The following is a 224,820-nucleotide window of genomic DNA, read 5'->3' as shown; positions in this document are numbered from 1 at the left end:
GAGTCCGCGCTCGCGCATCCGGTTCGAGCGGCTCATCGCGACGCGGGCCGCGCACGTGGTGGCGACCTGCTCCGACGAGGTCGCGGAGCTGGCCCGGATGGGCGTGCCGCGGTTCCGGACCACGATCGTGCCGCACGGCGTCGACCTCACCGCGTTCACCCCGGAGGGCGCGGCCGCCGATCGGCACGCCACACACCGATTGCTCGCGTCCGGAGAGTTGGTGCGGCGCAGCGGATTCGACCCGGTCATCCGAGCGCTGGCGGACCTCCCGGACACCGAACTGGTGATCGTGGGAGCCCCGGACGCCGACGACGAAGACGACGCCGAAGGTCGCCGGCTGCGCCGCCTCGCCTCGGATCACGGTGTGCGCGAGCGTCTCCGGTTGGCCGGAGCGGTGACGCGGTCGACGTTGCCGCGGCTGTACCGCTCCGCGGACGTGGTGCTCTGCACGCCCTGGTACGAGCCGTTCGGCCGGGTGGCCCTGGAAGCGATGGCCTGCGGCAAGCCGGTGATCGCCACGCCCGTCGGCGGTCTGCTCGACACGGTGGTCGACGGCGTCACCGGGCGCTTCGTCGCCCCGCCCGAACCCGACGCGATCGTCCGGGCCGTGCGCCCCCTGCTCACGGACTCGACACTCCGCGAAACCTGGGGCGCCGCGGGGTATCAGCGGGCCGCGAGCCGGAATTCCTGGGATCGGGTCGCGACCGAGACGCTCAGCGCCTATCACCGAGGTGCCCCCGCCCACGCGGGAGAAGTCGTCTCGTGGGCCCGCTGATTCGCGAGTGTTCGTGTCAGGAGTGGTCGGCGCGGACATCCTCGGAGCCGCTGCGCCAGCGCCATGGCGCGACGAGCCATGTCACCACGAACAACGCGACGGAGACGACGCCGGTCGCCACTGCCGCTGCGGTCCCCGTCACGTAGTCGACCACGAGGATCACCGCGCCGATCAACGCGAGACCCAACAGCGCGACGCCCGCCATCGCGCAGCGGTGCGCCGCCGCGACGACATTGCCCAGGCGGTGGCGGCGGAACAGGATGCGGTGCCAGGACACCGGGGCGATCAAGAACACCGTGGCCCCCAGAACGGCGGCCAAGGTGGCCATATAGAGCGCTCGCATACCCGGTGACAGCGTGCCGAACGACGCCTGGAACGGCAGGACCAGCAACGCCCCGAAGAGGAACTGCACACCGGTCTGCACGACACGCAACTCCTGGATCAGGCTGCCCCAGTTCCGGTCCAGTCGTTCGAGTTCGGTCTCGCCACGGGCGCGGCGCGCCCAGGCGTCGTCCTCATCCTCGGGCACGCGCGGACTCCCGGCGATTGCGCTTCTTGATCGCCTCGACGAGTTCGTCCTTGGTCATCCGCGAGCGACCGGAGATGTCCAGTCGCCGGGCGATGCCGAGCAGGTGTTCCTTGGACGCGTTGGCATCGACGCCTTCGGCGGTCTCGCCCCGCGCGTCCGGGCCGCCCTGTTCGGCGCGCTCGTCGGAGGGACCGCGGCGAGCCTTGCGCTCCCAGTGATCGCCGACTTTCTCGTAGCTGTGCTTCAACGCGGCGTAGGCGACGCGGTAGGCGCGCTGCTCGTCGCCGTCGTACTGTTCGAGCGCGGCGTCGTGCGCCTCGGCGAAGGTGCGCTGAGCCTTCTCCTCCGACCGCCGCAGCGTGCTCGGCAACTCCGACTGCTCGACGTCGCCGCGTGCTGTCGTCTTGGGCATATATCGCTCCTCTCCCGTCCCGAGGCCGTGGTCCGGAGTAGTGCGAAAGCCCGGTGCGCCGCCGCGCGGGCCCTCCGGATATCCGGACGCATACCCGGTGAAACGCCGATTAACCCGGTGTCTGCCGGGTACCACCGCTGCATGGCCGTTACCACCGATCAGCTGCTGCATGCGCTCACCCGGACGGTGAACGCGTTGGCGGCGACAGATATCCGATTCGCGGTGGCGGGCGGCTGCGCGGTCTATGCCCGTGGCGGCCCCACCTCGCAGCACGACGTCGACATCTTCGTCAAGCCAGAGGACAGCGGGCGAGCGATCCACACGCTGGCCCGCGCGGGCCTGCGGGTGTGCGACCCGCCGGAGAACTGGTTGCGCAAGGTCTACGCGGACGACATTCTCGTCGATGTCATCCACCGTCCGAACGATCGCGACGTGACCGACGAACTGCTCGACCGGGCCACCGAGATGCGCATCGGGCCTGCGAAGGCCCCGGTGATCAGCGGCACCGACCTGATGGTGGACAAGATGCTCGTCTTCGACGCGCACCGCCTCGATCTCAGCCCGATTCTGCACATCGCGCGGGACCTGCGGGAACAGGTGGACTGGGAGGCGGTGCGCGAACAGACCAAGGCCTCGCCCTACGCGCGGGCCTTCATGGGCCTGCTCGACGATCTCGGCATCACCCGCACCGGAAAGGTGGAATAGATGGAGCAGCCGCAATACCTGGTCGCACGGTTGCGCCGGGCGCTGGCCGAGGATCCCCGCACCGCCGAACTCGGCGTGCAGGTGACCATTCGTGGCGACGTCGTGGTGCTCTGCGGTGAGGTGAGCAGCGAGAACTGCAAGCAGCAGATGGAAACCGTCGTGCACGAGCAGCTTCCGCACGCGCGGATCCACAACGACGTCCATGTCAACCGTCCCACGGCACCCGTCGAGACCGAGACGCTGGAGCAGGACGGACCCGAAAGGAGTTGAGCCGCATGCGGATAGCCGCCGTCGGTGATGTACATCTCGGCGTGGATTCGCGCGGGCAATGGCGACCCGCCCTGGACGGCCTCTCCGAACGAGCCGATGTGCTCCTGCTGGCGGGCGACCTGACACGCCACGGCACCGCCGACGAAGGCCGGGTGGTCGCGGCGGAGTTCGCCGACTTGGGCCTGCCGGTCGTGGCCGTCCTGGGCAATCACGACTATAACGGCGACGCCGAAGGCGAGATCGCGTCCGTGCTGGCCGACCACGGCATCACCGTTCTGGAAGGAACCTCGGTAACGTTGGACGTGGACGGGAGCACGCTGGGGGTCGCGGGCACGAAAGGTTTCGGCGGCGGGTTCGCGGGCAAGTGCGCGAGCGTCTTCGGCGAACCTTTGATGCGCGAATTCGCCGCGCACACCGTGGACGTGGCCGCCGCGCTCGGCGAAGCACTCGCCGCGCTGCGCACCGACGTCACCGTCGCGCTCACGCACTACTCCCCGATCAGCGACACGCTGCACGGCGAACCGAGGGAGATCTATCCGTTCCTCGGTTCCTACCTGCTCGGTGAGGCGATCGACGAACACGGCGCCGACCTGGCATTGCACGGTCACGCGCACGCCGGGACCGAGCGCGGCACCACTCCGGGCGGCATCCGGGTGCGCAATGTCGCCCAGCCGGTGATCCGAGCGGCGTACGCGATCTACGACATGCACCCGGCCACGGTCTGAGGAAACGCCGAACTCAGTAGTCGGTCGAGATCGCCTCCACCGTGCTGCCCGATTGGGTGTTGTCGACGGCGGTGGCGACGTCGGCCTGCGCGATGATGCCGACCAGCCGGCCCTGCTCCATCACCGGTACGCGGCGTACCTGATGCTGCGACATGACCGACATGACCTTGCGCACGTCGTCGTCGGCTTCGACGGTGATCAACTCCCCACCTGCGAGTTCGCCCGCGTCGACGCCGAGCGGGTCCTTGCGCTGAGCGATCACTTTGACGACGATGTCACGGTCGGTGAGCATTCCCTTCAGCTTGTCGTCCTCGCCGCAGATGGGCAAGGCGCCGACATTCAACTCCGCCATGCGCTGCGCGGCGGCGACCACCGTGTCGCTGGACCGGACGCATTCCACATTCGCGGTCATGATGTCCCGTGCTGTTGTCATCGGGATCCCTCCTGGGACTTTTACCGGTAAGAGCGGCCCGAACCGGGCGGCTCGCTGAGGTCGTACCCCCGTTTCGGATCCGCTAACGCGGGCATCCGACCGGTACGGCCGCTCCGGACGGGCCCGGCTCGAACGTTCGAGCCGCGGTCCGCCCATGCACCGAAGACGTTGCCGCTCAGCAGAAAGGACATCCGATGCTGCCAGCACCGAACGAGCCGACCGCGGGATCCGGCGCCGGAGAGCAGCACGCACCCCGGACCCACACGTTCCCGGACGACACCCGCACCAACCGCACGCACGCCGGAGAATCCATCGAGGACGCCCGTAACTGGCCGGGGATCATCCTGGTCGCGGTAGGCATCGTGGCCATGGCGCTCACGCTCACCGCCGCCGGATACGGATTCGAGGGCTGGGCGGTGATCGCGGGTGTCGTCTGCGGCGTCTGCATCATCGCGGGCGTCCTCGTGATCATCGCCGAGCATCGCAGGATCAAGGCGCGTGAAGGCAAGCGGCTGCGGGACGCCGCCGGGCACTGATCGCGAGTCCGCCCGCTCGGCTGAGGCCGTGCGGCCGCCCTGTGACGCCCCCCGGAGAACGCGGCTTCGACAACCAGGAGAAAGAATGACAAACCAGCCCAACCGGCCCTTGGGCCGCTTCGCGCTGCTCATGGCCGCGCTGGCGGCGGGCTCGGTGCTCACGGCGTGTTCGGCCGACGACGGCGATCCGGCCGCGGACACGCCCGCACCCGCGACCGTCTCGATCACCATGCCGGGGCCGTCCAGCTCGCAGGTGCCGAATACCGACGAGATCACTCCCGCGGCGGCCGAGCAGCTGTGCGACATGATGCGCGCCGACATCGACACCTGGCGTGGCCAGGGCGCGACGGTCGCCAAAGTGACGTTCAACGGCACCGTGCACAACTGGGCCGCCCGCAACGGCGGTCTCAACGACGTGGTCGTCACCGACCGGGGCACGATCGACACCATCACCACGCAGAATTGCCCCGATGTCCGCGAGCAGGCGGTGCAGGCGCTGAACGTGCCGGACCTGGCCTCGGCTCTGGCAGGGTTCGGCCGATGAGCGCCGCGGGCCGCATGGGCATCGCCGCGCTCGCCGCGCTGGCCTTGTGCGCAGGTGGATGCGGCGACGAGCCGAAGAAGATCGTGAACAAGGGCGGTGACACGCCATGCAACGAATTCGTCGCCCAGGATGACGACAAGCAGCGCATCACCACCGAGAAGTTCCTCGAGCAGGAACGCGAGGGCGATGGCACGCCCGACGCCAGGACCGTCGATGCCTCGATCGCGGCGATCAAGCTGATGTGCGCGGCACAGGCCAATCCGGATACTCCGATCCGCAAGGCCGATCTCACCGGCATCTTCGTGCCGAAATAACGAAGGGTTTCGAATCAGGCGGAACGGGCATCTTCGGATGTGGCAAGGACTGCTCGTCCGATTTCCCGAATGCCGCTCCCGCCGTGGGTGTCCAGGCGCCGAACCCCCTCGGGAGCACCGCCGTCATCCGTGCGTTTCCCTCGACAACGGCGTCGAGGACCGCACCACGGCGGCGGGCTTCGAGCCCCCGTTTCGCGGCATTCTCGCGAACGACTCGAAGCTATGTGGCACACCCGCCCCGGGCCGCCGACGATGTCGGCCCGGGCGGCGGGGCCGTGCCCTCAGCGCCGAAGTGGAGGCTTTTTCCGTGACTGTATTGCTCGCGCTGCGCGCGCACGGGCTGCGGGAGCTGCTGACCGCGGTTCCCGCGCTGCGCGCGTTGCACGACGTCCGTCCGCGCCACCGGCTCGTACTCGCCGCGCCGGGATGGCTGCGTCCCGTCGTAGAACTGGCCGATTGCGTCGACGAACTCCATGCGAGCCCGATGGCGGGCGGACTGCGCTGGAACGCTCCGCCGCCGGCCTTCGCGGTCAATCTGCACGACGCCGGGGCCGACAGCATACGCGCGCTGCTGGCGACCGATCCCGAACAGACGATCACCTTCCGCCACAAAGACTTTCCGCAGTTGCCGGGTGCGCTGTGTGAGTCGGGCCTGCACGAGACCGTGCGGTGGTGTCGTCTGCTGGAATGGGCGGGTATCGCGGCCGATCCGGCGCGGCTGGACCTCACACCGCCGCCGGAGAGCACGGGTGAGCGCCGCTGGATCGTCGTCTATCCGGGCGGGGCGCCTGCTCGGCGCTGGCCCGCCGAGCGGTTCGCGACGGTGGCGGCGGGCCTGCGCGAATGGGGGTATCCGGTGCGGATCGTCGGCAGCGCGGCCGACCGTCCGCTCGCGCGTGGCGTAGCCGAAGCGGCCGGATTGCCCGAAAACAGCGTTCTGGCAGGCGATCTCACGCTGCGGCAGTTGGCCGTCACGGTGGCCGACGCCGCCCTCGTGCTCAGCGGCGACACAGGTGTGGGGCATCTGGCCACGGCGTTCGGCACCCCGTCGGTGCTCGTCTTCGGTCCCGATTCGCCGGCGGTGTGGGGACCGCCGCCGGAACGGATGGCCCATGTCGCCTTGTGGGCCGGACACGTCGGCGATCCCCGGTCGGACGCGCCGGCGCCCGGGTTGGCGATGATCAGCGCCGCCGAGGTCCTCGCCGCGGCGGATCGGCAGCTCAGCAGTCAGGTCCGGGTGTGACGAGGAAGCGACGCGGGCGTTTCAGGCCGCCGAGACCGGCTATCTCGGGCTTATGACGTCCCTATGGTTGCACGGCGCGCAGGTTCCGGCGCGGTTGCGGTTGACGCCGGGATCGCACTTCGACACGGTGGTGATCGGCGGCGGGCTCACCGGACTGGTGACCGCACTGCTGCTGGTCGAGAACGGCGTCGAGGTGGCCGTCGTCGAAGGCAAGCGCGTCGGTGCGGGAACGACCGGCGCGACCACCGGGAAAGTCAGCCTGCTGCAGGGGACCCGTGCCCAGCAGATCGCCAAGCACCACTCCGATGACGTCCTGCGCGACTACGTGGCGGCCAACCGCGAAGGCCAGGAATGGCTGCTGCGTTTCTGCGCCGCCCACGACGTCACCGTCGAGCGGGCCGCGGCGTTGACCTACGCGCAGACCGAGGACGAGATGTCCGCCGTGCGAGCGGAATACGCCGCGACGCAGAAGGCCGGTCTGCCCACCGAACTACTCTTCGAGCTGGATACCCCCTTCCCCGCGCACGGCGCGGTCCGCCTGGCCGATCAGGCACAACTCGACCCGATGGCGCTGCTGGCGGCGCTCGCGGCCGACGTGGAGTCGCACGGCGCGCCGATCTACGAATCCACCTCGGTTCGCGGCGTGCACCACGGCGCCCGCGGTGAACTCGTCGTCTCCACCGAGCACGGTGACCTCGGCGCACGCCGGGTGGTGCTGGCCACCGGGACGCCGATCCTCGATCGCGGCGGGTTCTTCGCCCGTCTGACTCCGCAGCGCTCCTACCTGACGGCCCTCCGCCTGGACCGGCCCGCTCCGCGCGACATGTACATCAGCGCCGGCAGCCCGACCAGGTCCCTGCGTCGCGCGCAGGGACCGGACGGTGAGCTCCTGCTGGTCGGCGGCAACGGCCATGTCGTCGGCCGCGGCGGATCGACCCGCGAGAAAGTGGAGGATCTGGTGAGCTGGGCGCGAACCTGGTTCCCCGGCGCCGAACCGACGCACCGATGGTCCGCTCAGGACTACTCCCCCATCGGTGAACTTCCCTACGTGGGTCCGGTGCTGCCCGGTCAGAACGACATACAGCTGGCCACCGGCTACGCCAAATGGGGTCTGACCAATGGTGTGGCCGCGGCCATCGCGCTGGCCGGACGGCTCACCGGCACGCCGCCCCGGTGGGCGGGCGCCCTGGCGAGCTGGCGCCCGGACGAACTCAAGGCGATACCGGCGGCCACGAAGATCAACAGTGCTGTGGCACAGAAACTCTCCGCGGGCTGGCTGCGGGTCGCGACCCACCACGACGGCGCCGCTCCGGACGAAGGCTGCGGCACGGTACTGCGCGAGGGCCTGCACCCGACCGCCGTGTGCACGGTGGACGGCGTCACCAACCGGGTCTCGGCGGTGTGCCCGCACCTGTACGGCATAGTCAACTGGAACGACGCCGAACGCACCTGGGACTGCCCGCTGCACGGGTCGCGTTTCGCCGCCGACGGCACGCTGATCGAAGGACCGGCCACGAGTTCGCTCACTCCCCTGCACGTGCCGCGGGACACCCCCTGAGCGGACGGTCCGCCGGATCCGGATCGAACGCCCCGCGTCAGTCCGTCAGCGGCCTGGCCTCGGTCAGGATTCGGTCGACCGTCTGCTCGACCGTCGACTCCGAGGTGTCCAGCCAGAGTCCGATTCGGGGCGTGCTCTCGCGCAGCAGCGTGTCCAGTTCCGCCACGGTGAATTCGTCGTAGGCGACCTTGCCCCGCCCGGCCTCCCGCGCGGCGACCACCTCCGGGCGCGGCGCGAGCACCACGACATAGAGCGGGCGCGTGACGATGAGATCCGCCCACCAGGGCAGGAAGTCGCCGAGCACGACGTCTTGCAGGACGGTCGTGAACCCGGATTCGGCGTAGGCGTCGGCGGTCGCGGCGGCGAGGCGGTAGCGCAATCGCAGCTGGGCCAGCGCCTCGGGCGATGGATCGGCGCTCATCTCCAGCCGCCCGTGCACGACGAAACGGCGGAACACGTCCCCTCGCACGTGCGCCGAGCGCGGCAGCCGTTCGGCCAATGCCTGGGCCACGGTGGATTTGCCCGCCGCCTGGATCCCGGTGATCAGATAGACAGCCGATGTCATGACGACGATCATGGCGAATCCCGGCTCGACCGTCGGCGGGCGCCCTGCCGTTGTTCAGTTGGCGGCCGCGGCTGCCTTCTGTTCGACATAGCGGTTCATCGCCCAGTTCAGCCCGCGCATCGCGACGTTGTATCCGGGCGGGAAGTAGCGCTGCGCCCAGAAGCCCACCCGGATGTCGGGTGAGGTGAAGACCAGGTAGCGGTTGCGCTCGACGCCACGCACGATCGACCGCGCCGCCGCTTCCGGCGTCACCGCGTGCCGCATGAACAGCGCCATTCCCCGCTGCACCGCTTCGGCCGTGCGATCGACGCCCGCGATATCGACGCTGTCCACCATGGGTGTCGCCATCGCACCCGGACACACCAGGCTCACGCCGATGCGGTGGCGCGCCAAGTCGAAGCGCAGCACCTCCGACACCCCGCGCAGGCCGAACTTGCTCGCGCTGTACGGCGCATGCCAGGGCAGGCCGAACAACCCCGCCGCCGACGACACGTTCACCAGGTGGCCGCCGCGCCCGGCCGCGATCATCGGCGGGACGAACGCTTCGATCACGTGGATCGGGCCCATCAGGTCGATGTCGATGGTGCGCCGCCATTGGCTGTGCGTCAGCCGGTCGACAGTGCCCCAGGTGGCGATGCCCGCCACGTTCATGACGATGTCGACGCTGCCCACCGCGTCGTGCACCCGCGCCGCCAGTGCGACGACCTGGTCGTAGTCACTGACATCGGCCGCCTCGGCCAGGTGCACGATCGCGCCTGCGGCACGCGCGTCCGCGGCGGTCCGCGCCAGACCCTCCGCGGCGATATCGGTCAGCACGAGCGCGGCGCCCTTGGCCGCCGCCGCGAGCGCCGTGCTGCGACCGAGACCGCTGGCCGCCCCGGTGATCAGGCAGATTTTGCCGGCGAACTTCGTCATAGTGGACGACCATACGCAACCATGAACACCGCTGTCTATGGAACGGACGGACGGCTTCCCCACGGAACAGGCGCCAGCGCGACCGTGATGTTGTCCCCGCCGCCGCAGCGCAACGCGAACTCCGCGAGCGCGCGGGCCGCCGCCGCGGGCGACGCGCCCGCCATCTGCTCGGCCAGCGCGGACGGGGAGGGAGCGTAGTTCCACAGTCCGTCGGAGCACAGCAGCAGCAGGCCGGGCCCCGAGACACTGACCGTCCGTACGCAGTTGTCCGCCCACGGCTGCGGCGGGCTGTCCGCGCCCAGCCAGCGGATCAGCGTGTGCGCCCGGGGGTCGGCCATCGCCGCACGCTCGTCCATCGCGCCCGCGTCGACCAGAGCCTGGGCCCACGAGTCGTCGACGGTCAACCGTTGGGCCTGCTCGCCCGCCGGTCGGCCGTCTGGGCCGGTCGGCAACCAATAAGCGCGACTGTCACCGACGTTGGCCACGGTGATCTCGGTTTCCTCACCGTGGTGGGCGACGACGGCGGACACGTAGGTGCACGAGGGCGCGGGGCCGTCGGGAACGTCGACGTCGCGGACCGCCTGCACCGCGGCCGTCAGTCCGGCCATGATCGCCTCTGCCGCGGGCGCTCCGGTGGCGAGCGCGGCGGCGGTGGCGCCGACGCCGGCGCGGACCGCCGCACCCGAAGCCACCTGCGGGCGCGACGAGGTCGACACCCCATCGCTGACCGCGATCACGACGGATGCGGCCGCTCCGGGCGCGGCACCTTCGAGCACCCCGGCAGCGACGGCGTCCTCGTTGCGCGCATGGACGATGCCCCGATCGGTGAGCACCGCGACCGCGCCGAGGTCGGCGTCGAAACGATCCGGCGCCGTCCGGGCCCGGCCGCATTGCGTGCAGCGCCCCTCCGCGTCGAAGCGGTCTCCCCCACACTCGACGCACGGCGTCGGATCGTCACCGGGCAGCACGACGTACCGGTAACCGGGTTCCAGACCGCAGGACGGGCACCGCCGACTGTCCAATCCGACAGCCGAGCACCCCGCGCAGCGTAGGTCGGCACCTTCATCGCTCATCGGTTCGCTCCCCCGGCCGACGATGCCGCGGATCCGGCATGCTCCGGAAGTCGTTGGCCCAACCGTAACCACAGTGGCTCGTTGCTGGTGCGAACTTCCACACCGTCCTCCTTCATCTCCCCGGCAGGCCGACTCCGATCGCGATAGTACGGGAGCGTCGCGGGCTTCCGTCCCAGTGCTGGAGCGAACGGCCGCTGCCCGGCGGCACGATAGCCGACGGTCTGCCCGCGTCCGCGCGCTGAGACATGCTCCACCGGATGGCCGGCTCGGCGGGGAGCCGCTGACGCTCAGACCAACTCGAGCGCGCGATGCGGGCGGCCCCGCGAGCGAAACGTCTGCGGAGGACAGCCCTGCCAGCGGCGGAAGGCACGGATGAAGGAGGCCGCCTCCGCGTAGCCGAGCCGTGCGGCGACCTGTTCGGTGGTCATATCGGTGTGTGCGAGCAATACCTCCGACATGGTTCGGCGCACCTCGTCCAGCAGTGCCCGGAACGACGTGCCTTCCTCGTGCAGCCGCCGAGACAGCGTGCGCGAGCTCATATACAGCCCGAGGGCGACCGTCGACTGATCGGGGATCTCACCCGGAGTGCGGACCAGGCGGTCGCGTACCGAAGCCGCGACGCCGGTGCGCGTCCGGTGCCGGTCGAGCAGATCACGGCACAGTTGCCCGCAGTTGTCCCGCGCGGCGTCGTTCGCCGGAGGCAACGGCCGGTCCAGCACACCGCGGTCGAAGACCACCGCGCTCACCGGCGCACCGAATATCGGCGCGACCCCGAAGATGTCGCGATATCGCCTGATGTCGCGCGGAACAGCATGCCGGAAACTGACCTGCCGTACCGGCACACCCGCGGAGAACAGCTCACGATCGAAGGCGGGCAACCCGGCCAGGCTCGCTTCGGCGAAGAATGCCCGCGTCCCGGGCGGAATGTTCGAATCCTCGAATACCAGCCGCGCTTCGCCGCCGGCTTCCTCGACGGTCAATCGGCCGAACGGCACCGTACGACCGACGCAGCACAATCCGACTTCGATCAGCTCGCGCAGTGTCCGGCTGCCCAGCAGCGCGAGCCCCCACGGCCCGCGCGAGCGCAGCTGGTGCCGGACCGCCGCCGCTAGGCCGAGCCCGGGCTCGTCACCGAAGCGACCGAGCACCGCGTGCACTACCCGCAGTTCGTCGTGCGCGGTGATCTCGGCGGCCGGATCGTCCAGCTCGGCGGGCCCCAGCGCCGTACCGGCAAGGCACTCGGCAGGCGCCATGCCCCGCTCACCGGCGATATGTACGAGAGCGCGCACGCCCGCGGCACTGCGGAGAGAATCCGGATCGACCATGGCTCGCATCCTCGATGAAGCGGTACTACGCGGTATCGGCGCAATGTATCAATCGGGTGTCGCGCGCATCGGTGGTTCGCCGAAATACCGGTGCGCCACCGACTGGCGCACAGTATTTTTCGTCGCCCGAACAGCGGAATCCGGTGCTCGCACGCGCTCAATCCCGCACGGTGATGCCGATGGAACGCGCGAAAGCGGGCGCCAGGTCGATCAGCTGCAGACCGGTGACCGTCGCCCCGCGCAGGCTGTCGAGCCCCTCGGTGAAGTCGAGCGCTGTCGCGCCGCGCAGATCCACTTTCGCCAGCCGCGTCTTGCGCAACGACAGCCGGACGAGCGCCGAGCCGGGCACCGTGACGTCGGTCAGCGCGGCCTCGGCGAAGTCGCAGTCACGCAGCACACAGTCGACGAAGGACACCTCGCGCAAGTGGGCGCCGCGGAAGTTGACCGAGTCGAATTTGCAGCCTTCGAACCGCACCCGCCGCAGGTTCGCTCCCGCGAAATCGACGCCGGACATCGCGCCCGACACCACCTCCCCGTCCAGCCATGCCGTGTCGGCCAGTTCGGTGCCCACCCAGCGGACGTGACGCAGCCACACATCGGTGAACCGGCTGTAGCGCAGACTTCCCCGGGTGAAGGTCATCGAGGTGAACGCCGACTCGTTGAACCGCGCGTGCCGCACATCGAGATCGTCGAGTTCACCGCCGTCCATCCGGACGCAGTCGTAGTCGCCTTCCGCCTCGGGGTCACCGTCCGGGGCCGTGAGGTACCGCGCGTAGGGCAGGTCGTCGAGTTCGCGCGCCATGCGCTCCTCCAGTTCGTCACGATGATCGGTCGGCGCCGAGTATTCCGGTCACCCACGACAGGTTCGCCGCCGATCCGACCGGTCGGGCGCTGCCGACCGGAGCGCTCATCGGGCGACCGAACGTGCCGCTAGCCGATGTGGCCGATGTCCGACCAGAGATCGCACTGGTGTTGACGGGCGAAGGAGTCCGCGACGGTGATGTCGTCGCTGCCGAGTTCGAGGGTTCGGGTCGTGTCCGAGGCCGACGGCCACGGGGCCAAGGCCGGCGTTTCGGGGTTCCCGATGTGCGCGAACTGTGCCCAGCTCTGCTGGATCCGCTGGGAGAGACGGTCCGCCGCGGGTGGCAGCGGGATGGGCACGCCCAGCAATCCGGAGAAGACGTAGGGCACTTCGGCGCCGTGAAAGGCTCCGGGCAGGATCGGGTTGTGCCCAAAGGGTGCATCGTTGAACTGGTATTGCCACACCCGAGCACCGCCGCGACGGGCGGCTCGGGTCGTGAACAACGCCGGACAGGCGAAGAAACCGTCGGTGATCACGTGCTGCTTGGCCTCGGCCGGGGTCGGGAAGGCCGCGACGGGGTATCGCTGCAGCACCCGATCGGCGTTGCCGGTGAAGATCTCCCGAGCCCAATCCACATAGTCCGCCGAGCCCGGCACGGTGGCGCGAGCGAAATCGAGCAGCGCGAGGAACGTCGCCCCTTCGTCGGCGTTGCTGCCGACGACGAGCGGAATATCGCGTGCGACCCCGTCGGCCAAAGCGTTCTCCGGCGAGGTGGTGACGACGACGTCGTCGCGCACCGGGGTCCAGGTGACGGCCATCGTGTGCAGAGTCGTCGTGGGCGAATCGAGCATCCGGTCGGCCGGTAGCGCGCGCAGGCACGCCAGGCGAGTCGCGGCCTCGGCGCAGCCGAGACCGGCGGCGTAATCGGCTGATTGCTGAAAGGCCTGTTCTTTCGAGGCGGGTGCGAGGGGACTGCGTGCGCAGGAACCGCTTTCGATGATGGCTTTGGCGTAGAGACCGCGGGCGGTGGGTGAAGCCAGTTGCGTGCAGACGCTCATGCCGCCAGCGGATTCGCCGAACAAGGTGAGATTGTCCGGGTTTCCACCGAAGGCCGCGGCGTTGTCGCGGATCCATCGCAGTGCTGCTTGCTGGTCGAGGGTGCCGTAGGTTCCGGTCATCCCGCCTTCGGCCGCAGCGAGTTCCGGCAGCGCCAGGAAACCGAACGGGCCGAGTCGGTAGTTGGGTATCGCGACGATGACCTGGCCATCCCGCACGAGCCGGGCGGGTGAGTCGTACTGGGCGTTGGAACCGAGGACGAACGCACCACCGTAGAACCACACCATGATCGGAAGTTCGGTTCCGGCAGGATGTTCCGGCACGTAGACGTCGATGGCGAGGCAGTCCTCGCTCGCGGGCTGCACCGCCGGGGTCCACGGCAGCGGAGAGGATTGCGGGCATTGCGGGCTGTGCGCGGTGGCCGCGCGAACGCCCGTCCATGACTGCGCGGGCCGAGGCGGCGCGAAACGGTTCACGCCCCCGGTGGAGGCCGCGAACGGGACGCCCAGATACTTGATCACCCCGTCGAGGCGCGCACCCCGGATCATCCCACCGGAAACACTCGTGACCGGACCCTCGTCGGCGCCTGCCGGTCCGACGACGGGGAAGCCGACCGCCCCGAAGACCAGGACCGCGACAACGACCAACCACCGTCGCGGGCGCACACGCTGGGATATACCGACGTCGACCGGCATGAGAACTCTCCTGCACACCTGAGGTCAGCGCCTGACGCATTGCCACACCGACCTGGAATCTACTTTTGTGACAAAGGCAACTTACCGGGATGGCGCCATGGGCGGGAGAAATTGGACGAATCGGATCGCGGGCGGCTACTCGGCGTCGGGACCATTCGCCAGGATGGCCAGCAAGCGCTGCAACGCGGGCAGCGCGGAGTCGATCGCCGTACGGTCGGAGGCGGGAAGGGCGTCGAGTGCTTCGCGCAACATCGCGGCGCTGGCCTGGTCATACCGATCGAGCAGATGCCGCGCCCGCGAGGAGGCCACCAGCATCGCGCCGCGCCGGTCGGAAGACAGCGGCTTGCGATCGACCAGCCCCGTTTCGGCCATCGTCTTGACGAGGTTGCTGATCGTCGAGGGCGCCATTCGGAGTTCACTCGCGGCACGGGTGGGCGTCAGGCCACCGGTGGCCACCAGCAACCGGAGCAATTCGATCTGAGGTTCCGGCAGATCCGGCAACCCCTCGGCGGCGCGCGTGCGGTTGAGCACCGCACGCCGCAGCGGCCCCAGCAGAGCACTGAGCCGAGCCTCGACATCGGGCTCCGATATCGCTCCAGGCCGGACGGTAATGGCATCCACGAACCCATTGTGCACTTGCGGTGCACGGCATCCACCATTGCTTTTGCAACAAAGATATTAGCTGCACGGGCGCGTACCGCCCCGGCCACCCCGCACAGGAGCCTTTCCGATGAACGTCCAACGTCGCACCGAGGACAGCGAGCCGCCGATAGCCGAGTTGACCGGCCGTCGGTCAACTGATGCCGAACGCGAGCGACCCTCATTCACGTCGATTCCGGCCTTCCGCGCGGGGAAATGCATGCTCGCTCGGGGGCATACGGTGTGCCGCTCCGGCCGCACCATCGCCGAGCGCCTGGCTCCGTCGGTCCTCCGCCGGAAGAAACAAGAGGTCGTGCGGATCATGATCTCAACCGGATCGGCGGAAACGGCACCAGCGGGCATCGGTGCGGTCGGCGTGGGCGATGCCGACGCCGGCTTCGAGATCAGGGCGGTCCCGGCCGATGGCGTGGTCGCTCGAAACCCCGAGCACGGCGCTATCGGTCAAGCCCGCCCCACATCAACGCAGTGTGCGGAGCCAGCGGCGGGTGTCGGCGGGGTCGATGACGTCGTCGACCTCGAGCACGGTGGCGGCGGTGAGTGCCTTGCCGTTGGCGTAGGCGAGCTGGACCAGATTGTCGAAAGCCTCCTGACGCTGGACCGGATCATCGATCGCGGCCAGTTCCTTGGCGAACCCGAGGCGGACCGCGCCCTCGAGGCCCATGCCGCCGATCTCACCGGTCGGCCACGCGACGACGAACCGGGGCGCACGGAACGAGCCGGCAGCCATGGCCTGAGCGCCCAGACCGTAACCCTTGCGGACGATGACGGTGCCCAGCGGCACCGAGAGCGCGGCGGAGTCGATGAACAGGCGGCTGAACTTCGTCACCGTGGCGTCCTTCTCCGCGTCCGGGCCCACCATGAAACCCGGTGTGTCGCACAAGGAGACGATCGGTAGGCGGTGGGCGTCGCACAAGCGCAGGAACATGCCGAGCTTGTCCGCGGCGGGAGCGTCGATCGCCCCGCCGTGATGGTGACAGTTGTTGGCGATCAACCCGAAGGGCCGTCCCTCGACCCGGATCAACGCGGTGACGATCCCGACCGCCCAGTCGCGCCGCAATTCCAGCACCGACCCGACGTCCGCGACGGCTTCGATGGCGGCGCGGATGTCGAACGCGCGCAGGCGATTCTCCGGGACCACGTGCCGCGCCACGCGCGGGTCCGGCGCGGTCCAGTCCTCGGTGTCGCCTTGGAAGTATGCGAGATAGCGACGCGCGCTGGCGACCGCCTCGGCCTCGTCGGCGGCGACGATGTGCACGACGCCGTTGCGGCGCTGCACCTCGACCGGCCCGATGTCCTCCGGTGCGTACACGCCCAGTCCGCCGCCCTCGATCATGGCCGGACCGCCCATGCCGATGTTCGCGTCGGGGGTGGCGATCACGACGTCGCACATCCCGAGCAGGGCCGCGTTGCCCGCGAAGCAGCGTCCGGACACGATCCCGATCAGCGGCACGCGACCGGAAAGCGCACCCATCGCGCGGAAGGTCGTGACGTCCAGGCCGGAGATGCCGGGGTAGTCGGTATCGCCCGGTCTGCCGCCACCGCCCTCGGTGAAGAAGACCACCGGAAGCCGTTGCTCACGAGCGAGTTCCAGCATGCGGTCGGTCTTGACGTGGTTGCGCATCCCCTGGGTGCCCGCCAGCACCGTGTAGTCGTAGGACAGCACCACCACGCGGGACCGATCAGGGCCGAATCGCTCGGCGCCGACAGTGGCGACGCCCGCGACCAGACCGTCGGCGGGTGTGTTCGCGATCAGGTCCTCCTGGCTGCGACGCAAGCGCTGCGCGGCGACCGCGAGCGCGCCGTATTCCACGAAGCTGTCCGCGTCGACCAGGTCGGCGATGTTCTCCCGGGCGGTGCGCCGCCCGAGTCGATGGCGTTTCGCGACGGCCTCCGGGCGTGCTTCGTCGAGGCCGACGCGGTGGCGAGCGTGGACCTCGGCGAGATCGGCGCGCACCGAATCCAGGTCTACCGCACCGTCCTGGACGACCGCGCCGTCGTAGTCGGCGGCGACGAAGGTCAGCAGCGGCGCATGCGGATCGACGACGGCACCGAGCGCCACGACGTGGCGGCACACGCGCAAGTCCTGTTCGGCGCGCACCACGTGCTGCATCTTCATCGCTTCCAGTACCGCGACCTCGCCGCCCGCCGCCACGACGACCCCGGGCTCCGTTAGCGCGACCACCGTGCCGCCCATCGGCGAACGCACCGCTTGCTCGTCACCGGCCAGTGTCACCTCGGCCGCCGCGACCGGCTCTCCGACCGGCGCGGCGGGCAAGGCGAGAGCGAAATCCTCAGCACGCCGGACCAATTCACCGACGTGCTGCTCGAACCACGTGGTCGAGACGACGCGGCCCCGCGACAACTCCGCCAGGACCGCGCGCAGCACGGCGAGATTCGTGTCCACGCCGGTCACGACGGTCTCGGCCAGGGCGTCCGCGCACCGGCGCAGTGCGGCCGGATAGGACGGACCACTCGCGACGATCTTCGCCAGCAGAGAGTCGAAACGCGCGTCCTGCCGCATCCCGGTGAACGCGGCGGTGTCGACCCGCACCGCGCCACCGGTCGGGGGCGCGAACCGGGTCAGCGTGCCCGCGCCGGGCAGCACGTCGCCGCCCGAGGTGACGGTCTCGGCGTTCAGGCGCGCCTGCACCGCGAAGCCGCGTGCGCCGTCAGGGGCGGGCAGCGCCAGTTCGGCCAGCGTGGCGCCGCGGGCCAGAGCGCATTGCACCGCGACCAGGTCGATCCCCATGACCGCTTCGGTGACGGTGTGCTCGACCTGCAATCGCGGGTTGACCTCGAGAAACCACGCCTCGTCGCCGCGCGCGAGGAACTCGACGGTGAGAACCCCGCGGCAACCGACCGATTCGGCGATCCGGACGGCCCAGCCGTGCAACCGCTCGCGCAACGTGGCGGAGAGTTCGGGCGCCGGCGCCACCTCGAGGAGTTTCTGCTGCCTGCGCTGCACGCTGCAATCGCGATCGCCGACGGCCGCCGCGCCGCGGCCGTCGGCGACGATCTGGACTTCGATGTGGCGGGCGCCGGTGACCAGCGCCTCCGCGTAGATCCCCGAGTCGCCGAATCCGGCCAGCGCCTCCGCGCGGCAGCGTTCGATCACGTGCGGAAGGTGAGCCGCATCCCGCACGGCGCGCATACCACGGCCTCCACCGCCCGCGGCGGCCTTCACCATCACGCCGTCGGGATGTGCGGCGAGCAGGGACTCGACAGCGGCGATCTCGGCGCCGCGATCGGTCGCCGGGATCACCGGGACGCCCGCGCGATCGGCCGCCGCGCGCGCGGCGGTCTTGTCGCCGAAGACCTCGAGTGCTTCGGGCGACGGACCGACGAATACGAGATCCGCCGCAGCGCACGCGCGGGCGAATTCGGCGCTCTCGCTGAGAAATCCGTAACCCGGGTGCACCAGCGCTCCCGGCCCCGCCTTCCTGGCCGCGGCGATCACCGCCGTCACGTCGAGGTAGGCGGCGGCCCCGGCGCCCGGCAACGGCACGGCGTCGTCGGCCAACCGGACATGCAGCGCGTCTTGTTCCTCGGCGGTGTGTACCGCCACGGTCCGCCAGCCCTGTTCCCTGGCGGTGCGCAGCACGCGAACCGCTACTTCTCCCCTGTTGACCACAACGACCTGCATGCCGCCCAGTCTCGTTGACATTGACGTCAACGTCAATATGCGGCACGATAACCGGTGTGACCCAGTCCACCTGGTCGGTGCGCGCAGCGCGGGAGCGTTCGCACACCCCTCGGCACCACGCCCTGCTCGACGCCGCCGCCCGGGTGTTCGCCGAGCGCGGCTACGACAACACCACGGTCGCCGCGATCACCGGGGCGGCGGGCGTCTCCCGCGCGACGATGTACGTCTACTTCGCCTCGAAAGAGGAGATCTTCCTCGCGCTGGCCGAACGGGTTCGCGACGACTTCCTCGCCGCCCAGGAGCCGAGCATCGAGAACGACGATCCGCGAATATTGTTGCGCGCCACCATAGAATCCTTCGCCACGGCGGTCGCCGCGGCCGGGCCCTTACTGCGCCTGATCGACGAGCGCGGGGCGGTGGACCCGAAAGTGGCCACACTGGCCGAGGAGATCACCGAGCGCCCGATCCGCCGCTTCACCCGGTATCTCCAGCGTCAGCTCGAGGCGGGCCGCATCGCGCCGGTGGCGGACCCGCGGGTGATCGCGGAGACCATCGGCTACACCCTCACCGCGGGCGTCCTCGCCCGCCGGACCGCCGACGACGCCGTCCGCGCCGAGTACTGCGCCGCCATGGGCACAGTCGCCGAAACCCTGCTGGGTCTGTAGGCGGCGCTCAGGCGCTGCGCGTGCCTTCCAGCGGGCGCGCGGCGGTCGGCGTCTGCTCGGCCCGGCCGAAGGTCAGCACTCCGTCCTCGAGCGCGCCCTTGCGCAGCAGCTTGCGGTCGCGGAAATAGTTGTTGATCACCTGCCACGGACCGTTGGTGCCCTGGCGCGGCATCACCGCGTCGCCGCGCTGGATGTAGCCGGAGGTCAGCGCGCCGCCCATCACCGAATCGACACCCCGATCGCCATCGGTGGCAACGGCCTCGACCCGGGTGAAACCGTTGGTCTTCATGTGGTTGAGCACGCGGCAGAAGTACTCGGCGGCCAAGTCCGCTTTCAGCGTCCAGGACGCGTTGGTGTAGCCGAGCACCATCACCGCGTTCGGCACGCCGTCGAGCATGGCGCCCTTGTAGACCACCCGGTCACGGGTGACCACCGGCTCGCCGTCTACCTCCAGGCTCATACCGCCCAGCATCTGCACGCTCAGGCCGGTGGCGCTGATCACCAGGTCGGCGGGTAGTTCCTCGCCGGAGACCAGGCGGATGCCGGTCTCGGTGAAGGTCTCGATGCGGTCGGTGACGATGGACGCCTTGCCGCTGCGCAGCACCTTGAACAGGTCGCCGTTGGGCACCACGCACAGCCGCTGGTCCCACGGGTTGTAGCTCGGGGTGAAATGCCGCATGTCGATACCGGAGCCGACCTGCATCCGCACGGCGGCCAGCAGCAGCTTCTTGGCCGCCTCCGGGTTGGTGCGGGAGAGTTGGAAGCTCGCGCGTTGCAAGGCGATGTTGCGCGCCCGCCCGATCCGGTAGGCGAGCTTCTCGGGCACCTTGGCGGCTTTCATCCCCACCGCGACCGGGTCGTCGGCGGGCAGCGCGGTGATGTAGGTCGGTGAGCGCTGCAACATGGTGACGTGCGCGGCCGCGTCGCTCATGGCCGGGATCAGGGTGATCGCCGTGGCGCCGGAGCCGATCACCACAACCCGCTTGCCGGTGTAGTCGAGATCTTCGGGCCAGAGCTGCGGGTGCACGATCTGGCCGCCGAAGTTCTCCTCGCCGGGGAACGTCGGGCGGTAACCGTTGTCGTAGTCGTAGTAGCCGGTGCAGCCGACCAGGAAGTTACTGGTGAAGACCTCGGTCTCGCCGGTCTGCTCATCGAGCGCCTCGACCGTCCAGGTGGACGTCTCACCGGACCAGCGCGCCGTGGTCACCTTCCGCCCGAACCGGATGTGCTCGGTGACGCCGTACTCGGCGGCGGTCTCCTCGATGTACTGCCGGATGTGCGGACCGTCGGCGAGCACCTTGGTGCCGTTCCACGGACGGAAGCCGTAGCCGAAGGTGTACATGTCGGAATCGGAGCGAATGCCCGGATAACGGAACAGGTCCCACGTGCCGCCGATGGCCGTCCGGCGCTCCAGGATCGCGTAACTGCGTCCGGTCCGCTCTCTGGTGAGATGGCAGGCCATGCCGATTCCGGACAGCCCAGCGCCGATGATCAATACGTCGACATGCCGCGTCATTGAGGTACTCGTTTCGTCCGCTCCGCCTCGCACACCCGAGGGTGCGTGCTGAGGCCAGATTACGTGTTATCCGTGGTTACGTCTAGTCACGAATCGTGACACGCGCGGACCCCGGGATTAAAACCGGGCTGGTTCCAAACCGTGACCCGAGCCGGGCGAGCGCACAGCATGGATCACTGCGGCGCCTCCGGGCGCACCACCTCGATCTGCCCGTTACCGGCTCGGCCGCGGTCTCCGGAAGGAAGTTGGCTCACATGAGTCTGTCGTTCCACTGGTTCCTCCCCACCTACGGCGATTCCCGTGGACTGGTCGCGGGCGGGCACGGCACTTTCATGTCCGGTGACCGCCCTGCCGACCTGCGGTATCTGAACCAGATCGGCGCCGCCGCCGAGGACAACGGCTTCGAGGCCGTGCTCACCCCCACCGGCGCGTGGTGCGAGGACGCCTGGCTGACCACCGCGATGATGGTCGACACCACCGAGACATTGAAATTCCTGGTGGCCTTCCGTCCCGGCCTGGTCAGCCCGACGCTCGCGGCGCAGATGGCGGCCACCTTCCAGCGGCACTCCCGGGGCAGGCTGCTGCTCAACGTGGTGACCGGCGGCGAGCCACACGAGCAGCGGGCCTACGGCGACTTCCTGGACAAGGCCCAGCGCTACGCCCGCACCGGCGAATTCCTGCACGTGGTGCGGGAACTGTGGACCTCCACCGAGCCCGTGACGTTCGACGGTGAATACATCCGGGTCCACCAGGCGTTGCTGAGCAACCGCCCCGATCCGGTGCCGCCGGTGTTCTTCGGCGGTTCCTCCGAACCGGCGGGCCCGATCGCGGCCCGTTACAGCGACGCCTATCTGACCTGGGGCGAGCCGCTGCCCGCGGTGAGCAGGAAGCTGGAGTGGATCCGCGGTCTGGCGGTGGACCACGGACGCGTCCTTGACTACGGCCTGCGCGTCCACGTGATCAGCCGCGACACCTCCGAGCAGGCGTGGGCCGAGGCCGACCGCCTGCTGGCAGGCATCGACCCCGCCGACATCGACCGGGTGCAGGCCAATCTGGCGCGCAGCGAATCCGAGGGCCAACGGCGCATGTCGGAACTGCACGGCGGCAGCACCGAGCGGCTGGAGATCGCGCCCAACCTCTGGGCGGGAGTCGGCCTGGTCCGCGGCGGTGCGGGCACCGCCCTGGTCGGTTCACACGCCGAAGTGGCCGATCGGCTGGCCGAATACGCGCGGCTCGGCATCAACCACTTCATCCTCTCCGGCTACCCCCACCTGGAGGAGGCGTACTGGTTCGGCGAAGGCGTGCTCCCGATCCTGGAACGCGAGGGCTTGTGGCGGCATCCGCACCGCACCGCCCGCGTCGCCGCCGCCACGCCCTTCGCCGCGTCCTCCGGCAGCTGAGCGCAACACCCCAGTTATTCCCGGGCGGGGCCGCGCGGCGAGAATGGGCTATCGGTTCGGCACACCGGCCGTGACCGACGGACTGTTCTCGTAAGGGAGTCATGACCACCGCATCCGCCCGGCGATGGCGCCGCCGACTGCCCGACACCACGACCCAGGCGGGCGCTCCCACGCTCGCGCGCAGGCTCGGCCGACTCGATCTCACCGCCATGGGCGTCGGCACCATCGTCGGCGCGGGCATCTTCGTCATCACCGGCGTCGCCGCCGCGGAGAAGGCCGGCCCCGCTATCGTGCTGTCGTTCGTCTTGGCCGGAGCGGTGTGCGCGCTGGTGGCGTTGTGCTACAGCGAACTCGCGGCGATGGTGCCGGTCTCCGGCAGCGCGTACACCTACACCTACGCGACCCTCGGCGAAGCACCGGCGTTCCTGGTCGGCTGGAACCTGCTGCTGGAGTTCGTCATCGCGGGCGCCGCGGTGGCGATCGGCTGGTCCGGGACCACGGTCTCCGCGCTGGACTCCCTGTTCGGCATCACCATCCCGCACGCACTCGTCGCCGGGCCCGCCGAAGGCGGCGTGGTGAACCTGCCCGCCGTCCTGATCGTCGCCGCCGTCGTCGCGGTGCTGGTCGGCGAGGTGACATTCACCGCGCGCATCACCAAGGCGCTGGTCGGGGTAACCATCGGCGTGCTCGTGCTGGTGGTCGCCGTCGGCGCCCCGCACGCGAGCGTGGACAACTGGACCCCGTTCGCGCCGTTCGGCGTCGGGGGCATCATCGGCGGCGCGGCGATCGCGTTCTTCGCCTTCCTCGGCTTCGACGTGGTCGCCGCGTCGGCGGAGGAGGCCCGCGACCCACGCCGCGACGTACCGTTCGCCATCATCGGCACGGTACTCATCGCCACTGTGCTCTACGCGCTGGTCAGCGCCGTGCTCACCGGCATGGTGCCGTTCGCCACGCTGAACAACGGCGCGCCGATCGCCACCGCGTTCGGCGCGGTGCGGATCGGATGGATCGGCGACGTCATCGTGATCGCCTCGATCATCGCGCTCACCAAGGGCCTGCTGCTGATCGTCTACGCGCAGGTGCGATTGATGTTCGCGATGTGCCGCGACCGGCTGCTGCCCTACCGCCTCGCGGCCACTGGGAAACGGGCCACGCCGGTGCGGCTGACGCTGCTGCTGGGCGTGCTGGGCGCGGTCATCGCGGGACTGCTGCCGATCGACATCGTGGTCGAACTGGTGAACATCGGCGCGCTGTCGTCGTTCGCGGTGGTGTGCGTGGGCGTGCTGGTGTTGCGCCGGGCGGAGCCCGAGCGCGAGCGCCCGTTCCGCACCCCGCTGGTGCCGGTGGTTCCGTTGCTCGCGCTGTTCGGCTGCGTCCTGCTCGCGACCACCCTGGAGGCGCTGACCTGGGTGCGGTTCGGCGTGTGGGTCCTGGTCGGCATCGCGGTCTACCTCGGATACGGACGCAAGCGCTCCACGCTCGCCGAGCCACGACCCGCCGCAGGCCCGCCGGCTGGGGCCTGACTCAGCCCGCCACGAAGAACAGGCCCGCGCCGTAGGCATCCCGTGCGGAGACGAAGAAACCCTCGTCCCTCTCCCGAACCGGTACACCCGCGTTCCCGACGATGTCGCGTGCGACGGCCGGATCGTGCACCGCGATGGTCATGGCGGCCAGGTACGACGGCGCGGGCGCCGGTTCGCCCGGCAGCACGGCGGGGGCCTCGGACGCGCGTACCAACTCCAGCCGCCCCGCGCCCATCTCCAACACGGTCAGCGGTCCCTCGCGGACGGCCTGCACAGCCAAGATGCGGCTGTAGCGTACGACGATCGCGTCGAACTCGGCGTCGGCCGCGACGATGAGCACGGCGGCGATGGCGCGGGCGCCGTTCGGGTGCGACAGGTAGCGCGGCTGGTGCACATATTCACGGGTCAGATGCTGGGCGACGCCCAGCATCGCCTCCGGCGTCGCACGCGGGTCCACGTGCACGGCCCGCGCGCGCACCACACGAACGCCGTCCTCGGTCGCGACGTCGCGCTCCAGGTCGAGCACGCCGGTGGCGGGCACGCCCGCCGCAGCGAGCTGTCGCCGCGCCGCTTCGGCGTCACCGGTCTCGAGGTTGAGCAGGCGGAAGCCCTCGTACGCGTCGGCCATCGCCTTGGTGTGCCATGGATCCGGCGCGGATTCGTCCACGATACCGAGCAATTCGAGGTAGGCCCCGCCGAACAACGCGCACCGGTTGGCCGTGCAACCGGGCGTGGGGGGTTCGCCCGGGCGCGCGCTCAGCAGGTGCCGCGAACGGGGACTCAGCGTGAACCCGAGATCGAGATAGCGGCGTTCCAGGCCGTCCAGATCGCGGGTCAGGATTCCGGTGTGGTGGATGGCGTCGATCGGTTTCTGCACACGGGCGATGCTGGTCCTACCGGCGCCGCGCCGCCCGTCACCGAGGAGGATTCGGCGGAATCCGGCATTGTCCTACCCTGACGTGGTGGATTCGGTCACCTTGGACGACGTCGACCGAAGACTGCTGCACGCCTTGCAGCTCGACGGCCGGGCGCCGTTCAGCAGGCTCGCGCCCGTGCTGGAGGTCTCCGAGCGCACGCTGGCCCGCCGCTACCGGCGGCTACTCGACACGGGCGGCCTGCGGGTGACCGGGGTCGCCGATAGCGGGCACGTGGGCCACGCCGAGTGGCTGGTCCGCCTGCGGGTCCGGCCGGATGCCACCGCCGCGCTGGCCCGCGCGCTGGCGCGCCGCGCCGATACCGCCTGGGTGACGGTCATCGCCGGTGGAGCGGAACTGACCTGCCTTTTCCGTGTCCCCGGCGACGCTCCCCTGCCCGAGCTGGCCCGCCATCCGGCCGTCCAGGCGGTGGACGCCCAGCGCGTCTTGCGGCACGTCATGCGACACCGCTGGCGGGAACGGATGTCGGCGCTGTCGGCCGAGCAGAGCGCGGTCATCCGTGCGCCGCGCGCGGACCGAGCCGCGCCCGTGGCGCCGAGCGAACTGGATCAGCGTCTGCTGCCCGCGCTGGCCGCCGACGGGCGGGCAGCCTATCCACGGCTCGCGCGCGCCGTCGGGTGGTCGGAATCCGCGGTGCGGCGGCGGGTGGAGGAATTGCGTCACGCCCGGGTGCTCGGATTCGATGTCGAGATCGATCCCGCACTGTTCGGGTTCACGGTGCAAAGCCTGCTCTGGCTCACCGTCACGCCCGCGAACCTGGTCACCGTCGCGACCACGCTCGGCGCCGATCCGGAGGCGGCGTTCGTCGGCGCCACCACCGGGCCGCACAATCTGCTGGTGTGCACTGTCTGCCGCGACACCGATGCCCTGTTCCGCTACACAACCGAGCGGATCGGGGCTCTGAGCGGGATAGATCGCATGGAGATCAGCCCGATCAGTGGCTACGCCAAGCGCACCGCGCCACCGATCCGCACCTGACGCAGGTTCGCGTCCGATGCCGAAATATGCGGTCGCACATCCGGTTACGTGACATCGAGTGCATCGGTGGTTCCACGTGAAGCACGGCAGCACCGCCACACCGTTCGGACAGCCCCACGGCCCACACACCCGCGCGCGGCGGAGTTGTGAATCACAACAGCCCGACCGGCACGCCGCCACGCGGGCGATTAGGGTCGATCAAGTGACCTGGACCGTGGGCTTCGACCTCGACATGACGCTGATCGACTCGCGGCCCGGCGTCGCGCGGGCCATCGACCTGCTCGGCGCGGAGTTCGGCCTGCCGCTGTGCGGGTCGACGTTCGCCGATCGGCTCGGCCCACCGCTGGCCACCCTGCTCGTCGAAGCGGGCGCGCCGGAGGAACTCGTCCCAGCGCTGGTGACCCGCTACCGGGCGCTGTATCCGACGCTCGTGTCGACCATCCCCCCGATGCCCGGCGCGCAGTCCGCGCTGGCGGCCGTCGAGGCCCGCAACGGACGGGTACTCGTGGTCACCGGCAAGCATGCCCCGCTGGCACAGCTGCATATCACCGAACTCGGTTGGCGCATCGACCACCTCGCGGGCGACCTCTGGTCGGCGGGCAAGGCGGCGACACTGCGCGAGCAGGGCGCGGACCTCTTCGTCGGCGACCACGTCGGCGACATGAACGGCGCGCGGGCCGCGGATGTCTTCGCGGTCGGCGTCAGCACCGGACCGTGCTCGGCCGACGAACTGCGGGCGGCGGGCGCGGATGTGGTCCTCACCGACCTCACCGAGTTCCCCGCCTGGCTCGCGACGGAGTTCGGCGCGGTCACCGCCTAGCGGGGCGTCAACCCCCTCCGGCGGCGCCCGCAGCCGTGGCGAACGGGCGACGACGCGCGTGCGGCCGACCTCCCTCGTTGTTCTCGCTGGGCACCGAGCGCGGAAATCCGGTGGCGCCCCACTACGGCGGGGGCACCGCAGGCAACCGCGGCACCGGTCCATCAGGGCTGCCACCTCCCGGGAGCAGCGGTCCTACCCCGGCGACCACCGGCTGCGGCATGATCGACATGTGGATCGAACCGAACTGGCCGCGTTGCTCAGGCAGGCGCGCGACCAAGTGCGTCCGGGCGATGTCGGATTGCCCGCGGGCGCGCGTAGGCAGGTGCGGGGGTTGCGCCGCGAGGAGGTCGCCCAACTCGCCGGCGTCAGCGTGGACTATGTGGTGCGCCTGGAACAAGGGCGCGGCCCCCGTCCGTCCACCGCGGTGCTGGCCGCGCTCGCCCGCGCACTGCGGCTCAACGACGAGGACCGCACGCTGCTGTTCCAGCTCGCCGGCGCGGCGCCGCCGCAGGAGGGCCGCATCGACATGGTGGTGCGGCCGAGCGTCTTGCGCCTGCTGGACCGGATGGCGGATCTGCCCGCACTGGTGCTGTCGGCCAAAGCCGATGTGCTGGCCTGGAATCCGATGGCGACCGCGCTGCTCGGCGATTTCTCCGCATGGCCGCCCGCCCAGCGCAACATCATCTGGCAGCGCTTTCTCGGCACCGAGCCGGGACGGGTCGCGATGACGCCCGCCGAGGCCGAGAACGCGGCGTCGTTCTCCGTCGCCAGCCTGCGCAGCGCCCGCGCCCGCTATCCCGACGATCCCGGCCTCCTGCGCTTGGTCTCCGAACTGCGTTCCCGCAGTCCACGCTTCGAGCAGCTGTGGACCGCACGGCGATCCGGGCAGTGGCGCAGCGCGACCAAGACGATCGAACACCCGGATCTCGGCGCGCTGCGGCTGGACTGCGACACCTTGCTGGTCCCGGACACCGACCAGGCGGTCGTGGTCTACTCGGCGGCGGCAGGCAGCCGGGAGGCGTCGGCGCTGGAACTGCTGCGGGTGACCGGGACTCAGCAGTTCACGGTGCCGAAGCCCGCCGGCTAGCTACCCGCCTTGTAGCGGCGCAGGTATTCGCCGGTGAGCGAGGACGGATGCGCGAGCAACTCGGCGGGCGTCCCGGTGAAGACGATCTCGCCGCCGCCCTTGCCGCCGTCTGGACCGAGATCGATCACCCAGTCGGAGTGGGCGACCACGTCGAGATTGTGCTCGATCACCACGACGGTATTGCCGCGGTCGACCAGACCGTCCATCAGTGCGAGCAGCGTGTCCACATCGGACATGTGCAGCCCGGTGGTGGGTTCGTCGAGCACGTAGACGCTGCCGGTGTTCTGCAACTGGGTCGCCAATTTGATGCGCTGCCGCTCTCCGCCGGAGAGCGTGCTCATCGCCTGCCCCAGGCTGAGATAGTCAAGGCCCACCTCGTTCATGGTGCGCAGCTTGGTGTGCAGCGCCTTCTCGGCGAAGAATCCGAGCGCCTCCTCGGCCGACATCTCCAGCACGTCGGCGATGGATTTGCCGCGCAGCGTCAGGGCGAGCACCTCATCGGAGAAGCGCCGTCCGTCGCAGGCGTCGCAGTGGGTGGTCACCGGGTCCATGTAGGCGATCTCGGTGATGATCACGCCGCGGCCCTCGCACTGCTCGCACGCGCCCGCCGAATTGAAGCTGAACAGGCCCGCGGACTCCCCCGTCGCCTTGGCGAACAGCTTGCGAATGGGGTCCATCAACCCGAGGTAGGTCGCGGGCGTGGACCGGGACGACGCCGCGATGGGCGACTGGTCCACGAAGATCGCCTCGGGGTACTCCTTCACGAACACGTCCCGGATGAGGCTGCTCTTGCCCGAGCCCGCGACGCCGGTGACACAGGTCAAGACGCCGGTGGGGATCCCGACCGTCACGTTCTTGAGATTGTGCACCGCCGCACGCTCGATGAGCAGCTCACCGGTGCCCGTACGAAAGGAGTCCTTCACCCGGAAGGGCCTGCGCAGACCGGCGCCGGTAGGGGTGTCGGCGGTCCGCAGGTCGGCGAAACTGCCCTGGAACACCACTTGCCCGCCGTGCACGCCCGCGCGCGGCCCGACATCGACGACATGGTCGGCGATCTGGATGACATCTGGATCGTGTTCCACCACGATCACCGTGTTCCCCTTGTCCCGCAGCGCTTTCAGCAGGTCGTTCAACCGGCCCACATCCCGTGGGTGCAGCCCGACGCTGGGTTCGTCGAAGATGTAGGTCAGTCCGATCAGCGTGCTGGACAGATGCTTGATCATCTTCAGCCGCTGCCCTTCGCCGCCGGAGAGGGTCGAGGTCGGCCGGTCCAGGCTCAGATAGCCCAGCCCGATGTCGGCCACCCGCCGCAGCCCGGTGCGGATGGCGCGGGCCAGGCCGACGGCGGCCGGATCGGTGATCTCGTCGAGCACCTCGATCAGATCGGTGACCTGCAAGCGCGCCCAGTCCGCGATGGTGCGCCCGTGGATCTTCGTAGCCAGGGCCGCCTGGTTCAGCCGGGCGCCCGCGCAGGTCGGACAGACCCCCTCGGTGAGGAATTGCCGCATCTGCTCGCGGGTCTTCTCACTCAGCGTGGAGGTGTCGCGCTGCAACCGGGTCCGCGTGAATTTCGTGGCCAGACCCTCGTAATTCGCCTTCCAGGTGCCTTTGCTGAAGGTCAGCTCGACCTTGCCGCCGGTGCCGTAGAGCAGGTCGTGGAGTTCTTCGCCGGTGTAGTCGGTCAGCGTCTTGTCCGGGTCGAAGCGGCCGGACTTGCCATAGAGTTGCCAATCTCCGCTGCCCACGCCGTATCCCGGCAGCAGTATCGCGCCTTCGTTCAGCGACTTCGTCCGGTCGAGCAGCCGATCGGGGTCGGCGCGCACGGTGACCCCGAGACCGTCGCAGTCCGGGCACATGCCCTGCGGCACATTGAACGAGTAGTTGTAGACGAATCCCGCCGAGGGCGAACCGAATCGGGCGAACATGGCCCGCACCATCGAGAAGATGTCGGTCATGGTGCCGACCGTGGATCGCGGGCCACCGCCCACCGGCTGCTGATCGATGATCACCGGCGCGGTGAGATTCTCGATGGCCTCGGCGTGCGGGCGTTCGTAGCGGGGCAGGAAATTGAGGATGAACGCCGGGAACGTGGCGTAGAGCTGGCGCTGCGATTCGACGGCGATGGTGTCGAAGACGATCGAGGATTTGCCCGAGCCGGAGACGCCGGTGAAGACGGTGATCTTGTTCTTCGGGATCTCGAGCGACACGTCGCGCAGATTGTGCTCACTGGCTCCCAGGACCCGGATGGCGTCGAGCGTTGAGGTGGATTCGGCGAAAGGCATACCGCACACCTTGCCACTCCGTACCGACAAAATGCCGCGGCAAATGTGACCTAAATCACAATAACTGCCGGTGGAGTCGCCGTGGCCGTCCTCTGAAAGGTGGCGCTGCGCGATGACTTCCACGACCCACCGGCGCCACCCCGCGCCCTGGCGACGAATTTCTGCATCGGGACCGACGGGGCCCAGCGTGCGCATTCGTGAAACCACCGGTGGACATGCCGAGATCTACTCGGCCGCAGCGGATCTCCTGCTCGGGTCACGAATGCGGCGACGGCTCGTGCGGCGCCACACCCGCCCGGACGCAAGCCCGCTCGAGCGCCCTCCCCAGAGGCGCAACGCCCCGCTAGAGTCGGGGCATGCCGTCGCTTCGGGAGCACAGACCGCGAAAGGCCACCGTCACGCTGCCCGACGACATCGTCGCGCGGCCGCAACCGGGCAGCCTGGTTCCGCGAGACGTTCACGGCGGCAGGCTTTTCGCGCCGAGAGCCGTCGCCGCACCAGGACCACCGCCGTTATCCGGCCGGGAGGTGGACGCACCTCACGCCGACGCGGCGTGAAGTTGCGAGCCTTCGGCGGCGTCGTCTTCGACGCCGCGGCGGTCGTCGCGTTCACCAACCGCGCCGACTATGCCCAGGCGATCGTCTGGGCGACGGTCGACGCGGGGAACACCATCGTCGTTCCGAGCACCGTGCTCGCGGCGGCGCGCACGCACATCCCGGCCGACCGGCTCGACATCCTCGCCGTGCTGGTCGGCTTGCCGCACACCGTGGTCCCGGCGTTCGACCGAACCGTGAACCCGGCCGGCGAGCCCGGCGGTGCCTGCTCTGCCGCCGACGCCATGGTCGCTGCCGGTCATGTCACCCGCGAGGCGGTCGCACGCACCTGGCCCTGCCTGACCAGCAGGCCGAGAAGACTGCGGCAGATCGATCCGCGCGTCATCGTCGACCGGCTGCCGTGAACCGCGGGCGGCGGATCAGCGCAGCAACGGGATGACGGCGGCGAACTTCTCCATGCTGTCCTCGAGGACGGTGACGTAGCTGATGCCGTAACGGTCGCGCCGATCGCGCAGGTGGTCGGCCATCTCCTCGGGGGTGCCCATGAGCAGGATCGGGTGCTCCTCCGGGGAGTCGGCGACGTCCGGCGGCAGCGCCGGACCGAAGACCTCCAGGACGCTCGCGCGTTCCTCCGGCGGGACCACCCGCTGCACCAGGATGTTGAACTCGACCTTGTCCAGCCGCGCACCGAGCAGTTCCCGCACGTAGGCGACGCGCTCCTCGATCTCGGCGAGCCCGGCCATCTGCAGCGGTCCGCCGTTGCGCGCGGCCGCGGCCCCGGTGAAGGCGATGATGTCGGCGTGCCGCGCGGCGACGGCGAGCAACCGATCACCCCATCCGCCGATGAGCACGGGCGGACCCGACGGTTGGGCGGGCTGCGGCTGATACTCCGGGTCGGAGAACAGGCGGCGCAACGTGATCACCGTCTGCTCCAGGTGCTCGACGCGCTTGCTCCCGCTTTCGAACGGGATGCCCGCGGCCTCGAATTCCGCCTGCACGTAGCCGGCGCCGAGCCCGAGTTCGACGCGCCCGTCGGTGAACTGATCGGCGCCTGCCACGTCGCGGGCCAGCAGGACCGGATTGTAGAACGCGGTGTTGAGCACGAAGGTGTTCACCCGCACCCGTTCGGTCGCCTCGGCGGCCAGGATCATCGCGGGGAACGGCGCGGGCAGGCCGAGATGATCGGCGACGCCGACCACGTCGAAGCCGAGTTCTTCTGCCCGGCGGCACTTTTCGATCCAATTCGACCGAGCCTCGGGGACCACCATGTTGACACCGAACCGGAAGGGGCGCTGCGCAGTCACGTGTTCTGTCTAGCGAATCACGCCGGAAGGCCGCACGCCGGGGCCGGTTCAGCACTGGGCCTGCATGCCCGCCACCACCACCGCGACGCCGAGCAGTGCGAGGAGGGTGGCGGCCACCGGCAACGGGCGGCGCCACGTCCGCCGGACCGAGCCCGGAATCCCGTGCCGAGCGGAGTTCCCGCGCGCGGACCGGCGGGCGAACCAACGCCGCGTCATCGCGACCGTGGTGATGATCAATGTCGCGATCAGCATGCCCACCCCCTCAGACGCGCGCGGCGGCCGGCGCGGCGGCCGGCGCGGCGGACCTGCGCCGCGGCGCCGCGACGATCCCGCGCTGCAGCAGGCTTTCCGCGGTGTCCACCACGGATTCCCGCACCGGACGCATGGTCCAGCCGAGTTCGCGCCCGGCTTTGTCGGCGCTGAGCGACTCGGTGCGCCCCAGGCTCGGCAGTGTCAGCCGGACGCCCTTGTCGAACAGCGCGACACAACGCACTACCCAGTTCGGCAGCCGTCTGGTCGGCACCCGGAATCCACGCGGCCCGTATTCCTCGGCGAGAATGCGCGCCATATCCTCCATCCACAGGTGCTCGCCCGCGCAGATGTAGCGGTTGCCGGCGGCAGCCGGGGTCTCCAGCGCGAGCCGGTGCGCCGCGGCGAGATCACGCACGTCCACCGGCGCCCAGCCGACCCGCGGCGTGCCGGGTACGTCTCCGGCCAGCAACCGCCGCACGGGCTCGTGCGAGGTGCTCGTCGCCGCCGACAGCAACGGTCCGAGCACCATGCCCGGATTGACGACGACCAGTTCGAATCGCTCGGCGGCCGGGAGTTGCGCGACGAAATCCCAGGCCGCCCGCTCGGCGAGCGTCTTGCTCTTCTGATAGGCGGGGCTGCGCTCGACCACCGTCCAGTCGGCCTCGGTGCGCAGGGCGTCCTCGGTGTGACCGTAGGCGATCGCGGCGATCGAGGAGGTGAGCACCACGCGGCGGACGGTGCCCGCGGCGGCGCAGGCGCGCAGCACCCGCAGAGTCCCTTCGACCGCGGTGTCGACGAGTTCGCGCTCGTCGTCGGGCGGCGTGGCGGGGAACGGAGAGGCGACGTGCAATACGCCGACGCTGCCCGCCACGGCGGCCGCCCAGCCTTCGTCGCCGTTCAGATCGGCTTGCGCGAACTCCAGTTCGCCGCCGGTGCGGCGGGCCAGTTCCACCAGGTGCGCTCGTTTGCCGGCGCCGGCGAGGTCGCGGATCGTCGCGCGCACGGCGTAACCGTGTTCCAGCAAATCGGCGATGACGTGGCCTGCGACGAATCCTGTTGCGCCGGTGACCGTTACCCGTGTGCTCATGTGCTCATCCCTCTCCTCGAGTGATACCGCGGCCGCCATCTGAGCGCCGCTCAGATAATCTAAGCACCGCATAGTTAGGTTGTCCAGGACGCGTCGCATACGCTCGGATGGTGACGCGGACCAGTTACCATCACGGCGCCTTGCGCGACGCGCTGCTGGCCGCCTGCCTGCGATTGATCGAGACGGAAGGACTCGCGGCGGTCAGCCTGCGCCGCGTGGCGCGCGAGGCAGGGGTGAGCACGGCGGCGCCGTACCACCACTTCCCCGACCGGGCCGCCCTGCTCGCGACGCTGTCCACCCAGGGCTTCCAGTTACTCGGAACGCGACTGGCGGCGGCCCGCGCCGAGGCCGAAACGCCGATGGCCGCCCTGACCGCGCTGGCGAACGCCTACGTGCGGTTCTCCCGCGAGCACCCGGCGTACTTCCGCTTGATGTTCCGGCCCGAACTCTCCCAGCCCGACAAGCATCCCGACACCATGGCGGCGGGCGACGCGGCGTTCGGCGTCCTGGCCGACGCGATCGCGGAGTGTGTCCGCGCGGGAGCGCTGCCCGCCGACAAGGCCGACACGTTGGCGGTCATGTTCTGGGGGCTCGGCCACGGGCTGGCCTCGCTGTGGCTGGACGGCCAACTGGAGAAACGCGCGGGCCAGTTCGGCACGAACGCCGCGGCGTTGGTGGACGATGTCATGCGAACCTTCGCAGCTCTGATCGAGCCGAGCACGACGCCGCTGACCTAGAGTAGACGCCAGGCATTTGCTGTCCGATGCTTCCCACCGATCCGAGAGGACGACACGGATGACCGCGCAGCTGGATCCGACGGTGCAGGAGTTCGTCGACGCGCTCAACGCCAACGATCAGGACCGGTTCTACGCGGTGCTCACCGACGATGCCACCATGTCCGACGACGGTGTGGAGCGCGACCTCGCGCAGTGGACCGGAGCGGAGATCTTCGACAGCAACGCCCGCATGCGGGTCGAGTCCATCGGCGACAACGGCACCGAACTGGTTGCCGACTACACCAATTCGCGGTGGGGCTCGATGCGGACCACCTGGCGATTCGTCCTGCGCGACGGCAAGGTGAGCCGTTTCGAGACCGGACAGGCGTGAATACCCTTGCCAGGCACCCACCGACATTGACATTCTGACCTTCGTGTTCGTCGCGCCGCGTTACGGTACCGGTTCCCTGGCCGATGTGTTCCCCTCCGTCCTCGCCGGTCTGGGCGTGCCGGACGAGGAAGACCGCCTAGGGCTGGGTCTGAATGCCGACCGGGTCTGCGTCCTGCTGGTGGACGGGCTCGGCTACCGGGATCTCGTCGCCAATCCCACTGCGGCGCCGTTCCTGTCCGGCCTCGCGCCGGTCCGGCTCACGGCCGGTTTCCCCACGACGACGGCCACCAGCCTCGCCTCGCTCGGGGTGGGCGTTCCGCCGGGCGAGCACGGGATCGTGGGCTATCTGTTCCACCTCCCCGGCTACGACCGGCTGTTCACCCCGCTGTCCTGGCGGCTGCACGGCGTGCCGAAGTCCGATCTGCGCAAGGAATTGATCCCGGCGGAGTTCCAGCCCCGCACAACCGTTTTCCAGCGCGCCGTCGCCGACGGCATCGCCGTCGCACAGGTGTCGCCGCGCGATCAGGCCGGATCGGGACTGACCGAGGCGGTGCTGCGCGGTTGCCGGTTCCTCCCCCAGCTGTCGTTCGGCGATCTCGTCGCCGGTGTGAGCGAGGCATTACGGGCCGGGCCGCGCTCACTGGTCTACACCTACCACGGCGATCTCGACCTGACCGGACACGTGCGCGGCCCGTCGTCGCGGGCGTGGGAATTGGAACTGGCCAACACCGACCGGCTCGCCGCCGCGCTCGCCGCTGAGCTGCCCCCGGGTGCGGCGCTGCTGGTCACCGCCGACCACGGCATGGTGCAGATGGACGACAGCATCGATTTCGACACCACACCCGTCCTGCAAGAAGGCGTCCGGGCGCTCGGCGGGGAAGCGCGGGCCCGGCACGTCTACACCGTGCCGGGCGCCGAATCCGACGTCGCGGCGGCCTGGCAGGCCGCACTCGGCCCTGACTTCGAGGTGCTCGACAAGGAGGAGACCGTGGCCCGAGGCTGGTTCGGCCCCACCGTCGACCCCGCGATCGCCCAGCGCATCGGCGATCTGGTCGTGCTCGCGCGAGGGCGGCGTGGTGTCATCCGCAGCGGCGTCGAACCATTGCAGTCGTCGCTGGTCGGGCAGCACGGTTCGCTCACTCCGGCGGAAGTGGAGGTGCCGCTGTGCGTCTTCCGTGCCTAGCGCCCGTCTTCGGTGAACAGCGCTCTAGTCTGGAGTCCGATCGCGGCGGGTGTCGCCGCCGACCCTTCAGGAGGAGCCCATGAACGCCACGCTGTCACGGACCGGTCGGACCGGCCTCGGGTTCGCGATGGTCGCCATGGCCCTCACCGGCTGCACCGACATCGAACGCGCCCTCAACCGCGGTGGCGACACCCCGTGCAGCGAGTACGTCAAGCAGGATCAGGACACCAAGCGCACGACGATCACCAAGTTCGTCAAGCAGCAGAGCCAGGACGACCGCGAGCCCGCGGGGACCGTGGTGGACGCGACGATGGTGTCGGTCGACCTGCTGTGCGGCGCCCAGGCCAACACCGACACCCCCATCAAGAACGCCGACGTGGCCGGGATCTTCATCCGGAAGTGACCGCTCAGCGCGGCGGATGGGCGGCCAGCCAGTCCGCCGCGCGCTTGCGTGAGGCCCGCGACAGCCAGGCGTCCTGGATGACCTCGGTGAGTTCTCGACGGCTCAGTTCGCCGAGGCGGGCGGCACGCACCAGCACCGAGGGATGGCCGTCGAAATGCCCCGTGGTGAAGAACGGCGAGCCGGGGTCCTGCACCAGCGCCTGTTTGTCGGACTCCGACGGCACCCAGATCACGATCACATCGGCGTAGCGCTCGCCGGTCACCGGGTCCACGGCGTCCGGACGGGGAGTGCGGAAGAACACGAACGACTTGCCCCCGACCTGATAGACCGGGTTACCGCGCGGTCCGTCGGCGCGTGTGACATGGGGCATGCCCGAGGCCACCTCGTGCACATCGGCGAGCCGTGCCCGCTCGAAACCGGTCGCCATGCCAGCAGCCTAGGGCGTCGCGGCCCACTTCGCTCGAAAGCGCGGGCGACCGGCCGGTAGGGCTGCGGGCGCTCGCCACGCCGGTCGGCGTACGCCAGAATGAGAGGGAGAATTCGAGCTCACACGACGACGGGTCTTCCACGTGGCACAGTTCCGCGCCCTCACACAGCAGCGGGTCGAACTGGAAAGAGAATGGGAGCGTTGGGCGACGGCTCCGCGGGCGGTACCCCGCCCCCGGAACACCGTCCTGCGCAACGACGTAGCACAATCCTGGCGGCGCTCGCTGCACACCGTCGATCCCGGTCGCACGATCGCGCCGGGTGTGGACGACATCGGTGATCGCTGGGCCGCGTCGCCACTGCGCGAACCGGTGACGGCACTGGCGGGTGAACTGCGCGCCATCACCGAGGATTCCGGGTATCTGGCGGTGGTCACCGACAGCGCGGGCACCGTGTTGTGGTCCTGCGGTGACCGCACGCTGCGCAGGCAGGCCGAGCAGGTCAACCTCGCGCCGGGCGGATGCTGGGACGAAAGCCATATGGGCACCACCGGCTTGGCGCTCGCGCTGCACACCGACCGCCCCGCCTCGGTGTTCTCCGCCGAGCACCTGATCGCCGCACTGCACGGCTGGGTTTGCTATTCCGCGCCGATCCACGGACCCGACGGCAGGCAGGTCGGCGCGCTGGATCTGTCGAGTTCCTGGGACCGCTCGCATCCCGCGGTGCTCACCTCGGTGCGAGCGCTGGTGACGGCCGTGGAGACGATGCTGCGCACCGCCGAGCCCGCGCCCGAGCCGGGGATCCGGCTGGAGTGCCTGGGCGCCGCACGGCTGGTACGCGACGGGCTGCCGCTGCCGCTGCCGCCTCGCCAGCTGGAGATCCTCGCCCTGCTGGCGATGCAGCCGGACGGCTTCACCCCGGAGCAATTGCACGCCGCCCTGTACGGCGATCGGTCGGTGTCCAGCAGCACGCTCAAAGCCGATGTCTCGCATCTGCGCCGCGCGATCGGCGGTGCGATCAGCAACCGCCGTTACGCGCTGACCGGTCCGGTGTCCTGCGACGCCGTCGACCTGTTCGCCGCCATCACCGCTGGTGACACCACCTCGGCGGTGTGGCTGTACCGGGGGCCGCTGCTGCCCGGGTCGGAGGCGCCCGGCGTGCTGCAGTGGCGCGACTACCTCGATGTCGGCGTGCGGACCGCCGTGCTCGCCGGTGACCGAGCCGAGCACGCGGTGGCCTTCGGCGAACGCGCGCCCCGTGATGTCGCGGTACACGAGCACGCGCTGCGATTGCTCCCGCCCGGCGACGTGCGCCGCGCGGTGGTCGCGGCTCGGCTGCATACGGCGTTGCGCGACTGACGCTTTCACACCAACCTCGCACCAACCTCCGCGGACCATAGTGAATCGGTCCGAGATATCTGCGAGGAATCATGAGCTACACCAGACCGGGGGCGGGACTGCGGCATCGCCGACTACCCGACGCAGCCCGGCCGCGTCCGCCACGCCGGTCGAACGGCATGGGGACGCATCGAACGCACCGGGTGGACATCACCGACCGCGCCAGGGCGGTCTTGCGCAGCGTGATCGATCAGCACGGAGCCGTGCTGCTGCACCAGTCCGCCGGACACCGCGACAGCGACTCGCCACGGTGCCTGCCCATCCGGGAGTCCAGGATCGACCGCGCCGACGTCCTGCTGGGAAATCTGCCCTGGCACACCGAAGTGTGGATCAGCGGCGAGCAGTACGAGCACTGGAAGCACACCCACCTCACCGTGGATGTGGCCGAAGCACCCGGCGGCCGTGCTTCCGACGCGCTCGAGGACACACGTTTCGTCATCAGATCACGGCTGCTCACCGACGAGGAAGCAGCGGCGCTGGCGGCCGGAGGGCCGCCGCGCACCGGAGCCGACCGGTTGGCGTGACCCTGCACGAACCGGCGGGTCGTCCGCCCGGGTGGGCACGACCACCCGGGCGGACTTCGTGTGTCAACGCCCGGGCAGGAAACGCAGGCTGCGCGCAACGGTCATCAGGAACGGCTGCCACTTGTCCTTCGGGAACAGCTTCGGCGCATCGAGATTCATGAAGCGGGTAACCACGATCGACTGCGGTTCGGTGAACTCGAGCAGGCCGTCGGGCCCGTGGCGACGCCCCACACCGGAGATGCCCATTCCGCCCATCGGGGCGCCGGTGGTGCCCCACGCCGGCGCGTAGCCCTCGTCCACACAGACCGTGCCCGCGTGCAGCCGCGCCGCGATCCGCTCGCCTTCGGACTTGCTCGCCGCCCACACCGAAGCGTTGAGGCCGTAGTCGGTGTCGTTGGCCAGGCGCACCGCCTCCTCGACACTGTCGACCGGATAGATCGACACCAGCGGGCCGAAGGTCTCGTTGCGACCGCATTCCATCTCGTCGGTCACGTCGCCGAGCACGGTCGGCTCGAAGAACAGCGGACCCAGGTCCGGGCGGGCCTTGCCGCCGGTGAGCACCTTCGCCCCCTTCGAGGTGGCGTCCGCGACGTGCTTGGACACCGTTTCCAGTTGCGCTTCGGAGATAAGGCTGCCGATGTCGGCCGAATAGTCGTAGGCGGCGCCGAGTTTCGCGGCGTGTACGGCGGCGACGAATTTCTCGGTGAACGCGGCGGCGACCTGCCGCTGGACATAGAGCCGCTCGATGGAGATGCACAGCTGCCCGGCATTGGAGAAACAGGCGCGCACGGCCGCCTTGGCGGCCTTGTCCAGGTCGGCGCCCGCGGCGACGATCATCGGGTTCTTGCCGCCGAGTTCGGCGGAGAAGCCGATCAGCCTGCGGCCGCACTGTTCGGCCAGGGTGCGGCCGGTCGCCGAGGAACCGGTGAACATCAGGTAGTCGCAGTCCTCGACGATCGCGGTGCCGACCACGCCGCCCGGCCCGGGGACGACCGCGAGCAGCTCGCGCGGCAGGCCTGCTCGGTAGAGCAGCTCGGCGCCGGCCAGCGTGGAGAACGGGGTCTGGCTGTCGGGCTTGACCACCACGGCGTTGCCTGCGATGAGCGCCGGAATGGAATCGCCGATCGACAGCAGCAGCGGGTAGTTCCACGGGGCGATGACGCCGACCACACCTTTGGGCTGATACCGGACCGAGGCGCGGTTGAGCACGGGGAAGGCGCCCGCCACCCGGTGGGTGTCCAGCACGCTCGGGGCGATCTTGGCGAAATAGCGGGCCGCGAACATCAGGCCCATGATCTCCTCCTGGGCCGCCCAGCGGGCTTTGCCGGTCTCGGCCTGCACCACGTCCATCAGGAATTCGCGGTGCTCCACCACCAGAGCGCGGTAACGGTCCAGCACGGCGGCGCGTTCGGCGACCGGACGGGCCGCCCAGCGCTGCTGCGCGGCCCTGGCTTTGTCGAAGGCGGCGGTGACGTCGGCCGGCGTGCCGACCGGCACGCTGCCCAGGGGCTTTCCGGTGAACGTCTCGGCGATCGTCCTGCGCGGACGGTCCGCGGGCGCCTCGATCGCGGCCAGCGCGCTGAGGCGGTCGAATACATCGGCTTCCGGCGCGGGCATCGTTGCCTCCTACTTGTGGGTAACTTTGAGATACACACAATCTACGCCCGATATCGCCCGTCATGAACCCACTGTGGACGGATTGCGCAGCACGCCGTCCGTGGCCGCCTCGGCGTCGAATACCTCTTGGTTCGGGCGTGGCCGGGTGACGATCCCCGGTAGCTCACAGTTTTCCCGGTCGAGTCAAATCGAGTCCCACTCACCGGGACCGGCTGTCCGTATCGCCGGGTCGTGGTTTACGTTATGCCGATGTTCAGAGCGAGGCTCGGGGTCCGCACCCGGATTCTGGCTATCGCGCTCATTCCGAGTCTGACTCTGCTGTTGGCAGGCATGGGCGCCGCCGGCTACCTGGTAGCCGAAGGAACCAAGGCGAAGGACTGGGCCGCGGCGAGCCAGAAGGCCATCGCGGTGACCAGCGAGGTCATGGACGCGATCGAGCAGGAACGCTACCTCACCCTCGCCCAGCTGTCCGGCGACGACACTCTCACGTCCGCGCTCGGCCCCGCGCGCATGCGCGTGGACGCGTCGGTGCGAAACCTGCTCGCGACCTCCGCGAACCTGCGCGACGTCGACGACACGAAGATCACCGAGAAGGACGCCGACCTCGTCATGCTGACGCAGAGCCTGACGACGGTGCGCTCCGCCGCCGACGCGGGCGCACTGCCGATTCCGGACGCGTACATGTTCTACAACCGGTTGCTCGATCCGATCTCCGCAGGCGCCCAGTCCACCGTGCGGACCGCGCCGGAGAGCGAGATCGCCGTGGGCACCGTGGCAGGCATCCGCTTGTTCTACGTGAGCGAGGCGATGTCACGCAGCAACGCCCTCGGCGCGGTCTACCTCCACGGCACCACTCCCCCGCCCATCCCGCTCGATGAGTACATCCGCCAGACCGGCTTCTACCACACCGAAATCGCCATGCTCATCACCGAATTGGACGGCCCGATCAAGGCCCGCCTGCAGGCGCTGTCCACCGGTACGGCGTGGCAACAACTGACCGCGATGGAGAATGCCATCATCCAGCGCGTCAGCGCCGCGGCGGCTTCCGCCACCACATCGCCCCCTGCGGCGAGCGCGAGCACCGGCACACGGCAATCGAACTTGCCTCCGCTTCCGCTGAGCACCGACGAATGGCACCGCGCGGCAGCCGAGGTCGGCCACGGGCTGCTCGACGCATGGTCGGAGTACAACCGGGATGTCCAGGAGGCCGCCGAAGACAAGGCCGCCGCCGCGGCGACCAGATCCGCCGTGACGGGTGGCGGCATGCTCGTGATCGGCGTTCTGGTGCTCGTCATCGCGGTTGCCTTGGCCAACCGCGTCATTCGCAGGCTGAAGCGGCTGCGGGGAGAAACGCTCGCGCTGGCCGACGAGCGGCTGCCCGACATGATGCGCAGGTTGCGCGACGGCGAAGCTGTCGATCCCGCCGCGGAGTCCCCGAACCTGGACTACGGCAGCGACGAGATCGGCCAAGTGGCCAAGGCGTTCCAGCACGCCCATTCCGCTGCCGTCTCCGCGGCGGTGGCCGAGGCTCGTACCCGCGAGGGCGTGAAGGCGGTATTCCTGAACATCGCGCACCGCAGCCAGATCGTGGTACACCGGCAGCTGGAGATACTCGACGAAGCCGAGCAGCGACAGGAAGACCCCGTCCTGCTCGACACCCTGTTCCGTCTCGACCACCTCGCGACCCGGGAGCGGCGCAACGCCGAGAACCTCACCATCCTCGGCGGCGGCAAGCCGGGCAGGCAGTGGCGCAACCCGGTCCCGCTGGTCGACCTGGTGCGCAGCGCCGTCGGTGAGACCCTCGACTACGCCCGGGTGCGGGTGACCCGGCTGCCCGAAGTCCACGTGCTCGGCGCCGTGGTCGCCGACCTCATCCACCTGCTCGCCGAACTGGTGGACAACGCCACCTCCTTCTCGCCGCCGCAGTCGCGTGTCGAGGTGACCGGCAATGTGGTGGGCAAAGGTGTCGTGGTCGAAATCGGCGACCAGGGCATGGGCATGTCCGAAGCCGACCTGGCCAAGATGAACGAGACGCTGCGCAATCCACCGGATTTCGGCGTGGCGACCCTGTCGGCCGACTCCCGGTTGGGATTGTTCGTGGTCGCGCAGCTGGCGGCGCGCCACGGTATCGCGGTGCGGCTGTCGGACTCCGATTACGGCGGCATCAAGGCCATCGTGCTCGTTCCCTCCGCCCTCATCGCGGCCGATTCGGGCGTGCCGCAGACACCGGCGGAGCTCACCGATCCCGGCAGTCGCCGCAAGCTCATCACCACGCCCGCGATCGCGACGGAGACGGCGAATTCCGCGCAGACCCCGTCGTCGTCGGTCGCGACGCTGCCGGTCGAATCCGCCGCGCCCCCGCGCTACGCCCCTCGCCCGTACACCGAGGCTCCGACGCAACCGGGTTCCGACGGTCGCCCGCCGTTGCCGCGGCGCCATCGACAGACCAATATCGCACCGCAATTGGCGCAGTCGGCCCAGGAGCAGCAAGGCGCCTCCGCGCAAGCTCCCCGCTCCGCCGAGCAGGCCCGTGATCTGATGTCCGCCATCGAGAACGGAACCAGGCAGGGCCGCCGCGCCACCATCCCCGACGAACAGGAAGGCTAGGGGTGTCCGCTTCTCCCGCAGGTGATCTCAATTGGCTGCTCGACGATCTCGTCGACCGGCTGGCCGGCGTGCGCCACGCGGTGGTGCTGTCCACCGACGGGCTACTACTCGGCCGCTCCAGCAGTATGAACCGCGAGGACGCCGAACACTTCGGCGCGATGTCCTCGGCGCTCTACGGGCTGGCGCGCAGCGCGGGCAACCGGTTCGACGGCGGCGGCGTCCGCCAGGCGGTCATCGAACTCGACCGCGCGGTGCTGTTCGTGACCTCGGCGGGCGACAACGCCTGCCTGGCACTGCAAGCCGCCGAGTCGGCCAATCTCGGCATGGTGGCCTACGAGATGAATCTGACGGTCCAGCGCGTCGGCAGCTATCTGTCCACGACCGCACGCCAAGACCTCGTCGGACATGTCGAGTAAGACCTGCCATGACCCATCCGCGTGAGCCCTGGTTCGACGAGGCGGCCGGCCCTCTGGTGCGTCCCTACGCGGTCACGCGCGGGCGCACCAGCGGCGCGGGGCCCGAACTGGATATGCTCACCACCGTGATCGCGGACTCCTCCGCGGCCACACTGCGACGCAGCGAACCCGAGTACGCCGATATCCTTCGCCTGTGCCGGGTTTCGCAGACCGTCGCAGAAGTCTCCGCACAGTTGCGTTTGCCGCTGGCGGTGACGAAGATCCTCGTCGGTGATCTGATCGGCGACGGGCAACTGATCTTCCGCGCTCCCGTTCCGACGGAGGCCGGACCCGATGACCTCAACATATTGCGAGCGGTACTGGATGGAATCCGAAAACTTTGACCCGAGCGGCACACCGCAACTGGCCGCGTCGGTCAAGATCCTCGTCGCCGGCGGGTTCGGCGTCGGCAAGACCACCATGGTCTCGGCGATCAGCGAAGTCGCGCCACTGCGCACCGAGGAACTGATCACCGAGGTGAGCACCGGAATCGACGATCTGTCCGGCGTCGAGCAGAAGTCCACGACCACGGTCGCGCTGGACTTCGGCAGGCTCACCATCGACCGCGACCTGGTGCTCTACCTGTTCGGTACACCGGGCCAGGACCGGTTCTGGTTCCTGTGGGACGAACTGGCGCGCGGCGCGCTCGGCGCCGTCGTCCTGGCCGATACCCGCAGGCTCGGCAACTCTTTCGCGTCCGTGGACTTCTTCGAGCGCCGCGGTCTGCCGTTCATGGTGGGCGTCAACTGCTTCGACGGCGCACCGCGCTACACCAACGACGAAGTACGCGACGCCCTCGACCTCGACTCGGCCACCCCCGTCATGCTCTGCGACGCGCGCGACCGAGGGTCGTGCAAGGATGTCCTGCTCACCCTCGTCGAACACCTCATCCAGCGGGCACAACGCGCACACGCCACCACCTGAGGGCGCGGCGGCTGCGCGGCGGTCGGGACCTGTGAACCCTCACACCTGCCGCAGCCAGGCCACGAAAAGCAGCGCGCCACCCGCGGCCAGCACTACCGCGGCCGGAGCAGGCCACCACGGCCCGTTCCGGCCGAGCAGGCCGCGGATGAGCCGCAATTGGAACGCGCCCAGCCCGGCGAGGACCAGCAGCCAGATCGGCAGCAGCCCGACGCCGAGCGCCGCGTGCACCGCCCATGCACCCGCCGAAGTGGGACCGCCCCAGGATCCTTCGAGATTGTCGCTCGCGACGACCGGAAACAAGATCCCGCGGAAGGCGGCGACGATCGCCAGGAAGGCCAGAAACCAAGCCGTCAGGCCGACCGTGCCACTGAGCACCGAGTGCGAGACCGACCGGGTGACGGAGAATTTGTGCGGCAGAACGGATTCACCGAGCAGTCGCCGCGGCACGCGCAGCCGGGTCGGAATTCGCCGCACCGCCAGCGGGAGCGCCCAGAGCGCGTAGGCGGCGTAACGCAGGAGTGCCCGAAACCACGACATACCGCCGACGGTAGCGCTGTTCGGCCCGCGATTCACCGTAGCAGGCCCGCGTGCACCAGATCGTCGAACAGCATCTGGTCGACCGGAGGGACGAGGGGGCGGTCGGCATAGGAGAACCACGCGACCTCTTCGATCTCGCTGCTCGCGGCGAGCGTTCCGCGGTAATCCGCGGTGTAGCAACTCATCCGCACCACCGCTCCGTCCGCCGGACCGTGCGGCGCCTCATAGATGCCGACGTGCGCGGCGGTCTCCGGCAGCAGCGCGACGGTGAGTTCTTCCTCGATCTCGCGCAGCAGCGTCTGCAGATCGGTCTCGGCGCCTTCGCGCTTGCCGCCCGGGATGTAGAAGACGTCCTTGCCGCGCGGTCTGGCGCACAGGATCCGTCCGTCCTCGATGCGCACCCATGCCACCGTGTCGATCAACTGCCGCACTCGCCCGTCCGCCACCGCCGCAGCCTATCGCCGCGCGACGACGAACGCGGAATGGGCAGCGCCCGCCTCACCCGGCCGGAATGAGGGATGGGTCCTTGGCGCCTGGGCCGAGAACGGGACGCAGGCCGCGCGGCGCGATGCGCTCACCGCACTCCGAGCACACCGGCTCGACGGTCGCGAGGTTCCCGCACGCGGCGTGCACGGTCTGCACCGGCGGGCCGTCCGGCGCGGCCCATTCGTCACCCCACTGCCGCATCGCGGTGACGACCAGCCACAACGAGCGGCCTTTCGTGGTGAGCCGGTAGTCGTAGCGAACCGGATTGTCCTGATAGGGCTCTCTGGTCAGCACGCCGTGCTCCATCAGATGCTCGAGACGCTGGGTGAGGACATTGCGGGCGATGCCGAGCCGGGCGTGGAAGTCGTCGAAGCGCGTCACGCCGAACAGGGCGTCGCGCACGATCAGCAGCGTCCACCATTCCCCCACCACCTCGAGGCACTGGGCCAGCGAGCAGTTCATGTCCTCGAAGCTCGTCCTGCGCATATCCGTCAGCATAGTCAGTTGCTTGACAGAACTCACTTATCTAGTGTGCGTTGCATGAAGCAACTCACTACGCGGACGCTCGCCGAGGAGTTCGCGCTCACCGACGCCGGCGCGGGCCGGTGGCAGGCGCGGGTCGACCGGTCCTGGCGCGGATGGACCGGACCGCACGGCGGCGTGATCGCGGCGCTGCTCATCGAGGTGGCTCGCGCGGCGGCTGCCGAACCGTTGCCGGTGCGGGCCGTAGACCTGCGGTTCCTGGGCCGCCCCACCGAGGATGTCCTGACCTTTCGCGCGACCGAGCACACGGTCGGTCGCAGCACAGTAGTGCTGGACGTGCACGCCGAGCAGGACGGCAGCCCGGTTGCGGCGGCGTCCGTCACGCTCGGTCGCACCGTGGACTCGAGCGTCCCGAACTACGCGGGCGCACCGGCACCGCGGGTGCCCGATGTCGATTCCTGCGCGCGGTTCGCCCTCCCGCCCGAACTCGTGCCCGCGGGCGCCCACTTCGACATCCGCCCCGCGGCGGGGCCGCTGCCGCTCACCGGGGCGGACGAACCGATGATGTGCGCCTGGATCGCACTCCGCCCCGAGCTGCCCGCGGACGCGGCGACCCTCGCCATCCTCGCCGACGCTCTGCCGCCCGCGATATTTCCCACGCTGCGCGCGCCCGTCGCGATCCCCACGGTGACGCTGTCGATGCACGTGCACGGCGCGCCCACCGGTGGCCTGCCGGTGCTGGTTCGCACAGTGAACGCCTCTACCGGCGGCGGCTGGTCGGTCGACGACACCTCGATCTGGGACCGGAGCGGCCTGCTGCTCGCCTCGGCCCGCCAGACCCGCCGCGTGCTCGGCTGAAACGGAGAAGATCATGCCATCCCCTGCCGCGGCGCCCAACCGGGCCGCCGCCGACTTCCGGGCCGTGCTCGCCGTCGTCTCGATCGGCGTGCTGCTGTCGAGCCTGGATCTGTTCATCGTCAACGTCGCCCTTCCGGACATGTCCGCCGATCTCGGCGGAGCGCGGATCTCCGGGCTGTCCTGGGTGCTCAACGCCTATGCGATCGTGTTCGCCGCACTGCTGGTCCCGGCAGGACGACTCGGCGACCGCCGCAGCATTCGAACCACCTTCCTGCTGGGGTTGGTGATATTCGTCGCCGGGTCGGCACTGTGCGCGACCGCCTGGGACGTCGGGTCGCTGGTGCTGTTCCGCGTCCTGCAGGCCGTCGGCGGCGCGCTGCTGACGCCCGCCTCACTCGGCTTGGTGCTCGCGGCCGCCCCGCCGCAGCGCCGCGCCGCAGCGGTGCGGCTGTGGGTCGCCTTCGGCGGCCTCGGGGCGGCACTCGGCCCGGTGCTGGGCGGGCTGCTCGTCGAATTCGGCTGGCGCTGGGTGTTTCTGGTCAACGTGCCGTTCGGCTTGATCGCGGTGGTCGTCGGCGTGCGGATGCTGCCCGATCCCGAAGGCGACGGCGGGCGGATGCCCGACCTGTTCGGCGCGGCGCTGTTGGTCGGCGCGATCGCCGGGCTGGTGCTCGGACTGGTGAAGGGTACGGACTGGGGTTGGTCGTCGGCGGGCGTGCTCACCGCGTTCGCCGTGGCGGCGCTGTTGACGGTGGCGTTCGTGGTCTCCTCGGCCAAGCACCACAGCCCGGTGGTGGATCCGGCCCTGCTGCGCGCACCCAACTTCGCCTGGATGACCGGCAACGCCGTCTTCTTCAACGTCGCCTTCGGCGCGATGCTGCTGTCGGTGGTGCTGTGGGCGCAGAACGTCTGGGGCTGGTCGGCGATACGCACCGGTCTGGCCGTCGCGCCCGGCCCGCTGATGGTGCCGGTGATCGCGATCCTGGCGGGGCGGCTGATCGGGCGGATCGGCGCCGGGCCGGTCATCGCGGCGGGCGGGATCGTCTTCGGTGCGGGCATGCTGTGGTGGGCGCGAGCGATCACCTTGACGCCGGACTACGTCGGCGGCTTGCTCGGCGGGATGGTGGTCAGCGGCATCGGTGTCGGCCTCACCCTGCCGACCGCCTTCGCGGCCGGCACCAGCGGACTGCCGCCACAGCGGTTCGCCACCGGGTCGGCCGTGCTGAGCATGGCGCGCCAGATCGGTCTCGCGGTCGGGGTCGCGGTGCTGGTCGCGGTGCTCGGCTCACCCGCCGATCCGGAAGCGACACTGGAGGCGTTCCGGCGCGGGTGGTACGTGACGGCCGCGGTCGCGGTCCTCGCCGGTGTGGTCGGCGTAGCCGCCCGCATGCCGAAACCCGCTACCGCGCAACCGGAATCGGCCACCGAGTCGGCCGTCGCCTGATCCGCCGGGTCTGCCTGAGGCGACGGCTCAGCGGCTGAGGCGCCGGAATCGCCGGTCCGCGAGCGGCAGGAAAACCGCGGTGCTGAGCAGCGGCCGCACCACGGCCATCGGCGACGAGTGCTGCTCCAGCCAGGAATCCCCGCCGCGGATCGGCGGACCGGACAGCTCGCGGGTTCGCGGCCACGGTCCACGCCGCGATGAAGCCCAGCCGGTCCGGTGGCCCCGCTGCATCGCTACCCGGCCCGCACCGTAAGGCTTTCGCGCCCTGCGGTCAGCGCCACGTGCGCGACAGCGGCGTCCAGCCCCCGCTTCGGCACCGGCGCATCGTCGAACATGGTGATCTCGACGGCGTCCTCGGTGAGTTCCCAAGTGCCCGCGATACGTCCGCCCACCACGACGATCGGTGAGATCCAGCCCGCGGTCCGGCTCACCTTCGCACGGTGGGCGGCGGGCAGCGCGACGGTGTCACCGGTGCCCGGTCCCAGCACGTACTGGTCGAAGGCGCCGAGCAGGTGCACCGTCGCGCTCGGCGCGGCGGCGGCCAGCGCGTCGACCTGATCGGTCGGCAGAAAGCCGCGGCGGCCCTCTACGTCGACTTCGGTGAGCAGGTCACCCAACTCGGCGAACCAGCGCCGCACCGTGGATTTGCGCAGACTGTTGCGGCTGAGCCAGGCGTCGAAGGTCTCCGGCGTCGCCGGGCCGTAGGCGCCGAGATAGCCGAGGATCGCCGCGGGCGCCGCGGCATCCGGCTCGGGCAGGCCGGGCCAGTCGCGCACCAGCTGGGCGGGACGGGCGAACGTCACCTTGGCGCCCCGCGACGGGCCGTGGCAGAGCACCCCTTGCCAGGCCAAAGGTTTGAGCAGCGCGCCCCAGCCGGAGCGCAATTCCTCACCGAGCCGGTGGAAACCCGGCTCGGACACCAGCGCCTCGACCAGTTCCTCGCGGGTGAGCACCGCGCCGTCGAGCACCTCGGCGACCGCCTCGGCCAGCGCGGCCACCTCCGCGGGCGAGGCGCCGAAGTTCTTCTGCCAGGCGGGCTTCTCCCAGGTGCGGGCCGAGCCGATGAGCGCAAGGCAGGCGGCGGCCAGATCCGGAGTGAGCGCGTGCAGGGTGCCGCGCATCGCCCAGGTCTTCATCAGCGTGCCGTCCCCGAGCGCGCGAACCAGCCCACCCGGTTCCGGTTTCGTACTGCGCAGCCCGACCGCCAGTTCCGCCGCGGAGGCGACCTGGGCCTGCACGCCGCACAAACGCCCGGCGATGGCTACCGCACCCTCGTCCGCACGGGACCGGACATACTGACGATCCAGCCGCCAGGCGAAGACCTGATCCCAGGTGGCCCGCACGCGCGCTCCTTCTCCCACACTCAGCTCAGCAGCGCGCCGACACCGGCTACCGTCGCGGCCGCCAGCGCCGACCCGGTCACAGTCATCGCGATCACCCCGAGCAGGGCGGTGCGGGTGGTCGCTCGCCGGATCGCGCCGACCGGGTCGGCCAGCCGCTCGGCGCGGGCCAGTACCGCCGTGCCCGCCGCGGCCAGCGCACCCGGGGGCGCGGGCTCGACGATGCCGACGATCGCCAGCAACCCGCCCAATAACGGCAGCGAACCGTGCTCGTCGGCGGCCTTGTCGTCGGCGCACATCTCCAGCAGCCGGGCGATCTCCGCGGCACCGACGGTGAACAAGCGCAGTCCCGGCAGCGTGGTGGCCACCGCGCGCAGCACCGCCGACAACGCCGCGTGCCTGCCGGACAGGTGCGCGCGCTCGTGCGCGAGCACCGCGGCCAGCTGGTCGTCGTCCAGCACGTCCAGCGCGGCGGTGGTGACCACGATGGTGTCGGGCCGTCCCGGCACGCAATACACCTGCCGCTCCGGCGAATCGAGCACGACCGCACCGATGCCCGGCACCGGCCTGCCGACCAGGCGGACGGCCCGGGCGTGGACGCTGGTGCGCCTGCGCATGTCCACCACGACACCCACCGCGCGCGCGATGAGCGCCACCGTGCCGGTGGCCACCAGCGCCGCCACGGCGAATGTGGCCGCCCGGGTGGCCGCCGCGCCGTGCACATGCATGGGCGTCCACAGGAACGACACGCAGGAGCGCAGCGCGTCCTTCGGATGTCCCCAGTAGGTGGCGAACTCGATGGTCACCACCGTCGCGGCGATCCCCCAAGCGCAGAGAGCGCCGACGATCGCGACGACCCAGGCGATCACGCCCAGCCGCGGCGCGATGCCGCGGTGGGTCAGACTGCGCAGCACGGGCGGACCGAAAGTCGCCACGACGCTGCCGTACAGCGTCAGAGCGAGGGCCAGGTTCACGGGACTTCTGGTGACTTGCGCGCCGCGAGTCTGCGCAGCGCGGCGCGCAACCCGGCCGACTCCTCGGCGCTGATCCGATCGACGAAATGACTGAGCACCAGATCGGAGCGTCCGCCGGAACCCAGCGCTTCGAGCATGAGCCGGGCGCTGTGCTCCTCCCTGGTGAGCGTCGGCCAATATCGATAGGCCTTACCGGCGCGTTCGCGGGCCAGCCAGCCCTTGCGATGCAGGTTGTCCATGGTCGACATCACCGTCGTATAGGCGATGTCGCGCCGAGCCGACAGGTCGTCGAAGATCTCGCGCACCGTTGTGTCCTCTGCGTCCTGATCCCAGATGCGGTCCATGATCACCGCCTCCAGATCCCCGAATCCACGCACCGTACCGACTCCCTCATCCGAGCTGTGCCCCGTCGTGGGAACAGGGTACCGGTTACGGCCGGTTACTACGGAGGCAACCAGTAGATCCGTCCGCGCCGATCAGGGCTACCGGATGCCTCGCACGACTGGGGCCGCGCCCTCACGCCGGGTCGCGCGGCGTCCGATCGAGCATGGCGAGGTAGGTGTCGAGCTGGGCCGCGCCGGCGAGAAGATTGCGACTGCGCATCGTCAACCGGTCCTGCCAGGAGTCGAGGAAAGCACTCGACGCGTCCGCCCCGCCCGCCGCGCGCAGCGACTCGACGAACCGCGCGACCTGGGACAGCCGGTAGCCGCCCCGGCGCAGCTGTCGTGCGATCTCGGCGTCGCGTACGCAGTCCGGTCCGTAGTGGCGGTAACCCGTCGCCCGGTCACGGTCGGGGCGCAGGATGCCATGGGACTCCCACATGCGCAGTGTCGCCGCGTGCACGCCGAGCCGGCGCGCCAGTTCGCCGACGGTCAGCGGTCGGCCGTGGACAGGGGTAGGCCTCGTGCGGGCCAGGCCGCCCAGGGCCGTCGCGACCTCGGTGCGGGTGTCGCGTTCGGTGAGCAGCGCGACGTGCGCGGTGTCGATGAGCCGGAAGGCGGACTCGGAGTCGCCGCTGTTGGTCGCGCGCAGGATGTCCGTCGCCTGCCGGTGCCCGTGGCCTGCGCGCAATGCGAGGAAGGCGCGCAGCGCCTGCGCGTGCAGGGCCGTATAGCGCCGGTACCCGGCCTCGGTGCGCTCGGTGGGCGGAAGGATGCCCGCGTCGTCGTAGTTGCGGATCGCCTGTGCGGACAAACCGTGTTCCCGGGCGAGGTCGATCGGCCGCAGCTCACACCTCCGATTGAGGCTTTGATCTCCGAATACCAGGGATCAGTCACAAAAGTTTCACTCGAATGTTCAACGATACTGTCGAGGGCAGTTCCTTCTGGAAAGGGGTGCTCATGTCCACTGCCGCAGCACTGCGTGCCGCCGGCCGCCAACTCGACGACCCGGCAAGCCTGGGCCGTGCCCTCGACGAACTGCTCGGCGCGCGGACCGAGCCGACGGCCCTGCTGGCCCTCGGCGAGCCGACGCACGGGGTCGAGGCGTTCCCGTTGTTACGCAACGAGATCCTCTGTCACCTCGTCGAACGGGGGTACCGGTCGATCGTGCTGGAGACCGATGTCTTCGCCGCGTCCGTTGTCGACGACTACGTGGCGGGGGCCACCGCGGACCTCGACACGGTGCTCGCGACGGGGTTCAGCCACGGGTTCGGCGCGGTGCCGGGCAACCGCGAACTCGTCGAATGGCTCCGCACGCACAACGCCACCCGGTCGCCGTCGGACCGGGTTCGCTTCCACGGCTTCGACGCTCCGGTGGAGCACTCCGGCGCCCCGAGTCCGCGACGCGCACTGTCCTCGGTCACCGACTATCTGCCCGCGGCGCTGCGGCCCGGATCGGTCCGCGACCTCGACGCACTGCTCGGCGAGGACGCGGACTGGACGAACCAGGCGGCCATGTTCGACCCGGCTGCGTCCATCGGCGACTCGGACCGCGCTCGTGCCCTGCGCGTCGTCGCGGACGATCTCGCCTGCGCCCTGCATCGCGCGGCACCCGGCCTGCGTCGCGCCGACCCGACCGGCTACGACCACGCCGTCGCGCACGCGCGCACCGCCCAGGGCCTGCTGCGCTACCACGCGGCCATGGCCGGTTCCGCACCCGATCGCATCGCGACCCTGCTCAGCGTGCGCGCCGAGATGATGGCCGAGAACCTGCTCGCGATCGTCGCGCAGGAGCGGCGACGCGGACCGAGCCTGGTGTTCGCGCACAACGCGCACTTGCAGCGCGCGCAGTCCCACACGCCGATCGGCCGGGACGAGGCGAACTGGGGCAGCGCCGGCGCGCTCATCGAACTCACCCTCGGCGAGCGCTACGTATTCGTGGCAACCGACGCCAGTCCTGACAGTGAGCCGGGCACCCTCCAGCGCGTGTTGGCCGAGGCGACCTCCCGCCGTGCCCTGTTCCCGGCCCAGGCCCTGCGCGGCGCGCTCGCTCCGTCGATCGGCACGAGCGCACCTTTCGTGCCCGGCCACATCCCGCTCACCCCGGCGGACCTGGACGGCGCCGATGCGGTCATCTTCGTCGCCGACACCGACGGAAAGCGGCATCAGTACTGGTAGCTTCGGCCCCGCCGCTGATCCCCGCGCACGGGCGCCTCGGCGGGCACTCCGAGCAACCCAGGGAGTTCGACACACCCGACGGAGGCTTATGCGAACATATGTTCGTGTCCGATGCGTCCGTCCCCCGCAGGCCCCGGATACTCGCGCGGCCGGAGGCATCGATCCTGCATGCCGACCTCGACTCGTTCTATGCCTCGGTCGAGCAGCGTGACGACCCGCGGCTGCGCGGCAAGCCGGTGATCGTCGGCGGCGGCGTCGTCCTGGCGGCGAGCTACGAGGCGAAGGCGTTCGGGGTGCGCACCCCGATGAACGGCGGGCAGGCGCGCCGGTTGTGCCCGCACGCGATCGTGGTGCCGCCGCGGATGTCGGCCTACGCCGAGGCGAGCAAGGCCGTCTTCGAGATCTTCCGCGACACCACGCCCGTAGTGGAGGGCATCTCCATCGACGAGGCCTTTCTCGACGTCGGCGGGCTGCGCCGGATCGCGGGCGACCCGGTCGCCATCGCGACGCGGCTGCGCGCGCGAGTCCGCGACCGGGTCGGCTTGCCCATCTCGGTGGGCATCGCCCGCACCAAGTTCCTCGCCAAGGTGGCCAGCGCCGTCGCCAAGCCCGACGGGTTGCGGCTGGTCCCGCCGGACGGTGAACTGGAGTTCCTGCATCCGCTGCCGGTGGAGAGACTCTGGGGTGTCGGCGACGTCACCGCGCGCACGTTGCACGCGCATGGCATCACCCGCGTCGGGCAGCTGGCCGAACTCGGCGAGCGTCCGCTGCGGGCGATACTCGGTCCCGCCGCCGCCCGCCACCTCTATGCCCTGTCCTGGGCGCGGGATCCGCGTCGCGTCGAGACCGGCAGGCGGCGGCGTTCGATCGGCGCCCAGCGCGCCCTCGGGCGCAAGCGCCGTCCTCCCGACGAGATCGAGGCCTACCTGCACGGGCTCACCGATCGGCTGGGCAGGCGGCTGCGCGCCGCCGACCGGGTGTGCCGAACGGTCGTGCTGCGGCTGCGTTTCGACGATTTCACCCGGGCCACCCGCTCGCACACCCTCGCCCAGGCCACCGACCACACCGAGACGATCCTGTTCGCGGCCCGCGCTCTGCTCACCGGCGCGATGCCGCTCATCCAGGAACGGGGCCTCACCCTGATCGGCCTGGCGCTGACCAATCTCGACGACGCCGACACCGTCCAGCTCTCGCTGCCCTTCGAGGCGCGCGCCACCGGCGCCCTCGACGCGACCCTCGACGACTTACGCAAGCGTTTCGGCTCCGCCGCCGTCACCCGCGCGACCCTCCTGCACCGGGGCGAGGGCCTCTCGGTCCCGCTCCTCCCCGACTGACGCCGACGGCGCTCGCGGTACCGGGCAGCGGCCGCGCCATCCCTCAGTACGACCGTTTCGGCCGCTTGTCCATCAACCGCAGGATCAGCGGCGTGAAGATCAGCTGCATGGCCAGCTCCATCTTGCCGCCGGGTACAACGATGCAGTTCGACCGCGACATGAACGAGTCGTGCAGCATCGACAGCAGATAGGGGAAGTCGATCACCTTCGGGTCGGCGAACCGGATCACCACGAAACTCTCGTCCGCCGTCGGAATGGTGCGCGCGATGAACGGATTGGACGTGTCCACCGTCGGCACGCGCTGGAAGTTGACGTAGGTGCGGGAGAATTGCGGGCAGATGTAGGTGACGTAGTCCGGCATCCGCCGCAGGATCGTGTCGATCACGGCCTCGCTGGAGTAGCCGCGCTCGGTCTTGTCCCGGATCACCTTCTGAATCCACTCCAGATTGATGATCGGCACGACGCCGACCAGCAGATCGGTGTACCGGGCCACATCGACCGTGGAGGTGACCGCCGCACCGTGCAGGCCCTCGTAGAACAGCAGATCGCTGCCCGGCGGCAATTCCTCCCACGGCGTGAAGGTTCCCGGTGACTGTCCGTAGGGCTTGGCCTCGGTCTCGTCGTGCAGGTATCGGCGCACGGTCCCGACGCCGGTCTCGCCGTAGTCGCGGAACAGCGTCTCCAGTTCTTTCAGCAGGTTGGCTTCCTCACCGAAATGCGAGAAACGCAGATTGCGGGTCTGCTCGGCCTCGGCCATGGCCAGTTTCATCTCGTTGCGGTCGTAGCGGTGGAACGCGTCGCCCTCGACAACGGCCGCGGTGACTCCCTCGCGGCGGAAGATCTCCTGGAAGGTCCGGGTCACGCTGGAGGTGCCCGCCCCGGAGGATCCGGTGATCGCGACGACCGGGTGCTTGACCGACATGGTTCTCCTCTTCAGCGCTGGGCCGGACGAAACAGCGACCGCCTGCCGAACAGCGAACTGTCGAAGCTGGGCCCCTCGTCGGGTTCACGGTGATACCGCTCGATGCGCTCCACTTCGTTGCGGGAGCCGAAGATCAGCGGCACCCGCTGGTGGACATCCCCGGGCAGCACTTCCAGCACCCGCTCGCTGCCGGTGGTCGCCGCGCCGCCGGCCTGCTCGACGATGAACGCGATCGGGTTGGCGCCGTAGAGCAACGCCACCCGCCCCGGACGCGCGGGCGGGCGGGTGTCGCGCGGATACAGGTACACCCCGCCCCGCGTGAGGATGTGGAAGGTGTCGGCGACCAGCGATGCCACCCAGCGCATGTTGAAATCCCGCTCGCGTGGCCCGTCCACGCCGTCCAGGCACTCGTGCACGTAGCGGCGCACGGGTCGCTCCCAGAAGCGCTCGTTGGCCGCGTTGATCGCGAAACCGGAGGTGTCCTCGGGAATGCGCATCCGCGGGTGGGTCAGCACGAACGCGCCGATCTCCCGGTCCAGGGTGAACCCGTCCACGCCGCTGCCGGTGGTCAGCACCAGCATGGTCGCGGGCCCGTACAGCGTGAACCCCGCGCACACCTGCTCGACACCGGACTGCAGGAAGTCATCCGCGGCCGGACCCTCCTGCGACCCGGTGTCCCGCACGGGCGCGCGCAGCACGCTGAAGATCGTGCCCACCGGAAGGTTCACGTCGATGTTCGACGAACCGTCCAGGGGATCGAACGCGAGCAGGTATTTCCCGCGCCGATGTGTGGCGGGCACCGGATGGATCTCGCTGATCTGTTCGGAGAGCAACGCCGAAAGATGGCCGGTCCACTGGGTTTCGGCGACCATGATGTCGTTGGCGATCACGTCCGGTTCGCGGTGCACCGTCGGCGGGGGGTTGTCCGGCCCCGAGGGGCCGAGCGATCCGACGATCGCGCCGCGGGTGACCTGATTGGCGACGATCTTCGTCGCGGTCGCGATCACGTTCACCAGGGCGGAGAACTCACCGGACGAGCCGGGATGCCGATGCTCCTGCTCGATGGTGTAGCGGGTGAGGGTCTTCAGTCCTTCTGGCATAGCGCCTCGATCTCGTCACCGGGGGGCTCGTGCGGCGGGCCCGGGGTCGGTGAACACGCTGCTGCCGTACACATCCTGATCGGTGAGCGTGATCAAATCGGTCTTGGTCAGTGGTCTGCGCAGCTCGACGAGCCGCTTGGCCTGCCGCAACCGGCAGCGGTCCAGCGCATTGCGAACGCTGCGCGCGTTGGAGAAGCGCGGACGGGCCATCCGGTGTTCCAGGTACTCCCCGAAAGCGCTGCGCGCCGCGTCGTCGAAATGGAAGTTCTCCGCGGCCACCATGAGTCCGGCGATGTCCAGCAGCTCGGCGTGGGTGTAGTCGGCGAACTCCAAGTGGTGGGCCACCCGCGAGGACAGGCCGGGGTTGGCCGAGAAGAAGCGATCCATCCGGTCCGGGTATCCCGCGAAGATCACCACCAGGCTGGCGCGCTCGTTCTCCATCTCCTGCAACAGGATCTCGATCACCTCCTGCCCGTAATCGCGTTCGTTCTCCGGCCGGAACAGGTAGTAGGCCTCGTCGATGAACAGCACGCCGCCCGCCGCCTTGGCCAGCGCCTCCTTCGTCTTGGGAGCGGTGTGCCCGATGAACTGGCCCACCAGGTCGTCACGAGTGACGGAGTGTACCTTGGGTTTGCGGATGTAGCCGAGCGCGTGCAGCATCTGCGCCATCCGCAATGCCACCGTGGTCTTGCCCGTGCCCGGCCCGCCGGTGAAGCTCATGTGCATGGTCGGCCGCGATGAAGTCAGCCCGAATCGTTGCCGCGCGCGGTCGATCAGCAGCAGCGCCGCGATCTCGCGCACCCGCCGCTTCACCGGGGCCAGGCCGATCAGTTCCGCGTCCAGTCTGCGCAGCGTCTCCTCGACGTCGTGGCCTGCGATGTCGGCCGACAGATCCAGCACCGCGTCCTCGCCCAGGATCTCCGGCGCCTCCGTTTCGGCGGGCGCCGTCCGCACCGCGCCGGGAACATCGGTCCCCGGCCGGTGCAGACGGAATCCCGAGCCGTTGGGCTCAGCCGCCATACCGGTCTCCCGGGCGGACGGTCGTGGCATACGAGTGCAGGCCGTAGGTCTGCCTGCGGTCCGGTCCCTCGGTGCGGGTCAGCACGAAGCCGGGCTCGTCGGGCGGCCGCTGCACCAGGAAACTCAGTGCTGTCGTCTGCCTGGTATAACGGGCGTCGTAGGCCAGCACCCGCACGTAGTGCCGCGGGAAAGTGGCTCGGCAGGCGTTGATCTCGGCCAGGACACCGTCGGGCTCGTCCAGGTCGAACAGCGGCAGTCCCCACATCTCCCAGTAGGCGTTGCGTGGATGCGGATCGTCGGTGTATTCGATGGATACCGGCCAGCTGTTGAGCAGCGCGTAGCGCACCTGGGCGGCGATCTGCTCATCGGTCAGCGGCGGCAGGTAGCAGAACGTTCCGTGCCGTAGATACATCGGTTGGTCCTTCCGGGATGGTCAGCGGCTGGCCGTCGGCACGGCGTCCGGCGCGTCGGTGGAGGTGTAATCGAAGGTGACATCGCCCCAGGTAGCGAGGGCGACGTCGAGCGGGCGGCAGATCTCGGCCGCCTTGCGCAACACCTCGGGGCCCTCCTTCAGCAGGTCACGGCCCTCGTTGCGGGCCTGCACGACCGCCTCCAGCGCGACCCGGTTCGCCTCCGCGCCCGCGGCGATGCCGAGCGGATGCCCGATCGTGCCACCGCCGAACTGCAACACCACGTCGTCGCCGAACAGGTCGAGCAACTGATGCATCTGCCCGGCATGGATACCGCCGGAGGCCACCGGCATCACGCCGGGCAGGCTCGCCCAGTACTGGTCGAAGAAGATCCCGTTGGCCGGCTCGGTCCGGATGTGGTTGTCCCGCAGAGTGTCGTAGAACCCTTTGGTCGTCGCGGGATCGCCCTCCAGCTTGCCTACCACGGTGCCCGCGTGCAGATGATCGACGCCGATCAGCCTGCACCACTTGGCCAGCACCCGGAAACTGACACCGTGCGTCTTCTGCCGGGTGTAGGTGGAATGCCCGGCGCGATGCAGATGCAGCAGCACCCCGTTGCGGCGCGCCCAGTGCGACATCGACTGCATCGCGGTGAATCCGACGGTGAGGTCCATCATGATGACGACGCTGCCGAGTTCCTTGGCGAACTCCGCGCGCTCGTACATCTGCTCCATCGACGCCGCGGTCACATTGAGGTAGTGGCCTTTGATCTCGCCGGTCTCGGCCATCGCGCGGTTGACGCCCTCCATCGCGAACAGGTATCGGTCGCGCCAGCGCATGAACGGCTGGGAGTTGATGTTCTCGTCGTCCTTGGTGAAATCCAGGCCGCCTTTGCACGCCTCGTAGATCACCCGGCCGTAATTGCGCGCCGATAGCCCGAGTTTCGGTTTCACCGTCGCACCGAGCAGGGGCCTACCGTATTTGTTGAGATATTCGCGTTCCATCACCGTGCCGTGCGGCGGCCCCTGGAACGTCTTCACGTATGCCACCGGAATGCGCATGTCTTCCAGCCGCAGCGCCAGCAGCGGCTTGAAACCGAACACGTTGCCGATGATCGACGAGGTCAGGTTGGTGATCGATCCCTCCTCGAACAGGTCGAGATCGTAGGCGATGTAGGCGAAGTACTCGCCCGGCCGACCCGGGACCTCGTCGATGCGGTAGCACTTCGCCTGATAGCGCGAGTGCGCGGTGAGCCGGTCGGTCCACACCACAGTCCAAGTGGCCGTGGAGGATTCACCCGCCACCGCGGCGGCCGCCTCGATCGGATCGACGCCGTGCTGCGGGGTCACCCGGAACACGGCTAGCACGTCGGTCTCCGTCGGCTGGTAGTCGGGCGCGTAATACCCCATCGAGGCGTAGGTTTGGACACCCGGATCCCAGCGGTCGCGTTCGATTTCTTCGGCCATCGTTCCTCCTGCTGTGCCACTGCGGGACACCCGCACCCGGGCGAACGGGCGTGCCTTGGGATTTCCAGGATGACTTGCCGGATACCGACAAACAATTTGATTGTTTCTCGCGATACTCAACGTTTTCGTCGAGTTTGTTACCGTCGTTCGATGGGTATGGTGAGCGCGGCACGGATGGAAACCTTCCTGGCCGTCGCCCGCCACGGCGGCATTCGCCGCGCCGCGGCGCAACTGCACATCACCGAAGCCGCCGTCTCCGCGGCCGTCGCGCATATCGAGAAACAGCTGGGGGCGAAGCTGATCGCGAAGTCCGGCCGCGGCATCACGCTCACCGAGGCAGGCCGCGTCTACGCCGAATACTGCCGCGGCATCCTCGGCCTGATGAAGGAGGCGCAGGCCGCGGTGCGCCGCGCCGAGACCGGGCGCCTGCGGATCGGCGTGGTCGCCACCGCGGGTGAATACGTTCTGCTGCGGCCGCTCGCGTCGTTCCGCCGCCGGTTCCCCGACATCGAACTGAGCCTGTCGGTGCATCCGCGCGACGCGCTGTTCCTCGAATTGCAGCATCACGAAACGGATCTCGTCATCGCGGGCCGCCCACCGCGCGACACCGGGCTGGTGGTGCGCGCCCGGCGGCCGAGCAGCCTGGTCGTGGTCGGCCTGCCGGAATTCGATCCGCTGCACGCCACCTGGCTGCTGCGCGGGCGTGGCTCCGGCACCCGCGAGGCCACCCTCGGCCTGCTCGACCAGCTGCGGATCGAACCGGCCACGCTGACCCTCGGTTCGCACGGCGCCGTCCTGGCCGCCGCGCGAGAAGGCCTCGGCGTCACGCTGATCCACAGCGATGCCATCTCCCATGATCTGGAGAACGGTGTGCTGCGCGTGCTGCCGGTCGAGGGCACTCCGCTGGACCGTCCGTGGCATGCCATCACCACTGGCACTCCGACGCCGACCACCCGGCTGTTCCTCACCCATCTGCTCGACCCGGCCGAGGTCGGGTCCGACGCCTTCCACCCCGGTTGATCGCGCTCCCGGGCACGGCGGCCGGGCGCGGAGAATCGCCGGATCGATGTGACAGACTGGCTGCCATGACCCGAGGGGACATACCGTCCGACGTGTCCGACACCGCGCGCTGGGTCGCGGCCTACCGTGCGCGCGAGACGACGCGCCGGGACGCGCTGTTCCGCGATCCGCTCGCCGACCGGCTGGCCGGAGAACGCGGCCATGCCATCGCCGACAGCGCACCCTCCATGATGCGGGACGGGTGGCCGATCGTCACCAGGACCAAGCTGATCGACGACCTCGTCGCCAAAGCGATCACCGAGGGTTGCGATCGTGTGCTCAACCTCGCCGCCGGCCTGGACACCCGACCCTATCGGCTCGAGCTCCCGGCCGAGCTGCTCTGGATCGAGGCGGACCTGCCGGGGATCGTCGCCGAGAAGGACGACGCGCTCGCCGGTGAGACGCCGCACTGCGTCCTCCTGCGCCGAGCGGTCGATCTGGCCGACCCCGAGGCCCGCGGGAAGTTCCTCGACGAGGCGCTCGGCGCGATCGGCCCGGTCACCGCCCCTGCGTCGAAGGCACTGGTGCTCACCGAGGGGCTGCTGATGTACCTCGATCCGCCTACGGTCACCGACCTGGCGGACGCCCTGACCCGTCCCGAAATCGCCTGGTGGCTGCTCGACCTGAGCCTGGGCATGAAGAAGATGCGTTCCGGGGACACCTTCGCCAACGCGCCGATGAAGTTCGAGCCACCCGACGGCGTCCGCTTCTTCGAAGACCTCGGCTGGCAGCCGGTCGAGCTGGAGAACCTGCTGGTGCACGCCCGCAAGTTCCGCCGTGCACCTTGGTACCTGCGCCCATTCACCTATCTCCCCCAGCCCGACCCCCGCAAGCCTATGCGCAACCCCTGGTCGGGCATCATCCGCTTCCGCCACGCCTGACCACGGCCGCCGCCGCGGACCGTGGCGATCGGCGCTGCGGCCCGCGGTTACAGCTGGCCGTGCTGAGAGTCGAAGGTCAGGACCCGGCCGCCCAGTTGGATCTGGGCGCCCGGGGCGAGGGTTATCGGTAGGCCAGGGGCCGCCCGGACCCAGTCCTGGCGTCCGGGATGACGAATGTGGGTGCCGTTGGTGGAACCGCCGTCCACGACCGTGACGTCCCAGTCCACGAGGCGGATCTCCGCGTGTGCTCGCGACATCCCGCCGGAGCTGTCCTCCAGCCGTATCGGGCGCGCGCCACGCGCGACCGCCTCTGAATACTCCGGCTCGCGACCGAGAACGCAGTCGTTGTCCAGCACGAACGACGTGCCGTCGTCTAGTAGCAGCACACCCAGCGGTGGGCGAACCCCTTCGCTGAGCACGCAGGTGAGCTGATCCATCCGGATGCCGCACACCGCGCAGAACGACACTCGCGGATCGTTGTGATGATGCCGGGCGCACTGGAAGCCGTGCACGATCACCCGGTGCCCCAGCGGGTTCGAACCGGTCGAGCCGAGCGCGTCCGCGACGACCTCGGAGGAGGGCACCATCGTCTCGGCGAGATTCGCGTCGTTGGCGATCGCGTATTCCCGATCGGTGCGATGGGCGGGCCGCGCCGGACCCTGCTCGGAACCCGGCGTTACCGGCTGCGCGACCGGGGGTGTCATGCCTTCGCGTGGCGCGGCCCGCCGCGGCGCCGCCTGGAGATCGACTTCCGTTGCGGTGTCGTTGGATTCCTCACCTTTGCGCAGACTCGGCGCCCGCCGTGGCGGCGCTCCGGACACCTGCTCGGAACCCGGCTGTGTCGCGAGACGATGCGGTTGCTGCGCGAGCTGCGGCCCCGTGGCAGGGTGCGGTTGCGACGCCGCGACCGAGGGCGGCTCCGGGACGACAGGCGGTTCGGCCGCTGCTCGTCCTTCGAGGCGCCGCGGCGCCGCCGTTCGCCGGGGTGCGAGGCCGGGCTCCCGTGCCGATGTGGCCGGGGGCGGCTCGTGCGCCGATCGGGATGGCCGCATGGACTCGGTGACGCCCCGGTTCTCCGGTTCGCCGTCGATCGCGCCGGGCAGCGCACCCGGCCACCGCACCGCACCCGACCCCGGAGCGGTCCCCTCGCCGAGCGCGAAGATCCCGCGTCCCGGCAGGGCCTCCGCCGCCCAGCCCGCCTCGTCCACGAACAATCCCGCGCCGCCGACGGGTGCGGGAGTCACCATGCGGTCGACGGTGAATCCGGCGTCCCGGCCGCGCAGCACCTCCGGGTGGCCGGGACCGGCGAGCACCGCGGTGACCCCACCGTGCAGGAACACCGCGAGGCCGTCGTCCACCGGCGTGATCACCCCGAATTCGACCTCGTCCTCCTCACCGTTGGACAGGCTCATCAGCCACGTCGTGGCCAGTCGCGCCACCGCACGCCCGCTGCGACGCCGGTCGCGCGCGACGGCTTCACGCACGATGTCCAGCAGCGCCGTCATCGTCCGGGCCGCCATCGTCTCCGCCGTCACGGCGCTGTCGCCCCGATGCGCGACGACCACGACCACGCCGCTCGCACTCGCCACCAGATGGGCGCCGGGCAGCACCTCGATCTGCGCGCTCACAGGAATCGGCCGCCCTGGAACCGCCACCGGTGGAACACCACCCGCATCGGCCCGTTCACGATGAGCCAGAAGACGATCCACGTGAGAACGAATTGAATGCCGAACGCCGCAGGCGAGGGACGCAGATGTTCGGGCAACACCACCGTGGTGTGGCGCACGAGGACCCACATCAGCGCCCCCTCGTTGACGATGGTGACCAGACCGAACAGAGTCGGCCAGTCCTTCTCCCAGCGGAACTGCTGCAGGAAATGGTAGAGCAATTCCCAGAGCACACCGACCAGAACGGTAGCCAGCAGGACCGACAACGTCACCCGGTACGCCTGACCGATGCTCCACGAGCCGGTCGGCAGAAACGGGGTGATGATCAGCGCGACGACGAAGCCGATCACGCTCAGCGCGAGAAGACGGGTCTGGATTCGCCCGTTCAAGGTAGGAAGCATGTGCTCAGATCTTCTCGTTCGTAAACCACAGCCACCATTGCCGCGTCGAGCGCAGCGGACCCATCCTGCGGCAGAACCCGACCGCGGCCAGATCGTCGGCGATCTCCTGCGCGGCGATCTGCAGCCCCAGGAAAGTGTCCACACCGGCGAACGGCCCGCCCAGTGTGGCGCTGCCGGAGGCGTACATCCGCCCGGCGCCGCTGCGGGTGCCGATCAGCTCGAACGAGGTGTCCACGTCGAGCCTGCCCAGCGGATTGCGCCCGGCGCCGGCGTGGTCGAGCAGGTCGGCCAGCAGACGGTGCTCGCGGATGTCGGCTTCCAACCCGGTGCAGTCGACGATGTAGTCGACGGTCGTGTCGAACGGTTGCGTCGGCGGCGGAAACGGCAGCGGCGCAGTGGCGTCCGGAAGAATCGTCGCGACCACGCCTTGGCGTCCCCCTGCGGGGCGCGGAGCCCGCATCGTGCCCGCCATCACCTGATACCACCCCTCCCTGCGGCCCCGGCGCAACTGTTCCTGCCAGTTGTCCCGGATCGGGGTATTGGTGCCGGAGATCTCCTTGTACGCCCGCGCCCGTTCCTCACCTTGCAGGTTGCGCACTTTCTGCTTCAACTGACCGCCCCACACCGACTTCGGGTAGTTGAACCCCTGATAGGCCCACCCGTCGCCGCCCTTGCGCCTGCTGAAGATGTTCTTGCCGTGCGGGCCTGCGACATACGTGCGGAACAGGTGCAGGATCCGGGTGTCGAGCCGGTACTTGTCGCGGTCGTCGATGAGCCGTTGCAGGACGCGGCTGGCCACGATTCCGCTGCCGCGGATCAGCACGGTACCGGGGCGCCGCTGCAGCGCCTGGTAGACGTGCTCGTGCGGCTCGTAGGCGTTGACCACCCGCGTCGGGTCACGGTGGGTCTCGCGATACTCCTGCAGGTCCGGCAGTAGCTTCAGACCCGGATACCCCACCGCCACATGGACATACGTGCTGCGGAAGGCGACCCGCTTGGTCGGCGCCGCACCCGCCGGCGGGGTGAGGATGGTGAAATATCCGCCGCCCTGGCGCTTGCGCACCATGCGTACCTGGCCGCGATGCAGGGACCGGGCGTAGCCGATGCGGTGGAACTCCCGCTCCATGGCGGCGAACGCCTGGCCCGCGCGCGGGGTGTAGTAGTTGGCGAAGATGGGCTCGACGAAGACGTTCCACAGCGGTTTGATCGACTTGTCCGCGACGGCCTCCCGCACCGCGTACGAGGGAAAACCCCACATGTTGTCCGGCATCGAGGCCGAGTCGCTGCGCAGGCGCTCGCCGCGCGGAATCTGCGAGACCCGGGTCAGGTACTCGTAGGAGGCCCAGGGGTGCTCCTGCGGGCCGAGCACCGCCATCGCCTCGGCGGGCACGCCGAAGATCCGCAGCGTGTCGTAGGTGACGAACGATCCGATTCCGCTGCCGATGGTCACGAACGGCACGTCGATCACCGGAATCCCGGCGCTGCCCAGCATTTCATCGGTCCATACGTCGGTGCCGACGAGGGCCTGGGTGATATCTCCCCGCATTGGGCGGACTCTACCGGCAGATTCTTATCAACTGCTTGCCATCGGCTTTCGGCCGATGATGCCGCTGCTGACGCGCGGTGCACGACGCGCGCGACACCATCTGCGCCGAACCTGCCACGCGGTCCGCCCTCGCGGACGTACCATGCCGTTCGTGGCCGATTCCCCTCGTTCCACCCCTCTGCGGGTTCTCGTGTACAGCAACGACGCCGACACCAGGCGCCAGGTGATCCAGGCCTTGGGCAAGCGTCCCAGCCCGGAGTTACCGGAGTTCGAGTACCTCGAGGTCGCCACCGGTCCGGTGGTGATCGCGCAGATGGATGCCGGTGGCATAGACCTGGCCGTTCTGGACGGTGAGGCGAGCCCGACCGGCGGACTCGGCATCGCCAAGCAATTGAAGGACGAAGTGGACGCCTGCCCGCCGATTCTGGTGCTGACCGGGCGTCCGGACGACGCCTGGCTGGCGAACTGGTCCCGCGCGGAGGCCGCGGTGGCGCATCCCATCGATCCGCTCCGGCTCACCGAGGCCGTTGTCGCGCTGCTGCGCAGCCGTTCCGCGGTCTGAAGACCGAGGCCCCACCTCGTACCATTCATAGCGATCATGAATTAGTCGCGGACAGCTCCCGAGCGCGCTTCGGCGCGGAGAAAGCCCGTTTCAAGCCTTCCCTCGACAGCCCTCCCGGGCACCGCGCATCCCTTGCCGTTGCGGACTCTGATCCCGCTCGGGACCACATTCGACATCGCGATATCCGCCGTCGGCCACCAGCCAACTGACCGTTCACCCAACGACGCGAGCGCCTGCGCGGATTACCACCGTTTCGGTCATAAATGCTTGTACTGAATTCGATCAAACGGCGGCCCCAAACCCGCTGCGGAGCGACCGTTCGGTTGTAGGCTGTGCCCTACCTCACACGGAACCGGATCCAGGAATGACCGGTTCCGAGTGGAGCCGAGGGGCGAGTCCGTTCGAGGCGGACACCGACGTCAGCCCGCCTCGGACGCTGTTATCAGCTGCAGCTCGCAAGAGGGGAAGTGCAGTCGTGAATATCGAGGTGCCGACGCTCGTACTCGGCGCGATCGCGGCGGCGTTCGCGCTGTTCTCCATCGCCCTATCGGCCCTGGTCGGGCCGAAGCGGCGCAATCGGGCGAAGCTGGAACCGTACGAATGCGGGATCGAACCCACCCCGCATGCCGTGGCGGGGGGTCCAGGAAACGTTACGGGACAACGCTTTCCGGTGAAGTACTACCTCACCGCGATGTTGTTCATCATCTTCGACATCGAGATCGTGTTCCTCTACCCGTGGGCAGTCCACTTCGATGCGCTCGGTCTCTTCGGTCTCGCCGCGATGGCGTTGTTCATCGTCAACGTCTCGGTGGCCTACGCCTACGAGTGGAAGCGCGGCGGTCTCAGTTGGGACTGAATGCCGCGCAACCGAATTCGTAGCAGACGAGTGGAAGCGAGTCAGTAGAACATGGGTCTCGAGGAAAAACTGCCCAGCGGCTTCTTGCTGAGCACGGTCGAGGATTTCGCCGGATACCTGCGCAAGGGCTCCCTATGGCCGGCCACCTTCGGGCTGGCCTGCTGCGCCATCGAAATGATGGCCACCGGCGGGGGCCGCTTCGATATCGCCCGCTTCGGCATGGAAGCATTCCGCGCCTCGCCGCGGCAGGCGGATCTGATGATCGTCGCGGGCCGGGTGAGCCAGAAGATGGCCCCGGTCCTGCGCCAGGTCTACGACCAGATGACCGAACCGAAATGGGTGCTGGCGATGGGCGTCTGCGCCTCGTCGGGCGGGATGTTCAACAACTACGCCATCGTGCAGGGCGTCGATCATGTGGTGCCGGTCGACATCTACCTGCCCGGCTGCCCGCCCCGGCCGGAGATGCTGCTGAACGCGATTCTGGCACTGCACGACAAGATTCAGCAGATGCCGCTCGGCGTCAACCGCGAAGAGGCCATCCGCGCCGCCGAACAGGCCGCGCTCGCCTCGACGCCGACCATCCGGATGGAGGGTCTGCTGCGATGACCTTCGACACCCCCGACGACACCGACATCCCGCCCGCGCACGACGCGATCGACGCCGCGGCCACAGCGGGCCCCGAAGGCACTTTGCCGGAGGAGGATTCCGCGCAGAGCGGAGCCGACGTGATCGGGGTGCGCCGCGGCATGTTCGGCGTCACCGGCACCGGCGACACCTCCGGTTACGGCGGCCTGGTCCGCCCGGTCACTCTGCCCGGCAGCACGCCCGCCCCCTACGGCGGGTATTTCGACCATGTGGTCGACGCGCTGCGCGCCGCCCTCACCGCCGCCGGCACCCACTCGGAAGCGGCGCTGGAGAAGGTGATCGTCTTCCGCGGCGAGCTCACCCTGCACGTGCACCGGGAGCAACTGCTGCCGGTGGCGCGCGCGCTGCGCGACGATCCCGCACTGCGTTTCGAACTCTGCCTCGGCGTCGACGGGGTGCACTACCCGGAGGATTCCGGCCGTGAACTGCACGCCGTTTATCACCTCATGTCGATCACGCACAACCGCCGCGTGCGGGTGGAGGTCTCCGCACCGGACGCGGACCCGCATATTCCCTCGCTCTACGAGGTGTACCCGACCACCGACTGGCACGAGCGCGAGACCTACGACTTCTTCGGCATCTTGTTCGACGGGCACCCCTCGCTGACCCGGATCACCATGCCGGACGACTGGCGCGGCCACCCCCAGCGCAAGGACTACCCGCTCGGCGGGATCCCGGTCGAATACAAGGGCGCGCGCATCCCGCCGCCCGACGAGCGGAGGGCTTACAGCTGATGAACGACATCGACACCGCGCCCGGCGTCGCCGAGGGCGTCGCACCCGAGCCCGTCACGGTCACCGTGGCGGGGCAGGACTGGGACCAGGTGGCCGAGACGCTGGCCGGCGCGGGCGAGGAACGCATCGTCGTCAACATGGGCCCGCAGCACCCGTCCACGCACGGTGTGCTGCGCCTGATCCTGGAGATCGAAGGCGAAACGGTCACCGAGGCGCGCTGCGGAATCGGTTACCTGCACACCGGGATCGAGAAGAATCTCGAATTCCGCAACTGGACCCAGGGCGTCACCTTCGTCACCCGCATGGACTACCTGTCGCCGTTCTACAACGAGACGGCCTACTGCCTGGGCGTGGAGAAACTGCTCGACATCACCGAGCAGATCCCGGAGCGCGCCACGATCGTCCGCGTGCTGCTGATGGAACTCAACCGCATCTCCTCGCATCTGGTCGCCCTGGCCACCGGCGGCATGGAACTCGGCGCGCTGACGCCGATGCTGTTCGGCTTCCGCGAACGCGAGCTGATCCTCGACGTGTTCGAGACGATCACCGGACTGCGCATGAACCACGCGTACATCCGCCCCGGCGGCCTGGCCCAGGATCTGCCCGACAACGGGGTCACCAAGGTACGCGAACTGCTCGCACTGCTGCCCAAACGGCTGCGCGACATGGAACACCTGCTCACCGCCAACCCGATCTGGAAGGCGCGCACCCAGAACATCGGCTATCTCGACCTGCAGGGGTGCATGGCCCTCGGCATCACCGGCCCGGTGCTGCGCGCCACCGGCCTGCCGCACGACATCCGCAAAGCCCAGCCCTACTGCGGCTACGAGAACTACGAATTCGACGTCCCCACCACCAGCGGGTGCGACTGCTACGGCCGCTACGTCATCCGGGTGGAGGAGATGAAGGAGTCGCTGAAGATCGTCGAGCAGTGCCTGGACCGGCTGCGGCCGGGCCCGGTCATGATCGATGACAAGAAGATCGCCTGGCCTGCCGACCTCCAGGTCGGCGCGGACGGCCTCGGCAACTCGCCCCGGCACATCGGCAAGATCATGGGCACCTCCATGGAGGGGCTGATCCACCACTTCAAGCTGGTCACCGAAGGCATCCGCGTCCCAGCGGGCCAGGTGTACACGGCGGTGGAGTCACCGCGCGGCGAGCTGGGCGTGCACATGGTCAGCGACGGCGGCACCCGGCCCTACCGGGTGCACTATCGCGACCCCTCGTTCACCAATCTGCAAGCGGTCGCGGCGATGTGCGAGGGCGGCATGGTCGCCGACGTCATCGCCTCGGTCGCCAGTATCGACCCGGTCATGGGCGGAGTGGACCGATGAACCCGACATCGCACAGCGAATCCACCGACGGCGGTGACCGCGGGCTGGGCGGGACGCGAGTCCTGCTGAAGCTCGGCACCCGGCCCGAGCCCTACCAGCCCTTCGTGCGCGAGCGACTCGAGACCGACGCCAAGGAGATCATCGCGCGCTATCCGCATCCGCGCTCGGCGCTGCTGCCCCTGCTGCACCTGGTGCAGTCCGAGGAGGGCTACGTCACCGGAACCGGGATCGAATTCTGTGCCGAGCAGTTGGGCCTGACCGGCGCCGAAGTCACCGCGGTGGCCACCTTCTACTCGATGTTCCGGCGCACACCCACCGGCGACTACCACGTCGGAGTGTGCACCAACACGCTCTGCGCGGTGCTGGGCGGCGATGCCATCCTCGCCACGCTCGAGCACCATCTCGGCATCGGGCACGGCGAGACCACGGCGGACGGATCGATCACGCTCGAGCACGTCGAGTGCAACGCGGCCTGCGATTTCGCGCCGGTGGTGATGGTCAACTGGGAGTTCTTCGACAACCAGACCCCCGAATCCGCCCGCGCCCTGGTGGACGCGCTGCGCGCCGGACAGCAGGTCACTCCCACCAGGGGCGCGCCGCTGTGCACGTTCAAGCAGACCGCGCGCATCCTGGCCGGGTTCCCGGACGAGCGCCCCGGCGTGCTCGACGGCGCCGCGGGCTCGGCCACGCTCGCCGGTCTGCGGATCGCCCGCGAACAGGGCATGCAAGCCCCTGCGCCGCAAGAGGATCCGGAGGGCCCGCGATGACGCTCACCCCGGTATTGACCACCCACTGGGACGATCCGCGGTCCTGGACGATGGACGCCTACCTACGCCACGACGGCTACCAGGCGCTGCGCACCGCCCTGCGGATGGAACCGGACCAGATCATCCAGACCGTCAAGGACGCGGGCCTGCGTGGCCGCGGCGGCGCGGGCTTCCCCACCGGCATGAAGTGGAGCTTCATCCCGCAGGGCCCAGGGCCCGACGGCGTCACCAAACCGCACTACTTGGTGGTGAACGCCGACGAGTCGGAACCCGGCACCTGCAAAGACATTCCGCTCATGCTCGCCTCGCCGCACGCGCTGATCGAAGGTGTCGTCATCGCCGCCTACGCCATTCGCGCGGCGCACGCGTTCATCTACGTCCGCGGCGAGGTGGTGCCGGTCCTGCGACGGTTGCAGGCCGCGGTAGCCCAGGCCTACGAGGCGGGCTTCCTCGGGCACGACATCCTCGGCTCCGGCTACGACCTAGAGCTGATCGTGCACGCCGGCGCGGGCGCCTACATCTGCGGCGAGGAGACCGCGCTGCTGGACTCGCTGGAAGGCCGCCGCGGCCAGCCTCGCCTGCGCCCGCCGTTTCCCGCCGTCGCCGGTCTCTACGCCTGCCCGACCGTGGTCAACAACGTCGAATCCATCGCCAGCGTGCCGCCCATCATCCGCAACGGCATCGCGTGGTTCCGCTCGATGGGCAGCGAGAGGTCACCCGGATTCACCCTCTACTCACTGTCCGGGCACGTGGCCCGGCCGGGCCAGTACGAAGCGCCGCTGGGTGTCACGTTGCGCGAACTGCTCGGCTACGCGGGCGGCGTGCGCGCCGGGCACCAGGTGAAGTTCTGGACCCCGGGCGGTTCGTCTACGCCGCTGTTCACCGAGGAACACCTCGACGTGCCGCTGGACTACGAAGGCGTCGCGGGCGCGGGATCCATGCTCGGCACCAAGGCCCTGCAGATCTTCGACGACACCACCTGCGTGGTGCGCGCCGTGCTGCGCTGGACGGAGTTCTACGCCCATGAATCCTGCGGCAAGTGCACCCCGTGCCGGGAGGGCACCTACTGGCTGGTGCAGCTGCTGCAACGGATCGAAGCGGGCACCGGCGTCCCCGCCGACCTGGACAAGCTGCTCGACATCAGCGACACCATCAACGGCAAGTCGTTCTGCGCCCTCGGCGACGGCGCGGCCAGCCCGATCATCTCCTCGCTGAAGTACTTCCGCGAGGAGTACGCCGAACACCTGCGGCTCGGCGGATGCCCATTCGACCCGGCGCGCTCCACCGCGTGGGCCGAGTCAGGAGAAGAGGTCCGATGAAACCGGTATCGCGCAGCGATTCGATCAGGGGTGGCGGTCGGGCGACGAGTGGGCCTGCCACGGTGGGTGACCGCACCGGCGGGCCCGCGCCCGCCGATCTGGTGACCGTGACCATCGACGACACCGCCGTCAGCGTGCCGCCCGGCACGCTGCTGATCCGGGCCGCCGAACTGATCGGCATCCAGATCCCCCGCTTCTGCGACCATCCGCTGCTCGACCCGGTCGGCGCCTGCCGTCAATGCCTGGTCGAGGTCGAGGGACAGCGCAAACCGGTCGCCTCCTGCACCATGGCCGTCACCGACGGCATGGTGGTGCGCACCCAGCTCACCTCTCCCGCGGCCGACAAGGCGCAGGAGGGCGTGATGGAGCTGCTGCTGATCAACCATCCGCTCGATTGCCCGGTATGCGACAAGGGCGGCGAGTGCCCGCTGCAGAACCAGGCGATGTCCACCGGCCGCGCCGAATCGCGGTTCGACGGACGCAAACGCACCTATCCGAAACCGATTCCGCTGTCGACAGCCGTGCTGCTGGACCGGGAACGCTGCGTGCTGTGCGCCCGCTGCACCCGTTTCTCCCAGCAGATCGCGGGTGATCCGTTCATCGAGCTGATGGACCGCGGTGCGCTGCAACAAGTCGGGACCGCGCAGGCCGAACCCCTGGACTCCTACTTCTCCGGCAACACCGTGCAGATCTGCCCGGTGGGCGCGCTCACCGGCACCGCCTACCGATTCCGCGCGCGTCCGTTCGACCTGGTGTCCAGCCCGAATGTGTGCGAGCACTGCGCCTCCGGTTGCGCGCAGCGCACCGACCACCGGCGCGGCAAGGTGCTGCGCCGGCTGGCCGGGGACGACCCGCAGGTCAACGAGGAGTGGAACTGCGACAAAGGCCGCTGGGCGTTCGCCTACGCCACCGAACCCGATCGCCTCACCACCCCGCTGGTGCGCGGCTGGGACGGCGAACTCGCACCGGCCTCCTGGTCGGAGGCGCTGGCCGCGGCCGCCGAGGGACTGGCCGCGTCGTTCGGCAACGCCGGCGTGCTCGTCGGCGGCCGGGTCACCGAAGAGGACGCCTACGCCTACGGCAAGTTCGCGCGAGTCGCCCTCGGCACCAACGACATCGACTTCCGTTCCCGCACGCATTCGGCGGAGGAGGCCGACTTCCTCGCCGCCCGCGTCGCGGGCCGGTCCGCCACGGTGACCTACGACAGCATGGAGGCCGCACCGGTCGTCCTGCTCGTCGGATTCGAACCCGAAGAAGAGTCGCCGATCGTCTACCTCCGATTGCGCAAGGCCGCGCGCAAGCGCCGCCTGCCGATCTACTCGCTGGCGCCGTACTCCTCGCGCGGGCTCGAGCGCATGTCCGGACGGCTGATGCGCGCCGTGCCCGGCGCCGAACCGCATCTGCTCGACGCCATCCGAGCCGGCGAGATCACCACGCCCGGCGCGGATCCCGCCCAGCTCGCCGATCTGGCCCGGCTGCTGCGCGAACCCGGCGCGGTGATCATGGTCGGTGAGCGGATGGCGGGGGTCGTGGGCGCACTGTCGGCCGCCGTGCGCCTCGCCGACGAAACCGGAGCCGCCCTCGCCTGGGTGCCGCGCCGGGCAGGCGAACGCGGTGCGGTCGAAGCGGGCACCCTGCCCGGCCTGCTTCCCGGCGGCAGGCCGGTCGCCGACCCCCGTGCCCGCCAACAGGTTCGAGCCGTCTGGAACGTGCCGGAACTGCCCGTCGGCGCGGGCCGCGACACGACGGCCATCCTGGAGGCCGCCTCCGGCCTCGGCGCACTGGTCATCGGCGGGGTCGACGTCGCCGACCTGCCCGACCCGGCCGCCGCGCTGGCCGCGATCGATGCGGCCAGGTTCGTGGTGAGCCTGGAACTGCGCCGCAGCCCGGTCACCGAACGCGCCGACGTGGTGTTCCCGGTGGCCGCGGCCATGGAGAAATCCGGCACCTTCCGCACCTGGGAGGGCAGGCGGCGCCCGTTCGCCGCCGCGCTCGGCGAGGACATGGTGCGCCGCCGGTCCGCGCCGCTGTCGGATCAACGGGTGCTGCACGCCATCGCCGAGGAGATGTCGGTGCGCCTGGGCCTGCCCGACGTCGAGTCCGCTCGCGCCGAACTCGACGAACTCGGCGCGTGGGACGGCGCGCCCGTCACCGCGCCCACGCACGAGCCGCATCCGCTGCCGCGGCCCGAACCCGGCACCGCGGTGCTCGCCAGTTGGCGCATGCTGCTGGACGCGGGACGCATGCAGGACGGCGAACCGAACCTGGCCGGAATCGCCCGGCCGCCGATGGTGCGCCTGTCGGCCGCCACCGCCGCCGAACTCGGCGTGCAGCCCGACGATCCGGTCACCGTCGCCACCAGCCGCGGCGCGGTCACGCTCCCCCTGATGATCAGCGACCTGCCCGACCGCGTCGTGTGGCTGCCCCAGCACTCGCCCGGCTGCTCCATCGCCGAGCACCTCGCCGTTCAGCCCGGCGCGATCGTGCATCTGCGGCACGCCGACGAGAGGATGAAGGAGCACCGTCATGAGTGAGCTCGCCACGCTCGTCACCGCGTCGACGGTCACGCACGCCGCTGCCTCCGATCCGTACACCCCCGCGGGCTTCGGACACGACCCGCTGTGGCTGGTGATCGCCAAGGCCGTGGCCATCTTCGTCTATCTGATGCTGATCCCGCTGATCGCGGTGCTCGCGGAACGCAAGATCGTGGCACGCATGCAGATGCGGATCGGCCCGAACCGGACCGGCCCCCTCGGGTCGCTGCAGAGCATCGCCGACGGCGTGAAGATGGCCCTCAAAGAGGACATCGTCCCGGCGATCGTGGACAAGCCGATCTACATCCTGGCGCCGGTCATCGCGGTGGTGCCCGCGTTCATGGCGTTCGCGGTGATCCCGCTCGGACCCGAGGTGTCGGTCTTCGGCGTCACCACCCCGCTGCAGCTCACCGATCTGCCGGTGGCCGTGCTGTACATCCTCGCGATCACCTCCATCGGTGTCTACGGCATCGTGCTGGCCGGCTGGTCGTCGGGCTCCACCTATCCGCTGCTGGGCGGATTGCGCTCGACCGCGCAGGTGATCTCCTACGAGATCGCGATGGCGCTGTGCTTCGCGACCGTGTTCCTGCTCGGCGGCACCATGGCCACCTCCGGCATCGTGTCCGCGCAGGAGGGCACCTGGTATGTGTTCCTGCTGCTGCCGTCGTTCCTGATCTACTGCGTCTCGATGGTCGGCGAGACCAACCGGGCCCCGTTCGACCTGCCCGAGGCCGAGGGCGAGCTGGTCGGCGGCTTCCACACCGAGTACTCCTCGCTCAAGTTCGCCATGTTCATGCTGGCCGAATACGTCAATATGGGAACGGTTTCCGCGCTGGCCACCACCCTGTTCCTGGGCGGGTGGCACGCACCGTGGCCGCTGAACATGTGGGACGGCGCGAACTCCGGCTGGTGGCCGGTGCTGTGGTTCACCGCCAAGGTCTGGACATTCCTGTTCGTATTCATCTGGCTGCGCGGCACATTGCCCCGGCTGCGCTACGACCAGTTCATGAATCTCGGCTGGAAACTGCTGATCCCGACCTCGCTGGCCTGGGTCATGGTGGTGGCCACCGCGCGGGTGCTGCAGACCGAGGGGTACCCGGTGCAGACTCCGATCCTGGTGATCGGCGGCTTGGTGGTCACCGGCTTGCTGGTGCTGCAGTTCCTGCGGGCGGGCCGGGCCATGGGAACACCGCCGCCGGTCGAGGAACCCGTGGCCGCGGAACCCACCGATTCGACGGTCTTCCTCGGGTTCCCGGTGCCGCCACTGCCCGCCGACGCGCACGAGCGCGACGCCACCCGCACCAAGGCCGGTCTGTTCGAGCCGCTGGCCGGGTTCGCGGTCACCGCCGCGACCATGTTCAAGAAGCCGAACACCGAGTTCTATCCGGAGCAGAAGACGCCGACCGCGCCGCGCTACCACGGCAGGCATCAGCTCAACCGGCACCCCGACGGCTTGGAGAAGTGCATCGGCTGCGAGCTGTGCGCGTGGGCCTGCCCCGCCGACGCGATCTACGTCGAAGGCGCCGACAACACCGAGACCGAACGGTTTTCGCCCGGTGAACGGTACGGCCGGGTCTATCAGATCAACTATCTGCGCTGCATCGGCTGCGGATTGTGCATCGAGGCCTGCCCCACCCGGGCGCTCACGATGACCAACGACTATGAGATGACCGACGACAACCGGGCCGACCTGATCTACGAGAAGGACCGGTTGCTGGCGCCGCTGCAGCCCGGGATGACCGCGCCGCCGCACGCCATGCACCCCGGCGCCGACGAAGCGGACTACTACCTCGGCCGGGTACCCGGCGACGCGCCGGCCACCAACGGTGCCACGGCGGTCCCCCACCCGGGCGAGGCGCCGCGGCAACCCGCCGCCGCGGCCGCGGAAGGAGCGACACGGTGACCGACTTGATCCTGGCGGCGGAGCCGTTGACCCGCGCCTCCACCGGCGAGACCGTCCACTTCTGGATCGTCGCGCCGGTGGCGGTGCTCGGCGCGCTCGGTATGGTGTTCGCCCGCAGAGCGGTGCACTCCGCGCTGTGCCTGGCCGCCACGATGATCGCGCTGGCCGCGTTCTACATCGCCCAGGACGCGCTGTTCCTCGGCGTCGTGCAGATCGTGGTCTACACCGGCGCGGTCATGATGCTGTTCCTGTTCGTGCTGATGCTCGTCGGCGTCGACTCCGCCGAATCGCTGCGAGAAACCATCCGCGGACAGCGGCTCGCCGCCGCCGCGGTCGGCGTCGGCTTCGGGCTGCTGCTCAGCGGCGGCATCGCCCACGGCGTGCGCGAATCCGGGATCACCTTTCCCGCCACCGGATTTCCCGGCCGCAACGTGATCGCCGAACTGGCCGAGCTGATCTTCCTGCGCTATGTGTGGGCCTTCGAGCTCACCGGAGCCCTGCTGATCACCGCCACCATCGGCGCCATGGTGCTGGCCCACCGCGAGCAGTTCGGGCCCCGTACCGATCAGCGTGAGTTGTCGCGCCGCCGGTTCCGCGAGAAAGGGCACCGCGCGACGCCGCTGCCCACTCCCGGCGTCTACGCCAGGCACAACGCGGTGGACGTCCCCGCGCGGCTGCCCGACGGGTCGTTCGAGGAACTGTCGGTCAGCACCATCCTGCGGCACCGCCGCACCAGGGCGCTCACCGAAGCGGCCGTCATCTCGGTCGGCACCACGCCCGCATCGGACGGGACCGACAACCCCAGCGACGAGGAAGGCAACCGGTGAATCCCGAGAACTACCTGTTCCTGTCCGCCCTGCTGTTCACGATCGGCGCGGCCGGAGTGCTGCTGCGGCGCAACGCCATCGTCGTGTTCATGTGCATCGAACTCATGCTCAACGCGGTGAACCTCGCGTTCGTCACCTTCGCCCGGATGCACGCCGACCTGGACGGTCAGGTGTTCGCGTTCTTCACGATGGTGGTCGCCGCGGCCGAGGTCGTCGTCGGCCTGGCCATCATCATGACCATCTTCCGCGCCCGCCGCTCGACCTCGGTCGACGACGCCAACCTGCTGAAGTTCTGACGTGGACACCGCAACGCTGTGGCTGCTGCCCGCCCTCCCGCTGGCGGGCGCGATCGTCCTGCTGCTCACCGGACGCTACGCCGACAAGTGGGGTCATCTGCTCGGCACCGTCATGGCGCTGGCCTCGTTCGGGGTCGCGGTGTTCGCGTTCGCCGACATGCTCGGGCGCGACACCGCCGACCGCGCGGTGCGCGAGGACCTGTTCAGCTGGGTCCCGGTGACCGGCCTCCAGGTCGATTTCGCGCTGCAACTGGACCAGCTGTCGATGTGCTTCGCGCTGCTGATCACCGGCGTCGGTTCGCTGATCCACGTGTACTCGATCGGTTACATGAGCCACGATCCGGCACGGCGGCGGTTCTTCGCCTACTTGAACCTGTTCCTCGCGGCCATGCTGCTGCTGGTCCTGGCGAACAACTACCTCGTGCTCTACCTCGGTTGGGAGGGCGTCGGCCTGGCCTCGTACCTGCTCATCGGGTTCTGGCACGAAAAGCCTTCGGCGGCAACGGCCGCCAAGAAGGCGTTCGTCGTCAACCGGGTCGGTGACATGGGCTTGGCGATCGCGATGATGGTGATGTTCGCGACGTTCGGGTCGGTCGACTTCGGCGTCGTGTTCGGCGCCGCGCCCGGTGCGAGCGAGGGCACGCTCACCGCGATCGGCCTGTTGCTGCTGCTGGCCGCGTGCGGCAAGTCCGCCCAGGTGCCGCTGCAGTCCTGGCTCGGCGACGCGATGGAGGGCCCCACCCCGGTGTCGGCGCTCATCCACGCGGCCACCATGGTCACCGCGGGCGTATACCTGATCACACGCTCCAACGCGATCTTCGATCTCGCACCGAACGCGCGCCTCGGCGTGGTGCTGGTGGGCGCGGTCACCCTGCTGTTCGGCGCGATCATCGGCTGCGCCAAGGACGACATCAAGAAGGCGCTCGCCGCCTCGACGATGAGCCAGATCGGCTACATGGTGCTGGCGGCCGGACTCGGGCCCGCCGGATACGCCTTCGCCATCATGCATCTGCTCACCCACGGGTTCTTCAAAGCCGGGCTGTTCCTCGGCGCCGGTTCGGTGATGCACGCGATGAACGACGAAACCGACATGCGCCGCTACGGCGGACTGCGCACTCTGCTGCCGATCACCTATGTCACCTTCGGCCTCGGCTACCTCGCCATCATCGGGGTGCCGCCGTTCGCCGGGTTCTTCTCCAAGGACCGGATCATCGAGGCGGCGTTCAACCAAGGCGGTCCGGGCGGGATCGCGCTGGGACTGGCGGCGCTGCTCGGCGCGGGGCTGACCGCGTTCTACATGACGCGGGTCATGCTGATGACGTTCTTCGGCGAGCGCCGCTGGAAACCGGACACCCACCCGCACGAGTCCCCCGCGGTGATGACCGGTCCGATGATCCTGCTCGCCCTCGGCTCGGTCGGCGCCGGTGCGGTGTTCGTCTCCGGCTCCTCGCTGCAGAATTGGCTCGAACCGGTCGTCGGCGCCCACCACGGCACCGAAACCGTTCCGGCTGCGCTGGTCACGATTCTCGCGCTCGGCGTGGTCGCCGTCGGTGTCGCGGTCGCCTACTCGCAGTACGCGCAGCGCGAGGTTCCCGAGACCGCGCCCGAATCCGTCTCCGCACTGACCGTTGCCGCGCGGCGCGATCTGTACGGCGACACGGTCAACGAAGCCGGGTTCATGCGGCCCGGACAGCACCTGACCCGGGCGCTGGTCTTCCTCGACAACCGCGGCATCGACGGCGTCGTCAACGGCACGGCGGCGCTGATCGGCGGGTTGTCCGCCCGGGCCCGGCGAGTGCAGTCCGGATTCGTGCGCTCCTATGCCCTGTCCATGTTCACCGGCGCGGCCCTGGTGGCCGCCGCCCTGCTGGCGGTGAGGTTGTGGTGAACGAGTTTCCCTGGTTGACGACGCTGTGGCTGGTCCCGGTCGTCGGTGCGGCGATCGTGCTCGCGCTGCCCGCCGCGCAGCGCACCCTCGCTCGTGCGGTGGCGCTGGGCTTCTCGGTGCTGGTGCTGGGAATCGGCATCGCGCTCGCCGTGCGCTTCGACACCGCGGGCGCGCAGTTCCAGTTCGTCGAATCCCATCGGTGGATCCCGGCGTTCGGCGCGGGGTACACCCTCGGTCTGGACGGCATCGCGCTGGTATTGGTGCTGCTGACCGCGGCGCTGGTGCCATTGCTGATCCTGGCGGGCTGGCACGACGATCGCGAAGTCGGCAGCGGTAGACGGGTGGCCCACACCTACGTCGCGCTCACCCTGCTCGTCGAGGCGATGGTGCTGATCTCCTTCGTCGCCCTGGACATCCTGCTGTTCTACGTGTTCTTCGAGGCGATGCTCATCCCGATGTACTTCCTCATCGGCGGGTTCGGGCCGCGCACCGGGGACGCGCTGCTGCGCAGGCAGCGCTCCCGCGCGGCGGTGAAATTCTTGCTCTACAACCTGTTCGGCGGGCTGATCATGCTGGCCGCGGTCATCGGGCTGTACGTGCTCACCGCCCGGGAAGGCCTGGGGGAGGGTTCGTCGGGCACGTTCGACTTCCGCACGGTGGTCGCCGCCGCCAACGCCGGGCAACTCGGCGCCGGACCCGCGGTGCTCAACGCCCTGTTCCTCGGCTTCATGTTCGCCTTCGCGGTCAAGGCACCGCTGTGGCCGCTGCACACCTGGCTGCCCGACGCCGCCGTCGCGGCCACGCCGTCCAGCGCGGTGCTGATGATGGCGGTGGTGGACAAGGTCGGCACCTTCGGTATGTTGCGCTACTGCCTGCTGCTGTTCCCCGGCGCGTCGGACACCTATGCGCCGCTGGTGATCACGCTCGCGGTGATCGGCATCGTGTACGGCGCCCTGCTCGCCATCGGGCAGACCGACGTGATGCGGCTGATCGCCTACACCTCGATTTCCCACTTCGGCTTCATCATCCTGGGTGTCTTCGCCATGACCAGCCAAGGCCAGACCGGCGCCACGCTGTACATGGTCAACCACGGCATCTCCACCGCCGCGCTGTTCCTGGTGGCCGGATTCCTGGTCTCGCGGCGGGGGACCCGGCTCATCGCCGAGTACGGCGGGGTGCAGAAGGTGGCCCCGGTGCTGGCAGGGACGTTCTTCATCGCCGGTCTGGCGACGCTGTCGCTTCCCGGGCTCGCCCCGTTCGTCAGCGAATTCCTGGTGCTGATCGGGACATTCACCCGCTACGGGTTCGCCGCCGTGATCGCCGCCAGCGCGCTGGTACTCGCGGCCCTCTATGTGCTGTGGCTCTACCAGCGGATGATCACCGGACCGGTGAAGGAGGGCAACGAGCGGATCTATGATCTGGCACCGCGCGAAGTCCTCGTGGTGGTCCCGCTGATCGCCGCGCTGCTGTTCCTCGGCATCTATCCGAAAGTCCTCACCGACTTCATCAATCCCGCGGTGAGCCAGACCCTCACCACCATCGGCCGCAACGATCCCGCGCCCTCGACGCCCCCACTGCCCGAGGCGGGCTCGGCCCACCATCCCGGAGGTGCCCACAAGTGAACGACCTCGCCTCCGCTACGACACTCGCCGCGAGCGTCCCCGCGCCGAGCATCGAATACGGCGCCTTGTCTCCCATGCTCATCGTGTTCGGCGCCGCCGTGCTCGGCGTACTGGCCGAAGCATTCGTCGCCCGCAACTACCGCTATACCGTTCACCTGGTGCTGAGCGTGGCGAGCCTGGCCGCAGCGCTGATCGCCGTAGTGGCGCTGGCGGGCACCGAATCCACCGCCGTGGCCGGTGCGGTCGCGATCGACGGCGTGACGCTGTTCCTTCAGGGCACGATCCTGGTCGTGTCGATCCTCGCCATCCTGTTCATCGCCGAGCGCGGAGCCGAGCCTCGTCAGCAGGCGCGGTCCGGACCGGGAACCTGGAGCCGGGCCGCCGCCACCCGCGAGCGCGGTGTGGACGCGTTCACACCACAGGCTTCGGCGGTGCCCGGCAGCGCGGCCGAAACGGCGGCGCTGCGCGCGGGTGTGGCGACCACCGAGGTGTTCCCCTTGACGCTGCTCGCCGTCGGCGGGCTGATGCTGTTCCCGGCATCCAACGATCTGCTGACCATGTTCGTCGCGCTCGAAGTGCTCTCGCTGCCGTTGTATCTGCTGTGCGGACTGGCCCGGCGCAAGCGGTTGCTGTCGCAGGAGGCGGCGCTGAAGTACTTCCTGCTCGGCGCGTTCTCCTCGGCGTTCTTCCTCTACGGTGTCGCGCTGTTGTACGGCCAGGCGGGCACAGTGCGGCTCGGCGGCATCGCGGACGCCATCGCCCAGCATCCGGACAACGCGACGCTGGCGGTGCTCGGGGTCGCGATGCTCGCCGTCGGTCTGCTGTTCAAGATCGGCGCGGTGCCGTTCCAGTCCTGGGTGCCGGACGTGTACCAGGGCGCTCCCACCGCGATCACCGGTTTCATGGCGGCGGCCACCAAGATCGCGGCGGTCGGCGCGCTGGTACGGGTGCTGCAGGTCGCGGTGCCCGGCCTGCGCGACGACTGGCGGCCGATCCTCGCGGCCGTCGCGATAGCCACCATGGCCGTCGGCGCGGTGATGGCGATCACGCAGACCGACGTCAAACGAATGCTCGCGTATTCCTCGGTGGCACATGCCGGTTTCCTGCTCACCGGCCCGGTGGCGGCGAACGACCGCGGTGTCGCGGCGGTGCTGTTCTACCTGGCGGCCTACGGCATCGGCACGCTCGGCGCGTTCGCCGTCGTCAGCCTGGTCCGCGAACCGGACGGCGACGAAGCCACCGGCCTGCCCCGGTGGGCGGGGCTCGGCCGCCGCTCCCCGTGGCTGGCCACCGTTTTCGCGCTGTTCCTGCTTTCCTTCGCCGGTTTGCCGCTCACCAGCGGTTTCGTCAGCAAGTTCGCCGTGTTCGAGGCCGCCGCGTCGGGCGGCGCGGCAGCGCTGGTCGTCATCGGCGTGATCTGCAGTGCCATCGCGGCGTTCTTCTATCTGCGAGTCATCGTGCTGATGTTCTTCACCGACCCGCCCGCCGACGCTCCGCTGCTGGTCACCCCGCCGATGACGACGACGATCGTGGCGATCACCGCGGCGGTCACGTTCGCGCTCGGTGTGTTCCCGCAGCCACTGCTCGACCTCGCCGATCAGGCGGCGACATTCGTCCGCTGACGGGCCTGGGCCGCTGCGATGCCGTCGCTGGGCGACAGCGGCGGCATTGCCGTGTTTCCGCGATTCCGTGCGATCAGGAGCCGCGCCGGCGTTCCAAGGCCTTCGCGATCAAGGCCCGGGCGCGATCGCCGTACTCGGCTTGGTCGGCGAGGATCGCGAAGGTTCTCTCGTGCAGGGCGATCTCCGACGGCCGGGTGATAGTCAGTTCGGCCGAGACCGTCTCGGTGAGCACCTGCGCCCGGTCGTAGATGACGAAGTTCGTCGCGGGGGCGCGGTAGTCGGCGCAGATCGGGATGATGCCCAGCCGGACCCTCGGATTGGCCATCACCGCGAGCAGGTGGGTGAGTTGCTCCGCCATGGTGGCGGCGTCGCCGACCGTGCGCCACAGCGCGGCCTGGTTGACCACGAAGTGGAACCGGTGTTTGGCCCGGAAGAGCACTTGCTTGCGGGCCATACGCGCGGCCACCGCGTCCTCCAGGTCGTCGCGTCCGCCGGTGACGGCGATGCAGGCGGTCAGGATCGCCCGCGCGTAGCCCTCGGTTTGCAGCAGTCCCGGCAACGTGTCCGGCGCGTACCAGCGGATCTGCGTGGTCTGCGCCTCCAGGTCGATCGACTGCCGTTGCCTGCGCGCGTGTCCGGAGGCGACGGTGCGCTGCCACTCCAGGTACATCGACTGCAGATTGCGCGCGTTGGCCACCAGATCGTCCAGCACCGCTGTATTGCCGCACGCTTCGCACCACGCGGCGAGGTCCGCCTCCGAAGGCGTCTGCTTGCCGCCCTCGATCCGGGAGACCTTGCTCGAATGCCAGCCGCACCTCGCGGCCAGTTCCAAGCCGGTGAGGTGGGCGGCGCGACGTAGTTCACGCAGGCGCGCGCCCAGCACCTCGCGTGCGTCCGACACACCGTTCACTCGCCTACGTGCTCACTCTCGCAATATCGTTGATGGTCGATCCCCTTGGGCCACAGCCGCTCCCGCACCCGTGAATAGCGGGCGACCAGCGCCGGGTCGGTGGTGATCGACAACCCCGTGAACGCCCCGTCCTCGGCGAAGGTGTTGAAGGCGACCGTGTTCGTGTCGAACAGCCAGTAATCGTCGTAGGGCAGATCGGCGGGATCGACCAGATGTCGCGGCAGCCAGCGCACCGCCTCGCCGGTGGCGATGTTGTCGTCGGTCGCCGACAACAGCCACCGGGTGTAGTCCGTGTGCGGCACCGTCACGACGCGTAGTCGTTCGAGCGTGACCCCGCGACCGGCTGACTCGACCATCAGAGCATCCCAGGCTTTCCACGACTCGGGCTGTTCCTCTCGCTCGTACGCTACTCCGGCATCGAAGCGGCGCAACGCCTCCTGCTCGTCGTCCATCAGGTACTGATCCCGAACCTCCAGATGGAACGCGCGAAACCGAGCCGCCCGGAACAGCGGCTCGTAGCAGCGGTCGCCGACGACGTGCAGCATCAGCGCACCACCACGGCGGTTTCGTGACATTCGAGAGTCAGCTGGGCGAGCAACTCGGGATCGGTGACCGGCTCCCCGGCCACCAGCACCGATCCGCAGGTTCCGCTCGCCTCCACCCGTAGCCACATCCCCGGCTCCAGCCAGTCCAGCAGCTGGTGCGGCACCAGGACCGTCCCGGTGCGGTCGGTGGCATCGCCCTGCACCACGAGCACGCCGGTGTCGCTCGCGTACACGGCGGGACAAGCTCCATGATCGGATCCGGATCCGAGAAGTCGCAGGTTCATAGCTGATCCTTTGCGAGAGCTGGCGGACGATGTCGTGCAATCGTCCCTACCGGAGGCTCTGCGGGTCAACGCACTTCGCAAAGTCGCGCAAAGTCGTGGCGGCGGTACCGGTGTGGCTTCTACCGTCGATTCGGCAACTCGGGGCCACGGCGCCGGCGTCGATCCCGGGCTGCCTTTCTCCCCCGAGGGAAAGGGCTCCGACATGATGAGACGACCCAGGACTGCCGCCGATTTCGCGGTGCTGGGTGTGCTGGCGCCAGGCGGATTGCTCACCGTCGAGCAACTGGCTCAGCAGGCGCGACTGACCGCATGGTCGGTACGCAGCGCATTGCTGCGACTGCAGTCGCGCGGTTTGATCATGGACTGCCGCCACCGCGGTCGCTGGACCATCACGCAGCGCGGCCGCGGCGAATGGGCCGCGAAGGGACGCCGATTCACCTTGTGAGCCGAGGCGGGACGGCTTCGCTCGGATCGCCGATAAGGTGCGGATGGCCGGATCGACGTCGCGTATGACCAGTAGACGTTCAGCATTCCGGTATGGCCGTCGGAGGTGCCTGAGGGCCGCACTGTGTTCGGTCGTGCTGAGCGCCGGTGGATGCATCGGGGCGGTCGATGGTCGACACACCCTTTACTGCGTCACCGACCGTGGCGCGGTCACCGACGAGGGATTCTTCCTGCCGTTCCTCGTCCTGATAGCGGTACACGTCGCGATCATCACCGCCGTGGCCTTCCTTGCCGGTTGCTGGAGCCGTCGCAGCACCGCGCCCCCGGCCGATCCGCAGACCACAGCATTCGAACCACCTGTCTACGGATCGCACGAGCCGGACCCTGTCTGACAAGCCTGGCCGACCGACCCTGGTGGCTCGGAAGCGGGGCCGTGGCCTCGGTCTGGCGATCGTCGCGGCCGTCGTCAAGGCGCACGGCGGTGACATCTCGGTGGCCGGCGAATCCGGCCACATCGAATTCACCGTGCGCCTGCCCGGTGCCGGGACCGGCGCCGCGAACTACTCGGCCCGTCAACCGCATCGATGCGTGTTGGGAACAGCGGAACGTCGTGGTCGTGCCTACGCTGCCGGTGCGTTCGTCACGGGTACACGATGCTCTTCGCGCCCACCATGCGCACCAGGCTGAAGATGGGCAGCCCGATCACCAAATGCTCGATCCCCGTCGAGATGCCCACCCACAGGTCACTGGACAGGGCCAGTGGAATGATCACCGCCGCGGCGGTGAGGATTCCCACGATCCAGCTGAAGAACAGTTCCGGTGACGGAGTGCCCAGGCGAAGCAGATACCAGAGCACACCGCCCAGCAGCGCGCAGATGAAGGCCACCACCGCGAACCAGTACGCGTCCTGGGCCATCGGGTTCCACACCCCGAAATTGCCGCTCTCGCTCACCCTGGTCGCGATGATTTCGATGATCCAAGCGCACAGCCAGGCCGCCAGCGCGGTCACCACCGCCGCCGCGATCACGCCGCCGGTGAACATGCCGATGTTGACCTCCGGCCCCTGCGGCGGCCGGGACCGCTGCTGGTCCGGATGATCGGACTGCTGATACGCGCTGTAGTCGGACTCCCGGCCGTAGCCGGCCCCCTGGCCGTACCCGGGATCCCGGCCCTGCCCAGGGCTTTGGCTGTACCCGTGATCTTGGCCGTACCCGGGATCACGGTAATTTCCCGGCTGATAACCGGCTTCGTAACGTGCGGTGTGCTGGTCGCGCGGATCCATGGGATTCAACCGCCGATCACCTCCGTCGAAAGCGTGTGTGTGCGTCGAGTGTAGGGCCGGACCGGACACGCCGCTGCCCCCTACCCAACTCCGCTCGGCCCGTGAGTCGGCCGCGGAAGCCAGCCGCGCTCGGACGAAACCCACCGTCTCCCAACGGGCTTACACCTGCTCGAGAACTGCGCGCCCGGGCCGGCCGTTGCCGCTGATCGCTGGATGGCGGTTGACCAGCGAAAACCGCTACGAACCGGGAGACCTGCACGACCATCGGGGTGCCCGCCGCAGCCGTCACGGGACCGAAGTCCCGGCCGATCCCGCTCGCCTCTGCCGCCGGATGGATCGGCGGCCTCGCGGACTCGCTCGCGTCGTTACCTCCGGCAGATGATCGCGAGCGGGCGGTGGTCACCGATCCGTAGCGCAGTGACCCACCCAACAGTGCATTCTGGAATGATTCCAATAAAGCGGCGGTTGGTTCTGTTGAATGATTCCGAAAGGAGTACAACCCATGACTGCCGCACCTCGGACCGAGCAGCGGACCAATCGCCGCCTCGCCGACGATGTCCGGAATTTCACCGCTTCCCCCCGGCTGGCCGCAGGCCTACAGCGCGTGCTCGTCGATCTCATCGAACTGCACCTGCAAGGCAAGCAGGCGCACTGGAACGTCGTCGGGACCAACTTCCGCGACCTGCACCTCCAGCTCGACGAACTCGTCGACGCGGCCCGCGAGAGCAGCGACACCATCGCCGAGCGGATGCGAGCCCTCGACGCCGTCCCCGACGGGCGTTCCGACACCGTCGCCGCGACGACGAGCCTGCCGCCCTTTCCCGCCCAAGAGGTGAACACCACCGACGTCGTCGATTTGATCACGACGCGGACCTACGCGGCGATCGACACCATCCGCGACGTGCACGACGCCGTGGACGCCGAGGACCCCAGCACCAGCGATCTGCTGCATCAGGTCATCGCCTCGCTGGAGAAGCTGGCGTGGATGATCAAGTCGGAGAACCGCGGCGTCTGACCGCCCGCCCCGCCGCGCGCACTGCTCGCTCGCGGCGGGTCCGCCTCAGAAGTGCGCGGCGCCGCCGTCGATGGACAGCGGCACCGCGGTGATGTACTTCGATTCGTCGCCGACCAGGAAGAGCCCCGTGTCGGCGATCTCCTCCGCGGTCGCGGCCCAGCGCGGCAGGAACGGGGTGCCCATCCCGTTGAGCAGCGGGTTGGTCTCCCCCGCCGCGGCGAGCGCGGACTGCATGTCACCGGAACCCATCGGCGTGTTCACCCCGCCGGGATGGATGCTGTTGACCCGGATCTCGTACTTGCCGAGTTCGGCGGCGAAGGCCCGCGCCATCCCGGTCACCGCGTGCTTGCTGGCGGTGTAGTGCACCATGAACGGCTGCATCTTCACCCCGTCCCGATCGCCGAAGTGGTAGGCGACCGCGGAGTGGTTGGCATTGCCCGCGTGCTCGGCGATCCGCCGGCTGGAGACCTGGTCGATGCCGTAGCGGCCGTACAGTTCCTCGGCGGCGTCCATCAGAGCCCGCCGGGCCGCGTCGCTGTGCCGTGCCATCCGTCTCCACTCTTCGTCACCGCGAGATCAAGTCAGGTGGCGTAATTTGTCGATGGCCAGCGACACGACCGGCGCCCGGAGACCGCACCGACTCGACAGGTAACCGAACTTTCGGGAACGACCCGGCGCTATGTGACTGCACATTCACGCAATTCAGGAGGCGTCGCCACGTCGGCGATGCGATGGCGCTGTAGATTCTCCCACTCCTGGCGCATGACAGCCCCGACATGCGGTTGACTCAACATAATCCCTGCTTATATTCAGTTTTCTACTCGTCGCGGTGAGCCGCGCCCTACGCCTCCAGGGCCGGTAGCTTTGCGATTTCGCATACGGGACGGCACGAAAGCACGCTAGTATGTGAACAACGATTCACGAACAGAGGAGCGCGATGATGCGTACCCCCCTTCGGCTCGCCGCCGCCTCGGCCGCAGCGGCGACTCTCGTCGTCACCGCGGCCGGTGCGACGGCCGAACCGATCAGCTCCGCGCCGGTGACCACCGTCGCGGCCGGAACCGGCTCGTCGGCGGCGGACTCCGGATCGGCGGCAGCGCGCACGGGCTTGTACTACCTCGAGCGCGGCGACATCATCGGAATTCTCGTGCTGATGGTCGCCGCCCCTTTGCAGATATTGACCAGTGGAATCTGCGACCTGGCCACGATGTCCGCGCTTCCGAGTCCGTGCGTCGCAGGGCCCCAGTGAACCGCACCCGGCTCCCGTTCAGAAGCGCGGCCGAGCGCATGAATAGGGTCCGCGGGCAAAGTTTCTGACGCGCGAGGTCTCCGGTGGCGGGTGATCGACCGACTCCGACTCCGGAGGCCCTCGGGCCAGTCCGGCGGCGCAAGCGATATCGATCGGCCGCCGGCACTCCGAGATCGCCGCTGGATGACTTCCCTCGGTTTGTCCTGCGTATCAAGGGGTAGGCGATGGTCGCGACAGCGACGATCCAACCCCTCAGGAGAACCACCCATGAATCAACCCCGCGACACCGCCGACGAGGCAGACTCGCACGAAACCTCGGATGCCCGAGAAAAGAGCATTCTCGAGGGCCGATCCGACGCGTCCGGCAACCTGGCGGGCCCGGGTCCCAACAGCGACCGAGATGAAGACCCCGACACGTAATCCGCGACCGGAACACGATGCGGTCACCGAGAATTCGCGCCGCAGGGCGAGGTGACCACGAGCTGGAGCTGTGGTCAGCCCGGTTGTCGATTCGCGGGTCACACTGTCGTTCTCAGGTCGATGCGACAGACCCGCCCGCGGTCACCCCCGGCTGGAGCCGATAGAGAACACCGTGTCGATGAGCCGGCCGAACCGGCGGGTGAGCCCCTCGGCCGACTCCTCCGGATGCTCCCGAGCCCAAGCCATGATCGCGTCCACCGCGGCTGTCCAGATCCGGGCGAGCGCGTCGATGTCCTTCTCGTCGGTGTCGCCGAGTTCGTGCAGGAATCGGCGCACTCCCGAGGCCGCGTGGTTCGCGATCCGTTCCCGGTAGGCGTGGGCCGATTCTCCCGCGTCACCGGCATCGGGAGCGGTGGGGTCGTGAATGATGCGCCAGGCGGTGCGGTCCGGGCCGAGAGTGTCGAAGATGCCGCGCAGGGCGTTCGCCGGTACGGCGAAGAACTCCGCCTCGCCGCCCATTTCGAGATCCAGGCGTTCGAGCAGCGGCTCCCCCACGATGGTCAGGCATTCGGCGTACAGCTGCTCCTTCGAGACGAAGTGCTGATACACCAGCGCTTTGGAGATACCCGCGCGCGCCGCGATGGAGACCATCGACACTCCCGCGAATCCATGCTCGGCGAACTCCCGCATGGCGGCCGCCAGAATCTCTCGGCGTCGATCGTCGGAGGGCATGCCCTTGGTTCCCAGACCCGAGGCCGTTGACATGGCCTCGAACTTACCTTACGGTCACTTCAACGGAAGTGACCGTAAGGTCATATCAAGGGTGTCGGAGGAACCAGGCCATGTCCCTGTGGCAACAGATCAATCAACCGGTGACCTACGCCATCCCCTTCTTCGTCCTGGCCATGGCGCTCGAGATCGCCGCCCTGCGCGGGCACGACGACCTGGCCGGCTATGCGAAGGTCGATGCCCGCACCAGCCTGATCATGGGGGCGGTATCCGTATTCATCAGTGGCGCGGCGAAATTCGCCGCACTGATCGCCTACGCGGCGCTGTATGTGCGCGCACCGTGGCAGCTCGATCCGCGCAATCCGCTCGCGTGGGTCGTGGTCATGGTCGGCGTGGACCTGCTCTGGTATCTCTACCACCGGGTCTCACACCGCGTACGGCTGGTCTGGGCCGCGCATCAGGTGCACCACAACAGCCGGTACTTCAACTACGCGACAGCGCTGCGGCAGAAGTGGAATCCGTGGTTCGAACTGCTCTTCTGGACGCCGCTGCCCCTGCTGGGCGTACCGCCGTGGATGGTGTTCACGGCCTGGTCGTTCAACCTCGTCTACCAGTTCTGGGTGCACACCGAGACCATCGGGAAACTGCCGCGGTGGTTCGAGTTCGTGTTCAACACTCCCTCCCACCACCGCGTGCACCACGCCAGCGATCCGGAATACCTCGACAAGAACTACGGCGGCATCCTCATCCTCTGGGACCGCGTGTTCGGCAGCTTCCGCGCCGAAACGTTCCGTCCGACCTACGGACTCACCAAGAACATCGAAAGCACCGATATCCTCACACTCCAGTACTACCAATTCGGTGCGCTGTGGCGTGACCTCCGCTCCACGCGGCGCGTACGCGACTGGCTCGGCTACACCTTCGGACCTCCTGGCTGGGAGCCCGGCGCGGGGGCGACACAGATCGCCACCCGGGTCGGCCTGGATTGAATTTCGCGACCGACCACAGGGGCACCGTCGGTCGATACCGGGCGTGATCACCTCCATGTGGCGGTGTTCTCGCGGGCGTAGGACTTCAGATCCCGTGCAGGGTGGCCGGTGATCCGTTCGACCGTATCGGTCACCACGGCATTGCCGCCGTCGCGGATCAACCGGAACAGGGCCAGCTGCCAGATGATCGAGCGTTCGTCCAGACCGGCTTCGCTCAGGCCGTCGGCGAACCGGTCGGCGGTGATGGCCCGGTAGCGCAGTTTCCGGCCCGCGGCTTCACCCAACGTCTCGGTGACCTGCCGGAGGGTCAGGACCTCTGGGCCGGTGAGGATGTGAACTTCTCCCGAATGTCCCTCCTCGGTGAGCGCGGCGGCGGCCACTTCCGCGATGTCACGGGTGTCGACGAAGCCGACGACGGCATCGGCGGCCGGAAGCGCGAGTTCGCCGTTCTCGCGCAGGGACGCCGCGAAGCCCTCGCCGAAGTTCTGCTGGAACCAGTTCGGCCGCAGAATGATCCACTCCTTGCCCGAAGCGCGCACGTCCGCCTCCCAAGCGGCCATCGGAATGGCGTCGGGCAACTCGTCGACGCCCAGCACCGACAGCAGCACTACTTTTCGCACATGCGCGGCGGCGGCCAGCAGCTCGCCGACGAGGCCGGGTTCGCCGGGCACGGCGTACGGGCCGACGACGTACACGACGTCGATGCCGTGCAGCGCGGGAGCCCAGGTGGAACGGTCGGCCCAATCGAAACGTACCGGTTCGACCCCGGTGGTGGCCGCGGCGGGAGTGCGGCTTGCCGCGCGCACGTGGACGCCGCGGGCTACCAGCGCGTCCACCACGGGCCTACCGGTCTTGCCGGTCGCGCCGAGCACCAGAACAGTCATCGTATTTCTCCTCGGATCGGTTGTACCGGAGAAAATCTACGGATGATCGCCCGGATGATGAATGCCTGAAAATCCGGAATACATGTCCTATAGTCCTGAACCTGTGGACGTTCTCTCCGACGCGCTTGCCGCGATGCGAACGGGCCGAACCCGCGCGGCCCGCACCGACGTACGAGCGCCGTGGGGCCTGCGCTTTTCGGCCGTCACCGGCACGACCTTCCACGTCGTGCTCAGCGGCACGTGCTGGCTGGTGGCCGACGGAACTCAGCCCCTCGCGCTGAGCCAGGGCGATGTGGTTTTCCTCCGCACAGGCAGCTCGCACGCTCTCGCGGACAGCCCGCACACGCCGCTGATCGACTTCGCTCCCGAGCGCTCGGAACCGGATTCGCCGATCGGTCATGTCCGCGTGGACGGCACGGGAGCGCGGTCGATTCTGCTCTGTGGCGCATACCAGCTCGATCGAACGCGGCCGCATCCGCTGATGCGGGAATTGCCCGTGTTCCTGCACCTACCCGCCGGGAACGCGGAGCTCGGTCATCTCGTCGGCCTGCTGGCGACCGAATTCGACCAGGATCGGCCCGGCCGGGATGGCATCGTTCCCCCGCTGGTCGACGCGATGCTGCTCTACATCCTGCGCACCTGGGCCGACCAGCGCACCGATGCGCCGGGATGGGCGCGGGCGCTCGCCGACCGGGCGGTCGGCCAGGCGTTGCGCGATATGCACACCAACCCGGCCGCCCCCTGGACAGTGGAACAACTGGCGGCGCGAAACGGACTGTCCCGTTCGGTGTTCGCCCAGCGGTTCACCGCACTGGTGGGCGAACCTCCGGTGTCGTATCTGACCTGGTGGCGGATGACCAGCGCAGGCCGCATGCTCCGCGAATCCGACGCCCCGCTCAGGAATGTGGCCGCGCAGGTCGGCTACAGCTCCGAATTCGCCTTCGCCAAGGCGTTCAAGCGCGCTTACGGCGTGGCGCCGGGGACATACCGCCGCTCGGCGATGATCGATATATCGAGCGTTCCGACCCGGACTCCGGCCTGATGTCGGATTCCTCGGCGCGGTAGAGGGTGTCGAACCAGACCTCGCCGGTGAGGATCCGCGCGGGCACCTTGGTGGTCGGCGGTGGTTGTAGGAGTTCCACAGCGTGGATGTCACAGCGTCAGCCAGAGCCTGGCGGTCGGGGTGACGGCTCATCGCGATGATCCGCTCGGCCCCGAGTCGCGCGGCGGCCAGCACGCTGAGCAACCCGACCGCGCCGTCACCCACCACGGCGACGGTCTTGCACCATCGGTTCCGGACTACCTCCCGGTGATGCCCAGGCAACCCCCGTGCACGCGCTTGCCGGAGTCTCTCGCGAGAGGTGTACCCCGGGCAGCCACACCGACGTGCCGTCCGTGGGTCTGCGCCACGATGCCGTGGCGGCGGGCAACAGCGAGCGGTCGGCAATCGGCTACGCCTCAGGTCCGGTCGTGGCCCGCTTCTCGAGCACTCCGGCGAGGGCCGAGGCGATCATGGCGACCGCCCGATCATCGTCCTGGGCCGTTCGCCGCAGGATGCCCAGCGCGATGGTCCCCGGCATCTCGGCGAGCGCCTGAGTCAGGCGTATCCGCACAGCGGAGTCCGCGGTGGGTGCGGCGAGTTCATCGGCAAGCGCGCTCATGATCCGGTCCGCGCACTCCGGATCCAGTGCCAGTGCGCCGAGCACCTCGGCCGCCTCGACGTCGTTCGCACCCGCGACCACCATGCCGACCAGGGCGGGCACGGCCGCGGTCACGCCACGTGTGCCCGATGCCAGCGCCGCGTGCCCGCGCACTGTCGCGTCGGTGTCCCCGAGGGCATCCGCGAGCAGCGAGGTCGCCTCGTCGCCGGGCATCTCGGCGATCGCCTGCACCGCGCGCCGCCGGATGTCGACGTTCTCGGAGTACACGCCGGATGCCACGCTCGCCACACCGTCACCGCCCGCCCGCGCCAGTGCCCACCGCAGGGCACCGGCGACGTTCGGATCGGATTCGGCGAGCACCGCCTCAGCCAGCAACTCGAGGGGAACCGGCACGTCCTCGGGCGGGGCCAAGACGGTTTGCTGGCGGCGCGCGGCGCTGGGCGAGTGCAGGCCGTGCAGGAGCTCGATGATGCGCAGGACGCCCTGCCAGCCGGTGGGCGCCGAGGCGTCGACGGCACGCAGTCGCTCGAGCAGCTCCTGTTCGCGCCGCAATCGCTCCTCGGTCCGTCGGATGAGGTCACCGACCAGCGCGGACGGTGTGAAGGCGGGATCCTCCAGGGCGGATCCGATCTGCCGCAGCGACAATCCCAGGGACCGCAGACTTTCCACGTGGAAGATCCGGCGGATGTCCTCGGCGGAGTACTCGCGGTAGCCCCCCACGGTGCGGCCGGTCGGCCGCACCAGCCCGAGGGAGTCGTAGTGCCTGAGCATCCGGGTACTCACTCCGGAACGGCGCGCCACCTCGCCGATCAGCACGCTGTTCCCTCGACCCGTTCCGGGCCGAGCGCGACGATCCGTTTCGCCTCGTCGACGGCCGGGTCGAAACCGGCATCCGGGTCGTGCAGGAGCTGCTGGGTGGCGCGGGCATGCGCACGCACCGCCGGGTCCGCACTCGCCCGTGCGGTCCGCAGGGCGGGCTCGATCACGTCTCCGAGCGCGACGAGTGCCCGGCTGAGGCTCCGTTGCACATTGCGGTCACCGCGACCGAGTTGTGCGGCCAGTTCCGCGGCCAGACCTTCCTCTTCCCCCGGGGGCACGAGGACGACGGCCGCACGCCACGCGCTTCGCGCGACCTCGTCGTCGGCGTCGTGCAGCAACGACCGGGTGATCGCGGGCCACGAATCCCGGTCCCCGATCTTCGACAGCGTATGCAACGCCTGGCTTCGGGCCTGGGAGCGTTCGGACCGCAGCTCCGCGCGGAGTCTGGGCACCGTGATCTCCGAGGGGAAGCGCGTCAACGCCCAGGTGAGCATGTCGCGCACGAAGAAGTCGGGCTCGATCGCGCACCGTGCCACGAGCGCGTCGACGAAGCCGTTGTCGGGGTGCGTGCCGACCGCCAGCGCGGCCTGGAGCCGCGTCGACGAGTCTCCGGCGGACAATGCCTCGAGCAGCCGCGTGTCGTGTGAATTCCTGTGTGCCGAGTTGATGGGGACCACCTCCTGCACCCAGTGAAGACCATGTCACAGTGTCAAGGTCAAGCGCGGGACGCGCGGGGCGATCAGCAGCTCAGCGGGAACCGGTCGAGCCGGCGCGAACCCCGGCCGCGGGAGGGGCACTGCGCCTCCGCCAGGGGTCGAGGCCGCGCCGCTCGGCAGCGCGCTTGCGGCTCACGTCCAGAGACGACCTCGCCGCTGGAGGATGTCGCCAACGGCGATCGGGCCCGGCACCGAGGCCGGAGTTTCACGCCGCCGACCGCGCACGGCCGCGCGACCGGCGGCCTGACATGGTTGCGTGGAGGCGTCTCGTCTCGGTGCGGCTTCGGCCGGCTCGAACCGGTGAGCCGTCAACGGCTTTCGCCGATCCCCTCAGCGCTGGCGCCAGCTCAGCGGACCCGGCAGGTCGACACTGTTCTTCTTGCTGCGGGAGTTCCACGACCACGGGCCGATCTTGATACTCCACGAGGACAGACCCGATTGGGTGAAATTGAGTTTCAGCGGCCCGAAGGATCTACGCTGACGGTACTTGATGGGCATTAGCGACCTCCCTGACTCGACCCCCGGCTACGGAACCGGTTATCTCCCATTACTTTCCCTGGCCGGCAGAGACCAAACAACGACGACCGAGCAGCAACGGCAGCGGTGTGATCGCACGACCGCCCACGGCCCCGTGGAACTGCCCGACCCGCGCTCGACCGGTGCCTGCTGTAGGCAAACCGAGCCGGTAGGGTAGCCGCACGGCCTGGATGATGTTGACGGCCACTGGTTCTCCGTGGTGGAGGTGGGATGGCGCGGGTCTTCCTGAGTCATTCGAGTCGGGACAACGTGCGAGCCGTCGCCCTCGTGCGTTGGCTGGGCGAGCAGCAGCCAGGGCTGGCGGGAAATATCTTCCTGGACTCGGACGAGAAGGCGGGGATCCCCCAGGGCGTGCGCTGGCGGGATGCGCTGCGTCGCGCCATCACTCGCTGTGAAGCGGTGATCTGCTTGACTTCCCGGGATTGGCATGCGTCCACCGAGTGTGTAGCGGAATATCTGACGGCGGAGAACCTGGGCAAGCGCATCTACTGCGCGGCATTGGAACCGGTGACCGATCTCGATGCCACCCGCGCGTGGCAACGCTGTGATCTGTTCGGCGACGGTCCCGTCACGGAGATTCCGGTCGACGGCTCGCCCGAACCGGTGCGGTTCCGTACCGAGGGCTTGCGCCGGTTGCTGGCCGGGTTGGGCGATGCCGGGATCGGCGCCGAGAATTTCCCCTGGCCGCCCGTGAATGAGCCGGACAGGTCGCCGTATCGCGGCTGGCAACCGTTCGACGCGGTGGATGCCGCGGTGTATTTCGGTCGCGACGCGCAGATCGGGCAGGGCTTGGATCGCCTGCGTGGGATTCGGGCGGCCGGGTCGGAGTCGGTGTTCGCCGTGGTGGGCCCGTCGGGTACCGGGAAGTCGTCGTTCCTGCGCGCTGGGTTGTTGCCGCGGTTGATGCGTGAGGACCGGCAGTTCCTCGTGCTGGGGCTGGTGCGGCCGGAAAGGCACGCGCTCACCGGTGCGCACGGCTTGGCCGCTGCGATCCACGCCACCCGGGTTCGGCTGGGTCTGACCGCGCCTGCGCTCGGGGACATCAAGGCCGCCTTGCCCGGAGACACCGATCGGATCCGTGATTGGCTGCTCGAAATGCAGCATGCCGCGCGAGACAGGCAGCTCGACGACGGGGCCGCACCCCCTCCCACGCTGCTGCTGCCGATCGATCAAGCAGAGGAGTTGTTCGTCGCGGATGCCGGTGTCCAGGGTGAGCAATTCCTTGCCCTGCTCGGCCGGTTGCTCGTCGCGCCGCAAGACGAGGCCGTGCGAGAGCCGCCGATCATCGCGGTGCTCACCATTCGCACCGATCGCTACGAACAGTTGCAGAACGCGCCCCAGCTCGACGGCGTGCGGACCTACGTGTTCAACGAGTTGAAACCGTTGCCGCGCACCCAGTTCAAAGAGGTCATCACCGCACCGGCCGCGCGTGCCGACCAGCACGCGCCGTTGACCATCGAACCTCAGCTGGTGGATCGGCTCTTGGCGGACGGTGACCACGGCGCGGACACCCTGCCCCTGCTGGCGTTGACCTTGTCTCGGCTCTACGACGACTACGCCTCCGGCGGAGTTCTCACCCTCGAGCAGTACAGCTCTATCGGGGGCATCGACCGCGTGGTGCAAACGGAGATCGACGCTCTGCTGCCCACCGATCCCGACACCAAGCGAGCACAACTGCGGCTGCTCCGGTCGGCGTTCGTGCCCGCGCTGGCGACGATCAACCCCGACAACGATCAGCCGATGCGCCGTATCGCGAGCTGGGCGGAACTCCCGGCCGAAAGCTACCCGCTCATCGATGCTTTCGTGAACAAGAGATTGCTCGTCAAAGATCACCGTGACGGCCGGATCGTCGTCGAGGTCGCGCTGGAAAGCCTATTGCGGCAATGGGAGGAATTGGCCGGTTGGCTGCTCGAGCAAGCAGACGACCTGAAAGCCGCCGACCGTCTCGAGCAAGCAGCGCGAGCCTGGGACCGCAACGGGCGCGACGAGGCTTGGCTGTGGGGAGGCACCCGGCTCACCGAGGCCGAAACCCTCTCGGCGAAGCCCGGCTTCCAGCGGCGGCTCGAGCCCACCCGCGAGTTCCTGCTCGCAGGCAGGCACCGCGAACACGACCGAATCGCCGCTCTTCGCCGACAGGCACGCACCCTCGCGGCACTGCTGGTAGTGGCCGCCGCGGTGGCGGCACTCGCGGGAATCGGTTTCTGGCGCGCGGATATCGCGAGCGACCGAGCCGACGCCCGCACCCGCGAAGCCGTGGTCCGGCGTCTGCTCACCGACAGCGACAGCGTCCTGTCCGGAAACCGATCCAGCCCCGACACCCGGGCGCTGCACGAGATCCTCACGGCACGCGCGATCGACCCCGGTCAGACCGACAAGGCGGTGGTCGACGCGCTATACGCGCGGAAGCATCTGCGCACCGTCTTCCAGACCGGCGATCCCATCTCGAGCCTGGCCCTCAGCCCCGACGGGACCAGAATCGTCACCGGTGGCGCGGGCCGGATCGGTAGCTTCGGCCCCGATGCCCGGCCGGGTCGGCCACCGGTCCGGTTGTGGGACAGCGCGTCCGGCGTGCAGATCGAAATCCCGCCTCGTTTCATCTGGGGGCTGGGGGCGGCTGAGGCGGTGGCGTTCAGCCCCGACGGGCAGCGGATCGCGGTCGGCCGCAACACCGGCATCGAACTATGGGATGCGGTGACCGCGCAGCCGAGCGGCAGCTCGATGACCGGCCAGGCCGTCGACGTGAAGAAGATGGCGTTCAGCCCCGACGGACAACGGATCGTCTCCGGCGGAACCCTCGGCACCCTCCAGTTGTGGGATGCCGGAACCGGGCAGCAGATCAGTTCCGTGCTCAGCGGGGCCGGTGAAGCCGTGGTGCGAGTCGCGTTCCGCCCGGACGGGCAACCGATCGCCGCTGTCCGTAGTGACGGCGTCATACGGCTGCGCGACGCCGGAACCGCCCGGCAGATCGGCCCCGCGCTGACCGGAGATGTCAATGGCGTGCGCGACATCGCGTTCAGCCCGGACGGCAGCCGGATGATCTTCGGCGACGCCGACGGCACGCTACGGCTGCGGGACACGACCACCGGAGAGCAGATCGGTGTGCCCTGGAACGGCGACGGTGACAGCGCGGTGGTCGCGGTGTCCTTCAGTCCCGACGGCAGACGTGTCGTCAGCGCGGACTCCAATCACGCGGTGCGGCTGTGGGATACCGCCACCGGCCGACCGATCGGTACGGCGCTGACCGGCCATACCGATCTGGTTGCCGACGTGGTGTTCAGCGCGGACGGCACCGAGGTCGTCTCCGGCGGCCGCGATGGTTCGGTGCGGATCTGGGATGTGGCGAGTATCGCGTTCGCGTACCAGAGTTCGGCGTTCGACGCGCTGGCGGTGAGCCCGGATGGTAGCCGGATAGTGTCCGGTAGCGAAGACGGCGTCGTCCAGTTGTGGGATGTTCGTTCCGCACAGCCGTTCGGCAGGCCGATGACCGGGCACACCGGCGCGGTGACTCAGGTGGCGTTCAGCCCCGACGGAAGGCGGATCGCCTCCGCGAGTGTCGACGGCACCGCACGGTTGTGGAACGCCGATACGGGAGAGCTTTTCGGCGGCCCACTCGTCGGCCCCCGTGGAGTGCTGTCGGGTGTTGCCTTCAGCCCCGACGGCGCGCGCCTTGTGACCAGCGGCGAACGTAGGTGGCGCTGGTGGGATGTCGAGAGCGGACAGCGCCTCGACACTCCCCCGGCGATCGGGGATCCGCTGATGGGTACCGCCGTCACTGTCAGCCCCGACGGCCGTCTCTTGGCCGCAGGCAGCGATCAAGTCCCTTCGGTGCTGCTGTTCGATGTCGCGACCGGTCAACGGTCGAGCCCACTGGAGATGGGTACCACCGGAAGCATGCAGAGCGCGGCGTTCGGTCCGGACGGAAAGACGATCGCCTCCGCCGCCGACAGTCGAATCATCATGTGGGACGCAGCCTCCGCGAAACAATCAGCCATATTTCAAGGGCACACCGAGGCGGTGTCGAAGGTAGCCTTCAGCCCCGACGGGCGCGTCCTCGCCTCGGTCGGTCTCGACCGGACCATTCGTCTCTGGGACATCCCGAGCGGGCAGCCCCTCGCGGCTCCGGTCGCCGGCCACACCGCCGCGATCACCGACGTCGTCTTCCTGCCCGACGGCAAGACCATCGCCACGAGCGGTGTCGACGGCACGATCAAGCTGACGCCGGTGTACTCCGCCGATCCGGCGAGGATATGCGCCAAGCTCACGGTGAATCCGAGTCCCGAGGAATGGGACGACTTCGTGTCGAAGGCGATCCCGTATACCGAACTCTGCCCGGGTCTGCCGCGCGCTGCCACGCCCTGAGTACGACGCTCCACACGATCGGCGTTGGGCCGTCCCCCGACTCATCCAGCACGAGCGGTTTCGGCCACCGAACCCGCCGACCACGACATCGTCACTGCTACTGCGGCACCTACTGCGTCATAGCACCCCGGCGCCATCCGCATAGCCGAACCCGGGACGACCGTAGCGGACCGGCCCTCCGCACCACCCACCGAATCGTGCCGACGGCGAACCGCGCCCGCAGGTCCGGTGAGTGAACACGGCGCGACGACCGAGAATGCCGCACACTGCTCCCATGACGACGCCCGAGACGCGAACAGGACCGATGTTCCGGTGGACCGAGGTCGGCACCGGCGGTGTGATCGCCCCCGGCGAGCGATTGACCTGGCCGCGCACGATCGGGATCGGGTTGCAGCATGTGGTGGCGATGTTCGGCGCCACCTTCCTCGTGCCGGTCCTCACCGGGTTCCCGCCGTCGGCGACGCTGCTCTTCTCCGGGGTCGGCACCCTGCTGTTCCTGGTGATCACCCGCAACCGGCTGCCGAGCTATCTCGGTTCGAGTTTCGCGATCATCGCGCCGGTCCTCGCGGCCACCGCCTCCGACGGCATGGGTGCGGCCCTCGGCGGGATCGTCGTGGTGGGCGCCCTGCTGATCGTCATCGGCGTGGTGGTTCACTTCGCAGGCACCCACTGGATCGAGGCGCTGATGCCGCCGGTGGTCACCGGCACCATCGTCGCCCTCATCGGGCTGAACCTGGCGCCGACCGCCGAAACGAACTTCGAGAAGGACCCGATCACGGCCACGGTCGTGCTCATCCTGCTGATCTCGTGTCTCGTACTCTTCCGCGGATTGCTCGGCAGGCTGGCCATCGTCGCCAGTGTCGTGCTCGGTTATCTGCTCGCGCTCGCGCGCGGTGAGGTCGACACGGCGGCAATCGGGAGCGCCGCATGGGTCGGGCTGCCCGACTTCCACGCGCCGAGCTTCCACCTCTCGGTGATTCCGATGTTCCTGCCGGTGGTGCTGGTACTCGTGGTCGAGAACATCGGGCACGTCAAGTCGATCACCACGATGACCGGTATCGACTACGACCGGCGCATGGGCCGCGCGCTGGCGGCCGACGGCCTGGCGACAGTCCTCGCCGGCAGTGGCGGCGGCTCGGCGACCACCACATACGCGGAGAACATCGGCGTGATGGCGGCGACGAAGGTGTACTCGACCGCCGCGTACTGGGTGGCAGGCGCCGCCGCCATCGCGCTCAGCCTCTCACCGAAGGTAGGAGCGGTGATCGCAGCCATCCCCGCCGGGGTGCTCGGTGGTGTCACGACCGCGCTCTACGGCCTGGTCGGGATCCTCGGCGTGCACATCTGGGTGAGCAACCGGGTGGACTTCGCCACACCGATCAACCAGTTCACCGCGGCCATACCGCTGGTCATCGGCATCGCCGACTTCACATGGAAAGTAGGCGATCTCGACTTCGGCGGCATCGCCCTCGGGGCCCTCGCCGCGCTGGTGATCTACCACGCGATGCGGCTGATCGGGCGATGGCGCGGAACGGTCGAACCCCACCACGCGCACGACGAGACGAAGCCGGCGGAACCGACGGACCGCCGACCCGGCGGCGGTTCATCCGGTGATTGAATTTCCACGACCCGGGTAGACAGGAGTCGAACACATGTTCTGTCGAGCGTGAGGAGCGACGATGGTACAGTCGAAACCGGAGAAGGATCCGGACCAGTGGACCACCGGCGACGAACCGATGACCGGCCCGCAAGACTCCTACCTGCGCACCCTGGCCCAGGAAGCGGGTGAGGAGGTGCCCGAGGGGCTGACCAAGGCCGAGGCGTCGCAGCTCATCGACGAGTTGCAGCAGCGCACCGGCCGTGGCGCCTGATCTTGCCGAGTCCTCCGATTGTGGACAGGACTCCGGGCGGCGGGCTTGCCCTGGGTACCGACGAAGCGCGTCGAGAGTCCCAGGTGAGGTGGATGCGCCTGCGGTCCGGAACGCTACTGCTGTAGGACGGATAGGACGTTGCCCGCCGGGTCGGTGAACCAGGCGATCAACGGACCGCCTCCGCGGTGAATGCCTTTCTCGTCCTGCTCGGCGAATTCGTACCGTTCGAAGCGCACCTTCCGGCGCGTGAGTTCATCGACGGCCGCTTCGATATCGGGGACGGGGAAGTTCAATACGGTGAAGGTCGCGGGCGCGTGGTCCGGCTTCGGGTACACCAGGACCGTGCCCCCGCCGCCGAGGTGTAGCTGGAGCATCCCGTTCTCATCGGAGACTCGTATCCCGAGCGTCTCGGCGTAGAACCTCCTCGCCGCCTCGATGTCGTCCACCGAGAATCCACTGAACGCGCTGCTGTCGGTAAGCATCACTCGCCCCTCTCGGTCATCGCAGCCCGGTGCTGCTCATCGAATCGAACGTAGTCGCCATGGGAGTCGATCGGGGTCGCGAACACACCGCCGTCGCAATCGGCGAGTTCGGTCGGCCAGCGAGGTCATCGATGCGGCCCGCCGTCGCCAGGAGGGCGGACGCAGGATGATCACCTCGCTCGGCTGGGAGTTCGCCCCTCGGCGTCATCCGGCTGCCGATCATCACGTACACACCGCTGGTAGTCAGACATCGTAGCCCGGGCCGCCGGGTCTACGGCCGACCTTCGACGCGAAGATCCCCCACGCCTGGGTGGCTCCGCGCAGCTCATATAGTTAGATGCGAATATCTACGTATAGACATGGATTGAACCTCCGGCGCACCGCGATCGGCCCCCACAGGCTTCTCAGCCTGGGCAATGCCAAACCGTCACCGGCACCCGACGACGACCCGCGCCGGCCGCGCCCCCGCCCCACGGGAGAACTCGATGGGCACAACCGTAGTGGTGTCGTGTCGGTTGTCAGGTGTTCAGCGGAGCGGTGGGCGGGAAGGTGACCGGCAATTCGGTCAGTGCCCGATGGAAAGGACCCGGCCTCCAGTTCGGTGTCCGGTCCGGCAGATTCAGTTCGATCTCCGGCAGCGCGTCGAGGAGTTGGTCGATCGCCTCTTGCGCGATCAGATAGGCCAAGGATCGCGCCGGGCAGGCGTGCGGGCCGAGGCCCCAGGCCAGGTGCGAGCGATTGCCGGTCAGGTCACCGGTACGGATCGCGGGATCGTTGTTGCACGCGGCCATGCTGATGACGACGGGCTGGTGCGCGGGCAGCCAGACGCCGTCGATGAGGATCGGGTGGCGGGGATAGGTGATCAGCAGGTTCGCCAGGGGCGGGTCGTTGAACAAGACCTCATCGAGGGCATCGCGAGACGACAGGTTGCCGCCGAGGAAGCTGTCGCCGAAGCGCTCGTCGGTGAGGATCAGCAGCAGGGTGTTGGTGATCAGATTCAGCTCGAATTCGATCCCGGTTCCGTATACCTGGGACACATGGTGAGACGCCTCCACGTCGTCCAGCCGGGCGGAATGCTGGAGCAGGACCGAGGTGATGTCGCGTTGCGGTTCGGCGCGTTTGAGTGCCACCAGTTTCATCAGCGCCTCCCCGAGCATCTGATTGCCCTTCTCGGCGTCGACACCCTCGAGGAGGGCAGCGGTACCGGCGGCGACCTGCCCGCCGATATCAGGCGGGCAGCCCAGCAGATAGTTCACGACCTCGAATACGAGGGGGAACACATATTGGCGGATCAGGTCCGCATTGCCGTCTTGGCAGAAGGAGTTGATCAGCGGAACGGCCAGTCCCTCGACGACGGCGTGGAGGGCGTACAGATCCACCTCATCGATGCTCGCGGTGATCGCTCCCCGGTAGCGGGTGAAGTCGGCCCCGGTGCTGCGACTGGCCATGGGCCGCCACTCCAGGAGCGGGAGAATGGGGCAGTCGGCTGGGATGTTCTTCTGCCAAGCGCGTGGGTCGGCGGGGAAGTGCTCGGGATCGTTGAGGATTCGCACCGCGGTGCCGTAGCCGATCACCAAGGTCGCGGGTACGCCGGGCGCCAACTCCACCGGCGCCAAAGACCCGTACTGTCGGCGCATTTCGCGGTAGGCACGGTGTGGCTCGGCCGCGAACTCGGGCGAATACAGGGGCACACGTGTGTCGTCCGAATCGATCGGCGAGCCGTGCACAACCGGGCACGACGGCGCTGGAACCTCGGACTGCGGTGTACTCAAGAAGCAAACTCCCAAACTGTCGGTATGCACTGCACGATCGCTGATATACCGGCTCACCGCTCGAGCGAGAAGCGGATCGCCGGGGCTACGCCGGAACCGGTCGATGGTATAGCGCGCACGCATCAGCCTGGTCAGCGCACGAGAACGTGCTGATCAGAATGTTTTTCGGTCCCGCGCGGCCGGACTTCCGTCCGGCCGCTACACAGCGATGGGCAGCGGAACAGAGTTCTATCAGACTCCGAGCGCATCCAGCGAATCGTGATCGTCGATGGCCGTGGTGATTCGCTTCAGCAGCGTCAGGCACGTCTCCACCGGTTGCATCTCGGGCTGGTACACCGCCCTGCCGATCGTGAACGCCCACGCCGCGTAGGCGAACATGGATTGTTGCCGGTAGGCCAGCCACGCCTCGTCGAAGGCCGGGGCCCGGCCGTCGAGGGGGCCGAGTTCGTCGAGGTAGGCCGCCAGCAGTTCACGGTCCCAGGCCCGGCGATCCTCGGGCTCGCATCCCGAGTTGACGGTGTAGGCGAAGTCGTGCGCCCAGCCGCCCCGCATCACCACCTGCCAGTCGACGAATCCCATTCGCCCGGAAGCGGTTCGGTAGGTCTGGCCGATGTGCGGGTCACCGTGCAGCAGGGTCGGGGGCAGCTCGTTCGTCGCCTTGTCGATCGCTCGCTCGACACCGGCCCACAGCCGATCCGCTTGCCCGTGCAGCGCCTCGGGCACCACTTCCTCCGCCCGCCGCAGTCCGACCTCGCAACGCTTCTTCATGTCGATGGCGGCGAGATATGCCTGGAGGGCTTCGGTCGTGGTTTTGAGGTCCGTGATCGAAGGGTGGATCCAGAAGGCGCGGTGCAGCCGAGCGAGATTGCGCACCAGGTCTTCGATCTGGTCACGGGCGATCGGGGCGTTCGGCTCGATGAACCGCGCACCGCGAGTCGAGGCGATGTCTTCCATCAGAGCGATCGAACGCCACGACCCGGCGTCGGCGGCGCCCCAGTAGCCGAACGGGGCCTCGATATCGACCTGCGGCCGAAAGTCCCTGAAGAAACGGGTTTCACCGTCGATCATCTTCCCGCCGCCGAGCAGAATCCGCTGCGAGAAGGCTGTTGTCGTCTTCGCGAAGAGATCGGTCGGTAAATTCGCCTGCTTGCCCGCGTCGTTGTACTCCACGCGTAGCGCTACGCGAGTGGACGTTCCGCGGCTGCCGTTGGAGGTTTCGAACGAGAGCACCTCGGCCCCCGGTACATCGCGGCACAGGACTGCCGTCAGCCACTGCGGTGTCACCGTTTCGCCGGACACCGGGACGTCGTCGACGTCCCGGGCCTTCGGCCGGAAAATCCTCTCGCCCATGATGTGAGCACCGACCGTGACAGACCGTCCGAGCAGCCAGAGCTTGTGGTTCATTCGCTTGCCTCGATTCCGGAATACGACTCGACCGCCCGGGCGACTGGATGCCTGGCGCACGGGCCCGCAGGACAGTAACCCATCCTCTCGAAAAGCCCCTTCCGACGATGCGATTGCCGAACCCCCTCGGCGAGAACGGCTCCGAGCTGACGTGCGCACGAGCCCCACCGGACTTCTCACCCGTGGGATGAGGGGCCGTCGGGCCGCCGAACCCGCCGCGGGCGACCTCGAGAAGCCGCCGCCGAACTCGGGCGGGAGCATCTAGCCTCGGGAGTTCCGCCCGGAGGCAGTGGTCACACTGCCCGCCGAGTCGCCGCGCCTCGGCGGGTTCTGTCCGGGCCGGCCTCTCGGCCAGTTCGCGCAGCGCCGCGGTGACCTCGTCAGGGCATTCCAGCGGCGCGCAGTGCCCGCGAGTTCACCAGCAACGCCCCGTACCCGCCCCGGCCATTCGCGGAGGTGGCGCCGATCATCCTGTCCAGGTCCCGCCCGATCGCCGGGTCGGCGGCTGCCCCGATCGCGACCGCAGAGAGGTGGGCCGGTCCGTCCGCGTCGCCTGAGACGACCGCGTCTTACCCGCGCCGAGCGGACTTCGCGGCCTGCGCCGCGTCCTTTTCCGCCTCGTCGAGTTTGCGGGTGTCACGCGGTTCGGCGAAGGGCTGCATGTCCTCCGGCAATCCCTGGGCGATGGCTTTGCCGTGGTCGAGTTCGGCGTTGATCTCGGCTCCCAGCAACAGCGCGATATTGGTCAGCCACAACCACACGAGGAAGATCACGACACCCGCCATCGACCCGTATGTCTTGTCGTAGGAGGAGAAGTTGGCGATGTAGACCGCGAACAACACCGAGACGATCAGCCAGATGAGGACTGCGATGACACCGCCGGGGCTGATCCATTTCACCCCGCCTTGCCTGGCGTTCGGGCTGGCCCAGAACAGGATGGCGAGCAGCACCGACAGGAGCACCAGCAGCACCGGCCATTTGGCGATGTTCCAGAGCGTCACCGCGGTGTTCCCGAGACCGAGGAAATCGCCGATCTGATGGGCGACCGGCCCGCTCGCCACCACGATGGCGGTGCTGATCACCAGGAGGATCACCGCGATGAGGGTGACGCCGAGCCGGATCGGCGCGGTCTTCCAGATCGGGCGCCCCTCCCCGATGCCGTAGACGACGTTCGAGGCACGCATGAACGCCGCGACGTAGCCCGACGCCGACCACAGCGCGATGGCGAGACCGAAAATCGCCCCGAGGCCCGCGCCCTGCTTGTTGGACTGGGCTTGAGTGATGAGCGTGTGCACGAATTCGGCGCTCGATCCCGGCGCGATCTGCTGCGCCTGGTTCATGAGTTCCTCGGCGGCATTCGGCCCCAGCAGCCCGAGCAGCGAAACCAGGACGATGAGGCCCGGCACGATCGACAACACCGCGTAGTAGGTGAGTGCGGCTGCCAGGTCGGTCAAGTTGTCGCGCTGGAACTCCTTGCCCGCACGTTTGACCACCGCGAGCAACGATGGTTTCGACAGTTCGGCCGGGCTGCCGGGCTCGTCCGGGTCGAGATCCGGCCGGGCTCCGGTATCGGTCGCGCGGCCTCGCGTCTCGACGCGGTTCCGCGTACTCGACGAGTCGACAGCCTCGTCCTCGTGCCGGTTCGGTCTGCCGTGATCTGTAGCCATGTCGGTTCGCCTCGCTCGAACGCATCTCTCGGTCATGCGCGTGAAGGTGCCAGCACTTCCGCGCTGAACGAGTGGTGCCCGAAGCAGCGGTTCTGAAACACCGGGCCCGCCGCCTCCGGCGACCTGGTCACCGAGATCCGAGGTCGTTCGGTCGGGGCGCAGCACCGTGGCGCAACGCCGACCACGCGGTGGGGAAACCTGTCCCTCGCGCACCATCGCGATTCCACACCAGCCGAGCGCCGAGCTCACCCGCGGCGTGCGCTAGGGTTCGAACCCGTGTCCAAGCTGCGGCGGCGCGTGGCCGAGGCTGCGGAAGCGGCTCTGGCCCAGCGCAAATACGTGTCGGCGGTCGATGTATTCGCCGTTCTGGGGTGGGTGCGATCCAGTCATGTCGATCGCTGGCGGCAGGGGCAGGTGCGGTCGTTGGAGCAAGTGACGGCGGTGGACGCGCGGCGGATGCACGATGCGGCGCAACTGTTGAGCGAATGGGCCCGCGAGCACGACCTCACCGCGAGTACAGCTTCGTATCTGTCGGGCGGGCGCGATCGCGAGGCGCTGCGGTTCGTCGACAGCGGCGAAGACGAGATGTTCCGGGTGCACTGGCTGTCGGGAAAGCTAACCCCGGCGCAGCGCGAACAGGTCGTCCAACGCCAGAACCGTGCCCCGGATCTGACGGTAGTCGAGGCCGCTGAGCCGTGGACCTGCACCGAGTGCGCCGAAACCGGCTCGTATCTGATCACCTCCGCCGCCGGACCGCTGTGCCTGACGTGCTCGGACCTCGACCTTCTGGAGTTCCTGCCCGCCGGGAACGCGGCGCTGAGCCGACGCGCCAAGAAGGAGAGCCCCCTCGCGGCCGTCGTGGTGCGCTTGAACCAGCGGCGTAAGCGCTACGAACGGCTCGGCATCCTCGTCGAGGAGGCCGCCCTGACCCGCGCCGAACAGCAATGCCTGGCCGACGACGATGCCCGCGCCCGCCGCCGCGAGCGCGACCGCGTCCGCCGCGCCGCCCAGGACGTCGAATACCGCGCCCGCATGTCCGACGAAATCCAACGGCTGTTCCCCGGCTGCCCCACCGATCGTGCCGCCGAGATCGCCGAACACGCCGCCGCCCGCGGCAGCGGCCGGGTAGGCCGCACCGCCGCAGCCAAACTCCTCTCCCCCGAAGCGCTCACCCTCGCCGTCATAGCCTCCATCCGCCACCGCGACACCGACTACGACCACCTCCTCATGACCGGCGTCCCGCGCAGTGAGGCCAGGGCCCGCATCCGCCCCACCGTCGACCACGTGCTCGAAACCTGGCGCGGCTGAGGCGCGGCGCGTCACCCGACGAGCGGGACCGCCGCCCGCCCTACCGTTCGGTATGCCGACCGAGGAGCCGCGTACAGCGTGTCAACCGGCCGATCGCCGACTCCGCCACGCTTGCAGGGACTCTGCCGTCAACACGTCGCCGTGGCCCACACAGACGATGTCGACATCCAACTCGGTCAGCCGGTGCGCGGCTGCCTCGACGGCGGCGCTGTCCAGGTTGAACACACCCGGCATAGTGACACCACGGACATTGGCCAGTGTGTCGCCGGTGAACAGCACGCGATGACGCGGCAGATGCAACGCCACACTGCCCTCCGTGTGGCCGGGGACGGCCAATACCTTCGCTCCGCCGCCGAAGTCGAGTACCTCACCATCGCGCAATTCGCGATGCACGGGGGCCGGGCGCGGAGACGGGCCCAGTTCCAGGGCGTCGGCGATCGGACGTTCCCAGTCGCGCAGCACAGGCGCCGGTTGCGGACGTTCGCCCCGCACGATATCGGCGTCGGCGTGATGGACCCAGATCTCCGCTCCCCACTCCGCGAGATCGGCCGCCGACCCGATGTGATCGTCGTGGGCATGGGTGAGAATCACGCGCCGCACTCGGTCAGCGGTGAAGCCCAGCGCACCGAGACCTTGTCCGATCTCTTCGGCCGCGCCGGGCAGCGCGCAGTCGATCAGCGTCACCTCCGCGCCGTCGTTCCACACATAGACGTTGAGGTCGTTCACCTCGGCGAACCGCAGCGCCGAAAGCCGGGGCGACACAGGCACGATTTCCACACGGCGAAGCTACCCGCGACAAGCCGCGATACCCGCTCGATCCGCTTCAGGCAGAAAGACAACACCGCGGCATCGACAATCTGTTACGCGGCGGCTTTCGGTCCGGGCGGTGGAAATCTCATCCGACACCGGACACGGATTTCGTCGTCAGGTATCCGGCCAGACCCTCGCGGCCGAACTCGCGGCCGATGCCGCTGGCCTTGACGCCGCCGAAGGGTGCGACGGGATCCATGCTGTAGGCCTGGTTGATGCCGAAGCTTCCGCTGCGGATACGGCGCGCGACCGCGAGCGCCCGGTCCGGATCACTCGACCAGACCGAGCCCGACAATCCGTAGTCGGTGTCGTCGGCGATCGCGATCGCCTCGTCGTCACCGGTGTAGGGGATGACGGTCAGGACGGGGCCGAAGATCTCCTCGCGGGCGATCCGCATCTGTGGGTCGACCTCGGTGAAGAGAGTAGGGCGGACGTACCACCCCCGGTCACAGCCGACCGGCATGTCCGTGCCGCCGACGGCCGGTCGCGCGCCCTCGCGGATTCCGGTGTCGATGTAGTCGCGCACCCGGGCCTGCTGGCGTTCGGACACCATCGGGCCGATGTCGGTCGCCTCGTCGAACGGGTCGCCCACGCGCAGTGCCCACACCATCTCGCTGAGCGCGTCCACGTACTCCCGATACCGATTGCGGGGCAGCAGGATCCGCGCTTGCACAACGCAGGCCTGACCGCCGTTCATGAGCGCGGCCACTCTCATACCGTCGGCGACCCGCCCTGGATCGGCGTCGTCCAGCACCACCGCCGCCGATTTGCCGCCCAGCTCGAGGCTCACCCGGCGCAGCGCAGGCGCGCAGGCGGCGGCGACTTGCCGTCCCGCGGCGGTGGAGCCGGTGAAGGACACCTTGTCCACGCCGGGGTGGGCGACGAGATGGGCGCCGATGTCACGGTCCCCCGGCAGGATGCTGACCACTCCGGGCGGAATACCGCTGTGCCGCAGAAGATCGGCCATGAGGTAGGCGTCCAGCGGTGTCTCCGGGGAGGGTTTCAGCACCACGGTGCATCCCGCCAGCAGCGCAGGGATCAGCTTGGCGACGGTGAGGAACATCGGCATGTTCCACGGCACGATCGCCGCGACGACGCCGACGGGTTCGTGACAGACCAGGACGCCTGCGCCGAAGTAGCCGGGCCGGGTCTCCTCCCACGGGAAGTTCGCGGCGATGTCGGTGAGCGAGCGCATCATCACCCCGGGGAGCCGAGCGTGCGCGGAGCGCGAGAATCGCAGGGGTGCGCCCATTTCCGCGGTGATCAGGTGGGCGAGTTCGTCCTCGCGCTCGGCGTAGCGGTCGGCGAGGTCGCGGACGATGCCGATGCGTTCATCGGCGCCGAAGCCCCGCCACGGGCCGTGGTCGAAGGCTTCCCTGGCCGCGGCCACGGCAAGGTCGACGTCGCGGGCGTCCGGCGCCGCGAGCCGCGCGATCACCGTTTCGGTGTGCGGTGCGACCACCTCGAGGGTGCGGTCGGTGCTGGGGGCACGCCATTCGCCGCCGATGAACAGGCCGGTGTGTTCACGCATCGGACCGTCCGGTCAGGGCCGGTAGGCGGCGATGTCGCGGAGCAGCCGCACGACCGGCGGCGGATCGAGTTGCAAGCCCACCGGCGCCGACATCTCCCCGGAGCGGGACTTCTGTCCGAGCGCCGCGCGCACGGCCTCGAGGTCACTCGCCTCGATCTCGTAGAGCGCGATGTAACTGGGGTCGCCGTCGACGGTGGCGAGGCGGCGGGCGGAGACGACGCCGTCGAGCTCGCACATCTCCGCGAGGTGGGTGTTCTCGTACCAGTCGTGGTAGGCGGCGGCCTCCTCGGCCGAGTTCGGGCGCGATTCGACGAAGAGAATTCCGGTGGGCATGTGCCTTCTCCTGGCGTGACGGGGTTATCGGACGGGCGCCGCGGCGGCGCGGTAGGCGGTCGTATTCTTGTGCACGACACCGCCTTTCATTACGAACCGCACCTGTTCGGTGACGGTGATGTCGCGGGTGGGATCGCCGGGAACGGCGATGATGTCGGCGAGCAGGCCGGGGGCGAGCCTGCCGCGATCCTCGGCGCCGACGAGCTCGGCGCTGGTGGCGGTGGCGGCGCGCAGCGCTTGGGCGGGGGTCATTCCCCGGTCGACCATCGCCCACAGCTCCTTGGCGTTGTCGCCGTGCGGAACGGCGGGAGCGTCGGTGCCGCAGGCGATCTTGACGCCGGCCTCGATGGCCTTGCCGAGCATGCGCCGCGCCTGCGGGAACACGGTCGCGGCCTTCTCCTGTAGGGCGGGCGGCGCCTTGGACACGTCGAGACCCTCGGACAGGTAGCTGGTCGGAACCAGGAACGTGCCGTGCTCCACCATCATGGCGATGGTGTCGTCACTGGCCAGTGACCCGTGTTCGATGCAATCGACACCGGCCCGGATGCACGCGCGAATTCCGGCGTCACCGTGCGCGTGCGCGGCCACCTTCAGCCCGGCGCGATGGGCTTCGTCGACGATGGCGCGCAGTTCCTCATCGGAGTACTGCTGGGTGCCCGGAGCGGTGCTGTGCGACATGACCCCGCCCGATGCCGAGATCTTGATGACTCCCGCGCCGTACTTGATCTGATACCGCACCGCGTGCCGCACCTGGTCGATGCCGTTGGCCAAGCCCTCTTCCACCGACAGCGGCATGATGTGCGGAGCAAGACGCTGGAACATGGTCGGATCCAGGTGGCCTCCGGTCGGTGTGATGGCGTGGCCCGCCGACACGATCCGCGGACCAGGGAACCAGCCCTGTTCGATGGCGCGGTGCAGGTCGACGTCGAGCAGGTATCCGCCGGTCTTCACCATCAGCCCGAGGTTGCGGACGGTGGTGAAACCGGCCAGCAGCGTCGTGCGGGCATTGATCGTGGCGCGCAGCGTGCGATAGACCGGGTCGTCCTGCACTCCGTGCATCGGGCTGGGCAACCCGGATGGATTCTCCGGGCCGCCGATGAGCAGGTTGATCTCCATGTCCATCAGCCCGGGCAGCAAGGTGGTGTCGCCCAGATCGAGCACCGTGGCGTCGGCGGGTGCCAGGGTGGGGTCGACCGCCTCGATGTGTTCGCCGCGCACCACGATCACGGCGGGGCTGTGCACCTCGCCGGTCACCACGTCGACCCGGCGGGCGGCCCGCAGCACGACGGTCTCGGCGCTCATGGCCGCGGCTCGATCAGGCAGTCGAGCATCGCCGCACCGGAGTCGGGGACGCGGGGCTGGCTCCACACCTCCACCGGGAAGGAGACCATGACCATCGAGTACAGCAGCCACAGCAGGCGCCGGGCGTCGTCGGGCAGCTCGTCGAGCGCGAACTCGTCCAGGTACTTCATCGCCGCTTCGGCGCGCGGGGTGATCGCGTCGTAGAAGCGCTGCATGTCGTCCATCGAGCCGGCCAGGCGCCGGGCGTAGCGCTCTGGTTCGGTTTCCAGGCACCAGGTTTCGGCGAAGGGTTCGAGGTCGGCGAACTCCGGCGGCAGCAGGGCGCTCATCGGGTGCCCGCCTCGGGGCGCTCGTTCCGGTAGGACCGCACCCACTCGCCTGCCACCTTGTGCAGGTGGCGCAGCAGGATCTCCTGGTCGTTGAGCGGGAATGTGGTGACGGCACGCGATTCGAGCATCGTCTGCGTGGCTTCGAGGGTGTTGCCGTCCTGCAGGGCGTACTCCTTGAAGGTGACCGCCGCCATCTCGTGGGCGACCCGTTCGCGCGGGGTGCGCGCGGGAACGAAATACAGATTGCCCTCGAAGATGTGGCGATTGTGGCTGGTCGGCCAGTAGTGATAGGTCAGGTACCAGCCGCCGGACCAGATGAGGATCACGAAATTGGGCCACAGCTGGAAGGAATCCAGCCCCCACGGATCACATTTCGCCGGGTTCAGCCCAGGCGGCATCGGGCCCAGTTCCGGCTTCTCCCACGGCCCGAACAATCCGCTGCGGGTGATGTCCTCCATCGGCTTGCGCATGGTGGGGTCGAGCTCCCAGGCGACCACGCCGGAGGTGCTGACCAACCGGTGCGGGCCGTCCAACTGGTAGTGCGGCGCTTCGAATCCGGCCTGCTGCGCGGCGGTCGAGTAATTGTCCGGCGTCTGCTTCGCGTGCAGCACGGGCGCGTGATAGAACTCCTGGAAGGCGTCCATGTACAACTTCCAGTTGGCGCCGACCTCGGCCCGGTAGTAGTAGCGGTCGGTCATGCGGTCGAAGGGGTAGCCCTCCAAAGCCGTCACCATCGGACCCAGGAACTCCCGCAACGTCTGCGACGGTTCAGCAGCGAGATTCACGAAAATAAACCCCGCCCACACCTCGCAATGCACCACAGCGAGCCCGTACCGATCCTTGTCCAGATCGAAGAACTCCCCCTCCTGCTGCACAAAGGTCAACCCACCATCCAGCCCATAACGCCAACCGTGATACTTACACGTGAACTGCCGACACGTCCCCGACGTCTCCTCCTTCGGAAAATCGTTCCACACCAACTTGTTCCCACGATGACGACAAATATTGTGGAACGCACGCACCCGCCCCTCACGATCACGCACCACGATCACCGACGTACGCGCGGCATCGATCTCCTTCGTGAAATAACTCCCCACCCTCGGAACCTGCTCCACCCGACCCACATTCAACCAAGCACGCTTGAAAATCGCCTCCCGCTCCAACTCGAAGAACTCCGGGGAGATGGAGTCTTCGTAGGACACCGGGCCGGTGCCCAGGTCGGGGTAGTGCTGGGTCCAGCTTCCTTCGGGGGGTTTGGGCCAACGAGGCATGGTCGTACTCCTGTGCTGTGTTCGGGCCGGGTCACTGGATGGGTTCGTCGCCGAGCACGGTGGTGCGCAGCATCTCCCGTGGCGAATCCGGCTCGTAGGGCGCGGCGCGGTGGATCACGCCGCGGTTGTCCCAGATCACGGTGTCGCCGACGGACCACTCGTGCCGGTACACCCGCTCGGGTGCGGTGCTGCGGGCGAGCAGGCCCTCCAACAGAGCCCTGCTCCGGTCGGCATCCAGGCCCAGCACCTCGCCGGCGGACGCGCCGAGCACCAGCGAACGTCGCCCGGACCGGTGTGTCCACACGATCGGATGCTCGCGGACCGGTCGCTGCCGCCACGCCGCGAGCTGCTCGGGCGTCGGGTCCGGCGTGATCCTCCGCTGCGATGCCTCCAGCGAGTGCACCACCCGCAATCCGGCCAGATAGTCCCGCTCGGTCTCGCTCAGATCGTCGTAAGCCTTGTAGGTGCTGGCGAACTCGGTCTCCCCGCCGCTGTCCGCCACTGCCTTCGCCGACAGCATCGTCGCCATCTGCGGGTAGGCGCCGTCCTCCGGAGTGCACCCGTCGATGTGCCAGTCGAAGGTGGCGCGCAGGTACCCCGCCGAGGAGTTCTTCGAGGTGTCGAGACTGACTCGGTAGATCCCCTGCACCGGGTGGTGTCCCGGGGAGGTGTCGATCGGTCCGAGGGTGCGGCAGAACGCGACCTGGGTTTCGGGGTCGAGGTTCAGGCCGCGGAAGACGAGCACGCCGTTGTCCTCGAGCGCCTGCTTGATCGCCCCGGGCACGGCGGGGTCGCCGACGAGCCGGTCGGGTGTGAGGCCGACGATCTCGGCGCCGACGTCGTGGCCCAGCTTCTCCACGGTGAGTGTTGTCATGATCTGATCCTTCGGATTCGGCCGGTCAGGGCGTGGGCTCGCCGACCCGCGCCAGCCGGGCGTCGGCGCTGTCGACCGGGGCGGGCTGCTGGAAGATCTCCACCGCCATCGCCACCATGACCAGCGAGTAGACGAGGTGGAGCAGGTTGAGGGCGTCGTCGGGCAGCTCGTCGAGAGGGAACTTGTCGCAGTAGACGATGGCGTCGTCCAGGCGGGGGAAGAACGCGTCGTAGAAGGCGTTGAGCTCCTCCATCGTGCTCGCCTGCCGCTGGGCCCATCGGGCGGACTCGGATTCCAGGCACCAGGTCGGCGCGAATTTCTCGAACTCGGCGAAGGCCGGAGGCAGCATGGGCTCGCTCATGACCGGGCTCCCACGCGCTCGCCGCGGTAGTCGTCCACCCAGTCGGCCACGACCTTGTGGAAGTGCCGCACCAGGATCTCCTGGTCGTTGACCGGGTAATCGGTGACGTTCGCGGTGCGGTAGGCCTGCTCCAGTGCGGTCTGGGTGCCGGTCAACATGCCCGCGTCCTGCAACGCGAACTCCTTGAACACGACCGAAGCCACCTCGTGCTCGACGCGTTTGCGCACGGTGTCGGCAGGCTGGAAGCACAGCGTGCCCTCGAACACGTGGGTGTTGTACGAGGTGGGCCAGTAGCGGTAGAGCAGATACCAGCCGCGATAGAACAGGATCTCGATGTTGGGGAAGATCTGGAAGTTGTCGATTCCCCAGGGCTCCACCCGGCCGGGATTGATACCCGGTGGCAGTTCACCGATGTCCGGTGATTCCCATGGACCCACCAGACCGCTGTGGGTGACCCGCTCGATCGGGTACATGTACTCCGCGGGCAGTGTCCAGCGCCGAGCACCCCCGGTGCTGACCATTCGGTGCGGACCGTCGAGTTGGAAATGCGCGCAGGTGAATCCGGCGTCCGCATTGCGCACCGCCCCGGGAACCTGCTGCGAGTGCAGACCCGGCACGTGGTAGTACTCCTGGAAGGCATCGGCGAACAGTTTCCAGTTGCTCCGGTTCTCGGCCCGGAACTCGTACCACTCCGTCATGCGGTCGAAGGGGTAGCCCTCCAAAGCCGTCACCATCGGACCCAGGAACTCCCGCAACGTCTGCGACGGTTCAGCAGCGAGATTCACGAAAATAAACCCCGCCCACACCTCGCAATGCACCACAGCGAGCCCGTACCGATCCTTGTCCAGATCGAAGAACTCCCCCTCCTGCTGCACAAAGGTCAACCCACCATCCAGCCCATAACGCCAACCGTGATACTTACACGTGAACTGCCGACACGTCCCCGACGTCTCCTCCTTCGGAAAATCGTTCCACACCAACTTGTTCCCACGATGACGACAAATATTGTGGAACGCACGCACCCGCCCCTCACGATCACGCACCACGATCACCGACGTACGCGCGGCATCGATCTCCTTCGTGAAATAACTCCCCACCCTCGGAACCTGCTCCACCCGACCCACATTCAACCAAGCACGCTTGAAAATCGCCTCCCGCTCCAACTCGAAGAACTCCGGGGACACCGAATCCTCGAACGAGATCGGGCCGGTGCCAAGGTCCGGATAGTGCCGGGTCCAGCTTCCCGAGGTGGGCTTGGGCCAGTCGGTCATCGTGGTACTCCACTTCTGCGGTGAGGGACGGGTCAGATGACGGTGCCGCCGTTGACGCCGACCACCTGCCCGGTGATGTATCGGGCGTCCTCGGAGCACAGGAACGCGCACGCGGCGGCGATGTCGTCACCGGTGCCGAGGAAACCGACCGGGATCGCGTTCGCCATGGTCGCGCTGTCCGGCAGATGCCCGGCCGCCTGCGAACCGCGCGACATCGGAGTGTCGATACCCGACGGCGGGATCGTGTTCACCGTGATGCCGCACGAGGCGTATTCGCGGGCGAGCCCCTTGGTCATCGCGATCACGGCGCCTTTGGCGGCGGTGTAATGCACCATCCCCGGCGAGCCACGCTGGGCGCTCGACGAGGAGATGGTCACGATCCGCCCCCACTTCCGGGCCAGCATGTCCGGGACGACGGCCTGCACGCAGTGGAACGTGCCGGTGAGATTGACCTCGACGACGCGATTCCACGATTCCAGGGAGATGTCGGTGAACGGCTCGAAAGCCACCAATCCGGCGCTGGTGACGAGGATGTCCACCTGGCCGAAGGCCGTGCGGGTGGCGGTCAGGGCGGCTTCGACGGCGGCGCGATCGGTGACGTCGACCGCGAACCCTGTTGCCGTGCCGCCGGTCTCACGGATCTCCCCGGCCGCGCGCTCGGCGCCGTCGAGGTCGAGGATCGCCACCCGGTCGCCAGCGGCGGCGAGGCGGCGGCAGATCGCCAGGCCCATGCCGGAGGCTCCGCCGGTGACGACGGCGGTCCGCCCGGCCGGTTTCCCGGAGGTGTGCGGGAGTGACATCGGTGGCGCTCCTAGTCGTATTCGACCCGCAGCAGCGGGCCGGTCGGGACGGCCTGGCAGGTGAGCACCCAGCCGTCGGCGATTTCCTCCGCGGTGAGCACCTCGTTGTTGCGCATCACCGCACTGCCTTCGACCACTCGTGCGATGCAGGTCGCGCAGCTGCCCGTCTCACAGGACGAGGGCGGGCGCAGGCCCAGTGCCCGCGCCGCCTGCAGGACGGTGGTACCGCCGCGGTGCTCGCCGCTAGCGGTCCGGCGTCCGCAGCGGATGGTGACCCGCGCGGACTCGCCGCCGGCCGAATCCTCGGGAGCGGCTGCTTCACCGGGGGTGAAGCGTTCGAGGTGCACCCGCTCGTCCGGAACACCGCCCTGCGACAGGCCGGAGCGAACGACATCCATGAAGGGCGCCGGACCACACAGGAAGTACTCGTGATCGCTTTCGCCGGAGAGTATTTCGCTGATCCGCTCGGCCGTCAGCAGACCGGATTCGGCGTCGATGTGGTGGACGACGGTCAGCCGACCGGGGTAGCGCGCGACAAGATCGGCCAGGCCGGTCCCGAAGATGATCGAATCGCGGTCGCGGTTGGCGTAGAACAGGCGCACCCGGCGCGTGGTGGCGGCCAGTGCCGTCTTCACGATCGAGAACACCGGAGTGACACCGCTTCCCGCCGCGAAGGCGACGATGTCGCGCTCGGAGTCGGGCAGGACGAACCCGCCCATCGGGACCGTGACGTCCATCGTGTCGCCGGGCCGCACCCGTTCGGTGAGCCAGGTCGACACCAGTCCCCGCGGTACCCGCTTGACGGTGATCTGCGGGTGCGGGTCGGTCACCGGCGAGGAGGACATCGAGTAGGACCGGTGATGGACCTGCGCACCGATCCGCACCCGCAGAGTGAGGAACTGCCCGGCCCGATACGCGTACCTGTCCGCGAGCCGCGGCGGGATGTCGAGGACGAACGAGCGGGCGTCGGCAGTCTCGGTGCGCACGTCGGCCACGCGCACCGGGTGCGTCCGGATGCCAGGCCGGAGCGTGGCTTCCTCCGCTGGAATCGGCACCGCGTTCTCCATTCGGTTCGCCAGGAACTCCCGGCCCGAGAAGTTTGATCGAACGGTTAATTTGATCGACTGGTTAAATTTATAAGGTTGGCCGAGGCACGATGTCAAGGCTCGACAGACCGAGAGAGGCAGCTTCGAACGCGGGCGCGCGATCGCGAACCTCGCCGGCCATATGATCGAGCGACGGTGCGCGACCGCGGACCGCCGCCCGTTCTCGGTGCCGGGCAGCGACAGCGAAGGGAGGCGGCAGGCGATGAAGGTGGAACGGGCGAGCAGGGCCCACAGCGCGGCCACCCGCGTCGCACTGCTCGACGCGGCCGAGCAGATCATGCTCGAGGAGGGCTATGCCGCCGTCAGCTCACGGCGCCTCGCCGCCAGGGCGGGAGTCAACCCGGGGCTGGTCTACTACCACTACGACACCATGGACAACCTGTTCGTCGAGTTGTTCCGCCGCGGGGCCGACCGCAGCTACCAGCGCCAGCGCGAGGCCCTCGAGGCCACCCAGCCGCTGTGGGCGCTGTGGGAGGCCATCCATGATCAGTCGCACACCGCGCTCACCATGGAATTCGTCTCGATGGCCAATCACCGCAAGACGATCAGGGCCGAGATCGCCCAGTCCTCACGGCGATTCCGGCTCCTGCAACTCGAGGCGGTCGGCGACATCCTGCGCGGCTACCCCGACGTCGCGCCCATGTGGACACCGACCACTCTCGTCATGCTGATGTCCAGCATCTCGCGATTCCTGCGCATGGAGGAGTCCTTCGACATCGACACCGGACACACCGAGACGATCGCCTTGATCGAGGACTTCCTGCGCAGCGTGGAAGGCGAACGCAGCCCCGGAAAGACGCGCGCCGCAGGAAGCAGCCGATCCTGACCTTGCTCGCGGCCCGCGAGCACGCATACGCTGTGCGGGTGCACAGCATCACGACCGTTCGCCTCCGCCGGGAACGACCGGCGACATGACGCCATCCGAGCCCCGGCTGCCGTCGCGCCGATCCACCAGTGGGACGAGCAGGCCCGCGAGATGCTGCGCGGACGGCTGACCCTGGCCGACCGCTACCTGGCCGGCGCCCCCGACGCCCCTCCCCTGCCCAACGTGCTCGGAGTACTCGGACACCATCCCGAGCCGGCCGCCGCGTGGCTCACCTACAACAGCCTGCTGCTCGAGCGCTGCACCTCGACCCGCGCTGCCGTGAACTGGTGGTCATCCTCCGTGTGGCCTGGCGCAGCCGTTCGCGCTACGAATGCTGGAGTTCGACCCTCACGACGACGAGAACCGTTCTCCCTCGGCCTGATACACGGCATGGCCATACACCGCATACTCGCTATCGCGACGGCCGAAGAGCCCGCCGACTCGCGAATACGCCGCGCGCCCTGTCAACTCGGCCACGATGACCGCGCACCGACGCTTCCGCGAGCCGTAGCCGGTCGGTAGCGGAGGCTCGTCAGCAGGCGGGTGATGGAGAGTTGCCGAGTAGAGCCAAGTCGACCGTCTCGGCCATCGCGCGGTAGCCGGCGAGGCTGGGATGCAGGCGATCCGGGCTGGAGTAGTCATTTCGCAGGACGGACGGGGTCGCGGGGTCGCGCAGGGCGGCGTCGAAGTCGACGATGCCGTCGGCGAGGTTCTGGGTGCGTATCCAGGCGTTGATCTGCTGCCGGTCGGTCTCGCTGCGGGGTGCCAGAAGTACACCGTCGACGAGGGCGTCGGCGGCGGGAAGCAGTGTGCCCAGCCAGATCTTCTTGCCGTGCCCGTGTGCGGTGGTGATGAGTTTCTCGTAGCCTGCGATCATCTGGGCGGCCCCGGCGGGCGGCGGCAGGCCGAGATCGTTGATGCCTTCTTGGACGAGAACCCCGCCGACACCGGACTGAGCGAGCGCGTCGCGCTCGAAGCGCGCCAACCCGCTGGGGCCGAGCAGAAGCGGCTCACCGCTGGTGAGCACACGATTGCTGCCGATTCCGGCGTTGACCACCGAGATCGGAATGCCCGCGGCGTCCAGACGGCGTTGCAGCACGTCGGGATAGCGCCCGTTGGTGTCGGCGACCGCTCGATCGACCGGCACACTCAAAGCGGTCGCTCCCACGAAACCGTCGGTGATGGAGTCACCGAACGCCACCACCGCACGGGTCTCGGAGGGTGCGAGCACGTCCAGAGCGGCGACATACAGCCAGGAAGCGGTGGTGGAGCCGAATCCGTCGGCGCTCGGCTGCCCGGTGAGATCACCGCTACCGGCGGGAGAGTAGAACGAGGTGGCGTTGGCGTTCCAGTGCTTGGTCGGCGGCCCCGCCGAATCGGGAACATGGATACTGACCGCCAACGGGGCGAACGCCGAGACACCGAATGGCACCGGGTCGCTGACGACATCGGCTCCGGCAGGCAAGGTGATCGCTGCCTGCCCGCCGAACAGCACCGGCACCGCGTTCGCCACCGCCGCGCCGGATACCTGGTCGGCGATGCTCACCCGTTCGAAGGTGACCGGCGTCAGCCCGAACCGGTTGGTCAGATGCACACGCAGTCGCGATCCGCCCAGGTGCGGAGTGATGACCATCCGAAAACTCTGATCGTCGACCGCGACCGGAATCGACCCTCCGGCCGCGTCGAGGGGAGTCACCGAATCGGTGGGGCTGGCCGTCCACGACGCCACGAAATGCTCCCCGCGACACTCGGAAGGTTGCGCCCGAGCTGTCGTGGTATCCCCCACGACCGCGGCGGCTCCGGCGGCGAGCACGACGGCAGCTACCAGCGCCGCCCCGCGAATACGGGTACGCCGCCGGATTCGCTTGCCGGGGAGCGTCTCGATCGAAGTCGCAGGAACCATTGCAGAAGATTTCACGATGATGACCACTCCGTCCACGGAAGCTCGCGAGTCAGATCCGGGTGCCGATGTCGCGGGCGACGATATTGTCCATTGCGCGTTCGGCGACCGCGGCGATGGTCATCGACGGGTTGCACGCCGCGGTGTTGCCCGGCATCAACGCTCCGTCGAGGACGTAGAGCCCCGGTTGGTCGTGCACGCGGCCGTCGAGGTCGCAGACCACGCCCATACCGGCCCCGCCCAAGGGATGCCAGGTCGACGGGAACAGGGCGTTGGTATCGAGCAGCATGCCGTCAGGACCGGCGATCCGTTGTACGGCGGGGCCGATGTGATTGTCCTGGATGTAGCTGTCAGCGTCGGTGGGCCAGTGCAGGACCGCGTCGTCGCGTGCGGAATCGTAGGTGAACGTGCCACGTCCGTCGCTGACGCCGTATCCGACCATCATGGTGCTGCGAGGGTCCAGCGACAAAGGCGGGATGGATGCCTGGATGACCGTGTGGGCGGCGTGCGGATCGTCCCAGTTCTTGCTGCCGTAGACCACCGGCCCGCCCTGGGGAGCGCCGAATTCGGCGGAGGGATCGGTCCAGACGTAGATGCGGTCGGCGTTGGTGCCCCAGCCCTGGCCCAACCCGTCCGGCAGATCGCGGATGAGCCCCTTGGCGCCCGCGCGCACCAGCAGGCGGGTGGTGTTGAGACTGCCCGCCGCCAAGATCAACGCGCCGGTGCTGAGGATCTTGTTCTCGACCACCGTGCCGGTGGTATCCAGGCGCTGCACATGCACGATCCACCGGCCGTCGGATGCGCGTTCGACGTCGGTGACCTCGTGCAGGGTTTCCACCCGAACCAGACCGGTGGCCTCGGCGGCGGCGATATAGGTGACATCGACCGAATGCTTGCCGCCGTTGTTGACGCCCATCGCGCCGTCACCGTTGGTGTAGGACGGTTTCATCTCCCCGCGCAACTCGGCCAGCGCGAAATCCCAATCGATGGGCATCGGGATCTTCGACAACGGCATCCCTGCCCGCTGGACACGATCGGCGAAGACTCGCGCGGCCCGGTAATTGTCGCTGGCGATCAGCTCGTCGGGCGCCTCGGCCAAGCCCAGCATCCGGGCCACTCGCGGATAGTGAACCTTGTTCATCAGTGCCCAGTCCAGTTCCGCGGGGAAGTGGGTGTCGAAAACCTCCCGCGTGGGCTGTAGCGACATTCCCTGGTAGACAAGGGAACCGCCACCGACGCCCGACGCGCACAGGGCGGTCATGTTCACTCCCGGCACCGCTTCGACCAAGCCGGTGTAGGGCTCGAACACCATCGGCCGCCCGAACAGATTCGGACTGGAGCGATACCACAGCAATCGCTTGTCCGGTGACGAGGCCCGGGGGAACGTTTCGGCATTCGGTCCGGTGGTCCAGCGCATCCCGCGCTCGAGCACGGTCACGGGGACACCCGCTTGCGCCAGGCGCAGGGCACTGACTCCGCCACCGAAACCGGAGCCGACCACCACCACGCGGTGCTCCTCGTGGGTCAGCGCGACGTTGTTCACCTGTGCGGCGGCAGGCACGGGTGTGCGGGTGGCCAAGGCAGCGGCACCGGTCGCGGCGATACCGGTCAACAGTGACCGGCGCGAAATTGCTGGCATTACAGATCCTTCGGTGGCAAATACATGTCGAACCACGTCCTGAGCGTCGTGCGAGCCGGGCTTCCGGCTGCCGGATCAGGTGGTGTGCGCGTGGCAAGGCGATCTCCGCCGCGAGCCGGGTGCGGCCGGCTCGGGCGATCGGAGACCTCGGTCAGCGCCGATTCGAGCCCGGCGCGAGGGGCGGTCAGTCGAAAGTGCAGCCGGTGACGGGTTTGTCCGCGAGGCGATCGAGCAGGTAGGTGATCGCGTTGTCCGGCCCGAAGCCATCGATCATCTCCGGCCCGAAATGATTCGGGATAGTGGTCCCTGGAAGGATCGGCGGCAGATCATTGGTGCGGAAGGTCACCGTGGCGCCCTTCGCACACCAATCCTCGGCCAACTGACGCGCTTGACCGTAAGGGACGGTGTCGTCGTTCAAACCGCTGGTGATCAACACCGGCGACGCCGGGGTGAGATTACCGATACGCAACTCGGCGAGCACGGGCCCGGCCTCGGGAATCGCCGCCAGATGCTCGCTCAGCGAACGGCCGTCGTTGGTCAGCGAACTGGTCTTCAGAAAGGGGTGACGGATGATGATGTCGCCGATGCATTCATCGCTGAGCGTCTCCAACATCGCCCGCCCCGCGGGCGTGGTCACCCGATCGACAGCCTTGTTCAAATCCGGGTACCGCGCGAGCAGACCATTGATCGCGAACCCGATGGCACCACCGATCAACGCGCCGTCGATACGTTCCAGGATCGCCGCCAGGTCCGCCACCGGCCCGCCTGCCCAAGTACCCTTGAGGTTGAGTTCCGGCGCGTAGTCCGGTTGCATCTCCGCCGCCGCGGCGGTCGCTCCGCCGCCTTGCGAGTAACCCCACAGCACCACCGGGGTCTCCGGTCCCACACCCGCCAGATTATGAGCCGCGCGCACCCCGTCGAGCACCGCGTGCCCCGCCTCGATCCGGTTGGCGTAGGTATGAATTCCCGGCGTGCCCAGCCCGATGTAATCGGTCACCAGCACCCGCGCACCCAGCCCGCTCCACACCACCGAAGCCGGAAGTTCCTGATTCGCCGACAACCCCGGCGAAGGATCGGCGAACACCGTCAACCCGGTGGAGAACGCCACCGACATCGCACAGCGATCGCCCTGCCCCGACGTACCCGGACCGATCACCACCGTCGGACGCGGACCCGGCCCCTGCCACGGTCCGGTCGCATCGATGAACGTCCCGGACACCGCCACCGGAGACCCGTCCTGCAACCGCGAGGTGTACATGACGTGCTGCGCCTTGCCCGGCCACCCCTTGTCCGTGGGCGGCGTCGCGAACAGCGCCATCGGCGCGGTCTTGATGATCGCGCCTCGTTCCGACGGGATCTGCGCGGGCGGAAGGTAGAAATCTCCGACCGGCGCGGCCGCCGCCTCCCGCGTGTCGACTCCCACCACGGTCACCACGGTGACGCACACCGCGGCCACCACCACCGCCACCGGAGCGGCCCAGCGCCAACCCCACCGGGAACGCCCATGCTGTCGTTGCATCGATCAACTCTCCGTGAACTCCACCCGGCACCGTCGCCGGGTGTCCTGCGTCGCAATAGCCGATTGACATGAACTACGTCACAGCATGCGACCTACGGAACAGTAACACGGTTACTCAGAAGTTGGAATCGCCTCATCGCCACCCCCCGAAGGTCGGCGAGAAATCGGTCCGAGCAGGTCGGCGCGGTCGGCCGACCGGGCTGAGGTCGGCCCCGACCGGAGCCGCGGCCGACAACCCACTACGGAACAGCTCGATCGCGCCGACCGCGGCCCCGGTGATCGTCGCGGCATGCAACGCCTGCGCTTTGAACGCTTGCGCGGCGATACTCAATCGGTGCAGGACCGGATCGACCCGACGTCCGGATAGGGACGGCCACCCCTCACCCCACACGACCACTTCCACACCGCCGTCGTCCAACGCCTCGAGCAGGCCCCGGCGCGCGCGGCGATCGTTCGCGCAGATGTTCGCACCGGCGGCCAGCGCGTCCGGCCGACGCCCTTCCCCCGACGGGGCGAGCGCGGACTCGAGTGGCACCACCTTCGCGCCCAGGATGCGCAGCGGGCGGGTATCCGACATGTCCGCGACGAGCACTGTCACGTTCCAGCCCGCCGCCGCACGATCGAACAGCCAGCCACCGGCGTGCTCGACGGCATCGGCGACGCTGCCGGCCACGACGTCGAGGCGATACCTCTCCATCACCACCCCCTCGGCCCCGGTGGCGTGCACAGCGAGCCGACCGCGCCCGTTGTCACCTCGCGACCATCGTTTTCCACCCGGAAACCGCCACGGCCACCGCCGCGATCCGACCGGCCCGTGCCCGCGCTCGCGCTTCCGACGAGACGTTGTCGATCCATCAAATGACTCCCCAGAACTCCACCACCGCGACTTGCCGACCCGAGTGAGTCAGATCACGAAGATGACGTCCATCACAGTGCAAACCACCGCACAGTAACACAGTTACTCATGGCCGGGCGTAGGGCGGCCGTGTGGTGATGAGCCTCCGCTCCCCGCATCAAGAGCGCTCGTTCGCGGAGGGACGCCGCTGCCGAACCCGTACGCCGGGATCGGACGCCGATTTCAGGATGCGCCCGTGACCGGAGCGGCGAGCCTCCGCTCCTCGACCATCCGCTGCAATTCTTCGAGTGTTTCGTCCAGCCCTGGACCTGAACGCGGTCCGGGCGTGAAAGTCGCGGGGAGTTTGCGCATTCCTTGGATGAGGCCGATCGTTTCGTAGTGCACCGCGCCGTCGGGATCGCAGGAGAAGTCCGGTATCCGGTCGAGTACGGCGACCAGCATTCGTTTGAAGACCAGCCGGGCGATGTTGGAACCGATGCAGCGGTGGATCCCGAGCCCGAAACTCAGATGCCGGTTGCCTTTACGGTCGAGGATCATGGTGTCGGGGTCCGGGAACACGGAGGGGTCCCGGTTGGCCATGGCCCAGGACAGCCATAGCCGCTCACCTTCCTCGAACTGTTGGCCGGCCACCTCGCAATCCGCCGAGATCGTGCGACCGTCGCCCGGTGCCGGCGTGAAATAACGCAGGAATTCCTCGGTCGCCGGGTTCAGTAGCTCGTCGCGTTCTCTGCTCAGGGTTTCTCGCTCATGGGGGTGTTGGGAGAGCCACTCCAGTGCGTGCGCTGTCAGTGCCGTTGTCGTGTCGAATCCCCCACCGATGAGTAACCCGAGAATGCCGAGTAGGTCGATTTCCTCGGGTTTCTCGCCGTCTATCTCCATCCGCGCGAGCGCATCGATCAGTCCGGGGCGAGGGTTGTCTCGGATCTCATGCAGGTTGGCCAGTAGATCCATGCCCATCGCCATGTTCAGGCTCTGTACGCGCTCGATATCGGGGGAATCCGGTGGTGTGTACACCGAGGCGTGCGCGGGCTCGCTGTACACGGCCCACTTCCGCAATGGGATACCCAGCAGGGCCAGGGTGAGGACCGCGGGGACGATGTTCGCGAGATCGTCGACGAAGTCGATGTGTCCGGTCTCGATCTTTTCATCCAGGCAGGCATAGACCAGTTCGTCGATGAAGGGTCGCCATCGGTTGACGGCGCTGGGTGAGAGATACGGGTTCAGCACGGATCTGAACAGTCGGTGCTCCGGGTCGTCCATCTCCAGGATGCCGTTGCGCATCGGCAGGTACGTGGTGCCCGAAGGGATTGTGATGCCCTGATATCCACGGCGCTCGTTCTTGTAGTCCCGATCGCTGGAGACGTACGGGCATCGGGCGAGTTCGAAGACCTCGCGGTGGCCCGCGGCGACCCAATGACCGCCGTGGGTGTCGGTCCATGCCAACGGGCACTGTGCGTGCATCTGCCGGGTGACCGCGCCGAATTCGTTCCGGTATTCCGGTGCGTGACGGTCGAAGTGATAATTGCGTTTGCGACGGGACTCGGCCGCCATATGTTCTGGGTTCACTTTTGCGTCCTTTCGAGCGACCGGGAGCGCCGTCGATTGCCTCGAGGAGTTCGGCGGACTCGGCTCGCCGTGCTGGGTTCATCGCGGGACCGCGACAGGGGCGGAGAGGCCGCCGTAGGGAGTGGGGATGGACAACGGCCCGATCGGCGGGGGCTCAGCGGTCTCCAGCGGATCACGCCACGGGGCGGGAGGCACGGGGTCGTCGGGCGGGCGTGGAGCGTTGCGCGCGCCGCGGGGAATGAGCGTGGTGTCGGGGTCTGTGCAGTCCGCGTGGAGATACGGTTCGGCGTAGTCGGGCACCGAACCGGGGCGTCGTGGCACGTGGTAGTCGCAGGCGTAACGGGGGTAGATGCTGGCCAGCGCCCAGACTCCCCCGTCGTGGAATGCCGAGGTGACGGCGTCGAGCGCTGATCCGTCCCGCTGCTGGGGAAAGAAGAATTCGTCGAGGGCGGGGATCCGGGAATAGGCGACCTGGGAGACGGTGACGAGGTTGCCCAGGAGTCCGACCATGGTGGGTGAGTTCTCCGCGAGGATGGCGTCGAGGGCCGACAGCATCGGCGGTGTCTGTGTGACGAGTTGTTCGAAGCCGCCGGTCATCGAGGAGACGCCGCTGAGTGTGGCCGACAGGTTCGCCGAGGTGGACCGCAGGGCGGTGCGCCCGTCGTGCAGGGTCGCCAGCACGACTCTGCTGTTGTGCAGCAGGTTCACCGTCTGTGGCAGGACCGCGTCCAGCGTCGAGACGAGAAAGGCGCCGCCGTCGATGATCGCGGCCAGTTTGTCGGGGCCGGCCCGGCCGACGCCGAGTTCGCGGGAGATCGCGGCGAGTTGGGCGGGATCGATCTGGGCGAGTGTGCCGCTGAGGCTTTCGAGCATGTCCGACAGCGGCACGGGCGTGGAGGTACGGTCGGCGGTGATGACAGCGCCGTCCGCGAGGTACGGGCCGTCGTTGGTGGCGGGAAGGAAGTCCAGGTACTGCTCGCCGGCCGCCGACAGGGCCGCAGCCCGGACGGCACCGGATGCGGAGATCCGCACACGCTCATCGATGGCGGCGACCGCGATCACCTTGTCCCCGGCCACATCGACGGTCTCGATGCGCCCGACGCGGACTCCACGCAGGGTGACGTCCTGCCCGGGGAGCAACCCGCCGGATCGCTGCAGTTCGACGCGCACTCGATACGGTTGGTCGAGCGGGTCGATATCGAGGGTGCCGATGAGGAGATATCCGCCTGCGCCGACGAGGATCGCCAGCAGACCGGCCGATGACATCGCGAGCCGGTGTCGATGCGCGCGCCGGATGATGCCCACGAGCAGCCGGGCGGACCGTTCCCCTTTGCCGGGGCGGAAACTCGTGGTCATCGTGGCGCGCCTTCCAGCCGGGTGCCCAGTCGATCGAGCATGTGCTGCAGCGAGCCCACGAAGGCCGCCCAGTCCGTGGCGTCGGGAAGCCTGGCACCGGGTGTGCCGGGAAAACCCGGGTCGGGGACCGCGCCGACGGCGAGCTGGGCGACGTCGACATCGACGTGGCCGTTCGGGCCGCTGATCATCTTGATGACGATCCCCAGCATGGTGTTCAGCTCGTCGAGGTCGGCTTCCGGGTTGACCGCCGCGGCGTTGAGGCCGGCGGCCAACTGATCGAGGTTGGCTGCCATGCTGGTGTCGTTGGTGCCTTGGAGGCTGGGGAACCGCGCGAGTTGCGCGGTGATCGTATGAATGCGGTCCACGAGGGTGACGAACGAGTCGGTGTTGTCGGCGAGGACCCGCATGGCGGGTCCTGCCGCGGCGACGGTGTCGGCGAGGGTGGCCTGCTGGGTGGCGAGGGTCGCGCCGAGATCGGCCGCGGAGCGCAGGACGTCGTCGATTTGCGCGGATCGGGCCGAGAGGGTGGCCAGCGAAGTCCGGGTCTGCTCCAGCAGCGCGGCGAGCCGCTCGCCGCGACCCCCGACATGTTCACCGAGTGCGGAGACCACTCGGGTGAGGTAGTCGATGGTGCCGCCGCTGACCAGGAGCGATGCGCGAGTGAGCATTTCCTCGATCGTGCTGGCGGCCGAGGTCGACTCGATCGGAATCGTATGGCCGTCGCCGAGCATTGCGGTTCCCGGTTCCGGGGCCGGAGGTGGTTTCAGTGCGACGAATACATCGCCCATGGGTGTGGCCGATCTCAGTTCTGCCGACGTGCCCACGGGCAGGTGCACGGTGGCGGTGATACGCAGCGTCACCACGGCGGTGTAGTCGCGCGCCGACATGGACTCGACCTGGCCGATGTCGGCGCCGTTGAGCTTCACCTTCGCCTTGGTCGGCAGATTGAGCGCATTACCGAAAGTCGCCGTCAGGGTGTAGGTGTCGCCGCTCAACCCCGGGGCGGGCAACGGTAGCCGGTCCAGTCCGGTGGCGCATCCGGTGGCCGACAGGGCGAGCGCGGCGACGGTGGCGACGAGGAGGCGCGTGTGCTTCGGTCGTGTCATCGGCCGTGCCTTTCCGCCAGTCCCGCCAGGATGGCGGTGATCCCGAAATCCGGTCCCATGTCCCGCATGGTGCCGGTGGCACAGCCGAGATTGTTCAGCTGCAACAGATTGCAGACCTGCTTGACCATCTGGCCGTCGAGCAGAAGCCTGTTGATGTCGACCGCTGCGCGTAGCGCGCCGACGTTGTGGTCGATGGCGTTGTAGGCGTTGTCGGTGACCAAGGGGAACACATCGAGGAATTCGGCGAGGTTGTAGTCGTAGGCGGCCAGTGACGTCGACAGGGTGTTCGCGTCGGTCGTGAGCCCGGCGATGGTGCCCCGGTGGCGGATCAGCAGGTCGGTGACTTGCGCGATGATCCGGTTCAGCGCTGCGCCGGCCGTGCCGGCGCCCAACTGTTGCTCGGCCAGGAAATCGCTGAGTCGCGCTACAGCGGAGCCGAATTCGCGCAATGTCCGGTCGTTGCGCGCGGCTGCCGCGGTCAGGGCGTCGAGGTTGGTGACGACCTTGGTGATCGCGTCGCGGGTGGCCGCGCCGTGGTCCTCGCCCGGTTGCAGCGCGCGTGCGAGTTCACCGAGCGCGGCACGCATGTCGTCGCCGTTGCCGCTGGTCGCGGCGGCGCCGAGGTTCATCAGGTCCGCGACCGGGCCCGAGCCGTCGCCGTCACCGCCCAGGGAGGCCGCCAGTTTCTGCGCCATCGACAGCAGGGCGTCGAACTCGACCGGAGTCTTTGTGCGGGTCGTGTCCAGCACCGCGCCGTCGCGCAGGGTGGGCCCACCCCGGTAGACCGGCGTCAGCTCGACGTGGCGGTCGGTGAGTATCGAGTCGGAGATCGTGACCGCTTGCACATCGGCCGGAAGCCGGGTTCCGCTGTCGATGGTCATCTCGACTTCGACGTCGGTCCCGCGCGCGTCGATGCGGACTATCCGGCCGACGCGCATCCCGAGTACCGATACCGAGTTGCCCTCGTAGAGGCCGTTGGCGTTGGCGAAGTGGGCCGTGAGGGTGGTGGTGTCCGCGCCGGGTCCGGCCGAGCATCCGGCCAGGCAAGCGGCGGTCAGTGTGACCACGGCCAGTTTGACGGTGGCGAGAGTGACACTCATCGGCAGTCCTGTAGGTAGGGGGCTTCGCCGACCGTGACAGCGGTGGCGCTCAACGCGCACATCCAGGAGTCGATGAAGGCTCCGTCGGGGGCGTTGGCGTTCAGCTCCGCTCCCGTCCCGGTGGCGTTGGCGAACAGCCGCCACGGAACCGGAAGGATCTGCAGGATGTTGCGCAGCAGGTCGTCGTGGCCGGCGATCATCGCGGTCATGTCGTGCAGGTCGGTCAGCAGTTGCTCGATCTCGGCATGCTCACCGACAGCGACGGGTTCGAGTCGGTGTACCAGGGTGGTCGTCGCTTCGAGTAGCCGACGCAGCGCGGCTTGCCTTGCGTTGATCTGTTGAAGCACGGTGCGGCCCTGCCCGATCACCGCGGCCAGACCGGCCTGCTGTTCGGTGATGACGGTGCTGACCTGGCCGGTGCCGGCGAGCAGTGCGCCGATCTGGTCGCGGCGCTGCGCGATGACGGCCGACAGGGATCGGACATCGCGCAGGATGCCGGGGAGCACGGATGGCACCCCGTCGAGTTCGCGCGACAGAGATGTCATCGACCGGGCGATCTGGTCGGTGTCGAGTTGATGGAAGGTGGTGGTGGCGTCTTGCAGGGCGGTCTCGAGGTCGTAGGGGACGGTGGTGCGGGACAGGGGAATCCGGTTGTCGCGAAGTTCGCCGGCGCCGGTGGAGCGAAGCTCGACATAGCGGGAGCCGAGCAGCGTGGTCAGTTTGATCGCGGCTTCGGTGTCGGCGCCCAACGTGACGTCACCGTTGTCGATCGTCATGGTCACCTCGACATGGTCACCGGCCAGTCGGGTGCCGGTCACCGTGCCCACGGGGATTCCGGCCCAGGTGACTGCGTCGCCTGCGCCGATACCCGCGGCTTGGGCGAAATCGGCGCGGTAGGTCCGTGAGCCGAGGTGTAGCGAGTTCAGCACGACCACGGCGACCAGCACCAGCACCAGCGAGACGACGGCGGTGAGCCCGATGCGCAACGAGGTGTCCACTTCGGCCACAACGCCTGTGGTGCCGGGAAGCCGTGGACGGCGGGTGATTGCGCGCAGTTGTTCGATCATGGTTCTACCTGCAGATGGCGGAGTTCTGGGAGTGGCCGGTGGGCGATGCGGCGCCCAGGATCCGCGAGATCACCGGGTCGACTCCGGGGACGAGACCGAATCCGATGTCGCAGACATAGGCGTTGACGAAAGCGCCACTGTCGGTGGCTCGGACCATGGACTGCAACAGCAGCGGAAGGTTGAATCCGAGGTAGGCGAACCGTTCCCGGCCATCGACGAAATGTCGTGCGAAGCCTGGTTCGCGACGGATGAACTCGTTCAGCGACGGGGCGGCGCCGTCGACGACGCTCGCGGCATCGGACACGACGGTGGCGATGCGGTCGGTCTGCTCGATCAGGGTGTCGCGGCGGGCGTCCAGCGCATCGAAGAGCTTGCGGGTCTGTGCGAGTGCCGTCCGCATTCCGGTGCCCTGCGCTGCCAGCGTGGTCATCACGATCGAGAGGTTGTCGAGGAGTGTGCCGAGGATCTGGTCGGGTCCGGCGAAGGATTGCGCCAGAGTCGCGGTTTCGGCGATCAGGGCGGCGACCGCGCCGTTGTCGCCTTGGAGCGCTCTGATCAACGCGGCGGTCAGGTTGTCGACGTCCTGGGGGTCGAGGGTGCTGAACAATGGCTGGAATCCGTTGAGTAGAGCGGAGATATCGAAGGACGGTTCCGTATGCTCGAGCGGGATCTGCGCGCCGGGCGCCAGCGGCGTCGCGTCCCCGAAGTCGGACAGGCTCAGTCCGAGGTAGCGCTGCCCGATCAGATTCTGGTAGGTGACCGAGGCCAGGGTGTTGCCGTAGACGGTCTGATCCCGGCGCAGCCGGAAGGTGACCTCGGCGTGTGGTCCGTGGATGTCGATGGCATCGACTCGGCCCACCTGCACCCCGGCGATCCGGACGTCATCACCGACTCGCAGCCCGGAGACATCGGCGAACACAGCGGAATAGGAGTGGGTGTCGCCGGTGATGTCGCGTCGCAGGGTCGCCTGCACCATCCACGTCAGCAGGGCGGCGACGAGCAGGAACGCGGTGAGTCCGGCGAGGTCGCGTTTATGTTTCACCGTGGTTCTCCTGCCGGTGTTGCGGGGGTGGCCGGTGCGGTATCGGGAGGCGCGGTTCCGCGGTCGGCGAGCGACTGCGGGGTCAGGCCGAACAGCTCGGCGAGGCCGACGGATTCGGGCGGCAGGCCCAGGCGCTCGGCGAGACGTCGTCGTTGCTCAGGTCCGCTCACCGGCAGGTCGAGGGTGCCGATGACGGGCGGGCCCGCGGCGGGGCCGTTTTCGCAACTCGCGCCGGCCAGTTCGCCGTAACGGGGGCAGTCGGTGCGGGTGTACTGCTTGTGCGGGGTGAGTTCGACGATCACTTTGGCGGTGCCGCTCTGGTCCTCGGCGTTCCAGAAATCGTGAGTGAACACTCGTGCGACTCGGGTCTGGGAGGTCGTCATCTGGACGAAGTTGCCGCTGCCCGCGGCCAGGATTTGCAGGACCGGCCCCATTCTGCTGTTGAGGTCGATGATGGTGTCGGTCCGATTGGTCATCGCTGTGCCGACCCGTTCGCTGGTCGCGATGCCGCCGGTCAGCAATTCCGCCAATCGGAGTCGCTGCTCGGCCACGCTGCGCATGGGCCCGACCGCCTCATGCAGCGCGGTGAGGAGATCGGGTGCGGACTGCTGCAACCCGTGCACCGCCTCCGTTAGTCCGGTGAGCAGAGGCAATTCACTGGTAGAAGTCGCCTCTGCGTTGTAAGCGCGCACGATTCGTTCGAGCTGGGCCGCGGCTGCCAGCGCGTCCTCACCCCGGCCCCGGGTCGCTCGCTCGACGGTTTCGAGGATTCCGACGGTGGGGTCGGCGCGGGGTCGCCCCACGGCGGCGACGATATGGCTCAGCGCGGTGAGTGAGGTCTGTAGCTGCACGCCGGCGCGGCTGTGGTCCTCCGGGATCCGGGCCCCCTCCGCCAGGGCGGCACCGGGGCCGTTGTCGATGAGCTGTATCGAGGACACAGCGAAGACGTTGCTCGGGACGACACGCGCCGTCACGGTCGCCGGAATCCCGCCGGCGTGCTCGGCCAGCAGATCGATACGCACCGAGTTGGCTCGGCCGTCGGCTGCCGGTACCACTTCCCGCACACTGCCGACCAGCACGCCGCGATATTTGACATCGGACTTCCTGGGCAGTCCGTCACCGACATCGACCAGTAGCGCGGTGACTCCGACAGTCCCCGCGAACGCGCCTTCGGATCGGGCGATCATCGCCGCGACGGTGGCCGTGATGACAACCAGGACGGCCAGGCCGCGCACGAACAGCACCGCGTTGGACAGGTGCCTGTCGTCGGATTCGAATACGATCGCCATCGCGCTACCCGCTGATTCTCGAACCGGCGTCGAAACCCCACAGCGCCAACGTCATCAGCAGATTCACCGAGACCATCACGGTGATGCTCGCGCGCATCGCCCGCCCGGCCGCGACGCCGACCCCCTGCGGGCCGCCGCGCGCGTAGTAGCCGTAATAGCACTGGATCGTGGTGGTGACGGTGACGAACACGATCGCTTTCAGCAGCGAGTAGGCCACGTCGCTGCCGCTGAGCACGAGGTCGAAATAATGTTCGTAGGTGCCGAACGATTGGCCGCCGAGGAGCCCGACGAACAGCTCCACAGCGAGGTAGTCGGCGGCCGATCCGGCCAGGAACAGTGGGATCATCGCCACAACGGAAGCGACCAGCCGCGTCGAGACGAGGAACGGAACCGGGCGGATCGCGATGGAATCCAGGGCGTCGATCTCCTCGGAGATCCGCATAGCGCCCAGCTGTGCGGTGAACCGGCAGCCCGCCTGCGCGGCGAACGCGATGGAGGCCATGATCGGAGCCAGCTCACGGGTCGCGGCGGTCGCCGCGATCATCCCGGTGGCGGCCTGCATACCCAGCAGTTTCAGCGCGTTGAATCCCTCTATACCGACGATGCCGCCGGCGGCGACGCCCAGGATGATCATCACCCCGGCGGTCCCGCCGCCGACGATGAGCGAGCCGTTTCCCCAGGTGACGTCGGACAGGATTCGCATCGATTCCCGGCTGTAGTGCCGCAGGGCCAGCGGGATCGAGACCACGGCGCGCACGAAGAAGGTGAACATGTGCCCGAGCCGGATGATCCCGTACCACGGTGGTCGCGCCACCGCGATCACCGTCCGAACCCCGGGTGGGAGATAGGTGGTGGCCATCAGAGTGTCGCCCTCGGGAACAGCATGGTGTAGATCTGGGTGAAGCCGAGATTGATCACCATGAGCACGACGATGGAGGCCACGACAGCGGCGTTGACCGAGTTCGCGACACCTCCCGGTCCGCCCCGGGTGTTCAAGCCCTTCTCGCATGCGATGACCACGACGATCATCCCGAACACCGCGGCCTTGACCATGGCCAGGTACAGATCACCCGCGGTCGCGAAGGAGGAGAACGTCGCCAGGTAGCTGCCCGGTGTCCCGTCCTGGATATAGACGTTGAACAGGTAGCCTGCGAGGAATCCGACGAAACAGCTGACACCGGTGAGGGCCATGGCGACGACGATCCCCGCGGCCAGTCGCGGCACGACGAGCCGGCGCAGCACCGAGATGCCCATGACCTCCATCGCATCGATCTCGTCGCGGATCTTGCGTGAACCGAGATCCGCGCACAGCGCCGAACCCACCGCTGCCGCAAGCAGAATGGCGGTGACCAGCGGAGCCGACTGACGGATCACGGCCAAACCGCTCGCCGCCCCGGCCAGCGCGGTGGCGCCGACCTGCCCGGCCAGCAGGCCGAACTGGATGGAGAGTGTCGCGCTGATGGGCAGGGCGACCGCTACCGTCGGAAGCAGTGAGGTCTTGACCATGAATGCCGCTTGCGCGACGAATTCGCCGAAGGGGAAGCGACGTCCGGCGATGTCGGTGAGGAGATGGCGAAAGGCGTGCCGACCGAGTGCGACCTGCCGTCCGACAGTCTGCAGTGACGCGATCGGGTGCCGCCGTGCGTACTCCTTCGACCAGTTCTTGATCTCGGCGACCGCGGTGGGCGCGGCTGGATGGTTGTCCGGGGCCTCATCGAGTGTCACTATGAGCCTCCCTTTTGGTGTCGACGTGTTCGGAGTCGCTAGGGGCTCGCAACGGATTGCCCCTGTCGATGCGCGCCCGACGGCGATCGGCCTTCGGGTCGGACGCGCGTTGTCGTTATCGCGGTTTGGGTGCGGCGAGTTCTCGAAGGGACGACATGAACAATTCATCCATTCGCGGACTGAGTTCGCTCAGCGTGGTCGCGCCGGCGTGACCGGCGGAGCCGAAGACACGTTCGAGGGCGTCGGTGGTGGTGGCGGCGCCGATGGACAGGCACAGGCAGGCGACGCCGTCGGCGCGCAGTTCTTCCAAGGCCTTGCGGGCGTCGGCTTCCGCGTAACGGCCTTCGTAGCCATCGTCGTAGGGAAAGCCGTCCGAAAGGACGACCAGCAGCCGGTTCTGCGTACCTGCCTCGTTTCTGAGAATTTCGCCTGCCCCGCGGATGCCGGCGCCCAGACGTGTGTAGTTCGAGGGTTGGAGTTGGTTGAGCCGGGCTCGTTCGACCGCGCCGAAACGCTGATCGAATGTCTTGATCGCAGGTAGGTGGACAGCGTGTCGGCCCTGCGAGCGAAAAGCGTAGACAGCGACGCGGTCGCCGAGCTCTTCGAGCGTGCGGGCCAGGGTGGCGGCCGCCCGTCGCTGATGGTCGTGGACGGTCAGGCCCGCCGGATCGGTGTCGGTGGCCGATCCGGAGGCATCGAGCAGGATGAGGACGCCGAGATCGCGCTCGAGTTTGCGGCGTTCCAGGTAGATGTTTTCCGCGGGCGAGTATCCCGAACGCAGATCGACGACGAGATCGATGAGCGCCTCGATATCGAGCTCGTCACCGTCGGGGCGGCTGCGCAGTACCTTGGAGCCGAGGCCGATGCGAGACAGGCGTCGTCGGAGCACGTCGTCGTGCGGGACACCGGCGGCGGAGATGTCGGCGGCGACTGTCAACGGGAAGTCGATGACCCGGCACCACTCGGGTCGATACCGCTGGGAGTGTACGTCCCACTCCGGATGAAGGGCGCCGCCTATACCGAGCGCGGCGCCGGGCTTGTCGTCATCGGTGAAACTGATACGCGTGGGCAGAGGCCGGGCATTTGCTCCCACCTTCTGCACCCGTCGGACGGCGCGAACTTGCATCTCTGCGCCTGCCGCTCCGTCTCCGGGGGAACGGGAGTTGCCGAACAGCTTGCGCAACCGATCCGACAGAGCCCGCGAGTTGAACAGGGGATTCTCGAACAGTCCGAGAATTTTACTTCCCGCGGCCTGCTCGCTGTCACCGTCATCGTCGTCGGCCTCGGGCAAGTCGATGGGATCGAAATCCAAACGCAGCTCCTTGTCGGTGGCCCGTGCACCCGCTCCGGTTGTCGGCGCCAGCAACCGGGAAGGTTTGATGACACCGAACCACTCGGGTGGATCGGCAACCGGCACACGGCCTGCGGCCACTTCGAGCGACTCCTCGGCGGTCGCGGTGCCGGGTGGCGCATGGGGACCGAGCGTTGTTGCGAGAGGGACCTTTTCGCCGAGTTCGGCGAGCACTCGGCACCCTTCCAGCGCCAGGTAGCGGCGCGCTACCGTGGGGCGTGCCCGCATTGTCCTGACCAGATGTCGATCCAGGCTCCCCGCACCGAGCAGGGCGGTCTGGACCAGCATCTCGCGGCGCTGTTCTGCGGTGGACCGACCCGCCGAGACGAAGACGGTTCGACCGTTGGTGTGAGCGGCTCGGCCCGCGGGTGCTTCCGCCACATCGACAGACCGACCGGCGACGAATGTCGCGAGGAGCCGGAAGCGGTCGAGGTTCGCCGGATTCGAGGCGTTCATGTCCGTGGCAGGACGGCGTCGGCGAGTTCACCGAGGGCACGCACGACGTCGGGATCGTCGGAGAGAGCCTGGACGACGGCCGACTGGACGGCGCTGCGCAGGCTCAGCCCCTCGGCGACGAGACCGCCTGCCAGGATCAACAGCCGGGTGGAAGCGACTTCGCGCAGCGGCGCCCCGTCCAGGTGGCGAATCGCGTGACCGAGTGAGACCAGGGCACGCGCGATGTCGGATCCGATTCCCGCTTCGTAGGCGACCACTTCGGTCTCGATATCGACGGGTGGGAAGTCGAGCTCGATGGCGACGAAACGCTGGCGGGTCGACTCCTTGAGGCTCTTCAATACGCTCTGATAGCCGGGATTGTAGGAGATCACCAGCTGAAAGCCCGGGGCTGCTCGCAATGTCTTGCCGAGGCGATCGATCGGTAGTTCACGCCGGTGGTCGGCGAGGGGGTGGATGACCACGGTGGTGTCCTGGCGGGCCTCCACCACTTCGTCCAGGTAGCAGATGGCGCCCTCGCGCACGGCCCGGGTCAGCGGCCCGTCCACCCACACCGTTTCACCGCCCTGGAGCAGGAACCGGCCCACCAGGTCCGCCGAGGTCATGTCCTCGTGCCCGGCGGCGGTGATCAGCTCGCGACCGAGTTCGTATGCCATGGCCTCCACGAAGCGTGTCTTCCCGCATCCCGTGGGGCCTTTCAGCAACACCGGCGAACCGCGGCGGGCTGCGGCGTGGAAGACCTCCACCTCGTCGCCGACCGCCCGGTAGAACGGCGCCTCCAAATCCTGGAGTACGGCGGTGGATCGACTGATCGACATATCAATTTCCTCGCTCGAAGGGAACGACTTCCGGAAGTTCTTCCCCGTCCGGGAGAACGAGCCGGCCTTCGGGATCGATGTAGCCGGTGTTCTTGCCGGGGATCGGCAGAACAGGATCAGGGCACAGCCGCCCGGTTCCTTCACCGCAGATGCCCATGTCGAAGTACGAGCGCTTCTGGATGTCCTCGGGCCAGGGGTCGGCGTTCATGCCGAACCACTGAGCGGGAAGGTTGTAGCACACGAAGAAGAACACGCTGCACGCCGCGAAGATCGCCAGGAAACGGGTGAGTTGCTGCTGCACGAACCCACCTTGGACACGTTCCAGTCCCCGCTCGACGAATGTCCGGCCACGGTCGTCGGTGAAGTAACGCAGTGCGCACAGACCAGCCTGGACACCTCCCCACATGAGCCCTTCATAGATCGGCCATTGGTAGTAGGTACCGGCGTTGATCGACAGCGATTGGATCGCACCGGGATAGGTGAAAAGCCCCATCGGCATCAGGAACATGCCCTCGATGACGAAGTCGAAGAAGAACGTCCACACGATCAGAACGCCGATCAAGCCGAGGTTGCCGATATTCGGCCATTTCGCCTTGGCCCGGCGCATGATCCAGCATCCGAGTATCGTGCACAGCAGAACTCCGTACGAGTAACCCGCCGCGTTCATCAGCAGCGGTTCCGCCATCATCTCGCCCGGTTCGCCATACGACCGCCAACCCGGAACGTGCTGCACCCACGAGCCCCGGTTGAACATCCAGGTGTTGTATGTGCTCCAGGTGTTGAAGTAATTCAGGAGCGGATCCTGGAAGAACAGCAGGCCGCAGGCCACCAGTAGCATGCCGTCGGTCGTGATCCGCCGCTCCCGCCGCCATGGCCTGACGATGAAGTAGTAGACGCCGATCGGCCAGCCGGCCAAGACCACCGCTGTCCACGTGATCAGGACTGTCTTCATCCACACCGGCGGATCGCTCGGCCCGGTGGGCACCCGCACGAAATAGGGCCCGGTCGCCCAGCGGATCCACACATACAGCTGGAACAACAGGATCGCACCGCCGAGAACGGCCCAGATCCGGACCGGCTTGACCGTGGACTGAACCTGGGTACCGAGCGTGTCCACTCCGCCGAGCGACTCGGTGACACGGGGGGCGTTCTTCCTATTCGACAGTCCGGTCATGACACTGTCTCCTTCGGATAGTTGCGGTACAGCGCTCACGCATCCGTGCGACCAGGGGGATACGGATCGGCGATGAGCTCGATGTCGCAGGGACCGTGGTCGACATCGTTCGACTACGGAGAAGTCGTCAATTGCCCTCCGTCGAGGGCCTCCTCAGCCAAGATACCACCTAGTATCTCACCATCCAAGTAGTTTCTGAGATCCTCCGCTACACTGAATCGCATGGTCGAGCGATGGACGTTGGAGCGCCGCCTCGAGCGCACCCGTTCGCTCCTTTTGGATGCCGCCGAGGCGGTGTTCGCCGAGAAAGGCTTCACGGCAGCGACTCTCGACGACATCGCGCATACCGCGGGCTACACGAAAGGCGCCATCTACAAGCACTTCGCCACGAAGGAAGACTTGTTCTTGGCACTGAGCGACCGGTACTTGCGTCGCTATTTCGACACTTTCGCCGAAGTGCTCTCCTCGGTGTCCGAAGTGGGAGCGCGCGAACTCGACGCAATCGCCCAGCGGTGGCGTCAACTCGGCCACGACCGCGGGACCGATCACGCCGCGCTGGGCTACGAGTTCACGTTGTATCTGCTTCGCAACCCCGAGGCACGGGAACGCGTAGCGGCCAAAAGGGCCGAGGCCGTCGAGTCACTGGGCAGGTTCATCGCCGAGGGCCTCGACCGGGTCGGCGGAACTCTGCTGATCCCCCCGCTGACGTTCGCGCACATGATCATCACCACCAGCGACTCGGTCGTCCTCGGGAGCCAACTCGACGATATCGACCTCTACCGGCCGATCATCGAAATGTACGTGTCGGTAATCAAGTTGCCCTGATCGCGCCGGCACCCCCTGTCGCCGACACCGCACCCCTAGGGCACGTGACACCCACCCACCCGCACGATGCATGAGAATCCCATTCTCGAAGGTGGTTCGATGATCGGTTTCTTACCCGTCTTCGGCACCGCGACCCTCTACGACCGCACCGGAACGTTCGGCACCTGCGTGGTCACCGCCCCTCCGACGGCGACCACCCGTCGATATGACGGCCCCCTCCCGCTCACCGCACCGACCGGCCCCGCACACCAGGCGACGCTCGGCGTAGTCGGCAGCAAGTCAGGCTTGGAGCGCGGGGGGTGGAGTTTCCGGCAGCGCCGCCGGAGGACCTGCTCGATCAGCGAGTCACCCCGAGCAACGACTCTTCGACCACACGGGCGACCGCCTCGGCCACCTCGCCGGATTCGATCACCGCGCCAGTACGGCACAGAGGCAGTGACCGGCGGCCGGTCGCTCGTCCGGATCTCGCCCACCGGCGATCCTCGACGATCGGACAACACCGGGAGTCGGCCCCGAGGGAAGCCGACCGGCGGGCGGTGTTCGCCAGGCCCACCTGCGCGGCAGCGGAGGAGCAGTGGCCGCGGTTTGCGCACGCCGCATCCGGGAGGGCACGCAGAGCAACCGACAGCCCGGTTGCGCCGCGCCGGGACCAGGACTCCCCGGCTACGAGATCGGCTCCGCCGCACGGCGATACGCGACACCGTGGGAGAAATCGACTGATTCGATCATGAATTTGTATCCGAAGTGAAGATCAAATGGTGTTACCTCGGCACAATATATCGTTAGCCAACTATTAACGGTGATTATCCCCACAATAGGAGAAGTGGATTTATAGATCTCTTTTTCCTAACGTTGCTGGTGCACGTCATATGGCGTCGTTATCCAACCGTGAAAGGAAGCTTCGTACATGTTCTCTCGCAAGGCCCTGATCGCCGCCAGCAGCATCTCCGCCGCCACCCTGTTCTTCGGCCCTGTCGCGGTGGCCTCCGCCGCCGGTTCCGGCGCCGCCGGCTCCGCTGCCACCGGCTCCGCTGCCACCGGTTCCGCCTCGGGTTCGGCCGACGGCGGCTCGTCCACCGGTTCCGCTGGTTCGTCCTCCGGTTCCGCCATGCTCGACTCCGGCAGCTCGGCACTCGACGGCGGCACCTCCGCGATCGTCAACATCATCGATGCGATCACCGGCGTCCGGGACCTGAACCAGCCCCAGCCCGCCGCCTGATCCGGTCCCGGTAGATCACCACTTCCTCCGAGCCACCGCTCGGGACCGGCATTTCTTCTCACCGCCACGCTGCGCATCAGCGATGCACGTACCATTGCAGTGTATTTGCCAGATTTTGAATATTCATTCGACGTGCCAGCGTAGCCACGGCGGATGAACCCCCTCGATTACATTTGCCCGCCAAGGAGATAGCGCCTTCACGCTATGAGCGCGGGGCTTCCTTGAACACCAGCTGCGGGACCTGTGGCGAACTCGAATCCGCTCGCTACCGGGAATCGCGGACACGATGGACCGGCGCCACGGCCGACCGGACGATCGCCGTGATGGCCCACCGGCGCCACGCTTCCTTCCGCTGGCTCCACGACCAGCCCGAACACGGTGTCAGAGCCGTGACATTTCGTCAGGCCGGTGTCAGCTGGGCTGACGAATCCGATGGTCTGGCCCCGCCGGGCTGACGGGCGATACGGCCGACAGTGGAGTCATCTCAGCCACCGGACGGCCCGGAGTCGTCGCGGTGGTGCACGAAGGGCCGGGGAATAGCCGACCACGGCATGACGCGAAACTCGTACTCTCCAGAAGATGCGCTGCTCGCGTGTCCGGATCACCGCTTGGATCAGCCTGGCGAATGGCGGATGGCAGAGGTGCTGCGCCGACCCGCGCGCACGCGCCGAACGAGTCCGCGACTATCGGGAACCAGAGCAGGGTGAGGACCGTCAGCGTGAGTGCGTGCCAGGCTACCCGCCACCACCATTGGACCACCGGCGGGAACGATGTTGCGGTGGTGGCGAGCGGTACGGCGAAAGCCCAGGCCAGGAAGACGTCACCGATGGGGAGGGCACCGAAGGCGTAGCGTTTCGAGTTGCCGAAAGTGACCGGTACCCCGACGCTTTCACCGAGGCCGGTGAGTGGACCGGAGAGGGAGCGATCGCCGTGCACTCGGGCCGCACCGATGGTGACCACGCTGGCCGACGCGCTGATACCGAGAATGAGTGGCCCGGAATCCACATCGCCCGCGCCGCTGTGGCCGTGCGGGTACTCCCGCACTCCTGGCAGGCCGAGTGGGGTATCGATGAAGAGTCGGCGGAATGTGCTGTACTGCTGTCCGGCCCACGCGGGGTCTATCTCCGGCAGGAACCGCTGGATCATCGATTGTGACGAGCCGCGCGCACCCTCCCCCACGGGAGTCGCCTGGTGCGGCAGTAGACCGGTCGCCGGGTCCAGGCGTGAGCGAGCCGAGATGAGCCAATCGGCGATCACCGGCTCGAAACGCGGTCCGAGGATGCGGTCGTGCAACTTCAACGCGGACACGGCCACCACACTGTCGACCGGCCAAGCCTGACCCGGATACGCCGCAAGGAACGGCCCGTCCATACCGAAAGCGACCGCGAGTCCCTCGCAATCCGCGATGAATTGCGCCGTCTCCGGTGCGCCGGCACCGGCGAGTTCGATCACGTCCCCACGCAACCGGCTGGACCATCCGACATAGAAAACCCCATATGCCGGGCGCAGCCGCGCATCGAAAACCGCCCGTGCCGAAGGCGATCCCAATCGCTCCAGCGCCCAGCGTGCCTCCCGAAGCGCCTCGTCCCGATATGTCGTGTCGCCACGGGCGATATCAGCCCACGCCAACCCGTACAAGACGTGGGAAAAGAAATAACCCTCGGGGAACATGCCCTGCATCTTCTCCCCGAGCCCCGACGCCAATTCCGCACGAAGAAACCGCAATTGAGCGATGACATCGGCACGCGGCTGCTCATCCCGATACAGCCGTACCTGCGGGACGAATAACACCAAGGTGAGCAGAGCCGCGACGGCGACATACATCGCGCCCAAAACGGTCCTCTGTGCTTCTGGGTTCCGGCCGGCCGCAGAGACCCGTGCGCAGCCACGCTTGTACCCCATGCGGCCGGAATCTATCAGAACCCATCCCCAGCGGAGAGACCCGCGAGTTCGCGGGATTATCGCGATCCATCTCGACGGAGAATACCGACCGGACCGGGATCGGACCTCGGTCGATCGCAAACGCCCCGTTCGCATTGCTCCCGAGTGCCGGTACTCACACAGCTCGGTCAGCGAGGCTGCGCCGATGCTCGGCACGGCTGGGCCTTGCGCCGCTCGAATATGCAGGTCAGATGCCTACGCCGGGGGTCGAGCCCGCGCGTCGGCATCAGATGTGACGCAGTCCGGCCAGGGAATGTGATGCAGGCCATTGCCCGGGAAAGGCACGGTTGGGCATTGTCAGCAATTCGTCTCGGAAAGAACCTCGTTGGAGATCCCGAATGACCGACCACAATTTTGCTTACGACCTCACGCTGGACGAGGCACGACGGCGCAGCGCCGTTCTCGCGGCACTCGGGGACGACTGGGATCCGGTCTCGGTGCTCGCCGAGGAAGATCTGGCATACGCCATGCTGTACTCGAATCTCGATGATGAGCAGCAGCGAATCTACGAGGAACTCGTCCGATCCGGGATCCTGCCCGATCGGACGACGCGCGATACCGCCTACTGATCCCACCGCCGAGCACCAACCACGGTTCGTTGTGTCACCTCCGGTTGCTGATCCGGATCGCGGTTGCCGGGCATATTTCTTCGGCGGCGCGGGCCGCGGCATGGTGGCGCGGGGCCGGTTCGGGCTCGAGCAGTACGGATCTTCCGCTGCTGTCTTGGTCGAAGATCCGAGGTGCGGTCAGGGCGCACATGCCCGCACCGATGCAGAGTTCACGATCCACGCTGATTCTCATCGGCATGTTCTCACCACGTGACGGGCAGGGCGCGCACGCCGTAGATGTCCAGGCCGTGCCGCAGGGGTATCTCGTCGGCCGGCACAGCCAATCGCAGCGTGGGGAAGCGTTGCACCAGGGCGGGTAGCGCGACGCGCATTTCGACGCGAGCCAACTGCTGGCCGAGGCATTGGTGGACGCCGTGGCCGAAGCCCAGATGTCCGACCGCGTTGCGGCCGATGTCGAGGGTGTCCGGGTCGTCGAACTCGGCGGGATCGCGGTTGGCGGCTTGAATCGAGATCGCGACGGTCTCCCCCTCCTTGATCAGTTGTCCGTCGAGCTCGACATCTGTCAGAGCGGTTCTGGCACCGGTATGGGCGATGCTCAGATACCGCATCAACTCCTCGACGGCACGGTCGGTGCTGTCCGGATCGCTGCGCAACGTCTCCAACCGGCCGGGATGTGCCAGCAACGCGAAGGTGCCCAGCGCCAGCATGTTCGCGGTGGTGTCCAGGCCGGCGCCGAGCAGCAGGGCTCCGATGCCCGACAGCTCGTCATCGGTCAGGTCGGTACCGGTGAGGTCGCTGAGCAGGTCGTCGGCCGGTTCGTCGCGTTTGGTTCCCACCAGTTCGCGGATGTGATCCTGGATGGTGGTGAACGCGGCGACCCGTTCGTCCATCGAGTCGTCCACGCCGCCGAGGGCGGCGACGTTCTGCTGGAAGAGATCGCGGTCACGGTAAGGAACGCCGAGTAGTTCACAGATCACCAATGCGGGGACCGGGAAGGCGAAGGCCTTCACCAAATCCACAGGGCCACCCGCCCGTTCCATTTCGTCGAGATGGGCATCGGTGATGCTCGAGACATGTTCGGCGAGCTGCTGCATCCGGCGCACGGTGACTTGCCGGCCAGGTGTTTGCGATAGCGGGTGTGTTCGGGTGGATCCACTCCGAGCATGTCGCCCGGTACTGCCGGTGGGATCTCTCCGGCGTCGGCCAGCGGGTAATGCGTGATTTCGTAGCGCACACTGAAGCGTGGATCGGACAGCACGGCTCGCACCTCCCTGTATCCGGTGGCCAACCAACCTTGATGACCGTCGGGAAAGATCATCCGGGTCAGCGGACGCCGCGCCCGGATCGTGGCCAATCCGGGGGGCGGGTCGAACGGGCAACCCGGGATCCGGGTCGTGGGGAGCTCTACTGCGTCGGACACGGACTCTGTCACGATGTCGCCTTTCCATCTGTGTTTCACCAAAACTGAACGCTACGTTTCATTCGGGAGTGAATCCAGCCTGAGAATCCGCACATCTTCCGAAATAGCAGGTAGATTGCGAATACTTCTTGCAATGACTCTGTAGCTCAATGCAATAACCCGGTCCCTGAATTGCAATGAGATGCGATTGAACGCATGCTGTACTTCGACAGCTGTCGACGAGCCGGAGGAGGATCAGGCGATGCCAGGTGGCAGGCTCACCCACGAGGACCGTCGGCAGATAGCGAGCGGGCTGGCGCACGGACTCGGATACGCCGAGATCGCCCGCCGGCTGGACCGGCCGACATCGACCGTGAGCAGGGAAGTGCTGCGCAACGGCGGACCCAACCGCTATCAGCCGCAGCGCGCGCAGCGCGCCACCGAGCAGCGCGCGCGCCGACGCAAAAGACCCGCCGCACCGGCGGCCACCGGCAACGGTGACACCGCGACACGCGAATACCTCGACCAACTCGGCGCATTGATCACCCGAACCGGTATCCCGCGCACCGCCGCGAATGTGATGACCGCTCTCTACGCCGTCGACACGGCCGGCCTCACCGCGGCCGAGCTGGCGCAACGGCTGCACGTCAGCCCTGCCACCATCTCCTCCGCTGTCCGCCTACTGGAAACTCAAGGGTTGATCCGACGAGAGCGCGACGGCGCGCGACGGCGCGAGCGGTACGTCATCGGCGATGACGCGTGGGTCCGAGCGACCTTGGCCAGTGCCCAGCAGATCCACGCCCTCGCCGAGGCAGCCCGCCAGGGCATCGCCGTGTTCGGAGCCACCACCGCGGCCGGTTCACGACTTCACACCATGAGCGAGTTCCTCGAATTCGTCGGCCGCGACATGGTCGCCTCAGCCGAGCGCTGGCGAAAGATATGCGGCCGAACCGGCCACACAAAGGCCGGTGGCCAGTAGGCGAGCTTCAGCCTGTCGTGCATGCATGCGGCACCGACGGCAACGACAACGTCCGCGCCACCGCCTTCAACACCTGAACATGGGCGGGGTTCAGGTAGACGCTGGTGGGTTCGGATGTCGAACACTGCTGATACGCAGGAGAGCGACCCCGTCTTCGAGTCCGACAGCGAGTTCGGCGTCCCCTGTCGAACACATGCAGGTGATGTCGGCGCCGAGGTCGAAGCCGGCCACATGTTCACCGGATAGTAGGTGCATTATCCGCAGCATCCTGCCGAATGCCACTGCTACGACGACGCGGCCGTCTTCGAGCCTTATGGCCGCCATGTGGCAGGTCGCCGACGCGTTCATGAGGCGACCGGGGTCGCAGTCGATCGCTGGACCTACTGCGATCCCGGTCTTCGGATTCCGCAGTCGCAGCGTCCAGTCGTCTGTATTCGTAGTGGCCAGAAGTTCTCTCCCATCCGGCAGGGTCACGGTGGCAAGTGCTGACGCTCGGCCGGCACGCAAGCTTCGTAGGCCGCGCGGTAGGTCGCGTATCGTCGGGTGGCATAGGCGCAAGGTGTCGCTGACATCTTTGGTGGCGAGCACCACCTGACCGTCGTCCAGCCTGGTCGCCGCAGTCGAGGCCGTGGCGGCCGTCCACTCGATAGGCCCACTCGGTCGGGTCCGGACTCGCACGCCTGTAATCGGATCCCATAGCCATACGGTGACGCCGCTAGTGGCTGCGACGAGTGTTCGATCGGGCGCGTATGGCACGGCGGCGATCGCAATGATCCGATCGTTGTGGCCTGTCGGAGGGTTTCCTGTCTGCTCCCCGGTGGTCGGGTCCCAGATCAATATCGAGTTCCGGTCGTCTGCTGTGATCAGCAGCGTCCGCCCGTCATTGTGGGGTACGGCCGCTATCGCGGTGATCCGGGCAGTGTGTCCGGCCAGTGGTCGCCCTACCCGCTGCCCTGTCGTCGGATCCCAGATCCGCAGCGTATTCCGGTCATCTGCTGTGACGAGTAGAGTTCGCGCGTCTTTACGTGGAATAGCCGCCATCGCGGTCACCGCGTTGGTTTGCGCGGCCAGTGGCTGTCCCATCGGATCCCATACCCGGATCGTCTTATCGTCGCTCCCGGTAGCGAGGAGCGTCCGTCTATCACGGAGCGGCACAGCCGCGACCGCGGATACGGCTCGGTGGTGGCCGATCAAGGGGGTGCCCACGAGCATTCCGGCGTCGAGATCCCACAGGCGAGTGGTCTTGTCGACACCGCTGGTCGCCAGAAGAGTTGGTCCGTCGGGCACGGGGACAATTGCGGCGTTCTTGACGGAATAGGTATGACCGGTGAGGGTTTGCCCGATCGGCTTTCGCGTACCCGGATCCCACATCCGGGTGGTCGTGCCGCCGGTGACAGCGAGTGCGATGCGGCCATCGGGCAACTTCACGGCTGTCAGTGCGGACACCCAGCCGACGTGTCCGGACAGGGGTTCACCGATCGGTTCGGAACTGCTCAGGTCCCACAGTCGCACCGTGGCGCGTTGTCCGGCGCCGGGTAAACGCATCGAACGACGATCCTCCGCTCGCGGAGCGATAGTGACGACCGCCTCCACCGCACCCGACGGGCCGACGACCCGTCGGCCGATACCCTCACCTGTTTCCAGATCGAACCATCGCAATGTATCGCCCGCGCCCACGCCGGTGGCGAGTACGGTCTGTCCATTTTGCAGTCGTATGGCCACAATTGCGGTGATCGCACCGACATGTCCGCTCAACGGTGTACCGACCATGCTGCCGGTTTCAGGATCCCACCTGCGAACTGTCGCGTCCGTACTGCCGGTGGCCAGCAGGGGCCGTCCATCGGTGCCAGGAATCACCGCGACAGCGGTAACAGCACCGTCATGCCCGACCAATGGCGAACCGACCATGTCGCCCGTCATCGGATCCCACAGCCGCACAGTCGCGTCCGTACTCCCGGTGGCCAGCAGGGGCCGTCCATCGGTGCCAGGAATCACCGCGACAGCGGTAACAGCACCGTCATGCCCAACCAATGGCGAACCGACCATGTCGCCCGTCATCGGATCCCACAGCCGCACAGTGCGGTCCCTGCCGGCACTGGCCAACAGGGTCCGCCCGTCCTCGACCTGCAGCGCTGCGATCGACAAGACTCCGTCGGTGTGTCCGGTCAGGATCCTGTGGGGCTGCCGCGGACGCAGGACAGCCCAGCCGAGTGCGACTGTCCAGAGATGCGTGCCGATGCCGGAGTCGCGATAGTGGCCGGTGTGTCGTGCGGTTGCGAGTTGAATCGCCAGCAGTCTGTCAGCGATATCGAGTCGTCGCAGGGTGGCAGCGACGGTGAGGATGCCGCCGATCGCTGGTGGAAGGATGAAAAGACCGAACGCGGCGCGAAGGACGTCACGAGCGATCGCTTCTGGGTCGAGCAGCGTCAGAAGGTGACTGTGCGAGTCCAGCAGGTGCCACGCAGGCTCTCCTCCGACGGCAGCGTGGCCGGAGAGCATGTAGGTCACGTACGGGTTGAGCGCTGTCTTTCCAGACGAAAGCGAATCCTCGCACGAGCCGACGATCGCTCGCAGCATCGCCCGATGTATTTCGCGGTCCCGATCGGTAGGGGTTGTCTCGTCGGTGAAGAATTCGGTGAATGCGCGGTGGGCGAGCCGGTAAACAGTTTGACCGTGTTCGCGGTCCGCCACGATGTAGGGAGCCGCATCGGTCAGCAGCGCCGTAATGTCGTCCAGGCTGATCAGCGCCTCAGGCGCCAGCACCCTGGCGCAGGTCGCCCAGATGCCCCCGGCCGCGGGCATACCGCGGCCACGCCCGTAGGCGAGAGCTCGCAGCAAAGGGGAATAGGACGGTGCCCGCCGCGACAGACGGGTGACTGCGATTCCGAACAGGTCCTGGTGGCTGCGGCCCAACAGCCCGGACCATGTGGCAGGGTCGCGCCAGACGCGATCAGCGACCACTTCATGCACGGCCAGGCGCGCGAACAGGAAGCCGCGAGCACGGTCTCCGAGTCGCGCGGCGAAAGCCTCGATGTCGAAAGAGCGGGGCAATGTTCCGGCAGCGGCGGCCCGCTGGAGTCGCAATGTCGCGTATTCGCGAACTGCGGCACCGTCAGGACCGATCACCAACCGTGCCGCCGGACCGAGCGCATCGATCAGATCGTTGTCACTCGCGCCGTGGTCGAGGTCATCGCGAGTGCCGGCACGAGTTCCCACCAGTACCCGCACACCTGGCGTAGCGGCAACCGCGGCCAGGAGCCTCGCGACAGTGAGAGCATCGACGGCTTCATCGAGGGCATCGACCAGAATTGTCAAATGCGCGTGCTCGGAGAGTTTGCCGGTGAGCCAGGCGACGGCCTGACTGATCTGCTCCGGTGGCCGTTCATCGACGCCGGTGGCCCGGGCCAGGCGAGTGATCACCTCGGCGGCGGTGGCGCCGGTCAGATGGAGGACGGCATCGAACGCCGCAGGGGGCACGATCGGGGTGTCCGCGCCGTCGGGCAGGAGCTCGTTGCGACGTAACGCGGCACACAGGCGCGGGTTCGCCGACACCACCATGTGACCGAGAAGAGCGGATTTCCCTACCCCGGCCGGGCCGGTGATCACCAGCATGCTGTCGCTATCGTCAGTGGTCAGCCAACCGACGATGTCACCGACCTCGCGATCACGGCCGACGAAGAACCAGGACTGCTCGACCAGCACCGCCTGCTCGACTCCGAGGTCCCCGCCATGCGCTTTGGGAAGAAAGTGGCGTCGCTCGTCCTCGGTCAGCGCCGCCAGCGCCGCCTCGAATTCCGCACTCACATCCAAGGGCACATTGACCGCAGGCGTCTGCCGCCGACGCAGTATTCGGCCGGTCAAATGTTGACGCGCGACCGTGCCACCGGAACTTTCGAATTCGTCGGCAAGGGCGGTGAGCGGAACATCGACCCCACGGTGGGTTCCGTCCAGAACATTGCTCATCACCTCCCGGATGCGCCCCAGATCTGTCGCGCCCTCGCCCGACATTCCCCCCACCAGAAGCAACGCCACCTTTGCGACACCGCGCGTGGAGAGTTCGAAACTCAAGTTGCTGATGAACCTGGACGATCGGCAAGCCTCTATCAACACCAGCACCCATGAGCCCGGTGCACTGTGGTCACGGTCCTCGATCGCATCAGCGACCCGCGCAGGTGAGATCCCATCCGACCTCACCTGCGCGTCACTATGGGCGTGCGCCAAACTCGCCGATATGCCGTCCGACCAGCCGTGGCCCACCCAGTACAACACCGACCCCACCGCCTGGCCGGCCGACCACTCCCGCAGCCGAGCACTCGCCTCGTCTCCCCCACGCGCAGCCATGTCGACATCCCAGTCGACACAATGAGCATCGAAGGCATGCAAAAGCTCTGCGACCTTTTTGATTTCATCGTCGACCTCGACAGGGTCGTGGTTGTCATAGATGCCGAACCCGACAGGGAACAGCTCGACTTCCTCAATCATCGATCGCGGTAGTGGGGTCGATGGCGAGGAAGAGTTGGGTGACAGGGCTGGTGCCCGAGCCGTCGACCGAGACCCGATACGCCCCTTCTCGATACACCGTCGCCGGGAGGACGATCTCACCGTCGCGGCGGGCTGCGGTGAAGGTATCGACCCGACGGCCGGTGTCGGCATCGAACAGCGTGGCGCGCACACTGCTCGGGCGCTCCACACCGGATACCTTCACGAGGAACTCGGTACCGATGTCGACGACGTCCGGTGCGACGATGCCGATCTCACCAGGTCCGGCCAGGCGGGGGCCACGGTCGCGGTCGGCGTGGCGGAGGACATCGATGACGAAGGTGATCGTCTCGTCCGACACCGCGATCGGCCCGTGCTGCTGCGGCAGCGAGAAAACCGCCGAATCCGTCAACGGCACAGCGGCATTCCTGGGTACCGTACCGTCGCCGAATCCAGGACTGCGGATCGGGACGCCGGTGTCGAGGTCACGGGCCACGTCTCCGTCGTTTCCTGGAGTGAAGGTGTGAAACAGCGGCTGCGGGCGTCCATGATCGAGGCCGACGCTGCATATCGTTGGTTGGGCGACGCCGATCACCGGCCGGTGGCCCGGCAACGCCACCGACGCAACCTGTGCGCGGTCGGCCAACGCAGCGGCGGCAAGGTCGACGTCGGCGCCGATCCCGGCCACATCTTCCTGCGTCAGTCTGCGTACAGTCGTGCCCTCATCGATGCAACGGTAACCCGGTAGCAGGTCGTAGACCCCAGCCATGGTCACAGCGATCGCCTGCAACCGGCTCGCCGGCACCGGGGCACCCTCTCCCGTACCGAGCATCACCACTGTTTTGGCGGCACCTTCGAAGGGCGTACCAAGGGTGATCACCGAGCTGACATTATCGAGGGCACCCGGGATCGCGGCAGCATGCTGCGCGACCAGCCCACCCATCGAATGCGCAACCACCACAACCTTGCCTGCGGGACGGTCGGAGAACTCCCGCCACCACCGCACATGCGCATCAAGCGCCTCCGCGAGCAAGAGTGCGTTCGATTTCACCGGGAGCCGCCAGTCGTAGGCGAACTCCAGCACCGCTCGCGGATGCCGCACCACGTTCCGCAGCGCCCTGACGAGCTTCGTGTAGGGCTCGATACCCGCGAACACCGGACACACCGCACAGACTCGCAACAATCCCCGCGGCCGCACGAACCCCGGTCCCTCCGGCGCCAGTGCCAGCGGCGTCAGGGCTTTCGTGGGAGCTGTCCACATCCGTGACAGCAGGCCGGGCTTCATTCCCCACAACAACTCGCCGGTGGCGGTGTCGACCAGTTCCGAACCCATAATGCCCGGCACCACGACCACCGCGTCTTCCACTGCCTGTCCGACTGGACGGCCTGCATCCTGAAACGACCGCCCGCCCCCATGCGCGGGTGGGGAAACAACTGTCTCAGCGACCGGGAATTGGAACACCACCGACACCCCTGGTTCCATCTCCTGGAGCGCTCGTCCACGCTCCGTTGTCGGCATGGTAGACAGCCGCACGTGCTCCGGCAGCACATTCGGCCGATACCGAGCCCCGGCTGTGAATTCCCGACGCCGGTGAAGCGTCCACAAGACGCACTGCGGAATGCGAAACCGAATGCGTGCCCGCAGGTGTCGACGGACAATACCTTCGACATCCACTGATCAGGCCCGTTCGCGCGGCGCCTGCTGCTTGGAGGGCAGTCGGAATGTTCGTTGAACCGCTGTCGGGCCATCGCTATTTTCGCACCGTTGACCCCGAGGTAGCCCGGGCGGGGATGAGTGGCATTCTGCGTGAGCACCGGCTCGACCCGGGCGCCTCCACCATGGAAGCCCGCTGCAATGTCGTCCGGTATGGCGATGTCGGCCTGGTCTACAAGCATTACGGGGTTCAGGTTCGGATCCGAACCGAACCCATCGAAACCTTCCGCCTGGTTCAAATACCGCTGGCCGGGTGGGCCCGGGTACTCAACGGGACCGCGGATATCGCCTCCGACCCGGCGGTGGCCTCGGTTCCGGACCCGGACGCGCCCCTGGACATGAATTGGCACGAGAGCAGCAGGCAACTCCTCGTCCGATACGACCGTGCCGCGTTGGACGACCATTTGCGGCGGATGCTGGGCCGGCCGCCGGATCGTCCGCTGCGGATGGCCATCGCCATGCAATTGCGGTCACCGGCCGCCCGGACCTGGTTCGAATCGCTGCGTATGCTGCAGACCGACGCCGAAGGCCCCGGCCTGTTCCTGGATCCGCGGCTGCGGCCGCAGATCGAGCAGCTGATGATGTCCCAATTCCTGCTGGCCCAGCCGAACAGCTACTCGGAGCTCCTGCTCGACGGCGCCCCCGGAAAGTCGACGCCGCGTCCCATCCGCCTGGCCGAACAACTCATTACCGACCATGCGCACGAAATGCTCACCGTCACCGACATCGCAGAGGCAGTAGGACTTTCGGTGCGGAGCCTGCAGGAGGGTTTCCGCCGATACCTCGACACCACACCGACGGCGCGATTGCGTGAAGCCCGGCTGGTGGGCGTGCACTTGGCGCTGGCCGCCGCGGACCCCACCATGACCACGGTCGCCGCAGTGGCCGCGGACTGGGGGTTCTGGCATCTGGGCCGTTTTTCGGCCCTGTACCGGCGGCGATGGGGTGTGCCGCCGTCGGTGACGCTGCGCGCCTGACCCGCCGCGCAGCGCCGAACCTGCTGCGCAGCCCGGACAGAACTCGCGCGAGGTGGATAGTCGCGGGCGGCCCGGTCCACCCATCATGAGTGCGGCGGATTTCCGCCGCATCGATACTCGATCCCCATCGGCTTCGAAGGGTCAATCATGTTCTCACTCACACTGTTTCGCCGTCTCAGCGTTGCGGCGGCGGCCACCCTCGCGGTCGCCGGGTACGGCGCAGCCCTCGCGCCGACGCCGGCGTCGGCGGCCTACGACTGCCCGGGCGGACTGTTCTGCGGCTACGACCACCGCAACGGCACCGGCATGTTCGTGCAGGTCGACAACAACTGTCTGCTGCACGACATCGGCAACGAAGGAAATGGAGATCGTCTGAGCTCGTACTGGAACCGCACCGGAAAGACGGTCGGCGTCTACAACTGGACCGGTCAGGAGTGGCAACTGCTCGTCTCGGTCCCCGACAACAGCAAGGGCAATGTGCCCGCCGACGGTGACAACAAGGCCGATGCGCTGCGGGTCTGCAACTGAGGGTTGCAATTTGCAATACTCGATAAACCCTCCCGGCACGCAGTCGGGAGGGTTTACTGTCTGTCAGCGGATTCGACACTGCGGCAATTCGACGCCCGGATTCGGACCGTACGCAGTGCGAGTGCACGGCCTGTCGCCGTAGCAGTGACCCCATCCCGCACTCATGGTCACGGCCGCGTCATCGAGCTTGCGGTACACAGACCGGGTGATCACGGCCCCGCAGACATCGGTGCCATAGACGACCGAGACCGTGGCGGATGGGTGAACTGGACCCGAAGGTCGCACGGGCTGTGCTATCTATCCCGCCCGTGACCATTCAGGATCGTCCGCACTCGTCCGGACGGCAACCCGAACGACCGCGACGCGGCGAACTCCCCGCTCCGGCCGCTCCGCCCGCAGAACCCCCGACGGCATGGCAGAGACAGCGCGGTTGTGGCACGCTGTTGGTCTGACTCGATTGTCTTCGCGCAGGGGGAATTTCGGTGAACGAGCCGTCACAGACGCAGGCCGTCTTACTGGACCCGTGGGAGGTGCCGTCGGCACGCGCGTTGGCAGCGGCCCACGGCGTCGAGGCGCAGGAACTCCCCCGCCGCGGAATCGAGCCGGTCACGACCGTGACCCTGCTGCTGATCGGTGCGACGGCCGCCGTCGGTGCGGTATTGCACATCTTGGAGCAGCGCAAAGGTGGTCAGGTGATCGACCTGCGGCCGGGCGCACCGAAGGCGTTCTACCGCACCCCGGATGTCGTGTACGGCACCGTCGTGATCGTCACCGTCGACGGCAAGGTGACCGTGGAGGTCAGGGAGCCGGAGGGCATGTTCGGCAAGGTGGTGTCCACCCTGCCGCAGTTGCTTTCCAGCGGCGGCAGCGCGGAGGAGGTCACTCGAACGGTGACCGAGAGGTTCGGCGCGGACATCGCGATAGAGACGGCGGACATCGCGGTCGAGACGATTGACGGCGATCCGGCTCCCGAGGGCGGCGCGTAGGTGCACGGTGACGCCCAGCAAGCAGCACAACGGTATTACGAGCAGCTGCGGGCGGCACTGGAGGAGCCCGAGCCCCGCGATCTCGCCGGCCCCGCCCTGGCCGAATTCGAGGCCAGGGCTACGGAACTCCTCGAACGGATCCTGCGGGACTACGCAGCACCCGGGGTCACCCCGGAGATACGGGCGCAGGCGGAGCGGGTGGTCGCCCAGTTCATGCGCGGTCGCGCGGGCCGCGACGAGATCAAAATCGAGCAGCTGAGCAGAATCCAGGACAGGATCGAAGCGGCCATTCCGACCATGTTCCCGGACGGCTTGCCCCGGGTCGGCGGGCGCCCGTTGGTGCGTCCGCTGCGAACCGGACAGCTCAATGCCGTGTGCACGCTGACACCGGGACGCTCGGATGCCTACCTGGTGCTCGTCGAGGACCAGATGGAGGAGTTCTGGCACAAGCTGAGCGCGGCAGTCGCCTGGGCTATCCCGCGCGGCCCGGTGCACGACGGACATCTGCACGACTATCAGCTCGGCGTGTCCGGCGTGACCGAGCGGATCGAGTCCGATCCGGATGTCCTCGCTCGTTTCGTCGACGCCGTCACCGGTTACGCCGTGACCGGCCGGTTCGATCGGACCGAGTCCTATCCCATGCTGCCTCCGGGCTACCTCAACTTCGCGAACATGTTGGGACAGTCCCTGGAAAACTTCGTGATCGGCCACGAATACGGGCACATCCTGTTCGGCCATCTGCACAAGACGGCGTCGAGCCGAGGTGTCCTGCCGATCGACGACGTCAGCACGCTGACCTACTCGTGGAAGCAGGAGCTCGAAGCCGACTTCATCGGCATGGGCCTGGCGATCAACTGCACCGACGCATATCCGGTCGAGTTGAGTTTTCTGGGCATCAGCCTGTTCTTCGACGCCCTTGACGTCATGGATCGAGCGGTGTCCCTGCTGGAAACCGGCGACGAGAACGTCCGCCAACTGGGCTCGCACCCACCGTCATATCTGCGCAGGCGACGAATGCGGGAGTCGCTCGAGCAGCTGGCTCGCGTCGACGGCACGGATGAGCGCGAGAAGGCCGAACGGTTCCGGGCGGCGCTGAAGAACGCCGAGATTCAGTCGGACGTCGTGCGTCTGCTGTGGGAACGCACGCGACCGCGCCTGCTGGACCTGCGCGAGCGTGGCGTGCGACCGGCGCGTAGCTGGCGAACCATCCCGAAAGAAGCGCCTACGCCCGACCCCCCGCTCGATCCGGGGTCGCTACACCCCGACGAAGCCGCGTCGCACTACTACCGGAATCTGCTGGCGCGGACCGATGCCTTGCTCGGCGCCCGCGCTCGGGTCGACCCAGCCGCTCTGGGAACCGAACTCGATCGCTTCCTCCGCGTCGAGCGAGCCGACGATCCGCGAGCGGCGACAGTGCATCTGGGTCGCGATCCGCGGGACGTGGGCGACCTGTTCGCCGAGGTGCTGGGCTGGACCGAGAGTGCGTTGCAGGCCGAGGTGGCCGAATTCCCCCGCCCACTCGTCGGCCACCTCCGGACGGGTCGGCTCGACGCGGTGCTCGCACCCGTGCCGGGCCATTGGGACGCTCGGGGCACCTGCTTGATGCTCATCGAAGACGAGCTGTCGCTGTTCGCGTTCAAGTTCGGTGAAGCAGTCCTGTCGGTCCTGCCGCAGCGGCGCACCGATGCGAGCGGTAGAACCAGCTTCTCCTTCGACGAGTCCGCCGCGGCCGAGCGAATGGATGCCGAGCCGATGCTCGCCGCGCGCCTCGCCGAAATCGTCAGCGTTTACGCCATGACCGGCAGCGTCGTCGGCCGTGCGCTCGGCGGGCTGCCGGGTGGTCAGCTCGACTTCGCCGCGGACCTGCGTGATTTCCTCCTCCGTTTCGTCCTGGGGCGGGCGTACGCACACCTCCTGGTGCACGCCCATGAAGCGACGCCGCGCGCGGAAATGCTGCCGGTCCCCGATGTCGAATCACTCACCTACTCCTGGCAACAAGAGTTCCTGGCCGACGAGATCAGCTTGGGCATTCTCGCGACGGCCGGTTTCGGCGACGCCGACAACATCGACTTGGTAGGCGCCTTCCTGGGCGTCGGCTTGTACTTCGATGTGGTGGACGTGATGGATCGCGCGTTGTCGCTGCTGGAGACCGGCGAGGAGCAGGCTCGTCAACTCGGTTCCCATCCGCCCTCGGAGGCGCGAAAGCAACGGCTGAGTGAGCTTCTGGTGACGAGCGCCGAATCGACCCGCCCGGTGACCGGAGCAGCCGAGGCGCAAGGCAGGATCATCCGCCTGTTCTGGGACCGTGCCCGGCCGCGCCTGCTGGAACTGCACCGGCAGGGCGCACGTCCAGCGCCCATGTGGCGGACGATCCCGAAGGAGACGAATGCGGCCGACACCGCACGCGACGGGTAGAGACATGAGTAGCGGCGGCATGAGCGGATGTCTGCGGCTCAGTCGCCCTGTGGGTCGGCGTGTAGGAGTTGCTCGGCAAACCACTGAACTCGGGCCATAGTGATCCCCGCTCGCTGTTCAACGGCGAGCGAATGATCGGTGGGCTCCAACTCCACTAGTGGGCGATCGCCGAGAGGCTAAATGTGCAGTTTGGTCTCGAGGTTCACCGTGGTCGGCTCATACAGGGGAAGCGCTGTGGACAACCACCCGAAATATGGCGGCTCCTCGACCCTCTCGGGGTTGTCCCACACCGCTGACATGCGGTGGAAGCTGGCCTCGCTCAGCGATACCCAGACACCCCAGTCGAACTCACCATCGGTATCTGTGATCGGAAGCACCAGACGCGCCCGCACGAAGAAGTGCTCCCCGGCGATCACGCATTGTTCTTCCCCCAGCACGCTGCCCTGCTGATCCGCGAAGTCGGCGTTCCAGTAGACGGGCGCGAGGGTGCCGTAGTTGAGGGGAGGCCCGTCGTGCAATTCGGCACAGGAGGAGAGGAGAACTTCGAGCCGACCATCACCGCGCCAGCCTACTGCCGCAGATCGTCTGCACGCCCATCGGCATGAGAACCGGTTGCCATGTACATACGGTCGACCGTATTCTTTGAGCGCATCGGTATTGATCGGCGCATGGTGCCGAGCGCGGTGCTGACGAGAAGGGATACCTGATGGACGGCGTAGCAGCCGAGCGGACCGTGACCACGGACGAGACGACCACCTTACGGTCGGGCCGGGACCATTCGACGGCGATCGTGTGGGTGCTGTGCGCAGCGGCGTTCATGGCCATGCTCGATGTCTTCGTGGTGAACGTCGCGTTCACGAAGATCGGTGAGTCCTATCGAGGTTCCTCGCTGGCGGATGTGAGCTGGGTGCTCAATGGATACGCGATCGTCTATGCGGCACTGCTGATTCCGGCGGGGCGCTTCGCGGACCGGTTCGGGCGCAAGGCCGGATTCCTGGTCGGCCTCGGCCTTTTCACGGTGGCGAGCCTGGCCTGTGCGGTGGCTCCGTCGCTGTGGGCGCTGGTGGCGTTCCGGGTCCTGCAGGCGGTCGGCGCCGCCGCGCTGACCCCGGCCGGCCTGGGGTTGATTCTCACCGTGCTGCCGCCGGCGCGGGTGCCGGGCACGGTGAAGATCTGGGCCACAACGAGTTCGGCCGCTGCGGCGTTCGGCCCGGTGGTGGGCGGGGCGTTGGCCGAGGCTTCGTGGCGCTGGGTGTTTCTGATCAATCTCCCGGTGGGAGTGGTCGCCGGGTTGGCGGCCATGCACCTGGTACCGAATCTGCACCAGCGGATCCCGGCGCGGGTGCCGGACCTGCTCGGGGTGGCGCTGCTGATCGTGGCGATCGGGGCGCTGTCGCTGTGCCTGGTGAAGAGCGGCGACTGGCCCTGGACCAGTGCCGCGATGGGCGGCGCACTGGCCGTCGCGGCGGTCGGCGTGGTCGCGTTCGTGGTGCGGATGATGCGGCATCCGAATCCAGTGGTGTCGCCGACCTTGTTCCGGGTGCGGACGTTCGTGTGGGCCAACGTCACCGTGCTGGCGTTCTGCACTGCGTTCGGGGCGTGGTTCCTCAGCATCGCTCTGTGGCTGGAGAATAGGGCACATTTCAGCACCATCGAAACCGGACTCGCCATCGTCCCGGGCCCGCTCATGGTGCCGATCTTCGCCGCTGTCAGCCAGCGCTTGATCCGGCGGATTCCGGTGGGTGCCGTTGTAGCCCTGGGGAATCTGCTGTTTGCCGGTGGCGTGGTGCTCGTGCTGGTCACTGCCTCCACGCCCGTGGGGTACGCCACCGACGTCTTACCGGGGTGGGTGATCTCCGGCATCGGCATCGGTCTCGCGCTGCCCAGCATGATCGCCACCGCTGCCGTCGATCTGCCGCCGGCGGAGTCCGCCACCGGCAGTGCTGTGGTGAACACCGCTCGCCAGCTCGGCTATGTGCTGGGTGTCGCCATGCTGGTCGCCGTCCTCGGATCGCTCGACGCCGACGACGACGCGATGCTGACCGCGTTCCGGCACGGCTGGTTGTTCGTCGCCCTCGTCGCCGCCGCCGGTGCGGCAACAGCATTCGGCATCACGCCCCGCACACGTCAGTCGCAATCGGAACCGAAGTAGACGACCATGCCGATACCTGAGATGACCGAAGAATCCGATCCGCTCCGCCTCTCCGAAACAACCGCCGCGGCATTGCTTTTCGATGCTCCGCGGCGGCGATTCGACGTCATCGGCAACAGCTTGTCCGCCGGCGTCGGCGACCCCACACCCGGGTACAAAACAAGGGTTGGGCCGATCGGGTCGCGGCCGTGCTGCGACAGGTGAGACCGAATGCGCGGTACCTCAACACCGCCGAGTCCGGGGCCACCACGGCCCGAACCGTAGCCCGTCAACTCGACCGCATGGTCGAGTGCGGCCCGGACCTGCTGCATCTACCGTGCAGTCCGAACGATCTTCTGCGCTGCGATCCAGATTTCGACGAGATGGAGAAGACGATGCGGCGCATATACGACCGCGCGGCCGGCACCCGCGCGCTCCTGACAGCCGAACCGATCCTGTCCGCGCTGGGGCACGACAGCGCCGAATCGGCTGCCGACGCACCACGCCTGTGGTGGTGTCCCACCGGTCCACTAAGCGTTCTTCCTCTACACGCCGCAGGTGTGGAATTCGATGGTAGTGGCGGCAACAGCGTCATGGACCGTGTGGTGTCCTCGTACATCCCCACCATCACCGCGTTGACGCGTGCCGAGAGCGCCCCCTTCCTGTCAGACCGACAACGAAAACCCCTTCCGACCTGGTTCGGAGGGGTTTTCTCGTTCCGCGGCCGGGCCCGGAGTCGAGCGGTTCTCACAGAAATTCACGTTTTCGGGCCAGTGGCGCCCCGGGCCCACCGCTCGAGCACGTCTCGATTGTCCGGAACGGTCTCAGGTGCGTGGTTCGTTGGTCTTCCAGCGTGCGTTCAAGCCCTTGTAGAACCGCTGCCGTTCGTCGCTGGTAACGCGCCCGAATCGGTATGCCCGTTCGTAGCGTGCCTGCATCGACACTCCCCACACCGCTTTGAGGTCGATCAGTCGAGCGGGCTCGAGCGCCGTCGCGGTCAGCTCACGCTTGATGACGTGCTCGGCATCAGATGTTCCGCCGCGAACTCATCGGCCTGTTGTTCCATGCCTGCCCCGGAAACGATCATGTCGTGTTTCCGATCTTTCCCGCCGGGTACCGCCGGGGGGTCAACTAGCGAAAGGGAGTGATGCACTATGCGCAAGAACATCGCGATCCCCTTGACAGCCCTGATCCTCACATTCGGCGGAGTCGGAATAGTCGAAGCGACCCCTGCTGCTGCGACCACACAGACAGCCCAAGAAACCCGCGTCGACGACGACCACAGTGACAAGACCGGCCTGTGGGGCCTACTCGGTCTCCTCGGCCTCGCCGGCCTCGCCGGCCTCGCTCGCCGCAAAGACAACCGCACAAGCCCCACCACCGGAACCCGCCCCCGCCAGCCCTGAGGCAGTAATCAGCCAAGGACCCCTATCACGCGATAGGGGTCCTTGGCCGGATTACCTGCCAGCGCGCTCGGCGCCTTCCCCACCCAGTCGCTGCTGATCCACATCAAGAGCAACGACCCCGCCGAGGGCGAGGCCCTGGCCGATCGGCTCGCCGCCGAGAAACCGGACCGGCTCACCGTCTACGTCGGCGACGAGCCGATCGCTGCCGCCACACCCAACTGCATATTCCCGAAGGCTACGCGCCATGGCTGTGGGGCTGGCCGCAACGATTCGCCGAACGCATGGCCGACGCGGACGCCCGGATCGTGCTGGTCGCCGCTCCGGCGGGTTCTCTGAGGGCTTCGACACCACATCGATATGTCCTCGGAGGGCGCCGACTCGTACAGCTTCCAACACCACCGCGACGGGGGAGGCGCGCCGCGCCGCCTCGATCGCTTGCGCAACGTCATCGCCGCCGATCGTTCAATTCTCCATTTCTGCCCGGACTGCGGCCAGCGCATGCCAGGCGATCTCGGGGTGTTCGGTCTCGGCCGGGTCGCCGGCGAACGGGTCGAGCACGATGGTGTGCGCGCCGAGTAGGCGTAGCTCGGCGAGGTCGGCGAGGATCTGGTCGATCGTTCCTTCGCCGGCGCGGCGGGTCTCGTCCGGCAGCGGCTCACAGGTGTGCCGGAGCATGATGCGCGGCACGAAGCCCGGGACCGGTCGGCCTTGCTCGTCGGCGGTCCGCCGGAGACGCTCGACGGCGTCGCGCATCCACGGCATCGACTGACGCAGGGGGTGCCAGGCTGCGCCGTACCGGATCGCGCGGCGCTGGGCGGTGTCGGTGAGGCCGCCGACCCATATCGGGATGTCGCAGGCCCCGTAATCGTCGGTGTTCCGCCAGGCGGCGGTGAGGACGTCCAGCAGCTCGTCGGTCTGTTTGCCGCGGCGGCGGAAGTCCAGCCCAAGGGCATCGAACTCCTGCTGCGCCCAGCCGACCCCGACGCCCAGCACGAACCGGCCCCTGCTGAGCTGGTGCAGGTTCGCCGCCATCCGGGCGACCAACAGCGGATGCCGGTACGGTGCGATCAGCACGGTGGTGCCGAGCTTGATCGTGCCGGTCTGGCCGGCCAGCCAGCTGAGCATGGTGAACGGTTCGTAGAACGGCGCCGGATACTGCGCAGCCACGTCGGGGGTGATTGTGACATGATCCGACGTCAACAGCAGGTCGTAGCCGAGACCTTCGACCGTACGAGCCCAAGCGAGCAGCCGATCGGGGGTCGCGCCTGGACCGAAGTTGGGCACATTCACACCGAGTTGCACGCCTGTCAGGTTATCCAGGCCGATGGCCGATTCCGAACAGGACTCTCGCGGACAACGCTGCCGCGCCGGGGAATCCCAGTACTCGACCGGGAAACCGAGAGGTATTCGATGAGGTCGGCGGCCCTCATGGTGCCACCTTCGGCTCCGGCGGCGGCGCGCAGCTGCGCTGAGCGGCGCGCCACTTCCGGATCGGTGACCAGGTCGTTCAGAGCCTCCCGTAGGTTCTGGGTGGTGGCTTCCTGGGTGTCGACGCGGCGGGCCACACCCAGTTCGGCGAGCCGGTCCGCGTTCATGAACTAACTCGGCGGCTGGCGGCACGGCGATCATCGGGACACCGGTCAGCAGCCCTTCCCCGCACCCGCCCATACCGGCGTGGGTGACGAAGGCGTCCGCCTGCTCCAGGATCGCACGCTGGTGGGGGCCGCGCCGCAGTCAGCAAGCCACTGCGCGAACTTCGCCCGGTAGGCGTCGGCGCCCGGCAGTTGCCGGAGTTGTGCTGCCACCTCCTGTTCGTAGCCATTCCATGCCCCTCTTGCCGGCGTCCTGGACGACCCTCGTCATGCCCGCAGGCGGGGTGAGCGCATGGCTGGGCACAAGCCACGCCAGTACAATTCGAGCTGCGTCTCACCGGTAGGGCTGCGGGGGCCGTCCGGCCAGGATCCGGTTCAGCATGCCTTTGGCTTGCTCGATCACCGTGCGGCCGGCGTCGAACGCGAACCGATCGGCTTCGTCTGGTGTCGAGGCTCGTTGGATGTCCACATCCCCACCTCTACCGGATTCCGGCGTGAAGAACACCGCACCCACCATGGAGAAAAACTGCACTCCATGATGTAGACATCCTGTGAAGGACGGTATACAGTCACTGTCGTTGGAGATGAAGAGTCTGGTTGGCCGGGGCAGGTGAACTGCCCGGAAAGCAAGAACTACCGTCCCCTCCGGCGGAGAAGAGAATCCGGTGCAGTCGGCCGGGCCGCCGGAGGGGACGACGAAATTACCGCAGGCAGATTCGTCGATCCGGGAGGTGGTCGCTGAAGCAGTTGCCTACGACGTCGGCTCTGCGGGTCGGCGATTGGAATTGATATCAAACCCCTCGATCCCGGGCCCTGGCGCACTGTGCGCCGGGGCCCGTCGGCGTTGACCCAGAGGTGTTGTGCAGCAACCGAACAAGACCCCACCGACCCCATAGATCCCAACGACGCTTCCAGTGCTGCCGCGGACCGGCTCGATGACGAGGACTATCCCGCCTACAGCAGGGGCAGGGCCGCGGGAAATCCTCGGCGTCACCCCCGCCTTCCTGCGCGGTCTCGACGCCGCTGAACTGCTGACACCGCAGCGCTCACCGGGCGGGCACCGCCGCTACTCCCGCTACCAGCTGCCTATCGCCGCCCGCGCCGCGCACTCATCGACTCCGGCGGCACACCGCTGGAGGCGGCGTGCCGGATCATCGTCCTGGAAGACCAGCTCACCGAAGCCCTCGAACTCAACGCCCAACTCTCCCGCCAAGATCTACCCGCACCGGACCCCAGCAGCTGAACCCCTACCCGCCGCCGCGGCGGGCGCCGAGTTCGGCCCACACCGTTTTGCCGCCCCCGTGGTAGTTCACACCCCAGCAGGTGGCCAGCTCATCGACCAGGATCAACCCGCGACCGCCGGTGTGATCAGGGCGGCGGATGCGTGCCGGCGCGCGTGAGCCGTCGTCGACCTCCACCCGAAACCAGCCGCGACCGGCCACGATCAACCGGCACCCGCGAGGGGCGCGGGCATGCACGACAGCGTTGCTGGCCAACTCGTCACACACCTGCACCGCGTCCTCGACGCCGATACCAGTGGCATGCTCGAGCAGGCGCCGCACCGCGGCCCGTACCTGCCCCAACGAGACGGCCTCGAGATCCAACTCCACAACAACGCCGTCCACACGTTCATCGGTACGCGCCGGAACCAGTGTCGAAACGCCCACCCTGCACCCCTCCTTCCACTCGCCCAGTACCGGCCTCCACACGGACAGCACTACTCGGCGAGGACATACCCCCACCACACCCCCGCGGAAACCACCGCCCCCACCACACTCACCAGCAGCATCATGAGGTGTGGAAAATCGTTCGGTTCTCTGACACCCCGGCCGCTCGACGCAGTGTGGTCCGGAAGCGCAGGTCGCCCGAATCCGCCATGTGTCGATAAAACGTGTCGAAAAGTAGTGGTGTCCAACAATTCTTGTCGGCCCTTTCTCCTACAGTTCGCGGCATGGCCACGCCGACGCGAGATCTCGACATCCCCGCACCGCTGGCCCTCGACGGCGACGCGCTCGATCCGATCGGCGGGGGCGGTGCGCTCATCGGCTACCGCCGCGTCTTCACCAAGGACCAGAACCTGGACCGTCGGATTCATGCGCTGACCGCGGCGGGATGCCAGCGGATCTTCACCGACAAGAAGTCGGGCAAGGACGCCGAGCGCGAAGAGTTGTGGGCGTGCCTCCCGCGCCATCCTCACCCGCCCGGAAGAAACGGTGTCCTCGGTCGCGCGGCTGCTGGGAGTCTCCCGCTCCACGATCTACAAGTACCTGCCCGAGCTCAGCACCGGCGCCGCGTCCGGCCAGCCCGTGGTAACCGTAGGACAGGACGGGTCGGCTGTAGTGTGATCAGGCAGTTCGTTGTGCGAGTCCGGCCGTTGAGTCTTGTCGACATCCCAGGGAGAGGCTATGGAGACCGGCACGGTGAAGTGGTTCGACGACCAGAAGGGCTACGGATACATCACACCCGACGCTGGTGGTGATGACCTGTACGCCCATTTCAGCGAGATCCAGGCCGGTGGCTTCAAAACGCTGCAAGAGAACGAGAAGGTCTCGTTCGAAACCGCAGTTGGCCCCAGGGGCAGGCAAGCCGCCAACATCAGGCCGATGTAGGACCCCCAGCAGTCTCGAGCCGCACTGGACTCCGGAACCGATCAGCTCCTACAGCAGGGACCACGTCAGCGGGGTCGTATCGGTCGTAGTCAATGTGACAAGCGGTTTCACTCAGCGCGAGGTGGCCTCCCAAAGCAGTTCGCTACTGTTGGAAGTGCGGTATTCGGGCAGTATCACCGCGGATGGGGGGCGCTACCGATCGACATGGAGGAGTTCGTGTTCTCCCGGTATGAACACATCTCGCAGCGCCGGCCAATCGGACCGGCCGCGTATCCCCTTGAAGGCTGAAATCCCGACACCCCCGCCCTGAGACGCGGGATGTCGCTCCATGGGGGCCATCATCGGATGCTGATCCGCCGGTGTAGCGAGGTCGTGTCGGACATTCGGCAAGACCGCCGTCGTCGTCATCACCGCGAAGTCCGCCGGGCGTATGGTCTTCGGCCTCGCCACCGCAGGCGTCCGTCTCGCTTGACCTCTTGCGCGTCAGTCCGGCAGCCAGTGCAGCTCGTGCGCCAGGGTTTTGGCGACGGCACGGATGCGGCGGTGTAGCGGCGACTGCTCGCGTGGCAGCACCAGGTAGATCGTCAGGCTGGACGCGCCCCGCAGCGGTCGCCAGGTGAGACCGGTCGTTTGTGTCGTGACCGCGGCTTCACCGGCCGGGGCGAGGGTGAGCCCGTCGTGTAGGTCGCGCTGAGACATGTCGAAAGAGACTGCGGGCGTGTGGAATCGGGGGTTCAGCCGGGTGTCGCGGAACAGTGCGGACAGCTGATCGTGGATCACGGGGTTTGCCGTACGGTCGGGGAGTCGCAGCGGATACGCGGCCGCGTCGGCGATCTCGATCTCCGAGTGTTCGGCCAGCGGATGATGCTGCGCCAGCTGGACTCCGACGCGCTGACGCCGCAGCAGGAACCGGCGCACGCCACGCCCCGGCTGTTCACCGCGGGTGATCCCCGCATCGATGCGGCCGTCGGCGACCGCGGGGGAGATCTCCGGTGTCGCCATCGGGACCGCGCCGACCTCGAGTCCCGAGCTGCTGCGAATGAGCCTGTCCACCAGCGCCGGTGCCGTCTCGGCCCCGGCGCTGAGGCTGTATCCGATACGCAGCGTGCCCAGTTCACCGGCACCCGCGCTCCGGGCATTGTCCCATGCCCGGTCCAGCGCCGCCAGCGCGGGCGGCGCGGACTCCGCCAAAGCCGCACCGGCCGTGGTCAATACGACGCTACGCGTGTTGCGAACCAGCAGGGCCGTACCGAGTTCCGCCTCCAATCGGCGCATCCGGGCGCTGAGTGCGGGCTGTGCGATACCGATCCGTGCGGCGGCGCGGGTGAAGTTCAACTCCTGCGCCAGCACCAGGAAGTACCGCAGGCTCACCGTATCCGGCGCCACGTGCCCTCCCTGTCGATTGATAACGATCCGTTCTGAGTCTATCGCGTACCGGTCTTTCCCTCGACCGCACATCGAGCCCTAACCTGCGCATATGACGATTCAACTGACCGCGTCCCGATATCCCGCACCTAGCGATGCAGGAGGCAGTCATGCATAAGTTATTGGTCCTGTATCCCAAGCCCGCCGACCCTGACCACTTCCGCGACTACTACGTGACCAACCACCTTCCACTGGTCGAGAAGATTCCCGGCCTGCTCGCGTGGCGCTACAGCTTCGACGTGGCGGCGACCAACGGAGAAGCGCCGTATTTCGCGGTCTTCGAAGCCGACTACGCTGACGCCGACGCCATGGCCGCCGCGCAGGCGTCGCCGCAAGGCCAGCGGGCGGCCGCCGATGTCGCCAACTACGCCACCGGCGGTGCCGTCATCATCCACTATCCGGTGCAGGACGGCACCGACTGAGGCAGGACGGTACGCTCCGGAAGGCGTTCGGGCGGCCAGGAACTGATAGCTCGATCCCCCATCGGGCAACGGTTTCGCCGATACCTACCGGCCCACAGCCCCGGCATCTGGTTGCGGGTCCGTCGGTAGAGATCTTCGCCTGCGCGTACCTCGTCAGCTGCGGTCATGTATCGCTGCGACCGAACTCGCCCGTGGAATCACCACTCCACCAGGTCGAACGGCCGAGCAATGACCTGTCGAGGTCACCGAACTCCCGGCCGTGATTCGATCTACTCCCAATCGTGGCTGGCGTTGCAGGATCGGCATTCCAGCCGCAGGTTGACCAGGTTGTTGTATGCCGCCTTGGCTTCGGCGGGGGTGGTCACGGCCGCGGTCTTGAGGTGATCCCGCCATTTCTGGATGTGGCCCAGTTCGATGCCGCTCTCGGTGCACCCGTTGCCGCAGGTCTCGCACTGGAAGATCCGCAACTGCCGGTGTGTATTCCACGGATCGGCCATCGCCCGGAATTCGCGATTGTTGAGCATACAGATCCGGGTGTCCCGGGTGACGCGCAGCTGACCGGGATCGGTGTACCAGGTCGGCTTCGCCAGTCCGTTGACGTAGGCGTCCACGGTGGCCTGCACGACCGCGGCGTCCGGAACCCAGGTGACATCGAACGAGATGTCGTCGGGCAGCGCGATCTGATTTTGGTAGCTAGCCTTCATCGGCCCGCCCCTTCTGAAGAGTATGTGGAGGGGGGTGGGTGCGCGCGTTCCCGCCAACTGCTGATGATACTTGCGCCACAACATCATTCGGCGTGCTTTCGGCGGGATCGGCGCCTGGCGCCAGACCCGGAGGGGACTCGAAAAGATCAAAGCGCCGAACTGTTTCGCCCGCTCCGGTGACCGTCCAAAGCCGCTTCGATCATGCGGAAGGTCTTGTCCACCAGAGCGTCCGGATCATCGGCACGCCGGGTCAGCGAGTTGGCATCGATCACGAACCTCGCAATCACCCGGGAGGACATGGCGCCGGGCGGCAGTTCGTGGGCGGTGATGACCGCCACCGTCAGGGTCTCCGCGTAGGACAACAGCATCGACTCCTCGTAGCCCCGCAGGACGGGCGTCCGATCGATCATGTGCCAGATCGGGGCCGCCTCCTCGGATGCGCAGTGCCGCACGATGGCGTGGATCTCGCGACGCGGCGCGGGAACGAGAGGCTTGCCCGCGCCCGGTCGCCGCCCGCCTCGGTGTGACGTCGCTCGAAGTTCTCGTCCTGTTCGAAGACCAGGGTTTACTTGGAGGAGAAGTAGGAAAAGCGTGCCGACAGCCGTGATGTGGACATCGCGGTATCGCGACCACGGCGGCTGTTCGAAAACGGCCGGCGATTGCCTCTATCGGGGCGGGCGGGGCAGTTGGTAAGTCCGGCGCTTCGATCCCGCCACCGTCGCGCGCCGGATACCGAATCGGGACCGCGAAGCGCACCGAACTCGAATTCGAGCGCGGTCACCGACCACTCCGGGTCATAATCGGTGATCCGCGCCTCCTGCGCGGCGAGCCGCAGCCGATGCGGTTCCGGCACCCAACCGAACCGGTCACCGAGCAGGCCGACGAACAACGGGCGCGTCCGCTCGATCTCGCTCAGGCACACCTGCAGCACTCTGTTCTGTCGCGTCTCCACGTCGGCGTCCTCGACTGTCACCCCCCACCGCAGGTCGGCGATCTCTACCCGACAACCGAACTCGACGGCTCGGTCGTTGAGCATCGGCAGCACCGTGGCGACCAGTTCGTCGCGCTCACGATGAAAGTCCTGGAAGGTCGATGAGATGAAGATCGGGATCAGCGCCAAGGGTCAACCACCTCAGGATATCGTTCGCCCCAACCACCACAGCTGATCGTAATTGCCGGATCACGCCCACGTCCCCCGAACGACCGATAACTCAGATTGTGCCGAATTCGCCAGCGATGTAATGGAAAACGCGTTGGCCAGCACCGTTCGGAGAAGATGTTGTCGTCGATCAAGCGACGTTCGTCGGAGTCCGGGATCTCGTGGGTATTCCGTTGGCCGCTTAAGCCTCGATCCACCGACGGGCGCGCGCCCGTCGGTGTGCCGTGAATGAGAAAGTGCCCTTCGAGCTGGGATGATCACTGTTGTCGAGGCAATGATCGGTCCAGTTCAGAAGGGCACTTCGGGTGCAAGTTTCGGGATCAGGCCCAATTTTCGTGATGCTGGCGGTCGGGTTTGCCGAGTCGATCAACAGGATTCGCTTCCGGAGTAGATCCGGTTTTGCTCGGCCGAACATCTGGCGTTTGATCATCTTGATCCGTTGACGTGTCCCTCGACCGGTCCGCTGCTCCAGGGCAGCGTCAAACCCGCAGTGACAGCGTCGAAGTCGCGGCGCAGGCCGCGGCCATCAGCCGCTACCGAGACCAACTCCTGCCCACCTCCCGCGCACCCGATGTCGTCTGAGTCCGCGAATCCCTCCGTGCTCGCTTGCGCGCCGCCGTCCTCAAATCTCGAGACCCGGCCATCCTCGGCTGGTGGATAGCCTCCGTAGACGGCCGCGACGTGGGCGGCCTATCCGGCTTCGCTGGAACGATATTCGTCGCTGTACGCACAGGTGCGAGCCCAACTCGCCGTACTGGACCGGGATCTGACCGGTCGATGAGGAAGGGGCCGCGGTCGATGATCGTCGAGTCGCCCCTGGAATCGGCGGGTGTTGCCATGCTGCGTGCGCTGATAGAACGGTGTGAGATCCCGCAACGGAAGGAACCCCATGGGGCGAACAAATCCCGCGACTGCCGCGCCGGTACGCCGCACCCTGGTTGTAGCGCTGATTGCCGCGGCGATCGGGGCGCCGAGCGCGGTGACGGCGACTGCCGAGGCGCCACCGACTCGGGATGACGGCTTTTGCATCGATGAGAAGACGCGCGTGCGCAACGGGTTGCGCGTCAGTGACCCCAGTTGCATCCATGACCACGGCCGCTTCCACAATCACGAGCGCTTCCATATTCCGCCGACTCATTCTTGAACCCGGCTACCTCCCGAAGGCTGGGGGCTTCATGACCACAGACGCGCACGCGGTGCAAGGTCAGGTGCCCGTGCGTCGCGGCCACCTCGGCAGTCACTTCGAAGCCGAGCCGCCGGTAGAACCGTAGTGGGCTCGCAACCACGCCGCGAGGGTCTCGGCGGTCCGATCGCCGAGTACCTCGATCGGGCGGCGGGTCTGCATATCTATCAGGATCGTTCCGTAATGGTGCCCGCGACGCAGGGCGAAGTCGTCGACGCCCAGCACCTGCGGAGCCGAATACAGCGGATCGGACAACGCCCGGATCTGGCGCAATAACGTCATCCGGCTCACGGTCGCGGCCAGCTGCCGGGTCAGCCGCGCTCCAGCGCGGCCGCCCAGTGCCAGCGTGACCGCGCACAACGCCCGCTGCAAGGTTAGTGTCCGGCGAGCGTGCCTGGCCGCCATCCGCGGTATCGGCTCGGCGAAAGTTGTTTTGCCGCAATCAAAGTTGTCACAGAACAGCCTGCGGACCCGCAGCTCGATCAGGACCTCGCGGCCGGTGATCGAGGTGTCGGACAACCGCCGCTGATAGCGGCTGTGGACTCGCCCGGACGGCGTCCCGCAGGCGGGGCAGCCAACCGGATCCACACCGGTAGCGGCCTCGATCTGTAGACCGTCAAGATGCGGGGACAGGACCCTCAGCGGAGCAAGATCAGAACACCCGCGACATGATGAACTATCATCCGCCCCTTCACATCCCGAATGGGTCAATCACGAAGTCTGTGCCAGATCCATGTTTCAACGAGGTCCACCAACGACTTTCTCGTCCACTCTCCGAGCGTCGACTCGCCGTGCTGCGCCGATGGTGGCAAGGCGGCTACGCCACAGACCACACCGACGAGCCGGAAACCTGAAGTCTCAGGCGCCCGGGCCGCAACCCCGCCACACTTCCAGAGACGTCACTTTCCTCTGATCAAGCATGGCGAAAGAAGTCCGAACCCTCTGGGGCCGTGCGCAGTTCCACCAACGAGCTCGGAACCATCCCGTACACCCCCGCGGCAACCACAGCTCGCGGCACCTAATCAATCATGGCCCCTTACCCCGCTGCAGCGTGATACATCTCCCGATGCTCCGCCCACGGACGCCCCCGCTCCTCCGGACTCATCGCCAACAACTCCCGCAACTTCCCCCACGCCACCTCATCAACCGGCGTATACACCTGCATCCACGCATGCGGCACCGACGGCAACGACATACTCGTCAAGAACATCTCCAACTCCCCCACCGCCAAATTCCGCACCGACTTCGTCCTACTCGCAGGCACCGCCACATCATTCAACGCCCACAACGACGCGAAAACCTCACTCTCCGCACACAGGTCCGCGATGAACTCCTCCCAGTGCGGATCACCCAGATTCTTGCCATACGCACCACGCAGATACCCCACCATCCGACGCAGAGCGTCCCAATCATGCCGATACGCATTGCAACACTCCGGCGTCAGGAACACCCGACGCGCCACATTCCGCTCCCCCGCCAAAAACCCCGGACACAACGCCTCATACGAACTGTTGTGCGCCAACACGTCATACCGGGCACTCAACACCACCCCCGGCAACGGCTCCAAATGATCCAAGATCACCTGCAACTCCTCCGGCAACGCCGACCCCGAAGACACCGAAGGCACCGTCGGCACATCCGCCAAACGATACAAATGCGCCTTCTCCGCCGCATCCAACGACAACGTCCGCGCCACCGCGTTCAACACCTGAACACTCACATTGATGCTGCGGCCCTGCTCGAGCCACGTGTACCACGTGATTCCTATCCCGGCCAATTGAGCGACTTCTTCCCGGCGAAGGCCCGGGGTACGTCTGCGCGGTCCAGGCGGTAGTCCTACGTCCTCGGGCGAGATCCGGGCTCGACGGGACTTCAGGAAAGCCCCGAGTTCGGCACGCCGGGCCTTGCGGACGGCCTGGACGTCGACAACATCGGTCATCCTGAGATCCTCCCGTACCGTGCCACAGGTATCCAGGTGCTGGTGATACCAGTTTCGGAGGCGGGCCGGGCGGGGATGTTCGGTTCGACTTCGCTGGGTACGCCCGTGGAGTGGTGCGACGGAGTGAGGTGCTCGAAGGCGTCACGGCGTTCCTGGCCACGGCGGTGGCCGGGCTGCTGCTGGTCGTGCCGCTCAGCTTCGGGCGGACCTGCCGTTGCACGCCTTACCAGGTGAACCGGCTGGTCCTCAGCGTGCCGCGGGAGGCGGCGATCGGGGTGTTGGTCGCCGCGGTCACGGCGGTGGTCGCGGTCAGCCTGGCCCGGCCGCGCACCGCGTGGTGGATCGCGCTGGCGGGGACGCTGCTGCTGTTCATCACGCACACCATCGAAGCGCACAGCTCTTCGCCCGACATCCTGACGACCACCGCATACCTCGACGCGATCAGCAGCGGAATCCTGCTCGGCGCGACGGGAGTGGCGGTGCTCGGCCGCCGCGTACCCGGGATGGGGTTCGTCGTGGGCGGCGCCGGCTGCTTCGTGGTGATCACGCTCTCCCAGGCGTCGGGACTGCTGGGCAATCCGCACCGGGCGACGTCCGAACCGCGCGTGTGGTCGGTGTTCGGAACGCAGCCGCTCTGGTTGCTCGCGGCGGTCGCCGTGCTCATCCTGGCCTGCCAGCTGGTCACCCGGCAGCGGTTCACACCGGAACCCATCTACCCGGAGTTGCCACTCAGCCCCGTCGTCGCCGCGATCGTGCTGGTGATGACCGAATTGGCCGTCGCGGAGTGGCGCTTCCGCCACGGCGACGGCAGCATCGCGCTCATCGTGACGGCCGTGTGCACCTTGCTGGCCACGACCGTCGCCGCGTGGCTGCTGCCGCGCCGGGACGGGATCACGATCTTTCTCGCGGTCGCGCTCAGCGCCACCGGCAGCGCGGTGGGCAACGGGCCGCGCCCGGCATGGAGCGTGCCGCTGCTGCTCGCTCTGATCCTGCTGGGCTACCTCGGCGGAATCCGTTGGGCGAATCCGCTGGTCGGCGCCGGATTGCTCGCCGCTGTCGCGTTGCTGGCCGCCATTGCTCCGGCCGGTGACATGCGCAACCTCGCCACGGCCGCGCTGGCCGTCGTCGCGGGGTACTGCTGCGCTTACGTCCAGCCCCGAACGGCGGGCAGCATCCTGGCGATCGCCATCCTGTGGCGGCCGTCGACCGTGGCGCCCATTCGCACCGAATCATTCGACTGGACGATGGTCTCGCCGCACCATCTCGGCGACCGGGGCCCCATCACCGTGGTCTCGGGGTCGGCATGGGCGGGGTTCGCCATCGTGGTCGGCTGCGGGATCGGACTCGTACTCCGCGCTTTTCCCAAAGAGAAGGCAGCCGCGGATCTTCGCGATCCGGCCGCCGAGGCGGGAGATACCGACGCTGTAGCGGGTCGGGGCGCCCACAACGTCGGTGACTCGACATGAGCGTGTGCAATGAAGTTCTAAGCCGTCGGAGCGATCGAAGTGCGGTGTGGAACCGCTCGACCGAACGGCATCTGGGGAATCGGGGGTGTGGGCGGGGTGAAACGCAGAATCTCGGGAACACCCCGAAATCCACCGGGAATGGGGACTTCTACCGGGACATCGGGTGCGCCGCGAAGGGATGGCTGCGCGATGGCGGGTGCGGTGGCGAGTACTGCGGTGGCGGCGGCAATCCCGGCTGTCATGACCTGCCACGAACGACGTGACGGGCGTCGAACAGATCGAACAGGTCGAACATCGGCCTCGAACGCCATGCTGCGGTCCTCCGATCTACGTCGGCCGGCCCGGTACGACCCATTCGATGCCACGGGGACGTCACCGAGCCTCGAATTGATTCGAAACACCACGGTGCTTGCGGTCCACTGGATCCCGGACTCATGCTCCCGCACTCGATCGAAGTGCGCGCCCCGGACACTCCCGAACCGTATAACGAACCAATAACCCCAGCGCGGGCCGTAGCGGCCGGTCGTGAACCGGCCGCCGACGGCATCCGTCAGGCTTTGATCTGCGCCGACGAGCGAGCCGGATTGGCTTGGCCGGCCGCCTTGGGATCGCGTTCGTCCTGCTTCGCGCGCACCCCGGCCTCGACCCGGTCGCCGAGGTTCTTGTCGACATTGCGCCAGTACTCGAAGGCGCGTTCGAGCACCGGCGCGGTGACACCGTTCAGCAAGTGTCCGACGATGTTGTCGACCAGCCGCTGGCGAGCCGCGTCGTCGAGCACATCACGGACCATGGTTCCGGCCTGACCCCAATCGTCGTCGTCCCGGTGCAGCGTGTAGGCCGAGCGCACGAGGTCGCCGTCGGTGTGCCAGGTCGCCGGCGGACCCGCGGCCGCGGGATCGGCATGCGGGCCGCCTTTGGAATTCGGCACGTAGACCGGGTCGCCGGGGTTGTGGTGGCGCAGCGCGCCATCCTTGCTGTAGGACCGGACAGTGGTGGCGTGCGGTGTATTGACCGGCAACTCTTTGTAGTTGACGCCGATGCGGTACCGGTGTGCGTCGGGGTAGGAGAACCAGCGAGCCATCAGCATCTTGTCCGGGCTGGGGCCGGTGCCGGGCACCGAATTGCTCGGCTCGAATGCCGCCTGTTCGATCTCGGTGTGGTAATCCGCCGGATTGCGGTCGAGGGTCATCTTGCCGACGTCGATCAGCGGATAGTCGCCGTGCGGCCACACCTTGGTGAGATCGAAGGGGTTGAACCGGTAGTGCCTCGCCTCGTCGAACGGCATGATCTGCATCTTCAGCGTCCAGCTCGGGAAGTCGCCGCCTTCGATCGATTCCCACAGGTCGCGGGTGTGATAGTCGGTGTCCATCGCCGCCATCTGATCACCTTCGTCCTGGGTGAAGAACTCGATGCCTTGATCGGACTTGAAGTGGTACTTGACCCAGAACCGTTCGCCCGAGGCGTTCACCCACATATAGGTGTGGCTGGAGTAACCGTTCATGTGCCGCCACGTGCGCGGAATGCCACGATCGCCCATCAGCCAGGTCACCTGGTGCGCGGATTCCGGTGACAGCGTCCAGAAGTCCCATTGCATGTCGTGGTCGCGCAGATTGTTGTCGGCGCGGCGCTTCTGGGAACGGATGAAGTCCTGGAACTTCATCGGATCGCGAACGAAGAAGATCGGTGTGTTGTTGGCGACCATGTCGAAGTTGCCCTGCTCGGTATAGAACTTCAGGGCGAACCCGCGCGGATCCCGCCAGGTGTCGGGGCTGCCACGCTCACCGGCGACAGTGGAGAAGCGGGCCAGCATCTCCGTCTTCTTCCCCGGCTGGAACACGTCGGCCATGGTGTAGGCGCTCACGTCGTTGGTGACCTCGAAGACGCCGAAAGCACCGCCGCCCTTCGCGTGGGGCTGGCGTTCGGGCACGCGTTCCCGATTGAACGCAGCCATCTTCTCGATCAGATACCAGTCCTGCAGCAGGATCGGTCCATCCGGCCCGACGGTCAGCGAGTGCTCGTCGCTGGGAACCGGGATACCGGCGTCGTCGGTGGTGTGGTTCGGAACAGACATCTCTCTCCTCTCCTACAAGCCGCGGGCGGAGGGCCGGCGACGGAACCGTCGGGACGAGGGGCGCGAGATCGCGATACCCGGCCGCGAAGTGGCTGCGGCGGTTCGGCCGGAAGCTCTCCGATCGGCGTTACAACCGACCTGCCTGCCGAGGAGCGCGGCCACGACGGGGCCGATTGCCGAGCCCATCCCATCGGTCCTGTCGATCGACTTCCCAGGGGTCCGCTGCTCAAACCGCTGCCGACCGGGGCGGCTGCGCGCGAGAAGGGCGACCGGTTCGACCGCGTCCCGCCGGAGGATCGGCCGCCGACGATCGGTGCCACGCTCTTCGGCGCACTGGCCGGTGGACGGCTCGGGGTGCGGACCGCGGGGCCACGGCATGGCCGCGGCACTGCTGGACATTGGATACGCGGCATGTCGAGAGCCCGCGGCCGGAACGCCCGACGCCCGCGTCGTGGTGCAGTTGAGCGCCACCAATCGGTGCACGAGGTCGCAGCCGCGGTGGTGGCCGCCGAGCGGAATCTCCGCTGAGCGGCGGCCGACGCGACCTGGTTCGCGGACGTCGCGGCCGCGAAACGGCGTGCGATGCGGGCTGACCGGAATTCCGCCGCGCGTTGGGTAGATTCCCCCGCGATGTCCAGACTCCCTACCCCATCCGGTGCGAACGACGTGACCGATGCCGCGCTTCCCGCCTCGATGGTCGGGCGCCGGTATCGCAGCAGCGATTACTACGAAGTCGGGCGCGAGAAGATCCGTGAGTACGCCCGCGCGGTGCGCAACCACCACCCCGCGCATCGGTCGGAGGAGGCGGCGGCCGATCTCGGCTACAACCGCCTGCTCGCTCCCCCGACCTTCGGCGCGGTGCCGGGGTACCTCGCCTACGCCGAAGCGTTCGAGACGATCCTGCCCGGCTACGACCTGAGCCGGACCATCCAGACCGATCAGATGATCGAATTCCATCGCCCGCTCCAGGCCGGCGACCGGATCGACTTCGAGATGTGCCTGGACTCGTTCCGGCACGCGTTCGGCGGCGACCTCATCGGCCTGCGCCAGACCATTCTGGATCAGGACGACCAGCCGGTCGTCACGTCCCGCACCAGTTTGGTCGGGCGAGCCGACGAGGCTCTCCCGACGTGGTTCGACGCGGTCGTGATGCACGGCGCCGGCCCGGAAGCACGGAAGCAGCGCCGCGCATCCCACCCGCGATATGTCGGGGACGGCAGCGAGCCCGCGCGCCGGACGCCGCCCGCACCGGCCGGTCCCCATGTCCGGCCCTTCGGCACCGTGAGCCTCGGAGCGGAGCTGCCGCCGCGCGCCCTCACGGTCACCCGGGGCGATCTGGTCAACTACGCCGGAGTCGCGGGAGATCCGAATCCCATCCATTGGAGCACCGCGGCCGCCGCGCTGATGGGACTGGAAACCGTCGTCGCGCAGGGCATGTTCACCATCGGGCTCAGTGTGGACTTGCTCACCTCCTGGCTGGGCGACCCCGGCGCGCTGCGCTCCTACAACGTGCGCCTGACCAATCCCGTCCACGTCGGCGTGACCGGCGGCCGGATCGAGTTCGCGGGCCGGGTGAAACACCTGGACACGGACACCCGCACCGCCACCATCGCGATCACCGCCGAGCACGACGGACGCAAGATCTTCGGTCGCGCGACGGCCGAGGTCGTCCTGGCGTGACCGCACGCCCCGTCCGCGCCGCCGGAATCGATGGGTTTGGCCCGGAGCAGCCGGGGCACGTTGGAGGCGGAGCGCGCGCCCGCCGGGGTCGGCGACGCGAACTCGGCACCCGATCGAGCGGGCAACCGGCCCGCTCGCACCCGAAAGGACCGGTATCTGTCGTGGTTGTGCTTCTTGCTGTGATCGGCTCGGCCTCCCTTGCCGTCATCGCGGTTCATGCCACGGTCGTCGCCCGCAGCTTGGCGGAACTCCGTTCCCCGCGCCGCTATGGCGCGGTCCGGGAGGCCGAGCGGGACACCGCGCGGCTCACCGGCACCGCGGTCTGATCGCCCGCGCCATCCTGTCGGCAGCTACTCCATTCGCGCAGGTCGGCACTGCCATGTCTCGGTCCGATGTCGGATCGGATACGATCTTGACTGTTTCTCGGTCCAGCAAACGGCCGCGGAGACAGTCGGCGTGCGCTGGTGCCGCCCCATGGTGATCGGAGGCCGGGTTGTCGGTGTTCGCCGACGACGGCAATCGTGCTGTCATTCGTTCTGCCACAATCGGACCCGCGACCGGTGGCGTCCGTGCGGCGTGACGGGACAGACGACGATCCCGAGGTGATCGTGGACGCGGATTGGCCGTGGCAGCAACCTTCGGTGCTGCTGATCGAGGACGATCCGGGGGACGCGCTGCTGGTGGAGGAACTGGTCGTGGACGGCGCGCCCGGGTTGCAGTTGCACTGGGTCCGGTCGCTGGCGGAGGCCGCCGAACATCTGGCCACCGCCGAGCCCGACTGTGTGCTGCTGGACCTGCATCTGCCCGATGCCCAAGGGCTCGAGGCGGTAGAACGCATCCGCAGGCACACCGACCAGGTCGCGATCGTGGTGATGACCGGTCTGGATCAGGAGCAGACCGGTTTGGCCGCGGTCGCTGCGGGAGCCCAGGACTACCTGGTCAAAGGCCGGGTCGAGCCCGAGCTGTTCGGGCGTGCTGTGCGTTATGCGATCCAGCGCAAACAAGCCGAGCGCACCAGCGCGGCCTTGCAGGCGATCAATATGCGCGCGCAGGAGAACGCGCGGCTGGAACGCGGCCTGCTGCCCACTCCGCTGCTGCGCGGGAAGCGGGTCGTCGACGTGGTGGCGCGCTACCGTCCCGGCCGGGCCCACGCGCTGCTCGGCGGTGATTTCTACGACGTGGTGCAGGACTCGGACGGCACGGTGCACGCCGTCATCGGTGACGTGTCCGGGCACGGTCCGGACGAGGCGGCGACCGGTGTGGCGTTACGCCTGGCGTGGCGCACGCTGGTGCTGAGCGGGGTGACCGGGGCACGGCAGTTGCGGTTGCTCGAACAGGTCCTGCTGGCCGAACGCACCGGCAGGCAGACCTTCGCGACGGTGACCAGCCTGATGTTGCATCCGGGCGAGCGCCGCGCTCAGGTGCTGCGGGCCGGGCACCCGGGGATGTTGCAGCGCTCGGCCTCGGGATTGACCTGGGTCGAGGTGCCCGGCGGGCCTGCGCTCGGCTTCCTGCCCGGTCGCGCCGAGTGGCCCGTGCACGATGTGGACCTGCCGCTGGGCTCCGGGCTGATGGTGTTCACGGACGGACTGTTCGAGGGCAGGGTCGGGACCGACCACGAACGTCTCGGCGAGGAAGGACTGATGGAGGTCGCCCGCGCCGTCCGGGCCGCGGATCCCGACTGGTTCGTCGACGAGCTGATCGGCCGCGTCGAGGCGCTGGCGGGGGCGTCGGGCGGTTTGGACGACGATGTCGCCATCTTGTATCTGGGATGGCACGGCGACGGGCGAGGACAGGACCAGAGCCGATGACGACGAAGACCGGGCGGCCGCCCCTGAGCACGCGACTGACCGCCCAGGCCTGGTTTCAGCTGGTGCTCGCCTCGATGGTGCTGGTGGTGATCATCGGCACCGTGGCAGGCGCCCAGGTGATCGCACAGACCAACCGGGGGGCCGATCGGCTGCTCGACAAGTCGTTGCCCGCGGCGGCCGAGGCCTACAAATTGCAGAGTGCCCTGGTAGACCAGGAGACCGGCCTGCGCGGCTACGGCATCACCGCCGACCCGCAGTTCCTGCAGCCCTACCGGGACGGCACCCGGGACGAGGCGCAGTCGGTCGCCCGCTTGCGGGAGCTGCTGGCCGACCGCCAACCGTTGCTCGACGAGCTCGACGCCGTGGAACAGTCCGCGCAGCGTTGGCGCACCGAGTACGCCGAGCCGCTGGTAGCGGGATTGACCTCCGGGGCGACCCGCGGCATCGAGCCTTCCACACCGAGCCGCGGTAAGCCGCTGTTCGACGAACTCCGGACGCGCTTCGAGGCCCAGAACAACGGTCTCGAGGCGGCCATCGCGGACGACGAAGAGGAGCTCGCGCACACCCGGACCGTCCGGGACGCCGTGCTGGCCGGAATGGTCATCGCGTTCCTGCTGACCGGTGTGTTGCTGACCGTGTTGGTCCGGCGCTTGATCGCCCGTCCCCTCGGCTCCTTGACGGACGCGTCGCTGCGGGTGGCGGGCGGGGATTTCGATCATCACATCGACGTGCGCGGACCGGCCGACTTGGCGACCGTCGCGCAGGCGGTGGAGAGCATGCGCCGTCGTATCGTCGCCGAGCTGGAATCCTCGCGCGCTCAGGAAGCCGAGCTCGCCGGGCAGAAGACCGATCTCGACCTGCAAGCCGTGGAACTGCGCCGATCCAACGCGGAGCTGGAGCAATTCGCTTACGTCGCCTCACACGATCTGCAGGAGCCGCTGCGCAAGGTGGCATCGTTCTGCCAGCTGCTGGAGAAGCGCTACGGCGACAAACTCGACGAGCGCGGCAAGCAGTACATCGACTTCGCCGTCGACGGCGCCAAGCGGATGCAGGTGCTCATCAACGACCTGCTCACCTTCTCCCGGGTGGGTCGCATCACCGACCGCACCGAGCCCACCGGACTCGGCCAGTCCCTGGACAAGGCGCTGACCAATCTCTCCGCGGCCATCGATGACACCGACACCCGGATCCGGCGCCCGGAGGAGCTGCCCGAGATCATCGGCGATCCGACGCTGCTGACGATGCTGTGGCAGAACCTGATCGGCAACGCCATCAAGTTCCGTGAGCCAGATCACTCCCCGGACATCGAGATCACCTGCGAGCCGGGCGAGGACGGCAGCGGCTGGCTGCTGTCGGTCTCCGACAACGGCATCGGGATCGCACCCGAATTCGCCGAGAAGGTGTTCGTCATCTTCCAGCGGCTGCACAATCGTGAGGAGTACAGCGGAACCGGCATCGGGCTGGCCTTGTGCAAGAAGATCGTGGAATATCACGGCGGCCGGATCTGGATCGATACCGATTACTCCGCGGGCACCCGCTTCCGCTTCACGCTGCGCACCGCCGACGCCGACACCACCGCTCGTACCGCCGACATTCCCGCCCCCGAAGGAGCCACCGTATGACCTCCCCCGGCCAGCCGATCGACATCCTGCTCGTCGAGGACGATCCCGGCGACGAGCTCATGACGCGAGAGGCCTTCGAGGACAACAAGATCGGTAACACCCTGCATGTCGCCAGAGACGGCGAGGAGGCGCTCGAGTTCCTCTACCGCCAGGGCCGGTACCCGGACGCGCCGCGGCCGGACCTGATCCTGCTCGATCTGAACCTGCCCAAATACGACGGCAGGCAGGTGCTGGAGAAAGTCAAAGCCGACCCCGATCTGGCGCACATTCCGGTGGTCGTGCTGACCACCTCCGCGGCCGAAGAGGACATCCTGCGCAGCTACCGGCTGCACGCGAACGCGTACGTCACCAAGCCGGTCGACCTCGATCAGTTCGTGGCCGCCATCAAGCAGATCGACGATTTCTTCGTCCAGGTCGTCCGGCTGCCGCGCCAAAACCCGTAGCGGCGTTCCCCCTCGATACCGCGCCGGCTTTGCCGGGCTGCGGCACAGCGTTTTACGGATGCCGCACGATGGCCGGGGCCCGGATTCTCCGGGCCGCCACCCGGGATGAATGGCGAATGATCAACTGGGTATAGCCTCGGGGAGCATGGCACACGCACGGCGAACACGGCCGCCGAGCCCGATGACGGTCCACGTGCTCGGCGTGACGGGTACAGCGCACCGATCCCCGACAGGGAGGTAACGAGGTGACGGCGCATCGACGCCCTTGGCACGGCACGATGACGGGACGACCGGACCGCGACAGACGCACTCCGATCCCGTCGGCTGGTGCGCGCCGGTGAGCGCGGGCGAGCGGGTGCCGCTACCCGACGCCGTGACGCCCCTGGAGCTGGATTTCGCTGCCGAGGCGGTGCACTTGGCGACCGTCCGGCATACCCTCCAGGAATGGCTCACCAAGTGCGGGATGGCGGCCGCACCGGCCTATGACGTGCTGCTGGCCGTCGGTGAAGCGTGTACCAACGCCGTCGAACACGGCCATCACGGCGACGGCGGCGTGGTCCGCTTGCGCGCATCGATCGAGGGCGACGAACTCCGGGTGACCATCGCCGACAGCGGCCGATGGAAACAACCCGACCCCCAGGCGGATCCGCTGCGCGGGCGCGGCATGCCGCTGATCCGCGCGCTCATTCCGGACGTCACCGTGACCACCGGCGATTCCGGCACGGTGGTCGATCTGCGCACCCACTTCTCGGAATAGCTTCCGTGCCTATGCCGGGCCGGGCGCGTTGTCCTGCGCGTCCCGCAACCGGACGTTGTCGGCGTGCAGCCGGTCGTTGTCCGCGTGCAGGTCGGCGTTCGCGTCCTCGAGGTCGAGAATGCGGCGGATCCCCGCCAGGTTCACGCCCGTGGCGACCAAGTCGGTGATCCGCCGCAACCGGGCGAGGTCATTGCCGCTGTAGCGGCGGGTGCCCCCGTCGCTGCGCTCTGGAGTCAGCAACCCGTGACGCTCGTACAGCCTGAGCGTCTGCACGCCGATTCCGGCCAGGCCGGCAGCGACCGAGATCCCGTACACCGCTTGGCCCGGATCCGGCAGATGCCCCGAGTCGCCCCTCTCCCGCGTCATCCATCCTCACTTCGAGTTGCCCAACAGATTTCCTAGTTTAGCGCCTTGCGCTCAACTTCTCTCGATGCTATAAAAAATCTATGTCAGGTAACAGAGGTTATCTGGCCCCTACTACGGAGAATGGAGTGAGTGGAGGTGGCGACCATGCTGATGCGCACCGATCCGTTCCGCGATCTGGACCGTCTGACGCAGCAGGTGTTCGGCACGAAGGCGCATCCCGCGGTGATGCCGATGGATGCCTGGCGCGCGGGCGAGGAGTTCGTCGTCGAGTTCGACCTGCCCGGCATCGACCCCGAATCCCTGGACCTGGATATCGAGCGCAATGTGGTGACGGTGCGCGCCCGCCGTCCCGAACTCGACTCGGGTCGTGAGATGATCGCCGCTGAACGTGCCCGCGGCGTGTTCAGCCGTCAACTGTTCCTGGGCGAGAACCTCGACACCGACAAGATTCGCGCCGATTACACCGACGGCGTACTGCGGCTGACGATTCCGGTCGCGGAGAAGGCCAAGCCGCGCAAGATCGAGATCGGTCGCGGCAACGGGCACAAGGCGATCGACGCCTGAGCCGCCGCGCAGAAGCGGGTCCGGGATCCCGGGCCCGCACCCGGCCGGAAACGCGAAAGGCGTTACCGCACAGAGGTTATCCTTGCGAACGGAACACCTGATGGAGCACCCGATCATGACATCGACCGAACGGCACGACCCGCTGCTCGCGACGGCCGCGTCCGGAACCGAGGTTTCCCCCGAAGCCGCGGTCGTCTGGCCCGACCCCAGCCCGCTGGACGCCTGGTGGCAGCGGATCATGCACGCCGATCCGCTGCCCGACGCCGCGTGACCGGGACCATCCTTTCGTGACCGGCCTGCCCCACCACCGGACCGCGGCGGATTTCTGGCGCCGCGGCACGGTGGTCTGGTTCAACATCGAGAAGGGCTTCGGATTCCTTCAGCCCGCCGACGATCCCACGCAGGTCTTCGTCGAGTACACCAGTATCGAGACGACCGGATACAAGTCGTTGTACGCCGGCCAGCCCGTCCTCTTCACCGCCACCATGCGCAAGCGCGGCCCCGAAGCCACGGCGGTGCGTCCGCTGCTTCCGGAGGCTCGGCCGCGGTCTCGATGATCGGGACCATCGTGACGCCGCCGGCAGCGGCGCGACGACCGCGTGGATCACGATGTGCGCGGTCTGCGGGTAGGCCCGGTTCGCGGCCCCGATCCACATCGGAGGCGCGGGGCCCAAGTACACCAGCCCCTGGTCGCTCGTTACGCCGACGTCTGGCACGTGCCCACCTACGGACTGCGCGGCTGGCCCGCGCTTCACCGGTGTGCTGGAGAAGGAATGCGCACGAATCGAGCGGGACCCGGGCCTGATCCGCAGATCGCACCAGGCCGTCTTGGCGGTGGCCGCGCACGAGCGCGATCTCCCCGAGTTGCGGGCGCGCGTCGGCCGCCGGTTCGCCGCCGCGGCGTTCGGCATCGACGACGGCTACATCGGGACGCCCGCCATGCTGGTGGACCGACTGGGCGAACTAGCCCAGCAGGGCATCTCCTCGTTCGTGTTCATGGTCGGGGCGAAACACGCCGCGGCGACGATGGAACTCTTCGCCGCCGAGGTCATGCCCCGGCTGTGAGCCGGACCTGCGGCGGCAGCGCGCGGGGCCATCGCCGCTGCCACGGCGTTCCCGCGCCTCCCAAGTCGGGGTGTTTCCGGGCGCCGACCTGCTGGTCGTCGCGACTTGCCGCGCTCGGCCGCGGTGAAGATCAGAGGCCGGGACAGCGAAAAATAGGTATACCCCCGGCCGATCGGCCGTCGTGCGGTGAACCACGCTACGAGAGGCTGACATGGTCGGTGACATCAGCACGATGATTTCGAGGCTCTATGTACCAGCGCGATCCGAAGCACACCGGAAACGTCGGTGACTCTCCCTCCGCTCGACGAGAGGCAACGCTGATGATCAGGCGTTGCGAATGCTGCGGCCACCTGCTGGCGCCCCTGTTCGACGCGTGTTCGTCCTGCCGATCCGCTGATCTGGCATGGGTGCCGTGCTCCGGCACCGGATCGGTCGTGTCGTGGCGAGTATTGCAGTGCGCCGCGAATCCACGCGCCGAGGTCGAGCGCTCCACGATCGCCATCGTGGAACTCGATGAAGGTCCGTGGTTGTACACGACGATCCATGGCGAACTGCCGCCCTCTTCCACCGGGCCGGTCCGTGTGCGGTTCCGGGCACGTTCCCGCGGGGACAGATTTCCGGTGTTCGCGGTCAACCGTGAGGCGCCGGCCTCGGACGCCAGTCCTCAACCGGCGTAACTCCGGCTTTCGGCACCGCGCTCCCTCGGCTGCGCCGAGCCGTATGCCGTCGTCGCCTCCCGCTACCCCTCGACGGGCCATCGGGACATGCTATGTTTGAGATCAATATTCTCGCATTAGAGAATCTGATTATCCACCGTCCGGGGCCTCGATAGCTCGAGCCGTGGCGCCGAGCAGGAGGAAGCCGTGACGAGCGTCCCGAGCAGCCTGGAAGAACGCGGCCGCATTCTGCGCGAACTGGGGTTCGTGACCCACCGGGTCGGCGACGAACTGCACGGTCGCGCCGAGATCACGCCCGAGATGCACGTGCCGGGCACCGCTGTGCTGCGCACGTCCATCCTCGCGACCTGGGCCGACACCGTTTCCGGCCTGCTGGCCTCCCTGGCGATGGCCCCCCGGGTACCGGTCACCCTGGAACTCGACGTCAACCTGTACCGTCCCGCCCCCGGTACGGGCGAGGTCAGGGCCGTCGGACGAACGGTGAAGGCAGGTCGCTCGGTCTTCGTGGCGGAGTTCGAATTCAGCATCGGCGCCGAGCCGATCGCCCTCGGGGCCGCTTCCTTCACGGTGGCGCCTGATCCGGGCGTGCAGTTGCCGCCGCGGCTGAGCGTCGAACTGCCGCCCACGGCGGAGCGGCTGCCGATGCCGTTGGCCGAGCGCGCCGGCTGCCTGCGGGTCGCCCCCGGAACGGCGGTACTGCCGCGGTCGGCCGAGGGGCTCAATGCCTCCGACACCATCAACGGTGGCCTGCTCGCTTTGGCTGCGGAGGAGGCGGTGCTCTCGCTCGCCCCCGGCGACAGCCTCGGTTTCCTCGGCCTGCGCTATGTGCTCGGTGCCCGGGTGGGCCCGGTGGTCGCCGACGCGCGGTTGCACGAGGGACTGGGCCGGGTCGAAGTGCGCGACACCGGCAACGACAACCGGCTCACCACGCTGGCCACCGCCCGCGTTTTCGGCAGGTGAACGGCCTCAGCCCTCTGGCACCACGCCGCGAGGCAGGATGAGCGCCAAGTCGTTGTAGGTCACGATGCCCGGGGCGGCGGCGACAACGGCGGGAATGGCGTTGATGACCGGCATGGCGGTCATGATGTGCCCGAGGGTCATGAAATCGGCGATCGTCTCGGCCTGGAAATCCGGGGGCGGCAGAAAGCTGACGACGTTCTGCACCGTCGGACGGCCGTCGACTCGCAGCACCCACCCGTCCTGCTCGATCCGCCAATCGGGCTCGAGCGTCTGCCCCTTGCGCCAGCGGACGTTGATCTCGACGAGGGTCCGGTCGCCCGCTCGCCCTTTCCAGCTCGCGTGGACGCCGGCGACACAGCCCGCCGGGATGGTCCAGGACCCCAGATCGAGATCGGCGGTGGTCTGCGCGTACTGCGCGTCACAGCGCACTTCGTCGAGTTCGACACCGAGAGCGTCGCCGATCAGTCGTACGGCCTCACCGAACACGCCGGTGCCGTGCGCGGTCATCGCGGGCAGGGCGGGATCGTCGATCGGCCTGCCGAACCCCACCGGCTTCTCGGTTTCCGGCGAGTCGTAGAACGTGGTGTCGGCGGCCTCGTCGATGGTCACCTTGTCGACCCGGTCGCAGATGCCCGCGGCCACCACTGCCAGCAGGTTGATGTACCCCGGGCTGATGCCGGAACCGAACATGGTGGAACCGCCGCGGCGGCATGCCTCGGCGATCCGGTCGCGGCCGTCTCCCTGGTTGTGGCCGGTGATGAACGAAGCGGTCGCGACGACATCGATCCCCGCCGACAGGATGCGGACCAGTTCGTCCACGTCGATCCACATGGGGTTGTAGACCACGCAATCCGGTTTCAGTGCCAGCAGCGCCTCGATGTCGTCGGTGGCCGTGACTCCCAAGGGCTCGATACCGCACAACTCGCCGGCATCGCGCCCCACCTTGTCCGGCGACCAGGCGTAGCAGCCGACGAGTTCGAACAGCGGATTGGCCGCGATGGCTCGCACCGAACTCTTACCGACATTCCCCGTGGTCCACTGGACGACCCTGTACGCAGATGTGTTCGACACGCGCTCAGCATAGAAGCCGACAGCGCCAATTCGAAGTCGAATTCTCATACTCGAGAACTTTGCTCTCATGCTGCGCTGAGGCCCGGAACCGTGGAGCGCTCAGGCCCGGGCGGACAACCCCGGGACCGCCGGAGTCGCCACACCGACGCAGACCTGTACCCGGTCCTGATAGAAGGCGACGTGCCCGTGTAGGCGCGCCACTTGGCGAATCGGGTCGTCGTAACTCCAGCACACGGCGGTGTCGCCGTCGCCATCGAAACGCCAGTAGGTCGCCTGCCCTTTGAACGGGCATCGGCTGCTGCGCGCGTCGTCGCGCCGGAGCGTGACCCGCACGTCCTCGCGGGGGAAATAGAACACCAGACCGTGGTCCTGCTCGTCGACGAGCAGGGGCCGCGTCGTCTCGGCGACGAGCCGGTCGCCGAGCCGGGCCGTGACGAGGTTGCGGCGGCGGTGGATGTCGACGCGATAGTCGGGTCTGTCCGCGAAACCGGAGTGCTCGACCTCCGCGGCGGTCCGCTGTTCATCCATCCGACGATTCCTTTCCGAAGCCCGACCGGTCACAGCCGCGCGGCCGCCGGGATCGCGGCGTGTTCCCGGCGCAGCGGGCGGATCATCGCCTCCTGCGTGAACGAGGCGATCAAGCGACCGTCCTCGGTGTGCACCTGGCCACGGACATACGACATGCCCCCGCCCACCTGCGTGCTCTCGTGGGAGTACAGCAGCCAGCCGTCCCACCCGACCGGCTCGTGGAAACTCACCGTCACGGTCATGACCGCGGTCGAGATGGTGTGGTGCGCCTGGCTGGTGCCGACACCCGCGTGCGCGCGCATGGTCGCCGAGACCGAGAGGTGACCGGTGAAGTGGGCGAGCAGGGCCTTGGCGAGGTCGTCGCGGACCGGAATAGGTTCGTAGCGCAGCCAGGCGGACAACTCGGGCGGCCCGACCTCCGCGGGGTCGTTCACATCGGCGACGCCGACGATCCGCAGCTCGCGGCCCGCCATCGGCATCTCGGCCACGATCGCCTCGTCCGGCCCGGCGACTCGCGGGCGTGGCGCGTGATGCCGGATGACGTCGGCCGCCGGTGTGTCGGCCAGGACGGCGACCGACGCGCAGCGGCGACCGTTCTGCTGCACCGCCACCGCCGCCGCGGCCATCGAACGTCCCTCGTGGGTCACCTCGACCACGAACTCGAGGGGCTCGTCCGGATCGACGACACGGGTGAAGACGGCGTGCGCCGACCGGATCGATCTGCCGGGCAACCGTTTCGCGACCGCGACGAGGGATTGCGCGAGGAGCTGGGTGCCGTCGACCACCTTGCGCGATCCGCCGTCACTGGCGCCGGTGAAGGTGTTCACGCCGACGGGAACGACATCGAAGATCTCGAGCATCCGCGTCACCGAGGACTCGCCGGGCGCGGCCGTGTCCTCGATGGCGTTCGTCGCGTCTTCGCCCGGGCCGGCCCCGGGCCGGGTGTGGGTCATCTGGTTCCTTCTTCTCGGCGCCGGGTCCGCGGTGACCTGCCGCGGCGCGGCGGACCCGCGGTCACGCGGCGCAGTGCCTGCGCGTACTCCCCCGGGCCGGGATGAAAGCCTTCCAGCCACCAGGTCGCCCCCGCCGCCGCGATGGCTTCGACCGTGGCACAGGCCGCATCGGGGCGGTCGGCGGGCGTCCGGCCGGTGATGACGACGTCGAACGCGGCCCCGTCCGTGCGATGTTCGGTGACCGCGCCGACCAGTTCGGTAACGATCTGCGGCGTCGGTCCGAACGACCCGTCGGAACCGATGATCATCGGGGCGACACCGTCCCAGCGGGCGGCACGCCGTAGCGGCGAGCGATTGGGCCAGTTGCCGCCGATCCAGATCGGCGGGCGAGGTCGTTGCACCGGGGTCGGCCGAAACGTGACGCCATCGGCCGACAGGTGTGTGCCGTGGAAGTAGACCTCCGCACCGGACCACAGCGCGGTGAGCAGAGCCAGCCCTTCGTCCAACCGCTCGGCGACCGCACGTGGCTCGGCAGGTTCGCCCCAGGTGCCGTACTCGGCCTCGAGAGTGAAGCCGAGTCCGGCGCCGAGCACCAGGCGGCCGCGAGAGAGCCGGTCCAGCGAGGTCGTCTGCCGTGCCAGCGTGCCGGGGCGGCGGCGCGCGACCGGCGTCACCAACGGGCCGAGACGGATGCGCTCGGTCGAACTCGCGATCAGCGTGAGCAGCACCCAGGGATCGGCGACTTCGACAGCGCCGTAGGGAAATACGACGTGGTCCCAGACGAAGAAGCCGTCCCACCCGGCCTCCTCCGCGCATCGAGCCAGGTCGGCGACCTGACGCGGTTCAGCGAAGTCGCCGAGGCAGGGCACACAGAGTCCGTACCGCAACCGTTCTCACCCCCGGGCGTAGCCGTGCGACGGGCAGCCACCTTTCACTTGAGCATGCTGCCCGCGTCGATCGGCAGCGGAACACCGGTGACGAAACGGGACTCGTCCGAAGCGAGGTAGAGCACCGCGTTGCTGATGTCGACCGGCTCCACCCACGGGATCGGCAAAGTGTGGAACATCCGGCAGATCGGCTCGAGATCGGCGGGGCCCGGATTCTCCAGATCGGGGCGGAACAGCTTGTAGGTGCCCTCGTTCATCACCATCGGCGTATTCACATGCGTCGGATGCACCGAGTTGACCCGGATCGAGTGGTGGCCGAGTTCCACGGCGAAGGTTCGCATGAGACCGACGACGCCGTGCTTCGCGGCGACGTAGTGACCCACGTTCGGGTACGCCTTGAGGCCACCCACGGAGCTGGTGAGCACGATCGAGCCGCCGCGGCCGCCCGCGATCAGATGCGGCGCACCGGCTTTCACGGTCTTCCACACGCCGCCCAGGTTGACGTCGATCATGTCGTCCCACAGGTTCTCCTCGAGGTCGAGCAATTGCCCGCCCTCGTTGCCGATACCCGCGTTCGCGACGATGACGTCCAGCCGTCCGAGCTGCTCGACGCCGCTGTCGACGGCGGTCTTCAGCGCGGCGAAGTCGCGCACGTCCACCTCGGCGGTGAACACCCGCCTGCCTTCGGCTTTCACCAGATCGGCGGTGGTCGCCAGATCCTCGGGGGTGGACATCGGGAAGGGCACGTTGTCGAGCTGCTTGCACACATCGACGGCGATGATGTCGGCGCCTTCCTGCGCCAGCCGCACCGCGTGGCTGCGGCCTTGGCCACGCGCAGCACCGGTGATGAACGCGACCTTTCCTTCGACCCGTCCGGTCATGGTTACCTCTATTCGTTGTTCCGCCGAAACGGCTGGTTCGCGAGATCGCCCGAGTGCGGGGAGTCACCCCTGCTCAGGAGTTGGGCGTGAAGGTGATGTGGAGGTCGGTGAGCCCGCGCAGGATGTAGGTGGGCTCGTAGCTGTAGCGCCGCTCCCCCGCCGGGCCATGGCGTTCCTCGTCGATGGTGATGTCCAGCATCCGGTCCAGGACGCGTTCGATCGACACGCGCCCTTCGACCCGGGCCAGCGGGCCGCCGGGGCAGGAGTGCACCCCGCGCCCGAAGGCCATGTGTTCGCGGAAATTCGGCCGGTCCAAACGGAATTCGTGCGGATTCTCGAACCGCCGCGGGTCCCGGTTGGCCGCGCCGGGGCAGAACATCACCGTCGTGCCCACCGGGATGTCGATATCGCCGATGGTCGTCGCGCGCTTCGCCAGGCGGAAACCGCTCTTGACCGGCGAATCCATGCGCAGCGACTCCTCGATGAACACCGGAATCAGGCTGCGATCCGCGCGCAGCCGCTGCTGCACCTCGGGATGATCGCCCAGCACCCGCAGTGCCGCGCCGAGCAACTTCGCGGTGGTCTCCTGCCCGGCGGCGAACAAGAAGGTCGCCGAGCGCACCACATCGATGACCTCGGGCGTGGAGCCGTCCGGGTACTTCGCCAACGCCAGCGACGTCAGGACGTCGTCACGCGGCTCGCGCCGCCGATCGCTGATGTACGAACCGAATTTCTCGTCCAGCCACTCCAGCGGATTGCTCGACATCACCTCTTTGTCCAGCGCGCCGACCCGCGACCCCGGACGCTCGGCGCCCAAGGCGATGCGGAAGTCCTCGTGGTCCTCCTCTGGCACGCCCAGCATGTCGGCCACGACCAGCAACGAGAACGGCTTGGCGTATTCGGCGAGGAATTCACACCGCCCGCGCTCCAGGAATTCGTCGAGCTGGCGGTCGGCCAACCGCCACATGAAGTCCTCGTTCTCCTTCAGCCGCGCCGGCGTCAGCAACCGGTTCAGCAACGACCGCGCGTAGGTGTGCTGCGGCGGATCCATCGTCACCATGTGCTCGAACATCGGCAACTGGCTGCGGTGCTGTTCGAGCAACTCGGTGAGGTCGTCGCCCTGGACTTCGAACGGCAACGGCGGGAACGGACCTCCCACGGCGATCGCGGAGGAGAAGACCTCCGAGTTCTTCAGCACCTCCGTCGACTCCTCGTATCCGGTCACCGCGTACACCCCGTACCGCGATTCCCGCGTCACCGGGCACTTGGCCCGCAGGTGATCGAAGTACGGATGCGGATCCGGTACGACGGCCGGATCGGTGAAGTAGTCGACCGAATCGAAGTCAGTCATCGAGAGCACTCCTGAGTGATAGAAGCTACTTAGCGAAAGGATAACATTATTCTCTTCTAAGGCGAAGATCATTCTCACGCGGCCGCGAAGAGATCCACTCGCGCGGTGGAGCCGGGATCAGGGCAGGTAGACCCGGCTCGCCAGCCAGCGGCCTCCGACGAGTTCCATGGTCATCTCGACCCGGCTGCGATCCACTCGCGGATCCGCCGAGGCGGAATTGGTCACCGTCTGATCGATGAACAGCAGGACTTCGACTTTCGTCTCCGTCGCCGACTTGACCGCGGCGTCGAGCACCGTTCCCTTACCGGTCGCCTTGTTCTCCAGCAGCAGCTGGCGCAACTGGCCGCTGGAGCGGGTGTACATATCCCGGAACTCGCCCGTCGCGCCGTCCAGTACTGCGGCGAAATCACGGTCGAGGGTGCCCGAGTCCACGCTGGTCAGCGTCATGGCATACGAGCGGGCCGCGGAAAGCCCGGCCGCCGCGGCGGCGTCCACGTCGCGTTCCTTCTTCAGCTGCCAGCCCAGGACCGCCGCCGCCGCTATGGCGGCGACCGCGACGGCCGCGGTGACGGGCAGCAGGGCTCGCCGGATCAGCGGGGTCACGCGCGACAGCAGGAACGGTCGCGCGGCCGCGCTCGGCTGCCGTTCGGCGGCGTCTCCGTCGGCAGACTGCTCGGCCGGGGCCGGATCCGTCACGGCGGCCGTCTTCTCGGCCGCCTCCTCGGCTTCGTCCGGCGCGGTCGACAGTTTCTGCTCGGTCGCTACCGAGGTCGCGGTATCACTGTGGCTCATGATGACTCCTCGCTTGTGGTTGTGTGCACTGTCAGGCCGACCGTGGCTGCGGCCGGTCATCGCCGCGGCGCGGGCGGCGGGGGCGGCAGCGGCGGTCCCGCGAACGTGAGTGGAAGCGACAGCGGCCCGATCGGGGTGGGGGTGGCCTGCTGGTCGGCACGCACGCCCGGCGGCGGGCCGTCCGGGATCTCCTGTCCCACTGGACGTGGCGCATTGCGCGCGCCGCGGATCAACACCGAGGGATCGTGGTCGGGACACGACGTGTACAGATAGGGCTCCGGGAAGTCCGGCAAGGACGGCGGGCGGCGCGGCAGGTCGTAATCACAGCTGCGGCGCGGGTACAGATTCACCAGTCCCCAGACGCCGCCGTCGTGGAACGCCACGCCTATCGCGTCCAGCGTGGAACCGGCGCGCTCGGTCGGGAAGAAGAACTCCTGGAGAGCGGGCACTCGCTTGGATGTCGTGTCCGCCACCACCGCCGAGTTATCCAGCAGCGTGGCGCCCGCGCCCGAATTCTCCGCGAGCACCGCGTCGAGCGCACGCAGGGTTCCCGGTGCGGCGCCGAGCAATTCGGCGTAACCACCGGACTTCTTCTCGACACCGCTCAGCAGGGCATTCGTGTTGCCCGCGAACTCGATCAGACCTGGCCCGAAATCACGCATGGTCGCGAGCACCGACCGGCTGTCCCGCAGCAGGCTCACCGTCTGCGGGAGCACCGAATCCAGTGTGGAGACCAGGAATACGCCGCCGTCGAGGATATCGGCGAGCTTGCCCGGCCCCGCCGGGCTCACGCCGAGTTCGTCCACGATGGCCGCCAGCTGGGCGGGATCCACCTGGGCCAGTGCCGAATCCAGTTCGGAGAGCGTCTTCCACAGCGGCGTCGGCGTCGTGGTGGCCTCGACGGCGATCTCCGCGCCGTCGGTGAGGTACGGCCCGTCGTCGCGGGTGGGGCGGAAGTCCAGGTATTGCTCGCCGGCCAGGGACAGGCTCGCCACGCGCACCTCCCCGTCGGCGGGCACCCGGATGTCCGCGTCCACGGTGGCGACCGCGACCAGCCCGGTGCCGGTCAGCTCCACCGATTCGACCCGGCCGATCGGTACTCCGCGCAAGGTCACCTGCCGACCGGCCAGCAGGCCGCCGGAATCGGCGAGGTGCACCCGCACCGTGATCGTCGCCGCCGTCGGATCCACGCCGAGCGCGCCGAACACCAGATAGCCGACGCCCACCACCAGGGTGACCACCAGTGCGCCCGCGGAAAGGCCCGGGCGCCTGGCTCGTCCCGCACGCACGACGGTCACCAGCACGCGCGCCGGCAGTTCCAGCGCCGCCGCGCGCAGCCGGGTCGGTGTGCTCATCGGCCGGTTCCCGTCACCCGTTGCTGGAGCTTCAGCAGTGTGTAGGTGAGGCTGCCCACGAACGCTTCCCAATCCCGCGCGTCCGGCAGGCGGCTGGCCGGATCACCGGGATGGTTCGGGTCCGGCAGGACACCGAGCGCCAGATCCCGCATGTCGGCGTCGACGCTCGCCGAGGTGCTGCTGGTCACGGCGATGACCGGTCCGAGCATCGCGTTCATCGCCGCCACGCTCGCGTTCGGGTCGGTCGCGGCGGCGTTGAGTTCCGCGGCGATCCTGTTGATGTCGGCGACCATGCCGGTGGTGGCGGCGCCGTTCAGCCCGGGCAACTTCTCCAGCAGCCCGCTGATCTGATCCACTCGCCGGACCAGTGCCAGCGCTTGCCGCGCGTTGTCCTGCAGCGTGGTCAGGGCGGGGCCCGCCGCGAAGACCACGTCGTCGATGGTGCGACGCTGGGCGTGCACCCGCCGGGTGAGCTCGTCGATCTGAGCGAGAGTGGTGCGGATGTCCTCCGAGCGGGCGGCCAGTGCTCGCACCACTCGGGTGGACTGCTCGATCAAGGCGCCGACCCGCTCGCCGCGGTCGCCGACCGCTTGCCCGAGTCCGTTGACGAGAGTGGTGAGATTGCGGATCGCGCCACCGTTCACCAGCAGCGCGGCGGTGGTCAGCAACTCCTCGATGGTCGCGGCGGCAGCCGTGGCATCCCGGGCGATGCTGTCCCCGTCACGCAGGGCGGGGGTCGCGGGTGTGGTGTCCGGCGGCGGCGTCAGCGAGACGAAGACATCGCCCAGGGGGGTGGCGGTGCGCAGCTCCGCGCGCGTCCCGAGCGGCAGGACCACGCCTTGGTCGATGCCCATCGTGACGACGGCGGTGAAGTCGCGCACCGCCATGCCGGTCACCTCGCCGACGTCTGCCCCGGAGAGCCGGACTTTCGCCTTGGCGGGCAGGTTCAGCGCGTTGGCGAAGTCGGCGTGGACGGTGTACTTCGCGCCGCCGACGCCGGGCGCGGGCAACGGGAGGTCCTCCAGCCCCACCGAGCACGCCGTCGTCGTCGCCAGGACCGCGCCGAGTGTCGCGGCGCGCATCCCGAGTCTCCAGTTCGTCATCGCGGCAACCTCGACATCGCGTCGAGCATGTCGGTGATCCCGAAGTCCGGGCCGAAGTCCTGCAAAGTTCCGGTCGCACAGCCGAGTTGGCGCAAGCCCAAGATGTTGCACACCTCTTTGACGAGTTGACCGTCGAAGAACACCTTGTCCAGCAGCGCGTGCACCCGCACCCCGCGATACGGGAAATCGACCGCGTTGTACGCGTTGTTCAGCAGCAGCGGCGTCACATCGATGAACTCGGCCAGCTCACGCCGGTAGTCGGCGAGCGCGCGCGTCACGGTGTTCGCGTCGGCCACCGTGGACCGGATGCTGTCCGCGTTGTGTGTGAGCAGATCGTTCGCTTGCAGCAGGATCTGGTTGATCTGCGCGCCCGTATCCCCCGCGCCGATGTTCAGATCGGCCAGCGCATCGCCCAATTGTGCGGTGGCGCCACCGAATTCACGGATCACACGTTCGTTGTCGGCGGCGGCGCGCGCCAGGACGGCCAGTTGGTCCACGATCCTGGTGATCGCGTCGCGGACCTCCGCGCCGCCGTCGTCACCCAGGCGCACCGCATCGGCCAGTTCGTCCATGGTCCGGCGCAGTTGCGGGCCGCTGCCGGTGGTGATCGCCGCGGATACGCCCAGCAGCTCGGCGATCGGACCGTCGCCGGGACGTGCGCCCTGCAATTGGCCGCCCATTCGGTCGGCGGCCCCCAGCAGGCGGTCGAACTCGACCGGCGTCCTGGTGTGATCGAGTCCGATCCGAGCGCCGTCGGCCAGGGTGGGTCCGCCCTGGTAGGCCGGCGTGAACTCGACGTGGCGGTCGGTGAGCACCGAGGTCGACAACGTGACGGCCTTCGCGTCGGCCGGGATGTCGACGTCGGCGTCGATCCGCATGGTCACTTCGACGTGCGAGCCGTGCGGCCGCACCGCGGTCACCTCACCGACCGGCATGCCGAGTACGGCCACCGCGTTGCCGACGTACAGGCCCGCCCCGTTGTCGAACGCGGCGGTCACGGTCGTGCTGGTGTCGCCCACCGCGTCACCGGCACATCCGGCCAACGCGCCGACCAGCAGCACCGAGCCGAACCGGACCAAGACTGATAGCGCTCTCATCGGCAGTCCTCGAAATAGGGCGGGAGGTCGATTCCGGGGGCACGGCTGCTGATGGCGCACATCCAGGAGTCGATCAGCGGGCCTGCCGGCGCGGTGAAGTCGACTTCGTTCGCGGTGCCGGAGGCGTTGGCGAAGTTGCGCACCGGGACGGGCAGGATTTCCAAGGTGCTCCGCAGCAGTTGGTCGTTGCGGGCCAAGCTGCCCAGCAGTCCGTTCAAGCCGGTGATCAATTCCTCGAGCTTCGGCCGGTCGTCGACGACCAGCACGCGCAGCTGGTCGGCGAGGCGGCGGGTCCCGTCCATCAGCCGCTCGATCGCGTCGCGGCGGGCGACGATCTCGCCGAGCAGGTCGCGGCCCTGCGCCGTGATCGCGGCCAGGTCGGCGCGCTGCTCGGTGACCACCGTGGTCAACCGCTGCGTCCCCGCCAGCAGCGCGCCCAGCTCGCCGCGGCGATCGCCGATGATCGTGGCCAGCGCACGCATGTTCTCCAAAAGTCCGGGCAGCACCGCGGGCACCCCGTCCAACTGGGTGGCGAGACTGTCGAGCGACTTGCTGATCTGCTGCGCGTCGATCTGCTCGAAGGTGACCGTGGCGTTCTCCAGAGCCTGCTGCAGGTCGTAGGGAACAGCGGTGTGGCGCAGCGCTATCCGTCGTCCGGGCAGTACGCCCTGCCCGGCGGGCCGCAGCTCCACGTAACGGGCGCCGAGCAAGGTGGTCAGCTTGATCGCGGCGCCGGTCTCCACCCCGAGCGCCACGTTCTCGTCGACTGCCACCGTGACCACCACGTGGTCGCCGGCCAGTCGTTGCGCCTCGACGATCCCGACCGGCACACCGGCGATGGTGACCGAGTCGCCTGGGCGGATGCCCGCCGCCTGGGCGAATTCCACCTCGTAGGAGACCCGGCCGACGCCGAGCGCGTTGAACCCCAGCGCGGCGGCCAGGACGGCCAGCAGCACCGCGAGCGCCAGCAGGCCGAGCACGCTGCGCCGGTGCGACTCGATCGGCTGCCGTAACGTCCGAATGGTTTGTGCGGCGAACTCTTTCGATTTCATACTTTCACCTGCAGATCGGTGATTGCTGGGGTTGCCCGGTCGCTGACGCGAGCCCCACGATCGTGGGCACGAGCGTGGCGAGGCTCGGGATCAGGTCGACGCCGAAGTTGCACAGATAGGTGTCGAGATAAGCGCCTTCTTGGCTCACCCTGGCCAGGCCCTTCATCAGGGCGGGCAGGTTGAAGCCCAGGTAGGCGAAGGTTTCCTTGTTGTCCATGAAGTGCCGGGTGAAACCCGGTTCGCGATAGAGCATTTCGTCGAGTTCCGGTTGCATGCCCGCGACCACGCCCGCCATCCGATCGGTCACGGTCGCCGCGGTGCTCAGCGTGCCGAGCAGTTCGTCGCGGTGCAGTGCCAGGCCGTCGATGACCGCGCGCGATCGCGTGATGAGCGCACTCACCTCACCGCTGTGCACCGCGAGATCACCCACCACCTGGTTCAGGTTGGTGATGACCGCGCCCAGTACCTGATCCGGTCCGGCGAGCGACCGAGCCAGTGTCGAGACTTGCTCGATCAGCAGCACCACCGACGTGTTGTCCCCCTGCAACGCCCGGATCAGGGCACCGGTCACATTGTCGACCTGGGCGGGGTCGAGTCCGCCGAACAGCGGCTCGAATCCGTTGAGCAGCGCGGAGATGTCGAAGGAGGGTTCGGTGTGCTCGAGCTGGATCTCCCCGCCCGGCCGCAGCGGAGACGGGTCACCGAAATCGGCGGGCGAGAGGCCGAGGTACCGCTGGCCGATGACGTTCTGGTAGGTGATCGACGCCTTGGTGTTGCCGGACAGCCTCTGGGCGTCCTCGACCCGGAACCGCACCCGGGCTCGCGTGCCGTCCAGCTCGATCTTGTCGACGCGACCGACCCTGACCCCGGCCATGCGGACGTCGTCGCCCACCCGTAAGCCGCTGACGTCGCTGAACACCGCCGAGTACGGATTGGTCCCGCCGTCGATTCCGCGGTCCAACGTCACGAAGGTGACCCACAGCAGTGCGACGGCGGCGGCCACGAAAAGGCTGACGCCGATCAGGGAGCGGCGATAGCTCATCGGGCACCTCCGCCGGGGAAGGGACCGTCACCCAGCAACGGCGCGAGCAGTGATTCCGCGCCGTCGGCTTCTCCGCTCAGGACGCGGCGGATCAGCTCCTGCAGGTCCGGCGGCAGATCCGGTGGGGACGGGTAGGTGCGCGGATCCATGGCCGGTGGCAGTTCCTGGGTGGGGACGGCGGTGGGGGCGGTGCTGCAACTGGCTCCGGCCAGTTCGCCGTAGCGAGGGCAGTCGGCCCTGGTGTAGGGCGTGTGGGGGGTGAACCGGAACTGGAACTTGCCGCGCCCGCGCGGGCTGTCCTGGTTCCAGAACTCGGTGAACCACAGGTCGGACAGCTTCTTGATCCGGACCACGATCGGCCCGAAAGCCGGTGAGCCGTCGGCGAAGACGTCGAGCACCGGACCCATCTGATTCGCCACGGTGACGATCTGATCGGTGCGCCGGTCCAGCGTGTCACCGACCGAGGACAGGGTCGTGCCACCTGCCGACAGCAGCCCGACGAGTTGCTGATTCTGCTCGGCGAAGGTTCGCATGGGCAGGACAGCGTGGTGCAGCGCGTCCAGCAGATCGGGCGCGGAGGCGTTCAGGGCGCGCACGGCGCCGGCCAGCACGGTCAGCGTCGGCGGCCCGCCGTCCGCGGTGAGCAGCGCGTCGAATTCCCCGGTGATGCGCTCGAGTTGCGCGCCGGCCGCGACGATGTCGGCGCCACGGCGGTCGGTCGCCGTCGCCACCGCGGCCAGCACGCCCACGGTGTTGCTCGCGCCGATCCGCGCCGCGCTCGCGATGATCTCGCGCAGTTTGGTGAGGGCGGTCTGCAACTGCACCGTCGACAGACTGCGATCCTGGCGGATTTCGGCATGCGGGGGCAGCGCGGAGCCGGGACCGTTGTCCACCAACTGGACCGACGACACGGCGAAGACATTGCTCGGGACCACCCGCGCGGTCACCGTTCGCGGGATCCCGGCCGCGGCGGCGGGATTCAGCAGCAGCCGCACCCGGTTGGGACCGCCGGCGGCCGGCGCGACCTCGGCCACGGTGCCGACCAGCATGCCGCGGAACTTCACGTCCGACCGGGCGGGCAGCCCGTCGCCGAGTTGTTCCAGCAGGGCGGTCACTTCCACCTTGTCGTCGAAGCGGCCGGTGGACTTCATCAGCAGCACCGTCACGACCGCCACGGTGACCGCGACGAGGATCAGCCCGCGCACGAGCAGCGAGATCACCGAGGGGCCGCGCCCGTCTTTCTCGAACAGGATCGACATGGTCATCCTCCGAGCCTCGCGCTGGCACCGATGCCCCAGAGCGCAACGGTGAGTAGCAGATTGACGACGATCATCAGCGAGATCGCCGCGCGCATCGCCCGCCCGGCGGCGATGCCGACTCCTTGCGGGCCACCGGCGGCGTAGAAGCCGTAGTAGCACTGGACGGTCGAGGTGAGGATCACGAAGACGACCGCCTTGAGCAAGGAGTAGACGATGTCCGGTCCGTTGAGCACCAGTTGGAAGTAGTGCTCGTAGGTCCCCGCGGACAGTCCTCCGGACAGCCCGACCACCACGCGCACCGCGAGATAATTCACCGCGAGGCACACCACATACAGCGGGATCATCGCGAGTACCGAGGCCAGGATCCGGGTGCTGACCAGGTACGGGATCGAGCGAATGCCCATCGACTCCATCGCCTCGATCTCCTCGGCGATGCCCATGGCGCCCAACTGCGCGGTGAACCGGCAACCCGCCTGGGCCGCGAACGCCAGCGAGGCCATGATCGGAGCCAGTTCCCGCGTGGAGGCGGTCGAGGCGATCAACCCGACCGTCGGCTCCATTCCGAGCAGATGCAAGGCGTTGTAGCCTTCCAGGCCCACGATGGCCCCACCGGCGGCGCCCAGCACGATGATGACGCCTGCCGTGCCGCCACCGACGACGATCGAACCGTTGCCCCACGTGACATCGGAGAGGATGCGCACGAACTCGGTTCGGTAGTGGCGCAACATGACCGGTATCGAGAACAGTGCCCGCAGGAAGAACGTCATCATGTGCCCGAGCCGCATGACAGCGGTACCCAGCCGAGCGAGCCCGCGCAGCGCGACGCGGGTCCCCGGCGGGCGGTACGGCGCGGCCATCACAACCCCTGCCGGGGCAGCAGGATCATCGACAGCTGGGTGACGCCGACGTTCACGGTCATCAACAGCAGGATCGAGGCCACCACGGTCGAGTTGACCGAGTTGGCCACCCCGGCGGGGCCGCCCTTGGTGGACAGTCCCTTCTCGCACGCGACGACGGCCACGATGGCGCCGTAGACGACGGCTTTCAACAGTGTCAGCACCAGGTCGCTGACCGTCGCGAACGACGCGAAGGTGGTCACGAAACTACCGGGCGCCCCGCTCTGGACGAAGACGTTGAACAGGTATCCGGCCAGGAAGCCGACGAAGCAGACGACACCGGTCAGCGACACGCCGACGACCACCGCGGCGGCCAGGCGCGGTACCACCAGCCGCCGCACCACCGACACCCCCATCACCTCCATGGCGTCCAGTTCGTCCCGGATCTTCCGGGAGCCGAGATCAGCGCAGATCGCCGAGCCGACGGCGGCGGCCATGAGCAGCGCGGCCACCATCGGCGCCCCTTGCCGGATGACCGCCAGGCCGCTCGCTGCCCCCGCCAGCGAGGTGGCGCCGACCTGCCCGGCCAGAAGGCCGAACTGGATCGACAGCGTCACCCCGATCGGCAACGACACGAAGATCGTCGGCAGCACGGCCGCCGAGGCCATGAACGCGGCTTGCCGGACGAACTCGGCGAACGCGAACCGTCCCGTCACGATGTCCACGCACAGGTATTGCAGTGCGCGCACGCCCAGGACGAACTGGCCGCCGACGGTTTCCAGGGCGGTGACGGGATGACGGCGCAGATAGCCCCGGAACCACGCGGTGATCTCCCGGATCGCCGACGAGGCGCCGCTGTAGGCGGCCGCACGCGTGTTCTCGCGCGCGTCGGTCTCGCGGGAAATCATCATCGATCTCGAAACTCTTCGGGCCGGCATCCGTGGACGAGCGCGCGAGAACGATGCGGAACAGGTTTATTCCACGCGAGCTCCCCGCACTGCGGTACGAGGAATGGCCGGACATTCGAACGGTCCAGTGACTGCCACGCTTCCGGAGCGACGAGAATATGTTCCCGGGATGTCGGCTCAGCTGTCCGACTCGAATTTCGCCCCGAGCTCACTCCGGCGACGAAGCGTCACATCGCTATTGTGCGTGCAGTTACATCACGAGTCAATAGCGGGGGGAACCGCCTGGGCGATTCGATCGAGCACGAAAAACCGATTACCGGCAGGAAGATGAAACACGAATAGAGTGGCGGAGCGTCCCCACCACCCGAATCGTCGAAGTTCCCCGGAAACGGCACTTTGTTTCCGAAATGAAATTGTTTTACTCGAGTCGACACGCGACGATATGCGCGCATGCCACGGAATGGCGCCCCGATCGACCTGCCGCTCACCGTGGCCCTGTCACGAGCCTCCTGACTACCTGCGTCCACAGTCTCGCACCACCCGGCATCAGGACACCGCAGCGGATCGACCGGCGCGGATCCCAGTGCCGAGCGGGTGCTCAGCACCCTGCTGTGCACATGCATAGCACGACGGGGGACAATGCGTCAATAGAACCGACTCCCGGTACTACGATACGAATTGATCCGATGACCGAATATTCCCGAAGGAGGCCGGTGGATGCCATCGTCCCGCAGGATCGGAGCACCCGACGCCAAGAATCGCGGCGTCCTGATCGACGCCGCCGAACAGCTGCTGCTGGAAGAGGGATGGGCGGCGGTGACCTCCCGCCGGGTGGCCGAGCGCGCCGGACTCAAACCGCAACTGGTGCACTACTACTTCCGATCCATGGACGAACTGCTGCTCGAAATCTTCAGGCGCCGCGCGGAGCAAGGACTCGAACTCCAGGCAGAGATGATGAAAACGGAAAAACCACTGCGCGCGCTGTGGGATTTCAGCACCGACGCGACGGCGGTGCGCTTCACCATGGAATTCGTCGGACTGTCCAATCATCGGCCCGCGATACGAGAGGCGGTGGCCGGCTACGCGGAGCGATTCCGGAGCATCCAGACCGAGGTTTTGCAGCGAATTCTGAACGAATACGAATTCGATACCACTCGCTTTCCGCCCGCGGCCATGGCGGTGCTGATGACGAGCGTTTCCCGCGTGGTCGTGCTGGAGCGGGCACTCGGCATGTCCGGCGGTCACGCCGAAGCCTTCGAGCTGGTCGAGCGTGAGATCGACAGGCTGGAGGGCAAGCGCGGCGATGCCGGGCCGGATACTGCCTGACCGGCGGCGATCGGCCGGGTTCAGCGCGCCGGAACCAGATCCACCTCGCAGCGGTAGGCCGGCGGCCGGAGTTCACCGGTCCGGAACGCCTCGCTCGCGCCAACGGCCTCGGCGGGCAGCCCCGCCGCGGTGAGAGCGCACGACTTGAAAGCCCGCGCCGCCACACTCATCCGATGCTGCACGTGATCGACCCGGTGCTCCAGTTCGGCGGGCAAATCCACGCCCCACAACGCGACTTCGGTGAGGCCGCGATCGAGGCAGTCGAGCACCCCGGCGCGCACCCGGCCGTCGGACCGGTAGGTCTGCGCGGCCACGGCGACGGCCGTCGGCCAGGTGTCGTGCACCGGCGTGGTCAGCGACTGTTCCAGGTCGAGCACCGTGGCGCCGAGAATCCGCAGCGGACGCACGTTCGCATGGTCGGCGACCAGAACTGTCACCTCCCACCCGGCGGTGGTGCGGTCGAACAGCCAGCCGCCCGCGTGACGGATCACCTCGGTCGCACTCGGCGCCACGACCGCCAAGCGGTAGCGCAGCGGATGCCGCCGCGCATGGGCTCGCCAGCGTGCGACGGAGTGGAGTTCCCGAACACCTCGGTCGATGGAATCGACGGATCGTCTGACCATGGTTACCCATCCCGTAATCGAACGTGCAGTTCAGGGCAGGTCCGACCGCGAAACTCGCGCGAGCACACGCGGTCTCGCCGACACTGGAATCGGCGAAGCCGTGCTCGGCGGCGCCGCACGTCGAGCCGAACGGTCGAAGCCGGAGCGGACGGCACGCCAGGACTGATGACGGAGCTCGTCCCGCTCCACCGGAAACCTACCGAACACACCGTAAATCGGTTCTTCCCACCGTGATAATGACCTTCCGAATTTGCATTATGTGATTTACATCACATCTGCGACCGGAGTAGCTCCCGCCTGCCCGCCACCCACCGGCGCGTGACTTGAAATCACCTGGCGCGATTCATCACTCGATCGGCAGCGCGCCAGTGTTCGTCGGCCACCCAGAGCCGGGCGAACTCCATGACAGCCTCCTCCGCGGGGACACCGCCGATCACCCGTTTGATCGCGGCGGCCGGCGCGCTCGCCAAGGACAGGGCCACGGCCCGCCAGCCCTTGTCGAATTCGGCACGCGGCAGCACCTTGTCCACCAAGCCGACTCGTTCGGCGGACGCCGCGTCGAGGATGGTGCCCGAACCGGCGAGCAGCAGCGCCCGCCCCGGCCCGACCAGCCGGGTCAGCCGCTCGGCGCCACCCCACGCGGGCATGATCGCCAGCGACACCTGGTTGAACCCGATCTTGATGTCGTCGGCCGCGATCCGGATGTCCGCGGCCACCGCTACCTCGGCGCCGCCCCCGAGCGCGTGCCCGTTGAGTGCGGCGATCACCGGGCCGGGGAACGCGGCCAGCCGGTCGCAGATGCCGCGCATCCGCCGGGCCATCGCCGCGGCCTGCTCTTCGGTTCGCAGCGCGGCGAGTTCCTTCAGATCCCCGCCGGAGACGAAAGCGCGATCCCCCGCCCCGGTGATGACCAGTGCGCGGGCGTCGGCGGCGGCGTCGATCGCCTTCTCCAGTTCGTCCATCGTTCCGGGCGCGATGGCGTTGCGCGCGTGCGGGCGATTGATGGTGACGACCGCCAATCCCGCGTCCAGCTCGAACTCGACCATTGCTTGTTCTCCTATAGGGAAATGTGATTCTCTTGCCGAGAGAACTATAGACGTCCTCGCGCGGCGCTCCGCCACGAGACAGGAGTTCGACGATGCGCAAGATCCCCCTCGACCTGGTCCATCGCTACCAGGAGGAGGGTTGGTGGACCTCCGAGACGATCGGTGACCTCTTGACAGGCGGACTGGCCGCCGCGCCCGGCACCGCGTTTCGCATCCACTCCGCGGTGCGGCCGTGGTCGGGGACGTTCGGCGATGTCGAGCAGATCGCCCGCAGGCTGGCCGCCGGGTTGCGCCGCCGCGGCGTAGGTCCCGGCGACGTGGTCGCCTTCCAGCTACCGAACTGGATGGAGGCGGCGGCGGTGTTCTGGGCGTCGGCCTTCCTCGGCACGACGGTGGTGCCGATCGTGCACTTCTACGGACGCAGGGAAGTCGGCTACATCCTGGCGACGGTCCGGCCGAAAGTCTTCGTGACCACCGATCGGTTCGGCAACACCGCGTTCGATCCCGGCCTGCGCGACACGGTCCCGATCGTCGGCGTGGTGGGCGAGGATTTCGAGGAGCTGCTCGACCCGGCGCCGATGCCGGGGACCCTTCCGGCCGACCCCTCGGGGCCCGCGCTGATCGCGTTCACCTCCGGCACCACCCGCGCCCCGAAAGGCGTGGTGCACAGCCACCGGACGCTGGGCCACGAGACCAGGCAACTGGCCGGGATGTACCCGGCCGACCGTGGCGACCAGCTCACCGGGGCGCCGGTCGGCCACTTCATCGGCATGGTGAACGCCTTCCTCATCCCGGTGCTCGACCGGGTGCCGATCAACCTGATCGATGTCTGGGATCCGGGCAGAGTGCTCGAGTTGATGCGCACCGAACACCTCACGGTGGGCGGCGGCGTGCCCTACTACGTCACCAGCCTGCTCGAGCATCCGGACTACACGCCCGAGCATCTGCCCCAGCTGCGCTACGCGGGGCTGGGCGGCGCGGCGGTGCCCGCCGCGATCACCACCCGTCTGGCGCGGACCGGCATCACCGTGTACCGCTCCTACGGCAGCACCGAACACCCATCGATCACCGGATCGCACCCGACCGCCCCCGAGGCAAAGCGGCTGTTCACCGACGGCGCCCCGCTGGCGGGCGCGGAGGTGCGACTGGCCGAGGACGGCGAAATCCTCAGCCGCGGACCGGATCTGTGCCTCGGCTACACCGATCCGGAGCTCACCGCGGCGGCCTTCGACGACGACGGCTGGTACCACACCGGCGACATCGGCGTGCTGGACGCGGACGGTTACCTGACGATCACCGACCGCAAGTCCGACATGATCATCCGCGGCGGCGAGAACATCAGCGCGCTCGAGGTCGAAGAGGTGCTGCTGACCCTGCCCGGCGTGACCGAGGCGGTGGCGGTCGCCGTGCCCGACGCCCGGCTCGGCGAGCGCACCGCCGCGGTGTTGCGCCTGCGGCCGGGGCAGGCCGCGCCGCACCTCGACGAACTGCGTGCGCATTTCGGCGGCGCCGGGCTGGCCAAGCAGAAGTGGCCGGAGGAAGTGCACGTCGTCGACGACTTCCCCCGTACCGCGAGCGGAAAGATCCAGAAGTTCGTGGTCCGCGCGAATCTGGCGGCCGCCCGGTCGAGGGCGTTGCGGTACAACCCTGAAGAGAATAACATTCTCTCTAATCGAAAAGGAGGCTTCCATGACTGAAGTCGAGCTGCCCTACCAGCTCTTCGACGCCGACAACCACCTGTACGAGACCAAAGACGCCCTCACCAGGTACCTGCCCAAGGAGTACGAGGGCACCATTCAGTACGTCGAGATCAAGGGCCGCACCAAGATCGCGGTGCTCGGCCAGATCAGCGAGTACATCCCCAATCCCACCTTCGACGTCGTGGCCCGGCCCGGCGCCATGGAGGAGTACTTCAAGCACGGCAACCCCGAGGGCAAGAGCAGGCGCGAGATCTTCGGTGAGCCGATGCGCGCGATCGAGGCCTTCCGCGATCCGGTGGAGCGCCTGAAGGTCATGGACGCGCTGCAATTGCAGCGCGCGCTGATGTTCCCGACCCTGGCCAGCCTGGTCGAGGAGCGGATGCGCCACCATCCGGACCTGATCCACGCGGTGATCCACTCACTGAACCAGTGGATGCTCGAAACCTGGGGCCAGGACGGCAATTACGTGCACTCCGGCCGCATCTTCACCGTCCCGGTGGTCAGTCTGCCGATCGTCGAGAAGGCGATCGCGGAACTGGACTGGGTCGTCGAGCACGGCGCCAAGGCGATCCTGGTGCGCCCGGCCCCGGTACCCGGCCTGCGCGGCATGCGGTCGTTCGCGCTGCCCGAGTTCGACCCGTTCTGGAAGCGGGTCGTCGAGCACGACGTGCTGGTCACCATGCACTCCTCGGACAGCGGCTATTCGCGCTTCGATGCCGAGTGGGATGGCAACAGCCTGGAGATGCTGCCGTTCAAGACCAACACCTTCGCGATGACCAACCAGTGGCGGCCGGTCACCGACGCCGTCGCGTCCTGGGTCTGCCACGGCGCGCTGAACCGCTTCCCGGAACTGAAGGTCGCCGTCATCGAGAACGGCTCCTCTTGGCTGGAGCCGCTGCTGCAACAGCTGTCGGACGTCTACAAGAAGGCGCCGGAGGGCTTCGGCTTCCAGGATCCGGTGGAGACCCTGAAGCGCAGCCTCTATGTCAGCCCGTTCTGGGAGGAGGACCTGCAAAGGCTGTCGAACACGATCGGCGCCGATCACGTGCTCTTCGGCTCCGATTGGCCGCACCCGGAGGGCCTGGCCGAGCCGGCGCGCTACATCAACGAGATCAAGGACATGCCGCTGGAGGATCAGGCGAAGATCATGGGCGGCAACCTGGCCCGGCTGCTGAAGGTATGACCTGGCAGACCCTCCCCGAGCTGGTCCTCGACGCGGGGGACCGCTTCGGCGACGCCGAAGCGGTCGTCGACGGGGACCTGCGGTGGAGCTTCACCGAACTCGCCGAGCGGGTGCGCCGGGCCGCGGGCGCCTTCGCCGCGGCGGGGATCGAGAAAGGCGACCGCGCGGCGATCTGGGCGCCGAACTCGGCGGAATGGATCGTCGCCGCGTTCGGCCTGCTCACCGCCGGCGGCGTCGTGGTGCCGGTGAGCACGCGTCTCAAGGCCGCGGAGGCGGGCGACATCATCCGCCGCAGCGGGGCCAAGGCGGTGCTGGTCCAGCAGGGGTTCCTCGGCGCCGACTACACCGGCGCCACCGATGTGCCCGTGATCGATGTGAAGTCGGATTTCCTGGACAGGGGCGCACCGTTCGAGCGGAACGTCGCCGGCACCGACATCGCCGACGTCGTCTACACCTCCGGCACCACCGGGCGTCCCAAGGGAGTGATGATGAATCACGCCCAGACGTTGCGCCTGTACGCGGAGTGGTGCGATCTTGCCGATCTGCGGGAAGGCGACCGCTATCTCATCGTCAACCCGTTCTTCCACACCTTCGGATACAAAGCGGGTCTGGTGGCTTCGCTCATCCGCGGCGCGACGATCCTTCCGGTGCCGGTGTTCGACGTCGATCGGGTGCTGGAATTGGTGGCCCGGGAGCGGATCACGATGCTGCCCGGGCCGCCGACCCTCTACCACTCCCTGCTGGAGGCCGCGGGCGAGCATGATCTGTCCTCGCTGCGCGCGGCCGTCACCGGGGCGGCCGACATTCCGGTCGAACTCATCCGCCGGGTGCGCGAGGAACTCCCGTTCCAGTCGATCATGACCGGATACGGGCTGACCGAGGCGGGCACCGCGACCGCCTCCAGGCCCGGGGACACCTTCGAGCAGATCGCGACGACGGTCGGGAAGCCCTGCGACGGCGTGCGGATCCGCATCGCCGAAGACGACGAGATCCTCGTCCGCGGTTACAGCGTGATGCAGGGCTACCTGGACGATCCGGAGGCGACGGCCGAGGCGATCGACGCCGAGGGCTGGTTGCACACCGGCGATCTGGGCAGCCTCGACACCGACGGCAGGTTGCGCATCGTCGGCCGCAAGAAGGACATGTTCATCGTCGGTGGGTTCAACGCCTACCCCGCCGAGATCGAGGGATTCCTGCTGGAACATCCCGCGGTCGCGCAGGCCGCCGTCGTCGGCGTGCCGGACGAACGGCTCGGGCAGGTCGGCCGAGCCTTCGTGGTGACGAGAAACCCCGTCACCGAGGACGAGTTGATCGCCTGGAGCCGGGACCGGATGGCGGGCTACAAGGTTCCGCGCTCGGTGCGTTTCCTGCGCGCCCTGCCGCTGAACGCGACCGGCAAGGTGATGAAGGACCAACTGCGGTAGCAGCTGACCCGGCGGCCTGCGCGCCGGATATCGTGCAGGCGCCGACCGCAGAGAGGATCCCGCATGACCGAGTTCCATGATTTCGACGCCCTGCGCGCCGCGGTGGGCTCCGTGCTCGGGCCCGGCGAGTGGCTCGAGATCGACCAGCGGCGCATCGACCTGTTCGCTGAGGCCACCGGCGACCACCAATGGATTCACGTCGATCCCGGCCGCGCCGCGGACGGCCCGTACGGGGCCACCATCGCCCACGGGTTCCTCACCCTCGCGCTGCTCGCGCCGATCAGCCAGCAGCTGATGTCGGTGCGCTCGGCCCGGATGGCGATCAACTACGGGCTGAACAAGGTGCGCTTCATCAGCCCGGTCCGGGTCGGCAGCCGGGTGCGCGGCACCGTCACACTCACCGCCGTCACCGATGTGCCCGGCGGGGTGCAGGCCGAGCGCACCGTGACGATCATCGCCGAGGGCGCGAACAAGCCGGCCTGCGTCGCCGAGCACCTGGTCCGGTACCTGGCCTGAGCGGCCCATGCTGATTCGTAACGCCACGCTGTCCGGCAGCCCGCACACCGACCTGCGCTGGCGCGGTGGGCGCATCGTCGAGTGCGGCACCGGATTGCGGCCGCTGCCCGGCGAGGACGATCTGGATGCCCGCGGCGGCTGGTTGCTGCCCGGACTGCACGATCATCACCTCCATCTGCGGGCGCTCGCCGCGCAGGCCGGGTCGGTGCCGGTCGGCCCGCCGCAGGTCCGGGATGCCGCCGCGTTCGCCGCGGCGCTGAGCCGGGCGGACGCCGAACTACCGGCGGGACAGTGGATTCGCGGCGTCGGCTACCACGACAGCGTCGGGGGGCCGCTCGACCGGACGGTGCTCGACCGCCTGGTCCCGGATCGGCCGGTGCGCATCCAGCATCGATCCGGCGCGCTCTGGGTGCTGAACTCCCGCGGCTGCCGGGAGACCGGGGCGCACGGCTGCGCGCTGCCGGGGGTGGAGCGCGACCGGCGGGGCGAGGCGAACGGGCGCCTGTGGCGACTGGATTCCTGGCTCGGCGCGCGGGTCCCGCCCACCTCCGCCGATCCCGCGCTGATCAGCGCTCAGGCCGCGGCCGCGGGCGTCACCGGTTATACCGATGCCACTCCGGGACTGTCGCAGGAGGACGTCACCGCCTTGGCCGAGGCGGTGGCGGCCGGAGCGATCCGGCAGCGGGTGCACTGCATGGCACCGCCCGGCGTGACCGATCCCGGGCAGCAGCGATTCTCGCTGGGACCTACCAAGATCCTGCTCGACGACACCGCACTCCCCTCGTTGCCGGAATTCGTAGCGCGCATCCGGGCAGCACACGAGGCCGGCAGGCCCGTCGCGGTGCACTGCGTGACCCGAGTGCAGCTGATCTTGACCATCGCCGCCCTCGACGAGGCGGGACTGCTCGCCGGGGACCGGATCGAGCACGGCGCCATGGTGCCCGCCGATCTCATGGAATGGTTGCGCCGCAAGCGCGTTCCGGTGGTGACGCAACCGCATTTCCCGGTCGAGCGCGCCGAGCAATACGCCCGCGAGGTGGCGGCCGAGGACCGATGCGACCTGTGGCGGCTGGGCTCCCTGCTGACCGCCGGGGTCCCGGTGGCGGCCGGAACCGACGCCCCGTTCGGTGACGCCGACCCGTGGCGGGTGGTGCGCGCCGCCGTCGAACGCGAGCCCGCCGAGCGGATCTCGCTGCCCGCCGCGCTCGCCTTGTTCTCCGGGCATCCCGCGCGGCCCACCGTGCCGCGCGCCGTCGCCGCCGGGGAGGTCGCGGATCTGACCCTGCTGCGCGTGCCGCCGCGGGAGATCGGTGTGCCGGACCGGGAACTCGTCGCGGCCACCGTTGTGGACGGCACAGCGGTGTATGTGGCGATCGGTTAGCCGCTTCAGCGGTACCGGGGTCACCGTGCCGATGCCCCGGCTGTCCTCCGATCCGCGTGAAAACATAATTCTCACCCGTGGATAATGCACTCCCCAGCGTACGTAGCCCGGCGATGGTCGACGAAACACCGGGATAACGTCCCCACCCTGTCGACCCGGCCCAACCCGAGGTGTATCGTCTACTAGAGCTACGAGAGTGACATTCTCTTTTTAGAAGATTTATCGTCTCGCACTGCCGGAGCGCAGCGCGCGAACAGCGAGGAGTCACGTGAACATCGATGACATGATCCTGGTGAGCATCGACGACCATGTGGTCGAGCCGCTCGAGATGTTCGACAACCACGTTCCGAAGAAGTGGGCCGAATTCGCCCCGAAGGTCGTCGTCGACGAGAACGGCATCGACCGGTGGGTGTACCGGGACCGGCCCACCGGCGTGGCCGGTCTGAACGCCGTCGTCACCTGGCCTGCCGAGGAGTGGGGCAGAGACCCGGCCGGATACGCCGAGATGCGGCCCGCGGTCTACGACGTGCACGACCGTGTGCGCGACATGGACGCCAACGGCGTCCTCGCCTCCATGTGTTTCCCCACGTTCACCGGCTTCAGCGCCGGTCACCTCAGCCGCGGCGGACAGGACGAGATCACCGTCGCGATGATCTCGGCGTACAACGACTGGCACATCGAGGACTGGGCTGGCGCCTACCCGGGCCGGTTCATCCCGATCGGCATCCTGCCCATGTGGGATCCGGCGCTGGCGGTGGCCGAGATCGAGCGGCTGGCGGCGAGGGGCTGCCACTCGGTGACGATGCCGGAGCTGCCGCACATCGACGGCCTGCCCAGCTACCACGATCTCGACTACTGGGCGCCGGTGTTCCAGGCGCTGTCGGACCACGAGACGGTGATGAACCTGCACATCGGCCAAGGCTTCGGCGTGCTGCGGCTGGCGCAGGACGCCCCCATCGACAACCTGATGGTGCTGGCGCCGAGCATCTCGCTGATCGCCGCCCAGGATCTGTTGTGGGGCCCCGCCTTCCGCAGCTATCCGAAACTGAAGGTCGCGCTGTCCGAAGGCGGCGTCGGCTGGATCCCGTTCTTCCTGGACCGCTCCGACCGGCATTACACCAACCAGCGCTGGCTGCGCCGCGACTTCGGCGGCAAGCTGCCCAGCGAGGTGTTCCGGGAGCACGTGCTCGCCTGCTACGTGACCGACAAGACCGCGCTGAAGTTCCGCCACGACATCGGCATCGACAACATCGCCTGGGAATGCGACTACCCGCACTCGGACTCGATCTGGCCGGACGCTCCCGAGTTCGTGCTGGGTGAACTGCGGGCCGCGGGCGCCGACGACACCGACATCCACAAGATCACCTGGCAGAACGCCACCCGTCACTTCAACTGGGATCCGTTCGCGCACATCCCGAGGGAGCGGGCGACCGTGGGGGCGTTGCGGGCGAACGCGACCGACGTCGACACCTCGACCAGGTCGCGCAAGGAATACGCCGCGGCCTATGCCCAGCGCGCGAGCTGAGGCGGCGGAGTGCGGCTGCTGGTCTTCTCCACTCCGCGGGACGGAATGGACGCCGAATACGACGAGTGGTACGCCGGGACGCACATCCCCCAGATGCTCGCCGTCCCCGGCGTCCTCTCCTGCACTCGCCACCGCTTGATTCGTGGCGACGCCGGTGAGGCCCGCTACCTAGCCGTGTACGACATCGACGGCGATGTCCGCACCGTGCTGGCCGAACTCGGCGAGCGCGCCGCCGACGGACGCATGGCGCTCACTCCGGCGGCCGACCCCGCCCGGACGAGAATCACCGTCTGGGAACAGATCTGAGCGGCGACAGCCCCGGTGCACGACGGTCGAGACCGTCCGCACCGGGGCTGTCCGCTGTCAGGGCCGGGCCTCAGCTCGGCCCCTCCAGGATCGTCACCGCCGACACCGCGGTCGGCCCGCCGAGGTTGTGCGCCAGGCCGATTCGCGCGCCGTCCACCTGGTTGACGGCGGTGCCGCGCAATTGCTCGAAAAGCTCCACGCACTGCGCGACGCCGGTCGCGCCGGGCGGGTGACCCTTCGTCTTCAGTCCGCCACTGGGATTGACCGGCAGGACGCCGCCGACCGTCGTCGCTCCGGCCTCCACCAGCTTGTGCGCCTCGAACCGCTCGGCGAAACCGAGGTCCTCGTAGCTGATCAGCTCGATGCCGGTGAAGAAATCGTGCACCTCGGCGACGTCGATGTCGGCCGGGGCGAGCCCGGCCATCGCGAACGCCGCGCGCGCCGCCCGCACCGTCGCGGGGAAGGTGGTCATGTCCCGCTTGTGCTGGTGCATCACCGAGTCCAGGCCGAGGCCGACGCCACGGATCCACACCGGGCTGTCGGTGTAGCGGTCCACGACATCCTCGGCGGCGAGCAGCAGAGCCGCGGCGCCGTCGCTCTGCGGCACGCAGTCGTACACGCCGAATGGATCGGCCACGATCGGCGCGGTCAGCGCCTGCTCCAGCGTGATCTCGAACCGCAGGCGCGCCTTGGGGTTGCGCGCGCCGTGCCGATGGTTCTTCACCGCGACCATCGCCAAGTGCTCCCGGGTCGCGGAGGACTCGTAGAGGTACCGGTTGACGTGCAACGCGAAACCCGCAGGCGCGAACAGGCCGAGCTGGTAGTCCCAGGCGTTGTCCCTGGTCAAGTTCTCCCACTCGCGCAGCAGGTCCTTCTCCGCCGTCTCGCGCAGCTTGTCGGCGCCGATCACGAGCGCGACGTCGACCGCGCCGGAGGAAATGGCGAACAGCGCGTTGCGGACCGCGTCGTGACCGGTGGCGCAGGAGTTGTCGATGTGCGTCACGGGCAGGTCCGGCAGGTCCAGCGCATCGGCCAGCACACCTGCGGGGAAGCCGCCGGTGGTGCCTATGGCGCCGAACCAGGCGGCCTGCAGATCCGTCGTGCGCAGGCCCTTGTCGACCGAGGCGGCGCAGTCGGCGAACGCCATGAGCAGCAGGTCTTGGATGCCGAGCGCGAAATGTTCGGCGAAGGGCGTCATCCCCGCGCCGACGATGGCCACCTTCCTCATACCGCCTCCGGTTCCGGTTCGAACGCGTATCCGTAATCCGGCACGCCGGAGCGCACCGCCACCCGCCGCAGGACCATGCGCCCGCGATCACCGATGGTCACCGTGCCCGGGTCGGCTCCGGTGACCTTGGCCAGCGCCCGGACGCCGACGTCGTCGAGTTCCACGATCACCAGCGAGTACGGGCTCTCGAGCCCGGGCACCGGGATCCGCACCGTCGTCTCGGCGTAGACGCTGCCGGTCCGCGGCAGCGGCACCAGGGTGTAGCCGGTACTGAGACTGCCGTCCCGGCCCACCCGGTAGCGGGGCGGGAAGTCCAGCTCCGCGCTGTCACCGTGCCTGCCCGCCTCCCAGCGGACCTTGGCCTCGAACGCGCGCTCGTAGGCGGCCAGCGATATCGGCAGGTCCGCGCCGGGCAGGGCGACGACCTCCGGAAGCGCCCGCGCGGGCGGTTCGTTGCGCCGCACCCGGGCAGCGCCTGGCACCACCATCACCCCGCTCAGGTTGGCCTGCTCCACGCCGACCAGCAAGCCGGCTCCGCCCCGGTCGGCCATCGCGGCGAGCGCGAACAGCCCGGCGCTGGCGCCCAGCGTCGGCAATCGCGGCGGTGCGGCCAGGCACAGCGCCGCCGCCTGCTTGTGATCGACGCCCGCCACCACCACCGGCGTGTCCAGCCACGCCGCCGAAAGCGAAGCGACCAGACCCCTTTCGTGCAGCAGCCGGGGATCACCGTAGTCGTGCACCGCGCCGAGGGCGTTGCGGGTACGCACCGGCAGGCTGCGCGTGACGCGCGCCGCGGTGCGCACCTGCATGCCTTCGCGGTCGGACACCCAGGCCGCCACCGCGCCCGCCGGTTCCAGGTCGACACCGATGACCAGGGTGCGCGGGCGCGCCGAACTCGAGGCGTCCAGCGCCGCCGGGGCGCCGCCGAGCCGCTCGATGACCTCCAATTCGGGATCCAATCCCAGACCGGCCAGCAGGACGGCGGCGTTGCTGCTCTCCACCAGCGGCAGATCGCGGCTGACCAGCACGACGCGTTCCACCGGCTCACCGGAACCGACGGCGGATCGCCCGGCCTCCACCGCCAGGGTGACGGCGTCCTCGTCGTCGCCCGCGATCCGGCTGCGCTGGCTACCCCAGCAGGGCAGATACGTGCCCAGCGATGCGATGTACGGCATCGGTCCCTCTTTCCCGCGCCTAGGCCACCGCGCCGGCGGCCTTGAGCGCGATGATGCGATCCCAATCCAGGCCGAGTTCGAGCAGGATCTCCTCGGTCTGGGCGGCGAATTCGGGCCCGGGCCGCAGTTCCGGCGCGCCGACGTCGAACTGCACCGGACTGGACACCAGTTCCAACTCCCCTGCCGGAAGCAGATATTCGTTCGCCCTGATCTGCGCGTCCTGCGTCACCTGCCACGAGTCCTGCACCGGAGCCCATGGTCCGGCCAGGGTGGCGAAGCGCTCGCTCCACTCGGCCAGCGTGCGTTGCTCGATCACCTCGCGCAGGATCTGCACCGCCTCGGCGGTGTGCGCCGCGATCTGCGCCGCGTCGGCGAAGCGCGGGTCATCGGCCAGTTCCGGGCGGTCGATATGCCTGCAGACGTCCGCCCAGAACTTGGCCGGTTGCAGCATGACGAACGACAGATAGCGATCGTCGGCGGTGGCGTAGAGCCCCGACAGCGGATTGGTCGGCGCGCCGTGGGCGCCGGGCACCGGCGCCACCAGCGGTTTGTCCTGGCTGGCCGACAACGCGACGGTGTGCCCCATCGCCCACAGTCCGCTGCCGAGCAGCGAGACGTCGACCACCGAAGGTTGCCCGGTCCGTTCGCGTTTCAGCAGGGCGGCGGCGATCCCGCCGGCGAGATTGGTACCGGAGATGGTGTCGCCGAACGCCGGGCCCGGCGGTTGGATCATGCCCTCCGAGCCCGGCGGGGTGATGGTGGCGGCGATACCGCCACGGCACCAGAACGCGGTCATGTCGTAGCCGCCGCGGCCGGATTCGACGCCGCGCGGGCCCAGCGCGCTACCCCGCGCGTAGACGATATCCGGGTTCACCGCGCGGATGTCCTCCACGTCGATGCCGAACTTGGTGCGCGCCTGCGGCAGGAAGCTGGTCAGGAACACGTCCGCCCGCCGGGCCAGGTCGTAGATCACCTCCCGGCCCTCGGCCACCGACATGTCCACCCCGATGCTGCGCTTGCCCCGGTTGGCATGCTCCACATTGGGATTGGGGTCGCCCTCGATCTTGAACACCCCCACCTGCCGCAGTCCGCGCTGCGGGTCACCGGTGACGGCGTGCTCGACCTTCACGACATCGGCCCCCCAGTCGGAGAGCACCGCGCCCGCCGACGGGACGAAACCGTACATCGCGACCTCGAGCACCCGGATGCCCTCCAGCGGCTTGCTCACCGCGTCACCTCGCTCGGGCTCGCTCACGCGACCACCTCCGCGAGGGTCTTGCGCTCCAGGAACTCCTCCAGGCCGACGCGACCCATCTCACGGCCGATGCCGGACTGCTTGTATCCGCCGAAGGGCGCGTCGGGATGAAAGTAGTTGCCGCCGTTGATGCTCAGCGTGCCGGTGCGGACACGCCGCGCCACCGCCTTCGCCCGTTCGGCGTCGGCGCCGAACACCGCGCCGGACAGGCCGTAGATGGAGTTGTTCGCGATCCGTATCGCGTCCTGGTCGTCGGTGTAGGGGATGAGGGTCAGCACCGGGCCGAACACCTCCTCCTGCGCGATCTCGCTGTCCGGGTCGACATTCGCCAGCAGGGTGGGCTTGTAGAAGTAGCCCGGATTCAGTTTCTCGCCGCCGGTCACGAGCGTGGCGCCGCCCTCCACCGCCCGCTGCACCATGCCGTGCACCTTGTCCCGCTGGCGTTCGCTGATCAACGGGCCCATATAGGTTTTGGGGTCACCGGGGTCGCCCCAGGTGACGTGGGCGAAATTGGCCGCGATCAGCTCGGCGACCTTGTCGTGGTGCTGGCGCGGCACCAGCACGCGCGTGGTCAGCGCGCAGCCCTGCCCGGCATGGGTGACCACACTGAACGCCGCGAACAGTGCGGCTTTGGTGTAGTCGGCATCGTCGAGCAGGATCATCGCCGATTTGCCGCCCAACTCCAGGAACACCTTCTTCAAGGTGCCGCTGGCGGCGGCCATGATCTGGCGCCCCACCGGCGTGGACCCGGTGAAGGTGACCACGTCGACGTCCGGGTGGGTGGTCATCCGCTTGCCGACCTCGATATCGGAGGAGGCCAGGACGTTCACCACGCCGGGCGGGATGTCGGTGTGCCGGGCGATGATCTCGCCCAGCGCCAAGGTGGCCAGCGGAGTATCGGGCGCGCCCTTGAGCACCACGGTGCATCCGGCGGCGAGGGAGGGCGCGAGCTTGGCCAGCGCCAGCTGATGCGGGTAGTTGTAGGCGGCGATGGCGGCCACCACGCCCGCGGCTTCCAGCTCGACCCAGCGCCGGTGCTGCTGACCGCGGATCTCGACCACGCCGAGATCCTCGCTCCAGGCGTAGTCCGCCAGGAGTCCGGCGTAGTAGCGCACGATCTCGAACGGGACCTCGAGCTGGTTGCCGCGGGTCAGCGCGCGCGTCGCGCCGACTTCGGCGATGGTCAGTTCCCGCAGCTCCTCCACGTTGTCGCGCAACGCCTGGTACAGCTGGTTCAGACAGTGCGCCCGGAACTCGTGATTCGTCGCCCAGTCGGTGGTGTCGAAGGCCCGCCGCGCCGCCGCGACGGCCGCGTCCGCCTCGGCCACACCGGCTTCCGGCGCGTAGCCGTACACCGCGCCGGTCGCGGGATCGAGCGACGCGAGCGTGCGCCCGGTCTCGACCAGCTGCCCGTCGATCAGCAGCCGCCGCGCCACCGCTATCGCCTGTTCCTGCGTTGACATCCTGTCTCCTCGCCGGATGTGGAAATTAGATTCTCGATATTGGAGAATTTAACACTCGCGAAAGCGGAATGCAGCAACATTCACCCCAAAGCCGCGCAGGCTCGAAATCCCACCTCCAACCCGAGGGGGAGGCGAGCACCGGCTGCGGCGCGACGCTTGCGTCCGAGAACTGAACGAGAGTACGGTTCTCGCAATCGGAAGGGAGATTCTTGTGGTGGTTACGACAACACGGATCCCGGCCTCGACGCGGCCGCGCGCACGCCGGTCGCCGATCGGCGCGATCACCGGAGAGGGGTCGCACGCGTGAAGACGGCCGTGGTCACCGGAGGGGCGTCCGGCATCGGGCTGGGCATCGCACAGCGGTTGCGCAGCACCGGATTCCACGTCGCGTCCCTCGACCTCCATCCACCCGCCGACGACGACTTCGCCTACCGGGCCGACGTCACCGAACCGGAGCAGATCGCCGACGCGCTGACCGCCATCCGGGCGAAGCTGGGCCCGGTCACCGTGTTGGTGAACGCCGCGGGCATCGACGGCTTCAAGCGCTTCCAGAACATCTCGTTCGCCGAATGGCAGCGGGTGATCGACGTCAATCTCAACGGCGTCTTCCACTGCGTCCAAGCGGTGCTGCCGGACATGCTGGCGGCCGGGTGGGGGCGCATCGTCAACATCTCCTCCTCGAGCACGCACTCGGGCCAGCCGTTCATGACGCACTACGTCTCGGCCAAGTCGGCGGTCAACGGCCTGACCAAAGCGCTGGCGCTGGAGCTGGGCCCGTCCGGCATCACCGTGAACGCGGTGCCGCCGGGGTTCATCGACACCCCGATGCTGCGCAAGAACGAGGAGGCGCGCCGGCTCGGCGGCTCCGTCGAGGACCACATCCAGCGGACCCCCGTCCGCCGGGTCGGCACACCCGAGGACATCGCCGCCGCCTGCGCGTTCCTCATCTCCGATGAGGCCGGCTACATCACCGGCCAGATCATCGGCGTCAACGGCGGACGCAATACCTGAGACCCGTTGCAGCAGGCGCGATGGGTCAGCACGACAAGCAAGAACGAAAGGATCGCCGTGGGACGCGTTGAGGGCAAGGTCGCCTTCGTCACCGGAGCCGCTCGTGGCCAAGGCCGCAGCCATGCGGTACGGCTGGCGCAAGAAGGTGCCGACATCATCGCCGTGGATATCTGCCGCGACATCGACACGATCGGGTACGCGCTGTCGCGCCAGGAGGATCTGGACGAGACGGCGCGGCTGGTCGAGAAGACCGGCCGCCGCATCGTCGCCGAACCAGCCGACGTGCGCGAGGCCGGACAGCTGCGCGCCGTGCTGGAACGCGGTATCGCCGAATTCGGCCGGCTGGACATCGTCATCGCCCAGGCGGGCATCGCGGGCATGAAGGGCACGCCGCAGTGGCAGGCATGGTCCGACGTGATCGACACCAACCTGGTCGGCGTCATCAATACCATCCAGGTCGCGCTGCCCCACCTGGGCGCGGGCGGGTCGATCATCGCCACCGGCTCGGTGGCCGCGCTGATGGACGTATCCAAAGTGGACCAGCCGGGCAAGGATCCCGGCGGGATCGCCTACGTGGTCGCCAAACGCGGCCTCGCGCAGTATGTCCACGCGCTCGCATTGCACATCGCGCCGCAGAACATCCGCGCCAACGTCATCCACCCCACCAACTGCAACACCCCGATGCTGCAGAGTGAACCGATGTACCGGTCCTTCCGCCCCGACCTGGAGCATCCCACCCGCGCGGACGCCGAGCCCGCCTTCCATGTGCAGCAGGCCATGCCGACCCCCTACGTCGAGCCAGAGGACATCAGCGACGCGGTGCTGTTCCTGGCCTCCGAGGAGGCGCGCTACATCACCGGCACGCAGTTGCGGGTCGACGCGGGCGGCTACCTGAAGTGGTACGACTACCACGTCTGAGAGGAAGAAACACCGTGAAGGTCCGAGTCGATCAGCAGCGCTGCCAAGGGCACACGCTGTGCGCGATGATCGCCCCGCAATCGTTCGAACTCAGTGAGATCGACGGCCACTCCTCCCCGATCGGCGAATCGGTTCCCGCGAACCAGCTCGATCAGGTCCGCGAGGCGGTGCATTCCTGCCCCGAACGCGCGATCTCGATCGCCGAGTAGGGGCCTGCGCCATGACCGAGGAGAACGTCACCGATACCGAACGCAAGCAACCCCGGTTCCATTTCGACCGCTACGCTCCCGAATACCGGGAGAACTTCCAAGCGATCACCGAGGCGATGCAGAGCGAGTGCCCGCTCGCTTGGACCGACACCTACGACGGTCACTGGGTGGCTGCGGGCAACAGGGAGGTGTTCGAACTCGCGCGCTGCCCGCACATATCCAACGATCACGACCCGCAGGGCGTTCGCAAGGGCTACCGGGGAATCTCCATCCCGCCCGCGCCGCGCGCACGCGGCATCCGCGGCGGCATCCTGGAGATGGACGAACCCGAGCACCGGGAACTGCGTTCGGCGCTCAACCCGTACCTCTCCCCGGCCGCGGTCCAACGTTGGGTGCCGTTCGTGGACGAGGTGGTGCGCGCGGCCATCGACGAGAAGATCGAGAGCGGCCGAATCGATTTCGTCGACGACCTGGCGAATGTCGTTCCCGCGGTGCTGACCCTCGGCATGCTGGGCGTTCCCTTGCGGAAGTGGACCATCTACAACGAACCGGTGCACGCCGCGGTCTACACCCCGCCGGACTCGCCGGATTACCCACGCGTCGCGGAGATGCACCGCACGATGGGACTGGACCTGCTCACCAATCTCGCCGAGATCCGGGAGAATCCCCGGCCCGGGCTGATCCACGCGGTCGCCTCGGCGCAGGTCAACGGGGGTCCGCTGCCGGACATGGAGATCCTGGGCATGCTCAGCCTGCTCATCGGCGGCGGTTTCGACACCACCACCGCGCTCACCGCGCACGCTCTGGAATGGTTGTCGCAGAATCCGGGTGACCGCGAAACCCTCAGCAGGGAAAGGGATCTGCTGCTCGACTCGGCCACCGAGGAGTTCCTGCGCTACTACACCCCGGCTCCCGGCGACGCGCGCACCGTCGCGGAGGACTGCGAGGTGGCGGGAGCCTCCTTCCGAGAAGGCGATCGCCTCTGGTTGTCGTGGGCTATGGCCAACCGCGACCCTGCGGTGTTCGAGAATCCGGAGAGGCTGATCCTGGACCGGAAAGGCAACCGGCACTACAGCTTCGGTCTCGGTATCCACCGCTGCATCGGCTCCAATGTCGCCCGCACGGTGTTCAAGCGGATGCTGGTGGCCGTGCTGGACCGGATGCCGGACTTCCGGTGCATCCCGGAGGAGACGGTGCACTACGACACGATCGCGGTGATCCAGGGCATGCGGCACCTGCCCACCGAGTTCACCCCGGGCCCCCGGCTCGGTCCCGGGCTCGACGAGACCCTGGCGAAGCTGCAGCGCGTCTGTGACGAGCAACGGCTCGCCGAGCCGGTGACCGTCCGCAGAGGCGCGGCACAGGTCTGACCGGAACCGGACCGACCCCGCCGCGTGTGCCCGACCGGACACACGCGGCTACCGGCTGCGACGACTACGAGGAGGCGCTGTGGCAGACACGGAGCAGACCCCCGCGACGACCGAGCCGTCGGGACGGCCACTGCCGCTGCTCGGCCTGGACACCGAGTTCTTCTGGACCTCGGGCGCCGACGGCACGCTGCGCATCCAGGAGTGCCGATCCTGCGCGGCGTTGATCCACCCGCCGCAGCCGGTGTGCCGGTACTGCCGCGGACACGATCTCGACGTGCGGGAAGTCTCCGGTGCGGCCACCCTGGCGAGCTTCACGGTGAACCACCGCTTCGCCGTGCCCGGCCTGCGGCCGCCGTACGTGGTGGCGCAGGTGGCGCTGGTGGAGGATCCGCGCGTCCGGTTGACCACCAACATCGTCGACGCCGATCCGGACGACCTGGCCCTCGGCATGCGGGTGGAGGTGGTCTTCCAGCAGGACGCCGACGTGTGGCTGCCGCTGTTCCGGCCCGCCGCCGAGCAATCCGGGCCCGCGCCGCTGCCGGTGGACGAGATCGAGCCGGAGCGTTTCGCCGAACACGTGCGGCCGATGCTGCGGCGGGAGAAGTTCGAGGAGAAGGTCGCGCTCACCGGGATCGGGATGTCCCGGATCGGGCGCAGGCTCATGGTGCCGCCGCTGGCGCTGACGATCGAGGCGTGCGAACGCGCGGTCGCCGACGCGGGCCTGACGCTCGACGACATCGACGGCCTGGCGTCCTATCCGGGCGGCGGGAATCTCGGCGGCTTCGGCGAGGGCGGGGTCACCGCTCTGGAAGCCGCGCTCGGCCTGCGCCCGAGCTGGCACAACGGCGGTGTCGAGACCTTCGGGCCGGGCGGGTCGGTGATCGCGGCGATGACGGCGGTGGCCGCCGGGCTGGCCCGGCACGTGCTGTGCTTCCGCACCGTGTGGGAGTCGACCTTCAACGAGTTGACCAAGGCGGGCCGGATCCCGCCGTCCGGCGGCCGCACCACGAGCTGGCTGACGCCGTTCGGCGCGATCTCCGCCGCGCACACGCTGGCCCAGAACGCCCAGCGTCACTTCCACCGCTACGGCACCACCCGCGAGACGCTGGGGTGGATCGCGCTCAACCAGCGCGCCAACGCCGAACTCGAGCCGACGGCGGTCTACCGCGACCCGATGACCATGGACGACTACCTCTCCGCGCGGCCGATCACCTCCCCGTTCGGGCTCTACGACTGCGACGTGCCCTGCGACGGCGCGGTGGCGGTGATCGTCTCGGCGCTCGACGCCGCACGCGATCTGCCCGGCCCGCCGGTGCTGGTGGAGGCGGTCGGCACCCAGATCGTCGAGCGCGTCGAGTGGGACCAGAGCACGCTCACCCACGAACCCCAGGTGCTCGGCCCGGCCGCGCACCTGTGGACGCGCACCACCCTGCGTCCCGAGGACGTGGACGTCGCCGAACTCTACGACGGATTCAGCTTCAACTGCCTGTCCTGGATCGAGGCGCTCGGTTTCTGCGGGATCGGCGAGGGCAAGGACTTCCTCGACGGGGGCAAGAACATCGCCCGCGACGGCATGATCCCGGTCAACACGCACGGCGGCCAGCTCTCCCACGGCCGCACGCACGGCATGGGCCTCCTGCACGAGGCGGTCGTGCAGCTGCGCGGCGCGGGCGGGCAGCGGCAGGTGGCGGGCGCCCGGGTCGCGGTCGTCTCCAGCGGCGGCCTGACGCCCGGCGGCGCGATGCTGCTGCGCTCCGAGTCCTGATCGTGATGGGCACGCCATGACACTCACCGAATCCGACCTCGGCCGCCTCGGCGACACCGCACCGCTGCCCGTGGTCGCCGACGTCGACGGCATCCCGGTGTCGGGGTTGCTGGCCGAGGCGCCCGCGCCCCGCGCCGTAGTGGTCGCTCTGCACGGTGGCGCCACCACCTCGGCGTACTTCGACTGCCCCGGGCATCCCGAGCTTTCCCTCCTGCGGCTCGGCCGGCGGCTGGGTTACACCGTGCTGGCGCTGGACCGGCCCGGATACGGCGCCTCGGGTCCGTTCGCCGACGAACTCCTCCCGCCGCAGCGCCGCGTCGATCTGATGTTCGGGGCCGTCGAAGCGCAGCTCGCCGACCGTCCGCGCGGTGCGGGCGTCTTCCTGCTGGCGCACTCGGCGGGATGCGAACTGGTCCTGCGCATGGCCGGTGACGAACGCGGCCGCGAGCTGCTCGGCCTCGAGTTGGCAGGCACCGGCCGCACACACCATCCCGAAGCCCAGAAGGTGCTGTGGAGTCCGCGTCCGGAAGGCACCCGGCCCGCGGGACTCGGCGCACTGCTGTGGCGACCGCGGCGGTTGTATCCCCCCGACCTGGTGGGCGGAGCCTCGATCGCCGTCCCCGGCCCGCGGCTGGAGGCCACCATCGTCACCAACTGGGCCGATCGGGATTTCCCGCGCTCGGCCGGGCAGGTGCGGGTCCCGGTGCGATTCACCGCGGGCGATCACGAAACGGTGTGGCGCAACGACATCGAGGAACTGACCGCCATCGCGGCGCTGTTCGGCGCGGCGCCGCGGGTGGTGCTCAATCAGCAACCCAGCACCGGGCACAACACCAGCCTGGGCTACACGGCGGCGGCATACCACCTCGGGGCGCTCGCCTTCGCCGAAGAGTGCGTCGTCGCGGCCCGCACCGGCGAATTCACCGGTCCCGCAATCCAATTGGACGGACGCGCGCACGCGCGGCCAGAAAGGTGAGGCCATGGAGGTCACCGATGTCGCGCTGCTGCTGTTGCGGCTGGTGGTGGGAGTCACCATGATCGCGCACGGCGTCAATCACTGGATCGGCGGCGGCCGGATCGCCGGGACGGCGCGGTGGTTCAGCGGGCTGGGGCTGCGCAACGGCGTCCTGCAGGCCTGGCTGAGCGTGGTCACCGAGATCGGCGCCGGCGCACTGCTCGTGCTCGGACTGCTCACGCCGTTCGCCGCCGCGGCGATCATCTCGGTCATGCTCGTCGCCGGACTGCTGGCGCACCGCGCCAACGGATTCTTCGTCTTCAAGGAAGGCTACGAGTACGTCCTGGTGCTGGCCGTGGTCGCGCTGGCGCTGGGCCTGCTCGGGCCGGGATGGCTGTCGCTGGACCACGCGGCGGGCGTCGAGGTCACCGGCTGGGCCGGTGGCGGCATCGCGCTGGGTGTGGCGGTGCCGGCGACGGCGGGACTGCTGACCGCCTTCTACCGGCCCGCTCCCGCGCCGGGGATCGTCACCGAGGAGGTGCGCTGATGCGTGTGGGGTTCATCGGACTGGGCAGTCAGGGCGCGCCGATGGCGCGCCGCATCATCGAAGGCGGCTACCCGACCACCTTGTGGGCGCGCCGCCCCGCCTCGCTGGAGCCGTTCGCGGGCACGGCGGCCGTGACGGCCGAATCCCCCGCCGCATTGGCCGCGCGCAGCGATCTGGTCTGTCTGTGCGTGGTCGGCGACGCCGACGTTCGCGACGTGGTCACCGGACACGACGGCGTCCTGGCAGGCCTCACGCCGGGGTCGATCATCGCCGTGCACTCCACCGTGCACCCGGACACCTGCCGAGAGCTGGCCGCACTCGCTGCGCCGCACCGGGTCACGGTGATCGACGCGCCGGTCAGCGGCGGTGGGCCCGCCGCGGCGGAGGGCAGGCTGCTGGTCATGGCAGGCGGCGCCACCGAGGCCGTCGAGCGCAGCCGCCCGGTGTTCGAGACCTACGCGAACCCGATCGTCCACCTGGGCGAGCTGGGCTCCGGCCAGGCCACCAAGCTGCTGAACAACCTGTTGTTCACCGCCAATCTCGCCACCGCAGCCAGCACGCTCGCGCTCGGCCGGGAGCTCGGCATCAGCCCGGAGAGGCTGGGCGAAGTGATCACACACGGCACCGCGAACAGTTTCGCGCTGGGCCGCATCGTCTCGGCGGGTGGCACGCTGGATCGGCTGGCCGCACATGCCGGCGACCTGCTCCGCAAGGACGTCGGCTTGGTCGCCGGTTTGGCCGACGCGGCGGGAGTGGCTCCGGGAATCGTGCTCGGCGCTGCCGACGCCACCCTCGCGCTGATGAACCGGCAGCGCTGACGTGCGGATCGGTTTCGTGGGAGCCGGGCGGATGGGCCGCCCGACGATCGGGCGGCTGGTGTCGGCCGGGCACACCGTGCGGGCGGTCGGGCGATCCGCCGAATCGCGCGCGGCCCTCGCCGAGATCGGGGCCGAGCCGGTCGCGACCGTCGCCGAGACCGCCGACGCCGCGGAGGCCGTGGTGGTGTGCGTATTCACCGACGACCAGGTCCGCGAGGTATGCCTCGGCGGCAGCCTGCTGCGTGAGCTGCCGCGTGCGGCCGTGCTGATCGTGCATACGACCGGTAGTCCGGCGACGGTGACCGAAATCGCGGCGGCGGCCCCGACTGTCGAGGTGGTGGACGCACCGGTGAGCGGTGGACCGCACGACATCGCGACCGGTGAGCTCACCGTCTTTCTCGGCGGTACCGACGAGGCGGTGCGCCGTGCACGGCCCGTGGTGGCGGCTTACGCCGACCCGGTCCTGCACGTCGGGCCGCTCGGCGCGGGGCAGCGGGTGAAGCTGGTGAACAACGCGCTGTTCGCGGCGCAGATCGGACTGGTCGCCGCCGCGGTCCGGCTCGGCGACCAACTCGGTGTGGACGAGGCCACCCTGCTCGCCGCCCTACCGCACGCCAGCAGCGGTGGCCGCGCCGTCAGCAGCGTCGCGGGGAAGGGCGCGGTCGAAGTATTCCGCGCCTCGGTGGGCGAGTTCCTCCGCAAGGATGTGGCAGTGGCTCGCGCGCTCGTCGCCGAATTGGGTGGTGCACTGGGGATATTGGACGCCGCCATCGACGCGGGCATACCCGCGACCGACCGCGACTGATCAGCGAGCCGAACCCGCCGCGCGATCTGGGCCGAGAAGGCCGGTGTGGCGGAATACGTCCTGCCGAACAAGCTGATTTCCGGCGGACGAGTTGTCTCAGCCGCTGCGCGGGACCCGCGCCGACATTTCAGGGTGCGGGACCCACGCGTGCGCGACACGCTCACTCGATGACGATCGCCTGTTCGGGACAGGACTGCACCGCTTCGTGCACCTGCGCCTCGAGGTGCGCGGGTACGTCGGCGACGGTGGCTTCGGCGTAGCCGTCGTCGGTCAACGAGAACACCTCCGGGCACAGGCCGAGACACACGCCGTGCCCCCGGCAACGATCCTCGTCGACGGTGACCTTCATCGGGCCACGCCCTGCGCGACGTCGAACTCCAGATGCAGCGAGGTCAGCCCGCGCAGGATGAACGTCGGCAGATAGCGGTAGTCGCGCGCGCCCTCGGGGCCGTGCACGCTCTCGTCGATCCGGAAGCCGGTGGTGCGCTCGAGCAGCCGTTCGATGGCGACCCGCGCTTCGGCACGCGCCAGCGGCGCACCGGGGCAGGTGTGCACTCCGCGCCCGAAAGCCAAGTGCGAGCGGGCATTGGAGCGTTCCGCCGCGAAGGTGGTGGGGTCGTCGAATCGGCGCGGGTCCCGGTTCGCGGCGCCGTTGACCACCATCAGGACCGTGCCCGCGGGCACGTCGGTCCCGCCGACCGTCGTGGACACCTTGGCCAGCCGGAAATCGCCCTTGACCGGGCTCTCCATCCGGAGGCACTCCTCGATGAAGTTCTGGATGCGGCTACGGTCCTCGCGCAGGTACTGCTGGATGTCGGAGCGCTCGGCCAGTATCTTCAGCGCCGAACTGAGCAGCCGGACGGTGGTCTCCTGTCCCGCCGAGAAGAGGTTCGCCGCCACCCGGACCACATCGAGCACCTCGGGCTCGCGCCCGTCCGGGAACGTCGCGGTGGCCATGCTGGTCAGCACGTCGTCGCGCGGGTTGGTCCTGCGGTCCGCGACGTAGTCGGAGAACTTGGCGTAGAGGAATTCGATGGGGTTGTGCGACATGTTCTCCCCCGCGGTGCTGCCGACGCTGGAGCCCTCGCGGTGCGGATCGCGTTGCAGCGCCTGCAGGAACGCCTCCTGATCGTCCTCGGGGACACCCAGCAGGTCGGCGATCACGTAGAGGGTGAAGGGGCCCGCGAATTCGCGCATGCAGTCCCCCTTGCCCTTGGCCAGGTACTGATCGAGCATCCGGTCGGCGATCGCCCACATCGCCTGCTCGTTCTCCTTCAGGCGTTTCGGGGTGATCAACCGCATCAGCAAGGCGCGGTGATCGGTGTGCACCGGCGGGTCGAGGGTCGGCAGCTGGTCGCTCATCGGCAGCGTGTCGCGATGCTCGGCGATGAGGGCGTCGACGTCGGTCGCCCCCTCCAGCGGTACCGGGAATCCGGGGAACGGACCGGTGACCGAGATGCAGGAGGAGAACCGTTCGACGTCGTTGTAGACCTCGAGCGCCTCCTCGTAACCGGTCACCATCATCACGTCGTGGTGCTTCTCGCGCGTCACCGGGCACTGCTCGCGCAGCGCGTCGAAGTACGGATACGGATCGGCGACCAGCTCCTGCCCGAGGAAGAAGTCCAGATCCTGGAAGTTTTTCACCACTCGACGATCCCTTCGACGCCCGGCCGGCATCGCCAACGGCGCATTT

General features: G+C 68.2%; 220 protein-coding genes and 7 pseudogenes (1 of these 227 only partly in view). 106 read left to right on the top strand and 121 right to left on the bottom strand.

The window, feature by feature from the left end; genetic code table 11:
* Positions 1-775 carry the 3' portion of a glycosyltransferase gene (locus tag ACGF7Y_RS07790; protein ID WP_393230518.1) on the top strand. Its footprint begins 437 nt before the window's first position, so only the last 775 of its 1,212 coding nucleotides appear in the window; its start codon lies off the left edge, out of view; it ends in the stop codon at positions 773-775.
* Positions 776-791: 16 nt separating this feature from the next.
* Here the strand turns inward: ACGF7Y_RS07790 and ACGF7Y_RS07785 are convergent, their stop codons facing one another.
* Both ACGF7Y_RS07785 and ACGF7Y_RS07780 read right to left on the bottom strand, forming a co-directional pair.
* Positions 792-1,304, bottom strand: a complete 513-nt coding sequence (locus ACGF7Y_RS07785; protein WP_393230515.1) for a DUF6328 family protein — start codon at positions 1,302-1,304, stop codon at positions 792-794.
* Positions 1,291-1,716, bottom strand: coding sequence for a ChaB family protein (locus ACGF7Y_RS07780; RefSeq protein ID WP_393230512.1), 426 nt, complete (start codon positions 1,714-1,716; stop codon positions 1,291-1,293). The genes ACGF7Y_RS07785 and ACGF7Y_RS07780 overlap by 14 nt, the downstream gene beginning before the upstream one ends.
* 141 nt (positions 1,717-1,857) lie before the next feature.
* On the opposite strand from ACGF7Y_RS07780, the gene ACGF7Y_RS07775 reads away from it, so the two are divergent.
* From ACGF7Y_RS07775 to ACGF7Y_RS07765, 3 genes are read left to right on the top strand one after another with little or no spacing between them, the layout of a single operon-like run.
* The gene (locus ACGF7Y_RS07775) at positions 1,858-2,421 is read left to right on the top strand and encodes a nucleotidyltransferase (protein ID WP_357030856.1); all 564 of its coding nucleotides are present in this window, start codon (positions 1,858-1,860) and stop codon (positions 2,419-2,421) included.
* Positions 2,422-2,691 (top strand): BON domain-containing protein, encoded by a 270-nt coding sequence (locus tag ACGF7Y_RS07770; protein ID WP_393230509.1) that lies wholly within the window; start codon positions 2,422-2,424, stop codon positions 2,689-2,691. It begins immediately after the preceding gene.
* Between the two features lie 5 nt (positions 2,692-2,696).
* On the top strand, positions 2,697-3,416 hold the full coding sequence (locus tag ACGF7Y_RS07765) for a metallophosphoesterase (protein ID WP_393230507.1): 720 nt from the start codon (positions 2,697-2,699) through the stop codon (positions 3,414-3,416).
* A 13-nt stretch (positions 3,417-3,429) separates the two neighbouring features.
* Here the strand turns inward: ACGF7Y_RS07765 and ACGF7Y_RS07760 are convergent, their stop codons facing one another.
* The gene (locus tag ACGF7Y_RS07760) at positions 3,430-3,849 is read right to left on the bottom strand and encodes a CBS domain-containing protein (RefSeq protein ID WP_393230504.1); all 420 of its coding nucleotides are present in this window, start codon (positions 3,847-3,849) and stop codon (positions 3,430-3,432) included.
* A 194-nt stretch (positions 3,850-4,043) separates the two neighbouring features.
* Here ACGF7Y_RS07760 and ACGF7Y_RS07755 point away from each other — a divergent pair, with 194 nt between their 5' ends.
* The 5 genes from ACGF7Y_RS07755 to ACGF7Y_RS07735 all read left to right on the top strand — a co-directional run bounded on the left by ACGF7Y_RS07755 (position 4,044) and on the right by ACGF7Y_RS07735 (position 8,044).
* Positions 4,044-4,385, top strand: a complete 342-nt coding sequence (locus ACGF7Y_RS07755) for a hypothetical protein (RefSeq protein WP_040866795.1) — start codon at positions 4,044-4,046, stop codon at positions 4,383-4,385.
* 85 nt (positions 4,386-4,470) lie between these two features.
* Positions 4,471-4,929, top strand: a complete 459-nt coding sequence (locus ACGF7Y_RS07750; RefSeq protein WP_393230501.1) for a hypothetical protein — start codon at positions 4,471-4,473, stop codon at positions 4,927-4,929.
* Positions 4,930-4,943: 14 nt separating this feature from the next.
* Positions 4,944-5,243 carry a hypothetical protein gene (locus tag ACGF7Y_RS07745; RefSeq protein ID WP_393230498.1) on the top strand — a complete coding sequence of 100 codons (300 nt, stop codon included), beginning with the start codon at positions 4,944-4,946 and terminating at the stop codon, positions 5,241-5,243.
* 307 nt (positions 5,244-5,550) lie between these two features.
* Positions 5,551-6,486, top strand: coding sequence for a glycosyltransferase family 9 protein (locus tag ACGF7Y_RS07740; protein WP_393230496.1), 936 nt, complete (start codon positions 5,551-5,553; stop codon positions 6,484-6,486).
* Positions 6,487-6,538: 52 nt separating this feature from the next.
* The gene (locus ACGF7Y_RS07735) at positions 6,539-8,044 is read left to right on the top strand and encodes an FAD-dependent oxidoreductase (protein WP_393230494.1); all 1,506 of its coding nucleotides are present in this window, start codon (positions 6,539-6,541) and stop codon (positions 8,042-8,044) included.
* Between the two features lie 37 nt (positions 8,045-8,081).
* Here the strand turns inward: ACGF7Y_RS07735 and ACGF7Y_RS07730 are convergent, their stop codons facing one another.
* The 8 genes from ACGF7Y_RS07730 to ACGF7Y_RS07695 all read right to left on the bottom strand — a co-directional run bounded on the left by ACGF7Y_RS07730 (position 8,082) and on the right by ACGF7Y_RS07695 (position 18,799).
* Positions 8,082-8,609, bottom strand: coding sequence for an AAA family ATPase (locus ACGF7Y_RS07730; RefSeq protein WP_393230491.1), 528 nt, complete (start codon positions 8,607-8,609; stop codon positions 8,082-8,084).
* A 54-nt stretch (positions 8,610-8,663) separates the two neighbouring features.
* Entirely contained in the window at positions 8,664-9,524 is an 861-nt protein-coding gene (locus ACGF7Y_RS07725; RefSeq protein ID WP_393230488.1) for an SDR family oxidoreductase, read from the bottom strand.
* A 35-nt stretch (positions 9,525-9,559) separates the two neighbouring features.
* Positions 9,560-10,597, bottom strand: coding sequence for a PP2C family protein-serine/threonine phosphatase (locus ACGF7Y_RS07720; protein ID WP_393230486.1), 1,038 nt, complete (start codon positions 10,595-10,597; stop codon positions 9,560-9,562).
* A 287-nt stretch (positions 10,598-10,884) separates the two neighbouring features.
* A complete protein-coding gene (locus ACGF7Y_RS07715; RefSeq protein ID WP_393230484.1) occupies positions 10,885-11,922 on the bottom strand; it encodes an AraC family transcriptional regulator in 1,038 nt (345 codons plus the stop codon).
* Between the two features lie 157 nt (positions 11,923-12,079).
* A complete protein-coding gene (locus ACGF7Y_RS07710; RefSeq protein WP_393230481.1) occupies positions 12,080-12,724 on the bottom strand; it encodes a pentapeptide repeat-containing protein in 645 nt (214 codons plus the stop codon).
* Between the two features lie 128 nt (positions 12,725-12,852).
* The gene (locus ACGF7Y_RS07705; protein WP_393230478.1) at positions 12,853-14,475 is read right to left on the bottom strand and encodes a carboxylesterase/lipase family protein; all 1,623 of its coding nucleotides are present in this window, start codon (positions 14,473-14,475) and stop codon (positions 12,853-12,855) included.
* Positions 14,476-14,610: 135 nt separating this feature from the next.
* Positions 14,611-15,096 carry a MarR family winged helix-turn-helix transcriptional regulator gene (locus tag ACGF7Y_RS07700; protein WP_393230476.1) on the bottom strand — a complete coding sequence of 162 codons (486 nt, stop codon included), beginning with the start codon at positions 15,094-15,096 and terminating at the stop codon, positions 14,611-14,613.
* Between the two features lie 496 nt (positions 15,097-15,592).
* A complete protein-coding gene (locus tag ACGF7Y_RS07695) occupies positions 15,593-18,799 on the bottom strand; it encodes a carboxyl transferase domain-containing protein (protein ID WP_393230473.1) in 3,207 nt (1,068 codons plus the stop codon).
* Positions 18,800-18,834: 35 nt separating this feature from the next.
* Here ACGF7Y_RS07695 and ACGF7Y_RS07690 point away from each other — a divergent pair, with 35 nt between their 5' ends.
* Positions 18,835-19,443: a TetR/AcrR family transcriptional regulator gene (locus tag ACGF7Y_RS07690; protein ID WP_393230471.1), complete on the top strand. Its 609-nt coding sequence runs from the start codon at positions 18,835-18,837 to the stop codon at positions 19,441-19,443.
* 7 nt (positions 19,444-19,450) lie between these two features.
* Here the strand turns inward: ACGF7Y_RS07690 and ACGF7Y_RS07685 are convergent, their stop codons facing one another.
* Positions 19,451-20,959 (bottom strand): flavin-containing monooxygenase, encoded by a 1,509-nt coding sequence (locus ACGF7Y_RS07685; RefSeq protein ID WP_393230468.1) that lies wholly within the window; start codon positions 20,957-20,959, stop codon positions 19,451-19,453.
* 254 nt (positions 20,960-21,213) lie between these two features.
* Here ACGF7Y_RS07685 and ACGF7Y_RS07680 point away from each other — a divergent pair, with 254 nt between their 5' ends.
* Positions 21,214-22,359 carry an LLM class flavin-dependent oxidoreductase gene (locus ACGF7Y_RS07680; protein WP_393230465.1) on the top strand — a complete coding sequence of 382 codons (1,146 nt, stop codon included), beginning with the start codon at positions 21,214-21,216 and terminating at the stop codon, positions 22,357-22,359.
* A 101-nt stretch (positions 22,360-22,460) separates the two neighbouring features.
* Positions 22,461-23,882, top strand: a complete 1,422-nt coding sequence (locus ACGF7Y_RS07675; protein WP_393230463.1) for an amino acid permease — start codon at positions 22,461-22,463, stop codon at positions 23,880-23,882.
* Between the two features lies 1 nt (position 23,883).
* Here the strand turns inward: ACGF7Y_RS07675 and ACGF7Y_RS07670 are convergent, their stop codons facing one another.
* The gene (locus tag ACGF7Y_RS07670; RefSeq protein WP_393230460.1) at positions 23,884-24,759 is read right to left on the bottom strand and encodes a VOC family protein; all 876 of its coding nucleotides are present in this window, start codon (positions 24,757-24,759) and stop codon (positions 23,884-23,886) included.
* A gap of 85 nt (positions 24,760-24,844) precedes the next feature.
* On the opposite strand from ACGF7Y_RS07670, the gene ACGF7Y_RS07665 reads away from it, so the two are divergent.
* The 3 genes from ACGF7Y_RS07665 to ACGF7Y_RS07655 all read left to right on the top strand — a co-directional run bounded on the left by ACGF7Y_RS07665 (position 24,845) and on the right by ACGF7Y_RS07655 (position 27,702).
* Positions 24,845-25,795 carry an Lrp/AsnC family transcriptional regulator gene (locus ACGF7Y_RS07665; protein ID WP_393230457.1) on the top strand — a complete coding sequence of 317 codons (951 nt, stop codon included), beginning with the start codon at positions 24,845-24,847 and terminating at the stop codon, positions 25,793-25,795.
* A 202-nt stretch (positions 25,796-25,997) separates the two neighbouring features.
* Positions 25,998-26,615, top strand: coding sequence for an HAD family hydrolase (locus ACGF7Y_RS07660; protein WP_393230454.1), 618 nt, complete (start codon positions 25,998-26,000; stop codon positions 26,613-26,615).
* Between the two features lie 229 nt (positions 26,616-26,844).
* The gene (locus ACGF7Y_RS07655) at positions 26,845-27,702 is read left to right on the top strand and encodes a helix-turn-helix transcriptional regulator (protein WP_393230451.1); all 858 of its coding nucleotides are present in this window, start codon (positions 26,845-26,847) and stop codon (positions 27,700-27,702) included.
* Here the strand turns inward: ACGF7Y_RS07655 and ACGF7Y_RS07650 are convergent.
* Entirely contained in the window at positions 27,699-29,984 is a 2,286-nt protein-coding gene (locus tag ACGF7Y_RS07650; RefSeq protein ID WP_393230449.1) for an ATP-binding cassette domain-containing protein, read from the bottom strand. The two genes, ACGF7Y_RS07655 and ACGF7Y_RS07650, sit on opposite strands and share 4 nt — an antisense overlap.
* 356 nt (positions 29,985-30,340) lie before the next feature.
* Here ACGF7Y_RS07650 and ACGF7Y_RS07645 point away from each other — a divergent pair, with 356 nt between their 5' ends.
* Both ACGF7Y_RS07645 and ACGF7Y_RS07640 read left to right on the top strand, forming a co-directional pair.
* A complete protein-coding gene (locus ACGF7Y_RS07645) occupies positions 30,341-30,541 on the top strand; it encodes a hypothetical protein (RefSeq protein ID WP_393230446.1) in 201 nt (66 codons plus the stop codon).
* Positions 30,538-30,942: a hypothetical protein gene (locus ACGF7Y_RS07640; protein WP_393230443.1), complete on the top strand. Its 405-nt coding sequence runs from the start codon at positions 30,538-30,540 to the stop codon at positions 30,940-30,942. The genes ACGF7Y_RS07645 and ACGF7Y_RS07640 overlap by 4 nt, the downstream gene beginning before the upstream one ends.
* Before the next feature lie 15 nt (positions 30,943-30,957).
* Here the strand turns inward: ACGF7Y_RS07640 and ACGF7Y_RS07635 are convergent, their stop codons facing one another.
* From ACGF7Y_RS07635 to ACGF7Y_RS07625, 3 genes are read right to left on the bottom strand one after another with little or no spacing between them, the layout of a single operon-like run.
* Entirely contained in the window at positions 30,958-31,842 is an 885-nt protein-coding gene (locus ACGF7Y_RS07635) for an LLM class F420-dependent oxidoreductase (RefSeq protein ID WP_393230440.1), read from the bottom strand.
* Between the two features lie 48 nt (positions 31,843-31,890).
* Positions 31,891-32,094, bottom strand: a complete 204-nt coding sequence (locus tag ACGF7Y_RS07630) for a hypothetical protein (protein WP_393230437.1) — start codon at positions 32,092-32,094, stop codon at positions 31,891-31,893.
* Positions 32,095-32,104: 10 nt separating this feature from the next.
* Positions 32,105-33,181, bottom strand: coding sequence for an SDR family oxidoreductase (locus tag ACGF7Y_RS07625; RefSeq protein WP_393230434.1), 1,077 nt, complete (start codon positions 33,179-33,181; stop codon positions 32,105-32,107).
* Between the two features lie 107 nt (positions 33,182-33,288).
* Here ACGF7Y_RS07625 and ACGF7Y_RS07620 point away from each other — a divergent pair, with 107 nt between their 5' ends.
* From ACGF7Y_RS07620 to ACGF7Y_RS07605, 4 genes are all read left to right on the top strand, one after another.
* Entirely contained in the window at positions 33,289-33,918 is a 630-nt protein-coding gene (locus tag ACGF7Y_RS07620; RefSeq protein ID WP_393230432.1) for a TetR/AcrR family transcriptional regulator, read from the top strand.
* A gap of 58 nt (positions 33,919-33,976) precedes the next feature.
* Entirely contained in the window at positions 33,977-34,288 is a 312-nt protein-coding gene (locus ACGF7Y_RS07615) for a nuclear transport factor 2 family protein (RefSeq protein ID WP_393230429.1), read from the top strand.
* A 43-nt stretch (positions 34,289-34,331) separates the two neighbouring features.
* Positions 34,332-35,471: an alkaline phosphatase family protein gene (locus ACGF7Y_RS07610; protein ID WP_393230426.1), complete on the top strand. Its 1,140-nt coding sequence runs from the start codon at positions 34,332-34,334 to the stop codon at positions 35,469-35,471.
* Positions 35,472-35,550: 79 nt separating this feature from the next.
* Positions 35,551-35,874: a hypothetical protein gene (locus ACGF7Y_RS07605; protein WP_062969045.1), complete on the top strand. Its 324-nt coding sequence runs from the start codon at positions 35,551-35,553 to the stop codon at positions 35,872-35,874.
* A 4-nt stretch (positions 35,875-35,878) separates the two neighbouring features.
* Here the strand turns inward: ACGF7Y_RS07605 and ACGF7Y_RS07600 are convergent, their stop codons facing one another.
* Positions 35,879-36,301 carry an MmcQ/YjbR family DNA-binding protein gene (locus ACGF7Y_RS07600; protein WP_393230423.1) on the bottom strand — a complete coding sequence of 141 codons (423 nt, stop codon included), beginning with the start codon at positions 36,299-36,301 and terminating at the stop codon, positions 35,879-35,881.
* A 142-nt stretch (positions 36,302-36,443) separates the two neighbouring features.
* Here ACGF7Y_RS07600 and ACGF7Y_RS07595 point away from each other — a divergent pair, with 142 nt between their 5' ends.
* Together ACGF7Y_RS07595 and ACGF7Y_RS07590 are read left to right on the top strand one after the other, a co-directional pair.
* The gene (locus ACGF7Y_RS07595) at positions 36,444-37,658 is read left to right on the top strand and encodes a transcriptional regulator (protein ID WP_393230420.1); all 1,215 of its coding nucleotides are present in this window, start codon (positions 36,444-36,446) and stop codon (positions 37,656-37,658) included.
* Positions 37,659-37,729: 71 nt separating this feature from the next.
* The gene (locus ACGF7Y_RS07590) at positions 37,730-38,221 is read left to right on the top strand and encodes a DUF779 domain-containing protein (RefSeq protein ID WP_245548956.1); all 492 of its coding nucleotides are present in this window, start codon (positions 37,730-37,732) and stop codon (positions 38,219-38,221) included.
* A gap of 63 nt (positions 38,222-38,284) precedes the next feature.
* Here the strand turns inward: ACGF7Y_RS07590 and ACGF7Y_RS07585 are convergent, their stop codons facing one another.
* Entirely contained in the window at positions 38,285-39,838 is a 1,554-nt protein-coding gene (locus ACGF7Y_RS07585; protein WP_393230417.1) for a succinic semialdehyde dehydrogenase, read from the bottom strand.
* Positions 39,839-40,087: 249 nt separating this feature from the next.
* On the opposite strand from ACGF7Y_RS07585, the gene ACGF7Y_RS07580 reads away from it, so the two are divergent.
* The 4 genes from ACGF7Y_RS07580 to ACGF7Y_RS07565 are packed head-to-tail and all read left to right on the top strand — an operon-like array spanning position 40,088 to position 43,824.
* Complete coding sequence (locus ACGF7Y_RS07580; RefSeq protein ID WP_393230414.1) at positions 40,088-42,445, top strand: nitrate- and nitrite sensing domain-containing protein; 2,358 nt, start codon at positions 40,088-40,090, stop codon at positions 42,443-42,445.
* 2 nt (positions 42,446-42,447) lie between these two features.
* Positions 42,448-42,861, top strand: a complete 414-nt coding sequence (locus tag ACGF7Y_RS07575) for a roadblock/LC7 domain-containing protein (RefSeq protein ID WP_393230411.1) — start codon at positions 42,448-42,450, stop codon at positions 42,859-42,861.
* Positions 42,862-42,869: 8 nt separating this feature from the next.
* Positions 42,870-43,244 (top strand): DUF742 domain-containing protein, encoded by a 375-nt coding sequence (locus ACGF7Y_RS07570; protein ID WP_040866768.1) that lies wholly within the window; start codon positions 42,870-42,872, stop codon positions 43,242-43,244.
* Positions 43,225-43,824 (top strand): ATP/GTP-binding protein, encoded by a 600-nt coding sequence (locus tag ACGF7Y_RS07565; protein WP_040866767.1) that lies wholly within the window; start codon positions 43,225-43,227, stop codon positions 43,822-43,824. The genes ACGF7Y_RS07570 and ACGF7Y_RS07565 overlap by 20 nt, the downstream gene beginning before the upstream one ends.
* A 39-nt stretch (positions 43,825-43,863) precedes the next feature.
* Here ACGF7Y_RS07565 and ACGF7Y_RS07560 read toward each other — a convergent pair whose 3' ends face one another.
* The 3 genes from ACGF7Y_RS07560 to ACGF7Y_RS07550 are packed head-to-tail and all read right to left on the bottom strand — an operon-like array spanning position 43,864 to position 45,333.
* Positions 43,864-44,361 carry a hypothetical protein gene (locus tag ACGF7Y_RS07560; protein WP_393230408.1) on the bottom strand — a complete coding sequence of 166 codons (498 nt, stop codon included), beginning with the start codon at positions 44,359-44,361 and terminating at the stop codon, positions 43,864-43,866.
* A 32-nt stretch (positions 44,362-44,393) separates the two neighbouring features.
* Positions 44,394-44,807, bottom strand: a complete 414-nt coding sequence (locus tag ACGF7Y_RS07555; protein WP_084466480.1) for an NUDIX domain-containing protein — start codon at positions 44,805-44,807, stop codon at positions 44,394-44,396.
* A 52-nt stretch (positions 44,808-44,859) separates the two neighbouring features.
* Entirely contained in the window at positions 44,860-45,333 is a 474-nt protein-coding gene (locus tag ACGF7Y_RS07550; protein WP_393230405.1) for a winged helix-turn-helix transcriptional regulator, read from the bottom strand.
* Between the two features lie 54 nt (positions 45,334-45,387).
* Between ACGF7Y_RS07550 and ACGF7Y_RS07545 the strand changes: the two genes are divergently transcribed.
* Both ACGF7Y_RS07545 and ACGF7Y_RS07540 read left to right on the top strand, forming a co-directional pair.
* On the top strand, positions 45,388-46,188 hold the full coding sequence (locus ACGF7Y_RS07545; RefSeq protein ID WP_393230402.1) for an acyl-CoA thioesterase: 801 nt from the start codon (positions 45,388-45,390) through the stop codon (positions 46,186-46,188).
* Positions 46,189-46,201: 13 nt separating this feature from the next.
* Positions 46,202-47,632: an MFS transporter gene (locus ACGF7Y_RS07540; protein ID WP_393230399.1), complete on the top strand. Its 1,431-nt coding sequence runs from the start codon at positions 46,202-46,204 to the stop codon at positions 47,630-47,632.
* Positions 47,633-47,865: 233 nt separating this feature from the next.
* On the opposite strand, the gene ACGF7Y_RS07535 is transcribed toward ACGF7Y_RS07540, so the two are convergent.
* The 4 genes from ACGF7Y_RS07535 to ACGF7Y_RS07520 form a co-directional block, all read right to left on the bottom strand.
* Complete coding sequence (locus tag ACGF7Y_RS07535; protein WP_393230396.1) at positions 47,866-48,975, bottom strand: DNA glycosylase AlkZ-like family protein; 1,110 nt, start codon at positions 48,973-48,975, stop codon at positions 47,866-47,868.
* 20 nt (positions 48,976-48,995) lie between these two features.
* A complete protein-coding gene (locus ACGF7Y_RS07530; protein ID WP_393230393.1) occupies positions 48,996-49,946 on the bottom strand; it encodes a M56 family metallopeptidase in 951 nt (316 codons plus the stop codon).
* Positions 49,943-50,323, bottom strand: a complete 381-nt coding sequence (locus ACGF7Y_RS07525) for a BlaI/MecI/CopY family transcriptional regulator (protein ID WP_393230390.1) — start codon at positions 50,321-50,323, stop codon at positions 49,943-49,945. The genes ACGF7Y_RS07530 and ACGF7Y_RS07525 overlap by 4 nt, the downstream gene beginning before the upstream one ends.
* Positions 50,324-50,462: 139 nt before the next feature.
* Positions 50,463-51,173 (bottom strand): MerR family transcriptional regulator, encoded by a 711-nt coding sequence (locus ACGF7Y_RS07520; RefSeq protein WP_393231026.1) that lies wholly within the window; start codon positions 51,171-51,173, stop codon positions 50,463-50,465.
* A gap of 113 nt (positions 51,174-51,286) precedes the next feature.
* Here ACGF7Y_RS07520 and ACGF7Y_RS07515 point away from each other — a divergent pair, with 113 nt between their 5' ends.
* Together ACGF7Y_RS07515 and dinB are read left to right on the top strand one after the other, a co-directional pair.
* A complete protein-coding gene (locus tag ACGF7Y_RS07515; protein WP_393230387.1) occupies positions 51,287-52,504 on the top strand; it encodes an erythromycin esterase family protein in 1,218 nt (405 codons plus the stop codon).
* 98 nt (positions 52,505-52,602) lie between these two features.
* Positions 52,603-53,838 carry a DNA polymerase IV gene (gene dinB, locus ACGF7Y_RS07510; RefSeq protein ID WP_393230384.1) on the top strand — a complete coding sequence of 412 codons (1,236 nt, stop codon included), beginning with the start codon at positions 52,603-52,605 and terminating at the stop codon, positions 53,836-53,838.
* 43 nt (positions 53,839-53,881) lie between these two features.
* Here dinB and ACGF7Y_RS07505 read toward each other — a convergent pair whose 3' ends face one another.
* Genes ACGF7Y_RS07505 through ACGF7Y_RS07485 form a run of 5 tightly spaced genes read right to left on the bottom strand, consistent with a single transcriptional unit; the run spans position 53,882 to position 58,756 of the window.
* Positions 53,882-54,760 (bottom strand): phosphoribulokinase, encoded by an 879-nt coding sequence (locus tag ACGF7Y_RS07505; protein WP_393230382.1) that lies wholly within the window; start codon positions 54,758-54,760, stop codon positions 53,882-53,884.
* Between the two features lie 11 nt (positions 54,761-54,771).
* The gene (locus ACGF7Y_RS07500; RefSeq protein ID WP_393230379.1) at positions 54,772-55,860 is read right to left on the bottom strand and encodes a class 1 fructose-bisphosphatase; all 1,089 of its coding nucleotides are present in this window, start codon (positions 55,858-55,860) and stop codon (positions 54,772-54,774) included.
* Positions 55,861-55,875: 15 nt separating this feature from the next.
* The gene (locus ACGF7Y_RS07495; protein WP_393230376.1) at positions 55,876-56,880 is read right to left on the bottom strand and encodes an AAA family ATPase; all 1,005 of its coding nucleotides are present in this window, start codon (positions 56,878-56,880) and stop codon (positions 55,876-55,878) included.
* Positions 56,870-57,292, bottom strand: coding sequence for a ribulose bisphosphate carboxylase small subunit (locus ACGF7Y_RS07490; protein WP_043691098.1), 423 nt, complete (start codon positions 57,290-57,292; stop codon positions 56,870-56,872). Before ACGF7Y_RS07490 ends, ACGF7Y_RS07495 begins: the two co-directional genes overlap by 11 nt.
* 21 nt (positions 57,293-57,313) lie before the next feature.
* The gene (locus ACGF7Y_RS07485; protein WP_393230374.1) at positions 57,314-58,756 is read right to left on the bottom strand and encodes a form I ribulose bisphosphate carboxylase large subunit; all 1,443 of its coding nucleotides are present in this window, start codon (positions 58,754-58,756) and stop codon (positions 57,314-57,316) included.
* 150 nt (positions 58,757-58,906) lie between these two features.
* Here ACGF7Y_RS07485 and ACGF7Y_RS07480 point away from each other — a divergent pair, with 150 nt between their 5' ends.
* Both ACGF7Y_RS07480 and ACGF7Y_RS07475 read left to right on the top strand, forming a co-directional pair.
* Positions 58,907-59,776 (top strand): LysR family transcriptional regulator, encoded by an 870-nt coding sequence (locus ACGF7Y_RS07480; RefSeq protein WP_393230371.1) that lies wholly within the window; start codon positions 58,907-58,909, stop codon positions 59,774-59,776.
* Between the two features lie 65 nt (positions 59,777-59,841).
* A complete protein-coding gene (locus ACGF7Y_RS07475; RefSeq protein ID WP_393230368.1) occupies positions 59,842-60,696 on the top strand; it encodes a class I SAM-dependent methyltransferase in 855 nt (284 codons plus the stop codon).
* 47 nt (positions 60,697-60,743) lie between these two features.
* Here ACGF7Y_RS07475 and ACGF7Y_RS07470 read toward each other — a convergent pair whose 3' ends face one another.
* From ACGF7Y_RS07470 to ACGF7Y_RS07460, 3 genes are read right to left on the bottom strand one after another with little or no spacing between them, the layout of a single operon-like run.
* Positions 60,744-62,324, bottom strand: a complete 1,581-nt coding sequence (locus tag ACGF7Y_RS07470) for an FHA domain-containing protein (RefSeq protein ID WP_393230365.1) — start codon at positions 62,322-62,324, stop codon at positions 60,744-60,746.
* Positions 62,321-62,764: a hypothetical protein gene (locus ACGF7Y_RS07465; protein WP_393230362.1), complete on the bottom strand. Its 444-nt coding sequence runs from the start codon at positions 62,762-62,764 to the stop codon at positions 62,321-62,323. The genes ACGF7Y_RS07470 and ACGF7Y_RS07465 overlap by 4 nt, the downstream gene beginning before the upstream one ends.
* A gap of 4 nt (positions 62,765-62,768) precedes the next feature.
* Entirely contained in the window at positions 62,769-64,310 is a 1,542-nt protein-coding gene (locus ACGF7Y_RS07460) for a hypothetical protein (RefSeq protein ID WP_393230359.1), read from the bottom strand.
* A gap of 142 nt (positions 64,311-64,452) precedes the next feature.
* Between ACGF7Y_RS07460 and ACGF7Y_RS07455 the strand changes: the two genes are divergently transcribed.
* The 14 genes from ACGF7Y_RS07455 (at position 64,453) to nuoN (ending at position 81,219) form a co-directional block, all read left to right on the top strand.
* The gene (locus ACGF7Y_RS07455; protein ID WP_393230356.1) at positions 64,453-64,872 is read left to right on the top strand and encodes a hypothetical protein; all 420 of its coding nucleotides are present in this window, start codon (positions 64,453-64,455) and stop codon (positions 64,870-64,872) included.
* Positions 64,873-65,347: 475 nt separating this feature from the next.
* The gene (locus tag ACGF7Y_RS07450) at positions 65,348-65,728 is read left to right on the top strand and encodes an NADH-quinone oxidoreductase subunit A (protein WP_062969000.1); all 381 of its coding nucleotides are present in this window, start codon (positions 65,348-65,350) and stop codon (positions 65,726-65,728) included.
* Between the two features lie 51 nt (positions 65,729-65,779).
* Complete coding sequence (locus ACGF7Y_RS07445) at positions 65,780-66,334, top strand: NuoB/complex I 20 kDa subunit family protein (protein WP_393230354.1); 555 nt, start codon at positions 65,780-65,782, stop codon at positions 66,332-66,334.
* Positions 66,331-67,107, top strand: coding sequence for an NADH-quinone oxidoreductase subunit C (locus ACGF7Y_RS07440; RefSeq protein ID WP_393230351.1), 777 nt, complete (start codon positions 66,331-66,333; stop codon positions 67,105-67,107). Before ACGF7Y_RS07445 ends, ACGF7Y_RS07440 begins: the two co-directional genes overlap by 4 nt.
* Entirely contained in the window at positions 67,107-68,441 is a 1,335-nt protein-coding gene (nuoD, locus tag ACGF7Y_RS07435; RefSeq protein ID WP_393230348.1) for an NADH dehydrogenase (quinone) subunit D, read from the top strand. Before ACGF7Y_RS07440 ends, nuoD begins: the two co-directional genes overlap by 1 nt.
* Positions 68,438-69,208, top strand: coding sequence for an NADH-quinone oxidoreductase subunit NuoE (nuoE, locus tag ACGF7Y_RS07430; RefSeq protein ID WP_393230345.1), 771 nt, complete (start codon positions 68,438-68,440; stop codon positions 69,206-69,208). Before nuoD ends, nuoE begins: the two co-directional genes overlap by 4 nt.
* Positions 69,205-70,527, top strand: coding sequence for an NADH-quinone oxidoreductase subunit NuoF (gene nuoF, locus ACGF7Y_RS07425; RefSeq protein ID WP_393230344.1), 1,323 nt, complete (start codon positions 69,205-69,207; stop codon positions 70,525-70,527). The genes nuoE and nuoF overlap by 4 nt, the downstream gene beginning before the upstream one ends.
* Entirely contained in the window at positions 70,524-73,061 is a 2,538-nt protein-coding gene (locus ACGF7Y_RS07420) for an NADH-quinone oxidoreductase subunit G (protein ID WP_393230342.1), read from the top strand. Before nuoF ends, ACGF7Y_RS07420 begins: the two co-directional genes overlap by 4 nt.
* Positions 73,054-74,964 carry an NADH-quinone oxidoreductase subunit NuoH gene (gene nuoH, locus ACGF7Y_RS07415; RefSeq protein WP_393230339.1) on the top strand — a complete coding sequence of 637 codons (1,911 nt, stop codon included), beginning with the start codon at positions 73,054-73,056 and terminating at the stop codon, positions 74,962-74,964. Before ACGF7Y_RS07420 ends, nuoH begins: the two co-directional genes overlap by 8 nt.
* Complete coding sequence (locus ACGF7Y_RS07410; RefSeq protein ID WP_393230336.1) at positions 74,961-75,791, top strand: NADH-quinone oxidoreductase subunit J; 831 nt, start codon at positions 74,961-74,963, stop codon at positions 75,789-75,791. The genes nuoH and ACGF7Y_RS07410 overlap by 4 nt, the downstream gene beginning before the upstream one ends.
* The gene (gene nuoK / locus ACGF7Y_RS07405) at positions 75,788-76,087 is read left to right on the top strand and encodes an NADH-quinone oxidoreductase subunit NuoK (protein WP_063048808.1); all 300 of its coding nucleotides are present in this window, start codon (positions 75,788-75,790) and stop codon (positions 76,085-76,087) included. The genes ACGF7Y_RS07410 and nuoK overlap by 4 nt, the downstream gene beginning before the upstream one ends.
* Position 76,088: 1 nt before the next feature.
* Positions 76,089-77,975 (top strand): NADH-quinone oxidoreductase subunit L, encoded by a 1,887-nt coding sequence (gene nuoL, locus ACGF7Y_RS07400; RefSeq protein ID WP_393230333.1) that lies wholly within the window; start codon positions 76,089-76,091, stop codon positions 77,973-77,975.
* Positions 77,972-79,597: an NADH-quinone oxidoreductase subunit M gene (locus tag ACGF7Y_RS07395; protein ID WP_393230331.1), complete on the top strand. Its 1,626-nt coding sequence runs from the start codon at positions 77,972-77,974 to the stop codon at positions 79,595-79,597. Before nuoL ends, ACGF7Y_RS07395 begins: the two co-directional genes overlap by 4 nt.
* Positions 79,598-79,671: 74 nt before the next feature.
* On the top strand, positions 79,672-81,219 hold the full coding sequence (nuoN, locus tag ACGF7Y_RS07390; RefSeq protein ID WP_393231023.1) for an NADH-quinone oxidoreductase subunit NuoN: 1,548 nt from the start codon (positions 79,672-79,674) through the stop codon (positions 81,217-81,219).
* A gap of 73 nt (positions 81,220-81,292) precedes the next feature.
* Here the strand turns inward: nuoN and ACGF7Y_RS07385 are convergent, their stop codons facing one another.
* From ACGF7Y_RS07385 to ACGF7Y_RS07375, 3 genes are read right to left on the bottom strand one after another with little or no spacing between them, the layout of a single operon-like run.
* Positions 81,293-82,120: a helix-turn-helix domain-containing protein gene (locus ACGF7Y_RS07385; protein WP_393230329.1), complete on the bottom strand. Its 828-nt coding sequence runs from the start codon at positions 82,118-82,120 to the stop codon at positions 81,293-81,295.
* Positions 82,121-82,125: 5 nt separating this feature from the next.
* Positions 82,126-82,674, bottom strand: coding sequence for a DUF6879 family protein (locus ACGF7Y_RS07380; protein WP_393230326.1), 549 nt, complete (start codon positions 82,672-82,674; stop codon positions 82,126-82,128).
* Positions 82,674-82,958 carry a hypothetical protein gene (locus tag ACGF7Y_RS07375; RefSeq protein ID WP_040866739.1) on the bottom strand — a complete coding sequence of 95 codons (285 nt, stop codon included), beginning with the start codon at positions 82,956-82,958 and terminating at the stop codon, positions 82,674-82,676. The genes ACGF7Y_RS07380 and ACGF7Y_RS07375 overlap by 1 nt, the downstream gene beginning before the upstream one ends.
* Before the next feature lie 202 nt (positions 82,959-83,160).
* On the opposite strand from ACGF7Y_RS07375, the gene ACGF7Y_RS07370 reads away from it, so the two are divergent.
* The 3 genes and pseudogenes from ACGF7Y_RS07370 to ACGF7Y_RS07360 form a co-directional block, all read left to right on the top strand.
* Positions 83,161-83,403, top strand: a complete 243-nt coding sequence (locus ACGF7Y_RS07370; protein ID WP_357120211.1) for a GntR family transcriptional regulator — start codon at positions 83,161-83,163, stop codon at positions 83,401-83,403.
* 133 nt (positions 83,404-83,536) lie between these two features.
* Complete coding sequence (locus ACGF7Y_RS07365; protein ID WP_393230323.1) at positions 83,537-83,794, top strand: hypothetical protein; 258 nt, start codon at positions 83,537-83,539, stop codon at positions 83,792-83,794.
* Positions 83,795-83,819: 25 nt separating this feature from the next.
* Positions 83,820-83,948: pseudogene (locus ACGF7Y_RS07360) on the top strand (ATP-binding protein); the annotation flags it as partial.
* Between the two features lie 94 nt (positions 83,949-84,042).
* Here ACGF7Y_RS07360 and ACGF7Y_RS07355 read toward each other — a convergent pair.
* Positions 84,043-84,684 (bottom strand): DUF6069 family protein, encoded by a 642-nt coding sequence (locus ACGF7Y_RS07355; protein WP_393231020.1) that lies wholly within the window; start codon positions 84,682-84,684, stop codon positions 84,043-84,045.
* Positions 84,685-85,186: 502 nt separating this feature from the next.
* Here ACGF7Y_RS07355 and ACGF7Y_RS07350 point away from each other — a divergent pair.
* Positions 85,187-85,699, top strand: coding sequence for a Dps family protein (locus ACGF7Y_RS07350; RefSeq protein ID WP_393230320.1), 513 nt, complete (start codon positions 85,187-85,189; stop codon positions 85,697-85,699).
* Positions 85,700-85,744: 45 nt separating this feature from the next.
* Here ACGF7Y_RS07350 and ACGF7Y_RS07345 read toward each other — a convergent pair.
* A pseudogene (locus ACGF7Y_RS07345) lies at positions 85,745-86,089 on the bottom strand (SDR family oxidoreductase); the annotation flags it as partial.
* A gap of 9 nt (positions 86,090-86,098) precedes the next feature.
* A pseudogene (locus ACGF7Y_RS07340) lies at positions 86,099-86,212 on the bottom strand (TetR family transcriptional regulator); the annotation flags it as partial.
* A 427-nt stretch (positions 86,213-86,639) separates the two neighbouring features.
* On the opposite strand from ACGF7Y_RS07340, the gene ACGF7Y_RS07335 reads away from it, so the two are divergent.
* Entirely contained in the window at positions 86,640-86,948 is a 309-nt protein-coding gene (locus tag ACGF7Y_RS07335; RefSeq protein WP_157106495.1) for a hypothetical protein, read from the top strand.
* Positions 86,949-87,509: 561 nt separating this feature from the next.
* Here the strand turns inward: ACGF7Y_RS07335 and ACGF7Y_RS07330 are convergent.
* On the bottom strand, positions 87,510-88,133 hold the full coding sequence (locus ACGF7Y_RS07330; RefSeq protein ID WP_393230316.1) for a TetR/AcrR family transcriptional regulator: 624 nt from the start codon (positions 88,131-88,133) through the stop codon (positions 87,510-87,512).
* 77 nt (positions 88,134-88,210) lie between these two features.
* On the opposite strand from ACGF7Y_RS07330, the gene ACGF7Y_RS07325 reads away from it, so the two are divergent.
* Positions 88,211-89,086, top strand: a complete 876-nt coding sequence (locus tag ACGF7Y_RS07325) for a sterol desaturase family protein (protein WP_393230314.1) — start codon at positions 88,211-88,213, stop codon at positions 89,084-89,086.
* A gap of 47 nt (positions 89,087-89,133) precedes the next feature.
* Here the strand turns inward: ACGF7Y_RS07325 and ACGF7Y_RS07320 are convergent, their stop codons facing one another.
* Positions 89,134-89,970 carry an NAD(P)H-binding protein gene (locus ACGF7Y_RS07320; protein ID WP_393230311.1) on the bottom strand — a complete coding sequence of 279 codons (837 nt, stop codon included), beginning with the start codon at positions 89,968-89,970 and terminating at the stop codon, positions 89,134-89,136.
* Between the two features lie 61 nt (positions 89,971-90,031).
* Here ACGF7Y_RS07320 and ACGF7Y_RS07315 point away from each other — a divergent pair, with 61 nt between their 5' ends.
* On the top strand, positions 90,032-91,012 hold the full coding sequence (locus ACGF7Y_RS07315) for an AraC family transcriptional regulator (RefSeq protein WP_393230309.1): 981 nt from the start codon (positions 90,032-90,034) through the stop codon (positions 91,010-91,012).
* Positions 91,013-91,114: 102 nt separating this feature from the next.
* On the opposite strand, the pseudogene ACGF7Y_RS07310 reads toward ACGF7Y_RS07315, so the two are convergent.
* From ACGF7Y_RS07310 to ACGF7Y_RS07295, 4 genes and pseudogenes are all read right to left on the bottom strand, one after another.
* Positions 91,115-91,252: pseudogene (locus ACGF7Y_RS07310) on the bottom strand (IMP dehydrogenase); the annotation flags it as partial.
* Between the two features lie 169 nt (positions 91,253-91,421).
* Positions 91,422-92,447, bottom strand: a complete 1,026-nt coding sequence (locus ACGF7Y_RS07305) for a MerR family transcriptional regulator (protein ID WP_393230307.1) — start codon at positions 92,445-92,447, stop codon at positions 91,422-91,424.
* Entirely contained in the window at positions 92,441-93,127 is a 687-nt protein-coding gene (locus ACGF7Y_RS07300) for a HEAT repeat domain-containing protein (RefSeq protein WP_393230304.1), read from the bottom strand. The genes ACGF7Y_RS07305 and ACGF7Y_RS07300 overlap by 7 nt, the downstream gene beginning before the upstream one ends.
* 369 nt (positions 93,128-93,496) lie before the next feature.
* Positions 93,497-93,664 (bottom strand): DUF4236 domain-containing protein, encoded by a 168-nt coding sequence (locus tag ACGF7Y_RS07295; protein WP_084466474.1) that lies wholly within the window; start codon positions 93,662-93,664, stop codon positions 93,497-93,499.
* Positions 93,665-93,913: 249 nt separating this feature from the next.
* Here ACGF7Y_RS07295 and ACGF7Y_RS07290 point away from each other — a divergent pair, with 249 nt between their 5' ends.
* From ACGF7Y_RS07290 to ACGF7Y_RS07280, 3 genes are all read left to right on the top strand, one after another.
* Positions 93,914-98,062, top strand: a complete 4,149-nt coding sequence (locus ACGF7Y_RS07290; RefSeq protein WP_393230301.1) for a TIR domain-containing protein — start codon at positions 93,914-93,916, stop codon at positions 98,060-98,062.
* Between the two features lie 304 nt (positions 98,063-98,366).
* The gene (locus ACGF7Y_RS07285) at positions 98,367-99,680 is read left to right on the top strand and encodes a uracil-xanthine permease family protein (protein WP_393231018.1); all 1,314 of its coding nucleotides are present in this window, start codon (positions 98,367-98,369) and stop codon (positions 99,678-99,680) included.
* A gap of 61 nt (positions 99,681-99,741) precedes the next feature.
* Entirely contained in the window at positions 99,742-99,933 is a 192-nt protein-coding gene (locus ACGF7Y_RS07280) for a DUF3072 domain-containing protein (RefSeq protein WP_393230298.1), read from the top strand.
* Between the two features lie 113 nt (positions 99,934-100,046).
* Here the strand turns inward: ACGF7Y_RS07280 and ACGF7Y_RS07275 are convergent, their stop codons facing one another.
* The 4 genes from ACGF7Y_RS07275 to ACGF7Y_RS07260 form a co-directional block, all read right to left on the bottom strand.
* Positions 100,047-100,415 carry a VOC family protein gene (locus tag ACGF7Y_RS07275; protein WP_393230295.1) on the bottom strand — a complete coding sequence of 123 codons (369 nt, stop codon included), beginning with the start codon at positions 100,413-100,415 and terminating at the stop codon, positions 100,047-100,049.
* A gap of 518 nt (positions 100,416-100,933) precedes the next feature.
* Positions 100,934-102,187: a cytochrome P450 gene (locus ACGF7Y_RS07270; protein ID WP_393230292.1), complete on the bottom strand. Its 1,254-nt coding sequence runs from the start codon at positions 102,185-102,187 to the stop codon at positions 100,934-100,936.
* A 231-nt stretch (positions 102,188-102,418) separates the two neighbouring features.
* Positions 102,419-103,591, bottom strand: a complete 1,173-nt coding sequence (locus ACGF7Y_RS07265; RefSeq protein WP_393230289.1) for an aminoglycoside phosphotransferase family protein — start codon at positions 103,589-103,591, stop codon at positions 102,419-102,421.
* A gap of 569 nt (positions 103,592-104,160) precedes the next feature.
* Positions 104,161-105,258: a YihY/virulence factor BrkB family protein gene (locus tag ACGF7Y_RS07260; protein ID WP_393230286.1), complete on the bottom strand. Its 1,098-nt coding sequence runs from the start codon at positions 105,256-105,258 to the stop codon at positions 104,161-104,163.
* A 276-nt stretch (positions 105,259-105,534) separates the two neighbouring features.
* Here ACGF7Y_RS07260 and ACGF7Y_RS07255 point away from each other — a divergent pair, with 276 nt between their 5' ends.
* Positions 105,535-106,566 carry a DUF2293 domain-containing protein gene (locus tag ACGF7Y_RS07255; RefSeq protein ID WP_393230283.1) on the top strand — a complete coding sequence of 344 codons (1,032 nt, stop codon included), beginning with the start codon at positions 105,535-105,537 and terminating at the stop codon, positions 106,564-106,566.
* Between the two features lie 81 nt (positions 106,567-106,647).
* Here ACGF7Y_RS07255 and ACGF7Y_RS07250 read toward each other — a convergent pair whose 3' ends face one another.
* The 11 genes from ACGF7Y_RS07250 to ACGF7Y_RS07200 form a co-directional block, all read right to left on the bottom strand.
* On the bottom strand, positions 106,648-107,343 hold the full coding sequence (locus tag ACGF7Y_RS07250; RefSeq protein ID WP_393230281.1) for an MBL fold metallo-hydrolase: 696 nt from the start codon (positions 107,341-107,343) through the stop codon (positions 106,648-106,650).
* A gap of 118 nt (positions 107,344-107,461) precedes the next feature.
* Positions 107,462-108,907, bottom strand: a complete 1,446-nt coding sequence (locus tag ACGF7Y_RS07245) for an aldehyde dehydrogenase (protein WP_393230278.1) — start codon at positions 108,905-108,907, stop codon at positions 107,462-107,464.
* Positions 108,908-108,919: 12 nt separating this feature from the next.
* Positions 108,920-109,240 (bottom strand): DUF4286 family protein, encoded by a 321-nt coding sequence (locus ACGF7Y_RS07240; RefSeq protein WP_062968935.1) that lies wholly within the window; start codon positions 109,238-109,240, stop codon positions 108,920-108,922.
* Between the two features lie 24 nt (positions 109,241-109,264).
* Positions 109,265-110,542 (bottom strand): amidohydrolase family protein, encoded by a 1,278-nt coding sequence (locus ACGF7Y_RS07235; protein ID WP_393230275.1) that lies wholly within the window; start codon positions 110,540-110,542, stop codon positions 109,265-109,267.
* A complete protein-coding gene (locus ACGF7Y_RS07230; protein WP_393230272.1) occupies positions 110,539-110,871 on the bottom strand; it encodes a hypothetical protein in 333 nt (110 codons plus the stop codon). The genes ACGF7Y_RS07235 and ACGF7Y_RS07230 overlap by 4 nt, the downstream gene beginning before the upstream one ends.
* Entirely contained in the window at positions 110,868-112,142 is a 1,275-nt protein-coding gene (locus ACGF7Y_RS07225; protein WP_393230269.1) for an aromatic ring-hydroxylating dioxygenase subunit alpha, read from the bottom strand. The genes ACGF7Y_RS07230 and ACGF7Y_RS07225 overlap by 4 nt, the downstream gene beginning before the upstream one ends.
* Before the next feature lie 31 nt (positions 112,143-112,173).
* Positions 112,174-113,016 carry a TauD/TfdA dioxygenase family protein gene (locus ACGF7Y_RS07220; RefSeq protein WP_393230266.1) on the bottom strand — a complete coding sequence of 281 codons (843 nt, stop codon included), beginning with the start codon at positions 113,014-113,016 and terminating at the stop codon, positions 112,174-112,176.
* A gap of 25 nt (positions 113,017-113,041) precedes the next feature.
* Positions 113,042-113,377, bottom strand: a complete 336-nt coding sequence (locus ACGF7Y_RS07215) for a hypothetical protein (protein WP_393230263.1) — start codon at positions 113,375-113,377, stop codon at positions 113,042-113,044.
* Entirely contained in the window at positions 113,374-114,648 is a 1,275-nt protein-coding gene (locus ACGF7Y_RS07210; protein ID WP_393230261.1) for an SRPBCC family protein, read from the bottom strand. The genes ACGF7Y_RS07215 and ACGF7Y_RS07210 overlap by 4 nt, the downstream gene beginning before the upstream one ends.
* A 32-nt stretch (positions 114,649-114,680) precedes the next feature.
* On the bottom strand, positions 114,681-115,448 hold the full coding sequence (locus ACGF7Y_RS07205; RefSeq protein WP_393230260.1) for an SDR family NAD(P)-dependent oxidoreductase: 768 nt from the start codon (positions 115,446-115,448) through the stop codon (positions 114,681-114,683).
* Between the two features lie 11 nt (positions 115,449-115,459).
* On the bottom strand, positions 115,460-116,797 hold the full coding sequence (locus ACGF7Y_RS07200) for a 2Fe-2S iron-sulfur cluster-binding protein (protein ID WP_393230257.1): 1,338 nt from the start codon (positions 116,795-116,797) through the stop codon (positions 115,460-115,462).
* Between ACGF7Y_RS07200 and ACGF7Y_RS07195 the strand changes: the two genes are divergently transcribed.
* Positions 116,757-117,380, top strand: a complete 624-nt coding sequence (locus tag ACGF7Y_RS07195; RefSeq protein ID WP_393230254.1) for a TetR/AcrR family transcriptional regulator — start codon at positions 116,757-116,759, stop codon at positions 117,378-117,380. The two genes, ACGF7Y_RS07200 and ACGF7Y_RS07195, sit on opposite strands and share 41 nt — an antisense overlap.
* A 571-nt stretch (positions 117,381-117,951) precedes the next feature.
* Here ACGF7Y_RS07195 and ACGF7Y_RS07190 read toward each other — a convergent pair.
* The 16 genes from ACGF7Y_RS07190 to ACGF7Y_RS07115 all read right to left on the bottom strand — a co-directional run bounded on the left by ACGF7Y_RS07190 (position 117,952) and on the right by ACGF7Y_RS07115 (position 137,380).
* Positions 117,952-119,148 carry a GDSL-type esterase/lipase family protein gene (locus ACGF7Y_RS07190; RefSeq protein ID WP_393230251.1) on the bottom strand — a complete coding sequence of 399 codons (1,197 nt, stop codon included), beginning with the start codon at positions 119,146-119,148 and terminating at the stop codon, positions 117,952-117,954.
* A 223-nt stretch (positions 119,149-119,371) separates the two neighbouring features.
* Positions 119,372-120,958 (bottom strand): GMC oxidoreductase, encoded by a 1,587-nt coding sequence (locus tag ACGF7Y_RS07185; RefSeq protein WP_393230248.1) that lies wholly within the window; start codon positions 120,956-120,958, stop codon positions 119,372-119,374.
* Between the two features lie 184 nt (positions 120,959-121,142).
* A complete protein-coding gene (locus ACGF7Y_RS07180; protein ID WP_393230245.1) occupies positions 121,143-122,477 on the bottom strand; it encodes a lipase family protein in 1,335 nt (444 codons plus the stop codon).
* Between the two features lie 133 nt (positions 122,478-122,610).
* Positions 122,611-123,174: a hypothetical protein gene (locus tag ACGF7Y_RS07175; RefSeq protein WP_393230242.1), complete on the bottom strand. Its 564-nt coding sequence runs from the start codon at positions 123,172-123,174 to the stop codon at positions 122,611-122,613.
* A gap of 381 nt (positions 123,175-123,555) precedes the next feature.
* A complete protein-coding gene (locus ACGF7Y_RS07170) occupies positions 123,556-124,899 on the bottom strand; it encodes a cytochrome P450 (protein ID WP_393230239.1) in 1,344 nt (447 codons plus the stop codon).
* A gap of 78 nt (positions 124,900-124,977) precedes the next feature.
* Positions 124,978-126,255, bottom strand: a complete 1,278-nt coding sequence (locus tag ACGF7Y_RS07165) for an MlaD family protein (RefSeq protein ID WP_393230236.1) — start codon at positions 126,253-126,255, stop codon at positions 124,978-124,980.
* A complete protein-coding gene (locus tag ACGF7Y_RS07160) occupies positions 126,252-127,361 on the bottom strand; it encodes an MlaD family protein (RefSeq protein ID WP_393230233.1) in 1,110 nt (369 codons plus the stop codon). Before ACGF7Y_RS07160 ends, ACGF7Y_RS07165 begins: the two co-directional genes overlap by 4 nt.
* Entirely contained in the window at positions 127,358-128,461 is a 1,104-nt protein-coding gene (locus ACGF7Y_RS07155; protein WP_393230231.1) for an MCE family protein, read from the bottom strand. Before ACGF7Y_RS07155 ends, ACGF7Y_RS07160 begins: the two co-directional genes overlap by 4 nt.
* Positions 128,458-129,528 carry an MCE family protein gene (locus tag ACGF7Y_RS07150; RefSeq protein WP_393230228.1) on the bottom strand — a complete coding sequence of 357 codons (1,071 nt, stop codon included), beginning with the start codon at positions 129,526-129,528 and terminating at the stop codon, positions 128,458-128,460. The genes ACGF7Y_RS07155 and ACGF7Y_RS07150 overlap by 4 nt, the downstream gene beginning before the upstream one ends.
* 4 nt (positions 129,529-129,532) lie before the next feature.
* Positions 129,533-130,570: an MCE family protein gene (locus tag ACGF7Y_RS07145; protein WP_393230227.1), complete on the bottom strand. Its 1,038-nt coding sequence runs from the start codon at positions 130,568-130,570 to the stop codon at positions 129,533-129,535.
* Positions 130,567-131,859 (bottom strand): MlaD family protein, encoded by a 1,293-nt coding sequence (locus ACGF7Y_RS07140; protein ID WP_393230224.1) that lies wholly within the window; start codon positions 131,857-131,859, stop codon positions 130,567-130,569. Before ACGF7Y_RS07140 ends, ACGF7Y_RS07145 begins: the two co-directional genes overlap by 4 nt.
* Before the next feature lie 4 nt (positions 131,860-131,863).
* A complete protein-coding gene (locus ACGF7Y_RS07135; RefSeq protein WP_393230221.1) occupies positions 131,864-132,718 on the bottom strand; it encodes an ABC transporter permease in 855 nt (284 codons plus the stop codon).
* The gene (locus ACGF7Y_RS07130) at positions 132,718-133,584 is read right to left on the bottom strand and encodes an MlaE family ABC transporter permease (RefSeq protein WP_393230218.1); all 867 of its coding nucleotides are present in this window, start codon (positions 133,582-133,584) and stop codon (positions 132,718-132,720) included. Before ACGF7Y_RS07130 ends, ACGF7Y_RS07135 begins: the two co-directional genes overlap by 1 nt.
* Positions 133,585-133,699: 115 nt before the next feature.
* A complete protein-coding gene (locus ACGF7Y_RS07125) occupies positions 133,700-135,391 on the bottom strand; it encodes a nitric oxide reductase activation protein NorD (protein ID WP_393230215.1) in 1,692 nt (563 codons plus the stop codon).
* Positions 135,388-136,206: a CbbQ/NirQ/NorQ/GpvN family protein gene (locus ACGF7Y_RS07120; protein WP_393230213.1), complete on the bottom strand. Its 819-nt coding sequence runs from the start codon at positions 136,204-136,206 to the stop codon at positions 135,388-135,390. Before ACGF7Y_RS07120 ends, ACGF7Y_RS07125 begins: the two co-directional genes overlap by 4 nt.
* A gap of 1 nt (position 136,207) precedes the next feature.
* The gene (locus ACGF7Y_RS07115) at positions 136,208-137,380 is read right to left on the bottom strand and encodes a spirocyclase AveC family protein (RefSeq protein ID WP_393230211.1); all 1,173 of its coding nucleotides are present in this window, start codon (positions 137,378-137,380) and stop codon (positions 136,208-136,210) included.
* Positions 137,381-137,602: 222 nt separating this feature from the next.
* Between ACGF7Y_RS07115 and ACGF7Y_RS07110 the strand changes: the two genes are divergently transcribed.
* Positions 137,603-138,205 (top strand): TetR/AcrR family transcriptional regulator, encoded by a 603-nt coding sequence (locus tag ACGF7Y_RS07110; RefSeq protein ID WP_393230209.1) that lies wholly within the window; start codon positions 137,603-137,605, stop codon positions 138,203-138,205.
* 907 nt (positions 138,206-139,112) lie between these two features.
* Positions 139,113-139,424, top strand: coding sequence for a hypothetical protein (locus ACGF7Y_RS07105; RefSeq protein ID WP_393230206.1), 312 nt, complete (start codon positions 139,113-139,115; stop codon positions 139,422-139,424).
* Between the two features lie 411 nt (positions 139,425-139,835).
* Here ACGF7Y_RS07105 and ACGF7Y_RS07100 read toward each other — a convergent pair whose 3' ends face one another.
* Positions 139,836-141,248 carry a hypothetical protein gene (locus ACGF7Y_RS07100; RefSeq protein WP_393231015.1) on the bottom strand — a complete coding sequence of 471 codons (1,413 nt, stop codon included), beginning with the start codon at positions 141,246-141,248 and terminating at the stop codon, positions 139,836-139,838.
* 455 nt (positions 141,249-141,703) lie between these two features.
* Between ACGF7Y_RS07100 and ACGF7Y_RS07095 the strand changes: the two genes are divergently transcribed.
* Positions 141,704-141,934, top strand: coding sequence for a DUF6400 family protein (locus tag ACGF7Y_RS07095; RefSeq protein ID WP_393230204.1), 231 nt, complete (start codon positions 141,704-141,706; stop codon positions 141,932-141,934).
* 34 nt (positions 141,935-141,968) lie between these two features.
* Here the strand turns inward: ACGF7Y_RS07095 and ACGF7Y_RS07090 are convergent, their stop codons facing one another.
* From ACGF7Y_RS07090 to ACGF7Y_RS07080, 3 genes are read right to left on the bottom strand one after another with little or no spacing between them, the layout of a single operon-like run.
* A complete protein-coding gene (locus tag ACGF7Y_RS07090) occupies positions 141,969-142,166 on the bottom strand; it encodes a ferredoxin (RefSeq protein ID WP_393231012.1) in 198 nt (65 codons plus the stop codon).
* 10 nt (positions 142,167-142,176) lie between these two features.
* A complete protein-coding gene (locus ACGF7Y_RS07085; RefSeq protein WP_393230201.1) occupies positions 142,177-142,953 on the bottom strand; it encodes a cytochrome P450 in 777 nt (258 codons plus the stop codon).
* Complete coding sequence (locus ACGF7Y_RS07080; protein ID WP_393230198.1) at positions 142,941-143,252, bottom strand: hypothetical protein; 312 nt, start codon at positions 143,250-143,252, stop codon at positions 142,941-142,943. The genes ACGF7Y_RS07085 and ACGF7Y_RS07080 overlap by 13 nt, the downstream gene beginning before the upstream one ends.
* 343 nt (positions 143,253-143,595) lie before the next feature.
* On the opposite strand from ACGF7Y_RS07080, the gene ACGF7Y_RS07075 reads away from it, so the two are divergent.
* A complete protein-coding gene (locus ACGF7Y_RS07075) occupies positions 143,596-144,312 on the top strand; it encodes a helix-turn-helix domain-containing protein (RefSeq protein ID WP_393230195.1) in 717 nt (238 codons plus the stop codon).
* A gap of 90 nt (positions 144,313-144,402) precedes the next feature.
* On the opposite strand, the gene ACGF7Y_RS07070 is transcribed toward ACGF7Y_RS07075, so the two are convergent.
* Together ACGF7Y_RS07070 and ACGF7Y_RS07065 are read right to left on the bottom strand one after the other, a co-directional pair.
* Entirely contained in the window at positions 144,403-148,794 is a 4,392-nt protein-coding gene (locus ACGF7Y_RS07070) for a hypothetical protein (protein WP_393230193.1), read from the bottom strand.
* Positions 148,787-150,262, bottom strand: coding sequence for a hypothetical protein (locus ACGF7Y_RS07065; RefSeq protein ID WP_393230191.1), 1,476 nt, complete (start codon positions 150,260-150,262; stop codon positions 148,787-148,789). Before ACGF7Y_RS07065 ends, ACGF7Y_RS07070 begins: the two co-directional genes overlap by 8 nt.
* A 320-nt stretch (positions 150,263-150,582) precedes the next feature.
* Here ACGF7Y_RS07065 and ACGF7Y_RS07060 point away from each other — a divergent pair, with 320 nt between their 5' ends.
* From ACGF7Y_RS07060 to ACGF7Y_RS07045, 4 genes are all read left to right on the top strand, one after another.
* Entirely contained in the window at positions 150,583-151,482 is a 900-nt protein-coding gene (locus ACGF7Y_RS07060) for an AraC family transcriptional regulator (protein WP_393230188.1), read from the top strand.
* A 147-nt stretch (positions 151,483-151,629) separates the two neighbouring features.
* Positions 151,630-152,010 (top strand): peptidase inhibitor family I36 protein, encoded by a 381-nt coding sequence (locus ACGF7Y_RS07055; RefSeq protein ID WP_393230185.1) that lies wholly within the window; start codon positions 151,630-151,632, stop codon positions 152,008-152,010.
* A 482-nt stretch (positions 152,011-152,492) separates the two neighbouring features.
* The gene (locus ACGF7Y_RS07050; protein ID WP_393230183.1) at positions 152,493-152,996 is read left to right on the top strand and encodes a hypothetical protein; all 504 of its coding nucleotides are present in this window, start codon (positions 152,493-152,495) and stop codon (positions 152,994-152,996) included.
* Complete coding sequence (locus tag ACGF7Y_RS07045; protein ID WP_393230180.1) at positions 152,997-155,411, top strand: hypothetical protein; 2,415 nt, start codon at positions 152,997-152,999, stop codon at positions 155,409-155,411.
* Between the two features lie 176 nt (positions 155,412-155,587).
* On the opposite strand, the gene ACGF7Y_RS07040 is transcribed toward ACGF7Y_RS07045, so the two are convergent.
* Positions 155,588-156,073: a DUF2199 domain-containing protein gene (locus tag ACGF7Y_RS07040; protein WP_393231010.1), complete on the bottom strand. Its 486-nt coding sequence runs from the start codon at positions 156,071-156,073 to the stop codon at positions 155,588-155,590.
* A 44-nt stretch (positions 156,074-156,117) separates the two neighbouring features.
* Here ACGF7Y_RS07040 and ACGF7Y_RS07035 point away from each other — a divergent pair, with 44 nt between their 5' ends.
* Complete coding sequence (locus ACGF7Y_RS07035; RefSeq protein WP_393230177.1) at positions 156,118-157,563, top strand: MFS transporter; 1,446 nt, start codon at positions 156,118-156,120, stop codon at positions 157,561-157,563.
* On the opposite strand, the gene ACGF7Y_RS07030 is transcribed toward ACGF7Y_RS07035, so the two are convergent.
* Entirely contained in the window at positions 157,539-157,874 is a 336-nt protein-coding gene (locus tag ACGF7Y_RS07030; RefSeq protein WP_393230174.1) for a hypothetical protein, read from the bottom strand. The genes ACGF7Y_RS07035 and ACGF7Y_RS07030 overlap by 25 nt on opposite strands.
* Before the next feature lie 822 nt (positions 157,875-158,696).
* On the opposite strand from ACGF7Y_RS07030, the gene ACGF7Y_RS07025 reads away from it, so the two are divergent.
* Both ACGF7Y_RS07025 and ACGF7Y_RS07020 read left to right on the top strand, forming a co-directional pair.
* Positions 158,697-158,948 carry a WGxxGxxG family protein gene (locus ACGF7Y_RS07025; RefSeq protein ID WP_393230172.1) on the top strand — a complete coding sequence of 84 codons (252 nt, stop codon included), beginning with the start codon at positions 158,697-158,699 and terminating at the stop codon, positions 158,946-158,948.
* Between the two features lie 42 nt (positions 158,949-158,990).
* The gene (locus ACGF7Y_RS07020) at positions 158,991-159,284 is read left to right on the top strand and encodes a hypothetical protein (RefSeq protein ID WP_393230170.1); all 294 of its coding nucleotides are present in this window, start codon (positions 158,991-158,993) and stop codon (positions 159,282-159,284) included.
* A gap of 126 nt (positions 159,285-159,410) precedes the next feature.
* On the opposite strand, the gene ACGF7Y_RS07015 is transcribed toward ACGF7Y_RS07020, so the two are convergent.
* The 4 genes and pseudogenes from ACGF7Y_RS07015 to ACGF7Y_RS07000 all read right to left on the bottom strand — a co-directional run bounded on the left by ACGF7Y_RS07015 (position 159,411) and on the right by ACGF7Y_RS07000 (position 161,009).
* Positions 159,411-160,250: an LLM class flavin-dependent oxidoreductase gene (locus ACGF7Y_RS07015; protein WP_393230167.1), complete on the bottom strand. Its 840-nt coding sequence runs from the start codon at positions 160,248-160,250 to the stop codon at positions 159,411-159,413.
* 104 nt (positions 160,251-160,354) lie between these two features.
* Positions 160,355-160,664, bottom strand: a pseudogene (locus ACGF7Y_RS07010) (nucleotide disphospho-sugar-binding domain-containing protein); the annotation flags it as partial.
* Positions 160,589-160,753: a hypothetical protein gene (locus ACGF7Y_RS07005; RefSeq protein WP_393230165.1), complete on the bottom strand. Its 165-nt coding sequence runs from the start codon at positions 160,751-160,753 to the stop codon at positions 160,589-160,591. The gene ACGF7Y_RS07005 and the pseudogene ACGF7Y_RS07010, both read right to left, overlap by 76 nt.
* A 121-nt stretch (positions 160,754-160,874) precedes the next feature.
* Positions 160,875-161,009, bottom strand: a complete 135-nt coding sequence (locus ACGF7Y_RS07000; RefSeq protein WP_393230164.1) for a hypothetical protein — start codon at positions 161,007-161,009, stop codon at positions 160,875-160,877.
* 423 nt (positions 161,010-161,432) lie between these two features.
* Between ACGF7Y_RS07000 and ACGF7Y_RS06995 the strand changes: the two are divergent.
* Positions 161,433-161,783: pseudogene (locus tag ACGF7Y_RS06995) on the top strand (MerR family transcriptional regulator).
* A gap of 4 nt (positions 161,784-161,787) precedes the next feature.
* On the opposite strand, the gene ACGF7Y_RS06990 reads toward ACGF7Y_RS06995, so the two are convergent.
* On the bottom strand, positions 161,788-162,207 hold the full coding sequence (locus ACGF7Y_RS06990) for an ATP-binding protein (protein WP_393230163.1): 420 nt from the start codon (positions 162,205-162,207) through the stop codon (positions 161,788-161,790).
* A 284-nt stretch (positions 162,208-162,491) separates the two neighbouring features.
* Between ACGF7Y_RS06990 and ACGF7Y_RS06985 the strand changes: the two are divergent.
* The 3 genes and pseudogenes from ACGF7Y_RS06985 to ACGF7Y_RS06975 form a co-directional block, all read left to right on the top strand.
* Positions 162,492-162,710 (top strand): annotated as a pseudogene (locus ACGF7Y_RS06985) (recombinase family protein); the annotation flags it as partial.
* A 43-nt stretch (positions 162,711-162,753) separates the two neighbouring features.
* A complete protein-coding gene (locus ACGF7Y_RS06980; RefSeq protein WP_393230162.1) occupies positions 162,754-162,885 on the top strand; it encodes a helix-turn-helix domain-containing protein in 132 nt (43 codons plus the stop codon).
* A gap of 60 nt (positions 162,886-162,945) precedes the next feature.
* The gene (locus ACGF7Y_RS06975; protein WP_393230159.1) at positions 162,946-163,149 is read left to right on the top strand and encodes a cold-shock protein; all 204 of its coding nucleotides are present in this window, start codon (positions 162,946-162,948) and stop codon (positions 163,147-163,149) included.
* A gap of 483 nt (positions 163,150-163,632) precedes the next feature.
* Here the strand turns inward: ACGF7Y_RS06975 and ACGF7Y_RS06970 are convergent, their stop codons facing one another.
* Positions 163,633-164,535 carry a LysR substrate-binding domain-containing protein gene (locus tag ACGF7Y_RS06970; protein WP_393230156.1) on the bottom strand — a complete coding sequence of 301 codons (903 nt, stop codon included), beginning with the start codon at positions 164,533-164,535 and terminating at the stop codon, positions 163,633-163,635.
* Between the two features lie 149 nt (positions 164,536-164,684).
* On the opposite strand from ACGF7Y_RS06970, the gene ACGF7Y_RS06965 reads away from it, so the two are divergent.
* A complete protein-coding gene (locus ACGF7Y_RS06965; protein ID WP_393230154.1) occupies positions 164,685-164,996 on the top strand; it encodes an EthD family reductase in 312 nt (103 codons plus the stop codon).
* Between the two features lie 269 nt (positions 164,997-165,265).
* Here the strand turns inward: ACGF7Y_RS06965 and ACGF7Y_RS06960 are convergent, their stop codons facing one another.
* The 3 genes from ACGF7Y_RS06960 to ACGF7Y_RS06950 form a co-directional block, all read right to left on the bottom strand.
* The gene (locus ACGF7Y_RS06960) at positions 165,266-165,700 is read right to left on the bottom strand and encodes a GH-E family nuclease (RefSeq protein WP_393230151.1); all 435 of its coding nucleotides are present in this window, start codon (positions 165,698-165,700) and stop codon (positions 165,266-165,268) included.
* 146 nt (positions 165,701-165,846) lie between these two features.
* Positions 165,847-166,110: a hypothetical protein gene (locus tag ACGF7Y_RS06955; protein WP_393230148.1), complete on the bottom strand. Its 264-nt coding sequence runs from the start codon at positions 166,108-166,110 to the stop codon at positions 165,847-165,849.
* A gap of 155 nt (positions 166,111-166,265) precedes the next feature.
* A complete protein-coding gene (locus ACGF7Y_RS06950) occupies positions 166,266-166,820 on the bottom strand; it encodes a DUF4062 domain-containing protein (protein ID WP_393230145.1) in 555 nt (184 codons plus the stop codon).
* A 928-nt stretch (positions 166,821-167,748) separates the two neighbouring features.
* Here ACGF7Y_RS06950 and ACGF7Y_RS06945 point away from each other — a divergent pair.
* Complete coding sequence (locus ACGF7Y_RS06945; protein ID WP_393230142.1) at positions 167,749-168,003, top strand: hypothetical protein; 255 nt, start codon at positions 167,749-167,751, stop codon at positions 168,001-168,003.
* Positions 168,004-168,096: 93 nt separating this feature from the next.
* Here the strand turns inward: ACGF7Y_RS06945 and ACGF7Y_RS06940 are convergent, their stop codons facing one another.
* Together ACGF7Y_RS06940 and ACGF7Y_RS06935 are read right to left on the bottom strand one after the other, a co-directional pair.
* On the bottom strand, positions 168,097-168,630 hold the full coding sequence (locus tag ACGF7Y_RS06940; RefSeq protein ID WP_393230140.1) for a transposase family protein: 534 nt from the start codon (positions 168,628-168,630) through the stop codon (positions 168,097-168,099).
* A 448-nt stretch (positions 168,631-169,078) separates the two neighbouring features.
* Complete coding sequence (locus ACGF7Y_RS06935) at positions 169,079-169,981, bottom strand: helix-turn-helix transcriptional regulator (RefSeq protein WP_393230137.1); 903 nt, start codon at positions 169,979-169,981, stop codon at positions 169,079-169,081.
* 110 nt (positions 169,982-170,091) lie between these two features.
* Between ACGF7Y_RS06935 and ACGF7Y_RS06930 the strand changes: the two genes are divergently transcribed.
* Positions 170,092-171,447, top strand: a complete 1,356-nt coding sequence (locus ACGF7Y_RS06930; RefSeq protein WP_393230135.1) for a hypothetical protein — start codon at positions 170,092-170,094, stop codon at positions 171,445-171,447.
* Positions 171,448-171,997: 550 nt separating this feature from the next.
* On the opposite strand, the gene ACGF7Y_RS06925 is transcribed toward ACGF7Y_RS06930, so the two are convergent.
* Positions 171,998-173,518 (bottom strand): catalase, encoded by a 1,521-nt coding sequence (locus ACGF7Y_RS06925; RefSeq protein ID WP_393230132.1) that lies wholly within the window; start codon positions 173,516-173,518, stop codon positions 171,998-172,000.
* A 630-nt stretch (positions 173,519-174,148) separates the two neighbouring features.
* Between ACGF7Y_RS06925 and ACGF7Y_RS06920 the strand changes: the two genes are divergently transcribed.
* From ACGF7Y_RS06920 to ACGF7Y_RS06895, 6 genes are all read left to right on the top strand, one after another.
* Entirely contained in the window at positions 174,149-175,198 is a 1,050-nt protein-coding gene (locus ACGF7Y_RS06920) for a fused (3R)-hydroxyacyl-ACP dehydratase subunits HadA/HadB (RefSeq protein ID WP_393230130.1), read from the top strand.
* Between the two features lie 161 nt (positions 175,199-175,359).
* The gene (locus ACGF7Y_RS06915) at positions 175,360-175,524 is read left to right on the top strand and encodes a hypothetical protein (RefSeq protein ID WP_393230127.1); all 165 of its coding nucleotides are present in this window, start codon (positions 175,360-175,362) and stop codon (positions 175,522-175,524) included.
* A 243-nt stretch (positions 175,525-175,767) separates the two neighbouring features.
* Positions 175,768-177,009, top strand: a complete 1,242-nt coding sequence (locus tag ACGF7Y_RS06910; protein ID WP_393230124.1) for a PP2C family protein-serine/threonine phosphatase — start codon at positions 175,768-175,770, stop codon at positions 177,007-177,009.
* Positions 177,006-178,631, top strand: a complete 1,626-nt coding sequence (locus ACGF7Y_RS06905; RefSeq protein WP_393230121.1) for a CHASE3 domain-containing protein — start codon at positions 177,006-177,008, stop codon at positions 178,629-178,631. The genes ACGF7Y_RS06910 and ACGF7Y_RS06905 overlap by 4 nt, the downstream gene beginning before the upstream one ends.
* Positions 178,628-179,074, top strand: a complete 447-nt coding sequence (locus ACGF7Y_RS06900) for a response regulator (RefSeq protein WP_393230118.1) — start codon at positions 178,628-178,630, stop codon at positions 179,072-179,074. Before ACGF7Y_RS06905 ends, ACGF7Y_RS06900 begins: the two co-directional genes overlap by 4 nt.
* Positions 179,075-179,411: 337 nt before the next feature.
* Complete coding sequence (locus tag ACGF7Y_RS06895) at positions 179,412-179,831, top strand: ATP-binding protein (protein ID WP_393230115.1); 420 nt, start codon at positions 179,412-179,414, stop codon at positions 179,829-179,831.
* Positions 179,832-179,840: 9 nt separating this feature from the next.
* Here ACGF7Y_RS06895 and ACGF7Y_RS06890 read toward each other — a convergent pair whose 3' ends face one another.
* The gene (locus tag ACGF7Y_RS06890) at positions 179,841-180,197 is read right to left on the bottom strand and encodes a MerR family transcriptional regulator (protein WP_393230112.1); all 357 of its coding nucleotides are present in this window, start codon (positions 180,195-180,197) and stop codon (positions 179,841-179,843) included.
* 144 nt (positions 180,198-180,341) lie between these two features.
* On the opposite strand from ACGF7Y_RS06890, the gene ACGF7Y_RS06885 reads away from it, so the two are divergent.
* The 6 genes from ACGF7Y_RS06885 to ACGF7Y_RS06860 all read left to right on the top strand — a co-directional run bounded on the left by ACGF7Y_RS06885 (position 180,342) and on the right by ACGF7Y_RS06860 (position 183,463).
* Positions 180,342-180,761: an Hsp20/alpha crystallin family protein gene (locus ACGF7Y_RS06885; RefSeq protein WP_040872081.1), complete on the top strand. Its 420-nt coding sequence runs from the start codon at positions 180,342-180,344 to the stop codon at positions 180,759-180,761.
* A gap of 115 nt (positions 180,762-180,876) precedes the next feature.
* Positions 180,877-181,032 (top strand): hypothetical protein, encoded by a 156-nt coding sequence (locus tag ACGF7Y_RS06880; RefSeq protein ID WP_393230109.1) that lies wholly within the window; start codon positions 180,877-180,879, stop codon positions 181,030-181,032.
* A 16-nt stretch (positions 181,033-181,048) separates the two neighbouring features.
* Positions 181,049-181,318 carry a cold-shock protein gene (locus tag ACGF7Y_RS06875; RefSeq protein WP_393230106.1) on the top strand — a complete coding sequence of 90 codons (270 nt, stop codon included), beginning with the start codon at positions 181,049-181,051 and terminating at the stop codon, positions 181,316-181,318.
* A 202-nt stretch (positions 181,319-181,520) separates the two neighbouring features.
* Entirely contained in the window at positions 181,521-181,826 is a 306-nt protein-coding gene (locus tag ACGF7Y_RS06870) for a hypothetical protein (protein WP_393230103.1), read from the top strand.
* 248 nt (positions 181,827-182,074) lie between these two features.
* The gene (locus ACGF7Y_RS06865) at positions 182,075-182,503 is read left to right on the top strand and encodes a Zn-ribbon domain-containing OB-fold protein (protein ID WP_393230101.1); all 429 of its coding nucleotides are present in this window, start codon (positions 182,075-182,077) and stop codon (positions 182,501-182,503) included.
* Between the two features lie 186 nt (positions 182,504-182,689).
* The gene (locus ACGF7Y_RS06860; protein WP_393230098.1) at positions 182,690-183,463 is read left to right on the top strand and encodes a hotdog domain-containing protein; all 774 of its coding nucleotides are present in this window, start codon (positions 182,690-182,692) and stop codon (positions 183,461-183,463) included.
* Between the two features lie 6 nt (positions 183,464-183,469).
* Here the strand turns inward: ACGF7Y_RS06860 and ACGF7Y_RS06855 are convergent, their stop codons facing one another.
* The 15 genes from ACGF7Y_RS06855 to ACGF7Y_RS06785 all read right to left on the bottom strand — a co-directional run bounded on the left by ACGF7Y_RS06855 (position 183,470) and on the right by ACGF7Y_RS06785 (position 198,581).
* On the bottom strand, positions 183,470-184,534 hold the full coding sequence (locus ACGF7Y_RS06855; RefSeq protein WP_393230095.1) for a dihydrodipicolinate reductase: 1,065 nt from the start codon (positions 184,532-184,534) through the stop codon (positions 183,470-183,472).
* Between the two features lie 99 nt (positions 184,535-184,633).
* Complete coding sequence (locus ACGF7Y_RS06850) at positions 184,634-185,062, bottom strand: DUF427 domain-containing protein (protein WP_393230092.1); 429 nt, start codon at positions 185,060-185,062, stop codon at positions 184,634-184,636.
* A gap of 29 nt (positions 185,063-185,091) precedes the next feature.
* Positions 185,092-185,922 carry an acyl-CoA thioesterase gene (locus ACGF7Y_RS06845; RefSeq protein WP_393231008.1) on the bottom strand — a complete coding sequence of 277 codons (831 nt, stop codon included), beginning with the start codon at positions 185,920-185,922 and terminating at the stop codon, positions 185,092-185,094.
* An 89-nt stretch (positions 185,923-186,011) separates the two neighbouring features.
* Complete coding sequence (locus ACGF7Y_RS06840; RefSeq protein ID WP_393230089.1) at positions 186,012-186,884, bottom strand: LLM class flavin-dependent oxidoreductase; 873 nt, start codon at positions 186,882-186,884, stop codon at positions 186,012-186,014.
* A 62-nt stretch (positions 186,885-186,946) separates the two neighbouring features.
* A complete protein-coding gene (locus ACGF7Y_RS06835) occupies positions 186,947-187,783 on the bottom strand; it encodes a mycofactocin-coupled SDR family oxidoreductase (protein WP_393230087.1) in 837 nt (278 codons plus the stop codon).
* Between the two features lie 73 nt (positions 187,784-187,856).
* Positions 187,857-189,134 carry a cytochrome P450 gene (locus tag ACGF7Y_RS06830; protein ID WP_393230084.1) on the bottom strand — a complete coding sequence of 426 codons (1,278 nt, stop codon included), beginning with the start codon at positions 189,132-189,134 and terminating at the stop codon, positions 187,857-187,859.
* Between the two features lie 117 nt (positions 189,135-189,251).
* Positions 189,252-189,926: a hypothetical protein gene (locus tag ACGF7Y_RS06825; RefSeq protein WP_393230081.1), complete on the bottom strand. Its 675-nt coding sequence runs from the start codon at positions 189,924-189,926 to the stop codon at positions 189,252-189,254.
* 56 nt (positions 189,927-189,982) lie between these two features.
* Entirely contained in the window at positions 189,983-191,281 is a 1,299-nt protein-coding gene (locus tag ACGF7Y_RS06820; protein WP_393230078.1) for an MlaD family protein, read from the bottom strand.
* A complete protein-coding gene (locus ACGF7Y_RS06815; RefSeq protein ID WP_393230076.1) occupies positions 191,278-192,384 on the bottom strand; it encodes an MlaD family protein in 1,107 nt (368 codons plus the stop codon). Before ACGF7Y_RS06815 ends, ACGF7Y_RS06820 begins: the two co-directional genes overlap by 4 nt.
* Positions 192,381-193,481 carry an MCE family protein gene (locus ACGF7Y_RS06810; RefSeq protein WP_393230073.1) on the bottom strand — a complete coding sequence of 367 codons (1,101 nt, stop codon included), beginning with the start codon at positions 193,479-193,481 and terminating at the stop codon, positions 192,381-192,383. Before ACGF7Y_RS06810 ends, ACGF7Y_RS06815 begins: the two co-directional genes overlap by 4 nt.
* Entirely contained in the window at positions 193,478-194,533 is a 1,056-nt protein-coding gene (locus ACGF7Y_RS06805; RefSeq protein ID WP_393230070.1) for an MCE family protein, read from the bottom strand. Before ACGF7Y_RS06805 ends, ACGF7Y_RS06810 begins: the two co-directional genes overlap by 4 nt.
* Before the next feature lie 4 nt (positions 194,534-194,537).
* Positions 194,538-195,575: an MlaD family protein gene (locus tag ACGF7Y_RS06800; protein WP_393230067.1), complete on the bottom strand. Its 1,038-nt coding sequence runs from the start codon at positions 195,573-195,575 to the stop codon at positions 194,538-194,540.
* Positions 195,572-196,840, bottom strand: a complete 1,269-nt coding sequence (locus ACGF7Y_RS06795) for an MlaD family protein (RefSeq protein ID WP_393230064.1) — start codon at positions 196,838-196,840, stop codon at positions 195,572-195,574. Before ACGF7Y_RS06795 ends, ACGF7Y_RS06800 begins: the two co-directional genes overlap by 4 nt.
* Positions 196,837-197,691 carry an ABC transporter permease gene (locus ACGF7Y_RS06790; RefSeq protein ID WP_393230061.1) on the bottom strand — a complete coding sequence of 285 codons (855 nt, stop codon included), beginning with the start codon at positions 197,689-197,691 and terminating at the stop codon, positions 196,837-196,839. The genes ACGF7Y_RS06795 and ACGF7Y_RS06790 overlap by 4 nt, the downstream gene beginning before the upstream one ends.
* Positions 197,691-198,581 (bottom strand): MlaE family ABC transporter permease, encoded by an 891-nt coding sequence (locus ACGF7Y_RS06785; RefSeq protein WP_393230058.1) that lies wholly within the window; start codon positions 198,579-198,581, stop codon positions 197,691-197,693. The genes ACGF7Y_RS06790 and ACGF7Y_RS06785 overlap by 1 nt, the downstream gene beginning before the upstream one ends.
* Before the next feature lie 714 nt (positions 198,582-199,295).
* On the opposite strand from ACGF7Y_RS06785, the gene ACGF7Y_RS06780 reads away from it, so the two are divergent.
* Positions 199,296-199,904 carry a TetR/AcrR family transcriptional regulator gene (locus ACGF7Y_RS06780; RefSeq protein ID WP_393230055.1) on the top strand — a complete coding sequence of 203 codons (609 nt, stop codon included), beginning with the start codon at positions 199,296-199,298 and terminating at the stop codon, positions 199,902-199,904.
* 20 nt (positions 199,905-199,924) lie between these two features.
* Here ACGF7Y_RS06780 and ACGF7Y_RS06775 read toward each other — a convergent pair whose 3' ends face one another.
* On the bottom strand, positions 199,925-200,527 hold the full coding sequence (locus ACGF7Y_RS06775) for a hypothetical protein (RefSeq protein WP_393230052.1): 603 nt from the start codon (positions 200,525-200,527) through the stop codon (positions 199,925-199,927).
* 329 nt (positions 200,528-200,856) lie between these two features.
* A complete protein-coding gene (locus ACGF7Y_RS06770) occupies positions 200,857-201,573 on the bottom strand; it encodes an enoyl-CoA hydratase/isomerase family protein (protein WP_393230050.1) in 717 nt (238 codons plus the stop codon).
* 92 nt (positions 201,574-201,665) lie between these two features.
* On the opposite strand from ACGF7Y_RS06770, the gene ACGF7Y_RS06765 reads away from it, so the two are divergent.
* The 7 genes from ACGF7Y_RS06765 to ACGF7Y_RS06735 all read left to right on the top strand — a co-directional run bounded on the left by ACGF7Y_RS06765 (position 201,666) and on the right by ACGF7Y_RS06735 (position 209,608).
* Positions 201,666-203,270 (top strand): AMP-binding protein, encoded by a 1,605-nt coding sequence (locus ACGF7Y_RS06765; protein WP_393230048.1) that lies wholly within the window; start codon positions 201,666-201,668, stop codon positions 203,268-203,270.
* Positions 203,263-204,456, top strand: coding sequence for an amidohydrolase family protein (locus ACGF7Y_RS06760; RefSeq protein WP_393230045.1), 1,194 nt, complete (start codon positions 203,263-203,265; stop codon positions 204,454-204,456). The genes ACGF7Y_RS06765 and ACGF7Y_RS06760 overlap by 8 nt, the downstream gene beginning before the upstream one ends.
* Positions 204,453-205,880: a FadD3 family acyl-CoA ligase gene (locus tag ACGF7Y_RS06755; RefSeq protein ID WP_393230042.1), complete on the top strand. Its 1,428-nt coding sequence runs from the start codon at positions 204,453-204,455 to the stop codon at positions 205,878-205,880. Before ACGF7Y_RS06760 ends, ACGF7Y_RS06755 begins: the two co-directional genes overlap by 4 nt.
* A gap of 63 nt (positions 205,881-205,943) precedes the next feature.
* Complete coding sequence (locus ACGF7Y_RS06750; protein ID WP_393230039.1) at positions 205,944-206,396, top strand: MaoC family dehydratase; 453 nt, start codon at positions 205,944-205,946, stop codon at positions 206,394-206,396.
* Between the two features lie 7 nt (positions 206,397-206,403).
* On the top strand, positions 206,404-207,777 hold the full coding sequence (locus ACGF7Y_RS06745; RefSeq protein WP_393230036.1) for an amidohydrolase family protein: 1,374 nt from the start codon (positions 206,404-206,406) through the stop codon (positions 207,775-207,777).
* Positions 207,778-208,045: 268 nt separating this feature from the next.
* Positions 208,046-209,302, top strand: coding sequence for an amidohydrolase family protein (locus ACGF7Y_RS06740; RefSeq protein WP_393230034.1), 1,257 nt, complete (start codon positions 208,046-208,048; stop codon positions 209,300-209,302).
* A 9-nt stretch (positions 209,303-209,311) separates the two neighbouring features.
* A complete protein-coding gene (locus tag ACGF7Y_RS06735) occupies positions 209,312-209,608 on the top strand; it encodes a hypothetical protein (protein WP_393230031.1) in 297 nt (98 codons plus the stop codon).
* Positions 209,609-209,678: 70 nt separating this feature from the next.
* Here the strand turns inward: ACGF7Y_RS06735 and ACGF7Y_RS06730 are convergent, their stop codons facing one another.
* From ACGF7Y_RS06730 to ACGF7Y_RS06715, 4 genes are read right to left on the bottom strand one after another with little or no spacing between them, the layout of a single operon-like run.
* Positions 209,679-210,836, bottom strand: coding sequence for a beta-ketoacyl synthase N-terminal-like domain-containing protein (locus ACGF7Y_RS06730; protein WP_393230029.1), 1,158 nt, complete (start codon positions 210,834-210,836; stop codon positions 209,679-209,681).
* Entirely contained in the window at positions 210,833-212,011 is a 1,179-nt protein-coding gene (locus ACGF7Y_RS06725) for an OB-fold domain-containing protein (protein WP_393230026.1), read from the bottom strand. The genes ACGF7Y_RS06730 and ACGF7Y_RS06725 overlap by 4 nt, the downstream gene beginning before the upstream one ends.
* A gap of 19 nt (positions 212,012-212,030) precedes the next feature.
* Positions 212,031-213,239, bottom strand: a complete 1,209-nt coding sequence (locus ACGF7Y_RS06720; protein WP_393231005.1) for a CaiB/BaiF CoA transferase family protein — start codon at positions 213,237-213,239, stop codon at positions 212,031-212,033.
* Positions 213,240-213,262: 23 nt separating this feature from the next.
* Positions 213,263-214,729, bottom strand: a complete 1,467-nt coding sequence (locus tag ACGF7Y_RS06715) for an aldehyde dehydrogenase family protein (RefSeq protein WP_393230023.1) — start codon at positions 214,727-214,729, stop codon at positions 213,263-213,265.
* 303 nt (positions 214,730-215,032) lie between these two features.
* Here ACGF7Y_RS06715 and ACGF7Y_RS06710 point away from each other — a divergent pair, with 303 nt between their 5' ends.
* The 9 genes from ACGF7Y_RS06710 to ACGF7Y_RS06670 all read left to right on the top strand — a co-directional run bounded on the left by ACGF7Y_RS06710 (position 215,033) and on the right by ACGF7Y_RS06670 (position 223,127).
* On the top strand, positions 215,033-215,740 hold the full coding sequence (locus ACGF7Y_RS06710) for an SDR family NAD(P)-dependent oxidoreductase (protein ID WP_393230020.1): 708 nt from the start codon (positions 215,033-215,035) through the stop codon (positions 215,738-215,740).
* Positions 215,741-215,797: 57 nt separating this feature from the next.
* The gene (locus tag ACGF7Y_RS06705) at positions 215,798-216,658 is read left to right on the top strand and encodes a mycofactocin-coupled SDR family oxidoreductase (RefSeq protein WP_393230017.1); all 861 of its coding nucleotides are present in this window, start codon (positions 215,798-215,800) and stop codon (positions 216,656-216,658) included.
* Positions 216,659-216,672: 14 nt separating this feature from the next.
* Positions 216,673-216,867, top strand: a complete 195-nt coding sequence (locus ACGF7Y_RS06700) for a ferredoxin (protein WP_393230014.1) — start codon at positions 216,673-216,675, stop codon at positions 216,865-216,867.
* A gap of 11 nt (positions 216,868-216,878) precedes the next feature.
* Positions 216,879-218,237 (top strand): cytochrome P450, encoded by a 1,359-nt coding sequence (locus tag ACGF7Y_RS06695; RefSeq protein ID WP_393230011.1) that lies wholly within the window; start codon positions 216,879-216,881, stop codon positions 218,235-218,237.
* Positions 218,238-218,316: 79 nt separating this feature from the next.
* Positions 218,317-220,002: an OB-fold domain-containing protein gene (locus tag ACGF7Y_RS06690; protein ID WP_393230009.1), complete on the top strand. Its 1,686-nt coding sequence runs from the start codon at positions 218,317-218,319 to the stop codon at positions 220,000-220,002.
* Between the two features lie 16 nt (positions 220,003-220,018).
* Positions 220,019-220,978 (top strand): alpha/beta fold hydrolase, encoded by a 960-nt coding sequence (locus ACGF7Y_RS06685; protein WP_393230006.1) that lies wholly within the window; start codon positions 220,019-220,021, stop codon positions 220,976-220,978.
* 4 nt (positions 220,979-220,982) lie between these two features.
* Positions 220,983-221,504 (top strand): DoxX family protein, encoded by a 522-nt coding sequence (locus tag ACGF7Y_RS06680; protein ID WP_393230004.1) that lies wholly within the window; start codon positions 220,983-220,985, stop codon positions 221,502-221,504.
* Positions 221,504-222,322, top strand: coding sequence for an NAD(P)-dependent oxidoreductase (locus tag ACGF7Y_RS06675; RefSeq protein WP_393230001.1), 819 nt, complete (start codon positions 221,504-221,506; stop codon positions 222,320-222,322). Before ACGF7Y_RS06680 ends, ACGF7Y_RS06675 begins: the two co-directional genes overlap by 1 nt.
* Position 222,323: 1 nt before the next feature.
* Positions 222,324-223,127: an NAD(P)-dependent oxidoreductase gene (locus ACGF7Y_RS06670; RefSeq protein WP_393229999.1), complete on the top strand. Its 804-nt coding sequence runs from the start codon at positions 222,324-222,326 to the stop codon at positions 223,125-223,127.
* Between the two features lie 160 nt (positions 223,128-223,287).
* On the opposite strand, the gene ACGF7Y_RS06665 is transcribed toward ACGF7Y_RS06670, so the two are convergent.
* Together ACGF7Y_RS06665 and ACGF7Y_RS06660 are read right to left on the bottom strand one after the other, a co-directional pair.
* Complete coding sequence (locus tag ACGF7Y_RS06665) at positions 223,288-223,476, bottom strand: ferredoxin (RefSeq protein ID WP_062967646.1); 189 nt, start codon at positions 223,474-223,476, stop codon at positions 223,288-223,290.
* A complete protein-coding gene (locus tag ACGF7Y_RS06660) occupies positions 223,473-224,774 on the bottom strand; it encodes a cytochrome P450 (protein WP_393229996.1) in 1,302 nt (433 codons plus the stop codon). The genes ACGF7Y_RS06665 and ACGF7Y_RS06660 overlap by 4 nt, the downstream gene beginning before the upstream one ends.
* Between the last annotated feature and the right edge of the window lie 46 nt (positions 224,775-224,820).

The sequence above is a fragment of the Nocardia sp. NPDC047654 genome, assembly GCF_043205035.1.
GTDB lineage: Bacteria > Actinomycetota > Actinomycetes > Mycobacteriales > Mycobacteriaceae > Nocardia.
This window is presented reverse-complemented; position numbering and strand designations above follow the sequence as displayed.

Bases quoted from the DNA above. Each gene is read 5' to 3' on its own strand.
- ACGF7Y_RS07025 (WP_393230172.1), top strand. From the start codon at position 158,697: ATGCGCAAGAACATCGCGATCCCCTTGACAGCCCTGATCCTCACATTC.
- ACGF7Y_RS07165 (WP_393230236.1), bottom strand. From the start codon at position 126,255: ATGACCACGAGTTTCCGCCCCGGCAAAGGGGAACGGTCCGCCCGGCTG.
- nuoH (WP_393230339.1), top strand. From the start codon at position 73,054: ATGAGTGAGCTCGCCACGCTCGTCACCGCGTCGACGGTCACGCACGCC.
- ACGF7Y_RS07280 (WP_393230298.1), top strand. From the start codon at position 99,742: ATGGTACAGTCGAAACCGGAGAAGGATCCGGACCAGTGGACCACCGGC.
- ACGF7Y_RS06800 (WP_393230067.1), bottom strand. From the start codon at position 195,575: ATGAGCTATCGCCGCTCCCTGATCGGCGTCAGCCTTTTCGTGGCCGCC.
- ACGF7Y_RS07455 (WP_393230356.1), top strand. From the start codon at position 64,453: ATGCCGTTCGTGGCCGATTCCCCTCGTTCCACCCCTCTGCGGGTTCTC.
- ACGF7Y_RS07080 (WP_393230198.1), bottom strand. From the start codon at position 143,252: ATGATCTTTCCCGACGGTCATCAAGGTTGGTTGGCCACCGGATACAGG.
- ACGF7Y_RS07585 (WP_393230417.1), bottom strand. From the start codon at position 39,838: ATGCCCGCGCCGGAAGCCGATGTATTCGACCGCCTCAGCGCGCTGGCC.
- ACGF7Y_RS06890 (WP_393230112.1), bottom strand. From the start codon at position 180,197: ATGACGCGGGAGAGGGGCGACTCGGGGCATCTGCCGGATCCGGGCCAA.
- ACGF7Y_RS07215 (WP_393230263.1), bottom strand. From the start codon at position 113,377: ATGAGCGAGCCCATGCTGCCTCCGGCCTTCGCCGAGTTCGAGAAATTC.
- ACGF7Y_RS06805 (WP_393230070.1), bottom strand. From the start codon at position 194,533: ATGAAATCGAAAGAGTTCGCCGCACAAACCATTCGGACGTTACGGCAG.
- ACGF7Y_RS07210 (WP_393230261.1), bottom strand. From the start codon at position 114,648: ATGACCGACTGGCCCAAGCCCACCTCGGGAAGCTGGACCCGGCACTAT.
- ACGF7Y_RS07120 (WP_393230213.1), bottom strand. From the start codon at position 136,206: ATGTCGATCAGTCGATCCACCGCCGTACTCCAGGATTTGGAGGCGCCG.
- ACGF7Y_RS06790 (WP_393230061.1), bottom strand. From the start codon at position 197,691: ATGGCCGCGCCGTACCGCCCGCCGGGGACCCGCGTCGCGCTGCGCGGG.
- ACGF7Y_RS07545 (WP_393230402.1), top strand. From the start codon at position 45,388: ATGAAGCAACTCACTACGCGGACGCTCGCCGAGGAGTTCGCGCTCACC.
- ACGF7Y_RS07185 (WP_393230248.1), bottom strand. From the start codon at position 120,958: ATGCCAGCAATTTCGCGCCGGTCACTGTTGACCGGTATCGCCGCGACC.
- ACGF7Y_RS07745 (WP_393230498.1), top strand. From the start codon at position 4,944: ATGGGCATCGCCGCGCTCGCCGCGCTGGCCTTGTGCGCAGGTGGATGC.
- ACGF7Y_RS07420 (WP_393230342.1), top strand. From the start codon at position 70,524: ATGAAACCGGTATCGCGCAGCGATTCGATCAGGGGTGGCGGTCGGGCG.
- ACGF7Y_RS07580 (WP_393230414.1), top strand. From the start codon at position 40,088: ATGTTCAGAGCGAGGCTCGGGGTCCGCACCCGGATTCTGGCTATCGCG.
- ACGF7Y_RS07440 (WP_393230351.1), top strand. From the start codon at position 66,331: ATGACCTTCGACACCCCCGACGACACCGACATCCCGCCCGCGCACGAC.
- ACGF7Y_RS06955 (WP_393230148.1), bottom strand. From the start codon at position 166,110: ATGATCGATCGGACGCCCGTCCTGCGGGGCTACGAGGAGTCGATGCTG.
- ACGF7Y_RS07615 (WP_393230429.1), top strand. From the start codon at position 33,977: ATGACCGCGCAGCTGGATCCGACGGTGCAGGAGTTCGTCGACGCGCTC.
- ACGF7Y_RS07475 (WP_393230368.1), top strand. From the start codon at position 59,842: ATGACCCGAGGGGACATACCGTCCGACGTGTCCGACACCGCGCGCTGG.
- ACGF7Y_RS07035 (WP_393230177.1), top strand. From the start codon at position 156,118: ATGGACGGCGTAGCAGCCGAGCGGACCGTGACCACGGACGAGACGACC.
- nuoD (WP_393230348.1), top strand. From the start codon at position 67,107: ATGAACGACATCGACACCGCGCCCGGCGTCGCCGAGGGCGTCGCACCC.
- ACGF7Y_RS06825 (WP_393230081.1), bottom strand. From the start codon at position 189,926: ATGAGCCACAGTGATACCGCGACCTCGGTAGCGACCGAGCAGAAACTG.
- ACGF7Y_RS07725 (WP_393230488.1), bottom strand. From the start codon at position 9,524: ATGACGAAGTTCGCCGGCAAAATCTGCCTGATCACCGGGGCGGCCAGC.
- ACGF7Y_RS07110 (WP_393230209.1), top strand. From the start codon at position 137,603: ATGGTCGAGCGATGGACGTTGGAGCGCCGCCTCGAGCGCACCCGTTCG.
- ACGF7Y_RS06880 (WP_393230109.1), top strand. From the start codon at position 180,877: ATGACATCGACCGAACGGCACGACCCGCTGCTCGCGACGGCCGCGTCC.
- dinB (WP_393230384.1), top strand. From the start codon at position 52,603: ATGTTCGTGTCCGATGCGTCCGTCCCCCGCAGGCCCCGGATACTCGCG.
- ACGF7Y_RS06900 (WP_393230118.1), top strand. From the start codon at position 178,628: ATGACCTCCCCCGGCCAGCCGATCGACATCCTGCTCGTCGAGGACGAT.
- ACGF7Y_RS07720 (WP_393230486.1), bottom strand. From the start codon at position 10,597: ATGAGCGATGAAGGTGCCGACCTACGCTGCGCGGGGTGCTCGGCTGTC.
- ACGF7Y_RS07030 (WP_393230174.1), bottom strand. From the start codon at position 157,874: ATGCAGCAGGTCCGGGCCGCACTCGACCATGCGGTCGAGTTGACGGGC.
- ACGF7Y_RS07370 (WP_357120211.1), top strand. From the start codon at position 83,161: ATGATGAGACGACCCAGGACTGCCGCCGATTTCGCGGTGCTGGGTGTG.
- ACGF7Y_RS07600 (WP_393230423.1), bottom strand. From the start codon at position 36,301: ATGGCGACCGGTTTCGAGCGGGCACGGCTCGCCGATGTGCACGAGGTG.
- ACGF7Y_RS07565 (WP_040866767.1), top strand. From the start codon at position 43,225: ATGGAATCCGAAAACTTTGACCCGAGCGGCACACCGCAACTGGCCGCG.
- ACGF7Y_RS07715 (WP_393230484.1), bottom strand. From the start codon at position 11,922: ATGGTCGATCCGGATTCTCTCCGCAGTGCCGCGGGCGTGCGCGCTCTC.
- ACGF7Y_RS07225 (WP_393230269.1), bottom strand. From the start codon at position 112,142: ATGCCTCGTTGGCCCAAACCCCCCGAAGGAAGCTGGACCCAGCACTAC.
- ACGF7Y_RS06795 (WP_393230064.1), bottom strand. From the start codon at position 196,840: ATGACCATGTCGATCCTGTTCGAGAAAGACGGGCGCGGCCCCTCGGTG.
- ACGF7Y_RS07350 (WP_393230320.1), top strand. From the start codon at position 85,187: ATGACTGCCGCACCTCGGACCGAGCAGCGGACCAATCGCCGCCTCGCC.
- ACGF7Y_RS06755 (WP_393230042.1), top strand. From the start codon at position 204,453: ATGACCTGGCAGACCCTCCCCGAGCTGGTCCTCGACGCGGGGGACCGC.
- ACGF7Y_RS07705 (WP_393230478.1), bottom strand. From the start codon at position 14,475: ATGCCGGTCGACGTCGGTATATCCCAGCGTGTGCGCCCGCGACGGTGG.
- ACGF7Y_RS07105 (WP_393230206.1), top strand. From the start codon at position 139,113: ATGTTCTCTCGCAAGGCCCTGATCGCCGCCAGCAGCATCTCCGCCGCC.
- ACGF7Y_RS07060 (WP_393230188.1), top strand. From the start codon at position 150,583: ATGAGTGGCATTCTGCGTGAGCACCGGCTCGACCCGGGCGCCTCCACC.
- ACGF7Y_RS06905 (WP_393230121.1), top strand. From the start codon at position 177,006: ATGACGACGAAGACCGGGCGGCCGCCCCTGAGCACGCGACTGACCGCC.
- ACGF7Y_RS07355 (WP_393231020.1), bottom strand. From the start codon at position 84,684: ATGGATCCGCGCGACCAGCACACCGCACGTTACGAAGCCGGTTATCAG.
- ACGF7Y_RS07590 (WP_245548956.1), top strand. From the start codon at position 37,730: ATGAGCTACACCAGACCGGGGGCGGGACTGCGGCATCGCCGACTACCC.
- ACGF7Y_RS07540 (WP_393230399.1), top strand. From the start codon at position 46,202: ATGCCATCCCCTGCCGCGGCGCCCAACCGGGCCGCCGCCGACTTCCGG.
- ACGF7Y_RS07135 (WP_393230221.1), bottom strand. From the start codon at position 132,718: ATGGCCACCACCTATCTCCCACCCGGGGTTCGGACGGTGATCGCGGTG.
- ACGF7Y_RS06760 (WP_393230045.1), top strand. From the start codon at position 203,263: ATGACTGAAGTCGAGCTGCCCTACCAGCTCTTCGACGCCGACAACCAC.
- ACGF7Y_RS07780 (WP_393230512.1), bottom strand. From the start codon at position 1,716: ATGCCCAAGACGACAGCACGCGGCGACGTCGAGCAGTCGGAGTTGCCG.
- ACGF7Y_RS07675 (WP_393230463.1), top strand. From the start codon at position 22,461: ATGACCACCGCATCCGCCCGGCGATGGCGCCGCCGACTGCCCGACACC.
- ACGF7Y_RS07155 (WP_393230231.1), bottom strand. From the start codon at position 128,461: ATGAGTGTCACTCTCGCCACCGTCAAACTGGCCGTGGTCACACTGACC.
- ACGF7Y_RS07275 (WP_393230295.1), bottom strand. From the start codon at position 100,415: ATGCTTACCGACAGCAGCGCGTTCAGTGGATTCTCGGTGGACGACATC.
- ACGF7Y_RS07650 (WP_393230449.1), bottom strand. From the start codon at position 29,984: ATGCCTTTCGCCGAATCCACCTCAACGCTCGACGCCATCCGGGTCCTG.
- ACGF7Y_RS06835 (WP_393230087.1), bottom strand. From the start codon at position 187,783: ATGACCGGACGGGTCGAAGGAAAGGTCGCGTTCATCACCGGTGCTGCG.
- ACGF7Y_RS07290 (WP_393230301.1), top strand. From the start codon at position 93,914: ATGGCGCGGGTCTTCCTGAGTCATTCGAGTCGGGACAACGTGCGAGCC.
- ACGF7Y_RS07265 (WP_393230289.1), bottom strand. From the start codon at position 103,591: ATGAACCACAAGCTCTGGCTGCTCGGACGGTCTGTCACGGTCGGTGCT.
- ACGF7Y_RS06730 (WP_393230029.1), bottom strand. From the start codon at position 210,836: ATGAGGAAGGTGGCCATCGTCGGCGCGGGGATGACGCCCTTCGCCGAA.
- ACGF7Y_RS07320 (WP_393230311.1), bottom strand. From the start codon at position 89,970: ATGACTGTTCTGGTGCTCGGCGCGACCGGCAAGACCGGTAGGCCCGTG.
- ACGF7Y_RS07380 (WP_393230326.1), bottom strand. From the start codon at position 82,674: ATGCTGCACGTCGTCGGCGACCGCTGCTACGAGCCGCTGTTCCGGGCG.
- ACGF7Y_RS07630 (WP_393230437.1), bottom strand. From the start codon at position 32,094: ATGCTGATCGCGACATTGATCATCACCACGGTCGCGATGACGCGGCGT.
- ACGF7Y_RS07175 (WP_393230242.1), bottom strand. From the start codon at position 123,174: ATGGAGAGGTATCGCCTCGACGTCGTGGCCGGCAGCGTCGCCGATGCC.
- ACGF7Y_RS07605 (WP_062969045.1), top strand. From the start codon at position 35,551: ATGAACGCCACGCTGTCACGGACCGGTCGGACCGGCCTCGGGTTCGCG.
- ACGF7Y_RS07335 (WP_157106495.1), top strand. From the start codon at position 86,640: ATGCGTACCCCCCTTCGGCTCGCCGCCGCCTCGGCCGCAGCGGCGACT.
- ACGF7Y_RS07495 (WP_393230376.1), bottom strand. From the start codon at position 56,880: ATGGCGGCTGAGCCCAACGGCTCGGGATTCCGTCTGCACCGGCCGGGG.
- ACGF7Y_RS06770 (WP_393230050.1), bottom strand. From the start codon at position 201,573: ATGGTCGAGTTCGAGCTGGACGCGGGATTGGCGGTCGTCACCATCAAT.
- nuoN (WP_393231023.1), top strand. From the start codon at position 79,672: ATGCTCATCGTGTTCGGCGCCGCCGTGCTCGGCGTACTGGCCGAAGCA.
- ACGF7Y_RS07710 (WP_393230481.1), bottom strand. From the start codon at position 12,724: ATGGCGCGCGAACTCGACGACCTGCCCTACGCGCGGTACCTCACGGCC.
- ACGF7Y_RS07750 (WP_393230501.1), top strand. From the start codon at position 4,471: ATGACAAACCAGCCCAACCGGCCCTTGGGCCGCTTCGCGCTGCTCATG.
- ACGF7Y_RS07240 (WP_062968935.1), bottom strand. From the start codon at position 109,240: ATGCCCACCGGAATTCTCTTCGTCGAATCGCGCCCGAACTCGGCCGAG.
- ACGF7Y_RS07620 (WP_393230432.1), top strand. From the start codon at position 33,289: ATGGTGACGCGGACCAGTTACCATCACGGCGCCTTGCGCGACGCGCTG.
- ACGF7Y_RS06775 (WP_393230052.1), bottom strand. From the start codon at position 200,527: ATGGTCAGACGATCCGTCGATTCCATCGACCGAGGTGTTCGGGAACTC.
- ACGF7Y_RS07760 (WP_393230504.1), bottom strand. From the start codon at position 3,849: ATGACAACAGCACGGGACATCATGACCGCGAATGTGGAATGCGTCCGG.
- ACGF7Y_RS06850 (WP_393230092.1), bottom strand. From the start codon at position 185,062: ATGGATGAACAGCGGACCGCCGCGGAGGTCGAGCACTCCGGTTTCGCG.
- ACGF7Y_RS06920 (WP_393230130.1), top strand. From the start codon at position 174,149: ATGTCCAGACTCCCTACCCCATCCGGTGCGAACGACGTGACCGATGCC.
- ACGF7Y_RS07325 (WP_393230314.1), top strand. From the start codon at position 88,211: ATGTCCCTGTGGCAACAGATCAATCAACCGGTGACCTACGCCATCCCC.
- ACGF7Y_RS06965 (WP_393230154.1), top strand. From the start codon at position 164,685: ATGCATAAGTTATTGGTCCTGTATCCCAAGCCCGCCGACCCTGACCAC.
- ACGF7Y_RS07765 (WP_393230507.1), top strand. From the start codon at position 2,697: ATGCGGATAGCCGCCGTCGGTGATGTACATCTCGGCGTGGATTCGCGC.
- ACGF7Y_RS07100 (WP_393231015.1), bottom strand. From the start codon at position 141,248: ATGTATGTCGCCGTCGCGGCTCTGCTCACCTTGGTGTTATTCGTCCCG.
- ACGF7Y_RS07685 (WP_393230468.1), bottom strand. From the start codon at position 20,959: ATGACGCGGCATGTCGACGTATTGATCATCGGCGCTGGGCTGTCCGGA.
- ACGF7Y_RS07140 (WP_393230224.1), bottom strand. From the start codon at position 131,859: ATGGCGATCGTATTCGAATCCGACGACAGGCACCTGTCCAACGCGGTG.
- ACGF7Y_RS07090 (WP_393231012.1), bottom strand. From the start codon at position 142,166: ATGAGAATCAGCGTGGATCGTGAACTCTGCATCGGTGCGGGCATGTGC.
- ACGF7Y_RS06715 (WP_393230023.1), bottom strand. From the start codon at position 214,729: ATGTCAACGCAGGAACAGGCGATAGCGGTGGCGCGGCGGCTGCTGATC.
- ACGF7Y_RS07515 (WP_393230387.1), top strand. From the start codon at position 51,287: ATGTCCACTGCCGCAGCACTGCGTGCCGCCGGCCGCCAACTCGACGAC.
- ACGF7Y_RS07770 (WP_393230509.1), top strand. From the start codon at position 2,422: ATGGAGCAGCCGCAATACCTGGTCGCACGGTTGCGCCGGGCGCTGGCC.
- ACGF7Y_RS07315 (WP_393230309.1), top strand. From the start codon at position 90,032: ATGCCTGAAAATCCGGAATACATGTCCTATAGTCCTGAACCTGTGGAC.
- ACGF7Y_RS07505 (WP_393230382.1), bottom strand. From the start codon at position 54,760: ATGTCGGTCAAGCACCCGGTCGTCGCGATCACCGGATCCTCCGGGGCG.
- ACGF7Y_RS06745 (WP_393230036.1), top strand. From the start codon at position 206,404: ATGCTGATTCGTAACGCCACGCTGTCCGGCAGCCCGCACACCGACCTG.
- nuoE (WP_393230345.1), top strand. From the start codon at position 68,438: ATGAACCCGACATCGCACAGCGAATCCACCGACGGCGGTGACCGCGGG.
- ACGF7Y_RS06780 (WP_393230055.1), top strand. From the start codon at position 199,296: ATGCCATCGTCCCGCAGGATCGGAGCACCCGACGCCAAGAATCGCGGC.
- ACGF7Y_RS07230 (WP_393230272.1), bottom strand. From the start codon at position 110,871: ATGAGCGCCCTGCTGCCGCCGGAGTTCGCCGACCTCGAACCCTTCGCC.
- ACGF7Y_RS07205 (WP_393230260.1), bottom strand. From the start codon at position 115,448: ATGTCACTCCCGCACACCTCCGGGAAACCGGCCGGGCGGACCGCCGTC.
- ACGF7Y_RS07220 (WP_393230266.1), bottom strand. From the start codon at position 113,016: ATGACAACACTCACCGTGGAGAAGCTGGGCCACGACGTCGGCGCCGAG.
- ACGF7Y_RS06885 (WP_040872081.1), top strand. From the start codon at position 180,342: ATGCTGATGCGCACCGATCCGTTCCGCGATCTGGACCGTCTGACGCAG.
- ACGF7Y_RS07260 (WP_393230286.1), bottom strand. From the start codon at position 105,258: ATGGCTACAGATCACGGCAGACCGAACCGGCACGAGGACGAGGCTGTC.
- ACGF7Y_RS06975 (WP_393230159.1), top strand. From the start codon at position 162,946: ATGGAGACCGGCACGGTGAAGTGGTTCGACGACCAGAAGGGCTACGGA.
- ACGF7Y_RS07375 (WP_040866739.1), bottom strand. From the start codon at position 82,958: ATGAACCTGCGACTTCTCGGATCCGGATCCGATCATGGAGCTTGTCCC.
- ACGF7Y_RS06960 (WP_393230151.1), bottom strand. From the start codon at position 165,700: ATGAAGGCTAGCTACCAAAATCAGATCGCGCTGCCCGACGACATCTCG.
- ACGF7Y_RS07730 (WP_393230491.1), bottom strand. From the start codon at position 8,609: ATGACATCGGCTGTCTATCTGATCACCGGGATCCAGGCGGCGGGCAAA.
- ACGF7Y_RS07460 (WP_393230359.1), bottom strand. From the start codon at position 64,310: ATGCGGGGAGATATCACCCAGGCCCTCGTCGGCACCGACGTATGGACC.
- ACGF7Y_RS07235 (WP_393230275.1), bottom strand. From the start codon at position 110,542: ATGAGCGCCGAGACCGTCGTGCTGCGGGCCGCCCGCCGGGTCGACGTG.
- ACGF7Y_RS06750 (WP_393230039.1), top strand. From the start codon at position 205,944: ATGACCGAGTTCCATGATTTCGACGCCCTGCGCGCCGCGGTGGGCTCC.
- ACGF7Y_RS07755 (WP_040866795.1), top strand. From the start codon at position 4,044: ATGCTGCCAGCACCGAACGAGCCGACCGCGGGATCCGGCGCCGGAGAG.
- ACGF7Y_RS07115 (WP_393230211.1), bottom strand. From the start codon at position 137,380: ATGACCGGACTGTCGAATAGGAAGAACGCCCCCCGTGTCACCGAGTCG.
- ACGF7Y_RS07560 (WP_393230408.1), bottom strand. From the start codon at position 44,361: ATGTCGTGGTTTCGGGCACTCCTGCGTTACGCCGCCTACGCGCTCTGG.
- ACGF7Y_RS07735 (WP_393230494.1), top strand. From the start codon at position 6,539: ATGACGTCCCTATGGTTGCACGGCGCGCAGGTTCCGGCGCGGTTGCGG.
- ACGF7Y_RS07245 (WP_393230278.1), bottom strand. From the start codon at position 108,907: ATGCGTGAACACACCGGCCTGTTCATCGGCGGCGAATGGCGTGCCCCC.
- ACGF7Y_RS07295 (WP_084466474.1), bottom strand. From the start codon at position 93,664: ATGCCCATCAAGTACCGTCAGCGTAGATCCTTCGGGCCGCTGAAACTC.
- ACGF7Y_RS07485 (WP_393230374.1), bottom strand. From the start codon at position 58,756: ATGGCCGAAGAAATCGAACGCGACCGCTGGGATCCGGGTGTCCAAACC.
- ACGF7Y_RS07195 (WP_393230254.1), top strand. From the start codon at position 116,757: ATGAAGGTGGAACGGGCGAGCAGGGCCCACAGCGCGGCCACCCGCGTC.
- ACGF7Y_RS06695 (WP_393230011.1), top strand. From the start codon at position 216,879: ATGACCGAGGAGAACGTCACCGATACCGAACGCAAGCAACCCCGGTTC.
- ACGF7Y_RS07550 (WP_393230405.1), bottom strand. From the start codon at position 45,333: ATGCGCAGGACGAGCTTCGAGGACATGAACTGCTCGCTGGCCCAGTGC.
- ACGF7Y_RS07775 (WP_357030856.1), top strand. From the start codon at position 1,858: ATGGCCGTTACCACCGATCAGCTGCTGCATGCGCTCACCCGGACGGTG.
- ACGF7Y_RS07095 (WP_393230204.1), top strand. From the start codon at position 141,704: ATGACCGACCACAATTTTGCTTACGACCTCACGCTGGACGAGGCACGA.
- ACGF7Y_RS06675 (WP_393230001.1), top strand. From the start codon at position 221,504: ATGCGTGTGGGGTTCATCGGACTGGGCAGTCAGGGCGCGCCGATGGCG.
- ACGF7Y_RS07075 (WP_393230195.1), top strand. From the start codon at position 143,596: ATGCCAGGTGGCAGGCTCACCCACGAGGACCGTCGGCAGATAGCGAGC.
- ACGF7Y_RS06830 (WP_393230084.1), bottom strand. From the start codon at position 189,134: ATGACTGACTTCGATTCGGTCGACTACTTCACCGATCCGGCCGTCGTA.
- ACGF7Y_RS06665 (WP_062967646.1), bottom strand. From the start codon at position 223,476: ATGAAGGTCACCGTCGACGAGGATCGTTGCCGGGGGCACGGCGTGTGT.
- ACGF7Y_RS06680 (WP_393230004.1), top strand. From the start codon at position 220,983: ATGGAGGTCACCGATGTCGCGCTGCTGCTGTTGCGGCTGGTGGTGGGA.
- ACGF7Y_RS07055 (WP_393230185.1), top strand. From the start codon at position 151,630: ATGTTCTCACTCACACTGTTTCGCCGTCTCAGCGTTGCGGCGGCGGCC.
- ACGF7Y_RS06810 (WP_393230073.1), bottom strand. From the start codon at position 193,481: ATGAGAGCGCTATCAGTCTTGGTCCGGTTCGGCTCGGTGCTGCTGGTC.
- ACGF7Y_RS06945 (WP_393230142.1), top strand. From the start codon at position 167,749: ATGGGGCGAACAAATCCCGCGACTGCCGCGCCGGTACGCCGCACCCTG.
- ACGF7Y_RS07330 (WP_393230316.1), bottom strand. From the start codon at position 88,133: ATGTCAACGGCCTCGGGTCTGGGAACCAAGGGCATGCCCTCCGACGAT.
- ACGF7Y_RS07480 (WP_393230371.1), top strand. From the start codon at position 58,907: ATGGGTATGGTGAGCGCGGCACGGATGGAAACCTTCCTGGCCGTCGCC.
- ACGF7Y_RS06815 (WP_393230076.1), bottom strand. From the start codon at position 192,384: ATGACGAACTGGAGACTCGGGATGCGCGCCGCGACACTCGGCGCGGTC.
- ACGF7Y_RS06685 (WP_393230006.1), top strand. From the start codon at position 220,019: ATGACACTCACCGAATCCGACCTCGGCCGCCTCGGCGACACCGCACCG.
- ACGF7Y_RS06785 (WP_393230058.1), bottom strand. From the start codon at position 198,581: ATGATGATTTCCCGCGAGACCGACGCGCGCGAGAACACGCGTGCGGCC.
- ACGF7Y_RS06725 (WP_393230026.1), bottom strand. From the start codon at position 212,011: ATGCCGTACATCGCATCGCTGGGCACGTATCTGCCCTGCTGGGGTAGC.
- ACGF7Y_RS07645 (WP_393230446.1), top strand. From the start codon at position 30,341: ATGCCGTCGCTTCGGGAGCACAGACCGCGAAAGGCCACCGTCACGCTG.
- ACGF7Y_RS07125 (WP_393230215.1), bottom strand. From the start codon at position 135,391: ATGAACGCCTCGAATCCGGCGAACCTCGACCGCTTCCGGCTCCTCGCG.
- ACGF7Y_RS06820 (WP_393230078.1), bottom strand. From the start codon at position 191,281: ATGAGCACACCGACCCGGCTGCGCGCGGCGGCGCTGGAACTGCCGGCG.
- ACGF7Y_RS07625 (WP_393230434.1), bottom strand. From the start codon at position 33,181: ATGAGCACACGGGTAACGGTCACCGGCGCAACAGGATTCGTCGCAGGC.
- ACGF7Y_RS07150 (WP_393230228.1), bottom strand. From the start codon at position 129,528: ATGATCGAACAACTGCGCGCAATCACCCGCCGTCCACGGCTTCCCGGC.
- ACGF7Y_RS07695 (WP_393230473.1), bottom strand. From the start codon at position 18,799: ATGTCAACGAGACTGGGCGGCATGCAGGTCGTTGTGGTCAACAGGGGA.
- ACGF7Y_RS07445 (WP_393230354.1), top strand. From the start codon at position 65,780: ATGGGTCTCGAGGAAAAACTGCCCAGCGGCTTCTTGCTGAGCACGGTC.
- nuoF (WP_393230344.1), top strand. From the start codon at position 69,205: ATGACGCTCACCCCGGTATTGACCACCCACTGGGACGATCCGCGGTCC.
- ACGF7Y_RS07160 (WP_393230233.1), bottom strand. From the start codon at position 127,361: ATGACACGACCGAAGCACACGCGCCTCCTCGTCGCCACCGTCGCCGCG.
- ACGF7Y_RS07490 (WP_043691098.1), bottom strand. From the start codon at position 57,292: ATGTATCTACGGCACGGAACGTTCTGCTACCTGCCGCCGCTGACCGAT.
- ACGF7Y_RS07070 (WP_393230193.1), bottom strand. From the start codon at position 148,794: ATGATTGAGGAAGTCGAGCTGTTCCCTGTCGGGTTCGGCATCTATGAC.
- ACGF7Y_RS06925 (WP_393230132.1), bottom strand. From the start codon at position 173,518: ATGTCTGTTCCGAACCACACCACCGACGACGCCGGTATCCCGGTTCCC.
- ACGF7Y_RS06845 (WP_393231008.1), bottom strand. From the start codon at position 185,922: ATGCTCGAGATCTTCGATGTCGTTCCCGTCGGCGTGAACACCTTCACC.
- ACGF7Y_RS07465 (WP_393230362.1), bottom strand. From the start codon at position 62,764: ATGCTTCCTACCTTGAACGGGCGAATCCAGACCCGTCTTCTCGCGCTG.
- ACGF7Y_RS06935 (WP_393230137.1), bottom strand. From the start codon at position 169,981: ATGACCGATGTTGTCGACGTCCAGGCCGTCCGCAAGGCCCGGCGTGCC.
- ACGF7Y_RS07570 (WP_040866768.1), top strand. From the start codon at position 42,870: ATGACCCATCCGCGTGAGCCCTGGTTCGACGAGGCGGCCGGCCCTCTG.
- ACGF7Y_RS06765 (WP_393230048.1), top strand. From the start codon at position 201,666: ATGCGCAAGATCCCCCTCGACCTGGTCCATCGCTACCAGGAGGAGGGT.
- ACGF7Y_RS07180 (WP_393230245.1), bottom strand. From the start codon at position 122,477: ATGCAACGACAGCATGGGCGTTCCCGGTGGGGTTGGCGCTGGGCCGCT.
- ACGF7Y_RS07680 (WP_393230465.1), top strand. From the start codon at position 21,214: ATGAGTCTGTCGTTCCACTGGTTCCTCCCCACCTACGGCGATTCCCGT.
- ACGF7Y_RS07285 (WP_393231018.1), top strand. From the start codon at position 98,367: ATGTTCCGGTGGACCGAGGTCGGCACCGGCGGTGTGATCGCCCCCGGC.
- ACGF7Y_RS06865 (WP_393230101.1), top strand. From the start codon at position 182,075: ATGTACCAGCGCGATCCGAAGCACACCGGAAACGTCGGTGACTCTCCC.
- ACGF7Y_RS07500 (WP_393230379.1), bottom strand. From the start codon at position 55,860: ATGCCAGAAGGACTGAAGACCCTCACCCGCTACACCATCGAGCAGGAG.